This is a genomic window from Paenibacillus sp. FSL H7-0714, from assembly GCF_038003765.1.
Taxonomy (GTDB): Bacteria; Bacillota; Bacilli; order Paenibacillales; family Paenibacillaceae; genus Paenibacillus_AQ.
This window is the reverse complement of sequence record NZ_JBBOPT010000001.1, coordinates 980,066-1,210,751: the sequence shown is the minus strand read 5'-3', so window position 1 is coordinate 1,210,751 and position 230,686 is coordinate 980,066. Positions and strand designations below refer to the sequence as shown.

General features: G+C 43.7%; 191 protein-coding genes, 1 pseudogene, 2 riboswitches and 1 other annotated feature (2 of these 195 cut by a window edge). Of the genes and pseudogenes, 48 read left to right on the top strand and 144 right to left on the bottom strand.

From position 1 onward, the window contains the following. Both NST34_RS05295 and NST34_RS05290 read right to left on the bottom strand, forming a co-directional pair. Positions 1-481: the 5' portion of an MFS transporter gene (locus tag NST34_RS05295; protein ID WP_339245454.1), read on the bottom strand. Its footprint begins 731 nt before the window's first position; only the first 481 of its 1,212 coding nucleotides appear in the window; it begins with the start codon at positions 479-481; its stop codon lies beyond the left edge, outside the window. Between the two features lie 11 nt (positions 482-492). Beyond that, positions 493-945: a MarR family winged helix-turn-helix transcriptional regulator gene (locus tag NST34_RS05290; RefSeq protein ID WP_042185346.1), complete on the bottom strand. Its 453-nt coding sequence runs from the start codon at positions 943-945 to the stop codon at positions 493-495. A 280-nt stretch (positions 946-1,225) separates the two neighbouring features. Between NST34_RS05290 and NST34_RS05285 the strand changes: the two genes are divergently transcribed. Then, on the top strand, positions 1,226-1,765 hold the full coding sequence (locus tag NST34_RS05285) for an NADPH-dependent FMN reductase (RefSeq protein ID WP_042124617.1): 540 nt from the start codon (positions 1,226-1,228) through the stop codon (positions 1,763-1,765). A gap of 197 nt (positions 1,766-1,962) precedes the next feature. Here the strand turns inward: NST34_RS05285 and NST34_RS05280 are convergent, their stop codons facing one another. The 9 genes from NST34_RS05280 to NST34_RS05240 form a co-directional block, all read right to left on the bottom strand. Further along, complete coding sequence (locus tag NST34_RS05280; protein ID WP_341127309.1) at positions 1,963-2,931, bottom strand: alpha/beta hydrolase; 969 nt, start codon at positions 2,929-2,931, stop codon at positions 1,963-1,965. A 39-nt stretch (positions 2,932-2,970) separates the two neighbouring features. Continuing rightward, positions 2,971-4,023, bottom strand: coding sequence for an LLM class flavin-dependent oxidoreductase (locus tag NST34_RS05275; protein ID WP_341127308.1), 1,053 nt, complete (start codon positions 4,021-4,023; stop codon positions 2,971-2,973). A 70-nt stretch (positions 4,024-4,093) separates the two neighbouring features. Further along, positions 4,094-4,963, bottom strand: coding sequence for an NAD(P)-dependent oxidoreductase (locus NST34_RS05270; RefSeq protein WP_076283967.1), 870 nt, complete (start codon positions 4,961-4,963; stop codon positions 4,094-4,096). Positions 4,964-5,032: 69 nt separating this feature from the next. Continuing rightward, on the bottom strand, positions 5,033-5,608 hold the full coding sequence (locus NST34_RS05265) for a TetR/AcrR family transcriptional regulator (RefSeq protein WP_339245446.1): 576 nt from the start codon (positions 5,606-5,608) through the stop codon (positions 5,033-5,035). A 165-nt stretch (positions 5,609-5,773) separates the two neighbouring features. Then, positions 5,774-6,379, bottom strand: coding sequence for a flavin reductase family protein (locus tag NST34_RS05260; protein WP_076299186.1), 606 nt, complete (start codon positions 6,377-6,379; stop codon positions 5,774-5,776). 17 nt (positions 6,380-6,396) lie between these two features. Continuing rightward, a complete protein-coding gene (locus NST34_RS05255) occupies positions 6,397-7,374 on the bottom strand; it encodes a ring-cleaving dioxygenase (protein WP_341127307.1) in 978 nt (325 codons plus the stop codon). Positions 7,375-7,652: 278 nt separating this feature from the next. After that, positions 7,653-9,371, bottom strand: coding sequence for a methyl-accepting chemotaxis protein (locus tag NST34_RS05250; RefSeq protein WP_076299184.1), 1,719 nt, complete (start codon positions 9,369-9,371; stop codon positions 7,653-7,655). Positions 9,372-9,383: 12 nt separating this feature from the next. Then, positions 9,384-11,618 carry a bifunctional diguanylate cyclase/phosphodiesterase gene (locus NST34_RS05245; RefSeq protein WP_081393047.1) on the bottom strand — a complete coding sequence of 745 codons (2,235 nt, stop codon included), beginning with the start codon at positions 11,616-11,618 and terminating at the stop codon, positions 9,384-9,386. Positions 11,619-11,737: 119 nt separating this feature from the next. Beyond that, positions 11,738-11,824, bottom strand: a riboswitch (cyclic di-GMP riboswitch). A gap of 233 nt (positions 11,825-12,057) precedes the next feature. Continuing rightward, the gene (locus NST34_RS05240; RefSeq protein WP_076283962.1) at positions 12,058-13,299 is read right to left on the bottom strand and encodes a M20 family metallo-hydrolase; all 1,242 of its coding nucleotides are present in this window, start codon (positions 13,297-13,299) and stop codon (positions 12,058-12,060) included. Between the two features lie 121 nt (positions 13,300-13,420). Between NST34_RS05240 and NST34_RS05235 the strand changes: the two genes are divergently transcribed. Next, positions 13,421-14,293 (top strand): alpha/beta hydrolase, encoded by an 873-nt coding sequence (locus tag NST34_RS05235; protein ID WP_341127306.1) that lies wholly within the window; start codon positions 13,421-13,423, stop codon positions 14,291-14,293. A gap of 65 nt (positions 14,294-14,358) precedes the next feature. Here the strand turns inward: NST34_RS05235 and NST34_RS05230 are convergent, their stop codons facing one another. From NST34_RS05230 to NST34_RS05200, 7 genes are all read right to left on the bottom strand, one after another. Continuing rightward, positions 14,359-14,811, bottom strand: coding sequence for a nucleoside deaminase (locus NST34_RS05230; RefSeq protein ID WP_042124600.1), 453 nt, complete (start codon positions 14,809-14,811; stop codon positions 14,359-14,361). A 15-nt stretch (positions 14,812-14,826) separates the two neighbouring features. Then, positions 14,827-16,281, bottom strand: a complete 1,455-nt coding sequence (locus NST34_RS05225) for a cytosine permease (protein WP_042185326.1) — start codon at positions 16,279-16,281, stop codon at positions 14,827-14,829. A gap of 23 nt (positions 16,282-16,304) precedes the next feature. Further along, positions 16,305-17,255, bottom strand: coding sequence for a carbamate kinase (gene arcC, locus NST34_RS05220; RefSeq protein ID WP_076283959.1), 951 nt, complete (start codon positions 17,253-17,255; stop codon positions 16,305-16,307). Between the two features lie 31 nt (positions 17,256-17,286). Next, entirely contained in the window at positions 17,287-18,447 is a 1,161-nt protein-coding gene (locus NST34_RS05215) for an ankyrin repeat domain-containing protein (protein ID WP_076283958.1), read from the bottom strand. An 84-nt stretch (positions 18,448-18,531) separates the two neighbouring features. Further along, on the bottom strand, positions 18,532-19,959 hold the full coding sequence (locus NST34_RS05210; protein WP_341127305.1) for a YlbE family protein: 1,428 nt from the start codon (positions 19,957-19,959) through the stop codon (positions 18,532-18,534). Between the two features lie 2 nt (positions 19,960-19,961). Further along, entirely contained in the window at positions 19,962-21,509 is a 1,548-nt protein-coding gene (gene fdrA / locus NST34_RS05205; RefSeq protein ID WP_076283956.1) for an acyl-CoA synthetase FdrA, read from the bottom strand. Between the two features lie 15 nt (positions 21,510-21,524). Beyond that, entirely contained in the window at positions 21,525-22,391 is an 867-nt protein-coding gene (locus NST34_RS05200) for a DUF2877 domain-containing protein (protein WP_076283955.1), read from the bottom strand. A 285-nt stretch (positions 22,392-22,676) separates the two neighbouring features. Here NST34_RS05200 and NST34_RS05195 point away from each other — a divergent pair, with 285 nt between their 5' ends. Continuing rightward, positions 22,677-24,350 carry a PucR family transcriptional regulator gene (locus NST34_RS05195; RefSeq protein WP_341127304.1) on the top strand — a complete coding sequence of 558 codons (1,674 nt, stop codon included), beginning with the start codon at positions 22,677-22,679 and terminating at the stop codon, positions 24,348-24,350. Positions 24,351-24,412: 62 nt separating this feature from the next. Here the strand turns inward: NST34_RS05195 and NST34_RS05190 are convergent, their stop codons facing one another. The 6 genes from NST34_RS05190 to NST34_RS05165 all read right to left on the bottom strand — a co-directional run bounded on the left by NST34_RS05190 (position 24,413) and on the right by NST34_RS05165 (position 31,481). Then, a complete protein-coding gene (locus NST34_RS05190) occupies positions 24,413-25,612 on the bottom strand; it encodes a CynX/NimT family MFS transporter (RefSeq protein ID WP_341127303.1) in 1,200 nt (399 codons plus the stop codon). Positions 25,613-25,855: 243 nt separating this feature from the next. Next, positions 25,856-28,024, bottom strand: coding sequence for a 1,3-beta-galactosyl-N-acetylhexosamine phosphorylase (gnpA, locus tag NST34_RS05185; RefSeq protein WP_076117996.1), 2,169 nt, complete (start codon positions 28,022-28,024; stop codon positions 25,856-25,858). Positions 28,025-28,041: 17 nt separating this feature from the next. Then, positions 28,042-28,209 (bottom strand): DUF6903 family protein, encoded by a 168-nt coding sequence (locus NST34_RS05180; RefSeq protein ID WP_170880250.1) that lies wholly within the window; start codon positions 28,207-28,209, stop codon positions 28,042-28,044. 9 nt (positions 28,210-28,218) lie between these two features. After that, entirely contained in the window at positions 28,219-29,112 is an 894-nt protein-coding gene (locus NST34_RS05175; RefSeq protein ID WP_042124581.1) for a carbohydrate ABC transporter permease, read from the bottom strand. Between the two features lie 12 nt (positions 29,113-29,124). After that, positions 29,125-30,018, bottom strand: a complete 894-nt coding sequence (locus NST34_RS05170; protein ID WP_076283951.1) for a carbohydrate ABC transporter permease — start codon at positions 30,016-30,018, stop codon at positions 29,125-29,127. A gap of 95 nt (positions 30,019-30,113) precedes the next feature. Next, on the bottom strand, positions 30,114-31,481 hold the full coding sequence (locus tag NST34_RS05165; RefSeq protein ID WP_076283950.1) for a carbohydrate ABC transporter substrate-binding protein: 1,368 nt from the start codon (positions 31,479-31,481) through the stop codon (positions 30,114-30,116). Between the two features lie 237 nt (positions 31,482-31,718). On the opposite strand from NST34_RS05165, the gene NST34_RS05160 reads away from it, so the two are divergent. Further along, positions 31,719-32,561: an AraC family transcriptional regulator gene (locus tag NST34_RS05160; protein ID WP_076283949.1), complete on the top strand. Its 843-nt coding sequence runs from the start codon at positions 31,719-31,721 to the stop codon at positions 32,559-32,561. A 113-nt stretch (positions 32,562-32,674) separates the two neighbouring features. Here the strand turns inward: NST34_RS05160 and NST34_RS05155 are convergent, their stop codons facing one another. Together NST34_RS05155 and deoC are read right to left on the bottom strand one after the other, a co-directional pair. Continuing rightward, a complete protein-coding gene (locus NST34_RS05155; RefSeq protein ID WP_042185310.1) occupies positions 32,675-33,451 on the bottom strand; it encodes a DeoR/GlpR family DNA-binding transcription regulator in 777 nt (258 codons plus the stop codon). Positions 33,452-33,506: 55 nt separating this feature from the next. Continuing rightward, a complete protein-coding gene (gene deoC, locus NST34_RS05150) occupies positions 33,507-34,172 on the bottom strand; it encodes a deoxyribose-phosphate aldolase (protein ID WP_076283948.1) in 666 nt (221 codons plus the stop codon). 461 nt (positions 34,173-34,633) lie between these two features. Between deoC and NST34_RS05145 the strand changes: the two genes are divergently transcribed. Next, positions 34,634-35,125: a hypothetical protein gene (locus NST34_RS05145; protein ID WP_341127302.1), complete on the top strand. Its 492-nt coding sequence runs from the start codon at positions 34,634-34,636 to the stop codon at positions 35,123-35,125. A gap of 123 nt (positions 35,126-35,248) precedes the next feature. On the opposite strand, the gene NST34_RS05140 is transcribed toward NST34_RS05145, so the two are convergent. The 5 genes from NST34_RS05140 to NST34_RS05120 all read right to left on the bottom strand — a co-directional run bounded on the left by NST34_RS05140 (position 35,249) and on the right by NST34_RS05120 (position 42,267). Further along, positions 35,249-36,457 carry an MFS transporter gene (locus NST34_RS05140; RefSeq protein ID WP_076283946.1) on the bottom strand — a complete coding sequence of 403 codons (1,209 nt, stop codon included), beginning with the start codon at positions 36,455-36,457 and terminating at the stop codon, positions 35,249-35,251. Positions 36,458-36,645: 188 nt separating this feature from the next. Next, positions 36,646-38,196: a hydantoinase/oxoprolinase family protein gene (locus NST34_RS05135; protein ID WP_340974362.1), complete on the bottom strand. Its 1,551-nt coding sequence runs from the start codon at positions 38,194-38,196 to the stop codon at positions 36,646-36,648. Continuing rightward, positions 38,189-39,292 carry a DUF917 domain-containing protein gene (locus NST34_RS05130; RefSeq protein WP_339800909.1) on the bottom strand — a complete coding sequence of 368 codons (1,104 nt, stop codon included), beginning with the start codon at positions 39,290-39,292 and terminating at the stop codon, positions 38,189-38,191. The genes NST34_RS05135 and NST34_RS05130 overlap by 8 nt, the downstream gene beginning before the upstream one ends. Beyond that, the gene (locus NST34_RS05125) at positions 39,289-40,557 is read right to left on the bottom strand and encodes a cytosine permease (protein ID WP_076283943.1); all 1,269 of its coding nucleotides are present in this window, start codon (positions 40,555-40,557) and stop codon (positions 39,289-39,291) included. The genes NST34_RS05130 and NST34_RS05125 overlap by 4 nt, the downstream gene beginning before the upstream one ends. A gap of 123 nt (positions 40,558-40,680) precedes the next feature. Beyond that, on the bottom strand, positions 40,681-42,267 hold the full coding sequence (locus NST34_RS05120; RefSeq protein ID WP_076283942.1) for a PucR family transcriptional regulator: 1,587 nt from the start codon (positions 42,265-42,267) through the stop codon (positions 40,681-40,683). Positions 42,268-42,489: 222 nt separating this feature from the next. Between NST34_RS05120 and NST34_RS05115 the strand changes: the two genes are divergently transcribed. Beyond that, positions 42,490-43,467 carry a tRNA dihydrouridine synthase gene (locus NST34_RS05115; RefSeq protein WP_042185302.1) on the top strand — a complete coding sequence of 326 codons (978 nt, stop codon included), beginning with the start codon at positions 42,490-42,492 and terminating at the stop codon, positions 43,465-43,467. A gap of 150 nt (positions 43,468-43,617) precedes the next feature. Here the strand turns inward: NST34_RS05115 and NST34_RS05110 are convergent, their stop codons facing one another. The 5 genes from NST34_RS05110 to NST34_RS05090 form a co-directional block, all read right to left on the bottom strand. Continuing rightward, positions 43,618-44,481, bottom strand: a complete 864-nt coding sequence (locus NST34_RS05110) for a DMT family transporter (protein WP_042185300.1) — start codon at positions 44,479-44,481, stop codon at positions 43,618-43,620. Between the two features lie 31 nt (positions 44,482-44,512). Then, positions 44,513-45,325: an MBL fold metallo-hydrolase gene (locus NST34_RS05105; protein ID WP_339269095.1), complete on the bottom strand. Its 813-nt coding sequence runs from the start codon at positions 45,323-45,325 to the stop codon at positions 44,513-44,515. 80 nt (positions 45,326-45,405) lie between these two features. Then, positions 45,406-47,007, bottom strand: a complete 1,602-nt coding sequence (locus NST34_RS05100; protein WP_341127301.1) for an extracellular solute-binding protein — start codon at positions 47,005-47,007, stop codon at positions 45,406-45,408. 72 nt (positions 47,008-47,079) lie between these two features. Further along, positions 47,080-47,934, bottom strand: a complete 855-nt coding sequence (locus NST34_RS05095) for a carbohydrate ABC transporter permease (RefSeq protein ID WP_371915721.1) — start codon at positions 47,932-47,934, stop codon at positions 47,080-47,082. A gap of 56 nt (positions 47,935-47,990) precedes the next feature. After that, on the bottom strand, positions 47,991-48,914 hold the full coding sequence (locus tag NST34_RS05090; RefSeq protein WP_081951042.1) for an ABC transporter permease: 924 nt from the start codon (positions 48,912-48,914) through the stop codon (positions 47,991-47,993). 249 nt (positions 48,915-49,163) lie between these two features. On the opposite strand from NST34_RS05090, the gene NST34_RS05085 reads away from it, so the two are divergent. Beyond that, on the top strand, positions 49,164-51,440 hold the full coding sequence (locus NST34_RS05085) for an AraC family transcriptional regulator (RefSeq protein ID WP_341127300.1): 2,277 nt from the start codon (positions 49,164-49,166) through the stop codon (positions 51,438-51,440). Positions 51,441-51,484: 44 nt separating this feature from the next. Further along, positions 51,485-52,468 (top strand): tRNA dihydrouridine synthase, encoded by a 984-nt coding sequence (locus NST34_RS05080; RefSeq protein WP_076283935.1) that lies wholly within the window; start codon positions 51,485-51,487, stop codon positions 52,466-52,468. Between the two features lie 69 nt (positions 52,469-52,537). On the opposite strand, the gene NST34_RS05075 is transcribed toward NST34_RS05080, so the two are convergent. From NST34_RS05075 to NST34_RS05025, 11 genes are all read right to left on the bottom strand, one after another. Then, positions 52,538-53,923, bottom strand: coding sequence for a family 4 glycosyl hydrolase (locus NST34_RS05075; RefSeq protein WP_341127299.1), 1,386 nt, complete (start codon positions 53,921-53,923; stop codon positions 52,538-52,540). A 5-nt stretch (positions 53,924-53,928) separates the two neighbouring features. Further along, the gene (locus NST34_RS05070) at positions 53,929-54,840 is read right to left on the bottom strand and encodes an ROK family protein (RefSeq protein WP_341127298.1); all 912 of its coding nucleotides are present in this window, start codon (positions 54,838-54,840) and stop codon (positions 53,929-53,931) included. 14 nt (positions 54,841-54,854) lie between these two features. Beyond that, entirely contained in the window at positions 54,855-55,577 is a 723-nt protein-coding gene (locus NST34_RS05065) for a 6-phosphogluconolactonase (protein WP_076299168.1), read from the bottom strand. A 20-nt stretch (positions 55,578-55,597) separates the two neighbouring features. After that, positions 55,598-56,728: an ROK family protein gene (locus NST34_RS05060; protein ID WP_076283931.1), complete on the bottom strand. Its 1,131-nt coding sequence runs from the start codon at positions 56,726-56,728 to the stop codon at positions 55,598-55,600. Positions 56,729-57,005: 277 nt separating this feature from the next. Continuing rightward, entirely contained in the window at positions 57,006-58,634 is a 1,629-nt protein-coding gene (gene groL / locus NST34_RS05055; RefSeq protein ID WP_042185277.1) for a chaperonin GroEL, read from the bottom strand. A 78-nt stretch (positions 58,635-58,712) separates the two neighbouring features. Further along, positions 58,713-58,994, bottom strand: a complete 282-nt coding sequence (gene groES / locus NST34_RS05050; RefSeq protein ID WP_036676506.1) for a co-chaperone GroES — start codon at positions 58,992-58,994, stop codon at positions 58,713-58,715. A 438-nt stretch (positions 58,995-59,432) separates the two neighbouring features. After that, positions 59,433-60,200 carry a twin-arginine translocase subunit TatC gene (gene tatC / locus NST34_RS05045; protein ID WP_042193366.1) on the bottom strand — a complete coding sequence of 256 codons (768 nt, stop codon included), beginning with the start codon at positions 60,198-60,200 and terminating at the stop codon, positions 59,433-59,435. Positions 60,201-60,350: 150 nt separating this feature from the next. Beyond that, positions 60,351-60,593 (bottom strand): twin-arginine translocase TatA/TatE family subunit, encoded by a 243-nt coding sequence (locus NST34_RS05040; RefSeq protein ID WP_042185275.1) that lies wholly within the window; start codon positions 60,591-60,593, stop codon positions 60,351-60,353. 137 nt (positions 60,594-60,730) lie between these two features. Then, positions 60,731-61,216 (bottom strand): MogA/MoaB family molybdenum cofactor biosynthesis protein, encoded by a 486-nt coding sequence (locus NST34_RS05035; RefSeq protein ID WP_020429419.1) that lies wholly within the window; start codon positions 61,214-61,216, stop codon positions 60,731-60,733. A gap of 79 nt (positions 61,217-61,295) precedes the next feature. Beyond that, complete coding sequence (moaC, locus tag NST34_RS05030; protein ID WP_042185273.1) at positions 61,296-61,769, bottom strand: cyclic pyranopterin monophosphate synthase MoaC; 474 nt, start codon at positions 61,767-61,769, stop codon at positions 61,296-61,298. 3 nt (positions 61,770-61,772) lie between these two features. Beyond that, a complete protein-coding gene (locus NST34_RS05025) occupies positions 61,773-62,408 on the bottom strand; it encodes a 5-formyltetrahydrofolate cyclo-ligase (RefSeq protein WP_341127297.1) in 636 nt (211 codons plus the stop codon). A gap of 244 nt (positions 62,409-62,652) precedes the next feature. On the opposite strand from NST34_RS05025, the gene NST34_RS05020 reads away from it, so the two are divergent. After that, positions 62,653-64,593 carry an ABC-F family ATP-binding cassette domain-containing protein gene (locus tag NST34_RS05020; protein WP_076283929.1) on the top strand — a complete coding sequence of 647 codons (1,941 nt, stop codon included), beginning with the start codon at positions 62,653-62,655 and terminating at the stop codon, positions 64,591-64,593. A gap of 406 nt (positions 64,594-64,999) precedes the next feature. Here the strand turns inward: NST34_RS05020 and NST34_RS05015 are convergent, their stop codons facing one another. The 7 genes from NST34_RS05015 to NST34_RS04985 all read right to left on the bottom strand — a co-directional run bounded on the left by NST34_RS05015 (position 65,000) and on the right by NST34_RS04985 (position 70,934). Then, a complete protein-coding gene (locus NST34_RS05015; RefSeq protein WP_341127296.1) occupies positions 65,000-66,535 on the bottom strand; it encodes a 2-isopropylmalate synthase in 1,536 nt (511 codons plus the stop codon). A 239-nt stretch (positions 66,536-66,774) separates the two neighbouring features. Then, positions 66,775-67,056, bottom strand: a binding site (T-box leader). A 387-nt stretch (positions 67,057-67,443) separates the two neighbouring features. Next, the gene (gene tsaD, locus NST34_RS05010; RefSeq protein WP_076283928.1) at positions 67,444-68,493 is read right to left on the bottom strand and encodes a tRNA (adenosine(37)-N6)-threonylcarbamoyltransferase complex transferase subunit TsaD; all 1,050 of its coding nucleotides are present in this window, start codon (positions 68,491-68,493) and stop codon (positions 67,444-67,446) included. After that, a complete protein-coding gene (gene rimI / locus NST34_RS05005; RefSeq protein WP_042185263.1) occupies positions 68,490-69,014 on the bottom strand; it encodes a ribosomal protein S18-alanine N-acetyltransferase in 525 nt (174 codons plus the stop codon). The genes tsaD and rimI overlap by 4 nt, the downstream gene beginning before the upstream one ends. Continuing rightward, positions 69,011-69,847 carry a tRNA (adenosine(37)-N6)-threonylcarbamoyltransferase complex dimerization subunit type 1 TsaB gene (tsaB, locus tag NST34_RS05000; RefSeq protein WP_341127295.1) on the bottom strand — a complete coding sequence of 279 codons (837 nt, stop codon included), beginning with the start codon at positions 69,845-69,847 and terminating at the stop codon, positions 69,011-69,013. Before tsaB ends, rimI begins: the two co-directional genes overlap by 4 nt. Before the next feature lie 5 nt (positions 69,848-69,852). Beyond that, the gene (tsaE, locus tag NST34_RS04995; RefSeq protein WP_042185258.1) at positions 69,853-70,335 is read right to left on the bottom strand and encodes a tRNA (adenosine(37)-N6)-threonylcarbamoyltransferase complex ATPase subunit type 1 TsaE; all 483 of its coding nucleotides are present in this window, start codon (positions 70,333-70,335) and stop codon (positions 69,853-69,855) included. 211 nt (positions 70,336-70,546) lie between these two features. Continuing rightward, positions 70,547-70,732 (bottom strand): H-type small acid-soluble spore protein, encoded by a 186-nt coding sequence (locus NST34_RS04990; protein WP_042193364.1) that lies wholly within the window; start codon positions 70,730-70,732, stop codon positions 70,547-70,549. A 31-nt stretch (positions 70,733-70,763) separates the two neighbouring features. Then, on the bottom strand, positions 70,764-70,934 hold the full coding sequence (locus NST34_RS04985) for a hypothetical protein (RefSeq protein ID WP_341127294.1): 171 nt from the start codon (positions 70,932-70,934) through the stop codon (positions 70,764-70,766). Positions 70,935-71,073: 139 nt separating this feature from the next. On the opposite strand from NST34_RS04985, the gene ku reads away from it, so the two are divergent. Both ku and NST34_RS04975 read left to right on the top strand, forming a co-directional pair. Continuing rightward, on the top strand, positions 71,074-72,042 hold the full coding sequence (gene ku, locus NST34_RS04980) for a non-homologous end joining protein Ku (RefSeq protein ID WP_339800844.1): 969 nt from the start codon (positions 71,074-71,076) through the stop codon (positions 72,040-72,042). A 12-nt stretch (positions 72,043-72,054) separates the two neighbouring features. Continuing rightward, positions 72,055-73,002 (top strand): ATP-dependent DNA ligase, encoded by a 948-nt coding sequence (locus tag NST34_RS04975; RefSeq protein WP_341127293.1) that lies wholly within the window; start codon positions 72,055-72,057, stop codon positions 73,000-73,002. 47 nt (positions 73,003-73,049) lie between these two features. On the opposite strand, the gene NST34_RS04970 is transcribed toward NST34_RS04975, so the two are convergent. The 4 genes from NST34_RS04970 to NST34_RS04955 form a co-directional block, all read right to left on the bottom strand. Beyond that, on the bottom strand, positions 73,050-73,859 hold the full coding sequence (locus tag NST34_RS04970; protein WP_341127292.1) for a hypothetical protein: 810 nt from the start codon (positions 73,857-73,859) through the stop codon (positions 73,050-73,052). Positions 73,860-73,884: 25 nt separating this feature from the next. Continuing rightward, positions 73,885-74,700: a hypothetical protein gene (locus tag NST34_RS04965; protein WP_341127291.1), complete on the bottom strand. Its 816-nt coding sequence runs from the start codon at positions 74,698-74,700 to the stop codon at positions 73,885-73,887. A gap of 599 nt (positions 74,701-75,299) precedes the next feature. Then, positions 75,300-76,451, bottom strand: coding sequence for a hypothetical protein (locus NST34_RS04960; protein WP_341127290.1), 1,152 nt, complete (start codon positions 76,449-76,451; stop codon positions 75,300-75,302). Further along, positions 76,448-77,026: an RNA polymerase sigma factor gene (locus tag NST34_RS04955; protein ID WP_341127289.1), complete on the bottom strand. Its 579-nt coding sequence runs from the start codon at positions 77,024-77,026 to the stop codon at positions 76,448-76,450. The genes NST34_RS04960 and NST34_RS04955 overlap by 4 nt, the downstream gene beginning before the upstream one ends. 146 nt (positions 77,027-77,172) lie before the next feature. On the opposite strand from NST34_RS04955, the gene ligD reads away from it, so the two are divergent. Beyond that, positions 77,173-78,057, top strand: a complete 885-nt coding sequence (ligD, locus tag NST34_RS04950; protein WP_149646489.1) for a non-homologous end-joining DNA ligase — start codon at positions 77,173-77,175, stop codon at positions 78,055-78,057. Between the two features lie 237 nt (positions 78,058-78,294). Here ligD and NST34_RS04945 read toward each other — a convergent pair whose 3' ends face one another. The 3 genes from NST34_RS04945 to NST34_RS04935 form a co-directional block, all read right to left on the bottom strand. After that, a complete protein-coding gene (locus NST34_RS04945; RefSeq protein ID WP_231573468.1) occupies positions 78,295-79,134 on the bottom strand; it encodes a YitT family protein in 840 nt (279 codons plus the stop codon). A gap of 240 nt (positions 79,135-79,374) precedes the next feature. Beyond that, positions 79,375-80,805, bottom strand: a complete 1,431-nt coding sequence (gene cls, locus NST34_RS04940) for a cardiolipin synthase (RefSeq protein ID WP_339800823.1) — start codon at positions 80,803-80,805, stop codon at positions 79,375-79,377. Positions 80,806-80,890: 85 nt separating this feature from the next. Further along, positions 80,891-81,013 carry a hypothetical protein gene (locus tag NST34_RS04935; protein WP_341127288.1) on the bottom strand — a complete coding sequence of 41 codons (123 nt, stop codon included), beginning with the start codon at positions 81,011-81,013 and terminating at the stop codon, positions 80,891-80,893. Here NST34_RS04935 and NST34_RS04930 point away from each other — a divergent pair, their 5' ends adjacent. Both NST34_RS04930 and NST34_RS04925 read left to right on the top strand, forming a co-directional pair. Beyond that, the gene (locus NST34_RS04930; protein WP_256716271.1) at positions 81,014-82,132 is read left to right on the top strand and encodes a peptidoglycan DD-metalloendopeptidase family protein; all 1,119 of its coding nucleotides are present in this window, start codon (positions 81,014-81,016) and stop codon (positions 82,130-82,132) included. It abuts the gene before it with no gap. Positions 82,133-82,172: 40 nt separating this feature from the next. Further along, positions 82,173-82,622, top strand: a complete 450-nt coding sequence (locus NST34_RS04925; RefSeq protein ID WP_076283918.1) for a bactofilin family protein — start codon at positions 82,173-82,175, stop codon at positions 82,620-82,622. Between the two features lie 8 nt (positions 82,623-82,630). On the opposite strand, the gene NST34_RS04920 is transcribed toward NST34_RS04925, so the two are convergent. From NST34_RS04920 to NST34_RS04900, 5 genes are all read right to left on the bottom strand, one after another. Beyond that, on the bottom strand, positions 82,631-83,419 hold the full coding sequence (locus NST34_RS04920) for an ABC transporter permease (protein ID WP_076299156.1): 789 nt from the start codon (positions 83,417-83,419) through the stop codon (positions 82,631-82,633). After that, a complete protein-coding gene (locus NST34_RS04915) occupies positions 83,412-84,323 on the bottom strand; it encodes an ABC transporter ATP-binding protein (RefSeq protein WP_256716276.1) in 912 nt (303 codons plus the stop codon). The genes NST34_RS04920 and NST34_RS04915 overlap by 8 nt, the downstream gene beginning before the upstream one ends. Before the next feature lie 217 nt (positions 84,324-84,540). Further along, entirely contained in the window at positions 84,541-89,136 is a 4,596-nt protein-coding gene (gene gltB / locus NST34_RS04910) for a glutamate synthase large subunit (protein ID WP_341127287.1), read from the bottom strand. A 365-nt stretch (positions 89,137-89,501) separates the two neighbouring features. Further along, complete coding sequence (locus NST34_RS04905) at positions 89,502-91,856, bottom strand: YhgE/Pip domain-containing protein (protein WP_042185237.1); 2,355 nt, start codon at positions 91,854-91,856, stop codon at positions 89,502-89,504. Positions 91,857-92,059: 203 nt separating this feature from the next. Continuing rightward, positions 92,060-92,635, bottom strand: a complete 576-nt coding sequence (locus tag NST34_RS04900) for a TetR/AcrR family transcriptional regulator (RefSeq protein WP_179085738.1) — start codon at positions 92,633-92,635, stop codon at positions 92,060-92,062. 267 nt (positions 92,636-92,902) lie between these two features. Here NST34_RS04900 and NST34_RS04895 point away from each other — a divergent pair, with 267 nt between their 5' ends. After that, on the top strand, positions 92,903-94,090 hold the full coding sequence (locus tag NST34_RS04895) for an MGDG synthase family glycosyltransferase (protein ID WP_341127286.1): 1,188 nt from the start codon (positions 92,903-92,905) through the stop codon (positions 94,088-94,090). A gap of 69 nt (positions 94,091-94,159) precedes the next feature. Here NST34_RS04895 and NST34_RS04890 read toward each other — a convergent pair whose 3' ends face one another. The 3 genes from NST34_RS04890 to thpR form a co-directional block, all read right to left on the bottom strand. Continuing rightward, complete coding sequence (locus tag NST34_RS04890) at positions 94,160-94,843, bottom strand: metal-dependent hydrolase (protein ID WP_042185230.1); 684 nt, start codon at positions 94,841-94,843, stop codon at positions 94,160-94,162. Between the two features lie 74 nt (positions 94,844-94,917). Then, positions 94,918-95,808 carry a cell wall hydrolase gene (locus NST34_RS04885; RefSeq protein ID WP_076283914.1) on the bottom strand — a complete coding sequence of 297 codons (891 nt, stop codon included), beginning with the start codon at positions 95,806-95,808 and terminating at the stop codon, positions 94,918-94,920. A gap of 77 nt (positions 95,809-95,885) precedes the next feature. Further along, positions 95,886-96,488: an RNA 2',3'-cyclic phosphodiesterase gene (gene thpR / locus NST34_RS04880; RefSeq protein ID WP_341127285.1), complete on the bottom strand. Its 603-nt coding sequence runs from the start codon at positions 96,486-96,488 to the stop codon at positions 95,886-95,888. A gap of 88 nt (positions 96,489-96,576) precedes the next feature. On the opposite strand from thpR, the gene NST34_RS04875 reads away from it, so the two are divergent. Together NST34_RS04875 and NST34_RS04870 are read left to right on the top strand one after the other, a co-directional pair. After that, the gene (locus NST34_RS04875) at positions 96,577-97,533 is read left to right on the top strand and encodes a D-2-hydroxyacid dehydrogenase (RefSeq protein ID WP_042185224.1); all 957 of its coding nucleotides are present in this window, start codon (positions 96,577-96,579) and stop codon (positions 97,531-97,533) included. Between the two features lie 78 nt (positions 97,534-97,611). After that, positions 97,612-98,007: a GrpB family protein gene (locus NST34_RS04870; RefSeq protein WP_076283912.1), complete on the top strand. Its 396-nt coding sequence runs from the start codon at positions 97,612-97,614 to the stop codon at positions 98,005-98,007. 96 nt (positions 98,008-98,103) lie between these two features. Here NST34_RS04870 and NST34_RS04865 read toward each other — a convergent pair whose 3' ends face one another. Both NST34_RS04865 and NST34_RS04860 read right to left on the bottom strand, forming a co-directional pair. Next, positions 98,104-102,900, bottom strand: coding sequence for a glycosyl hydrolase (locus NST34_RS04865; RefSeq protein ID WP_341127284.1), 4,797 nt, complete (start codon positions 102,898-102,900; stop codon positions 98,104-98,106). Between the two features lie 318 nt (positions 102,901-103,218). Continuing rightward, on the bottom strand, positions 103,219-104,628 hold the full coding sequence (locus tag NST34_RS04860) for a deoxyguanosinetriphosphate triphosphohydrolase family protein (protein ID WP_076283910.1): 1,410 nt from the start codon (positions 104,626-104,628) through the stop codon (positions 103,219-103,221). 425 nt (positions 104,629-105,053) lie between these two features. Here NST34_RS04860 and NST34_RS04855 point away from each other — a divergent pair, with 425 nt between their 5' ends. Together NST34_RS04855 and NST34_RS04850 are read left to right on the top strand one after the other, a co-directional pair. Continuing rightward, positions 105,054-105,803 carry a polysaccharide deacetylase family protein gene (locus NST34_RS04855; protein WP_052404165.1) on the top strand — a complete coding sequence of 250 codons (750 nt, stop codon included), beginning with the start codon at positions 105,054-105,056 and terminating at the stop codon, positions 105,801-105,803. A gap of 66 nt (positions 105,804-105,869) precedes the next feature. Further along, positions 105,870-106,841: a helix-turn-helix transcriptional regulator gene (locus NST34_RS04850; RefSeq protein ID WP_341127283.1), complete on the top strand. Its 972-nt coding sequence runs from the start codon at positions 105,870-105,872 to the stop codon at positions 106,839-106,841. 175 nt (positions 106,842-107,016) lie between these two features. Here NST34_RS04850 and modB read toward each other — a convergent pair whose 3' ends face one another. From modB to NST34_RS04825, 5 genes are all read right to left on the bottom strand, one after another. After that, complete coding sequence (gene modB / locus NST34_RS04845; protein WP_042185211.1) at positions 107,017-107,679, bottom strand: molybdate ABC transporter permease subunit; 663 nt, start codon at positions 107,677-107,679, stop codon at positions 107,017-107,019. A 35-nt stretch (positions 107,680-107,714) separates the two neighbouring features. Next, entirely contained in the window at positions 107,715-108,503 is a 789-nt protein-coding gene (gene modA, locus NST34_RS04840; protein ID WP_445667652.1) for a molybdate ABC transporter substrate-binding protein, read from the bottom strand. 237 nt (positions 108,504-108,740) lie between these two features. Continuing rightward, entirely contained in the window at positions 108,741-109,706 is a 966-nt protein-coding gene (locus NST34_RS04835; RefSeq protein ID WP_042185208.1) for a helix-turn-helix transcriptional regulator, read from the bottom strand. Between the two features lie 199 nt (positions 109,707-109,905). Beyond that, positions 109,906-110,592 (bottom strand): hypothetical protein, encoded by a 687-nt coding sequence (locus NST34_RS04830; protein ID WP_042185207.1) that lies wholly within the window; start codon positions 110,590-110,592, stop codon positions 109,906-109,908. Positions 110,593-110,783: 191 nt separating this feature from the next. Then, positions 110,784-111,470, bottom strand: a complete 687-nt coding sequence (locus NST34_RS04825) for a M50 family metallopeptidase (RefSeq protein WP_076283905.1) — start codon at positions 111,468-111,470, stop codon at positions 110,784-110,786. Positions 111,471-111,696: 226 nt separating this feature from the next. Between NST34_RS04825 and NST34_RS04820 the strand changes: the two genes are divergently transcribed. Together NST34_RS04820 and NST34_RS04815 are read left to right on the top strand one after the other, a co-directional pair. Continuing rightward, positions 111,697-112,164: a hypothetical protein gene (locus NST34_RS04820; protein WP_042185202.1), complete on the top strand. Its 468-nt coding sequence runs from the start codon at positions 111,697-111,699 to the stop codon at positions 112,162-112,164. 49 nt (positions 112,165-112,213) lie between these two features. Continuing rightward, entirely contained in the window at positions 112,214-112,918 is a 705-nt protein-coding gene (locus NST34_RS04815; protein ID WP_042185200.1) for an AIM24 family protein, read from the top strand. An 80-nt stretch (positions 112,919-112,998) separates the two neighbouring features. Here NST34_RS04815 and NST34_RS04810 read toward each other — a convergent pair whose 3' ends face one another. Continuing rightward, positions 112,999-113,454 carry a Dps family protein gene (locus NST34_RS04810; RefSeq protein ID WP_042185198.1) on the bottom strand — a complete coding sequence of 152 codons (456 nt, stop codon included), beginning with the start codon at positions 113,452-113,454 and terminating at the stop codon, positions 112,999-113,001. 185 nt (positions 113,455-113,639) lie between these two features. Then, positions 113,640-115,118, bottom strand: coding sequence for a potassium/proton antiporter (locus tag NST34_RS04805; protein ID WP_076299144.1), 1,479 nt, complete (start codon positions 115,116-115,118; stop codon positions 113,640-113,642). Positions 115,119-115,312: 194 nt separating this feature from the next. Here NST34_RS04805 and NST34_RS04800 point away from each other — a divergent pair, with 194 nt between their 5' ends. Then, entirely contained in the window at positions 115,313-116,368 is a 1,056-nt protein-coding gene (locus NST34_RS04800; protein WP_341127281.1) for a GNAT family N-acetyltransferase, read from the top strand. Between the two features lie 434 nt (positions 116,369-116,802). Here NST34_RS04800 and NST34_RS04795 read toward each other — a convergent pair whose 3' ends face one another. The 21 genes from NST34_RS04795 to NST34_RS04695 form a co-directional block, all read right to left on the bottom strand. Further along, positions 116,803-119,508, bottom strand: coding sequence for a discoidin domain-containing protein (locus tag NST34_RS04795; protein ID WP_341127280.1), 2,706 nt, complete (start codon positions 119,506-119,508; stop codon positions 116,803-116,805). A 51-nt stretch (positions 119,509-119,559) separates the two neighbouring features. After that, complete coding sequence (locus NST34_RS04790) at positions 119,560-121,080, bottom strand: glycosyl hydrolase (protein ID WP_341127279.1); 1,521 nt, start codon at positions 121,078-121,080, stop codon at positions 119,560-119,562. Positions 121,081-121,233: 153 nt separating this feature from the next. Continuing rightward, entirely contained in the window at positions 121,234-122,784 is a 1,551-nt protein-coding gene (locus NST34_RS04785; RefSeq protein ID WP_341127278.1) for a glycosyl hydrolase, read from the bottom strand. A gap of 12 nt (positions 122,785-122,796) precedes the next feature. Then, positions 122,797-122,876, bottom strand: a riboswitch (cyclic di-GMP riboswitch). A 136-nt stretch (positions 122,877-123,012) separates the two neighbouring features. Beyond that, positions 123,013-124,386 carry a sugar phosphate nucleotidyltransferase gene (locus tag NST34_RS04780; protein WP_036676586.1) on the bottom strand — a complete coding sequence of 458 codons (1,374 nt, stop codon included), beginning with the start codon at positions 124,384-124,386 and terminating at the stop codon, positions 123,013-123,015. Between the two features lie 723 nt (positions 124,387-125,109). Beyond that, entirely contained in the window at positions 125,110-126,450 is a 1,341-nt protein-coding gene (locus NST34_RS04775) for a UDP-glucose dehydrogenase family protein (RefSeq protein ID WP_341127277.1), read from the bottom strand. 4 nt (positions 126,451-126,454) lie between these two features. Continuing rightward, positions 126,455-127,555, bottom strand: coding sequence for a glycosyltransferase (locus NST34_RS04770; protein WP_036676592.1), 1,101 nt, complete (start codon positions 127,553-127,555; stop codon positions 126,455-126,457). Between the two features lie 61 nt (positions 127,556-127,616). Beyond that, positions 127,617-128,756, bottom strand: a complete 1,140-nt coding sequence (locus tag NST34_RS04765) for a glycosyltransferase family 4 protein (RefSeq protein WP_036676593.1) — start codon at positions 128,754-128,756, stop codon at positions 127,617-127,619. Then, positions 128,756-129,943, bottom strand: a complete 1,188-nt coding sequence (locus NST34_RS04760; protein ID WP_341127276.1) for a glycosyltransferase family 4 protein — start codon at positions 129,941-129,943, stop codon at positions 128,756-128,758. Before NST34_RS04760 ends, NST34_RS04765 begins: the two co-directional genes overlap by 1 nt. Next, positions 129,930-130,787, bottom strand: a complete 858-nt coding sequence (locus tag NST34_RS04755) for a glycosyltransferase family 2 protein (protein WP_076283899.1) — start codon at positions 130,785-130,787, stop codon at positions 129,930-129,932. The genes NST34_RS04760 and NST34_RS04755 overlap by 14 nt, the downstream gene beginning before the upstream one ends. Before the next feature lie 26 nt (positions 130,788-130,813). Further along, entirely contained in the window at positions 130,814-132,199 is a 1,386-nt protein-coding gene (locus tag NST34_RS04750) for an oligosaccharide flippase family protein (protein ID WP_341127275.1), read from the bottom strand. After that, on the bottom strand, positions 132,165-133,643 hold the full coding sequence (locus tag NST34_RS04745) for an O-antigen ligase family protein (protein ID WP_341127274.1): 1,479 nt from the start codon (positions 133,641-133,643) through the stop codon (positions 132,165-132,167). The genes NST34_RS04750 and NST34_RS04745 overlap by 35 nt, the downstream gene beginning before the upstream one ends. After that, complete coding sequence (locus NST34_RS04740; protein ID WP_042124436.1) at positions 133,640-134,413, bottom strand: WecB/TagA/CpsF family glycosyltransferase; 774 nt, start codon at positions 134,411-134,413, stop codon at positions 133,640-133,642. Before NST34_RS04740 ends, NST34_RS04745 begins: the two co-directional genes overlap by 4 nt. Continuing rightward, complete coding sequence (locus NST34_RS04735; protein WP_149646462.1) at positions 134,410-135,756, bottom strand: O-antigen ligase family protein; 1,347 nt, start codon at positions 135,754-135,756, stop codon at positions 134,410-134,412. The genes NST34_RS04740 and NST34_RS04735 overlap by 4 nt, the downstream gene beginning before the upstream one ends. 9 nt (positions 135,757-135,765) lie before the next feature. Further along, positions 135,766-136,701, bottom strand: coding sequence for a glycosyltransferase (locus NST34_RS04730; RefSeq protein WP_076283896.1), 936 nt, complete (start codon positions 136,699-136,701; stop codon positions 135,766-135,768). A 25-nt stretch (positions 136,702-136,726) separates the two neighbouring features. Beyond that, positions 136,727-137,419 (bottom strand): sugar transferase, encoded by a 693-nt coding sequence (locus NST34_RS04725; RefSeq protein WP_042124430.1) that lies wholly within the window; start codon positions 137,417-137,419, stop codon positions 136,727-136,729. Positions 137,420-137,449: 30 nt separating this feature from the next. Further along, complete coding sequence (gene galU / locus NST34_RS04720; RefSeq protein ID WP_042185171.1) at positions 137,450-138,340, bottom strand: UTP--glucose-1-phosphate uridylyltransferase GalU; 891 nt, start codon at positions 138,338-138,340, stop codon at positions 137,450-137,452. A gap of 149 nt (positions 138,341-138,489) precedes the next feature. After that, positions 138,490-139,131, bottom strand: a complete 642-nt coding sequence (locus tag NST34_RS04715) for a CpsD/CapB family tyrosine-protein kinase (protein ID WP_042185169.1) — start codon at positions 139,129-139,131, stop codon at positions 138,490-138,492. Further along, the gene (locus NST34_RS04710) at positions 139,115-139,855 is read right to left on the bottom strand and encodes a YveK family protein (protein WP_341127273.1); all 741 of its coding nucleotides are present in this window, start codon (positions 139,853-139,855) and stop codon (positions 139,115-139,117) included. Before NST34_RS04710 ends, NST34_RS04715 begins: the two co-directional genes overlap by 17 nt. A gap of 265 nt (positions 139,856-140,120) precedes the next feature. Further along, a complete protein-coding gene (locus tag NST34_RS04705; RefSeq protein WP_042185164.1) occupies positions 140,121-140,756 on the bottom strand; it encodes a response regulator in 636 nt (211 codons plus the stop codon). Between the two features lie 25 nt (positions 140,757-140,781). After that, positions 140,782-142,206, bottom strand: a complete 1,425-nt coding sequence (locus NST34_RS04700) for a sensor histidine kinase (RefSeq protein WP_262495660.1) — start codon at positions 142,204-142,206, stop codon at positions 140,782-140,784. Between the two features lie 539 nt (positions 142,207-142,745). Beyond that, positions 142,746-143,600: an AraC family transcriptional regulator gene (locus NST34_RS04695; protein WP_076283894.1), complete on the bottom strand. Its 855-nt coding sequence runs from the start codon at positions 143,598-143,600 to the stop codon at positions 142,746-142,748. 84 nt (positions 143,601-143,684) lie between these two features. Here NST34_RS04695 and NST34_RS04690 point away from each other — a divergent pair, with 84 nt between their 5' ends. After that, complete coding sequence (locus tag NST34_RS04690) at positions 143,685-145,595, top strand: family 20 glycosylhydrolase (RefSeq protein ID WP_076299136.1); 1,911 nt, start codon at positions 143,685-143,687, stop codon at positions 145,593-145,595. A gap of 41 nt (positions 145,596-145,636) precedes the next feature. On the opposite strand, the gene NST34_RS04685 is transcribed toward NST34_RS04690, so the two are convergent. After that, positions 145,637-145,930 (bottom strand): hypothetical protein, encoded by a 294-nt coding sequence (locus NST34_RS04685; protein ID WP_341127272.1) that lies wholly within the window; start codon positions 145,928-145,930, stop codon positions 145,637-145,639. A gap of 103 nt (positions 145,931-146,033) precedes the next feature. Here NST34_RS04685 and NST34_RS04680 point away from each other — a divergent pair, with 103 nt between their 5' ends. Both NST34_RS04680 and NST34_RS04675 read left to right on the top strand, forming a co-directional pair. Further along, complete coding sequence (locus NST34_RS04680) at positions 146,034-146,969, top strand: hypothetical protein (protein ID WP_149646457.1); 936 nt, start codon at positions 146,034-146,036, stop codon at positions 146,967-146,969. A 91-nt stretch (positions 146,970-147,060) separates the two neighbouring features. Next, positions 147,061-147,303 carry an NHLP leader peptide family RiPP precursor gene (locus tag NST34_RS04675; protein ID WP_060625167.1) on the top strand — a complete coding sequence of 81 codons (243 nt, stop codon included), beginning with the start codon at positions 147,061-147,063 and terminating at the stop codon, positions 147,301-147,303. Positions 147,304-147,319: 16 nt separating this feature from the next. Here the strand turns inward: NST34_RS04675 and NST34_RS04670 are convergent, their stop codons facing one another. Together NST34_RS04670 and NST34_RS04665 are read right to left on the bottom strand one after the other, a co-directional pair. Continuing rightward, positions 147,320-149,230 carry a HAMP domain-containing sensor histidine kinase gene (locus NST34_RS04670; protein WP_341129506.1) on the bottom strand — a complete coding sequence of 637 codons (1,911 nt, stop codon included), beginning with the start codon at positions 149,228-149,230 and terminating at the stop codon, positions 147,320-147,322. A 114-nt stretch (positions 149,231-149,344) separates the two neighbouring features. Further along, on the bottom strand, positions 149,345-151,243 hold the full coding sequence (locus NST34_RS04665; protein ID WP_341127271.1) for an ATP-binding protein: 1,899 nt from the start codon (positions 151,241-151,243) through the stop codon (positions 149,345-149,347). A gap of 224 nt (positions 151,244-151,467) precedes the next feature. Here NST34_RS04665 and NST34_RS04660 point away from each other — a divergent pair, with 224 nt between their 5' ends. Continuing rightward, positions 151,468-151,866, top strand: a complete 399-nt coding sequence (locus NST34_RS04660) for a hypothetical protein (RefSeq protein ID WP_341127270.1) — start codon at positions 151,468-151,470, stop codon at positions 151,864-151,866. Between the two features lie 92 nt (positions 151,867-151,958). Here NST34_RS04660 and NST34_RS04655 read toward each other — a convergent pair whose 3' ends face one another. After that, positions 151,959-153,164 (bottom strand): MFS transporter, encoded by a 1,206-nt coding sequence (locus tag NST34_RS04655; RefSeq protein ID WP_076283887.1) that lies wholly within the window; start codon positions 153,162-153,164, stop codon positions 151,959-151,961. A 204-nt stretch (positions 153,165-153,368) separates the two neighbouring features. Here NST34_RS04655 and NST34_RS04650 point away from each other — a divergent pair, with 204 nt between their 5' ends. Further along, the gene (locus NST34_RS04650; RefSeq protein ID WP_076299216.1) at positions 153,369-154,052 is read left to right on the top strand and encodes a peptidylprolyl isomerase; all 684 of its coding nucleotides are present in this window, start codon (positions 153,369-153,371) and stop codon (positions 154,050-154,052) included. Between the two features lie 82 nt (positions 154,053-154,134). Here NST34_RS04650 and NST34_RS04645 read toward each other — a convergent pair whose 3' ends face one another. The 3 genes from NST34_RS04645 to NST34_RS04635 all read right to left on the bottom strand — a co-directional run bounded on the left by NST34_RS04645 (position 154,135) and on the right by NST34_RS04635 (position 157,273). Continuing rightward, a complete protein-coding gene (locus NST34_RS04645) occupies positions 154,135-155,241 on the bottom strand; it encodes a Glu/Leu/Phe/Val family dehydrogenase (RefSeq protein ID WP_341127269.1) in 1,107 nt (368 codons plus the stop codon). 183 nt (positions 155,242-155,424) lie between these two features. After that, the gene (locus NST34_RS04640) at positions 155,425-156,357 is read right to left on the bottom strand and encodes a manganese-dependent inorganic pyrophosphatase (RefSeq protein WP_341127268.1); all 933 of its coding nucleotides are present in this window, start codon (positions 156,355-156,357) and stop codon (positions 155,425-155,427) included. Between the two features lie 118 nt (positions 156,358-156,475). After that, positions 156,476-157,273 carry an AAC(3) family N-acetyltransferase gene (locus NST34_RS04635; protein WP_076299129.1) on the bottom strand — a complete coding sequence of 266 codons (798 nt, stop codon included), beginning with the start codon at positions 157,271-157,273 and terminating at the stop codon, positions 156,476-156,478. A gap of 167 nt (positions 157,274-157,440) precedes the next feature. Here NST34_RS04635 and NST34_RS04630 point away from each other — a divergent pair, with 167 nt between their 5' ends. Beyond that, positions 157,441-158,418 (top strand): ring-cleaving dioxygenase, encoded by a 978-nt coding sequence (locus NST34_RS04630; protein ID WP_341127267.1) that lies wholly within the window; start codon positions 157,441-157,443, stop codon positions 158,416-158,418. Between the two features lie 58 nt (positions 158,419-158,476). On the opposite strand, the gene NST34_RS04625 is transcribed toward NST34_RS04630, so the two are convergent. Beyond that, the gene (locus NST34_RS04625; RefSeq protein WP_042185133.1) at positions 158,477-159,178 is read right to left on the bottom strand and encodes a YjjG family noncanonical pyrimidine nucleotidase; all 702 of its coding nucleotides are present in this window, start codon (positions 159,176-159,178) and stop codon (positions 158,477-158,479) included. A gap of 168 nt (positions 159,179-159,346) precedes the next feature. Here NST34_RS04625 and NST34_RS04620 point away from each other — a divergent pair, with 168 nt between their 5' ends. Beyond that, a complete protein-coding gene (locus NST34_RS04620; protein ID WP_042124401.1) occupies positions 159,347-160,282 on the top strand; it encodes an MraY family glycosyltransferase in 936 nt (311 codons plus the stop codon). A 164-nt stretch (positions 160,283-160,446) separates the two neighbouring features. Here NST34_RS04620 and NST34_RS04615 read toward each other — a convergent pair whose 3' ends face one another. From NST34_RS04615 to NST34_RS04560, 12 genes are all read right to left on the bottom strand, one after another. Then, positions 160,447-160,968 carry a mismatch-specific DNA-glycosylase gene (locus NST34_RS04615; RefSeq protein WP_076283881.1) on the bottom strand — a complete coding sequence of 174 codons (522 nt, stop codon included), beginning with the start codon at positions 160,966-160,968 and terminating at the stop codon, positions 160,447-160,449. 35 nt (positions 160,969-161,003) lie between these two features. Further along, positions 161,004-161,561 (bottom strand): RNA 2'-phosphotransferase, encoded by a 558-nt coding sequence (locus tag NST34_RS04610; RefSeq protein WP_341127266.1) that lies wholly within the window; start codon positions 161,559-161,561, stop codon positions 161,004-161,006. A gap of 42 nt (positions 161,562-161,603) precedes the next feature. Next, positions 161,604-164,225 carry a polynucleotide kinase-phosphatase gene (locus NST34_RS04605; RefSeq protein WP_341127265.1) on the bottom strand — a complete coding sequence of 874 codons (2,622 nt, stop codon included), beginning with the start codon at positions 164,223-164,225 and terminating at the stop codon, positions 161,604-161,606. Beyond that, entirely contained in the window at positions 164,225-165,607 is a 1,383-nt protein-coding gene (locus NST34_RS04600) for a 3' terminal RNA ribose 2'-O-methyltransferase Hen1 (RefSeq protein WP_341127264.1), read from the bottom strand. The genes NST34_RS04605 and NST34_RS04600 overlap by 1 nt, the downstream gene beginning before the upstream one ends. Before the next feature lie 42 nt (positions 165,608-165,649). Further along, positions 165,650-166,453: a nucleotidyltransferase domain-containing protein gene (locus NST34_RS04595; protein ID WP_341127263.1), complete on the bottom strand. Its 804-nt coding sequence runs from the start codon at positions 166,451-166,453 to the stop codon at positions 165,650-165,652. A gap of 367 nt (positions 166,454-166,820) precedes the next feature. Next, a complete protein-coding gene (locus NST34_RS04590) occupies positions 166,821-168,845 on the bottom strand; it encodes a hypothetical protein (RefSeq protein WP_341127262.1) in 2,025 nt (674 codons plus the stop codon). Next, complete coding sequence (locus tag NST34_RS04585) at positions 168,820-169,722, bottom strand: ABC transporter ATP-binding protein (RefSeq protein WP_341127261.1); 903 nt, start codon at positions 169,720-169,722, stop codon at positions 168,820-168,822. The genes NST34_RS04590 and NST34_RS04585 overlap by 26 nt, the downstream gene beginning before the upstream one ends. Further along, positions 169,715-170,104, bottom strand: a complete 390-nt coding sequence (locus NST34_RS04580) for a GntR family transcriptional regulator (RefSeq protein ID WP_076283874.1) — start codon at positions 170,102-170,104, stop codon at positions 169,715-169,717. The genes NST34_RS04585 and NST34_RS04580 overlap by 8 nt, the downstream gene beginning before the upstream one ends. Before the next feature lie 168 nt (positions 170,105-170,272). Further along, positions 170,273-171,025, bottom strand: a complete 753-nt coding sequence (locus tag NST34_RS04575) for an amino acid ABC transporter ATP-binding protein (RefSeq protein ID WP_371915720.1) — start codon at positions 171,023-171,025, stop codon at positions 170,273-170,275. Positions 171,026-171,040: 15 nt separating this feature from the next. Further along, positions 171,041-171,700: an amino acid ABC transporter permease gene (locus NST34_RS04570; RefSeq protein WP_341127260.1), complete on the bottom strand. Its 660-nt coding sequence runs from the start codon at positions 171,698-171,700 to the stop codon at positions 171,041-171,043. A 29-nt stretch (positions 171,701-171,729) separates the two neighbouring features. After that, positions 171,730-172,500 carry an amino acid ABC transporter substrate-binding protein gene (locus tag NST34_RS04565; protein ID WP_341127259.1) on the bottom strand — a complete coding sequence of 257 codons (771 nt, stop codon included), beginning with the start codon at positions 172,498-172,500 and terminating at the stop codon, positions 171,730-171,732. 211 nt (positions 172,501-172,711) lie between these two features. Continuing rightward, the gene (locus tag NST34_RS04560; protein WP_076283871.1) at positions 172,712-173,833 is read right to left on the bottom strand and encodes a polysaccharide deacetylase; all 1,122 of its coding nucleotides are present in this window, start codon (positions 173,831-173,833) and stop codon (positions 172,712-172,714) included. 484 nt (positions 173,834-174,317) lie between these two features. Between NST34_RS04560 and qoxA the strand changes: the two genes are divergently transcribed. The 4 genes from qoxA to qoxD are packed head-to-tail and all read left to right on the top strand — an operon-like array spanning position 174,318 to position 178,183. Continuing rightward, on the top strand, positions 174,318-175,313 hold the full coding sequence (gene qoxA / locus NST34_RS04555) for a cytochrome aa3 quinol oxidase subunit II (protein ID WP_076283870.1): 996 nt from the start codon (positions 174,318-174,320) through the stop codon (positions 175,311-175,313). A gap of 38 nt (positions 175,314-175,351) precedes the next feature. After that, complete coding sequence (gene qoxB / locus NST34_RS04550) at positions 175,352-177,295, top strand: cytochrome aa3 quinol oxidase subunit I (RefSeq protein ID WP_042185110.1); 1,944 nt, start codon at positions 175,352-175,354, stop codon at positions 177,293-177,295. Further along, the gene (gene qoxC, locus NST34_RS04545; RefSeq protein ID WP_076283869.1) at positions 177,292-177,888 is read left to right on the top strand and encodes a cytochrome aa3 quinol oxidase subunit III; all 597 of its coding nucleotides are present in this window, start codon (positions 177,292-177,294) and stop codon (positions 177,886-177,888) included. The genes qoxB and qoxC overlap by 4 nt, the downstream gene beginning before the upstream one ends. Before the next feature lies 1 nt (position 177,889). Beyond that, entirely contained in the window at positions 177,890-178,183 is a 294-nt protein-coding gene (qoxD, locus tag NST34_RS04540; protein ID WP_179085737.1) for a cytochrome aa3 quinol oxidase subunit IV, read from the top strand. Between the two features lie 73 nt (positions 178,184-178,256). Here the strand turns inward: qoxD and NST34_RS04535 are convergent, their stop codons facing one another. The 9 genes from NST34_RS04535 to NST34_RS04495 form a co-directional block, all read right to left on the bottom strand. Beyond that, complete coding sequence (locus tag NST34_RS04535; RefSeq protein ID WP_076283868.1) at positions 178,257-179,963, bottom strand: methyl-accepting chemotaxis protein; 1,707 nt, start codon at positions 179,961-179,963, stop codon at positions 178,257-178,259. Between the two features lie 209 nt (positions 179,964-180,172). Beyond that, positions 180,173-182,752 carry a DUF4430 domain-containing protein gene (locus NST34_RS04530; protein WP_341127258.1) on the bottom strand — a complete coding sequence of 860 codons (2,580 nt, stop codon included), beginning with the start codon at positions 182,750-182,752 and terminating at the stop codon, positions 180,173-180,175. Between the two features lie 209 nt (positions 182,753-182,961). Then, a complete protein-coding gene (locus tag NST34_RS04525) occupies positions 182,962-185,922 on the bottom strand; it encodes a GAP1-N2 domain-containing protein (protein WP_341127257.1) in 2,961 nt (986 codons plus the stop codon). Next, the gene (locus NST34_RS04520; protein ID WP_042124368.1) at positions 185,919-187,181 is read right to left on the bottom strand and encodes a TRAFAC clade GTPase domain-containing protein; all 1,263 of its coding nucleotides are present in this window, start codon (positions 187,179-187,181) and stop codon (positions 185,919-185,921) included. Before NST34_RS04520 ends, NST34_RS04525 begins: the two co-directional genes overlap by 4 nt. A gap of 84 nt (positions 187,182-187,265) precedes the next feature. Then, positions 187,266-187,907, bottom strand: a complete 642-nt coding sequence (locus tag NST34_RS04515) for a hypothetical protein (RefSeq protein ID WP_042185104.1) — start codon at positions 187,905-187,907, stop codon at positions 187,266-187,268. Positions 187,908-187,929: 22 nt separating this feature from the next. After that, positions 187,930-189,201, bottom strand: a complete 1,272-nt coding sequence (locus tag NST34_RS04510) for a vWA domain-containing protein (RefSeq protein ID WP_341127256.1) — start codon at positions 189,199-189,201, stop codon at positions 187,930-187,932. A 201-nt stretch (positions 189,202-189,402) separates the two neighbouring features. After that, positions 189,403-191,805, bottom strand: coding sequence for a transcription initiation factor TFIID (locus tag NST34_RS04505; protein WP_341127255.1), 2,403 nt, complete (start codon positions 191,803-191,805; stop codon positions 189,403-189,405). A gap of 4 nt (positions 191,806-191,809) precedes the next feature. After that, positions 191,810-195,199 carry a tubulin-like doman-containing protein gene (locus tag NST34_RS04500; RefSeq protein ID WP_042185099.1) on the bottom strand — a complete coding sequence of 1,130 codons (3,390 nt, stop codon included), beginning with the start codon at positions 195,197-195,199 and terminating at the stop codon, positions 191,810-191,812. Positions 195,200-195,259: 60 nt separating this feature from the next. Then, positions 195,260-197,077, bottom strand: a complete 1,818-nt coding sequence (locus NST34_RS04495; protein ID WP_341127254.1) for a vWA domain-containing protein — start codon at positions 197,075-197,077, stop codon at positions 195,260-195,262. Between the two features lie 205 nt (positions 197,078-197,282). Here NST34_RS04495 and NST34_RS04490 point away from each other — a divergent pair, with 205 nt between their 5' ends. From NST34_RS04490 to NST34_RS04480, 3 genes are all read left to right on the top strand, one after another. Then, on the top strand, positions 197,283-197,435 hold the full coding sequence (locus NST34_RS04490; protein WP_179086680.1) for a hypothetical protein: 153 nt from the start codon (positions 197,283-197,285) through the stop codon (positions 197,433-197,435). Continuing rightward, a complete protein-coding gene (locus NST34_RS04485) occupies positions 197,428-198,354 on the top strand; it encodes a hypothetical protein (RefSeq protein WP_341127253.1) in 927 nt (308 codons plus the stop codon). Before NST34_RS04490 ends, NST34_RS04485 begins: the two co-directional genes overlap by 8 nt. A gap of 112 nt (positions 198,355-198,466) precedes the next feature. After that, positions 198,467-200,245 carry a hypothetical protein gene (locus tag NST34_RS04480; protein WP_341127252.1) on the top strand — a complete coding sequence of 593 codons (1,779 nt, stop codon included), beginning with the start codon at positions 198,467-198,469 and terminating at the stop codon, positions 200,243-200,245. 96 nt (positions 200,246-200,341) lie between these two features. Here NST34_RS04480 and NST34_RS04475 read toward each other — a convergent pair whose 3' ends face one another. Further along, a complete protein-coding gene (locus NST34_RS04475) occupies positions 200,342-200,896 on the bottom strand; it encodes a pyridoxamine 5'-phosphate oxidase family protein (RefSeq protein WP_042185093.1) in 555 nt (184 codons plus the stop codon). A 742-nt stretch (positions 200,897-201,638) separates the two neighbouring features. Further along, positions 201,639-202,121, bottom strand: a complete 483-nt coding sequence (locus NST34_RS04470; RefSeq protein WP_076283858.1) for a GyrI-like domain-containing protein — start codon at positions 202,119-202,121, stop codon at positions 201,639-201,641. Between the two features lie 125 nt (positions 202,122-202,246). Here NST34_RS04470 and NST34_RS04465 point away from each other — a divergent pair. Continuing rightward, positions 202,247-202,576: pseudogene (locus NST34_RS04465) on the top strand (NAD(P)H:quinone oxidoreductase, type IV); the annotation flags it as partial. Between the two features lie 84 nt (positions 202,577-202,660). On the opposite strand, the gene NST34_RS04460 reads toward NST34_RS04465, so the two are convergent. From NST34_RS04460 to NST34_RS04440, 5 genes are all read right to left on the bottom strand, one after another. Further along, positions 202,661-203,659, bottom strand: coding sequence for a Gfo/Idh/MocA family protein (locus tag NST34_RS04460; RefSeq protein WP_445667651.1), 999 nt, complete (start codon positions 203,657-203,659; stop codon positions 202,661-202,663). Between the two features lie 45 nt (positions 203,660-203,704). After that, positions 203,705-204,058 (bottom strand): DUF1648 domain-containing protein, encoded by a 354-nt coding sequence (locus tag NST34_RS04455; RefSeq protein WP_076283856.1) that lies wholly within the window; start codon positions 204,056-204,058, stop codon positions 203,705-203,707. 34 nt (positions 204,059-204,092) lie between these two features. After that, positions 204,093-204,419: a nucleoside triphosphate pyrophosphohydrolase gene (locus NST34_RS04450; RefSeq protein ID WP_076299111.1), complete on the bottom strand. Its 327-nt coding sequence runs from the start codon at positions 204,417-204,419 to the stop codon at positions 204,093-204,095. Positions 204,420-204,456: 37 nt separating this feature from the next. Then, positions 204,457-204,852: an 8-oxo-dGTP diphosphatase MutT gene (gene mutT, locus NST34_RS04445; RefSeq protein WP_076283854.1), complete on the bottom strand. Its 396-nt coding sequence runs from the start codon at positions 204,850-204,852 to the stop codon at positions 204,457-204,459. A 165-nt stretch (positions 204,853-205,017) separates the two neighbouring features. Further along, positions 205,018-205,731 carry a YceI family protein gene (locus tag NST34_RS04440; protein WP_341061190.1) on the bottom strand — a complete coding sequence of 238 codons (714 nt, stop codon included), beginning with the start codon at positions 205,729-205,731 and terminating at the stop codon, positions 205,018-205,020. Positions 205,732-205,880: 149 nt separating this feature from the next. On the opposite strand from NST34_RS04440, the gene NST34_RS04435 reads away from it, so the two are divergent. From NST34_RS04435 to NST34_RS04420, 4 genes are all read left to right on the top strand, one after another. Beyond that, positions 205,881-206,561 carry a response regulator transcription factor gene (locus NST34_RS04435; RefSeq protein WP_339271498.1) on the top strand — a complete coding sequence of 227 codons (681 nt, stop codon included), beginning with the start codon at positions 205,881-205,883 and terminating at the stop codon, positions 206,559-206,561. Then, positions 206,549-207,964 carry a HAMP domain-containing sensor histidine kinase gene (locus NST34_RS04430; protein ID WP_076283852.1) on the top strand — a complete coding sequence of 472 codons (1,416 nt, stop codon included), beginning with the start codon at positions 206,549-206,551 and terminating at the stop codon, positions 207,962-207,964. Before NST34_RS04435 ends, NST34_RS04430 begins: the two co-directional genes overlap by 13 nt. Positions 207,965-208,033: 69 nt before the next feature. Then, the gene (locus NST34_RS04425; protein ID WP_234534523.1) at positions 208,034-208,525 is read left to right on the top strand and encodes a hypothetical protein; all 492 of its coding nucleotides are present in this window, start codon (positions 208,034-208,036) and stop codon (positions 208,523-208,525) included. A 266-nt stretch (positions 208,526-208,791) separates the two neighbouring features. After that, the gene (locus NST34_RS04420) at positions 208,792-210,249 is read left to right on the top strand and encodes an amidase family protein (protein ID WP_341127251.1); all 1,458 of its coding nucleotides are present in this window, start codon (positions 208,792-208,794) and stop codon (positions 210,247-210,249) included. Between the two features lie 85 nt (positions 210,250-210,334). Here NST34_RS04420 and NST34_RS04415 read toward each other — a convergent pair whose 3' ends face one another. Further along, positions 210,335-210,892 (bottom strand): DUF1273 domain-containing protein, encoded by a 558-nt coding sequence (locus NST34_RS04415; protein WP_076283849.1) that lies wholly within the window; start codon positions 210,890-210,892, stop codon positions 210,335-210,337. Positions 210,893-211,068: 176 nt separating this feature from the next. Here NST34_RS04415 and NST34_RS04410 point away from each other — a divergent pair, with 176 nt between their 5' ends. Beyond that, the gene (locus NST34_RS04410; protein ID WP_341127250.1) at positions 211,069-211,737 is read left to right on the top strand and encodes a hypothetical protein; all 669 of its coding nucleotides are present in this window, start codon (positions 211,069-211,071) and stop codon (positions 211,735-211,737) included. Between the two features lie 75 nt (positions 211,738-211,812). Here NST34_RS04410 and NST34_RS04405 read toward each other — a convergent pair whose 3' ends face one another. Beyond that, positions 211,813-213,843, bottom strand: a complete 2,031-nt coding sequence (locus NST34_RS04405) for a beta-galactosidase (protein WP_076283847.1) — start codon at positions 213,841-213,843, stop codon at positions 211,813-211,815. A 119-nt stretch (positions 213,844-213,962) separates the two neighbouring features. On the opposite strand from NST34_RS04405, the gene NST34_RS04400 reads away from it, so the two are divergent. Further along, a complete protein-coding gene (locus NST34_RS04400; RefSeq protein ID WP_076283846.1) occupies positions 213,963-214,796 on the top strand; it encodes an AraC family transcriptional regulator in 834 nt (277 codons plus the stop codon). Positions 214,797-215,473: 677 nt separating this feature from the next. Here NST34_RS04400 and NST34_RS04395 read toward each other — a convergent pair. The 4 genes from NST34_RS04395 to NST34_RS04380 all read right to left on the bottom strand — a co-directional run bounded on the left by NST34_RS04395 (position 215,474) and on the right by NST34_RS04380 (position 220,673). Continuing rightward, positions 215,474-217,465: a beta-galactosidase gene (locus NST34_RS04395; RefSeq protein ID WP_341127249.1), complete on the bottom strand. Its 1,992-nt coding sequence runs from the start codon at positions 217,463-217,465 to the stop codon at positions 215,474-215,476. Positions 217,466-217,595: 130 nt separating this feature from the next. Beyond that, the gene (locus NST34_RS04390) at positions 217,596-218,897 is read right to left on the bottom strand and encodes an ABC transporter substrate-binding protein (protein WP_042185065.1); all 1,302 of its coding nucleotides are present in this window, start codon (positions 218,895-218,897) and stop codon (positions 217,596-217,598) included. A 61-nt stretch (positions 218,898-218,958) separates the two neighbouring features. Beyond that, positions 218,959-219,792, bottom strand: a complete 834-nt coding sequence (locus NST34_RS04385; protein ID WP_042185063.1) for a carbohydrate ABC transporter permease — start codon at positions 219,790-219,792, stop codon at positions 218,959-218,961. Next, positions 219,792-220,673: a carbohydrate ABC transporter permease gene (locus tag NST34_RS04380; protein WP_076283845.1), complete on the bottom strand. Its 882-nt coding sequence runs from the start codon at positions 220,671-220,673 to the stop codon at positions 219,792-219,794. The genes NST34_RS04385 and NST34_RS04380 overlap by 1 nt, the downstream gene beginning before the upstream one ends. A gap of 136 nt (positions 220,674-220,809) precedes the next feature. Between NST34_RS04380 and NST34_RS04375 the strand changes: the two genes are divergently transcribed. Both NST34_RS04375 and NST34_RS04370 read left to right on the top strand, forming a co-directional pair. Continuing rightward, a complete protein-coding gene (locus tag NST34_RS04375) occupies positions 220,810-222,630 on the top strand; it encodes a cache domain-containing sensor histidine kinase (RefSeq protein WP_341127248.1) in 1,821 nt (606 codons plus the stop codon). Beyond that, positions 222,627-224,288 carry a helix-turn-helix domain-containing protein gene (locus NST34_RS04370; protein WP_076283843.1) on the top strand — a complete coding sequence of 554 codons (1,662 nt, stop codon included), beginning with the start codon at positions 222,627-222,629 and terminating at the stop codon, positions 224,286-224,288. Before NST34_RS04375 ends, NST34_RS04370 begins: the two co-directional genes overlap by 4 nt. Before the next feature lie 100 nt (positions 224,289-224,388). Here the strand turns inward: NST34_RS04370 and NST34_RS04365 are convergent, their stop codons facing one another. Together NST34_RS04365 and yicI are read right to left on the bottom strand one after the other, a co-directional pair. After that, positions 224,389-225,555 (bottom strand): SGNH/GDSL hydrolase family protein, encoded by a 1,167-nt coding sequence (locus NST34_RS04365; protein WP_341127247.1) that lies wholly within the window; start codon positions 225,553-225,555, stop codon positions 224,389-224,391. A 124-nt stretch (positions 225,556-225,679) separates the two neighbouring features. Beyond that, positions 225,680-228,001 (bottom strand): alpha-xylosidase, encoded by a 2,322-nt coding sequence (gene yicI / locus NST34_RS04360; protein ID WP_341127246.1) that lies wholly within the window; start codon positions 227,999-228,001, stop codon positions 225,680-225,682. A gap of 127 nt (positions 228,002-228,128) precedes the next feature. Between yicI and NST34_RS04355 the strand changes: the two genes are divergently transcribed. The 3 genes from NST34_RS04355 to NST34_RS04345 all read left to right on the top strand — a co-directional run bounded on the left by NST34_RS04355 (position 228,129) and on the right by NST34_RS04345 (position 229,753). Continuing rightward, positions 228,129-229,019, top strand: a complete 891-nt coding sequence (locus NST34_RS04355; RefSeq protein WP_341127245.1) for an AraC family transcriptional regulator — start codon at positions 228,129-228,131, stop codon at positions 229,017-229,019. Between the two features lie 124 nt (positions 229,020-229,143). Next, entirely contained in the window at positions 229,144-229,599 is a 456-nt protein-coding gene (locus tag NST34_RS04350) for a hypothetical protein (RefSeq protein ID WP_341127244.1), read from the top strand. Positions 229,600-229,609: 10 nt separating this feature from the next. Further along, positions 229,610-229,753, top strand: coding sequence for a hypothetical protein (locus NST34_RS04345; protein WP_341127243.1), 144 nt, complete (start codon positions 229,610-229,612; stop codon positions 229,751-229,753). A 98-nt stretch (positions 229,754-229,851) separates the two neighbouring features. Here NST34_RS04345 and NST34_RS04340 read toward each other — a convergent pair whose 3' ends face one another. Beyond that, positions 229,852-230,686, bottom strand: the end of a protein-coding gene (locus NST34_RS04340) for a class I SAM-dependent methyltransferase (protein WP_341127242.1). Its footprint extends 1,235 nt past the window's final position; the window shows 835 of its 2,070 coding nt (coding positions 1,236-2,070); the start codon falls outside the window, past its right edge; it ends in the stop codon at positions 229,852-229,854.

Genomic DNA, 230,686 nt, shown 5'->3' with positions numbered 1-230,686 from the left:
TCAAACCAATCATAGGACCAATGGACATTGCAAGACTGGTTGATAAGCCGAAATAGCCGATCCCTTCACCCATTCTTTTGCTAGGAATAATCTGTGAAACAATCGTGGGAATAATCGTGCTGGCAATCCCGAACCCAATCCCATAGCCTACCCGCATCAGCAATAGTGACCCGATTGAGTCTGCTACCACATAAAGACCGGTTATGGCGGCCGCGATAGCTAAACCAATATATAGTAGTACATTGCGGCTAACCCTCCGCATCAGAAAAGCAGTCATAAAACGTGAAGCAATCGCAGTTAGCGCAAATACACTTGTAACCAAGCTGACCATAATATCTCCGGCTTGAAATTCACTTTTAACATAAGACGGAAATGAAGATAGCAGCATCTGTAAATTCATAAATAAAAATAAAGCACTAAACGTTAAAGCAATAAAAGACTTGGTCCATAGTTTCGTACGTAGTTCTTGTTGTTCTGGCATAACTTACGTTCCTACTCTCCATCATTTATTTGATCAATATGATTGTTTATTCTTAGCAGCAACCCCATGAGCAGCTCATATTCATCACTGGAAATACAGTTCATAATCTCATCTGTGACTTGATCCTCAATAGGAAAGGTCTCCTTAATCAGAGCTCTTCCTTTTTCCGTAATATAAACCTTAAAAGAACGCCGATCATTCTCCCCGGTTCTTTTATAGACCAGTCCTTTTCCCTCCAAGTGATCCAGAATTCGCGTCGTAGTTGGTTTATCCTTACCCGAACGCTTCGCGATATCCTTCTGAATCAGTCCTTCCGTTCTGTCGACTTGAAAAAGCACTGACCATTGCTCAGGTGTTATATCATATTCCTTTAGCCCATTTTGGAATAACGCGCTTAATTTACGATAGGTCGTTCCCATCATAAATCCTAACGTAAGTTCGGATTGGTTATGCTTTGTCGTCATGATCAGACCTCTTCACATTTCATCTTCTTTTTAATAGTTGCTTAAACAATTATATTCTAGACAACTAAATTTGTAAAGGTGAGACAAAATTATAAACTAACTATTATTAAGTTGCTTGACAAAGTAAACTAAACACGGTATTATTATCTCATGTTAAAGATACTTAACTTAAAGACAACTAGAGCGTAACACGCTTAATATTATTTATTTGAAGGTTGTGTAATTCATGGGATTTCTAGACAAACTATTTGGTAGAACAAAAATCGAGGAGGAACAAACAATGTCTAAATTAAACATCGGAATCATTCTGGGAAGTACTCGTCAAGGTCGTTTAAGCCCACAAGTAGGGGAATGGGTTAAAAAGGTAGCAGATGCACGTGGAGATGCTAATTATGAGATCGTAGATATCGCGGACTTCAAACTTCCACTAATGGGAGAAGTTGATGCTACTGAACAAGCAACTGCTTGGAATACAAAGCTTGCTACGTTAGACGGTTTCGTATTTATCGTTCAAGAATACAACCACAGTATTTCCGCATCACTGAAAAATGCACTCGATTACGCGCGTGAAGCTTGGAACAACAAAGCAGCGGGTATCGTGAGTTATGGTTCTGTAGGTGGCGCTCGTGCAGCTGAGCATTTACGTGGAATCTTGGGAGAACTGTCTGTAGCAGATGTTCGTGTACATCCAGCCCTGTCCCTGTTCACTGATTTCGAGAACGGTTCTGTGTTCAAACCAGCGGATCTTCACCTGACCAATGTAAATGGCATGCTTGATCAAGTATTGGCTTGGAGCGGTGCGCTCAAGACGCTTCGTTAAGATCACCCGCTTTAATATTATGAAATACACCTCTTGGAATAGACATTGATAAACCTATGGTTTGTCCGGTCTATTCTAAGGGTGTATTTTTTGTGTGTGATGAAATGACCACCTTGTATAGAATCTTTTCTCGCATAATCGGCGAGGATTTCAATCTACAACAAGGAGCAATGATCATATAGTTTGTGCTTGCATTATTAACAGCTCTCGTTTGGGGATGGAGAGTGTTTGGGGTGAAGTGCCCGGGCCATCGCATCCATATAGCTCTGAACGGCGCGCTGACTCACTTCCGCTTCTGGAACGAATATTTCGAAAAGATGAAAACATCCGGGATACAGGTTAAATTCGATATCTACACCTGCTTGCGCAAGTCGTGTTACATATTCGATCGTCTCATCTCGGAATAGATCAAGCTGACCTACACAGGTATAGGTTGGTGGCAGTCCAGCTAAATTCTCCGCTCTCGTTGGTACCGCATAGGAAGATATCCTGCTGGCATCGTTCTCCTCGCCCAGGTACATGTTCCAAGCCGTTAAGTTGTCCGTCCGGTTCCAGATTGCACCTTCTTCCGTAATCTCATGGCTTGATGGCGTAATGTTACGGTTGTCGAGCATTGGGTACAACGGCATCTGAAAGATAATGGAGGGTCCACCTTTATCTCGTGCCATCAGCGCAAGTGCTGCTGTCAGCCCGCCGCCACCGCTTGCACCAGCAATCGCAACCCGATTCTCATCAATGCCAAGTGATTCCGCTTCCTCCGTCATCCATACTAAGCCAGCATAACAATCTTCGATTGCAGCTGGATAGGGGTGCTCGGGTGCCAGCCTATAATCAACCGACACGACAACACATCTAGCCGTCTGAACAAAGCGTTCACACAACTCGTCGTCCATATCAGGATGTCCTAACACGTATCCGCCCCCGTGAATCCACAGCATAGCTGGAAGCTTGTCAGCATTTCGCCCAGCAGGTTCATAAATTTTTACCAGTATCTCCCCTGCAACACCCGGAATTTTTCGACTGGTTGTGTTTACATGCTCTGACCTCTTCAGTGACAGAGCCGACACTAAACTTCTGCTCCACTCTAAATTCTCTTCCAATTGAAACCCTGGAAATTGTGAATATGCCTCTCTTAATTCTGGTAGTATACGTTTATCGATACTCATGAAAATCCTCCAATACAATAATGATTGCTTGTATAATTCCTATTCCTTCTCAGCTTCCCACTTGGCAATTTCCTCTCGTACTCGTGGAGCAACCTCCGTTCCGAGCAGTTCTATAGCCCGCAACACCTGCTCATGTGGCATCGTGCTTAGTGGAACATACATCATAAAGCGTGTAATACCTACATGCTTCCGTAGATGAATGATCTTCTGAGCAACTGTTTCTGGATCTCCAACGTACAATGCGCCATCAAAGCTTCGGGCCGCATCATAGCTGGAACGGTCATAATACGACCATCCTCGTTCTTTGCCGAGCTTGTTCATGCCGTACTGGGTAGATGGAAAAAAGATATCTGCTGCCCGTTCCGTATCTTCTGCGACGAATCCAATCGAATGAGATCCCACCTGAAGCTGCGATACATCATGTCCAGCGCGGGCCGCCGCCTTCTTGTACAGCTCTACAAGCGGAGCAAAATTCATTGGATTCCCGCCAATGATCGCCAACATCAATGGCAGACCCAAAAGTCCTGCACGAACGGCAGAGCTTTGCGTACCTCCGCTGCCAATCCATATTGGTAAAGAGCTTTGGACGGGCCGCGGGTATACGCCCAAATTATGAATTGCTGGCCGATGGCCTCCCTTCCAAGTTACTTTCTCGGAACCCCGTATTTTCATAAGCAGTTCGATATTTTCATTGAATAGCTCCTCATAGTCATTTAAGCCATAACCAAACAACGGAAAGGATTCAACGAATGAACCCCTGCCCGCTATAATCTCGGCACGTCCATTGGAGATGCCGTCAAGCATAGCAAAATCCTGAAACACACGTACAGGATCAGCAGATGAAAGGACCGTCACAGCACTAGCCAGGCGAATCCGTTTAGTCAAGGACGCTGCAGCGGACAACACGATTGCTGGTGAAGAAGCTGCATAATCTTCACGATGATGCTCACCGATACCAAAAACATCAAGTCCCACCCGATCCGCAAGGACGATTTCTTCGACTACTTCTCGTAATCGCTGTGCATGACTCATCACAATTCCAGTCTCAATATCAGGCTTTGTTTCTACGAACGAAGTAACACCTATTTCCATGATTTATCACACCTCTTTTAATTTTTCTCCTGCACTACAACCAACAGATATTTGGGGCAACCCTATTTTTTTAAGAAGAATGCTCTAGACAACGGATTAAAGCTGTCCAATCCATCTCACCATAACCATGGGCTATTCCTTCAGATAAATGATGATGGATAAGTTGGCCCAAAGGTAGAGGAGCTTGGACGGACTGCGCTGCCTCTATAGCCAGTGCAACATCCTTCAGCCCTAGCTTCATTTTAAAACCAGCTGGTTCAAACCGCTGTTCTGTCATTATCGCCCCATAGTTCTGATATAAGGGAGATTGAAAAAGAGCATTCACCACATCCATAAAACGGGCTGGCTCTATGCCATACTTTCCTACCATCAGCTGCGTTTCTGATAAAGCTTCCAGCATAGAAGCAATTAAAAAGTTTACGCCTATTTTTACAACATTTCCTTCTTCGCTATAATCCCCAATCTCGAATATTTCCTGACCTAATTGTTCTAAAACAGGAATTAACTGTTGTCTGGCTTGCTCCGGACCTGCCAAAATGATGCGCAATTTAGCTGCTTTAGCGGCATCCGGACGCCCCAGCACTGTGGCAGACACAAAGTATTGCTTTCTCTCCGCATGCGCCGCGGATAATTTCCGAGCCAGATCTACACTGATCGTACTGGCAGATATGTGAATTCCTTTTTCTGATAATCCATTCAAAATTCCATTTGGACCCTCAACAATCTCCTCCAAAGCGGCATCGTCAGAAAGCATGGTTATGACCATATCGCTCTTTTGTGCTGCCTCCAATGGTGTCTCGGCATAATGCGCTCCCTGATCTATTAGGGGTTGCGCTTTTTCACGAGTACGATTAAAAACGATTAATTCATTACCAGCTTTCAACAAATTTTGGGCCATTGGAAAGCCCATTTTCCCAAGCCCGATAAATGATATTTTCATAAGTCTCTTCTCCGCATTAAGGATGATTTACAATAACGGAACGATCGTTCCAGAATAACCAAAAAAAATTTATATTCCTGCAATTACAAAGCTTATCATCTCTTTGGCACGCTGCTGATCTTGATCTGCTTTTGCCATAATATTTATGCTTTGATGTAAATTCAGCAATAAATAAGACCACGCTTTGACATCAGTGGTTTTATCAAGTTCGCCTGATTGTCGGCCTTTTTCCAAAAGCTCGCAAAAAGCCTGTTCTAAATTCAAAAAACTAGTCTTTATCAATTCATTTATTTTTTCATCCCGCGACTCTAGTGTTGTAGCTGCATTCGTTACAAAACACCCGCCGGGTAGGCTCGTATCGTACGCTGAAGTAATATGTTGCTCAAAAAATTGTTGAATCCCTGCTCTAACGCTTGACGCCTGTTCAAGAATGACCTGTCTATTGAAGCTTACCTTTTTGTAATGTTCCAGTGCGGCAATGTACAACGTTTGCTTGTCAGAAAAAGTATCGTAAAGACTAGATCGGCTAATGCCCATAACCTGCAGCAAGTCCGGTATGCTTGTTGCCTCATAACCCTTTTTCCAAAACAACAGCATCGCTTGATGTAGTGCTTGATCCTCGTTAAACTCTCTTGTCCTTGCCATGAGTAACACCTCCTGTAATGGCAATATAACATATCTGGAACGATCAGTCCAGATAAACTTCGAGAGAAAACCTTACGGTTTGCTTGGCATAGCTGATGAACTATAATTAGCCCACAAAAAGACCTGCTCGGTAGGCTTCATCGCTTACGAACAGGTCTTAGTTTATTATTCCGGTCTCTCAATTTCAAAAATCTCACCAATCGTAGCGTAATTAGCTCCCGCTAAACGACTTACTGCATTTAAGGCTCTAGGGTCAATTCGCCCCTCCTGATAAATCGATTCATCGATATGAAACTGAACAATTTCGCCGATGAACAAATCACTCCCAGGTTCTTCTGCTCCTAGAGGTATCGCTTGTACAAGCTTACATTCCATTCGAACCTTTGCTTCCAATACTCCAGGTACTGCTACATTTTTACTTGGGACCGGTGTAAGATTCGCTAGCTCAATTTCACTTTCTGCTCTTGGCAATGAGGCAGCGGTTTGATTGATTTTCCCAACATTCTCATCATCTACAATATGCACAACAAACTGATGATTATTATAGATATTACGGGCTGTATCTTTTAATCGCCCCGCTGGTCTTTGAATAGACAGTGAAACCATCGGAGGATTAGACGAGACGATATTAAAATAGCTAAACGGCGCACCATTCAAAATGCCATCTTCTGATTGAGTAGTGACAAAAGCAATGGGCCTAGGAATAACAGTACCAATTAATAACTTATAATTTTCCCGCTCACTATTTTGCTTCGGATCAATCGAAATCAATCTCCCCAGCTCCTTCTTCACTCTTTCACGAAATCGATCGTGCTTCTAACGGTATCAATAGGGCGTACTAACTTCTCAATTTGCTCACGTTTAGGTTCCAAGAATGGTGGCAATGAAAGCTTTTCTCCAACCGTTTCGTATTCCTCGTCTCCCATAAATCCAGGTCCATCTGTTGCAAGCTCAAACAGGATTTGTGGAGCAACTCGTGTATACAGCGACTCGAAGAAATGACGATCCACATAACCTGAGGTACGGAACCCAAAGTCTTCAAAATGCTTAGTCCACTCATCCAGCATGGCCCGATCTTCTACTCGGAAAGCCGCATGGTGAACCGTACCAAAGCCTTGACGCGAATTCGGTAAGTCCTCGTTATGCTCAACAATAATTTGCGCCCCGTTTCCGCCTCCGCCGACTTCAAACAAATGATAAGCATCATCCTGAGCGATTTCATTAAACAGCATGACTCTTTCCAACATTTCTTTAAAATAGCTGAAGTCAGCTATACGTACAAAGATCGGTCCCAAACCAGTGATCGCAAACTCTAAAGGAATCGGTCCTTTTTGCCATGGTGTACCTGATGCGACCCCTTCATTAAATTCATCGGAGATAAGTTGATATTGTTGATCATCAAAATCTACGAAGGATAAAGTCTTTTTGCCAAACTGCTCTTTAATTCCGGTATGCTTCACATCCAGGCGATCAAAACGCTTTATCCAGTAGTCTAATGCAGCATCCGTTGGTACTCGGAAGGATGTCTTGGCGATCTCATTGGTTCCGTGAACACCTTTAGGAATGTTAGGGAAGTCAAAGAACGTCATATCCGTTCCGGCACTGCCCTTATCATCTGCAAAAAACAAGTGATACGTTTGGATATCGTCTTGATTGACGGTTTTCTTCACTAGACGCATTCCCAATACGTAAGTAAAAAACTCGTAGTTTTTCTCTGCGCTGCTTGTGATGGCTGTTACGTGGTGAATCCCTTTTAAATTTCTCATGATTATACACTCCTAAAGTTTAGTTTGATTTTGTAATATAATTCCCTAGATCAAGAAAGATTAATTGAATTATCTTAATGTTAAGATATCCACCAAAAAAAAATATCTTTCCAACATTCGATTACATGTATCTCACAAATTATCTTTACATTAATTATCTTTAACTTAAGATAAATTTAACACACTCCTTTGTTGTTGTCAACAAAACACTATAAAAGATAACAGCCTTGTTCAGTATGTAAATAGATATCCTGAACAAGGCTGTTTTGTTTTGGTGCTTACTCGATCACAAATTTACCAACCGTCTCATTCATCATTTCCGCAATATTCGCCTGGTGCTCAGAAGAAGCAGCCACATCTTCAAACGCTTGTAATGTATCTGAAATGTGATTTCGAATGCCACTTACATTGTCCGCAGACTGTTGAGATACTGCGGCAACATTCGTCATCGCTTGATCTACCTCTGCCATTGATAGCTTCAGTCCGTGCATTGAAGATACCATTTCACCTGTGATCTCATGAAACATATCGGCATCATTTTTATATTGCATACTTACTTGCTCGAAACTCTCATAATCACTTATCACCGTCGAATCGATAAAATCCAGCAGCGCTTGTGATTGAAAGGACACATTCTCAAAAGCATCTTCCACTAGCAGTGTCATTTTCTGAATCTTCCCCACCGACTCCTCCGACTGTAGAGCAAGTTTGCGTACTTCATTAGCAACTACAGCGAATCCTCTTCCCTCATCCCCAGCTCTTGCTGCTTCAATGGAAGCATTCAAGGACAATAGATTCGTTTGGGCTGCAATCTCTGAAATGTACCCAGCTATCTCTCTTACTTCATTAACAACTTTCCCTGCCTCGATCGCGTGCATAATGGAATTCTGTTTCTCAGCATACAAACTTGTCGCATATTGAATCGATGCTACAGCCTTTTCCTTCGCGGAAGCTGCCTGTACCAGAATTTCTTCGGAGGTATTTAGTGCGACTCCCGCCTTATCACTTAGCAGATCTGCATTGGAGATAATCTCTTGTACTGTTGCATTTACTTCTTCTGTTGTAGCACTTAAAGATTCACTTCCAGAAGCAACCTCTTGCGAGGAATTATAAATTTGATCCATTGTAGCATTTACTTCCTCAACTGTTGCAGATAATTCTTCGCTAAGTGCACCTAACTCTTGTGCTGAGGAAGAAGCACTAGTTACGATGGTTTGTACTTGCTCTGCCGAATGATTAAGCGACTTCACGATTCGACCAAATTCATCTTCAGCATCAAACTTAGCTCTTTGAGTCAGATCTCCTCGACCAAACGCCTCTGAAAAGTTCAGGATAATGGTTACTGCTCGTGAGAAATATCTTCTCAAGGACAAATATGAACCGATTGAAATCAGGATAACGAGAAAAGCAACAATGATATTGACCGTAAGTCCTTTTTGAAATAGCTTCTTATTCTGAACATCTGCATATTGGGCACTTCCTAAGTTCATTTCAACTAATTTTCCAAGGTCTTCATTTCGTTTCATATTTAACGCTTCAAGATCAGAGATGATATCTTCAGCAGGATCATATGTAGGGGTATTTAGCATCTGTTCAAGCATTGGAAGCTGAATTTGCCTATACTGTTTCGTTAATGATAAAACTTCAGCATAAATCTCCTTTTCGTTTGGGAGGGAACGTGTTTCTTCATACTTATTCAAGATTTCATTGTTTTCAGCTTGAAGCTCAACAACTTTCTGATAACTCTCTTGAAGTTCGCTTGGATCATGACTAACGATCATCTTATTCGTTAAGGTTACTATTTCATGATTATTAGATTCGAATTTCCCAAGTGCATAAACTGACGTAAGATCGTTCTTATACATACTTCTAGAGTTCGCATACATATTGCTGAAATACACACTACCAACGATCGCAATGATCAGAGCACCCAACAATAATATTGTATTTGTAACAGTAATTTTGCCTACGATAGTCCAATTTCTCATTTTCCTCATGCTTTGCACTCCCTATGTACTTTTAATTAAGCTTTCATATTCTGCTACTGGCATTGGTTTCGCGAAATAATAACCTTGAGCGATTTCACAATCTATTTGTTTCAAAAAATCAATTTGCGCCTCTGTCTCAACTCCCTCTGCCACAACTTTCATATTTAAATCCCTAGCTAGCTTGACCATACTGGCAATTACTATCTTCCCTGTCTCATCATTTGACTTACTCATCAGAAAAGCCCTGTCTAACTTAATGACATCAGCAGGGAAATATTGCAATACATTTAAGGAACTATAACCTGTCCCAAAATCATCGATAGCTATGGAAAATCCTTTACGTTTCAACTCCAACAAAATATCTCTAACAAACTCTAAATTTTGGAATACAATAGACTCGGTCAGCTCTAACTCTATCAATCTAGCAGGTACCTGGTACCTGTTAATAATATTCGTCAAATGGAGCAGGAAATCATTATGATATAGGGTTATAAGCGATATATTCACTGAAATCGGAAGTGGCTGGATTCCTTCCTGGATCCATTTACTCAACATGATACATACTGATTTAAACACCATTAAATCTAATTTCACGATAAAGCGATTCCTCTCAAATATGGGGATAAATACTGCAGGAGATATAAGTCCCTTCTGAGGATCATTCCATCGAACCAATGCCTCAGCGCCATGAAAACTGTTCACTCGCAGATCCATTTTCGGTTGTAAATATACTATAAATTCACCATTTGTCATGGCAGCATCCATCTTTCTTACGATGTCTTGCTCTTCGTGTATCTGCAATAGCAATTGTTCGTCAAAGAAAGTGCATGAGCTCTTGTATCCACCTTTAATGGACTTACAAGCGATTCCTGCTCGGTCAATACATGTGAGGATATCGCTCTGACGATCATCTATACAGTAAATTCCACAATTAATCACTAGCCTAAAACCTTCTTCATTTCCAAACGTATAGTCGCTCATTTGTTCAGTAAGTACTTGTATACGGATGAATAATTCCGCCTTATTGTCATACGAAGTGAAAAGAATAAAACGATCACCCCCTAAGCGTCCAATGACATCCTCGTCTAATGTGTTTGCTGTTAAGCTATTAGCCACTTGAATCAAAATGCTATTTCCTTCATGAAAACCGACAATTTCATTTATGTATTTAAATTGTTCAATATCAAATTGCAACACAGCAAACTTTGTATTCGGTTTCTCTTTAAGTAAATACTGAGCATCTATAACAAATTTATTCGTTCTAGGAAGATGTGTTAACTCATCCTCAAAGGCAATCCTCTCCATCTGTTTCCTAATTTTGCTCTTATTTAATAGAATGTTAACAAATATGATCAATAATAAGACAAACATGATTACACATAATAAAAAAGTCGCCTGACTCATTTGAGACGCTTTGGCCATGATCACATCTTTCGGTATCACGGAGAGAATATACCAGTCCTCAACCCCCTGGATGCCAGAATAGCCAACCATTTTGCTATCTCCGTTAATCCAAAATATTCCTACTCCAGATTTTTTTGCGGTTATGTTCTCTTTAAAGATTTGCAGTTGTTTCTTATTTCTAGAATCAATACTTATACTTTCGAATATGTTATCAATTGACTTATCCTCTTCGAGATTCTTCGATTTGATAATGACTTGTCCCTTTTGATCAATGATTTGAGAATAACCATGACCTTTAAAGAAGGAAACTGCAAGAGCATCATAAAGATCCTGTGTATATTTGCTGGCAGATAAAGCACCCTTCACTTCACCTTTAAACTTAAGTGGACTATTGATCGTGATAATTTCTTTATTGGAGATCTTATCTAAGAATGGATCAGAAATACTGCTAATACCCTGCAGAGCTTTTTGGAATCCTACTTCATCTGATACATCAAACATCGTCCCATCTGATGCGTAAGCTTTACCATCTGGGCTGTTGATGCTAATTCGAATAAAATTATATTTTTTATCAAAGTGATGCAGATATTTTTTGGTCTTATCCCAATCCATATAATTGATTTCCGAAATAGAATCAGCAATTCCATCTAATGAATCTAATCCACCCTGTATCATATTTCCAATCGATCTACTCGCATGTATCGTAGCTTCTGATGTAGCAGCAACCGCTTCTTGCTCATAAGAGTTAGCAGTCCATTTTATGAAATAGTAAGAGCACCCCCAAAATATCAACGTTGCCATTATGACGAGGCCTATCATTCTCCATACTCTCAGTGGTTGTGTTTGATCCATGTACTATCATCCTTTTTCCGATTTATTACGTTTTTATTAGAAAACGAATTAAAAAAAGCCGCTATCAGAATGATAACGGCTGCATATGCATCAAAAAATAAGATCAAGAAACTCCAACTGCATGCAACCGGCTGTCATATCTATATGTAGATTTAGACCCTATGGCTTTGTGTCCCTACTTTTCAATAGGTTTACCAATATTCTGTTTTAACTATTATTAGTCATAAATACTCTATTAATAATAGGTTGCCTCCAAAAGACCTATTTCCGTAGTAAATTTTAATTTTTCCATGGGAAAATTTTCACAAATATCAATGTTAACTTTAATATAATATTTATTAATGTAAAGCAACAATTCTGCGAACAATTATAAAATTAGATACTAAAGCCCAATGCAACATTTAAATATGTCACATTGGGACTTACTTCTCAACACGAATTATGTTTGTCTTACAAACGCATAACGAAGAACAGCTTCTTCTAAAATATCAATCCCCATAATGATATCATCCAAGTCTGTATATTCATTAGGATGATGACTAAGTCCATCTATAGAAGGAACAAAGATAAGCCCTACTGGGCAAAGTTTGTTCATGTTCATGGCATCATGCCCTGCCCCACTAATCATCCGTTGACTCGATATCCCTTTCTCTTCACAAATGGATTCTAGAACCTGACTGATCTCATCAGATAATAGGACGGGTTCCTCCGAAATAATTTCCGTACTCTCAATTACAAGTTGTCTATTTTCTTGTACTAAGGATATTGTTTGATACAAATGGTCTAACACACGTTGCCTGGATGCCACTGAAGTAGATCTGATATCAATTTTAATTTCTACCTCTCCCGGAACCACGTTCATAGCGCCATTCAAGATATCTATCACCCCTAGCGTCGCAACCGTTCCAAATTCTTGTTCGAGTTTGGCTGCTTTCTCAAGCTCAAGTGCTATTTCTGAGGCACCCAGAAAAGCATCTTTTCTCATATTCATAGGTGTCGTTCCTGAGTGGGATGCCTTCCCTGATATTTGAATATGAAGCCTCACGGGTGCAGCAATTCCAGTCACAATTCCAATTCTTTTATTATTGTTTATTAAGACAGGACCTTGCTCAATATGTAATTCAAAAAACGCTTTTAATTCTTCATTCTCTCTACTCGCCTGATCAATACTGTTATAATCCAGTGCACATAGAGAAAATGCCTTTTCCATGGTAATACCGTCTTTGTCCTTCAAAGATCTATATTTCTCCTTCTGAAATAACCCTGACATTATTTTGCTGCCTACTGTTGAAATACCAAAACGCGAGGATTCTTCACAGGCAAATGAGATAATTTCGATCGGATGATCCGTTTCAATCCCTTTTTCGTTTAGACGTTTGATCACTTCCAAAGCAGCCGTTACACCTACTACCCCATCGTACTTCCCACCTTGATATACCGTATCCAAGTGAGAGCCCATTACAACGGGTGGGAGCCCTTCTATCTTCCCATTCCTTCTAGCAATCACATTCCCGCAATGATCCATCCGGATATCTAAATTTTCAGCCTTACACATCCGCATAAAAGCACTCGTACATGTCTGCTCTTCATTTGTATAAGCAATTCTAGTGATGCCCTTCTCACCCGAGTTATATTGATTAATATTATCAAATAAAGCCTGATATCTTCTCTTTCTATCCATGACAGTATCTCCAATCCTGGGTATTCATGATTATGGTTTCATCAAAATTCGTGAATGATATACAATAGAGGTAGTGCTAATCTTTAAAAATTACTTACTTGATGAGGTGTAATGGATAGCTATGAAGAAGACCATTATTTTTAAAGAAAATGACTCATTTACAATTAAAGCTGATTTTTATGAAACAAACCGTCCCCAAGCCCCTGCTATTGTGTACATTCACGGAGGCGGTCTACTTTGGGGTGATCGAGAAGATCTATCCGAGGAAATGATACAACTTTACACTAATAATGGCTTTGCGCTATTTTCGATTGACTATAGATTAGCCCCTAGGTCAACCCTATCTGACATCCTTGAAGATGTCCAAGACGGTCTTCTTTGGTTAGTGAATGAAGGACCCAAGGAATTCTCCATTGATCCCTCGAGGATCGCTGTAGTGGGAAGCTCAGCAGGTGGTTTCCTTGCACTAAGCACAGGAATGTTTACACATAAGCCACGTGCGATTGTCTCCTTCTATGGATATGGCGATATTAGCGCTCCATGGGCACTCGAACCAAGTAAATTCTATTGTGAAAAGGATATCGTCTCCATGGAGATTGCAAAAGGTACAGTGTCCGATCAAATCATTACGAGCGCAAGCGTTGACGAGCGTTTTCTTCTCTATTTATATGCAAGACAATCCGGTCGTTGGATCGAAGAAGTGACGGGCTTGAACCCTTCTCTACATAAGGAAGAAATCCTCAAATTCTGTCCTATTCATCATGTAACTAAGGAATTCCCCCCTACATTGTTACTGCACGGAACGAACGATGTAGATGTGCCGTATGAACAATCGGTATTCATGAGAGCTGCGCTAGTGAAAGAAGGAGTACCGGCAAAGCTTATTACTATTCCAAACGGAGAGCATGTATTTGAAAAAGATTTCGATAACCCTGTTGTGCAAAAAGCTCTTCATCAGGTGATTGATTTCCTTCAGCTTCATCTTGCTGAGTAGATCTGTAGAAGAACAGGAAAATCCGGCACTAAAATAGTGCCGGAAAATATAGGAGACCGCATGAATTATTTCTTGTTTAATTCGTGGAAATGCGTCCATAAATGATCGCAATCTTCTCTAGCTTCCACTTTAATCATATTAACAACACTCTCATCATGACCCACAAAATATTCGCGAAGGTGAATGTCAGAGAAGCCGTGCTCTTTCGCATCATCTCTTGTGCTGCAATAATGAACTTCCTTAACCCCTGACCAAATGATAGCACCCATACACATTGGACACGGCTCACAGGTGGCATAAATTACGCAATCCGATAAGTCCATCGTGTCTAGCTTTTTGCAAGCTTCTCGGATAGCTACCATTTCTGCATGTGCAGAAGGATCTGTGTCTCTCATCATTGTATTGCTAACCGCTGCAATCACTTCATCGCCTCGAACAATCGTTGCACCAAACGGGCCACCAAATTTCTTATTCATACCCTCGATCGTTGCATCTACGGCCAATTTCATGTAATCCATTTCAAAATTCCTCCTCTAGTTTAATTGGGATGATTTTAGTGTTTTGCTAAAGATGGTGTATAGAACAAAAGAAACAATTAAGCCACTAAAGAAAGCAAAATCATTCATCCTAACTAGGAAGGGGATACCCTTAAGAAATGCACCTGACATAGGAAGGATGAAGCTGACTGCTAGAACAGCCATCGCAACAGGATTGTAACCATTCTTATATTCACCATTGCTGCCTGCTGGGACATAGATATTATCAAGATTTAATACTCTTTTCCGATGAATAAAGAAGCTTGAAAGCATAATGCCCGCAATTGGACCAAAGATGGACCCAATAAAGCTATAGAAGTAGAATAAGGTCGTTGTACTTTCTACAAGCTTCCATGGCAAAATCAAAGTTCCAACAACGGCTGTTAAGACACCTGCAGTCTTTACAGTGAATTTTTTCGGGAAAAGAGATGACATTTGCAAGCCAGCTGGCAATAGGTTTGCAAACACTACGAAGGCGATTGCTCCTACGTTTAGCGCTAGAATCAATACAACAACAGCGAAAGTGTTTTCAATTTTATCAATGGCATGAACGATATTGAAAATCGGTTCACCAAACGCAATTTCTGTACCCGCGATTAAGGCCACACAAGTGATAGCAAAAAGAATATAAGACAAGATAAACCCTACTGGCAATCCAATCATAGCCGCTTTTGGTGATTTCGCACGATGTGTGAAGTCCGACATATTCACAACAGGACCCGCCCAGTTAGATACCAATGCACTCACGCAAGCAATAAAGACTAATGGACTTGAGCTTGGGTTCGCTGGTACATACTCTAAAATCGGACCAAACCCTCCAGCAATCTTGATCGCCCAAACAGCAGCACCAATAATAAACACATACACTACTGGGGAAGACCAGTTACCGAACTTACCTAATGTTTTCATTCCACCTAAGAACAACAGAACCGTTGCTGTCCAAAGAATCGCATAGGAGATCATTGTCGGGAATGCTAACCCGAATAGTGTGAAGCCACCGCCTAAATCCATATAATTCGGAATAAATCTAGCAAATATAACATTTAATGATTCTGCACCAACAACGGTAGTGGTTCCAAAGAATACTAATCCGGCAACAAGTCCTCGTATCAATGCCGGTATAATTGCTCCTTTTACCCCAAATGAATCACGAAGCAACATCGCGAATGGCAGCCCATATTTGGAGGCAGAATATCCGTTTAAAGCATAAAATGCGGAGACAATAATGGCCGAAAGCATAACGGCAAAGAGCACCTGTGTTGTATCCAATCCTAAGACGAAGAAGCCTGCAACTGTCATATACGACATAATATTATGAACAGCACCCATCCAAAGGGTTATATAGTTGGACATTCCCCAGTCTCTTTGCTCAGGCTTCTTGGGCAGTAATTCCTCACCGTAACCGTATGATTTGTACCTATCATAATTTTGTTCCAACTTTGCTTGATCCATATCTACACTTCCCCTCGCTTAAATTACTTCACGATATGAGTGCCTGCCTGTTCATTGATCGCATCTTTCAAGCTTTCCGGATTCGTAATAATAACTCGCGTTCCGCTGTTCTCTAAGAAGCTTAAACTTGCCTCGATTTTAGGCAGCATACTTCCTGCTGGGAAGTGATTTTCTAGCACATATTGTTTAGTCTCATTAACCGTCATTTTGGAAAGCTCTTTTTGATTCGGCTTACCATAGTTGATGCATACTCTAGACACTCCCGTTGTAATAATTAAGGTCTCCGCATGAATTTGCTCTGCTAAAAGACTCGTTGCAAAATCCTTATCGATGACTGCATCAACACCTTTGTACGTGTTATCATCAGACTTCACGACTGCGATACCTCCACCACCTGCAGCGACAACGACAAAGCCCCCGTCGATTAATGACTTAATCGCGTCTTTCTCCACAATATCTATAGGTCTTGGGGATGGAACTACTCTACGGTATCCTCTGCCAGAGTCTTCTACAAAGCTCCATTCCGGATGTTCTCTTTTCATTTCTTCCGCTTGCTCTTTGGAAAAGAAGGATCCTACTGGTTTCGTCGGATTCTTGAAATTAGGGTCTTCTGAGCTTACTTCGACTTGTGTAATCACCGTAGCCACATTCTTGTGGATCCCTCTAACTGCAAATTCGTTAATTAAAGCTTGTTGAATTAAATAACCGATTCCACCTTGTGTATCGGCTCCACAATTCACTAGTGGAACAGGAGACATGCCGGCAATTTCATGTGCAATCTCAGATCTTCTTAGCCCAAATCCTACCTGTGGTCCATTACCGTGTGTAACGACGACATTGTAGCCCTCTTGCACCATATCAACAATATTAACGACAACTTCTTTTACTGCTTCAGATTGGTCATGAATTGAATCCAGGCCATTTTCCTTGACCAATGAGTTCCCGCCAATAGCAACGATTACAGTCTCTTTCATCTGATGCCTCCTATGTTGCAATTCTTATGCGCTAACCGAGTAACTCAAGAGATTGCTTTTTGTGTGAGTGGTATAACGGATTTGTTGGATCATTTTTAATTGCGTTCTCGATAGCCTCAATGGCCTCTTTATGCTTACCAAGCGATCTTAGACTGTTCGCCTTATGGAAGGAGAAGTCATATCTATTCGGCTGAAGCGCTAGCAACTTATCCATCTCGATAACTGCTTCTTGGTGTCGCCCAAGTTCTCTTAAATAATTGGATTTGTGGTAGCGATAGAACGTTTCATTAGGCGCCAGCTCACAGGCTTTATCATATTCCTGAAGAGCTTCCTCCGGTTTTTTCCACAGTCTTAAACAATTCGCTGTATAGAAATAAAATTCTAAATTAGTAGGTTCAATAGATAAAACGCTTTCATAGCATTGAAGTGCCTCTTCGTATCTCTTTAATTCCTGCAAGAAATAACCTTTATAATAGATGAAATCCAGGTTGTCAGCATCTACTTCCAGCGCCCTGCCTATGACAGATATAGCTTCTTCATATTGATCGTTGTTAGCGAGAGCCTTTGCCTGCTTCACATATTCATTATTTTCTTGGAAGCTTTGTTCTAGAATCTTCACGACTTTATGCTGACCGTTCTCTTCAGCACGTTGTAGGGATGAGAGCCCATCTCGATCAGGCAAATGCACATCTGCCCCTGCATGAACAAGCGCTTCAATAATGTCAGAATATAGTCTTCCGCCATTCCCCAATATGACTGCTTCAAGTAGGGCTGACCAGCCTAAGTCGTTGACATGATTCACTGGAACCCCAGCATCAATACACACTTCTACTGTTTTTAAATAGCCCTTTTCACTCGATGGTAACAGCGCTGTTCCTCCAAATCGATTCACGCTCTTCAAATCAGCTCCACCAGCAATCATGAGACGCAAGATTTCATAAAAGCCATTTGCTGCTGAGCAAATGAACGGTGAGAGTTGTGTAATATCTCTAGTGTTTACGTCACTTCCTGCTTCTATTAATCTTTTAGCAATCGCAATTTGATTGTTTTGAGTTGCCGCCATTAACGCTGTTCGCCCTGCAGCATCTTTATAATCAACATTGGCACCTTCGCCTAATAGTTTCTCAACAGAAGCCAGCTCTCCCTGTTCACTCGCCTCAATAAGTTTTATATTTAAGGATATACTATCCAAAATTGTTCACTCCTTCACAACCTAGCACGTGATGTTCGTCTAGTTCGAAATAAGAATGGTGGGCTAAGCAAGTTAGCCCTCTTCTTATTTAATATTTTCACTTAATGCAAGTAATGCTTGTTCAAATGCTTCGATTGGAGGGTTAACGATACCTGCACCAATCATTCCAATCCCCGCATCTTTATGTGCAATGGCTGTATTGATAATCGGCATAATTCCTGTTTGGATGACTTTTTGAATATCAATACCTGTTGGAATCCCTATAAAGTCAAGCATTGGAATCGTTACATTAGGATTTTCAGTGGTTGTGATTTCTGCCATTTTTGTGGTGTAACTGATTGCATCATCAACGGTACCCCCCACAAGCGAAACAATAGCCGGTGCAGTTGCCATAGCAAATCCGCCAATTCCATAGGTCTCCGTAATCGCACTGTCACCAATATCAAGACCAGAATCCTCAGGTTTGTAACCAGCGAACATAGGACCAATTACTTGTTGTGCAGGACCTGTAAACCACACGTTTCCAGCGATTCCACTCACACGGATACCGAATTCCACTCCGTTACGAGCCATTGTGGTAACAATGGTACTATTCTCAATGCCATGCGCAGCATCAAGGGCACATTTACATAGCGCCATCCATGTCGGACCCGAGAAATAATCGCTGCTGCTAACGAATTCAAACACTTCTTTTTTCTGCTCAACAGTGAAATCGGTTTGGATAATATAAGGCGTTAGTGCTTGAATGAGCAGGGTTGTTCCAGCTACATTTCGGTTATGACACTCGTCCCCCATATGAAGGGCTTGTGAGAGCATTAGGCGCAAGTCAATCCCATTTGGATTAAGTTTCATCGCATCTCTTAAAATAGGACCCAATACATCTCGCATCCAAATCAAACGCTGGATAACACTCTCGTCATTAGCACCCATACGAAGGATTTTGGACATTTGTTCACTTAAATTTGTATAGGCAATATTTCCATAAGTTTTATTCTCAACAATATGCATAAACATGGAAGCCGATGTTACACCAGCCATGGAACCAACACAGTTATGTTCATGACATGGCGAGAAAATAATCTCTCCAGACGCGGCTAGTACAGCTGCTGCTTCAATATTGGGGGCAAGTCCTTCAAATACAATAGCCCCTGTTATCGCACCTTTCATCGGACCATTCATTCGTTCCCAAGTGATTGGCGGGCCAGCATGTAAAATCGTATTTTTCGTCATACCAGGAACCACATTGATCGCTTGGTCAAAGCCAACTAGTACCGGTTGCGAGTTAATAATTCGCTCAACAGCCTCTTTGTTAGCAGCTTCAATCTTATCTGTAACACTTGGGTCTTCAAGCTTATCCAGCGCAGCAATTAATTCTGGATTCCCTCTGCCTGGCGGCGTCCACTCCAAGTGAGTTACATTCGCGTTTTGTTTTAACAAATCATCTCTAAAGTTCGCAATGCCTACATTTATGACATTTAGTTTATTCGTAAAAAGTTCATTGATTTTACTCATGACTATTCTCCTTTCACAACGAATTCTCTTGCTAGTAGACCTGCGTTCTGACTGCTGCTAGCATGTGTAGCACCAGAAGCTAACAATTTATTTATTTGACCTTCAATATTTTGACTATCTAGCTCGGTTCCAAGAATGTATCCAATAATCTCTAGATGTCTTCCTTCATCTTCAGCGGCTTGCTTCGCTTCGATAATCGCTGGAAGCATTGCGCCTACAGGATCTTCGTGTGCTCCGAAGCCTAGAACAAAGTCCATCACAATAACACCGACAGAAGGATCTTTCGCTTCTTGAATAAATCTTTCAATCCGAGTGGATGGATCTATCATTGGATGTGGCTTACCTTGTGTAAATTGGTCGTCTCCGAAGTCAATAAAGGTATGATCTTGGCTTACTCTAACATCTTTTAAGCGATATTCAGGATCTCTCTGAATGTTACTGTAGACATTATCGAATTTCTCCATAGCAATGTGCATCGCTTCATCACAGAGCGTACCGCCACTAAATAGTCCACGGATATATTTTTGCTGAGGATTTAACTTCGCACGCACTTCTTCAATAAGCGGAAGATTTAACGCACGTTTGTTAAGCTTCGATTCGTCTGCTCCAGCTAAAAGTACCGCTTTAAGTGCCGCTTCTTTTGACATTTTTGCAAAATGACCGCCAGCTTGGGTAACCTTTTCTTCATTCCCACCCACAAACCAAACCACGACTGGTTTCTTACATTGTTTAATTTGTGCTAGTACTTTCTCTTCTACACTTGGTGCTGGTGGTTTAGATACGAGAACAATAACCTTTGTTGCATCGTCCTCTTCTAACGCTTTAATTCCGGCCAGCATCATAATGCCGCCAACCTCTTCACTTAGATCTCTACCGCCTGTACCGATCAACTGTGTGATTCCACCGCCAAATTCATGAATACGAACCGTTACCTCTTGGCTACCTGTTCCTGATGCGCCAACGATCCCGATATTGCCTTTTCTCACGGCATTCGCAAAGCACAAAGCGACATTACCAATAATCGCAGTACCACAGTCTGGCCCCATCATTAGCAAGCCTTTTTCTTGGGCTAAAGTCTTTAATTCAATTTCATCTTCAATACTTACATTGTCGCTAAACAGCATGACGTGAAGATTATTTTCAAGAGCTTTTCTTGCTTCTCTAGGAGCGTAGCTCCCATTTACGGCAATAATCGCTAAGTTAGCTTCAGGAGTACCGTTTACAGCTGAGGTAATTGTTGAGTATTTAACCTCACTCTTTCCTTTAGAGGAATCTTTCTTTTTCGTTAACAAATCATTGATGCTTTCGAAAGCACCCTCACATAGTTCTTCAGAGGCAGCCTTCACAATAATCACTAAGTCACTTGTTTTGGCACTTTCTACTTCAGGTGTCATCAAGCCCACATTTCTAATGACCTCTTTATTCATTTCAGTACCCATTGCAATAATGGCTTGTTCTACGATTTCGATCTGATTCGCTTTTGTTGAGAGTGACATCAAAGATACGGAATCGATATAAGTGTTTGGTTTTACTAAAACTTGAACAGTCATACTTGTACCTCCCATTTACTTGTTCATTTCCAGCCCTGCAACAATTCCTAGAGCTATATCAGTACCCGAAGTGGACCCTATAGCCAGTACCCTATCTAAAGCCAATAGCAATTCCTCTTCGCTACCTCTAAATAAAGCTTCCATTAAGTCACTTATAGACTCTCTTACCTGGCCAACTGCTGCTTTAGCTAATGCCATATAGCTGATATCATTGGTTAAAGCCTTCGCATGTAAGACGACTTCTTCACAAAACGATTGGTGTAAAAAGTATTGATGATTCTCGATGCCCATGACGGTAAACAATCCCACCAAGAAATCATCACCGGCTGGCGTTAAGCCTGGTCCAAGGCCTATGAGCGAAGTTGCATGTGTGATTGCAGTAGAGATTCGCTTGTTTTGCAATTCCGATACAAGTAACTGCGTCCGTTCATGAAGCATTCTAGACATTTCATCGTCAAAAGGATTGCTGCTCTTGAAAGCCCTTTCAATTTTGCTGTTATTTCCGTGAAGTTTGATATATTGCTTCATGGTGGATACATTCATTATTAAGACATCAGCTTCTGAAGGATATTTAGGCAGTTTACAATTCCATTTCTTAACACCATTCATTGTGATAGACATCTTATTAGCAATTGATAAAACGGAATGATCTGAACTTACAATGTCATTCACCCTGATATCTGCTTCTTCAAAGTGTTCTAAGTCAATAATAAGTGTATTTGGAGCATTATCAATTCCCTTACACGCAATAGTATACAAATCTCCACGATCCAAACATTGAATATTGATTGTGCGATTAAACGTGCTATGAACAAAACCATGAAACTTATGATGAATGATTCGTTGAATAAATTCTCCATCACCGGATTTCGCAAATCTCACTAGAGTCACCTCTGTTTTAATTCCTTATATTTTCAAAAAGGTGATTGACCTCCTTTTCACTTCAACAGATGGATGAATGCATTGAATAATACGATTTGGTTACATCGTACAAAGGCAACGACGAGCGTAACTACCTTACGCACTTAATATATAATATACTGGTAGGGATCGTCATCGTTTAAGCGAACCAAAAAGAGTGCATCCTATTTGTGCATGTTATACAAGCGAATGTGTTAAAAGTGTGTCTGAGGAGCGTGCCAAAAATTGCTAACCGTTAAAGACTTAATGAAGATCAAGGCTATAGAGGGAATAAAAATTGTTGCTGGAGAACAAGGCATTGATAAATCCATATCCATCGTTAACATTATTGAGAATCCTGACGCCTTTGACTGGCTTTCACCTAACGAACTACTCTTATCAACAGGCTACATCTTTAAAAATAATGCAGAACTACAAAATCGAATTATTAAGGAACTTGCGGAGCTGAACTGTTCAGGATTGGTTGTAAAAATGAAACGGTACTTTGACAAGCTTCCTCAGAACATGATTGATGAAGCCAATAAGTATGGGTTGCCCCTTTTAGAACTGCCCTTTGAATACACACTCTCTAACATGATCTCGATCATTAATGAGAAGGTTTCCGGAAGATATGATTTGCTCAATAGAAAGACTTTAGATATACATAACTTGTTCTTCAAAATCACCCTCGAAGGCGGTGGTATTGCCAAAATAACTTCCATGTTATCCGAAACGATTAGTAATCCTATTATTGTCGTAGACAAGGATTGGCGATTATTGCATCACACTGAACATGCGAAGAACAACAGTCCTCTTGAGTATTATCTTGATTTTTCAAATCGACAGCCTGTTTTTAATAAAGCGTTCATCGATACTATTCCTACCAATCTAAATGAAATGAAAAAGTCTATTAAGAGGACCTATCATTCAGAAGGTGCAGAAATAAAATGTCGAGTGATTCCTGTCGCTGCTTCTAACTATATTTATGGCTATATTGTGATTTGGCAGACAGTGCAAGAGCTATCAGAATTTGATTACATTATTTTGCAGCAAGCCTCCACCATCATGGCACTCGAGCTGATCAAAGCAAAGGAAATTAGCGAACTTGAAATAAGAATTAAGCAGGACTCCATTGATGATTTACTTTCGGGGAAAATATCATCCCATGAAGCGCTGCAAACCTTATGTTATTTACATGGATTAAATCCGGGCTATATGTATTACAGTATGGTGATAAATATTGAAATGAATGAAGCAGACAAGTTTGAAGATATGATTATCGGAAAGTACAAAATGGAGTCTATTGCAAAAAAATGTGTGGACATCATTTATGACTTGTCGCATAAAGCGATTGGAGAAATAAAGTGCTTTTATAGAAATAATAGAGTCATCATTCTAGTAGGGCAAAATGAAGAAAGACCTCCTGTTGCGATTAGTGATGCCAAGTTATATGCAAATGAACTGCTTGAGGTACTTATTGAAAGAACGAAGGAAACACTCCTAATAGGCATTGGTCAGCAATACAGTACAATCAGCTCGCTGCATAATAGCTTTTCTGAGGCGAACGAAATGATTAAATTGATGCAACAAAAAAACCTTCAAAACAAGGTCTCACATTTCGAAGATTATTCGGTTTACCATCTGTTGGAAGCTAATATCAAAGTCGTTGCCTTAGAAGAATTTTTTCGGAAGTGTCTAGGTAAAATCTATGATCATGATCAATTACATGGTACAAGCTACATGTTAACTTTAGAAAATTACTTTATTAACAATCTGAATGTCACCGAAACTTCAAAGGCTATGTTTTTACACAGAAACACACTTATCTATCGCATTGAGAAAATAAAGGAAATCCTAAATCTGGACTTAAAGCATTCAGAAGAATTACTACGAATTCAAATAGCGCTAAAGATATTTAGTATTTTAAATAAAACGATTTAAAAAAACTCCCCATACAGCAGCAGGGTTCATTATTACACCTGTCTACTACATGGGGAGTCTTTTTATACATACTTATCTCGGCCAGACAACATTCCAAACGTTGTAACTACTCCAGAGATAACGATCAGTGTGATCAGTGGAATCGTCCACACTTGGGTCATATCGTATAAATAACCGATCAATATAGGTCCTATGGCTGCAAGCATATATCCCGTGGATTGAGCCATTCCAGATAATTCTGCAGCTTGATTTCCGTTTCGGGCACGAATTCCGATATAACTTAGCGCCAATGGGAAATTCCCTCCCAAAGCGATACCAATCAAGATAATACTTAGGATCATTATGGGGTAAGATGAGCCCATGCTTAGGCCACCATAACCAACAATGGAGCACATGCCTAATGCGAATGCAATCCATACTTGAGAGCGTAGTCGTCCTGCAAGAATCGGAACAAGAAAACTAACAGGTACGCCAACAATTTGTGTGAAGGATAATAACCAGCCTGCTGTACCCCTACTTATGCCATAGTTATATAAGATTTCAGGTAACCAAGACATCGTTATATAAAATAATGAAGACTGAAATCCCATGAATAGCGCTATTTTCCAAGCGAGTGGTGAACGCCAGATTTGCTTAGCACTGATCCTTACACTTTTCACTGCATTATCTTTGGCTGGATTTAATCTAATTAGAAGGATCCATACCACGATCGCTATGATTGTCGGAATTCCCCATACGATTAAGGCTCCGTCCCACCCAAGCTTCAGACCATGGGCTAGAGGAATACTAATACCTGATGCTAACGATGCGAACAATCCCATTGAAGTGGAATAGATACTTGTCATTAGACCGAACTTTTGTGGGAATTTCTCCTTCACAACTACCGGCAATAGAACATTTCCGATGGCTATCCCTACTCCAATCAATAGCGTACCAAAGAAAATAAAGAGTGTCATTGAAATGGAACGAATGCAAATTCCGACCAAAAGAATAACCAAACCTAACAATAGCGTCTTCTCGTTGGATAAACGAGCAGCGATTCTAGGAACGAGAGACGACATAACAGCGAAGGATATCAAAGGTATACTCATTAATAAACCTGCACTCCAGTGTGCAAGCCCCACATCTTCTTGAATAACGCCTACTAATGGACCTACCGATGTAATCGCAGGGCGTAAATTAAAGGCTATCAGAACAATCCCCGAAATGAGTAAAATGATATATAACGAATTCTTGTTGTCTTGTGTCTGTGGTGAATGCAAAAACTAAATCTCCCCTCAACTAATCAAATGCCAAATGATCTTCAGAATGTAGCATTAGTTATAACATATAAGAAAGTAGTTTAAAAGTATAAAGTAGCAAGGAGGCGTACCCGTTTCGCATACAAAGAGATAAAAGCGGAAGCGTTCACCTAAGCGAACACGTTAATCCTAATTAAAAGACAAAGCTGTACCAAGTAGCCATTTTCATGACTTTGGTACAGCTTCTTTGTGCTGATTTTATGTTTAGATTTCGTACCACTTGATCTCATTCGCTTCCAGCTTGAGTGAGAAGCTAGAGCCATCACCACGATAAACGACAGTTTCCTGTGGCTCATAAGTGTTGTTCACGACGCAGTATTTACCATTTTTAACATAGGCATGAACCTCAACATTATAGTTTTCACTGAACCAGCGATTTAGCTCGTGGTCGCTGTGAGTGCTCCAGAGAATTGCACGGTAAAGTAAGCGACTGTTCTCAAAACTATAAGGCAATCCACTGATGTAGACAGATCGTCCACTACCGAATTCATTCACTGCAAGTTGAACTTCTTTATCAACCTGACGAAGGACAGTGGTGCCTTCGAGAGCGAATATATTCTTCTTTCCTTCACCGAAATCGATAATCTTCTTTCCTTTATCATCTACTCCGAAGTCTTCAGTAATAAAATGATCCTGCTCTTCCCAGTTATATTTATCATAACCGAGAGTGAATCCTTTTTCTTGCTCTACACCGAGGATGCTTGCAAGCTGGAAGTACCTTCCGTTCGCTTGATGAGCTGCGGGTTCGCCCACTCCAATGAATCCTCCGCCCTCATGAACAAATTGCTTCACTGCTGTTACAATATCTGTATCCAGCCACCAATCCCCACCTGTGTAGGCCGTATCGCCATCCCCTACATTCAAAATGACATCGATTCCTTTAAGGATAGAGGGGTCATTCTTAATATCATCAAAGCTAATGAATTTGACATCAAAGGGTGCACCAGATAACGTCTCTATGATCCCTGCATAGCTATAATTTTGTTTTTGATAAAGGGCATGATGAACCATATGATTACCCCATGCACGCATTTTACCCCAGCAGTTGAGTACTGCAACGGTTTTGACACTGTACGGTGTTGTTCCGTGTACATTATCATACAAAGTACGGAATTCATCACACACACTCTCGATGTAGCTCATGAAATCCGGAAAATCCAGTGCCAGCTTCAAATATCCACCATAACCAATTCGGTCAATCGGCTTACGAAGGATCGCTCGTCTTGCTGTGACCCAGTTTACTTTGGCTTCACGTACAGGATCTCCACCCTCATAGAACGTATCCGGGAAGAAATACGGTAGGAAACGTCCCTCTGTATAATTCACACCAGGTATATCGCTAATCAGCCGAAGGGTGGAACCATTGCCTACACTACCGACAACAGCATCTACCCCAATCGATGAGAACTCTTCCATAAATGGCTCGGTACCAATCCAGTGATCACCAAGAAACATCATGGCTGTCTTTCCATATTCGTGAGTAATATCGACTAATTCCTTAGCAAGCACGGCGACCTCACGCCGCTGAAATGCCTGAAAGTCTTGGAACTCCTTGGTCGGAATGCGATAGTTATTATTATAGTAGCCCTGATCAATGATATATTCGGCTCTAAACGGATAGCCCATCTCTTGTTCAAATTGTTCAAGAATATAAGGACTAACCGATGCTGAATAACCATACCAATCCACATATTTCTCACGTGCAAGCTCATCGAAGACGAGTGTGAATTGGTGGAAGAAAGTCGTAAATCGAATGACATTGACATATGGATGTTCATCAATAAATTGACGTAGTCGTTGCATTGTGAACTCACGCGACTTCGGTTGGCGAACATCAAAGGTGATCTGAGGCTCAACATTTTCCCAACCATTCGTGACCGCATTGTACATATGAACGGGATCCCACATAATATAGGCTAGAAAACTAACCGTGTAATCGTGGAAGGGACTTGCTTGAATAATAACACTGCCCGTTTCTTCGTTATAGCTCCATTGCTCAGTCGATAGCACATCTCCTGTTGTACGATCGATAACTTCCCACCAGCGCTTGATATCGTCACGAGTATTCACTTTCAGCATATCTGGATAAAGTCCCTTCATTAAAGGGATAATTAGACTAGAGCCTTCAGCTGTATAAAAAGGCGTCATAAGATACATCTGCTGTATTTCATCCGAATTTGCTTTTGCCCATCCATTTTCTTTACGAGTGGTATAGTAAGTAGAATACACCTTAGCATCGATATCCCGTAATTCTGCGGGAAAGTCAGTACCATCGCAATCACGTACTGCATCCGCGCCCCAGCGCTTCATAACTTCTATCGTTTCAGGAATAACATCCAGATCTGTGGGTATCGTGACCCGTCCTTTGTTCATCTTTCATAACTCTCCCTTTACTTAAATTTCCGATTATAGAACCAGAGAAGACCTATTAGAAGTGCCAGCCCCAGTAGCATAATTCCGAGCCCGGGTGCACCAATATTTTTTTGCCCAATAATAACGAGTACTAGCGCGAAGATGAAGACAATCAGCATCAACAAATTGCGTAACGGATTACTCATGGTATCACCTTAACCTTTCAACCCGCCCATGGTCATGCCTTGGGTAAGCTTCTTTTGTACTAACATATAAAGAATAAGGGTTGGCAGCATGACTATTACTAGACCTGCATACATTTGTCCATATTCGACAGCTGATTTCTGAGCAGCCATGAGATTCATTAAACCAACTGGTAATGTTCGAAGTCCTGGCTTCGTCAGTAAAGTCATCGAAATGATATATTCGTTCCAGAAGGAGAGGAAATTAAACAAGATAACCGTTACAATGCTAGGTTTAGCCATTGGCATAATAACCTGCACCATCGTTCGGAAATAGCTTGCACCATCTACAGAAGCAGCTTCTTCAAATTCCCTAGGTAATGATTTAAAGTAGCCCCCCAATAGATAAATCGTGAACGGAAGCGCCATTGCAGCATAGACAAGTGCCAGAATGAATAAATTATTCAGGAGTATCGGCTGTCCAAATAAATTGCGAGCGACCTTGTCACCGTTATTGAGCATAAGGAAGATCGGAACAACAATATAATTCACATTGATAAATAATCCTGCCATAAACATCAAATTTAAGATGACGCTTCCCTTGAATTTATAACGTGCAAGCACATATGCAGCAGGTAAGGCAATGACCAGCAGAAGCGCGATCGCAATCACAGTTACGATTACGGAGTTGAACATGTAACTGCCCATCTTAGCTTTCTGCCAAGCATCCGCGAAGTTTTGTAGATAAATTCCTTTTGGAAGAGCCCAAGGATTAGCATAAAACTCTACATTCTGTTTGATGGAGGCCATAAACGCCCAAGCTACAGGGACGATGATGATAATTGCTAGTAGGATCAGCACAACATAGATGAGGACCTTATACAACTTATCGCCGGCTCCATGATGTGTGAGTTTATTATTATTCAAGTTGTCCCCTCCTTAATATTCCAAATGTTCACGTCTAGTGACTGCGTTTAGGATAGCAGCTAGTGCGAATGAGAACAGGAACACAATTACACCGATTGCCATACCGTAACCATACGAAGAGTTGGTATACGCCTCTTTGTACATATAGCTCAAGAATACCTCAGTAGAACCGTCAGGCCCGCCTCCGGTCATCGCCACAACAAATAGGAAGCTCATATTGATTGTGCTGATGACGAAAAAGGTAAGGGTTGTACGGATATTTGTCCAGATTAAAGGGATCGTAATAGTGAAGAATTGATGTATCCTACTTGCACCTTCAAGGTCAGCGGATTCATATAAGCTTTCAGGGATATTTGCCATACTTGCCATATACATAACCATGTAATAACCGATAGCCTGCCAGATCATAGCGCCTGCGAGTGAGAAAATAACGATTTTCTGATCACCCAACCAAAGTGTTGGGTCTGATGTTGCTTCGCGGAATAAATTTAAGAATGCATTTAGCAGTCCGCTATTTGGATCATAAATTGCAGAGAATATTGCACTGATAACAACAACAGATAGAATGTTCGGGATGTAGAAGATAACTCGTAATACATTTTGTCCTTTTAGATTTTCTCGTGAAAGCATGGACGCGAACACTAGAGCAAAAGCAAACGTAATGATCGTAACTAAAATGATAAGTAGAAGACTGTTCTGAAACGCTTGATAAAATTTATCACTTTGAAAAAGCTTCTCGAAATTTTGCAGCCCTACAAAGGTTTTGTCATCTGTGTATCCACCCCATTTGTACGTGGACATACGGAATACATTGATTGTAGGTATAATTAGAAAAACAACGAATAGGATTATGGCGGGAGCAATACAGAAGAAAATAAAACGCCCTTGTCCTTTCTTGATTTCCATTGGTCCATCTCCTTCTTAAGGTAAAAATAATGGTGGCAGCTTCGCGCATGCCACCATTGTTCACAGATTGAATTGGTATCCAGCATTGCCTTTAATTATTTCAACGCTCCACGTAACTGATCGCTTGCTTTCGTAATCGCTTCAACCCACTGTGCTTGTGTCTTAGCCTTAGTCACAAGGGAATCCACGGTACCAAATACGGTATCCGAAATACTTACCCCTTCAACCGGATCTGTTGTAGCAAATGCCCCCATAGCTGCCTTTGCACCACCATCATAGATGCTATAGAAGAGTTTATTGTCACCTTCCAATTTGCCTGCCATACCGTTAATAGGTTGGACTGCACCTACTTTAGCAAAAATGCCTGCTGCTTCATCTGAATAAAGATAAGCAATAAATTGTTTTGCAAGATCTGCATTTTTAGCTTTCGCAGGAACCCAGATTTGTTCAAAGAAGGTGTAGGAGTATCTATCACCACCAGCTTTTACAGCTGGTAGAGCAGTGAATCCCCATTTAAATCCTTCAGCACGAGGTGCTTGACCCATTTCACCAACAACCCATGTACCGTTTGGCATGAAGATAGCTTTGTTATCAAGAATAAGCTGTTGATTCTTAGTGAAGTTGTCTTTATTTCCATTCGCCGGAACTGTTTTTTCAGTATAGGAAGCTAACTTATTAATAATATCAAATGCTTGTGTTGCTTCTGGTGTTTGCCATATTCCTTCTGTGTAATGCGTCGCTTTGGTGAAGAAATCAGGACCCCCAACTTCGTTAAGCAAAGCATAGAAGAATGAATCGAAATAACCGGTCGTTGGATAGGAGAACAATGCAATTCCATCAGCCTTAGCTTTGTCTCCTAATGCCCACATTTCATCCCAAGTCGTAGGGACCGCCCAGCCTTTCTTCTCAAGTAAGTCAGCATTGTAGAACAGACCCGTTGGGCTATAGAACATTGGCATTAGGAAGGTTTTCCCATCACCATAAGGGTTCGTAATAGTTGTATCCGTAAACCCAGGAATAAGCTTGTCCTTTACGGTAGCACTCTCACCGGGAACAGTCATTGAAAGTACGTCTGTAAGATCAGTGAGGTTATTGTCCTTAATGAAGGTTTCTGTCAAACCTTTAGGCTGACCTACGGCAAGATGGATGACGTCAGGAAAATCTCCTGATTTCATACCAGGTCCGATAACATCTTCAAGGCTTTTGTCGATCGTTGATTCAACTTTCACACCAGGGTTAGCTTTTTCGAATCCAGAAATTACCTCTTTCCATACATCAGATCCGTAAGCGGTTTCTAAAGCGGCTAGCTTAAGAGTACGAGTTTCGGCAGTCGAATTAGAGTTCTTCGATGTGTTGGTGGCATCTGTAGATGTGGAACTAGAATTACTTTCAGTATTACCACCACAGGCCGCAAGACTTAGAGACAGTGCAGCTGTAAGTGCAAGGCTAAGAACTTTTCTCATAATAACCCTCCATATTTATCTTTTTATTGATGCTGTAAACCGCATACATAGGAGCTTTCTTACTCATTCATCTTATCCGATCGTTCGAGTTTCTTTCAACAAACATGTTGCCGTTCATTTTATATATCTTGCTTTATTAGAATTTTTTTATAAATTATTGACTATTTCAATTTATTGTTATGCAGTCTAGTAATTGTGGTAAAGTAAGCTTATATCAACGCAAAGGACTGACCTTATTTGGGAAATGTACGTTATTCGCTACCTGGTAAAGGACGTGGAGAAATTCCCGCCAAGTTAATCTATGTCAGTTCCTCTATTTATGAAGGTGATTGGTACAGCATGCGTCATTCTCATAATTTTTCCGAGCTTTTTTATGTCCGAAGCGGGCGGGGAAACTTCATTGTAGAGGATGAAATCTATCCAGTGAAGCAAGACGATCTAGTTATTGTGAACCCGAATGTGGAGCATACCGAGCTATCGGTTAGTAGTGATCCACTTGAATATGTCGTGCTTGCGGTTGAGGGGATGAGCTTTGACTTTGGCGATCGAAGTGCTAGCCGTAATCATGAGATCATCAATTATCGTAATCAGAGGGATGAGTTATTCTTCTATTTCAACGCCATGCTTCGGGAAACGGAAAATAAAGATGCAAACTATGAGGCCATTTGTCAAAACTTACTAGAGGTTGTAGTCACTATATTAATGAGAAACTCTGGCCATCCATTTTCCGTCGTGGCTACTCAAAAGGCTAACAAGGTATGTAGCAGGATCAAACGTTATATTGACTCTAACTATTCAGAGGAGATTTCACTTGACTATCTGGCAGAAAAAGCACATTTCAGCAAGTATTATCTGGTGCATACCTTTGCAAAATATTATGGGATGTCACCCATCAATTATTTAATTGATGTCAGGCTTCGTGCCAGTAAGGAGTTACTAGAAACCACGGATCTCTCCATCTCTCAAATTGCGGAATCTACTGGTTTTTCTTCCCAAAGCTATTTCTCACAAAGCTTCCGCCGAAGCTGTAATCTAACTCCACGCGATTACCGACTTCAGACCAAGAGACGAGTTCAATGACGGGCGTAGAATTGTTTAATAATTCCGCGAAAAAATCCTGAAAATCCAAACAAAAAATTTATATCCCTCATGGAACAGCGCGCACCGATTGAGTATCGGCACGCGCTGTATTTCTAAGCTAGATAAAGAGAAATATTTAATTGTTTGATTTTCTCAATCCACTCTTCTGATAAACCTCTATCGGTTACAATCGCATCAAAATCATTTAACGAAGCAAAGTAAGTGGATTTAACCATATCAAACTTAGAGGAATCAATCACTAAAATTTTCTCAAGGGCACAATTAATTGCCGCATTCTTTGTGTCCACTTCACAACTGTTCGTGCAAGTAATGCCTAATTTAGCATTAACTCCAGCAGCAGAAATAAATGCTTTTGTTGTTCGTGTTCTACTTATTAAATCCAACCCTTCTCTGCTTTCAAACATTTGAAGTTCTGGACGGTAATGACCACCAATAAGAATAAAATCCTTAAATCCTTTTTTATGAATCTCAATTAATGCGTTCATAGTACAGCAAACAATTTCCACAGAATGATTTGACGGAATATGTTCGATGATTTGAGCGGTTGTTGTACCAATATCAATAAAAATAATATCGTTAGGCTCGATTAGTGAAGCTGCTAACTTACCTATATTATATTTTTCTGATGCTCGATTATTTTTTTGAGTTGTCAAATCATATTCATCTTGTTTATTCTCATTAGGGTCAGAACCATTATAAATAACCGCACCTGAAACAACTTGAACGATTTTATTTTCTTTTAGATATTTAATATCTCGGCGAACAGTCATTTCTGTGACATCAAGTTGATGTGAAAGTTCTTTGATGGATGCGCCACTTTTATTTTTTAGGATTGATACAATTGTATTTACTCTCTCTTGCTTATCCATACCGGTTCATCCTAACTACTAATAATAAAGTATAATTATCAGAATTATACCATATCTAATACCCCAATACTTCCTGCCCTTTTACAATTTTAACTATGGCACTAGTTCCTAAACGGTCTGCACCCAAATCGATAAATGCTTTAGCATCATCCAAAGAGCGAATGCCTCCAGCTGCTTTAATCTTCACATTCTGACCTATGTTCTGTGCAAACAGGCTGACATCCTCTTTAGTTGCTCCAGCTTTTGAAAATCCAGTGGATGTTTTGATATAATCAGCACCAGCTTTTGTAACAAGCTCACATACTTTCACTTTTTCCTCTTGGGTGAGCAAACAGGTTTCAACAATAACCTTTAATACTCTACTTCCACATGCATTTTTAATGGCACGTATTTCGTCGCAAACTTCCTCATAACGTCCACTTTTTAAGAAGCCCACATTGATCACCATATCAATTTCCGATGCTCCATTTGTAATTGCGTCCGTTGCTTCAAATACTTTAACAGCTTGTGTACTATAACCATTCGGAAATCCGATAACTGTACATATTGCTATTTTGCCTTCAACATAATTTGCAGCTTCTCTAACATAAGCACTTGGGATACAAACACTGGCCGTCTGGTATTTCATCGCATCGTCACATAAATTCTTTATATCATCCCATGTAGCAGTAACATCAAGGAGGGTATGATCTACTTTTCCTAATATATCTTTAACATCCATTCTGTTCACTTCTCCCTTAATAATTAATTATAAAACATTTAAAATGTTAATATTCTAACAATTATTATTGCACTACATGTAACTAGTTTTTCCATAGCCATTGAAGGTGAAGAACCGAGCTCTGGGTGCGTGCAACTGCAACTAATAAGTGCTCCTAATATGTATCGGTTTAAGTTGCAATTCCTCAGTTTCCGCTACAAATCAGGTTTTTCCCCAATAACTCACAGGAACAACTACTGTTCTGAATCACACTCCTCCTTCTAATAACTCCAGGATATTTCATTTGTTACATTACCAATATATATTGTTACATTAATAACATATGTTTGAATTATAACACAATTATGAATATAGTCAATTAAAGTAAAGTTGAAGCCCTTATTCGTGTCATACACCAATACATAGGCAGGAGCATAGACTTTAGGTATCTGTTAATTAGAGGTATCTAAGGAGGTTAATAAGTGGGATATTTTCACTTCAGAAATCCGTACTATGTGTGCCCAGGTCGTAGTTTCCCCCCATTCCAACCAATGACTCCAGGTGGCATGCAATCAGGCGGACCCATGCCCATATATCCTGGAAGCGGCACCCAACTACCAGGAATGCAGACGCATTCTAGTGGTGGCCCAGTATTTGCATATCTAACCATCACTGATATTCAACCTTTCCTCGGAAAATGGGGCATTTTCACCTTAAGTAGTGGTCAAAAGGTTGTAGCCTATGTCAATACAGTTAATGCTGATTCAATTAGTGTGCTATTTGCAGATGGCAAAAGTGCTGTCATTGACGTAAAAATGATATCCATGGCTGAAGGGCCGTTTCCCACAATGCCAGCTACTCCTGGTAGTGGATCTGGCGGGGGACCTGGTAGTGGTTCTGGTAGTGGTTCTGGCAGCGGCCCTGGTAACTGCACTTGGAAAGAAATCCCCGGCCTTGGTTGGATTTGCATATAATAACTCACGATCCGTCTATGGGATTTTTCCTTCCGACGCATTTTTTTGTATTGTTTTACTAGATTACTTGTTGATATACGAAAAGGCCGCCGGATGATTTCCGACGACCTCTATAACTTCTCTTCAGGTTAAGTTATGATGCTGAGCAATAACCCCTTCTTGAGTTTGCTGATCCAACTTATAGCATATCAAAGCAATCACACATGCTGATATCGCCAGAATGGAAGCAGCTATAGGTAGGGAGATTAATCCTCCATGCTGGGCAACCACTCCACCAATTGCGGATCCTCCTGCGATTCCCAGGTTAGACGCTACTGGATTCAACGATGCAGCAAGGTCCTTCGATCTTGGTGAATACTGCTTGGCCAAATCTATCAAATAGAGCTGGGCTGGTGCGCTAACAATACTCGACATTACGGCTAGCATCATTAGTACGATCATTCCTAGAATCGAGATCGATGCGGTCAAACTAAAGACGATATAGACCACAGCTTGGATAAGAAATACGAATCTAAGCTTACTTACCGCATTTCCGGTTGCAACCTTGCCTCCAATCCAGTTGCTGACAATCGTGGCAATCCCGTATACAAACAGTACGCCACTAACCGAGCTCTTAGGAATATTCATCACTTGCTCCAGCAATGGTGTAATGTACGTGTACATCACAAACACCGCTCCCACTGCCGTAACTGGAATGAGAAACGCAAGAATAATGCGTCCATTCGTGAGCAGTTCGATCTGATCCTTAAGTGAGCTAGGTACAGGCTTCGGTAGTTTGCGTGGAATATAGGCATAATTTAGCGCTATGGCAATTCCGGCTAATACCCCATTTAGTACAAATGCTGCAGGCCAGTTGAAATACTGCCCTACAAAAGTGCCGATCGGTACACCAAATACATTCGCAACAGCGAAACCGCTCAAAATTGTAGCGATCGCTTTGCCTCTTTTCTCCGGGTCCACCGCTTCATTCGCTACCGTAATGGCTACAGAAAGAACAAAACCACATAGTACGGCAGTAACTATTCTAGTCACTAGCAGCATACTGTAGGTTCCAGTTATAGCACTCCACAAATTCAGCAGCAGAATCAATACAAGCGATACAAGAATCGTAATCCGTTTCGGGATACGGCTGAACAAAGACATCATAATGGGTGTGCCAATGGCATAAGCGATCGCGAAACCAGATACCAAGCCCCCGGCTGTCGCTAACGTTACTCCGAGGCTCGAGGATATTTCCGAGAGTAAACCAACGATAATATACTCCGTCGTACCCAGAATAAACGCCATAAAAGTAAACGAGAAAATCAATGCGTTCTGTCGTGATGTTGTCATGGTGCTCTCCATCCTATTTATCTCTATTTTTATAAGAACATACCTACTCATAATACTCATTTAGACTATATTGAGCAATCCTATTTTTCATAAAAAAAGAAGCTTCACACAAGTTCAAAGAACTCATGAGAAGCTTCTAGTTTTACATCATGGAATTATTTTGCTTCAAAGAGCTGTTCAAAAGGTCTCTAACTCATTTTACCTACAACCTTAACTCTTAATCTGGTTGCATTTTCCGGATGATAGGCAAGTGGCGTCTCTTCAACCTCAACCAATTTAATCGTAGTAGGATCGGCTCCTGCCAATACCGCTTGTTTCACCGCTTTTTCCTCAGCATCCCTTAACGACTGCTCTCGCGGCTCTCGCGAATAAATATAAATTTGTTCATACTGTCCGCTAATTTGAGAAATCGATGCACCGATGGCATTGGCAACTCCACCGTTCTCTACTTTAATAATGCTGGCTACTCCGGGAATTCCATCTGGAATAATAACACTGCCCCCGCCTACGAGTACAATCTGTACATCTTCGGAAGAAGTTTTCATCTTATCAATCGCCTTGGCTATGATCGAAGAAATTACGGATAGGACTTGTTTGGAAAATTGCTCATCGATGTGACTTACTAAACTTTTATCTCCCACGTCAGCTAACCCAAGGCGAACCGCAATATCCGTCGTAGTCAAGGTGCTTCCACCAAATACGAGTGCTTCTTCTGTGATCTTATAGCCCACGCTATCCGGCCCAACTGTAATCTTGCCATTGTCTACGCGAACAATACTTCCGCCGCCAAGTCCTACAGAGATAATGTCTGGCATTCTAAAGTTCGTGCGAATATCTCCTACTTCCACTGCTACAGAAGACTCTCTTGGAAATCCATCCTGTAAGACACCGATATCCGATGTGGTGCCACCAACATCGAGTACCATCGTATTTTTAATGTTCGCTAAATAAGAAGCTCCCCGGATGCTATTTGTTGGTCCACAGGCAATCGTAAGGATCGGAAATTGCTTAGCATATTCAATCGACATAAGTGTACCGTCATTTTGGCATAAGTACACCTCAGCGCCTTGAATCCCTTCTGCTTCTAACGCATTTTCAAAACCTGTGCTAGTGGTCTCGATGACTTTGCATAAAGCCGCATTCAGTATGGTTGCATTCTCACGTTCAATCAGGCCAACAGACCCGATCAAGGAGGAGCAAGAAACCGGATAATTTGTCCCGTATGCTTCCCAGATTAAGTCTCGAACCTTGAACTCCTGGTCATTTTTGATGGATGAGAACACACCAATGATCGCAATAGATTCTACTTTATTTCGCCATTCTACTAGAAGCTCTTTAATCTCCTCCTCATCAAGCTCACTGAGCAACTTACCATCATATTCATACCCACCATGAACTAATGCATAGTTTCCTGATAGTTTTTCCACCATGTCTTTAGGCCAAGCCGTATATGGCAGAACAGAAGCGGTAGCAGGGAATCCTAACCGAATCACACCAACTTTGGCTAATTTCTTCCGTTCCACAATGGCATTAGTACACTGCGTTGTCCCAAGCATTGCATGTGTGATTTTCGTTTTATCAATGCTCGCTTCCTTCAATACATTACGCAGTGACGTCTCAATCCCCGTTTTTATATCCAGTGTCGTTGGGGATTTAACGCTATGAATTAATCGGCTTTGCTCGTCCAAAATAATAGCATCGGTATTCGTGCCACCTACATCTATTCCAATTCTAAACATGTTTAGCCACCGCCTTACTCACCAATTCTTCAATAGGAGCATAATCGTAATCATACCCAAAGTATCTCGGTCCTACCGTTTCGATTCCTTTTTCCGTTCTCCATTTAGGATGTGCCGGTAAGCCAATGACGCGTACGCGTTTTCCATATTTCAAGCTCTCTGTTGTAACAGGCAATAAAGTTTCATAATCGACTAAGCATATTAAATCCGGGGTCATGGCTACAACCTGGCCATTTTTCTTGGCAAGCAGATTCTCATTTTGAAAATATACCTTCATCTGCTCCTCTTTATTTCCTTCAATGCCCTCTAGGTTCATTTCCCCAAAATTGAAGCCGCCTTTGGTTTCCCGGATGACATCTGTTATTTTCCCTTGAAACAGCTCGTAACCGGATGTCAGGTTTAGAAGCTCTTCAAGCTTGTCTTTTGCATCTCTGTTGTTTGAAGAAATGATCTCTCCAATCTGCTCAGATAGCGTCACGATGTTATGGACACCGCTGTTCTTGATTTGAGCCCCAGTCGTTGGATACAGACTTACCAAAGCACTAGCTCCCATCTCCACAGTAGCTGTACGGGCTAACCGTTCGGTCCATTTATTATCGATCGTCTCAAAAATACCAATGTTCCCTTTTTCATCCGAAATTGCGAGCGGCGCAGCCGAAATGCCATCCAGGTTAAACGTCACCATCTGCAATTCAGGAAATGCCCTCCCCATCCCATCGCAATCAATAAGCGGTAAATTCAGCTGTGCTGCAACGACGATCGGAATCATCGAATTGACTCCACCTGCTTCCATCGGAAATGTGCCTGTAATTTTTTCTCGGCCCAAATATTTGGCCAGCATCTGAAATACCTTAACAAACTCATCGCCTTTCGGAAATTTCTCCACTAATACAGAAGGCGCACCCATCATGGCGGAAGGAATGAAAAAGTCTTCATCCTCGATTTCATCCACAGAGTAAAGTCTTACAGGTCCGTACTTTTCAATAGCCGAAAGAGCCATGAGTTTACCGATGTAAGGATCTCCTCCTCCACCTGTGCCTAAAAATGCAGCGCCTACGGCAATATGTTCAATCGATTGTTTATCTAAATATCTCATTTATTTCCCTCCAATATGACAGTTTTTGAGGCAGTAAATCGGTAGCAGACAATATATAAGACAAATGAAATGACGATACCGAGTAATGGCTGATTTGATAATTGAGGTAAGCTTGGGAAAAAGGACAGCACAACGGGCATACAAGCAATAATGGATCCGACCAGCCAAGAAAATACCCCTAGACGATTAACGCCCTCTGTTTCCTTCCAACGGTTCTTATCGCCTTTATTCATGATCCAATAGGATGCAATCATAACCCCTGCTACCGGCGGAACCATAGCTGACAAGATCGACATCACTGGCGTGAAGTAATTCAAGATACCGATCACGGCGAGTACAGTCCCGATGAGTCCAGCAATCCCTACTGCCCATTTCTCTTTTTCTTTGGAAATATGCAATACATTGGTAAGCGCAAATCCACCCGAGATTGCGTTGACCATATTCGTTTTCCAAGCAGCCAGAATCAAAACAGTACCCCCAATAAAAGGCGTTGTAATATTTATAAAGACGGCCGCAATATCGCTAGTCTGGTAAGCAATCGATAAAATAGCACCCACACTAATCATCAGTACGCCAGAAGGAACAATTCCGATTAACGCTGCTTTTAATACGTCAGAACGTTTTCTTGAGAACTGAGAGTAGTCGCCTGCAATGACAGCCCCTAAGGCAAATGAGCCTATTGTTACAGCTAAGCCATCCATGAAATTCATATGCTTCTCAGGCTGGTAGCTCCAAATGTTCTGCACGGAATCCATAGTGAACACTTGAACTAAACCATATATGCAAATCACGATTAATAAAGGTACTGCAATATAACTAAGTACTCTCAGCACTTTCATTCCGTACATTGCTGAGATCACCATAACCAAACCGCTAATTAAAGAAGCAAGGGGAACTGGGACTATCACTCCATACTCCGCCAGCAGGTTCGCCAGTGCCGCCCCGCATACATTAGCCTGAATCCCGAACCAACCGAGGCAAGCAATAGCGAGAATAATGGATAAAATCGTTCGCGAGCCTTTTTTGCCAAAGACTTGGGCTGCGACTTGAACGGTTGTTTTCCCAAGATCCGTACTCTGAATCCCCTGAAGTATCATAAGGACAACGATAATGGCGTACCCTAAAAAAGCGATCAATAATGTCATAGGTAAGCTCATACCAGATATCAACGTATTCCCAACCAGGAGGCCAGGTATACTGATCACCGCTCCGGCCCATACCATCCCCAGAGTGAACCAAGACTGAGGTGCTCCGTCCTTTCTCATGTTAGTTCTCCTCCTCGAAAAGTAATTTTTCTTATTATAGAAGGAACCATGAGATTACGTCTTTTTCTAAAATAAAAAAAAATCCGTGATTTTTGTCTTATTCGACAAAAACTACGGATTATACTAGCTATGTGTGAGTCGATAAATCATGCAAGCGATATACACATCGTAAGATTCGGAGTTGACGGTTACATCATAGCCAATTAATTCACTGATCTTTCTAATACGATATTTTACTGTATTTTTATGAACAAACAGCATTTTCCCACAGTTATCAAAATTCCCCTTTGCATCTAACAAGAAGGTTATGAGTGTTTTTATCGACTCTGGATCACCTAGAATGGGGTCAATCACAGACATCCATTCTTCAAGTATTTCTTCTCCCTGTTCACTTAACTCAATAGCTTGTTTCATAGAACGCATCTCGGCTGCTGTGTACAATTTACGATGCTCATACATCAGATGGACTTTCCGTCCCACACTGTTCACCAGCCGATACATGCGTCGTACATCTTGTGTATTTCTCATTCGGGGAGCATAGACCATTTCGGAAATAAGCGGGGCTGAATTCGTCGTGTCAATATACTCCCCTGCAATTTCATACTCATTGTACTTGTAAGAGCAATTTCCCATAAGGGCTATTATACAATGATCGATAGTTTGAATGACCGCCGTTTTATAATATTTGAACAAATGCTCTTCCAGCTCTTCACGAATTTGTTTCTCTTGCGATAAATCGTGAATATATACTAACCACATCATCTGAATGGAAGAGACATCAATGTGGAGAAAATGAGCCAGTCTTCGCATTTTTTCGCTTTCATCATTAATAATTGCTTTTACCAAGGCATATTCGCTAACCTCGTTATGCTTATCCCCCCACAAATTGATCGCTACTTGTACAACCTCGCTGATTTTATCGATGGTCTTCGCAGGTAATTTTGAGTTCTCTTTAATCAAAAATAAATGCAGCGCTTCTCCGTTTTTTTGATGAATACTCTTGTATTCCACATAGCAATTTGAAACAGGCTCTGTTTGTCCTTTCGTCATATTCATCAAATAGGGGGCGAAGGTCTCAATAATATACCCCACGTTTAACGATGAATTACGGGGCCACATTACTTGATTTACGATATCTAACTGGGTGTTCGTCAGGATGACGTTCGCTTTCAGCCGATCAGACAATATTTTCAGCGTAATTTCGACGCTCCGTGAGTGTTCTGGCAAAAGGGATACTTTCTCTAACGCTTCATTTACAAAATTATCATTGATCGTCTGATTGTTCAGAACAATCGCTTCCATCACTTCATAAATCACTTCGTTGTAACGAAGTGAAAAATCATTTTCCGGCATACAAATGATGATGAAATTTTTGGACTCTGCTAATTGCAGTACCTCGTCAGCTACTTCAGGAATGATAATTCCTACATAGTATAAGATCAATCCTACTTCTCCAAGCTCGTGCAAGTACTCAATCGTTTCACACTGTTTCTCTACACTGTCCTTAATGGAGTAAAAAGAGCTGATCACTATCTCTTCCGCATACCACTCTTCTTGAATGGAATGGACAATTCGAGAAGAATAATCCGCATTTGAAACCTCTAGTACGGATAAAGAAGAAATGGTGCGGTGTAGATTATTATTTCCAGTTAGCACCTTTGCTCCTCGAAAGGAAGGAAGTTGCAGCATATCTTTTACAGTTATCCCCATATCTTCACCACTTCTACTGTATTGTTATCTCATGTTGCCATTAATAAAGCTTTATACATCTTATTTTAGCACTTCAAGCTATAAGCTATGTATATTGATTTCGCTGTATGTATTCTCCTTTCTTCTGTGCAATAAACGAAAAAAAATGATAATATGTATGTTGGGTAAAAGGTCTTTGCTATAACTTATATGTTTTTATATATCGCAACAAGAGGAGATAATATGAGTAACGAACAAAACTTTTGGCTTGATTTACCGAAGCCGTTTTTTATATTAGCACCAATGGAAGATGTCACAGATGTTGTATTTCGTCACGTCATTAGTGAAGCTGCCAAACCCGACGTGTTTTTCACAGAATTCACTAATACAGAAAGCTATTGTCACCCTGTAGGAAAAGACAGTGTACGTGGTCGATTAACGTTCACAGAAGATGAGCAACCAATTGTCGCTCATATTTGGGGTGATAAACCTGTATTTTTTGAACAGATGAGTATTGATATGAAAAAACTTGGTTTTCGCGGTATCGATTTAAACATGGGATGCCCCGCACAAAACGTCGCGTCCAATGGAAAAGGTGCTGGATTAATACTACATCCTGAGGTTGCAGCAGAAATTATTCAAGCAACAAAAGCCGGTGGATTGCCGGTTAGTGTTAAAACAAGATTGGGTTACTCTGAGATTGATGAGTGGCGGGATTGGTTAACACATATATTGAAGCAAGATATTGCGAATCTTTCCATTCACCTTCGTACAAAAGAAGAAATGAGTAAAGTAGATGCACACTGGGAGTTAATCCCTGAAATAAAAAAATTACGCGATGAAATTGCTCCAAATACGTTATTAACTATAAATGGAGATATCCCGGACCGCGCAACAGGATTAAAGTTAGTTGAGCAATACGGCGTTGATGGTGTCATGATTGGCCGCGGCATCTTCACCAATCCATTTGCTTTTGAAAAAGAACCTAAAGAACATAGTCCAAAGGATTTTCTCAATTTACTTCTATTACAGTTGGATCTTCACGATAAATATTCAAATGAACTCGAGCCACGTTCATTTAAACCACTTCTTCGCTTTTTCAAAATCTATGTTCGTGGATTTAGAGGCGCAAGCGAATTAAGAAACCAATTAATGGATACAAGATCAACAGATGAAGTACGTCGTTTAGTAAAAACTGTTTTAGAACAAGAATTAGAATGAGGCATATTCACCTGTGAATTGCCCCGTTAATTAGACAGTATAAAACTATCTAATGCTTAACAGAATGAAAGGCCTCTCGTATTCCTACGAGAGGCCTTTCATTTTTACCCTATACGGTCAGAACGTAGTCCTCAATTCTAGTAAATCAACTTATCCCCATATGGCAATGGAGATGATCCCACAGGTAATCACAGCCGACATGATAATTCTTCGTACTCCTTGCTTCTCTTTTAGTACAAGTATGCCAAGAATCGTACCTACAACAGTTCCAATTTCTCGTATTGGCGCAATTGAAGCTAGTGGAGCAAGCTTCATCGCCATCAGAAACATAAAATAAGAAGCTGGCGAGCAAATACAACCAATCAAGATCATTTTCCAGTTTTGTTGCCATTCCCTTATAATTTGTGCACGACCGGCTCTTATAACCATGAAGAAAGCGACGATTACATAATTAATATTGGATAATTCAAGCGTTGATAGTGGAGATAATTGCTGGACAATTAGTTTGTCCATTAATGTATAGCCTGCAACACACATCCCTACTACAATTGCATAAAAAATGGATATAGAATGAGTCGTTTTCCCTTGATTTGCATGACGATTAACGATTCCACTAATAATAAAGAGCCCTACTATGATACAACAAAAGCCTATCCAGCCTACTAGAGTTAAGGAATCCCCGAATAACACAACACTTAACAAGGTCACTAGCATGACACCAGTACCTCGCATGATTGGATAGGTCTGCGATAAATCACCATAGGAATACGATTTAGAGAGGAAAATGAAGTACGACCCTTGAAATAAAGCAGATATCGCCATATAGCCAAGTGTCTCCGCATGAAGCTCAACTTGGAGCAGCTCAATAATAAAATAAGGTAATAGAGCAAGTGTACCAACAATATGAATCGACCAGAGAAATACGTATTTATTCAAACTTCTCTTTGTAAATAGGTTCCATACCGCATGGGTAATACCTGAAAATAAAACTAAAAAGAATGCCATTGAAATCATAAAAATATCCTCATTTCACTTATGCGCTAACTCATATGTCCAGTTGCATCCCATCAAATGCTACTGTAATCCCATTCGGCTCAAAAATATGAACCAAATCTTCATGCAACAGATGAGCATTATGAGAGAAATGAGTGACTACGATTCGCCCTTCTGCTTTCATAACAAAATTCTCGATTAACCATTCCCGTGTTTTTAGAGTATCTTCAACATTCATGTGAACTTCACAATTTGGGGCATTCCCAGTCGTACATTCTAGAATAGCAAGATCCAGTTTTTTTCCTTTCAACCAGTCCCAAGTCTGTTTGGGAAACCAACCGCTGTCGTGACCATAGAAAATGGCTTTTTCATCCTTTTCTATGTAATACAATAAACAAGTTTCTTTAGAATCATGATTGGCAAGCAATGGCGTAATCGTAGCTGTTTGTGTTTGTACGGTTTCAAAGGGCTTCAAGTTGTGAAGTTGGAAGCGATGCCTTTCCGTGGCAAGCAATTGACTACAGTGCTTAATAGGCAAATCATGACCGTATAGATGAAGTTCTTCCTCTTCATTAAATTGAGCATAACCAAGCGCACGAATCAGTAAATCTTCAGGATACAAATGATCGGAATGTGAATGTGTAAACAATAAATCGCGAACCTTATCCATATCTACAGAATCACGAATGGAATGATGTAAGGTGTCCGCCGGAAAATCAATCTTAAGTATTTCATCAATCAAGACCGAAGTGCGTGTACGAATATTTTTTCCACCACGTACTTTGGCATGCTTGCAAGTCTCGCAATGACAGAATAGCGAGGGAATTCCTTCAAATGCAGCCGTTCCATGAAAAAGAACCTTCATAAATATTCCACCCTTGTAGTAGAGAACAACAGGAGGTTAATCCTGTTGTTCTCTCCGAGTAACACTCTAAACTGGCTCACTCACTTAATATTTGCATCATCCAAATACTGCAACCATTGCTTCGTGTATTCCGCTTGAATTTTATCGAGACCAGCTTTTTTCGCCTTTTCCATAAATAACTTCAAGCCGGCTTCAACATCCTTAACCATACCATCATTCAAAGGATATAAGTACTGCTTTTCAACTTGTAGAAGGGCCGCCTTCTCTGCTTGATAAGACGTCCAATCCTCTCCGAAACCTTGGAAAATATTCGGTTTTGCTATCTTATCCATTTCATCGAACATGTCTAGCACAGCTTGATAGCTCTTATCAAACAACATGAACTCCGGATTTCTCCATGCCCATCCATTCATACCTTCTCTTGTGAATCCATTTGATTGGGCATCACCAAGCATTTTATAATATTTCCCATCTTCAATTTCAAAATGCTTGCCTTCAATACCGTATTGCGTCAGCCAATTGTAGCGTTTATCCGTGACCAATTTCTCATAGAAAGCAAGAGCTCTCTCTGGGTTTTTGCTGCTGCGTGGAACTGCAAAGCCATTATGAATCGGGTGAACGGGTGAAGAGAATCCTTTCATATTGGGATACGGGGAATAGCCTAGCTCCCAATTCGGATGCAGTGATTTCACTTTGACAACAGCATCACCAAAGCGGTTAGGATTCTCACTTCCCAAAATTGCTGCGGCTTTACCGGCAGCAAATATATCACTACCACTATCTTTAATGTTCAGCATATTCTTCATAAAGTACCCTTTTTCTTGCCAACTCCTGAACATTTTTAAATCTTCCAAATGCTGCGGAGAGCCCCAATAGCTGGTTACGTCTCTTGGAGTGTCATACATGATGCTAAGTCCATATGGAACTTTATCGTTGGTATTCACAGTCGTAGTGGTCATTTGACGGATGGAATCTACATGACTAACCTCAGTATCCGCCAGAGGTAGCATATCCGGTTCATTCTTGCGTATGCCATCCAAATACTGCTCTAGCGTTTCGAGTGATTCCGGCTTTGGCAAATTATACTTTTTACGCAAATCTTCCCGATAGGCAATACCATCATTTACATACTCCTTCCAGATAGCTGGAACGGTGTAAATTTTCTTATCAACCTTGACTGCTTCCCAGAAATCCTGTGGTACATATGCTTGTAGCTTAGGTGCAGCCTTCGGTAGGAGATCATCTAGCGGAAGGAAAGCCCCTTTCACCGCATATGACTGGTAATTTGTCCATTCTGCCGTAAAGATCAGGTCAATCGGCTGCCCTGAGGACAACAGAAGCTTATACTTCGACTCCCAGTCTGTCCAGGTTGTGAAGTTGAATTTGACGGTTGCATTCAAATCTTCTAATGCCATTTTGTTAACTTCATCCTGAATGAGATTTAAATCCTTTGGGGCATCGCCCAGCATATAGAACTGAAGCTCTACTTTCTTGGATGTGTCGATTCCAGTCGCTTCTGATGCTTCTGGTGCTGGAGTACTGGTATTCGAATTCGAATTCGTTGTTGATTCTGACGATGCCTCCTTAGTATTCGTGCTATTACTACTGCAGCCAGCAAACAAACTTGCAGTTAAGAATAAAGAAGTGCCGATCGTTAACAATTTCTTTTTTCCTTTTCTCATACTAACCCTCCCCTTAATTAAATGATCTATGTCAGCCGATCGCATACGAGTTCCTTTCGTTTGCTTTCGGTACTAACCCTTCACTGCACCAATCGTTAATCCCTTCACAAAATATCGCTGCACAAACGGATATAAGAAAATAATGGGTCCAGTAACGACGATCGCCATTGCCATCTTGGTCGACTCTGTCGGAATGTCACGCCCTAGGGTTACACCGGTTCCAGTGGCCATTTGAGAAACGAACATCATGGTATTGATCGTGTTATACAAGTAGTATTGAAGCTGATACATGCTAACGTCATTAATGAACAAAGAAGACATGAACCAGTCGTTCCAGTACGTCAGAGCAAGGAACAGACCGACAGTCGCTATGCCAGGCATAGCAAGCTTCAGCACGATACTGTAGTAGATCCTAAAGTCGTTCGCGCCATCGATTTTGGCCGATTCGAATAATTCTTCCGGAATCGCAGATTTGATAAAGTTTTTCATTAAAATAATGAGAAAAGGTGTCATAAGACCAGGTAATATCAGTACGGCATAGGTGTCTGCCAGCCCAAAGTATGTAGTCAGCATGATGTACCAGGGCACAAGCCCCCCTCCAAACAGCGTTGTGAAATAAATGAAGAAGGACAAATGATTGCGATACTTGAAATCTTTCCTCTGCAGAACGTAACCCGCCATCGTAATAAGAAACAATCCCACCAACGTTCCAATCACAGTTACAAAAATCGTTACACCATAAGCCTTGATTAGCTGAGTTGGAAAGATAAATACCATTTCATAACCTTCCAGCGAGAACACTTTAGGAATCAAGTGAAAACCGTCGCGAATAATGGATTCATTGGCTGTCAATGAGCCTGAAATGATCAGAAGGAAAGGAAAGAGACAGAGCAAAGAAAAAATCATAATAATCAGGTAAGCCATCATGCGGAAAACTCTAGAACTTAGAATGTTGTCATCCAATGTAATCCCTCCTCCCTACTTTAGAACAATGCGTAGTCATCATTAATTTTCTTGATGATATAATTCACTGTCATAATCATTACAAATCCGAAGATAGACTGATACAAACCAGCAGCAGTTGCCATACCAATATCAAAATTAACTTTCAAAGATCGATAAACGTAAGTATCTACAATATCCGTAACGTTGAAGAGCACTCCGTTGTTCCCGACAAGCTGATAGAACAGATCGAATTGACCTTTCATAATGCTTCCGAGTGCAAATAAGAGCAGAATGATAAATGTTGACTTCAGCATAGGTATGGTAATATACCAGATTCGCTGAAAAATATTTGCACCATCAATTTTGGCAGCTTCGTAATACTCATCGCTAATTCCCATGATGGATGCAAGATAAATGACCATGGAATAACCCAGGTTCTTCCATAAATAAAATGCTGTAATCAGAAATGGCCAGAGCCATGGTGTATTGTATATGTCTACTGGATCCAATCCGAACGATTTGAGTAACTGATTAACAAAACCAGAATCAGCGTTAAACATGTTAAACGCTAAAACACTAATCAGAACAAACGAAACGAAGTAGGGTAGAAACATAATGGATTGTGATAACTTTTTAAATAGCTTCCCTCGGACTTCACTTAATAGGATTGCTGCCCCTATAGATACCGCGTTACCTAATATGATAAAAACCACGTTGTATCCAAGCGTATTGATTGTCAACTTCAACAGAATTCCAGATTGCGTTAAAAATTTAAAATTGTCTAACCCTACAAACGGACTTCCAAATAAACCACCTGCAAAATCATAACTTGTGAATGCATAATAGATGCCGACCATTGGAGCATAAGAATTTATTAAGAAAAAAAGCAGTGTCGGTGCTATCATCAAAAACATGATTTTATTCTTATTTAATTCATAAAAAAAACCTTTCTTCTTAAACATGACTGACCTCCTCCTGAATAGAATTGCTCGTGAATCTTACTTCCAAATCATAGAAGAAGCGGATTCGATAATATACTGTACAATGACACACATTGCTGTAATCTCGGTATTTGTGAAGTATGAAATTTCTGTACTTTTGTGAATATTCACTACATTTAACCTAATTTCGGCTGCTGGATTTATAAATTTGATTGAAAGCACCAGACTGATGATTTATACTCAGACCAGCGATGAAAGGGGTTTCAAAAAATGATAAAACATTGGTCTAAAGAGCATAAAAAAGTTTACAGCCGAATACTCCTTGGCTCTATTGGATGTGTTGTTATTACCCTTTTGATAACTTCAACTATTCTTTATATGAACTTTACAAGCATCGCACTTAAACAAGTTTATCGTTCCGATTCAAATAGTCTAAATCAAATTAAAACGCAATTATCTACTATGACAGAGACTGTTACCTCACTGTCCTCCCAGATTTACTATGATTCTGCGGTATCTAAGTTGTTGTATTATGCGGACTTGAATATCTATGATGTCATTTTTGCACAGCAACAACTTGATAACTATCGCGCATCCTTACCATTCATTGAATCCATTTATGTATATAATGCGAAATCCAATCAGTTCTATATTAGTTCCAATAATTCACGAAGCGGAATTCAACCGAAGTCCGAACTGGATGATGATGGAATTCTAGACCTTTTTATGAAATTCAAAGAACATCGCCCCTTTCAACCGATTCCCAGAACCTATAACATCGGTTCGGTTCAGACCACTCCAGTATCAAGCTACACTTACTTATGTTATAGCGTCATTGATGATAATAAAGATTTAAATACAGCTGTTGTTGTCAATATCTCGGCATCATGGTTAGGCCTGCGAATGGATCAGTCGGGGAAAGAGATCTCGGAGAATAACACGTTTATCATTAATCAGGATGGAATATTATATTCCAGTAGTGATAAGCAAGAGATGCTAACTGATATATCTGATAAAACCTATATACAGAAAATTATTCAGGATACATCAGAATCTACATATTTTGTAGACACTGTGGATGGAGTTAAATCTTTAATAACGTTTACTACACCCGATTCATTAGGCTGGAAATATGTTCGGATTACCCCTTATAGCAATATCACTCAAGAAATAAATGAAATGAGGTATCGAATATTATTTATCTGTATTGGCATTCTTCTCTTAGGATTGTTGATTTCGTTAACTTTATCCCATAGCATATATCGCCCGATTGACAAAGTCATACGCAAGTTCAAAACCCTGGAAACAGAAAGACGTAACCATCAACATATTCTCAAACAGGATTTTCTTAGAAATACGATTTTAGGTAGAGAAACGAATAATGCTGAGGTATTACAACAGAAATTACATTACTTCAATTCAGAGCTTATGGTTAATAATAAATCACTGATTGTTTTGATAAGGATCGATCAATTCCCCACAGTCCTCGAGAAATACAAAGAAGATATAAAATTGCTCAAATATGCCATAATGAACATTTGTACAGAAATTTCTTCACCGATCTTTCAAGTCGAAGCCATTGATATGGGGGATGATAGTCTTTTACTTTTGCTAAACTTTCATGATCCGCTTTATATAACGGAACGGGATTCGTTGATTGAAATGGCAGAGCTTATGCAGTTGTCAATCACCAAACATTTAAAATTATCCATCACGATTACCTTTAGTCCTGTGAAGGAATCCATTGAGCAATGCATCTTAGTCTACAAGCAAGTACTTGAGGCTTCTTATCATCGATTATTCAAAGGATACGGCAGCATCCTCTTTTCGGTTGACATTATGAACTTAAAATCCAAAGAATATATGTTTCCAGTTCACAAAGAAAAACAGTTCATTGAATCCTTGATGTCAGGAAATGCGGAAAAGGCACGGAGCATCTATATTGATATCGTAGGAGAAATATCAGAATATTCTTTTACCGTTGTTCAACTTGTCGTATCGCATTTAGCACTTACTGTTAATAACGTCTTGCGAACATTAAAAAAGAACAATGCGATTTTAACATTACCCGAATTCGATACAACGTTCTTACTACCAAATCATGTTGAAACCATGGAAGAAATCAACACTCCATATTACAAGATATTTGAAGAAATAAGTGAAAAACTCGAAGAGAAAAGAAGTACAAAACAAGAAGATCTCATTAGAAAAGTACATCAAATTATTGAGCGAGATTATAGCAATTCCAACCTGTGCATAAATTCAATTGCAGACGAGCTCTCGATGTCTCCAATCTATTTGAGCCGGTTATATAAACAATTAACTACAAAAGCACTACCCGATATAATTAGTGAAATGCGGTTGAATAAAGCCAAAGAGCTGTTGAAGACCTCTGAATGTACCATTGTTGATATCGCAGAAAAAACTGGATTTACTAGTAGTTCGTATTTTTATCGTTTATTTAAGAATAGTACTGGTATAACCCCGAGCGATTATAGAAAAAAAAGAGACCCTCTACAATTTTGTGCAGCAAGCGAAAAAAAATGATACTATGTATGATGGGCAAAATGTTGTAAAAGAAGGAGAACTTAATGAGTAACGAACAAAATTTTTGGCTTGATTTACCAAAGCCGTTTTTTATATTGGCACCTATGGAAGATGTCACAGATGTTGTATTTCGTCACGTGGTTAGTGCAGCTGCAAAACCAGATGTGTTTTTCACGGAATTCGCAAATACAGAATATTACTGTCACCCTAAAGTAAAAGTAAAAGAAAGTGTACTTAGTCGATTAAAGTTCACAGAAGATGAACAACCGATGGTCGCTCATATTTGGGGTAATAAACCGGAGTATTTTGAACAGATGTGCATGGATATGAAAAAGCTTGGTTTTCGTGGTATCGATATTAACATGGGATGCCCAGTAAAAAACGTCGCAACCAATGGAAAAGGTGCTGGATTAATTCGACATCCTAAAGTAGCGGCAGAAATTATCCAGGCAGCAAAAGTTGGTGGATTGCCGGTTAGTGTGAAAACAAGATTAGGTTACACTGAGATTGACGAGTGGCGCGATTGGTTAACACATATACTGAAACAAGATATTGCGAATCTTTCCATTCACCTTCGTACCAAAAAAGAAATGAGTAAAGTAGATGCACACTGGGAGCTTATCCCTGAAATCAAACAATTACGCGATGAAATTGCTCCAAATACGTTGTTAACGATTAACGGAGATATTCCTGACCGTGCAACAGGCTTAAAATTAGTCGAACAATACGGCGTGGATGGTGTCATGATTGGCCGAGGTATTTTCAAGAATCCATACGCTTTTGAACTAGAATCTAAAGAACATAGTGTGGAGGAACTTCTTCATTTACTACTTTTTCATTTAGATCTTCACGATAAATATTCAAAAGAACATGAACCACGTCTATTTAATCCACTTCGGAGCTTCTTCAAAATCTATATTCGTGGATTTGATGGTGCCGACGAACTAAAAAATCAATTGATGGAGACGAATTCAACCGATGAGGTGCGGCGATTGGTGCAACCTTTTTTAGATAAAGAATTAGAGTAATTCGTAATAAAAATTAACGGCCTCAGTTCTGAATTTCATCAGACAGAGGCCTTTTTTATTAAAGATAACCTAATTCCACTCAAGCTTTGGCAGCATTTCTTTTTGCAGTTCACACATTTCATCGATCATCGCACAAGCTTGATAATAGGTTGGAGCTTGCGGATCAAGCAGAATCGCTTGCAGCAATTTTGTTCTCGACTCTTCAACAAACGCCTCAAGTAACAGCTTATGGATTGTACCTTGGATATGGATCGTTCCGATAATGGCAGTTGGCAGTTCAACCGTCATTGGCTTAAATTCGATACCATTTTTGTTAACGATCGCTTGTGTTTCAACGACCATATCCTCTGGAAGTCCTTTAATCGCACCATGGTTTGGCATATTAACAGCATTCAGCTCGATTTCATCGTCGAAGAAGATCGCTTCGATAATTGGCACTGCATATTCATTACTGATTTGAACCTTATCTTTATCAAATAGATAAGCCTGCTCAGACCACTGCTCTTGATTCAGCGTATTCTCAAATAAGCCTTTATCCAAAGTACTGCCACTTGCACAGTATACAAATTCAGGTGTTCTGGAGTCCTTCTTCCACAGCTGCTCACTCATTGGGTCGTAACGGAACTGCAAGGGTAGTCCAGCATAGAAATCTTCAGCCCATGAGATATACTCACCGCAATGGTTAGTACCTGGGTAAGGATAGTATCCGTACGTATGGTACAACGTTCTGGATAATCCAATATGATCGAAATGTGCCAAACGGTTAGCTAGCTTTTCTTTCTCGTGGAATAGAGGATATAAATCTTCTCCCGTGTTCTTGTTCCATATCTTCGTGAAGAAGCCAAAGTGGTTCAATCCGCCGCCTTCAATCGCAATATCTTTACTATCCATCTCCAGAAATTCAGCTAGCTGATGAATACCCATGTCTAAACCATGGCACAAGCCCACCACTTTGATTGAAGTTAATTTGGAAATGGCTTCCACTAGCTTTGCTTCCGGATTCGTATAGTTAATTAGCCAGGCATTTGAACAGACCTTTTCCATCGTCTTTGCAATTTCCAGCATTGGACCTAGATTTCTCAATGTATGGAACATAGATCCTGGACCGCCGTTCTCACCATATAGCTGTTTGCTACCATAACGCCGTGGAATGTGAAAGTCTTGTGACCAGTAGTGATATCTCTCTACCTCAATCGCAACGATAGAGAAATCAGCATCCTTTAAGGCATCTTCCAAATTCGTCGTTTGCCAAATCTTCGCAGGATGAGAAAATGCCGTAAACATTTCGGTTGCATACTTGTATGTTCTATTCACGTTTTCTTCTACAATGTCCATAAGCGCGATTTCGAGTTCTACTTGATTTCTCAAGCGTTCTGATAACACGAGATCTTGAAGTGCTCCTAGTCCAAAGGAAACACTTCCTGCTCCGATTAACGCAACCTTCAACTTTTTCATGATCTTCAAGCTCCTTTTGTCTTTTTGTATATGTTATATCCAGCACCAATAATTCCAGCATCAGGGCCAAATTCAGTTAACACGATTTTAATGTTCTCTTTTAAATGTGGAAGGACTTTCTTTTTAGCGCTTTCTATCACTCTATCAATCAGCCACTGGTTGTGATGAATGACCGCTCCTCCGATAACAAAAATATTCGGATCAATTGTTTGCATCAAAGAAACAATTGCGTTGGAAAAGTACTCAACCCACCTGTCGATCACTTCAATCGCTTGCCGATCTCCCATATGATATCTTTCAAACAACAAACCCGACGTGGCATCAATGCCATATAAAAACTTACTTTCCGCTTCAAGAGCAATGCCGCTGCATAGGGATTCCAAAGTGCCGTTATACAACGTTGAGTGGTTTCTTTTGCTGTCGGAAATAATCATGCTTCCGATCTCGCCCGCATATCCATGAGCCCCTTGAATAATTTTCTTATCAAGTATGATACCGCATCCAATTCCTGAACTAACCGTTATATAAATGGATTGATTATACGGCTTGGCAGCTCCATAATCCGATTCAAGCACTGTGATCACGTTTACATCATTCTCAAAAAACACTTCATAATTCGGAAAGAACGCCCTGATAGTTTCGATACTAACATTCTCTAGGCAAGGGATATTGGTTATATCTCGAATAAACTGTGTTTGATCATTCCAAGGAATCGGCAATACAATACCTATCTTGCTTGCTAGCTGTTCATGATCGACTTTCGCTGTCATTTCCTTGACGGTTTTGAAAATTTCGTCAGCATTTTGGAAATCTCTTGTTAATGCCGACTCCTTCCGAACAAGTTCAAGGTGCTCATTCACTAATCCAACCCTTATATTTGTACCTCCAATATCAACACCAATAACGAAGTTACCCATATTACGCTCCTCAACTATGATGACTGATCCATATATTTGGCGGCTGCAGCATCTAAAAAGAAATCTATATGATCATAGCCGAGCAATTGCTGAGCAGGCAGCCGTGCGTCAGAGTTTGTGAAAATCTCCTTCACGATTTCAGCTTTGCGCTCTCCAGTTATGACGACAACCACTCTTTTACTACTTGCAATCTGTTCCAAACCTAATGTAATGCCTTGCTTTAATTCAGTCTGCTCATGAAAATATTTTTGAGCGACAGTCTTTGTTGTTTCCGACAGCTCCACAACACTGCTGTAATTTAATACTGGGCTACCAGGTTCATTTAATCCGATATGCCCATTCATACCTACGCCCATCAAGCTGAATGTAATTGGGTGTTGCTCGATAAAGTGATCAATTCGCAAGCATTCCTGCTTCATATCCGGCGATGTTCCATCAAAAAACACAATCTGTCTGCTATCCAGTGAAATCTGCGAGAACAGATCTTGATTCAACATCTGATAGCAGCTTCCTTCAGAGCTTTTGTCAATGCCAACCCACTCATCCAAGCTAACGATGTTAAGCCTCTTGATTTTCAATTGGAGGTCCGCATCATTGGAAAATTTCTGATAGCTTTTTTGTGGAGTACTCCCTGAAGCCAGGCAGAACACGGGATGCTGATCAGTAAATAAATGATCTTTCATCTCTCTGGCAATTTCGTTTGCTACTTCCTCTTCATTCTCAAAGATTTTGATCATGTTGCTCACTTCCTTCTTGTTTACTCCGAAATGACATTTATCATCTCTTGCTGGAGAATAAGTATAGCTGCTCCGATTGCTGTTGATTGATGTAACTTACTCACCGAAATTTGAGGAGTCCACTCCGTATATTGCTCGACATAGCTTTTCGTGCGGTCCAATATACGTTCCGGAAACAGCGCTACCGTTTTACCGCTAATAATGACCTGGTCGATATCCAAGATGCTGATCATATTGGTAATCGTTAATGCCAGATTCTTCGAAACATAATCAATGCAAGCTTCTACGTCATTCGTTGAATTCAAATCATATGTGCTTAACAAATACTTAATAGCTAATTTGCTTTCCAGCCAACCGACTGAAGATGGAGTCCGTTTATATTCTGAATCAAAGCACATATACTCCAGCTCACCCGCACTTGCATTAACGCCGCGGTGAAGCTCTTTGTTAATAATCAAGCCGCCTCCGACCCCATCACCTGCAGCAACATGAACGAGACTCGTCAGTGCTTGATCTGAGTTTTCAAGATTCCGAAATTCCGCCACAGTCGCTGCGTTCACATCATTCTCCAGAAGAATGGGCAAGTTCACTTCGCTCTTGAGAGTTTCAATAATCGTTTCATACTTAAAGTCGTTTTCTTTATTGTGATGCGTTCTCATCCGGATCGTTTTCTTTCTTGTATTGATCGCACCATCAACGCCAATACCAATCCCCAAGACAACACTATCCGTTTCCTTCGCTTTACTCTTCAAATGTTCCATAATCTCTATAAATATCGAAGTGAACTGCTGGCTATAGAACGGAATATCTGTTTCAATCGAATACGAATCTATGACCTTGCCGTGCAGATTAATAAGTACCGCTGTAATCGTGTTGCCAATAATCTGTATCCCGATTGTCGTATAGCTGTTTTCATTAAATCTGTAAACCGTACGCTTTCTTCCCAAGCCGCCAGATCCTTCTCGACTTTCACCAGTGACGGTCAATAAACCAATCTGTTCAAAAAAGGTAACTATCTTGCTTACAGTAACAAAGCTCATTGCCGTTTTTTCTGTGATCTCGACTTTCGCCAGTTCAGGATATTGAAGCAAAATATCGAAGACTATTTTTCTATTCTCATCTTTAATATCATTGGGCAAAAATGATTTCATATGTCCTCCTCGTTATATTATTAATATAATTAATAAATGAAGTTAAATAATTAATCAAAAAAATCAGGTCAGCACTGACCTCTTGAATTTATTATATATTCACTGTAGTGAACGTTCAAGTGTATTTATTTAACTTCCTTAAATTTATCTGTTCTCTATCTTAATATCACCAGCTAGTGCGTGCATTTGGATACACCACAAAAAGAAGCCTCTCATGAGTTCAATGAACTCACGAAAGGCTTCTAATCAATCCTATTTCAAGGCTTAATCAGCCTTATTACATCATGCCGCCCATACCACCCATGCCGCCCATATCAGGCATACCTGGTTTTTCTGGTTCTGGCTTGTCAGCAATTACTGCTTCAGTAGTCAAGAACATAGCAGCTACGGATGCAGCATTTTGAAGCGCGGAACGAGTTACTTTAGCAGGGTCAACGATACCTGCTTCGAACATGTTCACCCACTCGCCAGTAGCAGCGTTGTAGCCGATGCCGATAGCTTCTTTTTTCAAGCGATCCACGATAACGGATCCTTCTTGACCAGCGTTAGCTGCAATGGTACGAACTGGTTCTTCGAGCGCGCGAAGCACGATGTTAACACCTGTTTTCTCGTCGCCAGTTACATCTACAGCAGCAACAGCATTATATACGTTCACAAGAGCTGTACCACCACCAGAAACGATACCTTCTTCAACCGCAGCGCGAGTTGCGTTCAGGGCGTCTTCGATGCGAAGTTTACGCTCTTTCAATTCAGTTTCAGTTGCAGCGCCAACTTTGACAACGGCTACGCCGCCAGCCAATTTAGCCAAACGCTCTTGCAATTTTTCTTTGTCGAACTCGGAAGTTGTTTCTTCCAGTTGAGCACGAATTTGGCTTACGCGAGCATTGATGTCCGCTTTGTCGCCGCTTCCGTCTACGATTGTTGTGTTTTCTTTAGTTACGCGTACTTGACGTGCGTTACCCAGTTGTTCAATGGAAGTGCTCTTCAGATCAAGACCGAGCTTCTCAGTGATCACTTGACCACCAGTCAGGGCAGCGATATCTTGCAGCATAGCTTCGCGGCGGTCGCCAAAGCCAGGAGCTTTAACAGCAACAGCGTTGAATGTTCCACGCAGTTTGTTCACGATCAACATTGCTTGTGCTTCGCCTTCGATATCTTCAGCGATAATAACAAGCGGTCTAGCTTGTTGAACGATTTTTTCAAGCAATGGAAGGATTTCTTGAGTGCTGCTGATTTTTTTATCAGTGATCAAGATGTATGGGTTCTCCAGAACAGCTTCCATTTTGTCCGTATCAGTAATCATGTACGGGGAAATGTAACCGCGGTCGAACTGCATACCTTCTACGACTTCAAGTTCAGTAGCAAATCCACGGGATTCTTCAACAGTGATAACACCGTCTTTACCTACTTTTTCCATAGCTTCAGCAATCAATTGGCCCACTTCTTCGTCAGCAGCAGAGATAGCAGCTACTTGAGCGATAGCTTGGGAATCTTCGATTGGCTTAGCGATTTTTTGCAATTCTTCAACTGCTGCACGAACTGCTTTGTCGATCCCTTTGCGAATAACCATTGGGTTAGCGCCTGCAGTTACGTTCTTCAGACCTTCACGGATCATAGCTTGTGCCAGAACCGTTGCAGTTGTAGTACCGTCACCGGCTACATCGTTAGTCTTAGTAGCAACTTCTTTAACCAGTTGAGCACCCATGTTCTCGAATGCATCTTCAAGTTCGATTTCTTTAGCGATAGTTACACCATCGTTAGTGATAAGCGGGCTACCAAATTTCTTCTCAAGTACCACGTTGCGACCTTTTGGTCCAAGTGTAACTTTTACCGCATTTGCCAAAGCATCTACACCGCGCAACATAGAGCGGCGTGCTTCTTCACTAAATTTAATTTCTTTAGCCATTGTGTAATTACCTCCTAGAATTTTTTGTATATCACGTTACTTTAAGTAGTTTAGATTTAGCTTATAATCGACTCTCGCTTAGTCAAGAATCGCGTGAATGTCGCTTTCTTTCATAATCAAATATTCTTTACCTTCGTATTTGATTTCTGTTCCTGCATATTTAGAGAAAAGAACACGGTCGCCTTCTTTTACTTCGAGTGCTACACGTACTCCATCTTTCAAAGCTCCGCTACCTACTGCAATAATAGTTCCTTCTTGTGGCTTTTCTTTCGAGGAGTCCGGAAGCACAATCCCGAATGAAGTGGTTTCCTCCTGCTCGCTCGGTAGCACCAATACGCGTTCACCTAAAGGTTTGATCATGAAAAAATAGCCTCCTTTAAAATTATGTTATTTTGCTTCAAAACATAGTTTAGAACTTACCTGTCTTACTTCAAAATCTCTGGTGTTTATGAAAAATATCAATTGGACGCTATGAATATCTGGTCCATCTCATATTTTCCATAAGCATTAGCACTCGACAGCTTGTAGTGCTAACAACAATTTTTATGATACTCAACTTGAGCCCGGATTTCAAGTCCTTTTACACAAATTCGCATTTGTTTTCGTAAAAAATAACGTTTCACTGGTTGTCCTAGGCACACACTCTATACATTCTATCCACAGGGTGTGAAAATATGCGTATGATTTCAGTAGTCTCAACTGTACCACCTACGCCCGAACATTTCAAAAAACGGGGGTTTAAAACAAAAGAACTGTCTCTTTCGTAGAAAAATCTACTTAGTGACAGCCCTCTTATCATCATTCCTCACTCTTGGTGTACTGAGCTTCCCTTGCCGCATCCGCAGCAAGCTGTTTGCGATAGACGAAGGCGGACAGGAATACGCTGAACTCATACAACACAAGCAGTGGAATCGTCACCAGAAAGTCTGAGATGAAGTCCGGAGGAGTGATGACTACAGCAATAAAGACAAGCGTGAAATAAGCGTATCGACGCATTTTACGCAAGCGTATCGGGTTAAGAACCCTCAGTTTGGTCAGAAACATCACCAACAGCGGTAGCTCAAACAACAGCGCTAAAGGTAGCACCAGACTGAACATGAAGTTGAAATATTGCGCAATTCCGTAGGTCTCTTCCAGTCCCATACTCCGGGTGATAGAGATTGTGAACGAAAGCGCCATTGGAAATACAACATAATAAGCAAAAGAAAGTCCGATTAGAAAAAGAACAAAAACATAGGGTACATAACGTAGTGTTGCACTACGCTCTTCCGGTCGTAAGCCCGGACTAATAAACGCCCACAACTGATAAGCAATAAAAGGAACTGAAATGACTAATGAAACCGCCATTGCGATCTTCATATACATTCCGATACCATCCCAGAATGAGAACGCATGCAGAACAAACCCTTGCGCTAGATCTGTACTAATTAAATAATCGTAGATTGGCTTGGCACAGAACAGCCCCCCTACCAATCCCAAAACAAATACAATCAGCACATAAATAATCCGTTTACGCAGCTCGGTGAGATGATCCACCACCGACATTTCTTCCGATTCGAGAGACATCCTGACACCATCCCATGACAAGAATAGAAACGCCACACCGACTTTATGTATAGCTGTGCCCGTTTCTGCAGAAAGCAGCAACCAAATTGAAAAAGGGACATCTCCTAAGTCTATTAGACTTGAGAGATTGCCCCATTGTTAAATCTTTTATTATTCCGGCAGGCGTTTGTCCTGAGGAATATCTGCAGCGACCGTCTGCGGGGCCGTCGGCACAGGAGCTTCGCTCTTCTTCACCGGATCACCATCACCAATGATTTCACGTGCGCCTTCTTTAAATTCACGGAAGGTTCGTCCAACTGCGCGGCCTAACTCTGGCAGTTTATTCGGTCCAAAGAGGAGCAGTGCCAGTATAACCAACAAGATAATACCCGGAGTACCAATTCCACTAAACATTATTATTCCTCCTTGTCCGTCTATCCGATCATGGTATCGATTACGATAATCTAATAATACCATAACTTATGTCACAGTTACATCCACTATCTTCTATAAATAGTTTATCCTTGTGACGTGACAAGAATATGACAATGTTATTGGCGGTATTGGCCAGTTACCATGAGTAACGCTTCAGGTAGTTGATCCATAATGGCTGCTAAATTCTCATGAACACCCTTCGGTGTGCCCGGTAAGTTGACAATCAACGTGCGTCCACGAATGCCGCATATCCCGCGGAACAGCATCACCGCACGGTTTTTTTGCATCACCGTACTTCGCATCGCCTCAGAAAGTCCAGGCACTTCCCGTTCGATTACACGCCGGGTTGCCTCTGGAGTCACATCACGTATCGCTAAATCCGTACCTCCGGTAGTCAATACCAGATCTGCTTGAAAATAATCTGTGAGTTCTATCAAAGCTGCGATAATCTCATCTTGTTCATCGGGCACGATCCGATATTCAACGATCTCGCCTCCAAGTTCCTCTTCCACCAGCTCCCGAATAACCTGGGCGCTCGTGTCTTCCCGTTCGCCCCTGGCCCCTTTATCGCTGGCCGTTAGGATTGCTGTTTTCCACGCCATAGGTTTGTCCTCCCTCTCTATGTATAATTGGCTGTACAGTGCAGCCCACTTGCTTCAGCGCATCGAACGTCAGCTCTGATCATGGTTCAAGCGCGTAATCTCCATTCTTGCCCCCACTTTTAGATACTAAGAGCGTTGGTCCGATAATCATGTCCTTCTGAAGAGCCTTGCACATGTCGTACACCGTTAGTGCTGAGGCAGAAACAGCGGTCAATGCCTCCATTTCAACTCCGGTCTTTCCGGTAGTATGGACTGTTGCTTCTATATAAAGTTCATCTTCGCTGTTATCGGAGAAGCGGATGTCAATACCGGTAAGTGGGAGCGGATGGCACATTGGAATCCAGTCAGACGTCTTCTTGGCCGCCATAATTCCAGCGATCTGCGCAACGGCAAGTACGTCTCCTTTACTGATCTTGCCTTCCTTGATGGCACTAAGCGTCTCAGTTGCCATCTTGATCTTACTCCGCGCGACAGCTGTCCGCTTCGTAATCTCCTTTTCGCTCACATCCACCATACGAGCTCTTCCCTGCTCGTTAAAATGGGTCAATTCCACGGCTCACTCTCCTTTTCGGCAGTGCACTATGCCATTTTCAGTAATCAGCATGTCCATAAAGGCATCATGCTCATCCATGGGCACTTTCGGAACCAGTTGCATACCAAAGGCTAGCCCGATCCAGACAGGGGGCTTCGCAGCAGCATACTCTTCCGTCTCCCATGACGCACGCAATCGATCATAGTATCCTCGGCCGTAACCAAGCCTGCCTCCCTGAAGATCAAAAGCCAGCCCCGGAACAAACACAACATCCGGTAGTGTAACAACTTCAATCTCTTGTGAATCTTTGCCGGATACAATAGGTTCATGGATACCATACGCCCCCGGCTCAAGCTCACTCCAAGCGTTTACCATATGGACACTCATTGCACCACTTGCCGGAATGACACGCGGCAGCAGTACCCTACGCAGGTCCTTCCACGCCTGTGTAAGAAGCGCGTTGGTATCGAGTTCAGAACGGAAAGATACATAGGCCATCAGTGAGGCTATGTCTTTCGTCTTCAGCCACTCTGATGCATGCTTGCAGACCAGAAAAGACAATTCCCTTCTCTGGTCCGAGGAGAGCTCGTTTCGGGCGATGGTCTTCTCAGTTCTTAGTTGTTGCTTTGCTTTGGAGATCACCGACTCCTTGCTTGACATCGCCCGGCAACCCCCTATATTTATCCCAAGCTTATCCTTGTTTGTAAATCCAGTTTACCACTCTTCTCCCCGGTTCGCCAAGGTGGATAGGACTGTGTTTCTGGGCCAGGTCGTTATTCTCTGCTTCCGATATATCGAGCTCTCGCTTGGGAAACGCTTTTCATGTAAACTATAGAATAAGTTGTTCATACGGCTGAGGTATAAATGCCAAGGCGAAATATGCAAGGGTGGAGGTTTCATCGTTATGCTTCTTCAAGCGACAGGAATTACAAAATCATATGGTATACAGAACGTACTAGACGGCATAAGCCTTCAGGTAAATGAAAAGGAACGTGTCGGACTCGTGGGTGTTAATGGTGCCGGCAAATCAACTTTTCTGCAAATTCTGGCTGGTGAAATGTCCTATGACAGCGGTCAAATTCATAAATCAAAAGAAACTACTATCGGGTATTTAGCCCAAAATAGCGGACTTCAATCTGACAAAACCATTCATGAAGAAATGATGGCAGTTTTCGCACCTTTGATCGAAGCCGAGGCTGAGCTAAGAGAGATGGAAGTAAGCATTGCCGATCCTAAGCTGGCAGAGGACCCAAAACGGTACGAAGAACTGCTCGAAAGATATGCCCGCCGATCAGATTGGTTCAAGGACCACGGCGGTTATGAAATGAATACACGAATCCGCAGTGTCCTCCACGGCATGGGCTTCGGCGAGTTCCCACCGGATACACCTATCTCCACACTTAGCGGTGGCCAGAAGACTAGACTCGCATTAGCCCGCATTTTGCTTCAGGCTCCCGATCTTCTAATGCTGGATGAGCCGACGAACCATCTGGATATCGAAACATTAACATGGCTTGAGGATTATCTTCGCAGTTATGCTGGCGGAATTCTGGTCGTATCTCATGACCGTTATTTCCTTGATCGGCTTGTAACTACTATTGTAGAGATCGAGCGTCATCAATCTCGGCGTTATACAGGCAATTACAGCCGATATGTAGATTTGAAGGCTGCCGAATATGAAGCACGAATGAAGCAGTATGAGAAACAGCAAGATGAAATCTCAAGAATGGAAGATTTCGTTCAGAAAAATATTGTGCGAGCATCTACCACGAAACGTGCGCAGAGCAGACGCAAAGCGCTTGAAAAGATGGACCGTATTGATCGACCGATGGGCGATCTGAAGAAAGCCAGCTTCTCCTTCGAGCCGGACTTCATGTCTGGTAAAGAAGTGCTGCAAGTCCGTAATGTTGCGGTTGCCTTTAATGATGGTCCACCTTTGTTCAAGGACGCTTCTTTCGAACTACGCCGGGGAGAAACTGCTGCACTCATCGGTCCCAATGGTATTGGCAAATCTACACTGCTGCAGTGTATGACCGGAACCCGCGAGCCTTCAACTGGAACTGTGAATTGGGGGACTAAGGTAAAGGTCGCTTATTATGATCAGGAACAGACCCGCCTCAATCCAAAGAACACAGTAATGGAAGAGCTATGGAGTGAATATCCAATGATTGAGGAAGCCAGAATCCGTACGATCCTTGGCAACTTCCTCTTCAGCGGTGAAGATGTTCTTAAGAAGATATCCGCGCTGAGCGGCGGCGAAAAAGCACGCGTTGCATTATCAAAGCTCATGTTGCGCGGCGCAAATATGCTCATCCTAGATGAGCCAACCAACCATTTGGATTTAGTCAGTCGTGAGGTTTTAGAATCAGCTTTAATTGATTTCGAAGGCACATTGCTCTTCATTTCTCATGACCGTTATTTCCTCAATAAAATGGCTGAACGGGTGCTTGAGCTTCATCCCGAGGGGATCGATCAATACCTTGGCAACTACGATGACTATATCGAGAAAAAACGAGAATTAGAAGAGATTGCGAAAGATGCCGCCGAATTAGCCGCCAAAAACGTCAACAAGGATGCTGCAGTTCCTGAAAAAAACGCTGTTTCCTCCTTCGAAGCGGACAAGCAAGCCAAGCGTGAAGAGCGTAACCGGAAGCGGCGTATTGCTGAGCTAGAGGAAGGCATTGCCTCACTAGAAGAGTCGATCGCTTTTATAGAGAATGAAATGACTAAACCTGAAGTTTATCAGGATTATTTAGCACTTCAAGGTCATGAAGAGGATCTGAAGAACAAAAAAACTCAGCTTACCGATTTATTTAACGAATGGGAAATCCTTGCTGACGAATAATGTAAAATCCGCTTCATAAATATTTTTTCATATTTCTTATTTTGTTCATAAAGAGTTATCCACAGCTCTATGCACAGGTTTCGTGTATAACTCCCTACTAAAAAAGCCCCTTAGGGGCTTTTTTTATGCGTTAAATCGGTATTTTCGAATTACAGGAATTATTATCCACCGAATTATCCACATTATCCACAATTCTCACAAGGTTTCATTGCTAACAAAAATGGTTATAAGGCCATTTTAAAAAGAGCTGACATTGCTGATTTTACGCACTTTTTACACAATTCGTAGAGAATATGTGGATAACGTTGTCCACAACTTGACAAAAGACATAACCCCACCTAAAACCTGTCATCATAAGCTAAAAAAGAACCCGCTATCTCTAAATCAGACAGCGGGTCGATGTATATTAAACGATTTGTGTAGAGAGCAAGGCAGCGTTACAGGCTGCAATATAGGCAATCCCTGCTGCCATGATAATATCTTGATGCGTAGCTGTGCCTCTAAATTTAAGACCTTCCCACTCTACCATCACAGCCGCCTCCGCCTGGGCGTTCTCTCCACTTCCAAGTGAATGCAGCTCAAGTCCCGCAAAATCGATATCCTCTGAGATGCCTTGCCCAATAGCAGCGATAATAGCTTCAAGCGGACCATCTCCAGTACTAGTATGAGAAGTTTCCTGTCCAGACTTCAAATGGCGAACCGTAACCGCGGCCACCCGGCGCTGGGCACTGCCTGCCAATACCTGAACCTCACCCAGTTCATAGACCTGAGCTTGCTGTCCAGTTGTACTGCTCACCATTTGCAGCAACTGGTCATCACTCACTACCTTTTGGCGGTCAGCGGTCTCTTTAAACGATTCATAAAGTGCATCCAGCTCCGCAGGCTCCAGCGTAATACCATACTTCGCCGCCCGGTCCTTTAGCGCATGTCTGCCAGAATGCTTGCCCAGAATGATCATGCTACGCGGGATACCCAGCCGCTCTGGGTCCATAATCTCATAGGTGCTTCGATCCTTCAGCAAACCATCCTGATGAATCCCTGACTCATGCTGGAAGGCATTTCTTCCGACGACTGGTTTGTTATAGGCGATTGGAAAATGCATCGCTCCGCTGATCAGCCGCGAAGTATCATACAGCTTATCAAGCACAATGCCTGTTTCTGCTCCAATCGCATCTCCGCGGGTTTCGAGCGCCATCACAAGCTCTTCCAGTGCGCAGTTCCCGGTACGCTCGCCGACTCCGTTCACAGTGACTTCGATCTGCGTCGCACCTCCATCAATTGCTGCCAGACTGTTGGCTACAGCCAGCCCCAAATCATTGTGACAGTGGGCACTGTAGCTTACCGTTTCTCCACCTCTTGCTCCTAGCCGCACACGTCGGAACATTTCCCCATATTCATGTGGCAATGCGTAACCGACCGTATCGGGCAGATTGATAATAGAAGCGCCTTCCTCAATAACAGCTTCAATCATTTCAATCAGATCATCGATTCCTGTTCGCGCAGCATCCATCGCCGTGAATTCAACGACATCAGAGAATCGACGCGCATAAGCCGTCATCTCGCGGGCTTTGGCTACGACTTCAGCTCTGCTCATACGCAATTGATGTTGCAAATGAATATCAGAAGAGGAGATGAACAGGTGAATCCGCCGGCGTTCAGCATCTTGGGTTGCCCGGACTGCCGCGTCAATATCCCCTTTAACCGCCCGTGCAAAACCGCAAATTTCCACATTTCGCACCTTACGAGAAATCGTCTGTACTGCTGCAAAATCACCAGGGCTCGATATCGGAAATCCAGGCTCCATCACATCAACACCCAGATCCGCAAGTTTATAGGCCAGCAGTATTTTTTGCTCTGGGGTTAGACTTGCACCCGGAGCCTGTTCACCATCTCGCAGAGTCGTATCGAAAATTTGTATACGTTTCTTTACTGGAATAATCATCTGAATTCCTCCTGTTTTCCTCTTATTGGATTCCTTACCCTAACCTATGCTTCAGCGCAGATCCACACGTCGACTTGTGGTCCTGCTAAATTCCCCACCCACTGCTGCCGGCAGCTGATACGAATGAATCCTCTGCACAATTTGGAATGTGCAGAAGGTTCACTCTTGGCGTCTTATATTGCGCCTGAGTCCATAACCCGAGTCGCTTCAATAAGAACGCAAAAACCCGCCGTCTCTAATAAAGAGACGGCGGGTTACCCCTCCGCGGTACCACTCTTTTTGACGCATAGGCTATTCATATAATCAAGCCGTTAAGCTGCGTCCAGCTCCTCTTCCCTGTCCATCCTGAGGATGTCAGGATATCTGGAAAGGTCCGATAACGGGGACAGCCGTAGGCAGCGTAATCTTATTTCCGCCGCTCCGCTCCCGGGCGAGATTCAAGACTTTCGGTGACTGCGTCGCACCACCCCGCAGCTCTCTGTTCACCGTCATTCCCTACTACTCCCGTTCTTAGCGTGTATTATATACATTCTAACTACTCAAAATCCATACAAAAAAGCCTGCCATCTCATTCAAGAGACGACAGGCTGTTAACCTTCGCGGTACCACTCTTGTTGATGCTCTGTACCGGTTAAGTTACTACCGATTCCAATTGAACATCCACTTTACGGTCCAGTATGTTAGATACTCGACCACCCTTTCACGGAGGTTACCCGTAGACGGTGTACGAACGTTCCGGGACAATTGCCGGTAATGCTTCCACCGTTCCGCTCCCAGACGAGTTCAGGTCCCCTTCGACTGCGTCGCACCTACCCGCAGCTCTCTTATCCCAGAGTATCCTTACTACTTCCGCTCATCGCGTTTCCTTGTATAATTGAACTGATTATACTCGTTAGCTCCAAATGATGTCAATAGGCGGATACAGACCATTGTTCCAATGAGAATCCAGGGTCTGCTACCATATCCAGCGGAGTACCGCCATCATGCTGCCACTTCACGTATGCAGCAGCTCCAATCATAGCTGCATTATCCGTGCAGTATACCGGAGGTGGAATAATAAGCTCAATGCCCTCCGCTTCACAGCGTGAGATCAAAGCCGTGCGCAGGCCAGCATTAGCAGCAACACCTCCACACAGCAATAACTGCTTGGAGCTAGTAGCTTTAACAGCGCGTACCGCTTTTTCCACCAGCACCTCAACCACAGATTCTTGGAACCCGCGGGCAATGCCTGCGACATCTGGCGTGAGACCCTTCATCTTGCTCTGATTCACAACGTTCAGCACAGCCGACTTTAAGCCACTGAAGCTGAAATCATAAGAACCCGGCTCCAGCCATACTCTTGGTAACGGTACAACCTCAGTCGCCTCGCGGGCCAGACGATCCACATGAGGTCCGCCGGGATAAGGGAACCCTAGTGCTCGTGCCACTTTATCATATGCTTCGCCTACGGCATCATCACGGGTGCGCCCGATAATTCGAAACTCACCCTCCCGCTCCATATGAACCAGTTCAGTATGTCCGCCGGACACCACTAGTGTCATGCATGGATACTGTAACTCTGCCACTAAACGGTTAGCATAAATATGTCCTGCAATATGATGTGTACCAATTAGCGGCTTACCCCATGCGAGTGCAAGGCTCTTGGCAGCTACTACCCCTACAAGTAAAGCCCCCACCAAACCTGGGCCTTGTGTAACCGCCACCGCCGACAACTGATCTGGTTCAACCCCTGCTGTAGCGAGTGCTTCTTCTATCACCAGTGTAATTACTTCCACATGCTTACGGGAAGCTACTTCTGGTACTACGCCGCCGAAGGCGCGATGTGTCTCAATCTGACTCGAGATGATGTTGGATAACACTTCAGAGCCATCTTTGACTACAGCGACCGACGTTTCATCACAACTCGTCTCAATAGCAAGTATTAGTACAGGCTGAGCTGCGCCCGTTTCTGTCTTCATTTCAAGTCCACGCTTCCTTCCATATTTCCATGCTCCTCATACTCTGGCAGATCCGCCCACATAATGAGCGCATCTTCGCGATTATCGGAATAATATCCTTTGCGTGTGCCAGCAGATCGAAAGCCTTTTTTACGATATAAATTCTGTGCTACCTCGTTCGATACCCGTACCTCAAGTGTAATAGACTTCATCCCCACATAAGATGCCGTCTTCATCAGCTCTTCGAGCAAACGCTCGCCCCATTTACGTCCACGATAGGCTTCGAGCAGGGCTATATTCGTCACATGCGCCTCATCCACGATGGCCCACATACCGGCATAACCGATAATATGACCTGCCAGCTCCATAACCATATATTTTGCAAAATGATTATGCGTCAGCTCGTTGCGAAAAGCTTCCTCTGTCCAAGGCATCGTGAAGGCTTCCCGTTCAATGATAAGAATGTCAGGAATATCCGTAAGCTTCATCAAACGAAAAACAAGTTCAGCCTCTTGAGCTATCATTGATTCCGCTTCCGTCATGGTTTCTTTAAGCCCCCTTCTCTGCTTAACCGCAGATTGGCCTCCGCTTCTGAGATCTGAGTATAGTTAGGGATCAAGCTATGGATATCATCTTTCTCTACCTGAAGCCGCGCTTCTCCAAGAAATCCTGTCCAGCGGCCTTCCATTTCATAAGGAACTGCAATAGAAACACCAAGATCCTTCAATGGACGAAGCGATTCCTCACTGCCATGAACTGCAGTCTCCCCAACAAACCAAAGAACAGCGGGCTTATTGCCTTCGACTGAAGCCTGTCCTAAACGTTCAGCTAAGTACTCCACCCAATCTGCCATCAGGCGGATGGCATCAGGCTCAAGACGGCTAGGAGCATTATTTCCCTCAGCTGCGAATAATCCTGTATACACCTGTCCTCGGCGCGCATCCATTAGTGGAATGATCCAATCAGGCCCGTAGCTGCTATTCTCGGGAGTTTGTTCCGACGCTTTGGTCATCACGTTATTCTTGAGGGCTGTTTGATATCCGCCCCATGCTACTGCATGTAGACTCGAAATACCGACAACTGGGACATCCCATGCCCATGCCAGCGTTTTGGCAGCGGTAACTGCGATACGCGTCCCCGTATACGATCCAGGACCCACACCAACAGAAATCCCGCCCAGCATTGCAGCAGTAGTTCCTGTTGCTTGCAGCGCCTGCTCAATGATCGGGAGTAAATGCACCGAATGATTCCGTTCTCCGGAAGCATTTATTTCATGCAGTAGTTCCCCATTCTCTGTAACTGCCACGCCTAATACTGCAGTTGATGTATCCAGCGCTAAAAGCCGCTTGCGCGGCTCTGTATTCTGATTCGTCATATTCCTTAACCCCACTTCTGGATCAGCTGCCGGCAAAGCTCACCATACGGCTCCCCGATTCCGGTCACCGTAATCATTCTTTCATCTGGCCCCACTGTTTCCATGTATATATGCATATGCCGCGGCGGCATTAAATCCGTAATAATACTGCTCCATTCCACCAAGCAGACCCCTTGCCCGTAGAAATACTCATCAAGTCCAAGCTCGTCCGCTTCCTGAAGCGAAATCCGATATACATCCATATGATATAGGGGCAGACGGCCCTCGTACTCTTTAATAATTGTAAAAGTAGGACTGTTTACGATCCCCTTTACGCCGAGATGCCGAGCGTACCCTTGCGAGAATGCTGTTTTTCCTGCGCCCAGATCGCCGTCCAAGCCGATAATCATCCCTGGCGTTGAAGCAGTAGCTAGAGCAGCTGCAAGCAACTCCGTATCCTGGAGGCTGTAAGAACGGTAAGTGAACACCGTTTCGTCTGTATTGTCCAACTACAACTACCACCTTTTAAAATATACCTGCCAAAAACCATTACTATTAATTATATCGGTATGCTCCATCCATCGCAACAACTGTCCCAATTCAATCTCCCATGCCAGTATGCCAACAATAGAAAAAGAGACCTCTACGCAAAAATAAGCATAAAGAGTCTCTTTTATAAAAGTGTAATTTAGCTTATCTCAGCTTTTTGAACAAACCTTGTTAATGATCTTGCTCTTCTAACCGTTCAACGCCTACCGTATGCGTATTCGTTGGTCGAGAGCCCACTTGAACCGTAGCCATTCCGTTCTGTGCATCCACATGCTCAATCCATACAGGTTCTCCATCCAAATGTACACTTACCGTCTCTTTAGAAGCATAAATATCCTGTGCTCGTTTGACGTCCACCACTGTTCTCCTCCTTTATTTTACCTAAATCTCACGATTCTAATGGCGAAGTTTCTTCGAGGGTTGATTCCGCATCAAGCTTCTCCGAGTCCGAGACCCGACTTGCTTCCGGTGGAGCTATAATGCTGTCCCAATCCACAACTGTCGCTGGAATATCCTGCTCGCTCAGCGCATCGATCCACTCATTTCTACGCGGTTCCATGACTTAGTATTCTCCTCCTCAGCTTTATTAGCCTGATTTTATATTTTCCCATGCTTCACAAAAAATGCACCCGGCTAGAAAAGCCTTTCCTGCCTCATACTAACCCAAAGCAAATAACTTAGATCAGGAGGCGTTTCTCATGCATACCGTTTGGAAAGGGGCCATCAGCTTCGGGCTAGTGCATGTTCCGGTTAAAATGTTCTCCGCTACGGAAGACAAGGACATTTCTCTGCGTTATATCCATAAGGAATGCGGCAGCCCACTGTCGTATGTACGTAAATGTCCGGTGTGTGACAAAGAGGTGGCTTGGGAAGAAATCGGCAAGGGTTATGAATATGAAAAAGGGAAGTTTGTTCTATTCGACAAAGAGGAACTGGATCAATTGACCGACGAAAGCAGCAAAAGCATTACCATACTCGACTTTGTTGATCTGACGGAGATCGATCCAATTTATTTTCAAAAAACCTATTACTTATCTCCGGATCAGGCTGGGACAAATGCATATCGGCTTCTTATGGAGGCCATGCGTCAAACTGGTAAAATTGGCATCGCAAAAATATCGATTCGTTCCAAAAGCAGTCTTGCTGCTATTCGTGTGCTGGAGGATTGCCTCGCCATCGAGACTATTTTTTATCCTGATGAAGTGCGACCGGTCTCGCAAGTGCCTGGCCTGCCCGAAGCAGGGACGGTGAATGATAAAGAGCTGGATATGGCCAAGCTGCTCATTTCACAGCTATCCACGCCTTTTGATCCGGCAAAATATACCGATGATTATCGCCAGCGTATGCTTGATCTAATCTCACATAAAATCGCAGGCGAGGAATTTCATATCGCTCCTGCCAAACAGGAAAGCAATGTAATTGATCTAATGGCAGCATTGCAGGCCAGTATTCAGGCTGTACAGCATATCCCTACAGATCCGGGTCCTTCATTAACAGATACTAAGAAAACAAAAACTAAAGCGGCTCCGGCTGCCAAAAGAAAAACAGCCAAGTCTAAAGCAGCAGCTGAGCCTGCCGATCAGCAAAACGAGGCTTCCGGGCCGATTCCAGTCATCGCACCAAAACCGAAACGCCGCAGCCCAAAAAGTAAAACAACCGTATCTTAGGAGGCTCTGGTGATGAAGCTTCAGCCTATTATTCCTTTTGAACCCATACTGGCTGGGCAGCTTCCAGCAGGCAACCAGTGGATCGCACAGATTAAATGGGATGGCGTTCGCATGTTGTCCTATTACGACGGAAGCACTACTCAGCTTATTAACAGACGTGGTAATTACCGTACAGCGCAATATCCAGAACTTACTGATGTATCTGCTTACTGTAAAGCTGACTCCGTTATTCTTGATGGTGAGATCATTGCACTGGGGGACGGCAAGCCCTCATTTCACGAAGTTATGCGGAGGGATAGCTTAAAGAATGGCTCCACCATTTCCGTCGTTAGGTATCAGGTTCCTGTCATTTATATGATTTTTGATATTCTGTTTTATAATGGCCAATCGACGATGGATCAGCCTTTATTCTCACGGCAGCAGCTGCTAAACGATATTCTGCTGCCGCATCCCCACGTACAGGCCGTACCCAGTTATACCGATCCCACAGAATTATTCGCCGCTGCTCAGAGTCAGAGCTTAGAGGGAATCGTCTGTAAGGATATCAACAGCACTTATGCTCCCGGTGGAAAAGATAAACGCTGGCAGAAACGCAAAATCATTTCTGATCTTACGGCAGTAGCCGGGGGTGTAACGTTCCGAGACGGCATCGTCAATGCGCTACTTCTTGGGCTGTATGATGATAAAGGAAATTTGCATTATATCGGACATGCCGGGCCAGGAAAATTGACTGTACAGGATAAACGCGACTTAACTGCAGAGGTACAGCATTTAAAAATAGATCAAATGCCCTTTACAGCTGATCCCCAGCGAGGGAAGGGTGCTTTTTGGATAAAACCGAAGCTTGTCTTCAAAGTTCATTTTTTGGAATGGAATACCTCAGGCACTCTTCGTCAGCCGGTTACTCAAGCTAGGGTAGATCTTCCTCCCGAATCATGTACTATGGAGCAAAAAGGATAAACTCTTTCCAAAAAAACGTCCTCCCGAATTTATCGAGAGGACGTTTCTTATTGCGCTGTAAGACTCGTTACAATGGTCTCCAGCTCTGCTTTTGTCTGCGCAGTATTTTTCGTATTCGTAAGCGTATAATCAATACTTCCATCCGCACTGGACCATACAAGCTGGACTTTTAGATCTCCATGGTGAGGACCAAACACCGTGTAAACTGCTTCAACCCCGTTGATGGTCAAATTTTCATCCTGGTCACCAGGCAGCTGCGCTAAAGTAACCCCTTCCGGAAGCGTATATGCTGGAGCTGATTTTAGATTCAATCTCTCCCCATTTCGCAGATAAGTGATAGAAGTTTCTGTATCGCTCCACTTTAAGCTTTGTGAGATCACCTTTTTACCAGCAGCTTGTGCTTTAGCTTTTACCTGATCTCTGAGGGTTTTATACTCTGTACTGAAAAACTTCGGAAGCACTGGATTTAAAACGACATCCTGCAGCTTATATTCGTCTGGTAGAGCAGCGGGTATCAGGAGTGAATTCCCAGTTAATGAAGATAGCTTCTGTGCTGCTTCGTTTATAGAGCTGAATCTGTATGGCATATAGCTTACACTCAAATCTTCCTCTGGATTAGATTTTTTGTCATTAACATAGAGAGCCTTAATTTCTCCCGCTTGTAGGGAAACAGCATATTCTTTGGCAATCAAATCCTTAATCGTTGGCGATACCGGTGGTGATTTCTGCTCAACCGGAACGGTACCTTTGCTTTTATTATTGCTCCCCGCAGGCACTGCGCCTGCTGTTCCATTTACCGCACTCATTAACACTATCAGGCTCAAAGCCGTGATGGCCGCACTTTTTTTAATCATCATTATAATATCCTCCCTTAACCCTTGGTTATTTGATCATGCTTTTAGCTACAGCCAACATTTCATTTGTCGTCAGTTTACTGACCCGATTGTCTAAAAGGGTATATTGTATCGCGCCTGATTTATCCAGCCACACTAGCTTAGTGTTGAAACTTGCTTCTTTAGCCGAATCGGTTGTAAGAATTACTTTCCTACCGTTGACCGTCAGTTCTTTCTTAGTTTCCGAAGCTCGTACAAAAGGCACCGCTCCTTCGGGAAGTTTGGCGGGCGGCACTCCAGTTACAATGCTAAAATTGGCTTTTCCTTTGGCATACAGCTGCATAGACAAGTTCGTCTGGCTCCAGCTGATGATCTTGCTAAACAACTGTTTGTTGGGATCACCTGCCGCCGCTGCTGCCTTTAGTTCCTGCTCTAATTGCAAATACAGCTCTGAATCGTTTGCTACAGACGGTGGATAAATGATGGCTGTCGCCAGAGCAAAGCCCTTAGGAAGATTTCCAGGCTGTGGTGTAGCTGGACCCTTCAACGCTTTGAATTTAGCAGCAAAGGATTTGTAGTCTTTAAAAACAAATCCTTTGCCAGAGAAGCTGATCGTATCCTGAGGGTTAGAGACTTTGTCACGTACGTAGTAGGCCAAGTACGCACCTTCCTTCAATCCCGCTACCAGGGCCTGCAGTTCCTTCTGGAGCTTCTGATCGGTTTGTGCCGGAGCCTGCGCTCCTGATGCCGCCGCAATTGTAAGAGACAAGCCAGGCGCAACCCCACTCACAACTACTCCTGTTCCTAACAAGGTTGCTGCTGAGAGTGCGATCAGTGTTTTTTTGAGTTCATTATTGAGCTTCAATTTCTAACATCCTCTCCTTCTAAAAGGGTGAATGTAAGCTCACCCTGTTTTCAACTACACTTCTATAACACTCCAGCATGAGAAAAAGGGACATTTTCTTACAAAAAAAGAGGCCGCCCCAAGCAACCATCATGGCTTTTGGGACAGCCTCTTTTTTTGTTCTTAACATTACAAGTGACGCGCCAAGTGATGCAATATGTGAAGCACCTATAGAGTAATTGGGGAATTTCTCCCTAAAATTCAGCGATTTCTGTTCATCGGACTTATAATTAGGGAAAACTTCCCTGAAATTTGGCCTATTCGGCAATGAATAAAGAAATTCATATGATTATTAGGGAGGAATTCCCTGATTTCGTTCATTTAGAGCGAATATCGGTTATTTTTAGGGAGTTTTTCCCTAATTAGTTTAAAGCATGTAAATCACACATAGCACATCGCCCACCGCCCCAACCAGAAGCATAGAACACTACGCGTGGCATATCGTCACATGGCACAGTAAAATCCATTACTTTTCCTATTCCATAAAAAAAGCGGCCTCCCAAGTAGATTTCACTACTTTTGAGACAGCTTCTCATATTGTGCGGATAGATTCGCAGTAGCTAGCGAATAAAACTATTGGCAATCACTTGCCATTGTTCACGGGTTAAACTGTTATTCAATCCATCATTTAGACTACGAATCGTCTGGCTGGATTCATCATACCAATACAAACGATTCTGGGAAGACCAAGTCTGCTCCCCCTTCTCTGTACTCGCAGCGATAAATACTGCCTCTTTCCCCGTGCCTGTCACAGACCATTTTTCGGCAGTCTGACCTTCCAAGATAGACACTTGCGTTGGATAACCCCTAAAAGCGCTCTGCATTAAGGATAGTGTAATTCTTTGATCCCCCTTATGGTAGGTAACCTCAGCACTCTCTATGGCATTCACAGCGATCTTCTCCATAAACAGCTTTTGGCCTGTTTTATCGACCTTTGCTTTTTTTTGAAATTGTTCAAGCATTTCTTTATATTCTGTGCTTATCGACATGTAAGGAGAAGCGGCCTTAAAAGTGGCTTGCTCAAATTCATAACCATTAGCAAGTATGGAAGGCAGCTCGGGCCAGAAATCGCCAGTCCCTTTTAATTCTTTTACGAATTCTTGATATTTAGAATACACCGGAGAACTGAAAGCGAACTGCAATTGATTTCCATAGCCTAAACCTTTGGCTAACTTTGTAAACTCAGCATCATTCACATAATAAGCAGCCATTTCTCCAGCATTCAAGTGAGCAAGCGCCTGCTCTTTATAAGTCGCTAATAAACTCAGATACTTCTCTATCGCAGGAGAGGTCGAAGGAACAGGGGTATTATAGTGCACCGTCTTCACAACAGCCTTCCCTCCGCTGTTCACTAGTGTAATAGCTCCATCCGAAGGCTTGGTGAAATCAATTGCAGACTGGCTATCACGTTCCGTTAAACTTCCAAGGCCAGACAGCTGAAGGGCACCAAACCCGATCATCCCCAGCAATATAGCTGCGGAGACTCCTGAGAGAAGTCTCTTTCTAAATTTAGATGGATGCGGGATTGTCTTCTCTTGCTTCTGCATAACAGGATCTCTCGGCTCTGAGAATGACTCCAGCTCGTCTCTGAGATTCGCCATTTCTCCGTCCATCGTTTTCTGTTGTTCATGAATCGCCCTTACCCGCTTCATAACTACTGCTTTTACATCTAGTTCGTCGCAGTTCCCCAATGCGTCCATTTTCTTTATCATTTTCTCTTCAACACAGCTTCGTTGCCCCACCATTCCGTCCCCCCTTTCTGAGCATTCATCATTTTGCCAAGCTTCGTAATCGTACGCCTGTATTTCTTCTTCACAGCATCAGTATTCTTATCGAGGATCTCCGCAATTTCCGGGAAGCTCTGTTCCTCAAAAATTCGCAGCACTAACAAGTTTCGCTCCTCTGTCTTTAGCTTCGCGAGGGCAAAAGTCAGATGCTCGTTAAATATGTAACGGTCCATCAACTGTTCCGGGCTTTCTGCAGGCGGATCCGGTTGAAAAAGCGCCATAATCTTCAAATGTCTTTGGCGTTTGCTGATCAGACTGAGGCAATGATGATAGGCAATTTTATATAGCCAGGAAGAAAAGCTCGCGATAGGGCGATATGTGCCTATATGCTGATATGCCTTCACTAGAATATCCTGTACCGCATCCTCCGCTTCCGTACGGCTCCCAAGCAGCCGGCAGCAATAGCGGTAAATCGGCTTTTGAAAAGCTTCGACGATAAGGGCATAGGACTCTACCTCGCCTGCCTGTACCCGAACGACGGTGTGTTCGATCCCGTCCAAAATCAGCAAACTCCCCTTTCACATAACCGTATAACCTTATAACTCTTATGATCATCCAAAAGGGACACTTTGGAAATATTTTTTTCATGAAAAGGAACAGACTGGCACATAATACCCTCATTCCTATAACAGAGAGGAGGTTCAGGATGCCAGCAGCCATCAAAGGCACAATTACTGTAGACGGCCAAGAGATAACCATCACCAACCCAGAGAAGCTGCTATGGCCGGATTGCGGGATTACGAAGCGGATCTATCTGGAAAAGCTCGCCGCCCTCTCTCCCTACCTGCTGCGTTATTGTCGAGATCGGCTGCTAACCGTAATACGTTATCCGCACGGTATCTCTGGAATGTCCTTTTATCAGAAAAATGCACCTGATCCTCTTCCAGCCTTTGTCCAGACCGCTGTTCACGAGAATATTAACTATATCAAGCTGCAAGGTTTACCTGAGCTGATCTGGCTGGGTAATCTGGCTGCTTTGGAGTTTCATCCTTCTTTGCATTATGTAGGTAGCGAGCTGCCTTGTGAATGGATGATTGATCTAGACCCGTCACGTGAGGTCGAGCCCCGTATCATGGAAGCAACTGCAATCGTAGGGACGGTCCTAACCTCCCTTGGTTTATCCTCTGTGCCCAAAACCTCCGGGGCTACCGGGGTACAGATCATCGTGCCTATCGAGACTGGCGTTACTTTTGATGGATTGCGAAAAATCGGACACTTTGTGGGTCGTTATGTTACTGAAAAGCACCCCGATTTATTCACCTTGGAGCGTCTGAAGAAGAATCGGGGAGATAAAATCTATTTTGACTACCTCCAGCATTACAGTGGCAAAACATTAGCTGCACCTTACACACCACGTGCCAGGCCGCTTGCTACAGTATCCACACCATTGCTCTGGAAAGAGGTTCAGCAAAACGTATCTCCTACTGATTTTCATCTGCTCAATATTGAGGAACGCCTGCAACAGATGGGAGATCTTTTGGAAAAAGTGCCACCGCAGCCCGTCAAACAACTCATTGCTAAGCTTCCATAGGGATGGAATGCCACGAATAATGAGCCCCAAAACAGCAATAAGCCCGCAGCATCATTTCATGCTACGGGCTTATCAGGCGTCCCACTCAAGGACAGAAGGTATATTGTATAAGAATACGGCATATCGAGTCTTGTTCACCGTATTTATTGCTCCATTATTCGTAAAAATACCTTCTTTCAGTTAATAGTACTAAAGTGCCAAGCTAAAACGCCTGCGGCGTCCTTTTAGGATGGTAAGCTAATGAATTGCTTTCTTCTTGAAACGGCCACCTTTAACATCATGAATGTTACCTATTGCGATGAATGCACCAGTATCCCAATCCTCAACAATGGATTTAAGCTTAGCTTCTTCCAAACGGGTGATAACCACGAAGATCACTTTCTTATTCTCCCCGGAAAATCCGCCTTCTCCATCTAAATAAGTAACACCACGTCCAAGACGTTCCGTCAAGGCTTCACCGATATCACGGAATTTATCACTAATAATCCATACCGATTTCGACTGATCCAGACCCTCAAGTGTAATGTCAATTACCTTGAATGCAATGTAATAAGCAATTAGTGAGAACATCGCATTATTCCAACCGAACACAAATCCAGCTCCGGATAAGATGAACAGGTTGAAGAACATAACAACTTCACCTACAGAGAAGGGAAGCTTCTTGGCTACTAGAATCGCAACAATTTCTGTACCATCTAGAGATCCGCCAAAACGTACAACTAGCCCTACACCTACACCAAGAATGATCCCCCCAAAAACGGCAGCAAGCATTGGCTCAACCGTAAAAGCATTCACATGATGCAACATTGAAGTACCAATAGACATAAGCACAATTGCATATAAGGTAGATAAGGCAAAGGTCTTACCGATTTGCTTATAACCGATTAACAAGAACGGAAGGTTTAACAGCGTCAATAAAATCCCCAGAGGAATGTCGAATAGATGTGATAAAATAATGGAGATACCGGTAATCCCACCATCAATCATTTGATTCGGTACGAGGAATATCTCAAGTGCAACAGCCATCATTGCTGCCCCAATGGATAACATGATCATTCGCTGCGCGAACTTAGCCATTTTATGTGTTCCGGTCTTCTGCAGCTTGTTCTTTTCCTCTTTGGCAATCATTTGTGGACTCACATTCATAGAACTCCCCCTACAATTTAACAGTATAGTGTTGAAACATTCGGAAGTATAATTATAATCTATACTTTCTTACATTTCTTCTTATACAATTATTATATCACAAAATAAGCCCTAATAATGAATGGAACACGTTATATCCTTCGAAAAATTCAGATTTAGTCCTCTTTCCGCTCATAATAGCGGAGATAACAACTGACACAGCCCTTCACCGAGTTTGACAATTCTCCCTCTCTCCTTAAACTTTACAGGATCAATAAATTCACTGTGCTTTTGATCCTTCTCAAACCCTGTGACTAGAGGGGATATAGCATCAGGATGTAGCAGCACAGCAGTCAATTCAAAGTTAGAATAAAAGCTGCGCATATCCAGATTTGCACTCCCCACTGTAGCGAGCAGATTATCGATAATCATGATTTTGGCATGCATAAATCCTTTAGTATAGCGGTAGAATTTAACTCCAGCGTCTTGTAAATTTTCTAAATAAGACAAAGAAGCATGATAGACAAGCACATTATCAGGCTTCGCCGGAATGATAATTCTTACATCCACTCCACGAAGTACTGCACTTTTCAAGGCCCGGCAGATGGCAGGATCAGGAATAAAATACGGTGAAGTAATCCAAATCCGCTGTTTAGCTGCACATAAGGCGGCAAAATACATCTCTTGAGAGGCGTCCATTGCAGCATCCGGACCACTCCCTACAATCTGCACGGCTTCTTGTGACTCACAATTATGTTTTGGGAACAGACGCGGATGGCTTGTGCTTTCGCCAGAGGCCAATCTCCAATCCTTTAAGAAGACATACTGAATATAATATACTGAGTCTCCTTCGAGACGCAGATGGGTATCACGCCAGTATCCCATTTTGAGATCCTTCCCCAAATAATCATCCCCTATATTCATTCCACCCGTGAAGCCAACGAGGCCATCTACCACCAGGATCTTCCGATGATTACGGAAATTAAAACGACGGTCTAACAGAGAACTAATCGGAGGTAAAAAAAAGTGGAACTCCACCCCAGCATTTCTCATCGTTCGAATAAACCTACGACTTAATTTATGACTGCCCAGACCATCACAAAGCAAGCGTACCTTAACGCCCTGTCGCGCCTTCCGAATCATAACATCTTGAAATTGCTCACCGATCTCATCATCACGATAAATATAAAATTCCATATGTATATGTTCTTTCGCTTCTTCCATAGCTTCCAGCATAGCATCATACGCTTCTCTCGCAGATGATAATACCCTGCTCTTGTTATGACCAGTAATTGGTCCTTCTGCGATCTTAGAAAGCAAACCCAATAGACCCTTATTATTCTCAAACTGAGCGTTCCCACTCTCAGTAACATCCTTTACTACCTTAATATTGCCAGAGACATGCGAACGAATTTCACGAAATAGTGTAGTACATCTTTTGTTTAATTTTCGATTCTGTCTATAATCACGGCCCAGAAAATAATAGAATGCCAGACCCAGCGGCGGACAACAGAATGAAATGAACAACCACGCCAAAGCCCTTTGCGGGCGACGAAACTCCATAAATACAATTACTGCGACCTGAATAATAAAAAGACTTAGAATTATCGCAAAAATCTTCAATTCCCTACCCCCTTCATTAATAAAACAGTTACCAATAGACTCGCTGCGACGATTCTATTACTGGTTTTGCCGTAACTCTCTTTCTTTATTCAAACAAACCGTTGTCATGTTCCTGAAAGATATGGAATACATAGAGTAGTAAGACAATTCGGGATGAGCCTAATGCAAGTAAGGTCGTTAGCTTCGTGTATCGTAAGGCGGCTGCCATATGCCGCAGAAAGGAGAAGCCATGAAGAGTCAGCCAGATCATAACCGGATTACGCTGCTCGTCGTAAGGGATGCCGGACGCCCAGTCAAACAACTCCAGATCTCCAAGCCACTTGCGTTCGCCCTGCCGGCAGCAGCAGCCCTGTCCCTCTCCAGTCTGGTCACCTCTATGCATTTCCATGCCTCGCAGTCGATCTCACAACTGGAAGCTGAGGCAGCCGCACTATCACTAACCAATCTCCGCATGGAAATGAAGGTCGCTGACAAGGATAAGGATCTAATGCAGCTTCGTACTCAAGTCAGCGAGCTATCAGAAGAGGCAGATAATATTAAAGACAAGCTGAAGAGTGTAAATGCGCTGGAACAGGAGTTGCAGTCTTTGATTAACAAAAGCAAAGGCTCCGCCGCTGAAACAAAAGAATCAAAAACGGGATCAACCGCTTCAAACTCAACCTTAGGCTTATCGAGCCGTAACGCTGTGCCAATCCCAAATGAGACATCTTTTAAAGCTACAATCACATCACAGGTAGGCGGAGAATATATCGCGTCTTATCAGAACGAATCGCTGAATCTAGTGGAGGAAACAAAAGACGATTTCGAAGAGATCCACGGTATGCTCGATGAAATGGTGGAAAGTATTACTCAAACTATCACTCTGGCGGAGCATGCGAATAACGTTCAAGCAAATCAACAGGCAAAAAAAGCTCAAGCTGAAAAAGCCAGACTAAATGCAGCGGTACTCTGGCCTACAGATTCTAGGGTCATCTCCTCAAGCTTCGGCTACCGAACAGATCCTTTCAAAGGCTTATCCGCGTTCCATTCAGGTGTCGATATTGCCGGGAACTTAGGCGATCCTGTATATGCCGCCTTAGACGGGGAGGTCGTTACCTCCGAGCAGATGGGTGCGAGAGGCAAGTATGTCGTGATCAAGCATTCGAACGGGCTTGAAACCTGGTATATGCATCTGCAGGCAATGAATGTATCTGCGGGAGACATGGTTAATAAGGGGCAGAAGATCGGTTTGCTTGGAAACACTGGTCGAAGCACAGGACCTCATCTTCATTTCCAGGTAGTAAAGCAGAATAAAACTGTGGATCCATTGGATTATGTTAAACCCTAAACGTTAATGTAAAAATATATGAAATAGGAGGAATTTATACATGTGGAATAAGCGGCAGCAGCGTGCCTCTATCAAGTCTACTGACTCTCTGATTGGGCATGGGGGTACGCTCGAGGGTAAAGTACATTGCGATACGAACCTGAGGATTGAAGGTACCTTTAGCGGAGAAATTATATGCAGTGGTGTAGTCACTGTAGGTGAGGAAGGCACGGTGCGCTCCAGTATTAGAGCAGAAGAGATCGTTATCGCTGGTAAAGTATATGGAGATGTTACCGCAGACCGTAGGCTCATTATGACTGGTACTGGCGAGCTGCACGGTAATATTTCTGCAGGAGCACTCAGTATTATGGAAGGCAGCCTGCTTAATGGGTCCATCGCCATGCAAGAACAGCCCACCTCTGAACAAGCAGGTGAGCTCAAAAGTAATACGAAAAAGGACAAGACAGCAAAACGTTCCTCCAAAGCAGAAGAAACGCTTGAAGCCGGTTAATCCTATTTTTATCCAGCAACGTCCCGTTTACGGAAGACAAACCAGGAAACTGCTAAGAATATAACATAATACACTGCCAGCACAGCAATGGAGAAGCCTAGTGTAGCACCACCTGGACCAATATCAGATCCCATGTAGAGCCTTAGATCCATATGAGTGAAAATTAAATATCTGGCCCATTCGAACACATCCGGATTAAGCAAAGCAGCGAAAATACCTTGGGCAAACATGATAAACATAGATAACCCTATCGCCAATCCACTTGCACGGAATACGGAAGAGATCATAAAAGCAAGCGTAACCGTCAAGAAAAGAGTGACATAGCGGCATAGGAGATCTATAAAGGAATACTCAGCAGGACTCCAAGCTGTAATGGAAGACAGTGTGTCTCCAGTTGGAGAGGCGAAAATAAACGATGAAGCTAAACCAAAAACAATCAATACTGCAGTACAAAGCAAGCTAAACAACACAATGCTAATGTATTTCGAGAGCAAGATCTGGGAACGGCTCCACGGGCGAATCAGCAGCATTTTGATGGTTCCCCAGGTAAATTCGCCCGCTACGGAGTCAGCAGCTATAACAACAACGAAGATCGTATTCAGGAAGAATACAACACTCACTATCATTTGGAAGCTGTCCCAAACGCCTAAGCGTGATGCAGGGTTATCCGTTGTGAAATACATAAGAGCCGGAAGAAACGCACTAAACACTGCTAGAATAATCAGCATAATCCATGTGCGAGCACGACTATATATCTTGATGTTCTCATTATGTATCAACGCTGTAAAATTACTCAATTCCTTCACCTCCTGTAACCTCTAAGAATTGATCCTCTAGCGTACGGGCAAGTGATTTGATACTGTACACTTTAATCCCACCAGCCACTAGTCTGGCATTAAACTCAGCAATTTCTTCACGTGCCGCCTCAACTACAAGCCCACCGCTCTTTAATGTTCCTTGTCCAATGAGAGCAAGTGCAGCTTCGGCATCGTCAACCTCAAACAAGGTTTCTCCGATAGGCATTGTAACATTGCCTACCTCTTTTAGCTGTTTTACCTCAAGCAGTTGCCCATTCTGAATAATGGCTACACTGTCACACATGAGCTCCATTTCGGAAAGTAAATGGCTGGAGACAAATACGGTTGTTCCTTCTTCACGACAGAGTAGGCGCAGATAGTCACGAAGCTCACGTATGCCTTGTGGATCAAGCCCATTGGTTGGCTCATCAAGAACCAGTAGCTTTGGTCGGTTTAGTAGCGCCTGAGCTACTCCAAGTCTCTGACGCATACCTAGGGAATAAGTCTTCACTTTGTCATGAATTCTTTGACCAAGCCCGACCAGCTCCACAACCTCATCAATCCGTTGCTTATTGACTCCCGGTACCATCCGTGCAAATTGTCTAAGATTCTGATACCCGGACAGAAACTTGTACATTTCAGGATTCTCAACAATAGCCCCAACACTTGCAATAGCCTCTTTATAATTATTTTTAATACTATGACCACTAATCAGGACGTCCCCACTGCTAATGGAAATTAATCCCACCATCATTCGTATTGTTGTCGTCTTCCCTGCTCCGTTTGGTCCCAAAAACCCGAATATTTGACCCGGTGGGATATCCAGCGTTAAATCGCTCACCAGCGTCTTAGAGCCTATTTTCTTGGTAACTCCCTGCAGACGGGCAACAGGTTCAGACAGTATTTCTGTATTTGACACAGTATCACTCCCTTTCATTTACAAACAAGTTTACCATACCGTTTTTTTCAGAAAATTACAAAAAAGAAACAGTCTAACGTTGTTTAGACCGAGGATTCGATTCGATTTGAACAAAAAGGGACCTGGCCTCCCGCAAACGAAAGAGTCCAAGTCCCTTATATCACTTCATTCAATATTACCTGTTTTTTCAGAATGCAGGTATTTAGCCACCTACACGTGCAAGCTCGCGCATATTCGCTTCAAATGCAGCCATCAAAGCAGCCTCGCCGGTCAATCCGGTTTGCTCCACTTTGCGAATCTGCTCCATCATCCGTTTGTAATCCTTCGGAATGACACGAACAAACTTCGGCAAGCTATCTGCCCACTGATCCAATACCCGTGCTCCCGCCTTACTGCCTGTAAGCTCTACATGACGGCTAATCAGCTCGCGCAGCTCTTCGATCTCTTCTGGCTCTTCCACTCTCTCGAGAAGTACCATCTCGAGATTGCAGCGGCCGATGAAGGATCTCTCTGGATCGTAAACATAAGCGATACCACCTGACATCCCTGCCGCAAAGTTACGGCCTGTTTCACCAAGAACAACCACACGGCCTCCAGTCATGTATTCACAACCGTGGTCACCCACACCTTCTACAACAACCTTCGCTCCAGAATTACGAACGGCAAAGCGTTCACCGGCGATACCGTTGATATAAGCTTCTCCAGCTGTTGCTCCGTAGAAAGCAGTATTTCCGATAATGATATTGTCCTCAGCTGCAAAGGTAGCTTTTGGAGATGGTTTGATAATAATCTTACCACCCGACAATCCCTTACCAACGTAGTCATTGGAATCGCCTTCCACCGTAAGTGTGATCCCCTTAGGCACGAATGCACCCAAGCTTTGACCAGCAGAACCGGTGAAATGAAGACGAATTGTATCATCAGGCAAGCCGGCTGCCCCGTATTTACGTGTCAGCTCGCTACCAAGGATGGTTCCAACGGCACGATTAACGTTCGTAATCGGTAACGATGCTTCTACAGCCGTTCCAGATTCCAGTGCAGGTGCAGCCAGATCCAGCAGTTTAGAGACATCAAGCGTCTCTTCCAGACCATGATTCTGACGTTTACTGCAGAAGCGTGTGCTTCCCTCTGGCATTTCCGGTACATGCAGCAGACTACTCAAATCTACGCCCTTCTTCTTCCAATGCTGCGAAGCTTGAGCAGCTTCTAAGCAATCTGTACGGCCAACCATCTCTTGAATCGTACGGAAGCCAAGACTCGCCATAATTTCGCGTAAATCCTGTGCCACAAAGGTCATAAAGTTAACTACATGCTGTGGATCACCCGTAAAGTTCTTACGAAGATCTGGATTTTGTGTCGCTACACCAACCGGACAAGTATCCATTTGGCAGACACGCATCATGATACAACCCACAGCTACTAACGGAGCAGTAGCGAAACCATACTCTTCAGCACCCAGTAATACAGCTACGGCTAGATCGCGTCCGCTAAGCATTTTTCCGTCTGTTTCCAGTACAACGCGGTCACGCAGATTGTTCAGCATCAACGTCTGATGCGTTTCGGCCAAGCCAAGTTCCCATGGAAGACCTGCATGACGAATGGAGTTCATCGGAGATGCACCTGTCCCCCCGTCATAGCCACTTACCAGGATAATATCAGCGCGCCCTTTGGCTACGCCAGCAGCAATCGTACCTACTCCGACTTCAGAGACGAGCTTAACATTAATGTTTGCACGTGGATTGGCATTCTTCAGATCGTAGATCAGCTCTGCCAAATCCTCAATCGAATAAATATCATGATGCGGCGGAGGTGAAATCAAGCCCACACCAGCTGTTGAACCGCGCACTTCAGCCACCCATGGATAAACTTTACGTCCTGGAAGCTGTCCGCCTTCCCCTGGTTTAGCACCCTGAGCCATCTTAATCTGGATCTCATCAGCGTTAACAAGGTAGTTAGATGTAACTCCAAAACGTCCGGAAGCTACTTGTTTAATCGCACTGCGACGGGAATCGCCGTTGCTGTCCGGGATATAGCGGGCTGGATCTTCTCCACCCTCACCAGTATTACTCTTACCACCGATCCGGTTCATTGCAATAGCGAGGGTCTCATGCGCTTCCTTACTAATGGAACCAAAGGACATCGCACCCGTCTTGAACCGTTTCATAATGGACTCCACTGGCTCTACTTCTTCTAATGGAATCGGTTCATAAGCTGACTTGAACTGTAATAAGGAACGAATCGTCAGATGCTTCTCACTTTCACCTTGAACAAGTGCAGCATATTTCTTGTACATCTTATAATCTCCACTACGCACGGAGTGCTGAAGCAGATGAATGGTCTGTGGGTTGAACAAATGATCTTCCCCATCGTTTCGCCATTGATAATCACCACCGGAATCAAGCACTTTATCATTTCCGTCTTTTTCCGTGAAAGCACGGTTATGATGGATAAGTGCCTCGGTTGCTACTTCCTCCAGACCAATACCGCCAATGCGGGAAGGTGTCCAAGTAAAGTAACGATCCACGAATTCCGAGTTCAGACCCACAGCTTCAAAGATCTGCGCGCCCCGGTAGGATTGAATAGTCGAAATCCCCATTTTGGAAAGAATCTTAACTACGCTCTTAGTCGCAGCTTTAATATAGTTCTTCACAGCCTTCTCATGCGAGATTCCCCGCAGTAAGCCTTGGCCGATCATATCATCCAAGCTTTCAAAGGCCAGATACGGATTGACTGCACTCACACCATAACCAAGCAGAAGTGCATAATGATGGACTTCACGAGGTTCACCGGATTCAAGCAAAATACTAACTTTTGTCCGTGTGCCTTGCCGGATCAGATGGTGATGCAAGCTCGATACCGCAAGTAGAGCAGGAATCGCAGCATTCTCACGGTCCACACCGCGGTCCGTCAGAATCAGAATGTTATGACCTTTAGCCATAACGCGATCAGCAGCCTCGTTCATACGGTCAAGCGCGATACGCATTCCTTCTGCTCCGAGCTCAGCCGGGAAAAGAATCGGAATAGACATCGACTTGAAGCCTGCACGACGAACATGACGAATTTTAGCAAAATCTTCATTCGAAAGAATCGGTGTGTGCAGCGAGATTTGGCGACAGCTTTCTGGTTCTGGTTTAAGCAAGTTACGCTCTGGTCCAATTGTAGTCGTAGTAGAGGTAACCAGCTCTTCGCGAATAGCATCGATTGGTGGATTCGTTACCTGAGCAAACATTTGTTTGAAATAATTAAATAGACGCTGCGGACGGTCTGAAAGCACAGCGAGCGGCGCATCATAACCCATGGAACCTACAGCTTCAGCGCCAGTAGATGCCATTGGTTCAAGCACCTTGCGCAAGTCCTCAAAAGTATAGCCGAACGCTTGCTGCAGCTGCTGAACATTGTCATGCTTAGGATTTGGTAGCTCAGGCGCATCTGGAAGCTCTTCGAGACTAATCAAATGCTCATCCAGCCACTGGCGGTAAGGCTTCTCAGTGGCGATAGCCGATTTGACTTCCTCATCGGAGATAATACGGCCTTCCTTCGTATCCACGAGCAGCATGCGTCCAGGCTTCAGGCGGTCTTTATATAAGATGTCCTCTGCTGGAATGTCCAGTACACCCGCTTCGGAGGATAGAATAATCATGTCGTCCTTTGTTACATAATAACGAGCAGGTCGCAAGCCATTACGGTCCAGAATAGCGCCGATTTGCACACCATCTGTAAAGCCCATTGCAGCAGGTCCGTCCCATGGCTCCATCAAAGTGCTGTGGTATTCGTAAAAAGCTTTCTTGTCGGCGTCCATACTGTCATGATTACTCCATGGTTCAGGAACCATCATCATGGCTACTTGTGTCAAGGAGCGTCCGCTCAAATAAAGAAACTCAAAGGTATTATCGAACATTGCTGTGTCCGATCCATCCGGGTTTATAACAGGTTTGATCTTGCTCAGATCTTCGCCGAACACTTCACTCTTGAACAGCGACTGGCGGGCATGCATCCAGTTCACATTTCCGCGCAAGGTATTGATCTCACCATTGTGGATCATAAAGCGGTAGGGATGCGCACGTTCCCAGCTTGGGAAGGTATTCGTACTGAAACGGGAGTGAACTAACGCGATTGCTGATTCCAGCTCTTCGTTCTGCAAATCCAGGTAGAATTGTCCGACTTGTTCTGTAGTCAGCATGCCTTTGTACACGATCTTACGACATGACAAGCTTGGGATATAGAAGGCTTCAGCCTCTTCTACACCACCGTAGCGAATCGCAAGCTCTGCACGTTTGCGGATGACATAAAGCTTACGCTCAAAAGACAATTCGTTCGTAACCGAGGCCGAGCGACCGATAAACACTTGGCGCACAAAAGGCTTTGCAGCCTTCGCAGTTTTGCCAAGCATTTCATCATAGGTAGGTACATCACGATAGCCGAGTACTTCCTGACCTTCTTCAGCAATAATTTTGCTTAAGAGAGCCTCATGTTGAGCCCGAACTTTCTCGTTATGAGATAGAAAAATCATACCTACGCCATAATGGCCTTGTTCCGGCAAAGCAAAGCCAAGCTTCTGGGCTTCACTAGCAAAGAAACGGTGCGGAATTTGAAGCATGATACCTGCTCCGTCACCAGAGTTGGGTTCGCTACCTTGTCCGCCACGATGCTCCATATTAAAGAGCATTGTTAAAGCGTTACTAACAATATCATGGGACGGTTTGCCTTTAATATGGGCTACAAATCCCATGCCGCAAGCATCTTTTTCGAACTGGGGATCATACAGGCCCTGTTTTCCGGGCAGTTCAGTGTGTCTCATCGAACGCAACCTTTCTATTATAAAGTATGGCGTAATCTTTGGAAAATTTTTCAGATTAAAATTTTAATAATTATTCAAGCCAGATTAGTGCTATTATTTTATCACCGGGGTGACAACAGCGCAATTTAAACTTTTTTATGATGCTGATTAACATTTCTTTTTGCGACACAGCTTTAGTGGACAAAAGTTTAAAAAAACTCATCTATGTATAATTATGCATAAATGACGCATAAGAACTTATGCAATGAAAGCGTTTCAAGAATTTTCATCACCCTTGAATGTTTGCAAGAAAAAGGGTTCTATGATTTAAACTCAAAAAAAAAGCGCCTCCCGGAGGAGACGCTTTTTAATTACTTTTTTTCAAATTATACAGTCATAGCTTGTTCACTGTTCATTCCAGCTTCATTGTCCCGACTGCGGGTCATGAAGTAAGCGAAAGTAAGAGCAAGGAACCCAAGACCGAAGATTGCAAGCACACCTACGTCACTCCACATTGCACTGAAGTCCCCTGTAGAAATTACTGATTTAAGACCACTAACTGTGTAAGTCATAGGAAGCAGTGGGTTAAAGAATTTCATCCAGTTCGGGATCAATTCAAGTGGGAATGTTCCGGCACTAGTTGTTAATTGGAAAATAAGAATAACGATAACAACAAAACGTCCCGGTTGATCCAACCAAGTAACAATGGATTGAACTACCCATGTGTAAACTAGACTAGTCAAGAATGTAAATAGGAAGAATAGCGGTACACTTTGTACTTCTAGTCCAAGTCCGTACAATACAACCACAGCAGCCAGCATAGACTGGATAAAGCTCATGATTGAGAACGTAAGCGTACGGCTGATAAAACGATTCATACGGCTTGCGCCTATTACAGCTGATTCACGCATTGGAATAACAATTGTAGAAATCAGTGCACCTACGAACAAACCAAGAGATAAGAAGTAAGGAGCAAACCCTGTGCCGTAGTTCGGTACATGATTTACAACTTGATCCTCAATCACAACCGGTTGTGCGAACATTTCCATCATTTTATCTGACTTATTCACGCTGCCTGTTTTTTCAGCAGCATCGCTAAGCTTAGTTGCCAGTTCTGTTGATCCAGATTTCAGATCATCCATACCATCTTTCAGCTCGCCTGCACCGTCAGCCAGTTTTTTCGAACCATCTGCTACAGCACTGATACCGGAACCTAGTTCGCCTACACCACTTAGCAGTTTTGAGGTACCATCGCCAAGCGCTTTACCGCCTTCAGCCAGCTTGCTGCCTCCAGCTGCAGCTTCTTTAAGCTTCGCACCAAATTGTTGCATCCCTGCATTCAGCTTATTGCCACCTGTTACAAGTGCAGATGCGCCTTGTGCCAGTTTTTGCTGTCCTGTCAAAAGCTGTGTGCTACCAGCATTTAATTGTTGCGCTCCATCATGCAACTGAGTTACACCAGCAGCTACCTGCTGTGAACCTGAGTGCAGTTGAGTTGCACCTTGTGCCAGTTGCTCTTGCCCACTGTGGAGTGCAGTAGCACCCTGTGCCAGCTGCTCTTGACTTTGTTGCAGTTGCTCACTACCTTGTGCAACAGCTGCACTAGCTGCTAGGAGCTTCTGTACGGCCGGATTCTGTGCCAACTCAGGACTAGCCTGTGCCAATTGCTGCAAGCCTTGAGCGACCGCTTTAGCGCCCTCAGTAACCTTTGTGCTACCTTCTGCGGAAGCCTGCAAGCCTGCCTCTAGCTTCGCGCTGCCATCCACGGAAGAGGTTAAACCTGCTTCCAGCTTCGCGCTGCCGTCAACTAAAGATTGTGTTCCTGCTTGTAATTTAGTAGTACCATCTACAGCAGACTTCGTACCTGCTTGAAGCTGTGTGGCACCTGTTACAGCTTGCTTCAAGCCGTCACTAAGCTGTTTACTGCCGGCAGCGCTTTGTGCAACGCCATCTTGAAGCTGTGTATGAGCAGCCGACAATTGTTGCAAACCGCCTGCCAAAGTGCTAGAACCCGTTTGAATTGCAGTAGCACCTGAATTTAAATCAGACACACCTTTAGTAAGTGGTTCTACACCATTTTGAAGTTTACCTGTACCATCTGTCAGTACAAGAAGATTATCTTTCAGCTTCAAGGCTCCGTCATCTAGCTTACCAGCGCCATCTGCGATCTTGGAAGCTCCATCTCCCGCCTCGCCCAATCCATCAGAAACTTCTGTAATCTGATTGAATACAGACTCCACATAAGCCTCTGTTACCTTAGCGGATACTTTAGATTTAATTTCTGATACAGCCGTTCCACCGATCTGTCCGGCCAGGAAGTTGTAGCCTTCATTTGGCTCATAAATAATTTTTGCCGGTTGTGGTTCATCATCCAAAAGCGTTGTTGCTTTAGCAGAGAAGTCTTCTGGAACAATAATCGCCATATAATAGGTATTGTCCTTCATTCCTGCTTGCGCTTCTTCTAGTGAAACAAAGTTCCATTGAAAGCCATCGGTTACCTTAAGCTCCTCAACCAGATCATCTCCGGCCTGAAGTTGTTTTCCTTCATAATTAGCACCGACGTCTTGGTTGACCACAGCAACCGGTAACTCATTCATCTTGCCATACGGATCCCAGAATGCCTTTAGGAAGAATCCGCTATACATCACCGGAATAAATAGGATGGCAATCATCGGAATCAGCACCTTTGGATTTCTCAGTGCTGCGCCAAGATCCTTGGTAAATACGGATAATGATTTCATTCTGGTTCTCTCCTTATGAGCTTATGCTCTCTTTAAAATGCTTTGTTTGCGAAATATTACGTAACACTAGGTGACCGTTTTCCCCATTCGGTCAATTTAGGGGATAAAAAAACGCCTTTCGGCTCTTCTTCAATGCCTAAAACAGCTTGGAAATTGTTAAGGGAAAGCAATCTAATCACGCCATCCCTATCCTGAATCAACGCTTACTGTGCCAGTCCTTCGGCGAGAAACAAATGAAAGTACATCTTGATCTGTTCCTTGTCCAAGGGAGTATGTGTTTTATTCAGTTCAGCAGTCAATACAATATATAGCCTGAACATGACTACAGATACGATTTTAGGATCGCAAGGTTTGATTTCTCCCTTTTCAAGGGCTTGTTGCACCTCCCGTTCTAAATATTCTAAAACTAAGTTCTCGATCTTCTCGAGCCCTTCTCCTGCCTGCGGCGTTCCGAATTCGCGACTCTCCTGGGAAAGCTTGATGAATAGCTCCTGCTCACTTCGAAATTCCAGCAGGGCATCCAGCACACGATGCAGGTTATCAAAGAAAGGTCTGTCTCGCCTGATCTCGCGATCAGCAATCATCTTCATTTCTACCATCATATCGCGCAGGATCTCATCAAACAATTGCTCTTTGTTTGTAAAAAAGGTGTAGATGGTTCCTTTCCCGACATTTGCGATCTTAGCAACCTGATCCATGGTAGTCGCCTTATATCCGAATAATGAAAATGATTTTGCTGCGGCCTGAAGCACCTGCTGTCTTCGATCCACCACTGCCACCTGTGCCCACTTCCTTTCTCCAGAAAATATCATTACCGCTGACTATCTGACCACTTTACTAATCCGGTCAATTGGTCATTCATTACTTTAACATGTAGCTTTGCAGTTTGCAATACTTTAGAAAATCTTTTATTTTTTTATTTATTGCAGGGTTTTAACTTTCTATTTACGTCTTATTTGTATAATGTGAGTAGAGAACAGTTTTCCCTCATCTATTTAAGAAGAAATTCCGCATTTCTATTGAAAAGGAAAGTAGCAGGTGAACTTATGCGAAAGAAAAGAGTACTGCTGTTTTCGGAAGGCTTCGGTACGGGCCACACAGGAGCAGCCTATGCTCTGGCCGAAGGAATAAAGCTGCTGAATCCGGATGTCCAGTGCCGAGTCATCGAGCTAGGTAAATTTCTTAACCCGATGGTCGCCCCATGGATTCTTTCCGCTTACCGAAAAACAGTTAGCAGCCAGCCTAAGCTGGTCGGCATGATGTATAAGACACAATATCATAAATCATTGAACCCGTTGACTAAGATGGCACTTCACCGGATTTTTTATACACATGCCTCTCAAGTGATCGAACAGCTAAAGCCTGATTTGATTATTTGCACACACCCCATTCCGGCCGCTGTCATTTCCAGACTAAAGCGTCGTGGATTGGAGGTTCCGCTGTATACGTTAATTACAGATTATGATGCACATGGTAGCTGGGTAAATTCCGAGGTCAATCGATATCTCGTCTCTACCCCACGCGTCAAATCAATTCTAACAGGCCGAGGGATTGCTCCTGAGCTTGTAACGGTCACAGGCATTCCTGTGCATCCGAAGTTCTGGGAACGATCCAACAAGACGCTGCTCCGCAAGGAACTAGGTCTAGCCGATATCCCTACTGTTCTCATAATGGGTGGAGGCTGGGGACTGATGTTCGGCAAAGAGATTATGAATTCACTCACAGCCAGAATGGATAACATCCAACTCATCTTCTGTATGGGCAGTAACGAGAAGCTTATAGCCAAAATGAAGTCCAATCCAAGGCTTAATCATCCTAACGTCAGGATTCTTGGATACACCAGTGAAATCAATAAACTGATGGATGCTTCCGACCTTCTAATCACAAAGCCTGGCGGTATGACCTGTACCGAAGGTCAGGCTAAGGGAATTCCAATGCTCTTCTATAAAGCTATTCCAGGTCAGGAAGAGAAAAACTGCCAATATTTCGTAGAGCTAGGACTAGCAGAGGTACTTGACTGTGAGGTAGTGAACAAATGGTTCTCTATGATGCTTCGTGAGTATTCTGTTCTCGAAGAGCAGCGTAAACGCCGTCTAGCCCCTGATAAACATCAACCGCAAAGTTGCGCGACTACCGTTCTGCAGATGTTAGGCAACCCCGCAGACAAAATAGCTGATATCAGAGGAGCAAGATCTCAAGCCCGAGGCGAAGAGCCTGTGTGCATTACACCATAAAGAAAAGCAGGTAGCCAGGGAAATTCCCGGCTATCTGCTTTTTTTGTATAGACATGTAATCAGGATTTATTAAATTTCTATACTTTCACCAGCTTTAAGCGGGAATCCCTCTATCCCCTCTTGTCGCAGACGATCACAGAAATCCATAGCATCCTGAGCAATATCCGGAAATGTATTGTAATGAAGTGGTATGACCTTGTCCGCTTGAAGCCAGCGCGCAGCAAGGAGCGCATCATCCGGTCCCATGGTCAGCATATCGCCAATTGGCAGAGCCGCCAAATCAATCGCAGTTCTTTCACCAATCAGACGCAGATCGCTGAATAGTGCGGTATCACCTGCATGGAATAACGTCTTCCCCTCAATCGTCAATAAAATACCTGCGGGTTGTCCAGCATAAATCCAAACGTCGCCTTCCTGAATCGATGAGGAATGAAACGCCTGAGTATATTTAACGGTAATGGCATCATAAATATGACTGCCGCCTATATTCATATGTTTAACCTTGGCACCCTTCATTCGGCAGTATTCTGCAAGCTCAAAAACTGCAAAGATCGGACAATCATTCTGTTTGGCAATTTGCACAGCATCACCTAAATGATCCGAGTGACCGTGAGTCAGCAGGACAGCATCTACAGTAATGTCATCAGGTGAAATACCGGAGTTCGGATTTCCTGACAAAAAAGGGTCAATAATAACTTTCGCTTGCTCTGTTTCTACCAGCAGCGCTGAGTGTCCGTAATAAGTGATCTTCATGACAATTCTTCCACCTCCAGGGTTATATAGTCTAGTTTACCCTATAAATAGCTGAGGTTCACAGATAAGGTCAATTATTTATAAAACGTATGATTACCAATGGTCTTCACATACTCCTGCGAATGATGTACGGTAAGATCCTGCGCAAGCTTAAGCGATAGGAAAAAATAAGTACTATCGGGAACTTCCTTCACCCCAGAGAGCGCCGCGTTCACCGCTTTAATACTATCATCATTAGGCTTGACACGTTTAAGACGCCCGTTAGCTACAGGACTGAATTGATGCTTTTGATAAATGACCTTATATATCGTGTCGGGGAAATTGGCTGACCGTAGCCTATTCAGAACAACGTTGGCAACTGCCACCTTGCCCTGGTACGGTTCACCTTCCGCCTCTGCCATTACAATTTTTTGTAGCAGAAGCAGTTCTTCTTCGGATACTGCGTAGCGCCGGGTTGCTTTACTTTGCTGCTCCTGGCTTAATAGCTCGGTCCGAGAGAAGTATAATGTTGTGAGGGGATTTTTCTGAGATGCCGAGACTGTCTTAACTACAGTCTGAGCGCTCTTTTTCGCTGTCGCTTTCTGCGCAGCTGAATTAGATTGTGCTACATCAGCCTTTACCCGAACTATGGAAGCCTGCGATGTATTTTGTGGCTTTATTTTATTCTTACTAAGCCATTCTACACTCTGCTCTGGTTTCCAAGTGGAACTGAACAGGTTAACTGTGCTGTAAAGCTTATTCGTTTGTGAAACTTTTGTAGTGCCCCTCGTCTTACTAGATTTTGATTCTTCTTGCAAATAATTAATTACCGATGCTCGGCTGGTGGATTGCAGCTTATCCATCTGCAGATTATCTATTTTCCCCTCGGCAACCTGATTAGGCTGCATTAAGCTTATGGCAGAGAAACACACTAGTATAACGCCAACAAGCAACGCGATACAGCGGTTTTGTTTAAAGATTAACATGATATTCCTCCTATTTCACGGCACATTCCTATTGTATGTAACCGAAAACGGAAGCTTTGAAAACTTAAATACCGATTTTAAAATGTAATATTTTCAATCATTTCATACATAGGAATGGCATACATTCTGGTAGCATACAACACAAAACTATCAATCGTCCAGTCTCTATGAAAGATTTTTGATCTTTTTTCATCATCCAATTTCAGTAAATTTTCCAGCAATTTATCATCAAATGAAATTTTTCCAAGGTACTTTCGAGCCACTGTGAGATGTGGTTTGTACTCCCTGGATTCGGCCGAAAAACCTAAAGGAAATGTAGCAGTGTGTACTCTCGCAGCCAGTAAATTCAGCTCTTCTAGTTCGCCAGAAACCCCTACCCATAAAACTTTTGGAGCCTTTGGCAGACCAAATGTATTCCATTTGTCTAAGGATAGTTTGAAGGGGTGGCATTGCTCTGACATCTGCTTCAACGACATGATTAAATCCGGGATTTTCGTCTTTGGGGTGTCTCCTAAAAATTGCAGGGTAATATGATAATCCTCTGGATGAGTCCATTTTGCAAAATGAAACTTTTGAGATAGGTTAGAGCACTCTTCCGCCACGACTTGTTGAAGTTCTGAGGGTAATTTCACAGCAATAAATAATCGTTCTGAATCTTTATCCGACACGTTAGCATCCATATCAATTTCACCTTCTCCTATAGATTTGGTATCCTTATCCTATAACATTATCCATTTCCATCAAACCTTAGAGCAGGAGGAATACATCATGACTAAGTCCATAGTATGTCTACAACCACTTACAGCCGAGCAACAAGAAAGGATCAAAGCAGCAGCCCCCGGTTATACATTCATACAAGGTGACGGCAAAAATCCGGATTTACAGCTGCTAGCTGATGCTGAAATCGTAATCGGCTGGGCTAAAGGCATCGCCGATACGCTTCTTCGTCCAGATTCGCCCCTTCGCTGGGTCCAATCCTGGTCTGCTGGAATTGAGAAGCTCCCGTTAGAGCGTTTTAAGGAACGTGGAATCCTATTGACTAGTGGGAGCGGAGTGCATGCCGAGCCTATTTCTGCGGTAATCTTTGGCTTCATGCTTCTCTTCACACGTAATTTGCATACAGCCGTTCGCAATCAGATGAACCGCTACTGGAATTCTGACGGAAGTGAGAGTGAATTGTTCGGAAAGACAGCCGTTATTGTTGGAACTGGAGCCATCGGCAGCGAAACTGCCAGAATCGCTAAAGCTTTCCGGATGAAGACGATCGGAGTAAGTCGCTCAGGCAAGCCACTCGCTGATTTTGATCAAGTATATACCACTGACCATCTGCCAGAAGCTGTGAGCCAAGGCGACTTCATCATCAATATACTCCCTATCACCGATGAAACTAAGCAATTATTTAATACTGCTATCTTCTCTGCCTTTAAACAAGGCTCTTATTACATTAACGTTGGACGTGGAGCGACTACTGATACTGAGGCTCTAATCCATGCACTGAATCGCGGTCAGCTTCGTGGTGCGGGATTGGATGTATTCGAAACTGAACCCCTCCCGCAGGATCATCCACTTTGGACTATGGAGCAGGTAGTCATCACTCCTCATTCTGCTGGCATAACCGATCAATACGCTAATCGAATCGTAAATATTTTTACCGAAAATATAAATTCCTATTTATCTACTGGCACTCCATCCCTAAATCTCGTTGATTATGCCCGCCAATATTAAATTTAGTATTTGATTATTAAGAACACTTGTTCTATAATAAAAAAATCCAGAAATCAAGCATAAAGAGATGTTAGCGAAATAGATGTTACTGTCACACAATACAATGAGGAATGGAATCTTATCTTCCAAGAAGGATCTCGTAAGATTAAAGAGATCTTCGCTGATGCACTTATTGATATTCACCATATTGGCAGCACTTCTGTTCCTGGGCTAAAAGCTAAACCAATTATTGATATGATGCCTGTTGTACGAAATATCGAAGTCATTGATGACTTCAACGCGCAAATGACAGAGCTCGGTTACGAATGTATGGGCGAGTTCGGTATGAGTGGCGAGGCAGCAGAACAATACGGTAATCTAAAAGAGGATCTTGCGAATCAATTTCCGAAGGACATTGAAGCTTATATGGATGGGAAAGAAGCATTTGTCACCGAACTAGAAAGAACAGCGCTTGAATGCTATTCAAATCATTAACTATAAACTGATCATACAAAATAGTCCCTGCATGTCTATTAGACAATCCTAATGGACATGCAGGGACCCTTATTTCACACCTGGATCGCAGCGCTCTTAATTAGAAGCTATGATCTCGTCAATATAAGCTGTAGCGGTTCCAGCCGTAGAAGGTGTAACAAACTGAATGCCAATGGCATCCACTTTCTTCAAATTCTCAGGCGATAGATTGGAATTGTTGCTGAGATCAATCGTGAACTCCGTGAATCCATCCTGAGCAGCTATCTTCGCACCCGAATCTACCCATACTGCATAGCCACCTAATTGAAGAAACAGCTTCGCTTGAACATCAGGCTGGTCAGAGACGATTCTAACTTTAGCAGTAAGCTTGGAGAATGAGCTCAGATCAAGTGCAGCTACTTTTGATGCTGCTATAAAAGGATCTTTATCCTCTCCATTCCATGCGAAATCAAGCTTCAAAGATTGATTACCTTCAGCATATACATCAGAAGATACTGTGGCTGTACCAGAATTGATAGCCCAACCGTCATTCCCCGTCTCGAAGCCATAATGAACATCCGGGACAGCTTTCTCCAGAGATACTTCCTTCAAATAAAGCTTCGCAGTTCCTCCATCATTGGAAACATCCTCAATTTTAATCCCAATCGTCTTTACAGCAGCCAAATCTACGCCCACCCCTGCTGCTGCAGTAGGCAGTGAAATAGACAAGGTCATATAACCCTTAGAATCTACAGGCACAGGATCACCGCTGTCGCTCCATTTCCAGTCCGCACCTGTCTTGATGAATAGACGCGCTTTAGCTGCACCACTCGAGAGCTTAACCTTAGCGCTGATCGTATCCAGCCCTGTAATATTCAGCTTCTCAGGATTAATAGCAAGTTCAAAGGATTCTTTGGAGCTGCCATTTGTATCATTGCCAGTATTAATCAAATCAAATTGTACACTTGCCGCTTCTTCATGGGCATCAAATACTGGAGGTTGAGCGTTGGCAGACGAACCGTTGGTTGTAGCCCATCCTGCAATATCAGCTTCTGTAGCGAAGGCGTACAACACGCCAGGCTCATGTCCCTGGGAACCTCCATTTCCTTCTTCCGACATATCCGGAAGTGTCCCGTCATAGACCGCTTGAATATCGTCAAAGTAGAGCGAACCTTCGTGGCTCTGTCCGTCCATCGCATTCACATACAAATTAAAGCTCTGAACTTGCTTCAATCTTTCCTGTGTAAGCTCTCCGGCTTTTCCCCAGCTCATCTCCGTCAAATTCTTCAAACTTAATACTATTTTACCGTTCTTGTCTGGATTAATGACCGGATAGGCTTCGAAATATCCTCCATCAATGACAAGCTGCACCACTAGCTTAAGCGGCTCACCTTTCTCAGCATAAGCGTTGTCTCCATCGGAAGCTACCCACATACTGAGTGCATTATAGTCGGACCAGTCCAGCGAACCCAGACTTTTACCTACTCCGGTATAACCTGCATTATTAATCGTATAGTGCAGTTTCATTCCGTAATCCCCGGATGCCTTATGCTCGGAGCTTAAAGATACGCTCACATCATCTCCGCCAGCCTTAGGATATTTGGCTACCAGTGCTTCATCGCTTGAGCCATAAGATTCAAAATTATCTACCAGTGCTTTGTCAGCAACAGGTGCAGTATACGTATTATAAAGACCGATATTATCTACATAGATTGGCAATTCACCTTCCACTTCCAAACCACTGCCAACCAGAGATATCGCTAGACCAGTGGCTTCGGCTGATTTAGTAGCATTATCCAGATCAATCGAAACATCAAATTTATAATATTGTGATCCACCCACGTTAACTTTCTCAAGATCGGACAAAGATTTATAGGATGAGTCCATGCCATACTTTGTATCCCAATCTGGTGGCAACTGAATGACACTGCGTACCGCAGCATTGTTAGCCTCATTCTGAGCAGCCTCCGGAATTAACACGGAGAACTTCACACGTGTAACTTGAGACAGATCCACTCCATCCAGTGCAAGATCATTCAATTGCAGCTTCAGTTCCTGCCAAGTATCCTCAGCAGACAGCCCTTCAGTAATGTTAATAACAAGCTTACCCTCAGCATCTAGTGACGCATGCTGCAAGACCGTCTTGATCGTCTCTGCGTTATTGGCGAGCCCTGACCAAGTACCATTGTTTTGGATTTGCTCCAAATCCTTGTCAGTATCAAAATTAAGTACCTTTATTGGCGCTTCATTGATTTTTAAGAATACAGAATTAGTCTGTGTAAGTGTAGCATCTCCAGTTCCATATGCCCTCACTGTAATCTCTGCTGAACTGCCATTCAGACTAGCGTCTGGCTGCCATGAAGCGCTATAGTAACCGTCCGCACCGAGCGTCATTTCCACCTCTACTCCAGAATCACCCACAGTATAAGTCACTTTGCTAGGCACTGCATTTAATACCTTGGCCCGAATAACGGTTACGGCATCTGTTATTGTACTGATATTATTCGGAGTTACGATGTGGAGGAAAGGTTTCTTTCCTGCCACTTCAACCTCGAGATTGTACTTATTATCATCTTTCACATCGCTCGCAAAAGCCGTGAGATCATCTTTATAGAAATCCACAAAATCAGGAAGCAACTCATGATCTGCTTTGTTAGGAACATTCTTATAAGGAACATACAGATTATTACCTTCACCAAAGTTCGCCCAAGTCAGCATATAAGATATTTTTGCCGCATCAGGGTCAGCCTTGATCGCATTCAATACTTTAGTGAACCATTCCAGCTCATTATTGCCTGTTGTTTTCATACCAGCAGCACTATAACCATACTCAGATAGGGTAACAATCTTACCTTTGTCTTGAGCAAGCTGAGAAATCATCTTAAGGTCTTTAACAAGACCATTGAGGAAAGCCTCCGAACCCGCATTCTCCTTGTTGTCATACTGATCCATTCCAAGAATATCAACAAATTGATCACCTGGATAAGTCGTTAAATATTCACTTTCATTTCCATTAAAAGATCCGTTTGGTGAGAATACATAAAGGAAGTTATGAACGCCTTTAACATCACGTAGGTATTCAACTGTATATCTGTACAGTTCCGCATATTCACTCTTTGTCGTTGTAGCCGCACCCCACCAGAACCAACCTCCATTTTGTTCGTGGAAAGGACGAAACAGAACTGGAATCAGGTTGCCATCGTCATCCTTAAGATTGTTCGCAAAATCAGAGATGCGATCCAGATATTTATTAAACTCTCCATTCTTATCTCCGCCCGGCAAAATACGTGATACTACCGAGCGCGTTGCTCCTTTGGAATTCCCTGTATCGTTAAAGCTTCCACCCGTAACAAAATTGTACGGATGTGTACTTAGCGTTACAATACCACCCAAATCATGAGCCTGCTTCATTGCAGCAGATAATCCTAATCTACTCGCTTCATAATCTCCGCTAACTCCAGGAGGATTCTCATATCCATCTAAACTAAGGGTGTCCCAACCAAAAACCCCAGGATAATCACCGGTGGAGCTGTATACGTCAGAAATAACATTTCCGTTCTTATCCTTTCCGGCAAAAGAGACGGTAGTATCATGCTGATGACCGAACATAACTTGTTTACCGCTCATGCTATCCAGATAAGCAAATAATGATTTGGTAGCAGTCGATGCATCTACGTCAACGATATGAACCCCAGCTTCTGGTGTTGCCGTTGGAGCAGCCGTTGCTGTAGGTTCCGGAGTAGCCGTCGGTACTGGCGTTGCTGTAGGCTCTACACTAGTTCCACCTGAGCCCCCAGGGGCCGGTGTGCTTGTTCCCTGTCCTACAAGAACTCCATCCTTCACAGTGTATGTTCCTTCTACTATAGTCACTCCATTTAAGACTACTGAGGAAGCACTTACTACAAGCTTGCTAATGGTACCTTTTGTTGTAATCAACGTTCCCGTTACACCGTTACCAATCACAAGCTGATCAATTGTAGAACCTGAGCCTACTTCTATAATAGAAGCACTATCAATAGTCAGTTGAGTGATGACCGTACGATCCTCTATAACGATCCGAACTTTTCCTTCAGGACGATTCACTTTTACAACAGCCAATTTAGAATTTTTTAAATGAATCGAATGCTCGCCACCACCAGATATAAGTACATTACCTTGTACTGTTACATTCTCCAAGACACCCTCACCATCACCAATACCGGAGGTAAGATAAAGGTTGCCTGATGCAGCTACATTCTTTAGTTCAACCCCACTTTGGTTAATGACAATATTCCCATGGATATCTCCCCCAGTGAATGTACCGGCTGTGTTGTAGTAGCCGCTAACCAATCTGTCAACGATAGTGACTACCTCTGCCCTTGTAATTGGGTCGTTCGGACGAAATGTACCATCTGGATATCCGGATAGAATTCCACTCAATGCTAGGGTAGCCTCTTTAGCGTAAGCGCTGATGGATGCTTGGTCTGTAAAGGCACTCGCTTTAGTGCCTGGCTCCAATGAAAAAACAGAAGCAATTAATGTTGCAGCATCTTGACGAGTTACTTCAGTATCCGCTTTCGCTTTATTATCAGGAAAACCTTTGTAATAGCCAGCTTGCTTCGCTATAGATAAAGCGCTTGCATACCAAGCTTTAGCAGGTACATCCGAGAATGACATTTCCGAAAGAGTGCTAAATCCAAATAGCTTATTAATAATACTTACAAGCTCAGCACGCGTTACTTTATGATCCGGCTTAAAAGAGCCGTCCGGATAACCTTGAATAACACCATTACCCTGCCACTTCTCTACACTTTCTCCAGCCCAGTGCGCCTTGAGGTTTTCATTTGTTTTTCCGTTAGCTAGCGCAGGCACAGCCATTGTAACGAGCATTACTGCTGTAAGAAATAGAGCAAAGCTTTTTTTGAACCTCTTCATTCGTTTTACCCTCCCGTTTTGTAAAGGTTTTCATTATTATTCAAGCAGAAGATTCGACTTCTTTATCAACCTCCCCATTTATTCCCAATAACAATTTAGTTATTATATTAGCACCAAAATAGCACACAAACAATAACTCGTTTTTATAAATAGCTATTTTGTTATAAAAAACACTGAATATCAGGGTTAACAAGCATAAATATAGTCGAATTAGCAATAACAAAATGCTAACAAAATATTCCCCGTTCTATAAAAAACAAACAAAAGGCCAGTCTCCAATGGATTGGAGGCTGGCCTTAACTTAATCTTCTGTTTTATCTAATCCAAGTCATAAATCGATCCGACTTTCAACCCGTATAGCTCATTGTATATTTTCTCAGCAAAGGCATCCGTCATCCCTGCGATATAATCAATCACCATATGTTCCCACGTCCAAATAGGATTCGCTTGTTTCTGATCCTTCTCAAAGCGTTGCAGCCAGTCCGATGGAATAATGGCTTTGGATGTCTGCGGATCAAGAAAAGCTCCCCATAGACGGCGCAGAATCCATTCACTACGTTTCTGAAGCCGCTGTACTCGTAAATCACGAATCATCGTGACCCAAGCGAAGCTTTTCAGCACACTTACGGTCCGTAGCATATCCTCATCTTCTTTTCCTTCCTTTATAAAGGTGACCTTCTTCCAGTCTCCATCAGGAATCACCCCAAGACTTGCGACAAAGGTGCTAACCCAATAAGCCTTAACTTCACGCCGAGTTCTGGAATAGTCGTTCTCGCAGGTTGGCATCTTTTCCATCCATACTCGAAGAAATGAACTAAGCACCTCTTCGACCTTAGCGCGGATACCTTCCTCCTCCCAACCCTTCCAGAAGAAATCCTCTAACGTTGTAATTTTCTCTACGATCAGCCGCTGAATATAGGAATCATGCATAAAGTGTTCATGCACTTCAATCTTTCCAGCCTTAATTCCATCCTCCAAATCATGTGCAGAATAAGCGATATCGTCGCAAAGGTCCATCAGCTGAGCTTCCAACGTTTTCTTACCTGCTGGTATTCCCCACTCTTTGCGAATCTCCGAAATATATGCCCATTCGTGAAGGTACATTCCCTTCTTAAGTGAGGTACCGGGAAACGGATATTTATTTATTCCGAGAAGCACTGCATCCGACAGATTTAGTCCATCAATGTTCTCACGCTTCTCCAGAAACATAATCAGCCGATAATTATGAGCATTGCCTTCAAAATGCTCATAGCGCTGCTTCATCTGCTCATGAATGAGCAGCCTATCTGCACCCGTTGCTCCAGATTGCAGGGCAGCCTCATTCGTCTTCTTTTCAATAAGCTGGTCCAGAATGTTATCCAGTACCTCTTCCCCTTTATGCCCGAAAGGAGGATGACCAAAATCATGAGCAATGGCCGCGCATTCCACAACCTCTGGATCTATTACAAGTCCTGGGTTCTCAGCTTTACTTGTCTCCACCTCTGGATAAGATCTAAGCAGACTTTTCGCTGCCTCACGTGCAATCTGAGCGACTTCAAGTGAATGAGTTAGACGCGTCCGGTAATAATCACCCGTGCCAGCCCCGAACACTTGAGATTTGCCTTGCAGCCTACGAAAAGTAGGCGAATGAATCAAGCGTGAATAATCACGCTCATAAGCAGCTCTCGACGTTTCTAGGCGGGTAATTTCCGGATATTGCCGGTGTTCTCTTTTTTCAATAAGTGTCATATTCCCACCCCTAACCAAATGTCTATATATTGAACTTCATTATAAGGCATTTTCATAACAATTTTCACATCAAAATACAACGTTATCCCAATCCCAAACTGCAATGGAAGCAATCCACCAATCTAAAAGCAATTGAAATGGAGATATTAATCTTCGTAGGGAAAAAACATCTAGGAGGAATCTACTAAATGATAATGAAGAAATTGTCCGTAGCACTTCTATCAACTTGCTTAATGCTATCCGTTGCTTCTGCGGCTTCTGAAAATGGATACATTCATTAATCTTAACATTCATCACTATAACCACTGCCAGTTGTACTGACTCAAACTCGCAGGAAAAAGACTGATCATTTTTTACAAAACTGAAACTATGAATATTTTGACCCTCCAAAGGAGCATTCTAAAATAAAAAAAACAGGTGAATTCATGAAAACTAGCAGCAAAATTATGATGACTACCCTCTCTCTCTTGTTATGCTTCACGAACTCCGCACTAGGTAGCCCGAGCAAGAACCGCGACTACTACGAAAAAAGAGGAGACATGATTTGGGAAGTACATACTAACCAAAAAGTGATTGCATTAACGTTTGATGATGGTCCTGACCCTTCTGAAACCGATCAAATATTAAAGGTATTGAGTCAATATCATGCGAAATGCACCTTCTTTGCCATAGGAAAAAGAATTGCAGCGTATCCAGATGTGGCGAAACGAGTCATTTCCGAAGGACATGAATTAGCTAACCATACCTACAATCACGTCTATTTTAGAAAACCTATTAATAAAGCCCAGTTTGAGCGGGAGCTTAATTTAACCGAAGAAGAAATCATAAAGGTTTCTGGAAAGCATAGTGCTTTGTTCAGACCCCCGGGTGGCATGTATGACGAGACACTAGTTGATACTTCAAACAATATGGGCCTAAAGCCTATTTTATGGTCCTGGCATCAAGATACACGTGACTGGAATCGCCCTGGCGTGCAGAGTATCGCGAACAAGGTTATTCGAAATGCACATAATGGTGATATCGTCCTGTTTCATGATCATGTGCATGGACAATCTCAAACCAGAGAAGCGCTCAAAATTATTTTGCCGGAATTAGAAAAGCAAGGTTTTCGATTTGTCACCGTTTCAGAATTAATCAAATTATCCAATACACAGCAGGCAGGTAAAGCACAATAGCCTAATTGCACAGGACTTCAAAATAAGGTAGTCTTGTCCTATTATGAAGTTCTGGAGGCTTTTGTCATGTCTGATAACATATCCTATACGACTGAGGAAATTGCCCGTTTACTGAAGATCTCGAAATTAAAAGTATATGATCTGATTAAAAAAGGGGAGCTTCCCTCCTACCGTGTAGGAAAACAGATGCGTGTGGATCAATCCGATTTAGAAGCCTACAAACAGAATGCTCGAAGCGGCATGACCCTATCGACATCGCCGCTGACTTTTACTGGAGCAAATCTAACACAAGTTGCCACACATTCTGGCCAATTTAATAGTAAAGCTACAGGACACAGCCTCGTGATTACGGGTCAGGATATGTCACTCGATATTCTAGCCACCTATTTGGAGCGTTGCCTGCCCACTGAGCGCCCTCTTCGTTCTTACGCTGGCAGTCTAGATAGTCTGATTGCCATGTATCAGGGCGAATCGGACATCGTCAGTACGCATCTGCTCGATGGGGATACTGGAGAATATAACCTTCCCTATATTCGTAAAATCCTTGTAGGCTTCTCTTATGTTGTAGTTCGTCTGTTGACCCGAAGTGCAGGATTGTATGTTCAAAAGGGAAATCCTAAAGGTCTTCATGAATGGTCTCATCTGCAACAGGATGGACTTACACTGATTAATAGAGAACGAGGCGCTGGTGCACGTGTGTTATTGGATGAGCAACTCCGATTGCACGGCATTCCTGCCGCAAGCCTATCTGGATATGCGCAGGAGGAGAATAGTCATTTGGCAGTCGCTGGTAAAGTGGCACGAGGAGAAGCCGATGTGGCCATCGGTACCGAGAAGGCTGCTCAGATTGTCGACGGCGTTGATTTCATTCCCTTGATTCAGGAGTGTTATGATCTAGTGATGCTCAAGAAACCGGGAAATGAGCACTGGATCACCACCGTGATTGATATTTTACGCTCGCCAGCCTTTCAAAGTGAGCTTGGATCCATTCACGGATATGATCTCACGGAAACCGGGACGATTATTTACGAAACCTGATAGTCACAGGCTTGCTTCTTATTAAAGAGGTTTTGTTTTAATGGTGCGTTTCTAAAGAAAAAAAACCTAGTCCATCCCAGGTTACTCCTGGATGGGCTAGGTTTTTTTTAAATTTATCAAGATTTCCAATCGACATTCCCACTGAAGTCAGCGGAGCGATCTCACTCGAGCATAATTAAGTACGTCGGTTCACAAACATCAACATCACAGCAGACATAACAATAATGGAGCACACCCACATCCAAGCAAGGGTCATGTTGCCGCCATCCACCGCGACATAGATCGCTGTAGGTACAGTCTGCGTGCGGCCAGGAATATTTCCAGCTACCATGATCGTTGCGCCAAATTCTCCTAAACCGCGGGCAAAACCTAGAACATACCCAGCAGCGAGTGACCGACCTGCAAGGGGCAATGTGACATAACGCAGTACCTGCAGTTCGCTCGCTCCCTGCGCACGCGCCGCATCCTCAAGATCCGCTTCCACGCCTTCAAAGCCCGCCTTCACCGTACGGTAAACGAGAGGAAAAGCTACGACAACCGCGGCGATAACCGCAGCCCCCCATGTAAAAAGGATCGTATGCTCCGTCATTTGTTCATACCATCTGCCAATCCAGCTGCGACGACCTAAGACGACCAATAATACAAATCCGACAACTGTCGGCGGCAATACGAGAGGAAGAAGCATTACAGTCTCAACCAAGCTATAACCAGGAAATTTCCGACCCGCCATAGCCTTGGCCGCGGCCGTTGCAAGAATAAATACAATGATGCTGGTAATTACAGAAATTTTAACGGAAAGCCATACCGGGGCGAAGAAATCAGTCCAATTTATTTCCATCCTTATTCACCCCGCTTCTACTCATGATTTCTTATTTAAGGAAGCAAGAAGCCATAGCTTGCAAAAATATCACTAGCCTCTTTGCTTTGAAGATAATTATAAAATTCTTTAGCTTCCTTCTGATTCTTCGAATCCTTCACGATACCCGCCGGATAATTAATGGCTTTGTGAACATGCGGGCCTACAGTAAGGGCAATCTTCGTCTTTTTTGAAGTCAATGCATCTGTCTTATATACAAAGCCTGCATCGACATTCCCCGTTTCGACGTAAGACAGAACCTGGCGTACATCCTTCGCAAATACAAGTTTGTTTTGCAGCGTATCCCATACCTTCTTCGCAGTTAACGATTGCTGAGCATATTGGCCAGCGGGCACAGATTCAGGCTGCCCTACCGCTACCTTCTTAAAGGATTTATCCGTAAGTTGAGTGATTGTATTTAATGAAGCTTTTGAATTCGAAGGTACGACTAGAACCAACTGATTCTTAAGCAGAACCTTATGGTCAGAGATCAGTCCAGCATCCACTAACGCATTCATCTGTTTATCCCCTGCAGAGAAGAACAGATCAGCCGGAGCACCCTGCTCAATCTGCTTCTGTAATGTGCCAGATGCAGCATAATTAAAGACCAAATCAATATCGGGATGCTTCTTCTCATAGAGAAGCGCCATTTTATCTAAGCTATCTTGCAAGCTGGCTGCAGCGGATACTATAATCTCTGTCTTCTTGGCGGCTGCCTCTACCTCCAACCCTGCGCCCGCAGATAAATTCACAACCAAAAAAATTGCTAATACACCATAGATCCTGACTGACCATTTCTTAAACATTTCCATTCCTCCCATTTTCACATGTATATATGTAGATGCTATTCTAGCATACGTTTTTTCGATTTTCTATAGATTGAGTTGTGTTTGGATATGTTTAGTTATATATTGTTATAATTAGATAGTTAGAAATGAGTATCTTGGACTTACTCGCAAAAAAAGGATGCCACCGGCAACCATTTAAATGGTTGCTCAAGCACCCCATCTTTCGAATTGAACGAAGGTCAAATGAGCGTATCACTATTTATAGTGCGAACTCCATTTTTCCAACTGCTGCCTGATTACTTCACGATAATAGTACGGTTCAATGATTTCCGCTTCCTCTTCGAATCTCTTAATCCAGCGGACAAATCCTATATCTTGTTCCACGGCAACCTTAAAGTGAAAACATCTAGATTGACGATCCACTTTACTTGGCTTAAAAGGCAATTCGTCCTTCTTAATTCCTTCCATTACCCGTTCCGAGAATTTCACTTTGAATTCTACCTGTAAACTATCCCTATCGAGTGACCATTTCTGCTTCATAAAGGCTTGCACATCAAACGCTTCCTTCGAAAAAAAACGATTTAATGGCTTCACATTAGAAAAATCGTTGATATGATATGTACGAATAACACCCTGACGATGACAAAATCCAATGAGATGAAAACGACTTTCCAGCGGGACCAGACAATAAGGATCAATGGTGATCCCTTTCTCTTCTAATGCATTCTCACTATAATTCGCTTGAATACTCTTTTGCTTTAATAAAGCCTCCAGGATCGGAGTAAGAAATGAGTGTTGTTCCATATGCGAACTGCTTCTTTCTGCCCACCCCACCCCTACTTCTCTTCTTGCACGTTCTATTGTTTCTTCTCTCTCCGCCTTACGTTTATATTCAGCTGCGACTACTTTTTCATACGCGCTTTCAAAATCTATGGGTAATGCTGGTTTTATATCTTCCATAATATAGCGTAATTGCGAAAATGCGTTTGCTTCTTCTTCCGACCAATCCAAGGGATAGAGTGCAAAATTCCCAATAAAAGCATAACCTTTTCCATGCCCCAGGTGGGTTATGGGAATATGCATGGCGCTAAGCGCGTCCATATCCCGGTAAATCGTTCTCTCGCTGTTGCCGCAGCGTTCCGCCAATTCGCGGGCTAATATCCCTGGCTTGGCTTGAACAAGTGTAATAATGCGCATCAGTCGGATTAATCGGTCTGTCATATTCAGTTCCCCTTGATTTATGGTTAAATAGACCCATTATTTTATGAAAAAAAGTAAAATTGTGATAGAACTTTTTTACTATGTTACCACATTTTATATTACAATTCTTCTTATAATTTTCCGCCGAATCCGCTGAAAAATCCAATTTATGTATAGGTCTTTTTTCGCTTATGTGCATCCTCGTGCAGTGAGTCCTATATTAAATTCCACCAACGGCTTTACTTCGTTGCTGATGCTCGAACCCGATCTGTTTATACAACATTTCAGCCTCTTTAAGCAGCAAAGGATCTCCAGAGCGTACTGCGAGTAGCAACATCTTATCCGCATGTCGATTGAGCATTTCGTGAGCTTCACTATGCTGGCCTTTACTTCGTAGTGCCTCTGCTGCTTCAACCGTTTCAGCCGTCTTCAACAATTCCAGATGCTTCTCAACATAAAAGCAGCAAGTATCGCTCAGAATGCGCGTATGATGCGCGTACTCCAGCTCAAGTACCTTCACGGGAAGTTCACGAACACGCTCTACGGTTGGTTTTTTATACTTCCACTGTAGGGATAATGCTTCATATTTACCTGCTACAGAACTAGAAGTAGTGAACTCCAATCCTATGAATTTGCGTTGTCCTGTTTTTATTTTTCCAAGCTTAAGCAAGAGTGAATTCCCTTCTCCAGCCTCCATTTCACATCCATAACAGCGCTTAAAAGTTACATGTGGCTCAAGCCAAACTCGTAGCTCAATATCACGTGCAACCACTTTGTGGCTGCTTGGTCGGCTATTTTCTGAAGGCAAATTTCCTTTCCATTCGACAAGTAAAACAACATCCCGATTTCCACCTGCAAAAATACGATCTTGACCCCACGTAAATATAGGAGTAATACTTTCCATCATATTTTCCACCTCTTTCTTTTTTTGGGTCTTCTATTAATGTACCAATAATGGCGGACAACTCCATGTCATGGAATGTATGTTCGGTTCTATATTATCGACAAAAAAAGAGCCATTCTACATACTAAGTAGACTGACTCTCGCAAAAACAGCCCCTTTTGTCTGTTTATGACGAAAATTTTATGTTTTTAACTTTAACGACTCTGAAGTTTAGGCTGCACTCGCTCCCGCTTAAAAAATAGTCCCAGCGCCCATTTGGCGCAAAGCAGAGAAAATATAAAAAATAGGACTGCCCAAAATATGGCCGGCACCGATGTCATCCTTGCCAGGTTACTGGCATCTCCCGCACGAGATGGGGATACAACGGCCGCATATACGAGAAATAAACTTCCCATTACAGACTCTTCCAAGGTCAAAAAAGCTAATAACAAATAATAATATTTGCTGGCCTTTTTCCACACCACCAGCATTAAAACATTCAGCGCAATAAACCCGCCTAACCACATCATTCCGAAGCTTCCCCGCACGTACATTACCAGCATAATCAATGCTACTGTAGTAGCTAAGATAAGTCCCCAATCATGCCGTCCTTTACTGTAGAGATAGAAGAGCAGCAATGCGAATAAGGAAGCCAGCACATACCCGGATAGCGACACCAGTATCGCTCTGCCTCCATCTTGAATGGCTGAATAGGTGACCCCACTATGATTCGCGTATAGTTCAATCCGCAGCACACTGCCAGACAGCAGTAAAGTCACCAGCGCATGACCAAATTCATGAATCATCGTGTCCAAATTCCGAAACAAAGATGAGAATGGAATCAACCTCGTTAAAAAAGCAGATCCGACCAAAAATAACATTGTCTTAAGCCATTTATTCATTCCGCAGCAGCCCCTTTCCGTCCAAAGTATACGATAAATAGTCCCTCTTCTCAATCATGTTGAGCACAGCCAAATCGTTCCTTACAAGGAAGTGTAACCTCACTTCAAACAGGCAAATATTACTGACCCAAGAAGCCCTATTCACGTTTAGCGTACGCTGTCAGAAGCTGTCAAGCTGTGTTAAAATAAAAGAAATACAAGCCTAAATTGGGTGGTGATTATATAGATGAAACAACGTAAATACCGTAAATATCTACAGCTGTTATGTTCGCTCCTGCTTCTGCTGACCCTTTCCATATCTCTTCCGGCCCCAGTAGCACAAGCCAATATATTCAGTGATATCTATAATGGATTCAAAAGCTTCTCTGAGCTTCCAAATGAAGTCAATGAATTGAAAGAAGGATTTCAGCAGACAGCTGAAGAGCTACAACAGGCGAAAGATAAGCTTACGAATACCATGCAGGAAATGGAGGCCTACCGGACACAGAACGAAGCCCTGCAGGAGCAGAATCGCCAACTAACGCAGATGGTTGATGAGTTGCAAAATGACCGGACGGCACGCGAAGAATATTATCATAAAATCAAAGTGACTATTTTTACGGGGATTGGTCTAATTCTGGGGTATTTTATACTCATCCGTATTGTTCGTTTCAGCATGCTTCACCGTTCTAGAAAAGGAGACCGCCTGCGCTAATCTTGAACATTCAGTAAAGATCACATCTACAGCATGAGGGAGATGAAATATGAACATCGATGTCCAAGATGAAAGCGACAGCGGGAGCGGACAAGCCGTAGCCTTCACCCTTGGGGAGAAGGAAGAGGTTCATGTGCTGCACCCACAACAAATTATCGCTTATCAAGGGCCTGCCACTGGACGGGCAGACAGATTTATGGATGTAAAGGGCATCTATCGCAAGCGAAAACTGATTCGTTCGGATATGTCTGGTCCTTGCCATTTTGTCGCCGCCCTTCCACCAGGTTATCGGGTAAAGATTCTGCAGCTTGATGGAAAGAGCGATTTATTGTACGACTTTAAACATCTCTTCTTCTACAGCAAGGGAGTTACGATGGATACACGAGTGCTAAGTATGAAGAATGTGCTCGTTACACGAGATATTGTGAAAGTGAAATTTACGGGTAACGGCATCATTGGTATATTGACTGAAGGTACGGTATGTGAAGCTGAGCTTCATCCTTACAATCCGCTCTATGTGGATGCAGGCAGCATTATTGCCTATCCTGAGAATGCGAAGCTGGAGCTTACCGTTTACGGCAACCATTTAGCTAGCCAGCATATGAGTTATCATTGGAAGATGACGGGCCACGGCCCTGTGTTGTTTCAGGCCGGACGCCAGAATCGCCGATTTGAAAGAGATAATAACGATGATGGAATTATTAAACGATTTCTGCGCGAAGCCGTGCCATTTGGTGGAGTATTTATTAAATAGAATGCTTCAAAAAAAAGTGCGCCATGCGTTAACAATACGCAGGCGCTCTTTGTGTATTCTATCCCTATAAGGATGTTGTCTTAGCCGATAAAGGCATTCAGCATCCAAGCATGTTTCTCAATGCTGCTTCTGATGCCAATCAGCAGATCCGCAGTTGGTTGATCGCTCAATTCTTCAGCAGTAGCAATTGCATCTTGCAGTTCTTTAGCAACAGTCTTAAAGTCTCTCACGAGCTCAAGTACCATACCTTTAGCATCTTCGCCGCCGCGGGCTTCTTGTAAGTCGGACAATTCAAGATATTGCTTCATTGTGGAGGCTGGTTGTCCACCAATAGAAAGCAAACGCTCAGCCAAATCATCTGCATAACCCGCAGCTTCATTGTATAGCTCTTCAAACTTCTCATGAAGTGTGAAGAATTGAGATCCGCTAACATACCAGTGATAATGATGAAGCTTTACCCCGAGCAGGAACCAGTTCGCAGTTTGGCGGTTCAAAGCAGCTTGCAATTCAGTATGGTTCTTTAATTGTGTTGTCATTAATAAAACCTCCTATGGTTCATTTATTATAATTGTATTTAGACTCGTTCTAAATCTATATACAATTTAACACACTCTTTCGTGTTTTGCAACTATTCTGGAGATTATATGTTGTGCCGATTCTAGCACAGCTTATGTTATGAAGCCTATTATGTGTGTCACACTTTGGTAAAAGAGTCTCTTCTCTAGATTAAAGAAACATCCTCCTCCGCGGTCTTTCCTTTCCTGCTGCGGAAGAAAGCCCTCATCTCATCACGCTTACTCTTTGGACTTAGGACATACACAGTATCCCCAGGCTCAATAACAGTACTGCCATGCGGAGTGACAATCTTTTTATTGCGGATAATTGCCGTAAATAAGATATCATCTGGTAGACCTATTTCTGAAATCTTCTGTCCAGCAATCGGCATATAAGGGTTAATTCCAATATGGTTAAACTCCGAGTCTGTCTTGCCAAGAGCAACCAGCTCCATCAGGGAAGGCTGATCTGAATCTTCTTGCCCCACAAGCTTCAATCGGGATGCTAGCGGGGAAATACTAGTTCCCTGAATCACCGCCGAGGTCAGTACGACAAAGAACACAACATTAAAGAATAGTCGTCCGTGAGGCAGATCAGCCAGCAGCGGATAAGTCGCTAACACAATCGGAACGGCTCCACGAAGTCCGGCCCAAGAAATCAAAGTCTTCTCGCGGATCGTAAATTTGGAAAAGTGCAGGCTTATAAATACACCGATTGGTCTAGCTACAACCATCAGAATGACGGATAACAAGATACCTTGCCATGCCACTTCCGCCAGCTCCTGTGGAAATACTAACAAACCAAGCAGTATGAACATAAATATTTGCATCATCCAAGCAAAGCCATGACTAAAATTCATAATGGTACGGTGATACATTAGCTCGGAATTCCCAAGCGTAAGGCCCATAACATAAACAGCCAGCAGCCCGCTGCTATGTACCCATGCTGATAAACCATAGGTCAGAACAGCAAAGCCAATCGCCATTACTGGATAAAGACCTGTAGAATCCAGGTTAATTCGATTGATACAGAAAACTGCGATCTTCCCCAGCACAAAACCCAGTACTAAGCCAATGCCCATCTCCCATATAAAAGACAACAGCAGCCCCCATATCGCCATATCCGGATGCTGTATCCATTCGATTAGCGAGACTGTCAAGAATACCGCCATTGGATCGTTGCTTCCTGATTCTGCTTCTAACGTCGAGGTCAGACGTTTATCAATGTTCTTACCGCCGAGTACCGAGAAGACTGCAGCCGCATCTGTCGATCCAACGATCGCTCCAAACAGAAAGCTTTCTGGCCATGTCACATCAAGGATCAGCTTAGCGAATACCCCTACAATGGCTGTCGTCATGATTACGCCTACCGTTGATAAGGATAATGCTGGCCGAATAACAGGTTTAATATCCTTAATATTCGTCTGCATGCCACCTTCGAATAATATGACAACCAATGCGAAGATCCCGGCCATTTGCGTTAAGGAAGCATTGTTAAAAAAAACAAATTGGCTTAGCACCATCCCCGCAGCAAGAAACAGCACTAAAGCTGGCATTCCAAATTTAGTGGAGAACTTGGTGGAAAATACGCCTACAAGCAGGAGTGCTGCCAGTAATAATATAATATTATCTGCAAGTTGGGACACCGATTATTCACTTCCCTTTCTCTTCTAGCTTTAAAATATAAGAAGCTTCCTTATTTATGTACTTTATTACCCTTTTCGATATCCTTTTGAGACATTGAATAATATAAACAAGATTGGAGATTTCATTCCCCGGGCCTTATACTTTATGTAAATGCTTTCTCCCCATCGTGTGTACATATAGGAGGTTGAATGTTATGCAATTGAGATTAATTAAACCTGCGGAGCTAGATCAAGCGGCTCTGCTTGCAGATTCTGTCTTTCGTGAACCGGGTGCCACTTCAATGAAAGAACTGTTTCCACTTATTTTCCGCCCTGGACTCAGTCATTCCTACGCGGCTATTGCCGATGACGGAACGGTTGCTGCTTTCATGGGGCTCGTACCCTCCACGATCAAGACTGGAGATGCTTTCCTGAATGTATTCTCCATAGGTGCTGTCTGCACCGATCCCGCTTTTCGGGGCCAAGGACTGGCGGGCCAACTTCTACAGCTATGCCAGAGTCACGCTGCCGAGGCCGAGGCATCGCTGATTTTTGTCTCGGGTGATCGTTCGTTATACACCCGAGCAGGGTGCGTACCGTTCGGAGGTACGCAATTTGCCGAGCTGAACGCAAGCTCAGCTCAGGCACTTGCAGCCGCAGCAGGAGAAGAATGGACGCTGCGGCCAATGCAGCCGGGCGACTTCTTCGCCGTCTACCGGCTGCTCAATGAACGCGAAGCCGGACATGTATATAGTCCGGGTGAGCTGGCGCTGCTGCTGGGGACCGAGGCTTACGCGGGTGTGATGGGCTTGGCCCAGCGCACACTCGTAGCCGTTCGGGACGGCAGCATCGAGGGGTTCGCCGCAGTGGCTGTGCCCGCGGCTGCGGACGTACCAGCGCCGAACGCGGCGACGGCGGTGGAATGGGCCGGCCAGCCGAGCGCGGTAGCGGCATTGCTGGCCAAGGCGGCCTTGTGCGGCGGCGTTGGCACGCTGCAAGTGCCTGTGCCGTGGCAGGAGCGCGGCTTGCTCGCGCTCCTGCGGGACGCCGGCGCCAGCTTAAGCGGCGGCGCGAACAGCGGGACGGTCTGCATCGCAGACCGGGAAGCGCTATTGCGGCAGACCGAAGGCTGCCGTAAGGGCCTCGACTTGTCGTCCGTGCAGGACGACAAGGAGCTGATCTCGCTGCTCTTTGATCCAGCGAGCCCGCATTCTGCAGAGGCTTCCGACGCCATTCCCTTGCCGTATATGTCTGGTCTACGTTTCATTTAACGGATTTAAACAAGAATAAACGGAAGCCGTCCTTTTAAGGACGGCTTCCGTTTCTGCGAGAAAGAGAAAGATAATATATGCCGTGGAACATATACATTCTGATCTATGAGGATATCCCAAACTCCCCCACCTTCTGCACTCAGTCTAAGAAATTGTGATGGGGCGTTGGGGAGGGAGTTTTATGGGGAAAAACTCCCTCTATTTAGGATGATTTCCTCACAATTGCCCAGATATGCGGAATTTCTCCCTATAATACGGAGGATTTTCTAAAAAACGGCGATATCCGCTGGAATACAGGGAGAAATTCCCTATATTCCACCTGTTCAACCCTAAAACACAAAATTTATAGGGAAGAATTCCCTATTCCATTATAGATCTATCTCACAGTAATTTAGTATGCGCTATAAACGATTATATAAATTCAAAGGATACCCTTATTCTCTGGAATACACCTGCAGCTCTTGAATGGACCAATAATTCCCGCCGGATCCGGTCTGTAAAATTTTGATATACCTCGTCTTTACTTTAGAAAAGGATATCTTAGTAAGCTCTTTCGTACCTTTTCCAGACGTGAGTTTGTTCCAGTTTTGAGCATCGTCAGAAATATAAACTATATAGTCTCTTGGATAATCAAAAGGTGAAAGCGTGCTGTCCAAATCTATTCTTTCAATTTCATGTGCTTCACCCAGATCAATCTGAAAAAACTCTCCGGAGGCCTGATGTTTCCCCGTATCCCAGCGCGTGCGCCGATCCCCATCGATGGCCAGACTCGGAGCTGAGGCTGCCGTATTCACATTTGAGGATACCTTCCATTTAGTACGATCCAGAGGAACCAGTCCGGTGGCTGTAATCTGAACTTTATCGGACAGTAAATTAGAGCCGGATACCCTTAACGCGTAGGTATATAACGTCCCTTCACGTAAATTATGATCCGTATATTCTGTAAGCTTCACATCGGTGGCTACCACCTTCATTTCCCCGCCGCTACCTTCAGCGCGAAGCAGCTCATAGCTTGCTCCTTGTGCCTCCAACCAATTTAATTTTACAGTTAAACCTTTTGTTGCTGCGGCTTTGAATCCTTTAGGTGCCAACGGCTTTACTTCAGAGGAAGGCTGCAAAATATACTGCACAGCCTCTCCTGGAGCAAGTGTCTCCGTAAAGGTTAACGTGGGAGTAGCCTTTTTGCCTGTTACATAACTTCTTGCTTTTTCATACGTATCCCCGTTTCCAAAACGTTCCCCTTCATACACCCCGTTTTTCGGCATAGTCACATTTACACTCACGGTCTGTGGAGTAGACTCAAAGTTAACGAAATTAACCAGTACCTTATTTGAAGTCGCCCCGCTTCCAGCAAGAGGCTTCAATTTAGAAGTATCCACGGCCCGAACATATACCAGCTTGTCGGCTAACACATCTTTGTTTGCAACTTGGTAAGTTAATGGAGCTCCATGTGTAGCATAGGCAAGACTGAGCCTTCTCATGATGCTGACACGTGAATCCTCATTTTCTTTTGTATAATAAATCTCTGTGGTTGCCGGATCATGCTCTTCTAAATTAAATCCGTATTTGAATAAACTGAAATCCTTAAAAAAAGCAGCATGCTGCACAAACATATCCGCATAACCAATATGTGCACGCATGATCCGGTCGAATACAGCCGCTGTCCGCTCCGTTGCCCCGTATTGATAGGCATCCACATGACTGTCCGAGGTACCAAATTCAGTGGTCAGCATTTTTTTGCCGAGTCCATTGTCTGCGCCAGTGAAGGTCTTCAAATTCTCAGTAAAGCTTCCTCCATTACTAAAAATATAAGAGTCACCGTAGGAGTGTCCATTGGTCAAATCCGTAACCTTCTCCAGCTCCATACGTTGCTCTGGATCACGTTCCCAGCCATCCGGATCTCCACATTCCTTCCCGGTTCCCTTCTGATTACCACAGGAATCTTCACTGTAGCTCGGCCAATACGCCCAGCCTGGAGCAACAGTTTGTAAATGGGGCGCGATTTGCTTACCCTTTTTATTCAACCAGTCCGCAATCGCCAGGTTCACTGCCTTAGAACGATTAAATAACCCTGGCTCATTATCTACCTCATAATATTGAAAATAAGGGCTATATTGTTCAAAATAATCTGTCAGCTTTTTCTCCGCATCAGCAGGCAACGATCCATCTGCCTTAAGCTTAATATCACCAGTATGCAAATACAGAGCAACCGCCTGCATGTTGTAATCCTGCAATACCTTGTAATATTCCAGCATATCTGAGCAGGATCTCCCGACATCACTGGCACAGCTGGTACGCATCACATTGCCGCTATAAGCCATCCCTAGCCATTTGATAACATAAGGCAAGTGCGTAACCGCACCTTCATCAAAGTAAAACTGCTTATTATTCACTACTGTTCCGGTCAGTGTATAGCTGCCATGAATAGGCTCGGAAATTGGAGCGTTAAGAGATTCTAAACGGAGATTATCCCAAGTCCACCAGGAATATTCGTCTTCTTTGTCACTGCAATATAAACAGCGAACCGTTTGCAGCTTCAATTCGTTCGTTCCCAGCTTCAATTGCTCCTTGGGAATGTATAATTCATAGGATTTTTGAAAGCTATATTCACTTTCTGTGCCCGATACGCCCGCAATTTGAATGATCCCTGACAATTGATGATTGGAAAACACACTCATTTGCGGCACGGATTTATAAGCATCCAGAATTCCTACGCTAAATAAGACCCCATTGTCCGGGATCTTATTTAGCTGATAGGTGATCGTTAATTCCGGCTGGGTCTTTCCATTCAAGCCTGCAGGCAAGCTCTGAAGAGCCGATGATTTGAGCGCTGAAGAAGGAACATTAAATACCTTCTTACTGCCAGAAGTGCCACTCGCAGCGAACTCAGCTGCTGAGCCATCATGTTGTCCCAGATTCCAGATCACAGTACCATCCGGTATTCCTGCTGCAACATCACTTCCTGTAGCTAATCTTGGTATATTGGCACCTGCCTTATAATCGTTCGTCTTATTCGTTCCGAAAACAGAGACAGACAACAGAAACAAGACGGTTAATGCGGTGAATTTCAGTAATAACAGTAATGGTTTGTTTGCAGTTATCCTATTTTTTCTATTAGATATTCTCCTCGTTATTCCCATCCATAGGTCCTCTCTTTCTTCCGGAATGTCTAACCCTATCATTTCATTAGATTAAGGAAGGAACAATGCCCCTTGTGGAATCACCTGCTGCTTCTGGCTGGAACTCTCCCACAGCAAGCGAAGATTAGCATCTCCTTCATTCTCATAATATTCAATTTGGATATCATAAAGTGTTCCGGCTGTGAGCGGGATACTTTCTTTATGAAGGGTTGCACTTTGATTTTTCCAATTATCGATGATCAGCTTTCCGTCAATCCAGACACGGACTCCATCATCAGAGGATGCCGAAATCGTATATTTTTCACTGAATTTGGGTTTGAGCTTCCCTTTCCAGCGAACAGAAAAATGATCTTCATCTATCTCCTGTGCAGGTGACCCGCCATGCCAATTAAAATCAATCTTACGATCATCGCGGATAAGTACCGCTTCTCCCTCTAAATCAGTATTGTTATAGTATTCTCCATTCAAACCCGTTGGAGTTACCGGGATTACCGGTGCTATCGAAGGGCCTCCTGTTGTGAGAACGTAATCCTCTCTCGATACTATAAACGAGTCATTCATAAAGCTTTTAATTGACTGTAGCGTATTATTTTCTGTCAGTAATTTTCCCCAGGTCATCATATAGACCCATTTATTTTGTTTCTCAGTTAATACATCCGGGTTCGGCAGCTGTCCGCTCTCCCCGATTCCGATTGGTTTACCTTCGGCCAGTGCGAGCAGATCCTCATAGTAGGACTGCTTATAATCGTTATTGTAGATATCCGCAGCCAGAACATCGAGTTTATCCGCACCGGGATAATATGCAGCATAAGGATCTGCCCATTCATTCGGCGCATTCGGATTCCACACCCACAGTAGATTATTCAGTTGATGTGTATTTACAAAACGATCATAGACAATATTCCAAAGCGCTGAAAAATTGTCCTTTTTCCCCCACCAAAACCAACCGCCGTTCATTTCATGGTAAGGTCGCCATAAGACTGGAACTCCGGCATCACGCAGCTGTCCCAAATAGCCAGCGATCTCGTCTAGATCAGAGATTAGACTCTTATACTGAGCCGTCCCAGGCGTAACATAAGCATTAAACTTCTCTTGACTGAGACTTCTGTTTACATTGGACCATTCCGGAGAAGTCCCCGGCAAACTCTGATGGAATGTCATGGCTACAATGCCACCCTCTTGATACCACTCAATTGCACTGTCTATAACAGCTTGTCGCTGTTCTGCGATCGTCCCTTTGGGTTGATTATTAATTGCCCCCAATTCATAACCATGTAGAACGGCATTTTGTCCCGATGTATTCTTCAGCTTATGAACCAGTTCATCTGGACTTTCTAGATAATCATGCTGGCCAGACAGGATTCCTTTGCCACGTAGATTCACCAAATTACTCAGCAGTTGCTTGGCTTCTTCAGAAGCTGATGGATTGCTTGGTATAGCCGGAGGAAGAGCGGAAGAAACACTCATAGCCTTCGGAAGACTCTTAACCTCTCCCCAAGGCAGCAAGGAAAAAATAATAAACACCGGTAATATAGTAAACAACAATCTGTTTTGCTTATAATATTTACGCAAATAAATCCTCCTTTCGGTAGCTGTACTGCCTCCACAGGTGCTAAATAAACATACCTGTTATCGGACAATCGTCTTCTGACCTAATGAGGACTATAGCTTAGTAGCTCTGCAATAACGCAGAGCCACTAAGGATCGACCTTTAATTTTCATCAATCAGGAGACATCCGGAAGATAAAGTGCACTTGCTGGAACTGTCTCTTTAGCTTGACTAGCACTTTCCCACATCAAGCGGACTCTCGCATCGCCTTCATTTTCGTAATACTCCACCTTGATATCATATAGCTGGCCAGCCTTCAGCGTTATATTACCCTTACGCTCAGTACCACTTTGCTTAGTCCAACTATCAATCACGGATTGCCCATTCACCCACACACGGATGCCATCATCTGAGGTAGTGTAAAATGTATATTGCTCATCATATAATGGCTTAATTTTACCGCTCCAACGTATGGAGAAACGATCAATCCCGAGGGCGGCTTCCGGCGATCCTTGCCGCCAATTGAAATCGATAATTGCATCAGTTCTAGTAAGAGCTGCTGTTCCCGATAGCTGTATGTTGTTGTAATATTCTCCTGCAAGCCCCTTCGCAAGAGGAATGGCTGCCTCACCCTCTTCTTCGGGAGGTGCCGGCGCTGGTGCAGCGCTAGGTGTCGGTGCCAGACCAGTATTTAATTTATCTCTGGTCAGGGTATAGTTGCTATTCATAAATGTTTTAATTGTATCTGCACTGTTATTCTCGTAAAGCATTTTTCCCCAGCTCATCATATACGTCCATTTACTTTGTGATTGCTGAAGCTTCTCCAGATTAGGCATTTCACCATTCTCCCCGATCGCAATCGGTTTGCCTGCGGCTAGACTCAACAAGCTGTCATAGTATTTTTGCTGGTAATCATTTTCGTATATATCTGCTGCCAGAATATCTACTTTATCAGCACCTGGATAAGTTAGCGCATAAGGATCTGACCAAACATTGGGAGCATTCGGACTCCATACCCATAACAAATTATTTAATTTATGAACGTTAACAAAACGGTCATACATAATATTCCAAAGTTTAGAAAAGTTATTTTTCTTCCCCCACCAGAACCAGTTCCCGTTCATTTCATGATAGGGTCTCCAAAGCACCGGAACATTGGCATCGCGCAAGCTTTTTAGGGGGACTGCCACCTTATCAATTTCAGCGATCAGATTGTTATATTGCTTGGTACCCGGTGTAACGTAACTATCGAACTCATTCTGACTAAGTGTTTTTTTTACATTATCCCAGTCATAAGAGGTGCCCGGCAGGTTAGCATGAAAAGTCATAGCTACGATCCCGCCCGCTTTATTCCAGTTGATGGCGCTGTTCACCACATTTTGACGCTGCCAGGCCATCGTTCCTTCTGACTGACCGCTGATCGCGCCCAGTTCATAACCGTGAAGAGCGGCATATTGTCCGCTGGTTCCCTTCAGCATATTGTTAATTTCATCTGGACTTTCTAAATAGTCATGTTGACCAGCAATAATACCTTTTCCTGAGATCGAGTAAAAATAGTTAAGCAGCTTTACGGCTTCAGGTGAGGCTCCTGGGGTAACTGGCGTTCCAGAATTTGAAGCAGCTATGACAACAGACGGCGAAATTCCAACAGTAAGCGGAAGTGCAGTCAGAAACAAGACGAGTGACAGAAATGCGCCAAATAATCGATACGTACGGTAAGCTTTCAAAATAATCTCCCTTTCGGTAGCCAGGCTGCCACTCTTTCGAAGGCCCTATAGCTTTGCGTCCCTACCTTTCGATAGGTTTGCCTTTTCAATTTAAGAGAAATAATCTCTCTTACCGTAAGTATCGACGACAATTAATGATATATTTAGTGTTTTTATGACTTTTTTTGATAATTGAGTCAATTTACCTGTTTCAAGAAATTTTGGATTGGTTAAATAGATAGGTTAGACCTATGAAATGAATTGTTGTAGTTCTATATCATTCCAGTCTAAAGTAATACGAATGTTATCTTCTTCTACTAATTCAGAACCCGTCTGTACCTCTATAAACTCGACATCCGTCAAAGCAAGGATCGCGTGCTTCGTTCCTTCCGGTATACGTACCACGTCCCCAGCCTTCACATTATGTTTTTTCTCATTCAGCACAATACTTGCTTCGCCGCTGACGATTGTCCAAATTTCACTACGCTTGCGATGTAATTGATAGCTGATATTATTCCCCTCGGATATAAAAATCCGTTTGGTCAGCACTTCATTGCCTTCATCATATTTCACATAATCAATAACTTTGTAATGGCCCCAGCGGCGTTCCTCGTACATCGGTCTTTGTTCAAAGGTCTTCAGCACTTCTTTAATCCGTGGGCTCTCAGCTTTATGGGTAACTAGAATCCCATCCGGGCTAGCCGCAATGATCAGATCCTTCGCACCAATTACCGTAATCGGAATATCCAGCTCATTAATCAAGCAAGTCCCCTCAGAATCCGCCGTTACAAAACCTTTTCCTACATGCTTGCTGCTCATTTCCTCTGTCAGCGTATTCCACGTTCCAAGATCCTTCCAGAATCCATCATACGGCTGTACTACAATATGTTCTTCTTTCTCTACCACTTCATAATCAAAGCTGATGGAAGACAATAGCTTATACTGCTTCTGCAATTCTTCATATCCTAAAGGCAACCCTTTACGCTGCAAAATATCTAACAAGTACCCTAAGCGGAAGGCAAACACTCCACAATTCCACAATGCATTTTGCTCGATGAGCTGTTCTGCTTGTATACGGTCTGGTTTCTCTTGAAAGTGACTCACCTTCATAAAACCATTTCCCCCCGCCTCTTCGGTGGTAGGAATAATATATCCGTATTTCTCTGAGGCATGTTCAGGAACAACACCCATTAGTGCCAAATTTGCTCCACTTTCCAGCATGGTCCCCTCAAGCATAGCTATGGTATCGAAAAAGGATGCTTCTACATAAGGGTCAACAGGCAATATTGCTACCGTCTCCGCTGGAGAAACACCTGCCACTGAATAAAGATAGGTAGCTGTTAAGGCGATAGCCGGAAAAGTATCCCGACGCTCCGGTTCAACGATAATCGGCACATGACTTCCCAGTTGGCTTTGTATCATTTCTACTTGGCCGCGGCCGGTAGCCAGATAAGATGATTCTGCCATCCCCGCTTCCTCCAGCTGTCTCCAGACACGTTGTACCATGGATTCTGGTTCACCTTGAGGGCTTTCAAGTACCTTTAGAAATTGCTTTGAACGTGAGTCGTTGGACAACGGCCATAACCGTTTACCTGAACCGCCTGATAGAAGTACCATTTTCATAGAATGAACCCTCCTTAATATATGGAAATGAGCATAATTGAATTGTTATCAAAACGTATAGCTTCCGCTTAGCCTTAGTTCGAGCGGATGCATTTTTAAAAAAATTTATTAGGTATGAACCACTCCAAGGGATTTTGGACTTCCGATCGCTGTTATCCTCAGATTTCCTGATTTGAACCGCCGCCAGCGGTAGAAATCCGAGGATAGCATATGCTTTCGAAGCTAGCTTTCCTACGGAAATCTTTCGGGCGAACACTCCGTTTCTACAGTTCCAAATTCCCTTTCCGTTCTTTACCTAACCAACTTCCTCTAAATGCTTGAACCGTACTGCACCGGGCTGTACCAGCCGGAAGGCAGCACGTTTTTCTAAAGATTTGCTTCTGCTCCTATGGAGGCAGCAGCCAACGCAAGTACTACTACAACAACAAGGTTATCTGCTACTGCGATAAACAATCAGAGTACTCTAACTTTATAAATTGCTTAAAACTTATGATAAGGGAACGGAGTGACGGAGGGGAATTTTGGAACTGTAGGAGCGATAGCGTCCGCCTAAAAGCTTTCCGTAGGAAAGCTCACTTCGTAAGCATAAGCTTTTCCGGATTTCATCCGCTATTAAGCGATATAAATCAAGAAATCTGGAAACAAGAGCGGCTGGAAGTCCAAACATTCACCGCAGTTGCGACTGACACTTAACACAAAAATCTCAAGTTCAATATATATAGATTAAACCGCTCCAGCCACACTAGCAGAATAACCGCTCAATCCACCCATCTGCGGGCGGCCGACAGAATGATAAACGAGGCCGGTACCCTCGATTTGCTCCTTGGAATACACGTTGCGTCCATCGATCAGCACCCCATTACGCATGCTTTTCGCCAGCTGATGCAGATCAATCTCCTTGAGTAGGCTCCAATCGGTCAAGAGGCATACGGCATCGCTGCCCTCAGCCGCTTCCTCAGGCAGATTGCACCAGCGAAGCTGCGGATGATCGTATTGCAGCCTGAAATTTGTAGCTGCAATTGGATCATATAGTTTGACTGTTGCCCCCTCAGCCACCAGTGCCTCAACAATCTCTCTGGCTGGAGCTTCGCGGACATCATCAGTATTAGGCTTAAAGGCAAGCCCCCATATCCCAATCGTCGCACCGCGCAGGCTGCCAAGTGATTCATGCAGCTTGGAGATGATCATAAACCGTTGTCCCTTGTTCACTTCGACTACAGATTTCAATAATTTAAATTCGTAATCGACGTTGCCCGCAATTTGAATGAGCGCATTAGTGTCTTTCGGGAAACAGGAGCCTCCATAACCGATGCCAGCCTGCAGGAAGGATGACCCGATTCTTTGGTCCATACCCATTCCTTGTGCTACCTCGGTTACATCAGCTCCCACTTTTTCGCAAATATTGGCGATCTCGTTAATAAAGGAAATCTTCGTGGCCAAAAATGCATTTGAAGCATATTTGATCATTTCAGCACTGCGTATATCTGTTACAAATACATTTTCAGTGAAACCCTTATGAAGCTCGCGCATGGTTGGTTCCAGCTCTGGATTATCAAGACCAATGACAATTCTGTCGGGATGGAGGGTATCGCGAATCGCTGACCCTTCACGTAAAAACTCGGGAGCAGACACGATATCAAAAGAATGATGGGTAAACTTAGAGAGCATTTTGGAGATTTTCTCATTTGTCCCTACGGGAACTGTAGATTTAGTCATTATAATTTTGTGCCCGTCCATCGCTTTAGCGATTTCAGCAGCTGCACCCTCAATGTAGGTTAAGTCAGCTTCACCATTAGGCAGCGATGGCGTACCTACAGCAAGAATGATAATATCTGAATGCCGCACCGAATCCTGAAGATCTGCAGAAAAAGATAACCGTTCCTCACGAAGATTCAGTTCAATCAGTTCCTCGATTCCCGGCTCATAGATGGGCGATTCCATCTGTTTCAGCTTCTTAATCTTTTCCTCGTCCTTATCCACACAGATGACATGATGTCCGCCCAGTGCAAAGCACACGCCAGATACAAGACCCACATACCCAGTACCGATTACTGTCAGCTTCATACAATCATCCTCCTTTTAGAAAATTGACGTAGGCCTGCTCAACATACTGCTTGAACTTAACCATAAACGCCTGCTCATCGAATTTACGTGCATGCTCCATAATTTGATCGATATCCCAAGCGTAGGACTCTACCTCATAAATAGCCTTAAGCAGATCCTCCACTTCTTGATGCTGAAAGAACACACCATTTACATAAGGAATAATAGTATCCAGTGCCCCACCTGCTTGATAAGCAATTACCGGTCTTCCTGCAGCGTTCGCTTCCAGCGGTGTAATTCCAAAGTCCTCTTCTCCTGGAAAAATGAACGCTCTACACTGTGCCATCATTCCAGTCACTTGCTCATCTTCTAGCCGGCCCAGAAACGATACATTATCCTTAGCCATGCCTTCGAGACGCTTGCGATCCGGTCCATCCCCTACGATATAAAGCTTAAGACCATTACGATTGAAAGCCTCTACTGCCAGATCAATCCGCTTGTAGGAAACAAGCCGGGAGACAATTAAATAATAGTCACCAATGGTAGAAGAGCTTGTAAACCGGGCTGTATTAATCGGTGGAAATATGACATCTGCATCCCGGTGATAATAATTCTGAATCCTCGTCTTCACTACTGAAGAATTGGCTACGAACTGATTCACATTTTTGGAAGTCCGTTGGTCCCACGTTTTGAGCTGCTGCATGTATACCTTAAGCATTTTTTTGAACAGCCCGGAATTGGACTGACGTTCCATGTAGGTGTCGTAATCCCATGCGAAGCGCATAGGTGTATGGCAGTAACAAAGATGAAACGTATGTTTAGGAACCTGTATACTTTTCATAAAAGCACTGCTGGAACTCAGGACGATATCGAAACCGCGAAAGTCCAAATCACGGATGGCCATTGGATAAAGTGGCAGCACCCCTTTAAAATTGGTCTTTACCCCCGGAATCTTTTGCAGCCAGGAGGCACGGATATCCGCATCTTTGAGATTGTCAGTAAGGCGGCTTCCGTTAAAAACCGTTGTGTAGATTGGAGCCTCGGGATACATGTGATGAAAGACTTCCACCACTCTTTCCGCGCCGCCCATTTGGATTAAGTAATCATGCGCTATCGCAATTTTCATGTGAATCATCCTCAAAGTTTTATGGAGCATCATCTTCAGAATTACCGCGTCATCTCATCTGTCAGGTGCCCGCCAACAAACCTTTATAGTAGTCAACGATGTCCTTGACCGTATTCTCGATAACAAAATGCTCTTTCACTCGTTTCATCCCATTGTCCGCCATCCGCCGTCTTTCCTCTGGGTGATCCAGCATCCATTTAATGGAGTCTGCCAGTATCGCCGCGTCACCAGGCTCTATCAGTAGTCCTGTCTCACCTTGAACTACAATTTCTACCGGCCCGCCTTCATTGGAGGCGATCACCGGTAATCCCGCTGCCATTCCTTCAACGATAACTTGGCCAAAAGGCTCAGGAGTTACCGAAGTGTGAATCAGTAAATCAGCAGTATTCATAAGGCCTTGAATATCATCCACATGCCCTAGCATGCTTACATTAGTAAGCTCGTCGTTTTTTATCTTTTGCAGCAATTCCTGCTTATAAGCCTCTTCTCCAAACAGAGCGTCTCCGGCCAGCCAGAACTTCACACGAGGTTCGTTCTTAAAGCTTTTTGCGGCTTCCAGCACAATATGCTGACCCTTCCAATGCGCCAATCGACCAACTAGCAATACGTTGAAATCCTTCTGGTCCCGCATGCCGATCCCATTACCAATCGCTTTAGCGAATGCGGAGTATACGACCAGCGTTTTTTTCGATCGCGGCAGCTCCAAAGCATTCAGTGTAGAATGTGAATTCGCGATGACTCCATTGGGGAGCAGGCGTGACAGCAAACGAATGCCTTTGGCAACGATAGGCTTTAAATAAGGGGCCCCAATATGATCCCGGATGTGCCAGATCAATGGAACGCCCGCTATTTTTGCAGCGATGGCTCCGTATAATGCAGATTTCAAGGAATTGGTGTGCACGCAATCTACCTTCTCCGCTTTTAAGAGCGGCGCAAGCTTGCGGCCATAAGCCAACAGCTTGAAGGCTGCAGCAGGTGCTCCCAAGTTGACTGCATTTCTCCCACGACTTCTGATGCTCTCATCCAGTGGAATAATACGGACATCCATCCCTTTTTCACGTAGCCGTTCAGCCAGCGCACCATCCTCAGCCAGAATTACCAGTGGATCGATCTGTTCTCCAATATGGGTAAGGATGTTAAACAGGGCAACTTCTCCACCACTCCATTTAGCAGTGTGATCTATATAGGCCACTCTAAGCATTACGTGGTCACCTCCTCTCCTAAAGCTTGCAGGAACACGGATTCTACTTGATCCGTAACATGCTCCCAGGTATATCTCTCCAGTACATGCTCTCTACATTCATCCCGGCTCGGAAGCAGCTTTCGATTGCTAAGCATATGGATCATACCTTCAGCCATGTGGTCACTACTTGAACTCTTAAATAGTAATTCCGGCCGGAAGCCTTGCAATATTTCCTTATTGCCGCCAATCGGTGTAGCCATCACTGGCAATCCTGAAGATAAGGCTTCAACGGTAATCAAACCAAAGCCCTCCAATGCCTGTGAGGGAACCACGAACATATCCGCTGCCTGATAATAAGAGGCTAGCTCATGATCGGGAATGTAGCCTAGCAGTCTTACCTTATTGCTTAAGCCATAGTCGGCGATCTTTTCTTCCAGTTCTCCCCGCAACGGCCCTTTACCACCAATCAGCAGAATTGCATTCGGGAAACGCTCCGCAACTTGCTTCCAGGCTTCAAGCAGCTGTAGTAGTCCCATCCGATTGACCAACCGCCGAACAGTCAGCACGGTTGTTGCTCCCTCAGGTAAATTTAAGCTTCGGCGAATCGCCAATCGATTCGTAGCGGGAATAAAACGTTCCACATTAGCTGCTCCTGGAATCACTATAATTTTGTGTAGAGGCACTCCGTGCAGCTTATGGAGAATGTCCCGGAACGTCTCACTAAGCACGATGAACTTATCCGCTAGTTTATAGGCTCTATGTTCAATGGATTTGGCGATGGTTGTTTTGATCCGGTGCTTAATTCCTTGACCTTCGATTTTCATTTCTTCATTCCATGGGCCATGAAAAGTCATCACTACAGGAATCCCGCGTTTCTTTGCTTCCAGTGCTGGACCAATACCATAAGGAGCAAAGTGAGTGTATAAAATATCTATACGGCCACTGCCCTCTCCCATCAGATCGGCCGCCTTACGCTGGAAAGCATCCTTACGTTTCCAGATCCCATCTTTTGGATCTCCGGCATTGTGAATAATCAATTCCTCAGGGGTAGCAGGCGTTTCTTGACTGCAAATCAGCGCATGCACCCGATTACGTGAGGAGAGTTGCTCGCAAACGGATTTGAAATACGTGTTAAGCCCACCCGGCTGTAGCGACGGCCAGCTAAGGCCTGTCGTCATAATGTTCAATCCGTCACTGTACGGCATAGCTTCTCTCTCCTTTATTCTCCTTCTCGGTCTGACTCGTCTTCGCATTGTGCTGAGTCAGCTTTCCCGATCTAATTAATTCGTAATGCTTGAAGCCGACCATGAATTCATACATGACCCAGAATACGGATACACCGAAACCTGACATTCCCTTCTTGAACAACCCGTGTAAGAAATACTTTTGCAGGAAACGGGCTGGCGGTCTTAACAGCAGATGACTGACCCGAAATCGTTTGCCCTTGGCATACGCACTTTCAGCTTCCAAGTCAGTATACTTATTGAAACGTGCCACATGATCGTTAATACTGCGGTAACCATAATGCCAGAGGGTTCCTGTCAAACGTATGGTTCGCTCTTCAGAGACCTCGGGCATCTCGTGCACCAAGCTGTTTCGAATTCCATACGCTTTGCGGTTGTAAAGGCGCACTAGATATTCGCCACGATCCAGCCATCTGCCCATAAAATCACCGATCCGGTAGATAGAATAGGCAACCGATTGATCCATAAGCCCCGGTTTCAGTTCAAGAATACTTGCGGCCAACTCGTCGCTGACCACTTCGTCAGTATCAATAAGGAAGACCCAATCATGAACCGCGCGTTCTACTCCGAACTCCCTCTGTTTCGCATATCCGGGCCATGGGTTGACGTATACACGACAATTCAAGCTTTCGGAAAGCTGAACTGTCCCGTCTTTGCTGCCTCCGTCAATCACAATCACCTCGTCGGCGAATAACCTGCAGGATTGTATGGCCTTAGATATTCGAACTTCGTCATCCTGAGCGATGATGACAGCCGATATTGGATAATTGTTTTGGCCGCCTACCACGCTTTTTACTGAATCCATGAAGGTTTCCTCCTTTGTCTTTCGCATTATCCATTCATATCCATCGGTTTCTTGCGAATGTAAGAATTCATCGTCGTCTTCATCCACTGGATGTCCTCCCGGGTAATGAGCAGCCGGGGTAGTTTAACTTTTAAGGTATACTTTATATTGAGAACAATGAAGAAGAATCGCAGGATTGCTGATGACAGCATCGCTATCCCTGCTCCGAGTAAGCCAAACTTAGGGATGAGCAGGAACAACATTGGGATAACCAAGAGTAAGCCAAAACCTTGAAGCATCGAAACAATTTTCGGCTTGCCTAGCGCCATAAAGGCCTGCGCCAGAATGATCGTCCCCCCGCTAATAGTCACTTCAAGGAGCAATAAGCGAAACACGGTTAATGCCGCATTGAAGTCTTTGCCGTACATCAACGGAATTACTAAAGGGGCTAAGAGCATCAGAACTACTCCGCCAAGCATGGTGAAGGTCGTACTGATTCGAAAGGCTTTGAATGTTAACTCAACTGCCTGTTCTTTTGACAGCTCAGAAGCCTTAGGAAACAAGACGATCGTAATCGAGCTTGAGAAAAAATTAACCATCCGCGATAGACTCACAGCCACTACATACAGCCCCAAATCAGCAGGTCTTAACAAACCGGCAATTACGATCTGATCGATATAGGTAGAGAAATTGCCAAGCAAGTCATTGCCGTAGGAACCCAGCCCGTAAGTGAACAATCTTTTTAAATTCTGATAGGCCCCTCTCATCTTCACCTTATAGGTGCGAAGCAAGGAAATCGTCATTCCGATAAACAGCGGTGCTCCAGGAAGAAGATAGGCAACTGCAGTTGTAAATGGATTCATCTGATCCAGCGCGATCAATATCCCGATCATCGTCAGTGTAAGCAACGGCACTAGATAGCGAATCCAATTAAACCTCTTGTATTCACCTCTGAATTGAAAAGCTGCATTGTTAATTTGGGAGATCACTATAATCGGACACAGAATCATAGACCACTGAGCAAAGGTCACGACCTCCGGACTGAAGGATTTCAGCCAATAAGGCAAGACCACGATACCTATAATCATCGCTATGACCCCAAAAATGGTACCGAGCAGCAATGCCATACGATAAAGCACTCCGGCATCCTCTGGGTTTTTCTTAGCGTTATAGATGAGAGCTGATGGAATCCCAAAGCTCATGCTAAAGGCCAGAAACTGTGACCAGTTAATCATTGCCGTCTGTTCCCCACGTCCTGTCGGTCCAAGATAACGGGCGGTCAGTACACCCGTTAACATGTTAATCAGTAGGATCATGACACTGACAAACATTGTCTTCACGGCTGCCGAGCTGTTGTCCTTACTCTTCGCGAACAATCTAAAAGATGACCAGATTGTTCTAGCGGGGAGAGATTTTGCATTCAACTGCTGCATACGGTGTTCCCTTCCTTCTACTTTGTGTGATCTCCCTTGCGCTGAGGCCAAGACCGATCAGCATCCAGATTAAGTATCCCTTGAGTCCGGGAAACCCATTATCTGATACCAAACTGACTATCGCACCGGTCCAAGTAGCAAGAGCAAGTCGGGCGTATGGCTGCAATTGGTCCCTGCTGATTACTCTAGCGAATATCTGTTTGACAACTGCGCCTAAAGCTCCGAAGAAGAAAACAGCACCCAGAATACCAAAGGTAAGCAGTAAGGCGATAACTCCGTTATCCATAATTCCGTACTCTCCAAGCTCGCCGTCATTACCAAGCTTAGTCCCTTGGCCTACACTACCGATTCCCTGACCTACTGGATTGGCGGCGACCATCGGCAGCATGTTTTGCCATAAGCTTAGCCGTTCATTATAAGAGTGATCTTCTTGAACAGAAGAAAGTGTCTCTACCCGAGCAACCAGTCCTTCGGCACCAGGCAATTTCGGCACAACCCAGAACAACGCAGCAGCCACAAAAACTAATTGGATCAAGGTTTTCCATTTTCCCTTAGAGGGAGAGGTTCCAATGTACATGAGCAACATCACCAGAAGAATCAGCCATGCCGCGCGTACTAAAGTAGTCAGCAGGCAGATTACAACCAGCAGCACGCCGATCCAGCGCAATGTTCCCCGCCATTTTTTCTCCAGTATCATCGGAACTAAAGCAAACGCTAAGAAGGTTGCAGCCGGTCCGGGCGAATTCAGCGTAGAGAACACTCGAATTTCCAATGGATATGGATTTCCGATGGACATCATGTCCGCATGTTTCATCCAGAATACATCCCAAGGTGGCACCGTCAAATACTGAACAATCCCGTAAATGGCAACTAGGACAGCAATATTGGCAAAAGCGGTAAGCAATCGATCGATATCCTTCGGCTTGAACTTCGTGACGGCGAAGTACGGCAATAACAGCAGTGGCACAATATAACTCGCTAAGTCATAAACTGAGCCCATGCCATTCTTAGCCAAACCGATTAAAGCACCATAACCCAGCGCTACTGCGAACATTAACATGATCCGCGTGGAGGATTTTTGAATATTGTGAATCTCCTTCAGCAGCGGAATGATCAAGGTTACACCGGTTAACAAGGGTGCTAAGCTCAGCAAGGATACAGAGTGATACACTCCTTCTGACCAGTCAGCAATACGGCGCAGCTCTGGAGCTACTGCCCAGATTAGCAAGGTATAAGCAACCAGCATTTTCGGTCTAAGTATGGCTAACAAGAAAGCCGGGAATAGGATGGCTGAGAGAATGGCTCCCTGCAGACTGTTCGATGAACTCAGCATCGCACTGGAGAAGCCGATGATCAGCGGAAGAGAGACACCTACAGCAGCAGTCCCCCCTATTAATCCAACTGTCTTGATGAACCTAAGTGATGGGGGCGTAAATACACTCATTCCAAGCCTCCTTCCTTCACCTTATCCCGCTTACGCAGTTCCTTAAGTAATAAAAGTAGAAATTGTGCATCGTCCACAAGATATCTTTTCCAGAGCCGGCCCGGCTCCTGGCTAAGCCGCCAGAACCATTCGAACCCTGTTTTTTGCATGAAGCTAGGCGCTCGTTTCACTGAGCCTGATAGAAAATCAAAGGTCGCTCCCACTCCGATCGATATCGGAGCTTGATAAGAGGTATAGTGGCGATAAATCCACTTTTCTTGCTTAGGCGCTCCTACACCAACAAACACGATATCTGGCTGGCACTCTGTCAGCATTTCTATAATGCGTTCATTCTCCTCCTCATTGTGCTCGAATCCATAGGATGGAGAATAACAGCCAACCACATTTATTCCGGGATGCGCTGTTTTCAAATTCATCGCTGCCCGTTCCGCCACGCCTTCAGCTGAGCCTAAGAAGAACAGCCGGTACTTCCTTTGCTCAAAGGCGTTGCCCAATCGATTAAATAGATCCGCGCCGGATACCTTCTGCTTAAGCGGCTTGCCTAGCATTTTGGATGCCCAGATCAGTGGCATTCCGTCAGCAACAACTGCACCTGCCTTCGAATATACCGTTTGAAATTCTTTATCCTTACGAAGCTTGATCACATGATCTACATTGCAAGTGAGGATATAAGACTGATTCCTCTCCTGAATGGTTTTATCAATGTAATCAAGTAAATCCATGAAATCATAGTTATCAAAATTGACATCGAACATATTCACTTGATTCATCGTATCACTTCTTTTTGTGGGGAATCGGTTGGCTGTGAAGATCGATACAGGCAGTTCAGGTACCAACAGAACGGAATAATAAATTGGACCGTCGACAGCGTGTTATCGGAGAATGAGTAGATTAAAAACGCTGCAATAAATAACAAATAATAAGGTTTGATCGGTGAAGCCAATGCTCTGTACACCAGAATAAACACAGCCAATAAAGAGAACATCAACAGAATAGCGCCAATATATCCCCCATCGAAGTAAAAGCGGATATACTCGTTGTGCGGAACTACAAAACCCTTATACAATGTTCCATCATTTGCTACCGTCACTGCTCCCAGCCCTCTACCAGACCAAGGAGAGTCCGCAGCCTTATTTAAAAAATACTCCCATGCCTCTGACCTTCCTGATAAATCAACAGCCGTATCTGTCTGTCTCTCAAAGGAACGTTTCTCAAAATTATCGAGCTGCCAGAAGACGGCGACCATAATCAGGAAAAATGCACCCATCAACGGAATTAGCAGATAGGTTCTGCCCTTCAAATATTGGCGGAGAATATCATAAAAGTAATAGAGAACGGTAAGTCCAAGTGCCAATATTGGCCCTCTTGTTCCTGTTCCAATCAAGATAAAGAAATTTAGAACTAACATGATATAGAAAAAGCGTGCTTGCTGCGGATTCCGCTTCACCTCTATAAATGGAATCGCTACTCCCATAAAGGCCAGCATCGCTAGATGCGCAGGAATATTAGCCCCCTGAATCCGTACAGCGCCTGTATACTCGATGTTGAGAAAATTATGAACATGCGCAAGCTGCAGCAACAAACCAACCACTACACTAACAAGGGGAAGCATACAGATGATTTTGATTTGCAGCTCAGCTACATTCTTTTTCCAGTTGATTAATAAAAATACGAATGGAATGGATAGACCGATAAAAGCTTTAACTGCAATGGATGAGGTCATTTCCGGCAGCCAGATCGAAGACCCAAAGGTAATCACCAGCAGCGCTACCATTGCCCACAAGGGGTGACTCAGACGAAACCGCAAACCATTGACCAGAATACAAGGAACAAGCAGCATCACGATAACCAATTTATAAAGGGACAGTATCTCCATTCCGAACATGCTGCCATCATATAAAAAGTTAATCGATATTGCCGTCGTGATTAGAACGAAATAACTGATCAGTTCAGGCCGTGAAATTGAGATTCCCAGCAAAATAATCAGAAGCACGGCAGCTATCGCAATCATCGGCTGGTAGATGACCGCCGTTCCAAAGAACAGGGCCGACATGAGATAGAGCATCCCGTATGGCAAAACATTTAATTTGGAGCCCCACTCAAAATTTGTCATGTTAATCCCTCACCCCGCTGCGGAATGCCTCTCCCGATTGAGAATCATATGAAGCGTTCCACGAATACTCTCCAGCCTGCATTTGTTCAAAAGCCTTCTTCCTTTACTTCTTGAGAGGATAGAATCAGCCAGGATATACACGAGCTTAGCGGCTGTCTTTCCCACTAGAATTAGCTTGCCTTTTAACCCTTCGCTTTTCATAGCGTTAGAAATACCTTGGCTATAATAGCGCCTCATAATCCAGTCTTCCGTCAAACGGGCCGCCGGAACGAAATGGTCAACTGCCATTTCCGGATGATAGAGGATGGAATGCCCTTCTTTTTGAATCTGTCCGAATAACCAGGTCTCTTCACCGGAGAGTAGAGAATCACCCTTTCTTCCGAGATCCAGGGGAAAAAGACTGATGTCGAATACGAGCTTCCGCATCGCCATATTGGCCCCACAAGGATGAAGTTGCTTGGGATATTCCTTAATCCGGCTACCTAAATCAACAATCGTATACGGAAGCTCAAAGGGTTTAATCAACCAGTCCGGACGTTTACTTTCGAATATCGGAGCGATTTTGCCTCCCATAGCCATGACCTCCGGTTTACTCTCGAAAGTACTGACAATCGTTGTTATCCAACGCTGGCAAGGTATCGCATCATCATCGAGAAAGGCAATCAGCGGCGATTTGGAAGCCAGAATTCCTGTATTTCTAGCCGCTGAAAGCCCCTGCATCGGCTCCATCATGTAGCGGATATCCACATCAGCTCCATGCTTTCCTATAAACTTTTTGACGCAAGCTTCAGTATCATCCTTGGAACAGTTATCCACAACAATGATCTCCGCCTGCTCTAAGTGATCCAGCTTTAAAAGTGACTGAAGCGTCTTGATCAATAAAGGTGCTCTGTTGTAGGTACAGATGATAATGGAAAGCTTAGGAACGTCTCCGTATTCACGCATCGGCATTCACCTAATTTCCACATTATTAATAAGCATCTTTTGAACCGAGTAACATCAGTCCGGTTTTAGCAATGATTTTTAGATCCAGCATGGTGCTCCGAATATGGATGTAGGTTAAGTCCAGCTGTACCATTTCGTCGAAGCCGACACTGTTTCGGGCATTTACTTGCCAATATCCGGTACAGCCTGGTGTAACCGTCAAACGCTGTTTGTCATATTCCGTATACTGAGCCACCTCTTCAGGCAGCGGAGGACGAGGACCGACCAGACTCATTTGACCTATCAGCACATTCCACAGCTGAGGCAGCTCATCGATGCTCGTCTTGCGCAGGAATCTCCCTATCTGTGTGATCCGCGGATCGTTCTTAATCTTGAACATGGCACCGCTCACTTCGTTATAGGCCATCAGGTTTTCTTTTAACTCCTCAGCGTTACTAACCATGGATCTGAACTTATACATCGGGAACTGCTTTTCATTCTTCCCAACCCGGTTTTGCCGAAAGAACACCTTTCCTTTCGGATCCTCCAGCTTGATCAGAATCGCCACGACAACAAATAATGGCATTAACACGAGAAGACCAAGAGCGGAAAAAAAGATATCGATCATCCGTTTCATTATCAAATAGGACTCCGCTTCTTTCCTTCTCTCATCGGTATGCAGCATGTAAAGTTTCGGCAGGACCGCCTCGTAGTCTTCCGGCAGTTTTTGCATGCTCATCCTCCTCATCTAAAATTTTGCGAACTCAACTTAACTACTCAAGCTGGTTTGTCCCATTTTATTCAGCCATTCCGCCATTGCATCCATCACCGGATAGCGCAAATCTTCACTTTGCAGTGCAAATTCAAGTGTTGTCAAAATATATCCAAGCCGCTCGCCGACATCATATCTTGTTCCGTCAAAATTATAGGCATATACCCGTTCGCTCTGATTCAGCTTCTGAATGGCATCTGTCAACTGGATCTCTCCGCCAGCGCCTTCTTCCATCAAATCGAGATACTTAAAGATCTTTGGAGTAAACACATAACGGCCCATGATCGCCAGATTAGAAGGTGCCGTACCTAGTGGCGGCTTCTCTACAAAATTGTTAACCCGATACAATTTACCGTCCTGCAAATCCGGTTCAATAATACCGTAGCGATTCGTGAATTCATCAGGAATCTCTTGAACTCCGATAACCGAGTTTTGTGTTTCTTCATATTGATCGATCAGCTGCTTAAGGCAAGGTACGGCTCCTGTGACGATATCATCGCCTAACATGACACCGAATGGCTCATCTCCGATAAACCGTCTTGCACACCATACGGCATGCCCCAGACCCTTCGGTTCTTTCTGGCGGATATAGTGAATTTCTACCTTGGCTGAACGCTGAACCTCTTTAAGCAGATCCAGCTTTCCATCTTCCAGAAGCCTAGACTCCAGCTCAAACGCATTGTCAAAATGATCCTCAATGGCCCTTTTACCTTTACCAGTAACAATGATGATATCTTCAATACCGGAAGCAATAGCTTCCTCCACAATGTATTGAATGGTTGGTTTATTGATAATCGGAAGCATTTCTTTAGGCATGGCTTTCGTTGCAGGAAGAAAGCGCGTACCTAGTCCTGCCGCGGGTATGATTACTTTTTTTACCTTTTTCATCGCACTTTACCTCCTAAAAGTTTTGTGAGCATTAGCTTCAATGATTTGACTTCGTACAAAACTCACTTCGAAAGCATAAACTTAAGTTTTGTGAGCATTAGCTTCAATGATTTGACTTCGAGCAAAGCTTACTTCGAAAGCATAAACATTTACTTCGCCTGGTTCATGGCAATTCCGATTAGATTAGAGCCGGTCTGTTCAAGCAGCGTCTTCGCTTTGCGGATCGATTCCCGTTTGGACTTTCCGTATCTGGCCACCAGGATCACGCCGTCCGCTTGAGGTGCCAATATACGAGCATCACTGAAATCAACTGCCGAAGGAGAATCCAGCAGGATCAGATCGTAGTTTTCTTTTAGTTCCTCAAGCAAAGCGGTCATTTTGGGGTTGCCCAGCAAATCCGGCGGACTAACATGCGTTTTACCCGCCGGGATGACCGAAAGATTGGCCAAATTTCCGAGGACAGCGATGTTATCCGCTTCCTCTTGCCCACTTAAATAAGCCGCAAGCCCGTCACTACCCTCTACTTCAAACACTGTATGAAGACCGGGATGTCGCAGATTGCAGTCCACCACCGCTACCTTCTTGCCATCCTGGACGAAAGACACCGCTAGATTTGACAAAATCGTCGTCTTGCCTGCTCCAGCTTCTGCTGACGTAAAGAGTAGCACTTTTCCTCCGCTACCCTGCGCTATTCCAAGCTGGCGTATATATGTGCGTAGCGATCGGAACGATTCCGAGATATGCGAGGATGGATTAACATCCGTAACCAGACTCTTATTTAGCCGCAACATAAGCACCCTCCTTCACTCTTGTGTTGCCGCCTGCTGCCTTACCCAAATCGCGTTTACGAATGGTTGCGATCGAAGCAATTACCGGAAGACCAAGGTCATATTCCGCTTCCTTTTCAGACCTTAATGTGCCGTTAAGAGTTTCCATCAGCAAAATAATTCCTAGGGCTGCCATAAGCGATACAACAAAGCTGATGATGAGATTCATCGCAAACCCGCCGTTCGAGGGCCCTGGAACATCAGTCGGATCGACCGGTGTCAGCAAGGTCACATTGTCTACCCTCATCAGCGATGGCAATTCACGAATGAATGTCTGCGAAACCGCATTTACGATCCCGGCAGCTTTGGTGTAGTTTTCATCCTGAACATTGAGGTTGATCACCTGGCTCTTCTCTGAAGTTTTAATCTCAAGCTTCTGACTTAGTTCATCAGCCGTCAGACCAAACTCCGGGTGATTTTCTATTACGCTTTTCATGATGGTCGGTGATTTCATAATTTCCTTGTAACTCTCAATTAAATTCAGGCTAAAGCTCAAATCGTTAAGATTGTTGCTCTCGGGAGCCTTGGCAATATTGTTGACAAGCAGCTGTCCGGAAGCGGAATAGACGGGTTCAACGAAGTTTTTACTAACGTAGTAAGTCGTAGCACAGGAGATCAAAACGAACACCATGATGAGCCAAAACCTTTTTTTAATCAGGTTAATGTAATCCAGAATCGTCTTTTCCACAGTAACCCTCCTTCCGCTAAAATTACATTCTGAAAGCATTCATGAAAGTTTCAGTTGTTGCTTTAATTCTATCAATCCACACCATTCGCCACATGGCTCATATCATCACTTTCCTCTTCACTTTGGAGTAAGACGTTGTACTCCTTAAGAGGGGGGTGAGGTATACTTTAGCGCCATATTTAGGGCTAATTTAAGTTTTGACGCACAAAAAAACACGGACATCGAGTCCGTGTTTATGTACAATGCTTATAAATTAGTTCAACTTTCACTCATAAGACATTTCATATTTGGTCAATCCGACAGCATTTGCGTAAAGCGCTGCCTGTGTACGATCTGCCACCTGTAATTTCGCTAAAATCTGACTGACATGCTTTTTCACTGTAAATTCACTAATAAAAAGACGTGAGGCAATTTCTCTGTTGCAAGCGCCCTGTCCTAGTTCGATTAAGACTTCCTTCTCTTTCGGGGTCAATTCATCTGTCGGACTGCTTTCACTCATTCGCATCTTATCTTCCATCAGACCAGGATCATAATACTTTCTTCCTTTATGGACCAACTGGATAGCAAATAGTAACTCTTCTGGCAATGCCTCTTTCAGTACATATCCGTCTACCAGCACTTCCTCAGCTTTCAGAAAATCCTCTCTGCTTGCAGATGATGTCAGCAGAATAAACTTACTAACGATTCCACGAGCACGCGCTTTCTTGATGACATCAAGTCCTGATTCATCCGCTAGCTTAAGATCAATGAGTACAAGGTCAGGCTGCGTCTCCTCAATCACAAGAAGCGCTTCTTGGCCGTTCGTCGCCTCTCCAGCAAACTTCACATTCGGTTGCATCGAAATAACGGATGCCAGCCCTCTTCTAACTAGAGGATGATCATCTACAATGACGATTTTCATTAGAAACGACCTCCCGCCCTAAAGTTTATGCATTCTTTAATTCAGCTACACCCACAGGAATGGAAATCAAGATTCTCGTTCCCATATTTTCATTACTGGACAGCTGGAAGTCGCCACCTAGCGACTGCGTCAAATATTGCATATTCTTCATGCCAAGCCCACTCGCACTATCTTCGGATTCAATCCATAACAAATCAGTATCAAAACCAACACCATTATCACAAATCAATAATCGAATCCAAGTCGGCTTCAGAGACAGTTCTACATCCACTCGACTGGCAGCACCATGCCTGATGGCATTACCAGTGGCTTCGGAGATAATCCGAAAAAGCGCTTTGTGGTAAGGATAAGGGAGACTGAAATCATCTCCCGTTATTTTTAATTCAATATCAACATCATTTAATCTAGATAAGCTCTTTAAATGTGATCTTACCATACCGAGCCATGTAGGCCCGCCACTCTTCTTGGAGCTAAGACTGTAGATCGTGATCCGCAGTTCTTTAGCAACCTTTGTAGCAGAGTCATGAATAAGCTCAATTTGTTCTTCTAGCTCATGATCTGACATTCTCTTCCACGATTCCTTCAGCGAATGCGTCGCATACACAATACCAAAAAGGCTTTGGGATACACTGTCGTGCATTTCATCCGCAATCCGGTTCTGTTCGTTCGTGATGATCAACCGGTTCTCAATCACACCAAGCTCATGCCTTTCAAGAATATTCGCACTTAGCTCAGATAAGAATATCAATTGTTGAATATACCATCTGCGGCCTTCCAGCCCCTCTGTAGACTCCAGCTTGAGTCCAATCATCCCTACAAATCGGGTGCTCATCCGTACAGGCATCAGCAGGAAATCTCCTAATCCCGGAAGATTTCTAAAAATAGGCTCTCGCTGCAATCTCCATTCATGTTCATGTTTGCCCAGTTCTGAGAATAAGAACTGTTCCTCTTCCTGCTGCCAGCCGGTCTGCCTGCTCTGCGGTGCTGGTTCTCCGCTTTTCTTGGCGAACCAAAACAAAGCCTTATCTAGCTTCGTTAGCTTAACAACATAATCGGTGATCACTTGACCGATATTCATGAAATCATGTTGGCTTGAGGTTTCCACGATATGGTACAGCGATTTGATATGCTCCATCGTCTCTTTCGTGCGAGCATTCGATTCTTCACGTTGCCGCTTCATCCGATTAACGATCTGCATTATTATAACCGTAAGTACCAGTGTTAGAAACAGATTCCCATTTACAAATACAATTTCCAAAAAAGTTTTGTTCGCAGAATTGATAAAAAAATAACAGAGCACCGCAAAAATACTGATGTAACTTAAAAGCAGCGACCATCCAAAATAAATGGACAATGAGCCTGCAGCAATCAATACAGGGTTTAGCACATAGAGCCTAAAGGAACTCTCGTACCCACCGGTAAACAAAGTCAATGCAATAATTCCCACCATCTCTATACTAACAGCCAGGACGAGAGTCTTTGGCCTGCTTCGTAACCTCCGATAAAAAAATGAGAACGTTTGTGCAAACAGAAAGAGTATGGCTATAACAAGGGATTTATAAATTACGGAAGGTCCCGTTTTATCTAGAAGATACATGAGCGATGTGAGGGACAAAGAGAAGTACCTGTAATACTCAATCAGTTTGTCTTCTGCAGTTGGTTTGATTTTCATCCCACCACCCTATTCTCCAGTTTTTTTGGAAAATGCGAGATTGTACTGTGCTCGATAAAAGCATCATACATGAGAAAAATCACAATAACAAGCTGACATTTCCCATGTTTGCGCTTCCATTTGAAAAATAGTTACAAAAAATTTATTATTTTTTTAGAAGATTTTATACCTAAAATTTGTCATTTTATCCACTATAGTTATAAAGAACTAACGTATTTATGTAATATTAATCCATAATTTTTAACATATCTCATAAAACGACAACAATTATATAATTATAACAATTCACATTGGGACTCTAGTAGTATGATGTCGATTTAAATGTTACTACGACAAAGCTGTGGCGCAATCCCCATATATTTTTTAAATAAACGTGAAAAATAGAATGGATCATTATAATGAAGCATGCCCGATATTTCTTTTACTTGTAATGGGGTATTTAGAAGCAGCTTTTTGGCCTCAGCCATTTTAAGACGGTGAATATATTCATGAAGCGGATACCCGCTACTACGCCGAACAAGACGACGAAGGGTAGACATCGAGATATGATGTTTTGCCGCAATTTGCTCTAGGTCCATTTCACCATAAATGCATAAATTCAGGTCCTCCCGAATCTGACGCATATAATCTGCCTGAGCATTCCAACTTTTTTCTTCTATTATAAAAGAACACTCCAATAGCATCCTTTCAACGAGTAGTGCGGCCCGATCCGCATCTGCAGGTTCTCCACTCTCCATTCGTTGTAGTACCTCTTCAAATAAGGTCGAAAGACCCATGATCGAATTCGCTTGGAACACATTCCCGCCAGCGATTAGACCCGACTCTAGCCATTCCGATACACGTGTCCCATTAAAATTAATATAATATTCATCCCAGCTCCCTCCAGGTGGTGGGCCGAAATTGTAACTGTATCCTGGGCGAAAAAAGAATAAGCTGCCTTCACGCACCTGCTGTTCTTTCCCCGAAGTCTCCATATAGGTGCCACCACCAGATACTATGTAAACAATAGCCCAGTGTTCAAAAACTACGCCTGAACGGAATAACGTTCTTCCAGGCAAATGGCCGGCTTGTCCTACTCTAATATTTTTAAGCTTCAGCTTAGAGGACTCAACCTTCGGATCAATAATTCGTATTGGATATGGACTGATCATATAATCCATGCGCTTGGACATTATAGACATTCCCCCCTCTGTTTAGTAGTGATAAGGTTATTGTGAAGTTGATCATATTCTACATGAATAAGAGGTGTCCACGCTATGCTTAATCATTCTACACTACTGCTTCTGCCTAATCCGCGTGAAATCACATTGTCACAGGACTCATACCGTTTCCCAATAAGCGGAAGCATTGTGCTTCCTAGTACGGGAGAGGAAAGTTCAATGCCTGCTGCACAAAAGCTGCAAGCTGTGATTAAACAAGCCTTAAATCTTCATTTGACCTTATCTATTGGCACACGTCCAACGGTCGTATCCGCTTGTATCTTTAGCTATGTGCCGTCATTATCTGAGCAGGCATACGAAATAGTTGTTGATCAGAGCGGTATCGTTGTCTCCTATAGCTCACCTGTCGGTGCCTTCTACGCAGTAGCCACTCTGAAACAAATCATTGAACAAAGCGGCAGATCTATTCCTCATCTGCATATTCGCGATGAACCTGATTTTGGAGCTAGAGGGATAACCGTTGATATCAGCCGCAATAAAATTCCAAAGCAAGAAACCTTGTACCGAATCATTGACCTTATGGCCGATCTGAAGATGAACCAGCTTCAGCTATATATAGAAGGTACGCCGTTCGCGTACGAATCTTTCCCTCAAGTGTGGGAGCTTGAGACTCCAATCACAGGAGAGGAAATCTTGCTTCTAGATGCCTACTGTAAGGCGCGTTATATTGAGCTTGTTCCAAACCAGAACAGCTTTGGACATATGGAAGGCTGGCTTTCCCGTCCTGAATTCAATGCTTTAGCTGAAATTCCAGAGGGATTTATGCTTCCCAAGGAATTGTACATGGGAGATGTATATCCAGAAGGACTATTTATGCATCCCGGTACGTTTGATACCGAAGATCCTGCCGTGCTCCCTCTGCTAGAAAAAATGTTCGACGATCTGCTTCCATACTTCTCCTCTAATCAATTTAATGTAGGCTGTGATGAGACGTATGAGCTTGGTCTTGGCAAAAGCAAGGCGCTGGCTGAATCACAAGGCAAAGGTCAGATCTATTTATCTTTTCTTCAGAAGATTTATGAGCTTGTTACGAAACGCGGCAAGACGATGCAATTCTGGGGTGATATTATTATCCAACATCCCGAACTGATCCCTCACCTGCCTAAAGATATTATTGCTATGGAATGGGGTTACAGTGCGGAACATCCTTTTGAGTCGGATACCCTCAAATTCCGTGAAGCAGGCATTCCTTTCTATGTCTGCCCAGGTACCAGCTCATGGAACTCCATTACAGGGCGTAGCGACAATATGTTTGCCAATCTGCGTAGTGCAGCTATTCATGGCAAAAATAATGGTTCTATCGGCTATCTCATTACCGATTGGGGTGATCATGGGCATTGGCAGCATCTCCCAATCAGCTACACTGGATATGTTTATGGTGCTGCGCTTTCCTGGAATGTAGATAACAATCTAGATGTAGACACTGCAAAATATTTAAATACATTCATCTTCGCGGATCGTTCCGAGGGTATTGGTCAACTACTCCTTGATCTCGGCAATTACTATCAGCTTGAATCCGAGATTATTCGTTCAAATGATACGGAAATGTCTCTGCTTCTTCGTACTAATCTCGACAATTTGTTAATTGTTGAGAAACTTACCGAAGAGCATTTCAACAATCTTGAAGAATACATGCTCTCTATCGAGGCACGTCTCTCGGGGCTTGATCTTCAATGTGATGATGCTGATCTTGTTCTTAAGGAACTGAGTAACGGAATCCATTTTGTGAAGCACGCTGTGCAGCTTGGAAGAATTAAACTGCAGCTGGCATCCGCGCCAGATTCGATTGACCCTAATCTGATTACGGAGCAAATCAATGATTTGAATGTTCTACTTCATCAATATCGTCTATTGTGGACCGAGCGCAACCGACTCGGTGGCTTAGATCAAAGTATTTGGAGACTTCTACGTCTTAGAGGTCAATACGAAGCATTGAAATCGAAGTAATTTCCTCATCATAGCTGCAATTGGCGAGTCGAACGTTGAATTTAATGTTTCCGGCTCGCTAGGCGCAGCTCTTCATATTGATTTTCAAGCATTTCCCGCTCCCGCTTTTCATGCTTTTCTCTGCCGATTCCCTCTTTCATGCTTTCCTCATCCTCATAGATTTGCCACAGATCAGAGAACAAATAATCTTTGATTTCTACTGTTTTTCCATTCAATATCCCATTGGTCCAAATAAGTCCCGCAGAGGTACGCATCACAATGCGGCCGTCTGGCGTTTCAGCCTTTTGCCCCATTCGAATAGTCATAAGCATTTGTCCAAAAGTATAACACTCCATTCGTCCTTAAACCTCCTAAATTTTAGTTGTAATGGAATAAAGAGAAGGATATAATCAGGGCGAAAGAACCAGTTTTTTGCAATTTTATTGTAGGAGGGATGCAATGGATTGGCTAAATGATTACGAAGAAGAACTCCGCTTAGTATTTCAAGAAAGTAGAAAGATCATCTCCGAATTTCCTGAGCCTCTAAATTCACAAGGCATGTCCTATCTTGAACATTTTAACGTATTCAATGCGGAAAGCCACAAAAATTACATATGTTATCTATTGCCCTTTTGGCTTCAGAAAAGCTGTGGGCTCTCAGCAGAAATTACCCGTCAAATGTCGATGGGCAATGTCTTCTTCATGCTATATTTTTTCATACAGGATGACCTGATGGACAGCAAAGAATCCTCTACATACGAAAGATTACCTTTAGCGAACCTACTCTATGTTGAATTTTTGAATATCTACAGACTTTTATTTCCGAATGACTCCTCTTTCTGGACATCGTTCAATCGTTATATCGCTCAATGGGCAGACAGTGTTAGTAATGAAACCACCAGTGATTATTTTCTTAATGATCGGATCAAGATCCCTTATAAAGCCAGTCCGCTCAAACTATCCAGCACCGCTGCCCTTCTGCTATCTGGTAAGGATTCTCTTGTACCGCAGTCTGAGGAAATGATCGACTCTGTTCTACTTACACTGCAAATGCTTGACGACTATGAAGACTGGAACGAAGATTTATCAGAAGGCAGCTATAATTGTCTCCTCTCACTCACACGAAGCTATCTATCCACTGATAAAGCAACCACACTCACATCAAAAGAGGTCGAATTCTTCCTGTTTACAGCAAACGGACTACGTACCTATGCTGAGCTAGCGCAGGATACGCATCGCAAAGTAATGGCTTCCAGCTTAGATATACCTCATCTCCTAGCATTCCACTCCATGTTGGTGACGAACTTACAACAGATCTCAGATTCTATCGAAGCAGAAAAGCAGCTTTTACAAGGTGGAGGCTTGTTTTATTATTTGTCAAAAAATATACAATAATTCTATTATTTTGTAATAAAAAGAATAGTATTAGCACAATTGCTATGTTATATTATTAAAGGTAAATATATACATTTTGGAAAGGGTGATTATTTTGTCAGAAGCAGTTCTTAGAAATCAAGTCATTCAAAAGGCATGGGAAGATCCAAGTTTTAAGCAAAGACTACTCGCAGATCCAAAAGCAGCTCTCCAAGAAGCGCTAGGCGTAATCATTCCCGACAGCGTTACCTTGAAAGCCGTTGAAGAAGGTTCAAATGAATTCTATCTTGTAATCCCACCAAGTCCATCATCAGATGTATTGAAAGCAACCGCAGCACCACGCGGTTCTTGGTAAGACAGCAGGATTAACCTCATAGGGAGTAGGAATCATCCGGAGCTTCTGCCAATGGCAGTATGGTAATGGATTCGGTTCCTACTCCTTTTTTGCTTGTAAATCTCACTTCACCTTGCATAGCTTCAATGATGCGGAAGGTGACCATCAATCCTAAACCTGTTCCTTTATTTTTCTTGGTGAAATATGGTTCTCCGAGTCGGTGCAGAACATCAGGGTCCATTCCTTCCCCGTTATCTTTGATGTGAATAATCACTTTATTATCTTCACCGTACACCGACATATAAATGAACCCTTCTTCACTGAATGATTCAATGCTGTTCTTGATAATGTTAATGAACGCCTGCTTAAATTTCGAGGAATTTCCTTTTACCCATAATTGGCCGGATACATCCAGAATCATTTTTCCTCCATTGATGTGACACAAGGGCTGCATAATACTCTCAATATGTTTGAATTCATCATATAAATTCAGACTAGAGATTGTCTCAAATTCTGGTTTAGCAAAGGTTAAGAAATCTGTAATAATATTGGATGCACGATCTAGTTCACTTAGAGCCATTGACATATAAATTTGCTCTTCGTTAACGGATTTCTCGCTAAGCAGCTGAAGAAATCCCCGGGTGACTTGTAGTGGGTTTCTTACTTCATGAGCTACGGATGCAGCAAGCTCGCTAATGATCTCCATTTTTTCCGAACGCTCCAATTCATTGTTGAAACGCTCTAGTTCTCTAGAGTAATTAACAACCTGTTGATGGTTATAGGCTAATCTTCGTTCCAGAATTACGATCAAGGAAATAATGAAAGCAACCAGCCCCCACTTCCACAAGAACAAATCATAATTCCCTTTTTGGATGTAATACCATAATAGCTCTGCAACTACAGTAAACGCAGCGGTTCCAAATCCAATGGCAAACACAATAGCATCTTTATTTCCTTTAAGAGAGAACATAACCACACATGCGATCAGCAGGATGAATTGGAGGATAAGGATAACCCCTATAATGGTGGTAGAAATAAAATAATAGAACTCAATATAGCGATTATTTGATAGGAGATTGATTAAAAGACATAACAAACAAAAAGAAGAGTAAAGCACTTGAAATTGACGAAATTTTCGAATGATACTGAATTTACCACTACCGAATAATTTCTCAAATAAAAAGGTAAGCGCTGGGAGAAGTGAAAAAAGGGCTAAGTCTAGGCAAACGTTACTAATTGGCCCCAATTTATTGTAAAAGGTATAGATGAAGGGGGAGTAGGTTATAGAAAGGATTCCGGTAGCCGCTATAACCACTGCTAGTGAAGCAACACTGGAGAAATAATCTCTGTTTATGTATATAGCACTTATAAATAGAACGATAGCCACCAGAAAAAAAGCGCAGCCCAAAATCACATCACTTAGTCCATTCTCAATATATTCATTAATTAATTGACTATGTTCACCGATCATTACACTTTTTTTAATTCCAATTCTGTCTTGCATGGTTTCTGTCCAGATATATAGTGTTTTCCCGTTATCTTCTTTACTTAAAGGCAACAGCAAAGAATAGTTATCCTTGATATATTTACGATTTTCCTCGAAGATCAAACGATCCTCCACATACACTCTCACATGAAGAGCATATAAAGTATCGATATACACCGAAGGAGACACATAACTTAAATCGGGTAAGGAAATGCGGGTCCAAGAAGAGGATACTCCTGAAGGTAACTCTGGGAGTTCCTTCTTAGAATCTACGTTCATCCAGCTTTGCTGGCCTTCACTCCACGGAATCTCTTGTCCTGTATTTCCTGTTTCATCCCCCCATTTCATTTGCCACTTTGTAATTTCTTGGGATGGATTTGGGTTCGCTGCCGATACAATAATAGAGCCACAACCTATCAGGAGGAGTGAAAAGGTGATTGTAATGTGGAGTATTCTAACCATCAAGCGCATATAGGCACCTCAGAAGGAAGTTTCAGAAACAATATTCTGTGTGTTACTACTTCGCTCACTATGCTACCCTTTCCTTCTAAAAAACGGAATAATCATTAAATTCTCCTAATTTTTTCTAGCCGTTGGCAATTTAATGATAATCTCCGTTCCTTCCCCCTTCTCACTTTGAAACTCAGTTGTCCCTTCCATCGCCTCAATAATTCGGAAGGTTACCATAAGCCCAAGCCCTGTTCCTTTTGTTTTATTAGAGTAATAAGGCTCACCCAATCGGGCCAGCTCACTACCATTCATCCCTTCCCCATTATCACGTACACTGATCATTACATGGGCTTCGGATTTCCAGGCCGTAACTCTAATAAATCCATTATCCTGTAAAGCTTCGATGCTATTTTTTATAATATTAATAAACGCTTGTTTAAATTTAGCAGATGATCCAATCACGCAGAGTTCCGACTGCAGGTTGAGTTCAATGACTCCCCCTTGCAAATTCGCAAGCGGAGAGAGGATACCCGACACATGCCGTAACTCTTCGGATACATCTAGCCTCTCAATAGTCTCTAGCCCCGGCTTAGCAAAGGTAAGGAAGTCTGAGATAATAACCGTAGCTCTATCCAGTTCTGCGATAGCCATCTGCATATATTCCCTCTCCTTATAATCTGAGCGTTCTCCTAGGATCTGAAGGAAACCACGGGTTACCTGTAAAGGATTCCGTACCTCATGCGCTACAGAAGCTGCCAATTCACTTATAATCTCCATTTTCTCGGAACGCTGTAAATCATTATTAAACGTCTCAAGCTTACGAGAATATTCAACGAGTTGTTCATGGTTTCTCGTAAACCTTCTCCCCAGAATGACGATTAAGGATAATACGAAAACCATCATCCCCCACTTCCACCAATATAATTGATAGGATTCTCTGGATATGTAGTATACGATCAATTCGACAAGAGATATAAATGCAAAGATTGTAAATCCTGTAGTAAAAACAATAGCATCCCCATTGCCGCGATAAGTATGAATAAACGCTAAGCTTACCAATAGTATAAATTGCACAATCATAATGATGCCTAGAATATCAGCAGTCATGAATCTATAAAAGTCTTCCAGCTGATACGACAGAAGGATATTAATAACCATTAGTGAAAGACTGAATATAGAATAAACCACTTGAAACTTACGGAATCGGGTGACGATTTGTTTTTTCCCTGAACCGAATATTTTCTCAAAATAAAAGGTTACTGATGGCAACAAGGTGTACAATGCTAAATCAAAGAATACAAGCACGATTTTCCCATAATCCCCAAGGATGATCGGCAAAAACGAAGAATACGTAACCACTATGACTCCAATGGATAAGAGAATTAACACCAACAAAAATCCGGCCGTAAAAAATCCTTTTCTCAAGAATAATGAACAAATAAACAGGACAATAGCTATAAAGATAAACGTCATCCCAATGATGATATCCATTAAGCCCTGCTTCACATAAATGGACAACAGCTCACTGTAGCGATCTACCCTTATTTCGCCTTCTATTCCTAAATCCTTGCTTCCTCCGTGTGTCCATATGTATAGTTCCTTCCCTCCATCTTCTGTGGATAAAGGAATTAGAATTTTGCTGCCGTTGAAATTGTATTTATTCTCAGAATCATATACTAACGCGTTATTCACATAAGCTTTGACGCTATTTCCATATACCTTATTAATGAATAACGCGGATTTCTCGCTCATTTGCGGCAAAGAAAACCGGAGCCACGCTGAGGATGTACCTTTTGGCGTCTCTGGTTTGTTATTATGAGGCGTTACGCGAATCCATTCATCATCTGAAGCTGCTACAGCTTCTTCGACAGTCTCTGCTTCTGTATTTCCAAATCTAATCTCCCAACTTGGCAGCGCAGAGTCTGATGATCCAGCACTCACTATCGCCGCACCGTAAGGCACTATTGCTGTTAGCAATAGAAATAATAGCAAAGTAGCCGCTATCTTTGGTTTTGGCAACTTCATCGTAGCACCTCAGTAATTCATTAGTTGTTTAAATGATCATATATGATTCTTAATTTCGACAACCTTCGCACTATTCCTGCCTATTCTTGTAAATTTTCTCGAAAAAAGACGTTATTTATCGGCGTTATTACCCTGATTATTTATAAAACGATTCGATCATAGGCAATCGGGTAAAGATACATATGAGAAGTCCAAATCTTAACCTACCGAGGGAGTGAACGGCTATGGAAGATACACCTAATAAAACTGAAGCCGATTTTGCATATGAACGTTATATACAAGCTGATATTGATGTAGAGGATGTTGTCAATGAAGATGCCGACCCCGTGTTGGTTGGCGATAAATATTTGGCGGCGGATATTGGTTTAAACCAACCTGAGGAAACACTCGAAAGAAATGACTTACTGGAATCCGATGCATTCCTGGCTGCTGAAACGGCAGGACTAACAAGCAGCGATAATGTTGAGGACGAGGAGCTGTTAGAGATGGAAGAGGAGGATCCTCCACTGGAAGATATTCCTGATGCAGATGAGGTGTATCCAGGATCCATCATCGACCCTGCTTCACCACCAGTTGATGGCATGCCTGGAACGGACGTCTTAAACGGATCACAGGGAGATTAGACTAAATAAAGCCGCCGGGCTAGGATCCGGCGGCTTTATTTGTTTTTCAATATGAGCACTTTCTTCATTAATGGTTACTCTTGAGCAGCCGGTTATTCTGCTGAACGCGCTGCTGCAATTTGGGAATCCAGCTTACGGGTCTTAACCAATACCGCTGCTACAAGCAGCATCACCCCATTGATCACAAACACCCAGCGGATCTGGATAAAAGCCCCAAGTAATCCGCCTATAATAGGCCCGGCCATTGTCGCGAGTTGAGATGCCGCTTGGTTGAGACCAAAAGCACGTCCGCGAAACCCGGGCTCAATCACTTGTACAATCATTGCATTTACAGATGGAAGCACACCTGCATAGAACAAGCCGTAAGCAAAACGAAGAACGGCGAATTCTACATACCCTGTAACAAAGAATTGCAGAATATTACCGATACCTCCACCGATTAATCCAATGAACAAGATCATCCCGAAGCCCTTCCGGCTTCCGATTCTCCCCCACTGAGGAGCCATTAGCACAGTAGCAATACCCACAGCGGAGAATACAATTCCTGAGCTTAGCGAGGCGCTGCTTTTGGCGATTCCCATGTCTAGCAGATGTATCGGAATAAGCGGCTCCAGAATCATAACAGAAAAGGTGCTTATCCCCGCCAGCGATAGCAAAGTCATAAATGCGCGATTGCTTCGCGCTTCCTTGATATCATCACTTACATGAGACCTCGGAGCAGATCGGTCAAAATTCTCTTCTTTAGCAAAAAAAGTAGCAATAAGTGCCGAAACGAGTACAATACCTGCTGAGAATAAAAAAGCAACCCGATTGCTTGTGTAAAAGCTCACTACACCGCCGATCAATGGACCAATGATACTGCCCGTTGCTCCGGCTGTAGACATAATACTCAGCGCATAACCGGTCTTATCCTCAGGTGTGTTCGTAGCCACCATGGCTATCGCAGCCGGAACAAATCCAGCAAGCAATCCTTGTAGTACGCGCACGATCAGAAAGACGTAAGGATCATGCACGAAGTAATTAATCAGATATAAGGCTGCCAAACTGAAGCCCGAGCGAATAAGCATCGGCTTCCGACCATATTTGTCGGCGAGGGAACCCCAGTAGGGAGAAATTAAAGCGCTGGCTAGAAAGGTTATGCCAAAGCTAACCCCAGACCAAATTTCCAAATGATTCGTAACCCCAAGCTCGTCACTCAAAAAAATAGAGAGGAACGGAATAGAGATCGAATACGCCGTACTACAAAAAAAGACACCCACCCAAAGCACGATCAAGTTCCGTTTCCATGAAAAGCGCATGATCTACACATCCTTTCTTGATGTTCTCGCGGAAACATTCCTATTATTGTAAACCTCTTTTGAGAATGTGCCAATCCCACATGTCATAACTGACCTTTGCATGTAAAGGGACAAAGAGGTTATTATGAGAAGTACCTACGAGATTATTCAAGAAAAAGGAGAGATTGATTAGTGAAGTCTACACGAGCAAGATCTGCTATCCTAATGGTCATGTTATGCCTGGTGATGGTTATTGCAGCAGGTTGCGGTAATAAGCCTACCAATAACAATGCCAGCAGTAATAATGGAAGCAGCAGTGGAGCAGCAGGAAATAACGCAAGCAGCGAGACAAATGCTGGCGCTAACGAAGGACTCCCTTCAGCTACAGCAAGCCACCCCATTGTGACTATTGAGATGGATAACGGAGGCATCATCAAAGCCGAGCTTTATCCTGAAGTTGCCCCTAACACTGTTAACAACTTCATCTCACTGATTCAAAAAGGATTTTATGACGGCACCATATTCCATAGAGTGATCCCTGACTTCATGATTCAGGGCGGTGACCCTGATGGTACCGGTATGGGTGGCCCAGGATATAGCATCGCTGGAGAATTCTCTGGAAACGGGTTTACTAATAACCTGTTGCATACGGAAGGTGTTCTGTCCATGGCAAGATCGCAGGCTCCAGATTCTGCCGGTTCCCAGTTCTTTATTATGGATGCAGCTTATCCTAGTCTAGATGGAAGCTATGCCGCTTTTGGTAAAGTTACCGAAGGCATGGACGTGGTTAAATCCATTGTTGGCTTGAAAACAGACAGTTCAGATCGTCCAGAAGAACCACCAGTGATGAAGAAAGTAACCGTCGACACCCTGGGCGTCACTTACCCAGAACCACAAAAGGTACAATAACAAGCAAAAACGCCGTTGGCGTCCTTAAAGGACGCCAACGGCGTTTTTGCTTGTGAAAGACTAATTTAAGTACCTATGCAACTTATCCCCGTAGTGATCTTCTGCTAAGAGCATGTTGACCGTTACGCAAGAAAGTACTACGAGTATTTCTTAATAAGGAAATCCGCTCCTCTGCAAGCTGATTTGCCGCAACAGAAGTAGGAATTCCATTTAGACGTGAGATTTCCAGCACGCGGGTGATGTTATCGTAAATTTTTGAAACCTGCTTAAACGCACGTTCCTTATTATAACCATTCAGTTCATCCGCAATATTAATAACGCCACCAGCATTTATCACATAATCAGGAGCATATACAATGCCCATTTCGTGCAGAGTATCGCCATGATAGGCCTCTTTTAACTGATTGTTGGCTGCGCCAGCGATCACCTTCGCCTTAATTACCCGGAGGGACTCATCATTGATCGTTGCTCCGAGTGCGCATGGAGCATAGATATCACAGTCTGTACTGATAATATCTGCGGGATCGACTGCTTTGGCGCCGTAAGCCTCTACTGCACGCCCCACAGCTTCTTTATGAATATCGGTTACGATAAGCTGAGCGCCCTCTTCATGAAGATGCTTACACAGCGAAAAAGCCACATTCCCAACGCCTTGAACGGCTACAATCTTTCCTTCGAGCGAATCACTGCCAAACGCTGCTTTGGCCGCTGCCTTCATCCCTTGGTATACGCCGTAAGCCGTAGCTGGTGATGGATTACCCGAGGAACCATAAGTAGGAGATGTACCTGTAACATAATCTGTCTCCTGATAAATAATGTTCATATCTTCTTCTGTAGTGCCAACATCCTCGGCTGTTATGTAACGTCCATTCAAGCCCTGTATGTATCTTCCAAAAGCACGGAACATCACTTCATTCTTATCCTTCTTGGGATCCCCTATAATTACTGTTTTCCCACCGCCTAAATTTAGGCCGGATACTGCATTTTTGTACGTCATCCCTTTCGCTAATCGAAGCGCGTCAACAATCGCTTCCTCTTCTGTAGCATAGGTCCACATCCGTGTTCCACCCAGTGCGGGCCCTAATGTCGTGTCATGAATGGCGATGATTGCCTTTAATCCTGATGCTTTATCCTGACAAAATAACAGTTCCTCGTAATCGTCCTGCTCGAGTGTTGCAAACAATTCCATTCTTAATATCCCCTATCTCTTTGTTATATTCCAGATGTTGGTTGTTACTCTTACCTCTCAAAGTATTGTAGCAGAATGTGTCGTAAAACAAAAAGAACCACGTCACCCTTATAACTTTCAATGGATGACGTGGCTCTTATATGAATGCTACTGCACCGAACAGAGTGCAATTGTCAAAATGCGTTACAGCTTAGCAATTGTTTCTGTAAGAACAGGAACGATTTGCGATTTACGGGATACTACACCTCTGAGAAGTGCTTTATTGTCATCAAGCTTAACATTGTACGCCGTTTCTACTGCACCTGCAACACGACCCAGAGCCAGACCCACAGAATCGTTATTGAGGATATCTGTAACTACAAACAAAAACAGATCCAATTCTTTTTCAGCAATAATGGAAGTAAGTGCAGTTTCCAGTTCAGCTTGTTTGGAGAGAACATCATTAACATCCACCGCGTTCACTTGAGCGATTTCAACTTTGTATTCACCCATTTTGAATTCCTTTGCATCCAAGGAAATCAGTTGAGCGATACTCTTGTCGCTAAGATCAGCTCCAGCTTTCAGCATGTCGAGACCGTAGCTTTCAGCATCTACACCAGCGATTTCAGCAAGCTCACGTGCTGCAGCTACATCTTCCGCAGTGCAAGTTGGTGATTTAAACAGCAAGGAATCAGAAATGATCGCAGACAGCATCAATCCGGCGATTTCTTTAGGAATAGCAACTCCGTTTTCTTTATACAACTTGTTAAGAATAGTAGCTGTACAGCCTACTGGCTCAGCACGGTAGTATAACGGATGTGCAGTCTCAAAGTTTGCGATCCGATGATGGTCGATAACTTCAACCACGCGCACTTGATCAATTTCATTCGCACTTTGTTGGCGTTCGTTATGGTCAACAAGAATAACCTGATTTGCTTCACCAGCTACGTTCTCTACCAGACGAGGAGCAGCGACTCCGAAATGATCAAGCGCAAATTGCGTTTCACCACTAACCTCGCCCAGACGAACGGCCTCAGCATCCCAGCCCAATTCCTTTTTGAGTGCAGCATAAGCAATTGCAGAACAAATGGTATCCGTATCCGGATTTTTGTGTCCAAAAACCAAAGTTTTTTCCATTTCCAATCTCCTTACTATGTTTTAGTGAGATTAATATACCATACATTGATAGCGGCTTCCAGATTGTGTGGTTTGAAAAATGCTTTATCGGCATTCAATTAGCCTCTTCTAAGGTTGCTCACGCCCTAGTCTTTGGAAGTGGTACCGGCTTGTCCTCCCCATGCAGTGGCTCATTATCCGAGAAAAGGTCCGGATTCTCTGTCAGCATCTGGCTTAGAATATCCGTCGTTTCTACCGTCCCACATACCCTGACTAATGCGTCTCCAAAGTTACCCTTGCGCATGGCACCGCCCTCTTCAAGCTCACGCTCCACCTTCCAAAAATGCTCCGACCAAGAGAGGCCACAATGTCTGCGAGAAGGCACCATGATTTCATCTCCTCCCGGCGTCACCGTATATAGCTCCTCATGGGTATCCGTCATTCTGCCTGGAATATCGACCCACTCTTCAATGCCATGGATGAACGTATTCCGCCGAAGATCGACTCCCAGCAGTACAATTTCCGCCTTTCGATCAAGTAGCTTGCCCCATGCTGAACCACGGGCGCACGGCGTATCCCAGCGTTCATCCCCCGTAGTGAACTCCTCAGCATCTGCTCCTAAAGCCGCTACAGAATGTGTCGGATGCCAAGAGCGAATAACACCTGGACGTTTACGGAATAACTCCGGTAATATCCCTACACAAGATGGGGAATCTTGAACAGAGAACCTTGGATTGTCTGCATTAATATAAGCCCATGTATGAGTTGGCAATACGAGCAGTCCATCTTTCATATATTCACTGAGTACATCCAGTACTGTGTTCGCGCCTCCATCTACTTCCCCAATGCTTTTTAATGACGAATGGACCAGAATAGTCCCGTGTGGATCAAGCTTTAGCTCCTGCAATTGTTTCATCAAACTAGTTGTTGTGTGCATTGTACACTCTCCTTATGTATGAACTGGATTTTATGATGCATAAACATCTACTTGCAAAAATCGCATTTTACTATTAAAATTATAGTAACTTAATAATACTCACTAAATCTTTTAAAGATCAAAATATAACTTACTCACATTTAGCATTTACACGGAGGTAATTACACATGACATTAACATTAAAAGGACTACACCACGTATCCGCAATTACAGGTAAAGCGCAAGAAAACTTTAGGTTCTATACCGAAGTACTTGGACTGCGTCTCATTAAAAAGACAGTAAACCAGGATGATATTTCAGTGTATCATTTATTCTATGGTGATGAGAAGGGTAACCCCGGAACCGAATTAACTTTCTTCGAACTCCCGATGACGGGCCGCAACCGTGCAGGCAATAACAGCATCTCCGCGCTCTCCCTTCGAGTGCCAAATGATGCTGCACTTACCTATTGGGAGCAGCGTTTCACCGAGCTTAACGTAGAGCATGAAACGATTCAAACAATCGGTGGCCGCCAGGCTTTAGCCTTCCGTGATCACGAAGGGCAACGTTTCATTCTAGTATCCGACGAAAATGATAATGGTGTTGCCGGCGGCATCCCTTGGGCTAAAAGCCCGGTACCTGCTGAATATGGGATTGTTGGCCTAGGTCCTGCACATCTTACAGTAGAAAGTGCAGAGCATACGGCGGTTGTACTGGAGCAATTGCTTGGCTTCCGCCGCAAAGGCACTTATCTTTCAACAATTGCGGGCCAGCCAGATGTGATTGTATTTGAGACTGGAGAAGGCGGATCAGGTGCAGAGGTTCACCTAGAGGAACGTAATGATCTAGAGCAGGAACATCTGGGACGAGGTGGTGTGCACCATGTCGCATTCCGCGTGGATAACGAGGAGGAATTGAAGCAATGGGTCGAGCATATACGCACAGCTCAGCTTCCTAACTCCGGATTCGTGGATCGTTTCTACTTCCGATCCCTTTATTTCCGTGAGCCTAACGGCATTCTTTTTGAGCTAGCTACAGACGGGCCAGGCTTTGCAACAGATGAGCCAATGGAAAGCTTGGGCGAATCTCTTGCACTGCCACCATTTCTGGAATCGAAACGCCAGCAAATCGAAGCTTATCTCAAGCCGCTGGATACTCGGCAATAAGATTCTTCAGCTCACTTAATAAAAGGTGTGAGTCGCTGATGCGCTCACACCTTATTTTTTATTGAAGATCCGTTGTCTTGCCTACAATGTCTAAGAGCTCCGACAGAACTCGAATTTCGTATTTCGGTTGAACACCCGACGTATTCTCTTTACCGAGCGGGTTAAACCAGCAAGTATCGATCCCATAATTGATTCCGCCTTGAATATCAGAGGTTAAGGAGTCCCCTACAATCAGTACTTTTTCCTTATCCGAAATTCCCAATTTAGCAAAAGCATAATCAAAAATCCCTGTCTCCGGCTTCTGACAACCAGCCTCCTCTGAAATAATGATCTGCTCAAATGTTTCACTAAGCGGTGATCCTTGAATTCTGGAAGTTTGCACTTCTTTAATTCCGTTCGTAATGATTGCTAATCGACAGCCGGCAAGCTCCTCGCACAGCTCGATCGCTCCCTGGATCAGAAAGGTTCCCTCGCCTAAGAAACGTAGATACGCTTCACTAAACGCCTCAGGATCTAGCTCCAGCGCATTCGCAGCGAATAACCGATTAAACCGTTCCACGCGTAATGCAGCAGAACTAATCTTCCCCTGCTCCAAATCACGCCACAGCGCATGATTAATCTCCTGATAACTGGCAGCATAATCCTCAGCACCTGTGGGCATCCCAACATGTAGAAATGCGTTAGATAACGCGTGACTTTCTGCCATTCCGTAATCAAACAGTGTATCGTCAGCATCGAATAAAATAACGTCGTATTTCATAAATATCCCCCAAAACTCTTTTCTCAAAAAGGTACTACAGTGATACAATCAAGTCAACTTATCAGTCAGACGACAAAAATTTACTTTTTTAAGGTAGTTTTAAGCGAATTGTGTTATTTTAAAAAGAAAACGGTGGTGAGCGTCATATTATACGTTTTATCGTTTCTAATGTCTTTTTCTATCGTCTACTTTCTAATTCCGCCGCTCGGCAGACTAGCTTTCCGACTCGATTTTGTGGACAAGCCTCGTCAGGACGTTGAGCGTAAAATTCATAGAGAGCCTATACCGCTTACGGCCAGTTACGCCATATTCATTGGATTCTTCATTACCTATCTGGTATTTGCCCGTGAATTCTCCATGGAAACCGTCGCGCTGTTTGCAGGGGGCGTACTACTGCTGACCATAGGTACCATAGATGATTGGTACAAAACAAAAGGTAAGGATTTCCCGGCACTGCCCAAAATGATTGTGCAGGTTAGTGCGGCTGTTCTTGTTTATCTTTCCGGCAACGCATTTACAGGCTTCTACAACCCATTCTCAGGGGATTATATCGTTCTACCCGTTGTATTACAGTTTCTATTGACGATTATCTGGATCTTCGGCGTAACCACTGTCATTAATTTCTCGGATGGTATGGATGGTTTGGCTGGCGCCTTAACTGCTATTTCGGCCATAACACTATTTATTGTCGCATTAACTAAGGGGCAATCCTCTTCTGCGATTATGGCGATTGCACTCGTCGGTGTCACCATTGCTTATCTGCGCTATAACAAACCGCCTGCCAAAATCTTTATGGGCGACGCCGGGGCTACCTTTCTAGGTTTCATCCTTGCGGTAATCGCACTCGACGGCGCGTTTAAGCAAGCTACGGCCCTGTCGCTGTTCATCCCGATTCTGGCGCTGGGCGTTCCGATCTTCGACAATATTTTTGTCGTCGTCAAACGCTTTATCCAAGGCAAGTCCATTTATCAGGCCGACGCTACCCAGGCTCATTACCGCCTGCTTCGTGCAGGTTTGAGCCAGAAGCAAGTCGTTGCCGTGTTATGCTTGATCAGCGTTTGTCTATCCTTATCCTCTATCATTCTGTTGTTGATCGAGACTTGATGTATTATTTGCGGATTAGTATCGTACAAGAACAATCGCATCGGCTAGTCCATTGAAGTAATAAAAACGAGCAAGTTTCCAATCTGGAAACTTGCTCGTTTATTGTTTGAAGTTCATACTTCTTCAAGCCCATAACTCTGCAGCCAAACACATCATCCAACAACTCACCCATTACTCTCTTGCGTAAACTCGGCTAACCTACGGTAAATTCCTATAATTTCCTCCATAGGCATCCTCACTAATCCACTGGAAGAGGGAGCTACAAATTCACGTACACCGTCTACCTTCGGAGGTACATCCCCTTGAAATCCCCAGTTTGCTTTAGTCCTACGACTAAACTCTGTATATACACCTTTTCCTACAAAACAGGCGACCTGTGGGCGATACAATTCCAGCTTGGAGCGAAGCAATTCTCGGCCCTCATTATATTCCTCACGGGTAATATCGTCGATTCCGCGTGTAGGCCTGGAAACAATATTTGTAAAACCATAACCCAGCTTAAGTAGTTCCCCATCCTCAGACGCGTCGTATAGCCGAGGAGTAAGTCCTGAATTGTGCAAGATTCTCCAGAAATTATTTCGTGGATTCGCGTAATGGTGCCCTACCTCACCTGAACGAATACTCGGGTTAAAACCAATAAATACAATCTGTAATCCGTGATCTAGGTGATCAGAAATTCCATCCATGTGAGTATGCCTCCTAACCAAATGATGTTCTAATTCTACAATGGGGTATACACTTTAAGACAGGAAGCCGGAATTGGGTCCGCCAGCCATACCTCATTACCCGCACAATAAAAAGTTACACCCATTTGACCAGCGCTAATCGTATCAACAGTCAGTAGAATCAATTTCCCTCTGCGGCTTCCGGCCAGACTGGCAAAATGTGTCCCTTCGGACAAATGAACATATTGACGTCCCATCGATTGGAGTCCCTCTTCCAAAATAACTGAAAGAACGCCAGCATGAGTTCCGTGATAAAGCGTAGATGGCGGAGTTCCCGGATCATAGGAAATTTTGGTATGACTATGCCCGTACCGAGCTTTGATTCGATCTCCATTGATTTCAAATCGTTGCTTCTCGCATCCTGCAACCACTTGCTGAATATCTCCCACAGTCACCTCAGACCATCTAGGAGCTTTCACAAGCACGGACAACAAATCGTCCAATGTACAGGAACCATCCTCCGGGTCCAAAATAAGGCCATACTGCTCTGGAGTATGCCGGAGCAATTTAGTCATAAATTTGCTTAACGACACTTCTGTAGCATTGCTTAACATTATATTTCTACCTCAATTCATAACTCATTTCTATTCTATTCTCTACAGCCGTGGATCTACAGGATCAGACTCCAAAGACAGCGCAGCAAGCACACATTCATGTACGCGTTCTATCGGCTCTTTACGAATAAAACGTTCCACCGATTCCCGGCTAAGCGCACATTCCATTAAGGCATTTCGCTCTTTTTTGCTTGTTTTGCGCTGCTTGAGGCGTACAAGATTGTCCGGCTGTAAATAATCTATTCCATAGATAATATGCAGATATTTACGCCCTCTCACCTTGAGTGCAGGCTGAACCAGTTTATCTCCATTACGTGTTATAAATGTTTCCGGTTTGATAACAATCCCTTCATGCCCATCATCCGTCATCTCTTCCCACCAACGGATTATCTGTTCCTCGTCCGCTTCATTACAAATCGTGCGGTATTCAGTCTCCATAAATAAAGGTGACAACTCCGCTAGTTCACGATTATGCTCCATATGCCAAAGATGGCTGTGCTCAAAGAAAGTTTGTCCGCTATGCGCAAGCGTATGGAAGGGAGCAATCTTAATCCCCTCTAATCCACTTACGTCCCAGCAATACTTTTGGAAAGCTTCCTTAAAAAGATGAGCATTCTGGAGCTTCTCCTCCATTTCCTGTATCCACGAGGTAACATCTCGCCCTGATCTTTCAGCCTCACGCAGCTTCTCCAAAAGATGCTCCCGATCTAACAGTGCTGCTTCAGCCACATGTGCATATTGGGAGGAAATCAGCTCACGCGCTTTCAAGTTCCACGGTACGATCTCCGCATCTAGGAGCAGCAAATCCGTGTTATTTTTCGCAAAATAATTCGCCTGCACGAGATCCGCGTTCAGCCTTCGTAACACTTCAGATTCAGTATCCCTGTCAAAAAAAGCTCGGCCAGTACGTGTATAAATCGTGCCTAACGACGGCCTGCCCACATACGGTAATGCTGCCTCTTCATCCCGGAATAACAATAGGATGGCCCGGCTGCCCATATGCTTTTTCTCCGCGATCATTGTCTTCACACCTTGTGCGCGGAAATAAGCAAAAGCTTCACGCGGATGCTCCAGATAGTTCTCATCTATAGACACTGAAGGCGGCGGACTCATGGTCGGTGGGATATATACCAGTTCCTCAAGTGGAACCGTAAAGTGGGAGACCGTGTCTATGGCCGCTTTAACGAATTCTCCGCGCACAGTTATTTCACCATAAAGGTCAGTCTGGACTGAGTAGCCTTCCACGAATTTACGCAGGTTAGGCGGTGAGAATCTCCCCCGCTCCCAACGTATTAACGGACTGTCCGGATCACCTGCATAATCGTGTTTCGCTTTAACACTAACAAATTTCCCTTCAGGGTAACGGTACGCAGTTAAAGATCCGCCAAATACAGCACCCTGGTCGATGTTCACTGTATTTTTTACCACGGTTGGGAAAGGTCTAGGATCATGCCCCCAGACGATGATCTCCCCAGATTCGTGTTCGACATACCATTCTTTCCTTACAGGAGCACCCTTGCCATCCATTCCATCAGTGTCCCCATACCGGCAGAAGTCCTGAATCCGTTTGGACTGCTTGCCGATAAATTCATCTCGAATTCCGGCATGGGTAACTACGACCCGCCGCACGCCATTGCGGCCAAACAACAAGTGGCTAGGCGCGGACAACAGAAACTGTTTAAGTTCATCCCTAAGCCTTTTTGCTTCCTCATCGCCTGCTTCTAGCGCAAATGCCTCCAGCTCAGCGGCGATATTCTCGTCTCCGTGACTTAATGTAACTTTGCGACCATCCAGGTAGCGGGCGATTTTCCAGCCATGGTTGCTGTCGATCATGCGGGCGATTCCAGCATCTACATGCTTTTTCCAAAACCTCATCGTCTTCAGCGATTCCGGGCCCCGGCTCATCACATCCCCCACAGAAATTAACTGCCTACCCTCGGGGTGTTTGTACAACCCTTTCTCGTCTTCCTTATATTCCAATCTTTCGAGTAGCTCGATCATCTCTTCATAACAACCATGAATGTCGCCGATTATATCAAGTCCTTTATCGATTTCAACCCAAAGCGGGTTCTGCTTACGTTCAAAAAGTACTGACTCCGTATTTTTCAAAAAATAAGTCGAGGCAAAGCCCTCGTCCTTAACACTCCGTAGCGAACGCTTGAACTGTCCATATTGTTGCTTGACCCGCTGGCGTCCTCGTGGATGCTCACGCTGTACATCCCGCTCCAGCAGCGTTTCCTCTGGAACATCGAGCACCCAAGCCATACATGGAACATTATACTTATCTGCTAAATCTAAATATTGCTTACGGTATTCCTCTTGCAGATGTGTAGCATCCACCACCGTCAGTTTTCCAAGTCGGCAGCGCATGGCAATGACTGAATTCATTGCTTCAAAGGCTAGACTTGAGAGCAGCTGATAATCATTAAAAATAATATCTGCTTCTTCGCGGGGACGATTCTTCCAATCCATAAAATCAGTGTCGCCAAGCATGCTACGGAAATCATCCGATGAGACGATTTCTGTCTGCAACAACGTGCCTTCATCTACTAATCTACGCAGTAAAGTGGTTTTGCCGCTATTGGAGGGACCCACCAATACAATAATTCCTGCATGCGGAAAAGGAATGGTTCGCTGCTTTTCTTTTTGCTCTTCTGTAGTCATTACAATGCTCCCTCCTTCCTAAATATCGCCATCTGCGTCGGGTATCCAAAAGCGTCAGAACCCTCGCCAATTCCTTTAAAATCAACCGAATAATCAAAGGAGCTCGTCCAGCGCATACACCACTCGGAGAACTCTGCTCGTCCCCATTCAAAACGGTGATCACTATGCCTCATTTCTTCCGATTCCATCTCATACACCTCGTTATACTCCTTGTTCGGTGTAGTCAGGATCAATACCTTAGGACTATATTCCGCCAGAATAGTCTCCATCACTCGAGCCAGCCTATATTCGTCGATATGCTCAATAACCTCACATAGAATCATAATATCCTTGTTCCGCAGCGATTCATCGAAGTAGAACAAAGAACCTGTAACAGGCGTCGGCACGGTAACTCCTTCTCGGTCTTCAAGCTTCGAGAAGCGGTCTATTGCGCGTAGCTGTGCGTTTGCGGAAGGCTCAACCGCCCAGATCTGCTTAACGCCCGGCACACTTCCGAGCCTTGCCGAAAGTTTTCCTTCGCCGGAACCAAAGTCAACAATACTACTCTTGAAAGCCAACCCTTCTACTATTTCTGCAATCGCCGCATAACGCAGATCATTTAATCTAATTTTAGGCTCAGCTGAAACCTCAGCAGGAGTAACAGTCACTTTTTCAGAAGAAGGGGTGGATTCCTCACCATCAAATTGCTTAATAAGATTAGCAAATCGTAGTGACCGCTTGAGAATTAACGCACGCAACGGATGACTATCCAACCAGCCTTCGCCATAACGCCTGATTTTCTCAATCTCATCATCACTGATAAAATAATGCTTATCATCATCTAATGCCGGAATCAGAATGAACAGTTGACGAAGGGCCGTTTGCAGCGTCTGTTCTCCCCGCAGCCTAATGTATCGAGCAGAACTGCGGCTTTTTAAATCAAAAGAATACACAGCATCTCCTCTTTCAAGCTCAAGCTCATAGCCAAGTGCATGAAACAGTTCCTCAATCGTGTGATCAGGCAGGTTCGATGCTACTGGGCCAAAGGACAGCTCCAATTGAAATTTGTGATCTACCCAAGGCAAAAATACTTCCTTAGGCTTTCCATTAAGAGCTGTACCTAGCGCTGGACGGATATAAGAGCAGAACCGGCTGCTCGTAACAAACTCCCGATCGTTAATATATTGTGTGATGTCATTATGAGCTGTATTTCCTTTAACTAGAGCTATTGGATCTGGTGTGACATAGATAACGGCCTCTGTCATTTCGTCGGAAGCTGCAGTGAATACTATACGCACTCTAGCTTCTTTATCGCTCCTGTCATATAAATTATGCGGGTTTTTAGCCAGCAGATGGGACAACATCCCTGCTCCTGACCCCGTCGCCTTGATAATCAAATGCATAAGCTTCATCTCTCCTTAATTAACAATTATTGAATTGTGAACTTACCAGTTCCATTGCCCCGTTTCTCCCCAGACCTCTATCAGTGCTGATCGGAACAAGACATCTAACGCTTCATCCATAACACCAACACTCTGTTCAAAAGCAGAAGCAATCGCCTCGTAATGAGCAATTCTCTCCTCCAAATAAGTATTGATAACATCCAAGCGCGGCTCCAGATTTAGTTCATCACCGGACATTTTACGAGATAACAGGTTCTGCACGGCTTCCTGTAATTCTGAACCTTGTGGAATCAAATCCTGTACAAGCACATTAAAATCGAGCGGAGGCACTTCGTTGTATTTTTCAATCCAAGCGCATGCTAAGAGTGGTCTTAATACGTAAAAATATTTCTTAATTTTAACCTCACTGCCTTGCAGATAATCCCGGTAATTTCCTCGCGCCATGTTCAAATAGTGGTAAATGCATGATTTTGGCGAAAAGCTTTGTGGCGAGAGTTCACGGATACTTTCGGCTACAGCGTATTTTTCTTCATAGCGAATCGGTGATTCTAACCATTCCAGCAGAGGCGGATTAGATTTCCGAAATAGATTAAGCCCCTTCTTCAAGTCCCAACCGTTAATATCAAGCATGTCACTGATCGGCCGTTCTATTACATCCCTGTGCTCAAAAATAGATAAATACGCCTCAGGTCTTCGTATGTATAAGAATCTAACATCATAATCACTATCTTTGGATGGAAATCCCCAAGCCCGGCTCCCCGATTCACACGCATACAAAATGCGGACTTGTTCTTCAGATTCAATGGTCCGAAGCTGCTGAATGATCGATTGATGTATTTCCGACATATTAACCCCTCCCTTAAACCTTCTAAATATGCAAAAAAGACCATGGACTCCATCGTCCATGGCCGGGCTTCACCTAAATACAGAACTCCTTACCGGTTAATATAGCGTTGTTGATTCACCGGAAATGAATACACTGATTCTAAGGCTGACCTGTAAGCCAAGGTAACAGATGGACGCAAATATGGATAAGCATTATACGATGGCTGATTATTCATATTGTTATTCATCTGTCCTTACCCCCAAGTCAAATTATATTTTATTCAGTACCATTTCATCCTTAACCTATCTCCAAAAGCATAATCCAACTATCCAGTTTCTGTCAACCAGTAGTCTTTTTCTGTAATCTTTTACTTACCTTATTCTTAGCTTATTTCAGCAACGCTTTCAATTCAGGCGTCATATCGGACGCTTTTAACATAACGAAATCACTATAACCCTCCTTATACAGCAGCTTCACAATGTAGTTGCCATTCTCAACTCCATAATTGAAACGATGATCTAAAATATCCGTTAATAGTGCCTTATCCTTCGTAACAACTGTACGATTCTTTTCACGTGCAAGCACTAATCTTTGTTCAGGACTCGTAGGATTCTTAGGTGTTTGCTTATCCATAAAGTCGTCTTTTACAATCTCTGCCGATTGGATATCTTCAGCTGTTATTCGTATTTTATCGGCATAGCCTTTTTCGTTCATCCACTTTTCAAGCTCATGGAAAGAAGACTTCCACGGATAATAATAACCATAACTTGAAGAAACTTGGTTGCTGTCATATTTTGCCTTTACCTCTGTTTGGATATTAGCCACATCAGGTTTTCCGTCCTTATCTATCTGTACTTCGTAGGACATATTCGAAATTTCGCGTTTGATAATCTCTTTTAGCACTGAAATTTCCTGAGGATCAGAGATGGCTACTTTTTTATTCCTGTTAGTAACCCACATATAATCCAGGTCTTTGTCTAAGAGAGCTAAATTATACTTTTCATACTTGTAAGCTTCGGTATCCTTAACCGCCTTGAGCTCTGATTCAAACCCCTTATTAGGGATCCAGTATTCCCTCACTAGCTTGTGACCGTTCTCCAATTGATAGGCGATGGTAAAATATTCATAAGGGTATTGTTGTGAGGTATGTTCTGGACGTACCGCAATTACCGCTTGATGAAGTTTACGGACAGCTTCTATATAATCTTTATCATCGGAAAAAGGGTCCTGCCCCATATAGGGTGTAGTAGTGTACAAATCATCCGTGGGGGTATACCAACGGTAGTTAGATCCCATATACACACCACTAATCTTATCACCGGAAGGTACTCTAGCTTCATACCCGGTAACACTTGATATCGGGATATACAGAAGTAACCCCAGCATTACTGCATAAACCGCAAACTCTGCTAACACTTTACGCGTCATAATCTGCCATGTTTTCCGAATAATCATTTCCGCAGCAACATAGCCGATAATGGCTCCAATGGCATATCCACTAATTACCCAGCCCATTTGCTGTTGCTTCATTTGTGCAAAATAATTCCCGGAAATAAGCATAGTACATAACATAACCCCTGCTTTAAACAGCGGGTTGAAATATCCAAAAGCAATAGCTTGACCCGCTTTTTCCGTATTACGTTTACGGTATAACAGGTAGGATAATCCAATAAATAAAAGGGACAATACTCCATAAATCCACAATTCTGTATTGGTAAATGGTTTGCCGGTAAAATAATACACGATATGAACAAACGGAGACCACATCTGCAAACTAGAATCACGGAAGTTTACATTTGCATTTGCATAACCATAAAGATACATGACTAAGTGGCTATTGATTAATGAGATCAGTACAACAGGAAGAATAAGCAAAATATAAATGATAATTCCCTGAAGAATAGATTGGCCCGTGCATATTCCCACAAAAACACTAAAGCAGAAGAGGAACAAAGTCAGAATACTAACTGTGATACACCATTGCCAAATATCTGCGCCCTGAAAAATATAAAAATTACCACTCCATCGCTTAACAACCGCAACCACCCCTGCAGTTAACCAAACCGGCACCAACAGTAAGGTAAGTCCACTTGTCAGATGAGCCGTAAATAAATGCTCTCTGCGTAAAGGCAGGCTATGCCATAGATCTGATGGAGATTTTGCCTGAAGGTATCGGAATAAAAAGAGTCCAGCAGCAACAGGGATCGTAATAATGAACAATGCTTGCACATTACCAGAGATGCGGAATAAATGATCGATTTCCTGCGGTTTTGCATTTGGATCGATACTCATGAACAGCTGCAATGGAAGTGCGAACATTAGGCCAAGTGCATATATAATCCCTATCCAGCCATGCTGGCGGAAATTCTGGCGAATAATACTGCTATTAAAGTAGTATCGGCTGCGCGTCATATCCGACATCCCCCATTTCATAAATAAAGATCTCTTCTAACGTTAATGGAAGCAAATCGAATACGTATGGCTCGTACACTTGAAAAGTCGCTTTAATTCGCTCACGATCCCCTTTTACTATGTACAGGTTCACGCTCCCCCGGCGTTCTTGATGTAATATTTGCAGCTTCGCTGCTAACGGAATTTCATGCCGTTCATCCCGGAAGGCCACTTGAATCTTATGTGTATCCGCCTTAAGATCATCCAGATCCTTCTCAATCAGCATCTTCCCACCATGCATAATCCCAACATGATCACACAGATCTTCGATCTCACGAAGATTATGTGAAGAAATGATTACCGTCAGCTCGCGTTCAGCAACCTCCTGAAATAGCAGGTTTTTGATCTGGCGTCGCATTACCGGATCTAACCCGTCAATCGGCTCATCCATAATAAGCACATCTGGCATACAGCTTAAACATAACCAGAAGGACGCTTGCCGCTGCATCCCTTTGGAGAAACGACTAAGCTTGCGCTTCTTATCGAGCTGAAAGACGGTCCCCAAATCTTCAAAACGCTTCTGATTCCAACTCGGATAGATCGAGCGATAGAAGGCTGCCATTTGCAGCATGGTGGATTGCGGGAAAAAGTAAGGAGAATCCGGCATAAAAATAACCCTTTGCTTAGTCGTCGGGTGTTCGAATACCGCTTTACCCTCCACCTTCACGGTTCCCTTATCTGGAGAGTAAATGCCTGCCAAGGTTTTCAGCAGCGTAGTTTTACCCGCGCCATTAGAGCCGAGCAGCCCATAAATCGTCCCTTTACGTACTGTTAAAGAGATATCGTCTACTGCCTTCTCCCCTTGAAATAACTTACTGACGCCTCGAATCTCAATCATCACTTTTCCCTCCTTCTCTCTGCTTCTCCACTTGCTCATACAATGAACTAATCTCAGCTGCGGTGAACCCAAGGTATACCGCTTCCGCCATCAGTCTAAGCAACTCAGCACGTACTTCGGCTTTTTTAATCTCATTCTGTTCTTTTTTCATTGGGGCTACAAAACTCCCTTTCCCCTGCAGTGAATAGATATACCCCTCACGTTCCAATTCACGGTAAGCCTTCTGAATCGTATTGGGATTCACGGTTAGCTGCTGGGATAATGTCCTTACCGAAGGCAGTTGTTCATCAGTCTGCAAAATACCATGTAAAATCATCTCCTTGACCTTATCGGTCAGCTGCTCATAAATCGGCTTGCGACTGCGAACGTCCAATTCGAACATAACCATCCTCCTTTCACTGTCTTCCCTTAGTCCATGATGATGTGTATTAACTGTACTACTATTATTAATACAGTTCAATCTTTATGTCAACGCAAAAACCCCCACAGTTATAAAAAACTGTGGGGACTTTTTCTCATGAATAGACACTTTATTAGCCTGAGGCGGTATTCATACTCTCTTCTCTTGATTCAGAAAAATTCGAGTGCGCTCCTGCTGTGGATGATCAAAAATCTGCTCTGGTGTTCCAGACTCCGTAATCTCACCGTTGTCCATGAAAATCACACGATCAGCCACATCACGAGCAAAGTTCATCTCATGAGTGACAACAATCATCGTCATATTCTCCTCAGCAAGTTGACGGATGACGCGTAGTACCTCGCCCGTGAGTTCAGGATCAAGTGCGGAAGTAGGTTCATCGAACAATAGAATATCAGGGTTGAGCATTAATGCTCTCGCAATAGCAACCCGTTGCTTTTGTCCACCCGACAGCTTTGCAGGATACACATCCGCTTTTTCAGCAAGTCCTACCTTAGAAAGTAAGTTCTCACTTCTAGCCGTAATCTCCTTCACACTCTCCCGTTTCAACATCCTTGGAGCTAGCTCTAGATTGCCTCGCACCGTTAAATGTGGAAATAGGTTAAAGTGTTGAAACACCATTCCCATGGACGCCGTGATCTCACGAATACTTGCTCCACTAGCATATTTTCCATTCTCCACGAGCGGCTTGCCTTGGATGAAGATGCTTCCACCCGTAATTTCCTCTAGATGTACTAGACTACGCAGCATCGTACTCTTACCTGAACCTGAAGGCCCGATAACAGCGACGGCTTCTCCCGCCTGGATATTGAAACTAACCTTCTTCAACACATCCAATTTGCCGAAGGATTTCTGTAAATCACTTACTTCTATCATGTTACTCATATTCAGACAGTCCCTCTACTCGAATTTAAAACGTTTCTCCAGTGCTTTGAAGAATAAAGTGAGCACCAGCGTCATCAGTAAGTAAATCACTCCCGCCACTACAAAGGGGGTTACAGTAAAGTCTCGATTTACTGCTGTTTTGGCATAGTTCAGTAGCTCAGGTACAGCAACGGCATACAGCAGAGCCGTATCTTTGACCAAGGAAATCGATTCATTGGCCACGGCTGGCAAAGCTACCCTAAACATTTGAGCTAGAATTACCTTGCGCAGCGTTTGCCATTTACTCAGTCCGAGTACTTTGGCTGCTTCATGCTGCCCTTTATCAATGGAGAGCATACCCCCACGGAAGATCTCCGCGAAATAGGCTCCATAGTTAAGAACAAATCCAAGACTCGCTGCAACGAAGCGGTCCATGACCAGATATTCCCCGATCACCGGAATCTGTGGTAAACCAAAGCAAAAAAATAACAATTGTAGTAAAAGTGGTGTTCCCCGCATGACATAGATATAGGTATGTGCAATCCAAGCCACGGGCTTGATCACACTCTTCGCCATCAAAGTGACTAGGAACCCGAGCGGAATCGACACCAAGATAACAATAAGAAACAATAAAATAGTTGTACGCGCGCCTTCTAACATCGGCCCGGAAATTTGTATTATATAATCCATTTTCATTTCTCCAATAAACTCTGTATATTGACCTTCTATTTCAATACCTTATTCTCACCAAACCACTTCGTGGAGATCTTCTCAGCCGTTCCGTCGTTGTTCATTTCATCCAAAGCCTTTTGAAGTTCTTCCAGTAGTGCCTCATTGCCTTTCTTAATTCCAATACCGTACTGCTCAGGAGCAAGCGATTCATCTAGTAGCTTAAAGGTATTAGGCTCTTTTGACATATAATATCTGGCTACCACTTCATCAATGACTACACCGTCCAGGCGCTTAGTCTTCAAATCTGTGAGCGCTAGCACATTATCCGGAAATTCCGACAGATTAGCAATTTGGTCTTTAATCGGATTAGCATTTAATGCATCGGCAGCGGAAGACAGACTTTGAAGTCCTACCTCTTTACCAGCCAAATCCTCAAGCTTTGAAATAGAGGAATCCGCTAATACGACTACAACCTGACTATTCTCAAGATAAGGCTTAGTGAATAACACCTTTTCCTTACGTTCATCTGTGATGGTATAACCATTCCAAATCATATCAATGCGCCCGCTATTCAGTTCTGACTCCTTAGCTGACCAGTCAATAGGCTGAAAAGTGATTTCTTTGCCCATTTTCTTAGCTGCAGCTCCGGCATAGTCGATATCAAACCCAACAATTTCATTGTTCTCATCTCTAAAGCCCATCGGAGCAAACTTATCATCAATCCCGATCACCAGCTTTCCATCCTTACTCCCAGAAGACGAACAGCCTGATAAAGCTGCAATAACCATGATCATAAATAAAACTAAAAGTGCATTTTTCTTCATCTCTTTTATCCCCCATCGTTGACACAGCGCTGTGTGCTTTAGTTCGCTAATACGTTATCAGAGTATCATGATAACATGACAAATTAACTACGTCGATAGATTAGAGAAGCCCACATGTGTCAAATCTACAAAGATTTCAGACAACAAAAAAAAGACGACAGATCAAATCTGCCGTCTCAACAATATGAATGATTTAATTTCACTATCAGATTTAGCGCTTATCGTTCCAAAAATTGTTAGGCTCCATATCTGAAGTAATAATATGAAACGCATAGCCTTCTTTCTTCAGCGCCGCTAGGATGCGTGGAAGAACTTTAAGTGTAGCCTTTTGATCATGCATTAGAATCACCGGGCTGCTCTTCTTCAGACTATGAACTTCTCTCATAACCGTATTATAGATGGAATTACTATCGTTCTTATATCTCCAATCCTCAGAGTCAACGTTCCAATCCCACAGATGGTACCCTTGAGTTAGTATCTTATCTCTATAAGCTTTTGTTAAATAAGGTTTACTACCATAAGGTGTACGAATCAGTGTTGTACTTTGACCTGTAATCTTCTTCAGAATTGCATTATCGTCATTCATCTCTTTCAACGCAGAAGCTGGAGAAGCATAAAATTTATCTTTCACATGTGTCATGCCGTGCAAAGCAGGTGCATGTCCATCTTTCACTAAGCGTTTCACTTGAGACGCGTGTGCGTTCATGTTATTTCCTAACATGAAGAAGGTTGCCTTCGCATCATACTTCGCCAAGATATCAAGTAGTTGAGAGGTTGTAGCGGATGGGCCATCATCAAAGCTAAGATATACAACTTTCCCCTTTGTGCCTGTCGTCCCTGTAGGTACATTTTGTTGCAAAGCCTTTTTATGTTGATTCACGAATGCAGCATCGTCTAATTTAGCCCCGGAATTATACACTCTTAATAAAGATTGAGCTGGCTTAAACGAAATTGAAAATCCAAGATGAGAGGTCATCTTCACAGGAACCATCGTTCTACCATTTTCCACAAATGTTTTCAGCGGAATAGTCTTTCCATTAGGGAGAAGAGCTGTTGCATGATCATTCAGCAGTTCGATGGAACCGTTGTTCCCTTGAACATGAATGCCAACACCCTGAAGGGTAAGATTCAGATTCAGTTCTAGGGACAAATCACGCAGTGAAACATAATATGTATCCTTTATCGACACTGCATCAATTTTAGTTAATTTATCGTTCACCCCTAATTTCAGGGATCCTGCTGCACCCGCTGCATTCACTGTATCTATCTCTCGTACCAAACCCGTACATACGAATAATACTACAAATAATAGCCACACTTTCTTTTTAAACATCTCAAAAAATCTCCCATCTCGTATATTTACCTATAACATTATCATAGATTAATAGATAGAAATTTGAGAGATTGTAACTTAATACAGAATAATTTGTTACCCTTTTTAAGACTTGCAGATATTTCGACAAAATTCGTCAAATACGGATTTCGGCCAAATCCTGTCACACCAACAAAAAATGGTTAAATTCCAATCCTTTTGCACAAAATAGATGTGTCCAAATTAGCAACTTTAGTAAATTATTGAACAAAGTTTGAACAGAAATAAATAACCATTAAACAGCGTGGCTACAGTGATCTTTATCATATCATTAGGAACTTGTAACAAATTGATCACACATATTTAACTTGATCGCCATTATTAAGGTCTATTATGGATTATATGGAAAAATAAGTCTTTTGCTTTCTTTCTCATTAGTTCTTACTATATATGAAGGTAATGATGAGGGTTAATTAATAGAAGTATTGAAGGAAGGAGCTTAAGCATGAACAAAAAGGGACCGTTATACGCTTTATTTCTCAGCCTAATTTTACTCTTGCCAGGATGCAGTTCAATCGCTGTTCTGAATCCGAAGGGGCCGGCTGCGAGAACTCTGTCTGACACGATCATCCTCTCCATTGTTATGATGCTCGGTGTTCTAGCAGTTGTCTACATCTTATATGTCTTTGTACTTTTGAAGTACCGCGCTAAGAAAAGTAATGAAGATTATATTCCTCCTCACGAGGAAGGAAACAAATGGTTGGAGGCCATCTGGATTACAATCCCGATTATTATCGTGGCATTCCTCTCCGTGGTCACTGTCAAAACGACAGTAGATGTAGAAAACGTTGCAGCGGATTATAAAGATCAGAAACCGCTTGTAATCTACGCTTCCTCCTCCAACTGGAAATGGCATTTCAGCTATCCTGAGGAAGGTATTGAAACCGTAAACTACGTGAACATTCCAGTTCACCGCGCTGTCGAGTTCAGATTGTACTCTTTCGGTACGATCTCAAGTCTCTGGATCCCTCAATTGGGAGGACAGAAATATGCGATGAGTGACATGCTTACCACTCTGCATCTTTCAGCGGATACTGTAGGTTCTTATACCGGAAGAAATGCGAACTTTAATGGTAAGGGTTTTGCCCACATGGAGTTCGAAGCCCTTGCGATGACTGATAAGGACTATCAAGAATGGGTAAAAGATGTTAAAGAAACAGCAGGTCCATTAACTGAAGACGAATTCAAAAATCTTTTGAAAATGGAATATGTCGGACGCAAAACATACACCAACACTCACTTATCCTTTAGCCCTCCTCCGGGAGAACATGGCGACCATATGAGTAATAATGGTAAAGAAATGGATATGGATAATGGAACTATGGAACATCAGGATAATAAAGAAATTCATCCGTCTCCTGCACCATCTAGCGAGACAGAATTTAACAGCGAACCTAATCCAGAACTGGATGAACAGAGCACTACACATGAAGGACATTAGTCCATGTTAATTGAGCAACTTGAAAGGAGCGTTTCCTAATGGATTGGGATAAATTTAAGGTCCATGGCGAACCCCTGATTTACGGGGCTATGGCAAGTATTGTTTTAGCTACAATCGGGATTATCGTTGGCCTAACCTATTTTAAAAAATGGGGATATTTATGGCGCGAATGGTTAACTACCGTTGACCACAAACGTATCGGGGTTATGTATATCCTTGCTGCGCTACTAATGCTTTTCCGCGGCGGCGTTGACGCTATTATGATGAAGCTGCAAACCGCAGCCCCAGACATGAAATTTCTTGACGCACAGCATTACAACGAGGTATTTACAACACACGGCTTGATCATGATCCTCTTTATGGCCATGCCGTTTATTATCGGTCTGATGAACGTTATCGTACCGCTACAAATCGGTGCCAGAGACGTTGCCTTCCCACGTCTTAACGCTGTCAGCTTCTGGCTCTTCTTCTTCGGAGCAATGCTGCTTAACATTTCGTTTGTTATCGGGGGATCACCAGATGCTGGTTGGTCTGCATACTTCCCACTAGCAAGTATAGAGTTCAGCCCAACGGTGGGTAACAACTACTACTCGCTCGCGCTACAAATATCGGGTATCGGTACACTCCTCACAGGCGTTAACTTTATTGTAACGATTCTGAAGATGCGTGCTCCTGGTATGAAGCTGATGAAAATGCCAATGTTTACATGGTCCGTTCTAATCACGAACGTAATTATCGTATTCGCTTTCCCAGTGCTTACGGTTGCGCTCGCTTTGATGATGTTCGACCGGTTATTCGGCTCTCAATTCTTCACGATGGCCAACGGCGGTATGGATATGTTATGGGCCAACCTTTTCTGGGTATGGGGACATCCAGAAGTATATATCGTTGTACTACCCGCCTTCGGTATTTATAGTGAAATTATCGCCACCTTCTCCAAAAAGAACCTGTATGGATATACATCCATGGTCTTTAGTATGTTGATCATCTCCCTCTTGTCCTTCTTAGTATGGGCTCACCATTTCTATACAATGGGTCAAGGCGCTATGGTTAACAGTTTCTTCTCGATTACTACAATGGCCATTGCCGTTCCAACAGGTGTGAAAATATTCAACTGGCTATTCACCTTACGAAAAGGGCGAATATCATTTACGACGCCGATGCTATATTCGCTCGCGTTTATCCCGATCTTTACGATTGGTGGGGTAACAGGTGTCATGCTGGCCATGGCCAGCGCCGATTATCAGTACCATAATACAATGTTCCTGGTAGCACATTTCCACTACGTTCTCATTCCAGGTGCTGTATTCGCCGTTATCGCAGGTTTCCACTACTGGTTCCCTAAAGTATTCGGCTTCCGTTTGAACGAACGTCTTGGTAAACATGCCTTCTGGTGGATTATTATTTCCTTTAACGTATCGTTCTTCCCACTGTTCCTTCTCGGACTTAAGGGAATGACACGTCGACAATACACTTATTCTGCGGATACCGGATTTGGTCCGCTCAGTATGGTCTCGTTCATAGGGGCGATAGGTCTTACAGTCGGATTTGTAATTCTAGTGTATAACATCTACTGGAGTACACGTTATGAACCAAGAGATACAAATGGAGATCCATGGGATGCACGTACACTGGAGTGGGCAACGAAAAGTCCGATTCCAGCTTACAACTTCGCAGTGGTTCCAACCGTAAAAACACGCGATGCCTACTGGTTCTCTAAACAAGACAACGTACCTCTATACGAAGACAAGATTACTAAGATTCATATGCCTAGCAATTCAGGCAAACCATTTATTCTGGGTGTTATCTTCTTCATTGCAGGATTCTCTCTGGTATTCAGTCTCTGGATTCCAGCCATTCTCTCTGGAGTAGGTATCCTCATCGTTCTAGCTGCTATGTCCTTCGATCGGGATCATGGATTCTACATCCCTGCAGAAGAAGTTATTGCTACTGAAAAGAAATTGCGGGGTGAGACAATATGAAAATAGATGCGTCTAAGCCGCTTGAATACTCAACAGAAGAGAATAGTAATAAAATCTTTGGCTTCTGGGTCTTTCTAGGAGCAGAGATTGCACTGTTCGCTACGTTGTTCACTGTTTACTTTGTAATGGTTGACCGTTTTGCCAGCGGCCCTAGCGGGCCGGACCTTTTTGAAATTGGTCCCGTGATGATCGAAACATTACTGCTGTTGACAAGCTCATTTACGATCGGTCTTGCAGTTCATGCTATGCGGCATGGTTACCAGAAAGCTATGATGGTCTTTTTCGGACTAACCCTACTCATGGGTCTCGGCTTCCTTGGTATTGAAATCATGGAGTTTGTCACTTATGTTCACGAAGGGGCTACACTTCAAACCAGCGGATTCCTATCCAGTCTCTTTGTACTGCTGGGAACACACGGAGCTCACGTATCGTTCGGGTTCCTGTGGGGTGCGGCTATCTTAATCCAGTTGAAGCGTCAAGGTATTACTCCGGCTACGGCCAATAAATCCTTTATCTTCTCGCTGTACTGGCATTTCTTGGACGTTGTCTGGATCTTTATTTTCAGCTTCGTCTATCTGAAAGGACTGATGTAGCATGATGAAGCAACTGTTTCCAATTCGCCATGTGATGGGTTTCTTAGCCTCTCTTGTCCTTTCTGTGGCTGCACTTGCTGTAATCTACCTTGATCTATCTAATAGTGCGAACATGGCTATCCTGCTTATTACAGCGCTCATTCAGGCTTCCCTGCAGCTCTTCCTGTTCATGCATATTGGAGAATCAGCTGATACCAAGAAAGAACTCTACCTCAATATCGCCTATGCCTTATTCGTTGGCTTAGTTACGATCTTTGGTACGCTCTTCATCTTCGTATGGGGCTGGTATGCTTAACTCCATTCAATAACCACAAAAGGACGTCTCCAAAGCCTAAATGGCTCTGGGACGTCCTTTTTTTCATTTCGCGTTATAATTTAAATCGCGCTAAAGTCTTCTGCAGATCTTCCGCCAGCACCGCTAAATACTGAGCTGATGCGGACATTTCCTCCATAGCAGACAGTTGCTGCTGACTAGCTGCGCTGGTGTCCTGAACACCCACTGCCCCTTTATTGGATATTGCATTGACCTGTTCCATTGCTGCCGCTACACCTTGTGACTCTAAGGAGACATGCGCAACCGCCTCTCTAATCTCTTCCGTCTGCAGCGTAGCTTCTTTAATAGAACTTTGAATCTCATGAAACGCTTGAGATACGAGCTGACTTTGAGCTACGCCGTGAGAGACTAGCTCGGAGCCGAAAGCCATTGATTCTACTGCTCTTTCAGTTTGCTTTTGAATATGCGTAATAATATCCGTTACTTTCAGTGAACTGTTTCGCGTCGCTTCTGCAAGACCCCGAATTTCTCCAGCAACTACAGCAAAGCCACGTCCATGTTCTCCAGCTCTCGCTGCTTCGATAGAAGCATTAAGCGCCAGCAGGTTCGTCTGTGTTGCAATTCCGTTAATCGTAGTAATAATTGTATTTATATCCTGAGACAGCTGCCCAAGGTTACTAATAATCTCTTGGCTCTGAGTTACGCCGGAGTCGATTTCCTTCATCTGTTCAATGATGTTATCTACGGCGATTACCCCTTGATCTGTTGAACCAGAAGCGACTCCCATAAGGTCGGACATTTCAAAACTGCTACTTTCTACGGCCGAAATATTATTGGTCATAGCTTGTATAGACTGAGAGGTACGATTAATACTTTCCGTCTGTTCATCAAACCCCGCTGCAATCTCTCCAGAAGCTTCGGCGATCATTTGCGAAGCCAACGAGGTCTGCTCAGCACTAGCGCTCATCTCTTGCGATGAGGCTGATAACAATTCTGCACTCTCCGCAATGCCTTGCATCATCTTACGTAAGCTCTCCAGCATATTGTTAAATGAGCTATTAATTTGGCCGATTTCATCCTTTGCGGTATACGTTGCTGTGACGGTTAAATCTCCATTTTCCGCCCGCTTCATTAAACCTTGCAGTTCCTTAAGAGGTTTCGTAATCAGTCGAATGATTGCAACACTTAGCACGATACAAATGATCCAAGAGAACGATATCAACACTATACTTTTAGTCTTCATGCTCTTAGCGGTAGCCGTAGACTCTGAATTATGATCTCCAGCTCCCTTTAGCAGCGAATCGCTTATTCCTTTTAGCATATTGATCATTTTCTCACGAGAATTACTAAACTCACCTGTGAATACTTGAAAGGCCTCTTGACTACCTTTGCTATCCGCAACCTGAATAATATTATCTCTTTGTACACGATAGTCTGTTAAGGAGGACTCATATTCCTTTATTTTATTCACTACCGCACTATCATTGTACTGGACGGTCTTCAACTTGTTCAAAAGATTATTATTTTCCTGAACTTTCTCCGTAATGCTCTCTTTCAGTTGTTTGTTCTTGTTTACATCAACGCTCATCATGCGCTCCAAGAGAAAAGCTTCAATGGCCCGATTGTTTGTACGCATTTGTCCCACGTAAGAAACAGGCAACAAGTTTTCATTATACGTCTCTGTTGTTTTTTGGGCCATTTTGTCCATGGTGATAAAGCCAGTTACCCCCACAATGTTCAACATGACTACAGAAAATACCAATAGAATCCCAATTTTGAATTTCACTTTCATATTCTTCATCTGCACTCCGCCTTCACATGATCTTACTAACTATCTATTTTTATCGGTAAGAAAGGCGAATAGTGTGATGATTTTTAAATAAAATCATGAATAAAATGTCGAAAAAAAGTTTCTATTGTCAAATAATGCAACGAACGAAAACAAAAACGGACACTCGATCCGCTAATACTCCGAATCGTAGTGTCCGCCTAACGAATAATCAATCGTACTTATTCACCCGATGAATAGTACCAATATAATATATCACCGTTCTCTAAAATGTAGCTGTCCGCGCTGATACTTGGATCAGCATCTCTATTCGTCTTATACTTCCATCCACTGCTAGGTCCGCCATCAAATTCGGACAAACCATCTATAGATTTCACGTATTTACTTCCAGCGTTTCCGGATGATACTACCTTATCGCCCAATTGACTAATCAATAAGCTATAAGCCGTTTCACCTTCTTTTAGCGATACTGTTGTACTGTTCAGAATCGTACCCTTCTTGTTATCCCCTACGACTGAAATGGTAGCCGTAGCTTTAACAGGAGCAATAATATCTGAAGCAATGTTTAGTGACTGAGTATAACGCGCCACACTAGGCACTCTATCTTTAGCATATCCGGTAACAATGATCGTATAGGTATTCGCTGGTAGACCTTGGTCAAATGCAGCTACACCCTTAGCATTTGTGATCGCCTTCTGATCACCGATCAAGACCTGCACGCCAGCGGCTGGAGAAGTCACTGGATCAGAAGTAAAGGTATCCTTATTCCACACCCATTTTTTCTGAGAAACTGTTACAGTGAAAGCTTCACCCGGCTTCGGCTGTGCAGAGGATATAACCGCAGTATCAACAACCTGTGTGGTTTCTCCGGCATAATATACAAGAACACGGTCGGATTCCTGTAATTCAAAAGCGTCCATACCCACACTTGGATAGATCCATTCACCGCTACGCCATACTACGAAGCTCCACCAGCCATCATAAAGGCCTTGAGTAACTCCATGAATGCCCGATACAAAATTACCATACGACGATTTCGTGATATCTACTTTAAAATCATTGGATAACCCCAATTGCTGCAAAGCTTCAAGCGCATTGGAAGCCTTTAAAGTCCCCTCACCGATCAGTCCTTGCGGACCCTCAACGGTAAATGAAGCCGTTACATTCTTAGGAATTACCTTTAGATCTTGAGTATATTTAGCTATCGATGGCGCTTTTCCTTCACGATAGCCTGTTACAGTCAGCTTGTAATCACCTGCTGGAACATTCCCTGAGAATAGCGCCTCGCCTTTAGCATTTGTTGTTACGATGCGATTTCCAATTTGGACCTGAACGCCAGATGCTTTGGCAGTTACCGGGGAGGATGTATTCGTTACAGCGTCCCATTTCCATGTCTTACTAGTCACTACTACAGTAAAAGAATCGCCCTCTTTAAGGCTTGCTTTGGACACCGTTACCGAATCTACAAGTTTAGTATCATCTCCAGCATAATAAACCAAGACCTGATCTGAATCTTTAAGCGCAAAATCACTCATTCCAACATCAGGGTTGATCCATTGAGAGTTACGGGATACGGCATACATCCATCCGTCATAGCCGCCGTAGCTTCCGGCGGGAATGTTTCCAATTCCTGTGACATATGCACCGGAAGGATTCGTGATCGGCAAGTTCGTCTGAAGAGCCAATTTCTCTAATGCACCAAGCACGTTGCTAGCATATCCATATCCCTGTGCTAAAGTACTCTTAGGACCCTCTACAGTAACAGGTGCATAGATTAAGGCATTCTGAACGGATGACTTAGAAAAATCGTATAACTTACTGTTACTGCCTTTATAGAGTAGATTGTAGGCTACAAGCGCCTGAAGGCCCTGCTCAGTAGCTAGAATATTACTGCTTCCGCCACGGCTATGAGCGAAGCTTCCGTCAGCTAGACGGTAGCTCAGCAGGTTACCGATCAGATTCACTTTATTCTTGGTATATTCTAATCCACTTGGATCTACACCGAAGGATGTGAGACCTAGAATAGCTTGTGCAGCACTCTCAGCACTATCTCCGTAACCTCCATGACTATCCTGAGCATTAGAGAGCCAAGATACGGCTTGTAGCCCTGCTGTGTAAGCTTCTGGATTAAGCTTATGTGCCGCTAGAGCGGTCAAAGCTATCGCTGTCATATCTGGCTCACTAGCGCCTGTCGTTAAGGCAAAGCCGCCATCTTGATTTTGCTTGGAGAGAATCTCAGCAATGAGCTTATCCGCTGTCCATTTCGCGTTATATGGAATGTTATATTTACCAGAGTCCAGTGCGAGCAAAGCATATACTGGATTATTAAGTGTCTGTCCACTGATTTTGTCATGATTATAGATCTTCTCTATTAAGTTATAGCCAGATGTTGTTCCGCTTCCACCAAAGTTGGTAGGATCAGCACCTACCGCTCTTACTGCGAGTACGATTCTCGCATAATCCGTTACGTTCGCGAAATTTCCCTCTGCATCTTTCACCTTTTTCTCAAGAGCTAGACGGTAACCTGCTGGCAGTTTGTATCCCGCTTGAGCCAGCCCAATCGCTTGCCAATCCGACTGCACGCCACCCTTTAGAATAAATTCTGCAGCTGTATAGGTCGCATCCGCAACATTAATCCGCTCTGCCTGAGCAGCTGCATCGCTAGATTCATCTAGTCCGGTGCTAACACCCGCCTCTGCGAAGATGGTTCCTGCCGGAGCAAGGGATGTTCCTAAAATTGAAATGACCATGAATATGGCCAGTCCAAGCACAAAAAACTTGGAGGTGACTATTTTCTTCATTGTTCAACCTCTTTCTATAAAGGAATGGATACTACATAAAATAAGAGCGCACAACATAAAGACCGCCCCTAGAAAGGGCGGTATAACCTTATTTTCATAATCATATCTATTAATACATAGCATGTCTATAGAAAAGCTTTGTATGAGTAACAAAAAAAAAGAACAGCAGAACCAACCTTTCGGTATTGTTCTGCTGTTCAGAAATTCCTTTATTCAGCTGTTCCTTCCGGACTTGCAGTTGGAGAAGGTTCAGCACTTGAGTTAACACCCAGTGTATCCTTTGGAGCGGGATCTACAATCAATGTAAATCTTCCCGCCTTGATCATACTTTTCTCTACAATGGTCGCTCCCGGTTCTAAGGTAACCTCCACCTGATAGGATGGCTGTCCCCCTTCTGTGACAGCTGTCGCAGATGGATCAACTGTGTTATTCTCCGCATCAGATGAAGGCGTTGGAGACGGTGTGGCATCGGCTCCTGCGTTAGCAGCGTCCTCACCTTCAGCCGTTTCAGAAGTAGTGCCTGTGGCATCCGCTGACGGAACTGGACAAGTTCCATGGCTAGCAGCGACTTTAAAGCTCTTATCCACCACATTGGATGAAGTCATCAGACTAATCTCCGTCGGATTAAATTGCACACAATCATCAGCTTTGGCAAACGTGAACACCAATATGCTGCTCCCCTTATCTCCTTCGACGCTCTGATCCTTCAAGTATACTGAAGCCGGAGGTAGCTCATTGCCTGCACTCTGAACGGGTGTCGGCTCAGGGCTTGTCCCCGGCAGAGCCGTCTTTGGATCATCCGGACGCAGCATACTGAATACGATAATTGCGATAATCACCAGAATGCCCGTGATGGAACCGGAGATCAGGAGTCGAAATCGACTGCGGCTGATCCAGCGCGCCAGCGGGGAAGCGAGCTGGGAGCGAGCTTCATTGTACACATTTTGAAGAGCAGGCCGTGCTGTAGCAACATAGCTTTTACGGAACTCACGATTCTTGAAGGCTTCGCGGTCACTGCTCTGGAAATACTTCAGAATCGCCCGGCGGTAACCCGGATAAAGCTTTTTATTCGATATCGTAAATAAAGAATTTCCTTGAGACCATGCAAAGAATCGATAGATAACATCCTTATCGGTACCGGCTTTATGCTTTACTAATTCCAAGAGTGCGTCATAATCCAGTGGACCACCCTCGCGCTGACTGGTGTAGTAGAAAGCTAGAGGCAGACGTTCGAAAGGCTCTAGCACTCGGGCTTCCTTCAGTAAACGGCGACCGAGCAGCTGTACATCGTCCAGTTCCTTTGGAGATAAGCCTGCAAAAATCTCTTCATTCGGCTTCTCTTCACCAAACCAGCGATAAGCAGCGCGGAGTGCATTTTCTTTCTGCTTGCTAATTCTATCTAGTGGCGGCTGCCAATCCACGACATTGCCATAACGTAAGAAAACAACCTCCAGTAAGTCCTCCTGCGTCATTTCAGTAAGGGATAGCCTGTTCAGCAAGAATCTATCTGCAGATGCTGCCAGATCCTGCATGAGTGAGAGTACTTTAGGAGATACGCCTGTCCCTCTACGTCGATCTTTCTCCGCTTTATCTACAGTGCCATGAATTTCCGCCACCGCAGCAACCGGATCAGTTTCCAGTTGTAGCTTTTCTAGCAAGTAATCCCTTACTGCATCCTGAGCAAAAGGTTGCTCTAACGCAGCCGGCAGAAAACGGCCCCAATGGAGTACAAAATTCAGAATGTCCACAGATTTAGATGCAGCAACTAGTCTTGATTCCATATAAGGTTCTAATAACTGCTTGCGGAAATACGCTTCAGACATTACCCGTTGAAAAAAAGCAGCGCTTAGCTCATCATTACTCTCAATGGTACCGTAAGCTGCATTGAGAACATCTTTGCGTCCCGCTTCCACGCTATGAAGCATACCATTAATGAAATAATCAACAATTCTGACTTTGTAATTATGATCCTTCAGCACAAAATAATCCTTAAAGCACTCCATAATTGCAGGATCCGGGACATTCCTTTGCCGGACTAAATCAAATTCTCGGTCGAACCGCTCCAAGAAAATATCATTCAGTCGGATTCTGGAATGAATCGCCCCCTCCGCTTTAAGATAAGAGAGCAAACCACTCAGCACCGCGCTTTTGTTCTCTGTATATAAGTGCTCATTCCCCTGCTCAATCTCATAAAATACGGCTAACTCATTATAGAGAGCGAGCGATAGTTTATGCTCAGGACTTTCTCCGCGAAGGATCTGATCGGCAAAACTTACGAAATCGTCGAGATCCCCTGGATTCAGAAGTAAAAGCTTCCAAACCAGATCAGCATACGGCTGACGGGACTCGCCAAAATCTACATTCCCCATCCGACCTGAAACCAAATCGAATGTGAAGTCCTTCTCGATGCTGCGATCACCGGGACGGAGCGAACCTTTTTCTACAAAGCTAAGATGAATATATTTACGGCTTTGCGGTTCATTCGCATACGTAATCACGCCTAATCTGCGGCGGAATTCATACGGCAGCACGCTATATAAAATCTCTGTAAGCTCCACCGCACGTGCGGACAGCTCCGTGATAGGTACATTTAGAGCGATATAGATTTTTTTCTTACCTGCCACAGAGAGCATCACCGCTTGCAGCAATGCCTTAAATATCCCTTCATCAATCCCTAACAAGCGTAATCCCGCTATAGGATCAGGTCGGCGATCCGTACGTATAACTGGAATAGCAGACAGCTCCGGCAAGGTTCCGCCCAGCTCTCCTTCATAACTTTTTGCGAAATCAGCATGCAGAAAGTCGCCGTAGCTCTGAATAATCTCCTCTGAACGTGAGGCCGGAACTACAAAGTTATGTGCAAAAAAGGCGCTCCGCTGGCCCGTAAAATCCGTCGCTTGATAACGACTCGTCCCAAGAACCGTGTCGCCATTCTCTGCATGGAACAGGTGCAGCGCACTAGGATATAGAGTCTCATCCTTCTCCCCACGCGCGGCCAGCTCTGCTGGAGCATCGTAGAGACAGAAGGGATGCAGTGTTTTTTTGATAAAATTATTGTCCAGACTGTCCGATTTCGCTACTGTATCAAAACCTTCAGTGGAACGAAATAATCCGCGGCGTTCGCGGGTATACATTTGTTGGGCGATCTTGGACCCTGAGAATACATTCACGGGCCGTCGCTCCCCTCAATATACTTCAGCTTATGCAGCAGCCAAATAAACGGCTCGTCTACACGAATCGGGCTTACTACACCCTCAATCTTCTGATTCACAGGATTACTGCCCAACGCAGATACCGCAAAATAGCCCGTATTCGAGAAGTACACATCCATCGTATCTTTAAAAGGTCTGTCCACCTTACCAATAAATCTGCGGATTTCTCCGTCGATGTTATGGAATTCATCCATATTCAATGTTTTGCGATGGACATAGTTATTGAACACATTACTGTTGGACTTGATGTAATCGCCATCCTCATCCTTCAGTGAATGCAGCATATCACTTTTCGCAAGAACGACTGCTGTTGGAATGTCAGTTTTGCTCTTTTCCTGATAGGCAATAAAATCACCGAACATCGTCAGCACAACATCACGCGGCTCGTCATATTGCGAGACCCATTCGCCCGGGCGATCACCGATGTTAATATGAATCTTCTCACGGATCGAACGGATTTGCAGCGGATCGACCATAAACAGAATACCGGCAGAGTTCTTAATATGTTGACCGTGTAGTCCGAGATAATCCTGATCCACCATGCCCTCACCCGCTACATCAAAGAACACAAGTGTCAGCGGCGGCTTTTCTTCATCCTTAAAAACAAATTGAAAGATAAACGGCTCCTGCATTTTCTCCTTCTGTGTGGAAGCTAGCAGATCCCCGCGTTCAAACAGCGGTTCTTCATAGAGCGTACGGAACTTACGGCTAATCTCCGCGTTGAGCGGCATACAAGCGGCATCGAAATGACCTGCTGTCGTATGCTGCAAGGTATGAATCAGCGCGGTCATATATACCGACTTCCCGACTTGGGAAGCTCCGATAATCGAGATAATGTTACTTGGAACCTTACCTGCAGTCACAGGCAGCTCGTTATGGCAAGATGGACATAGCCGTCTGCGTGTAAGCACTCCATAACGATCCGTAAGCCCTGTTAACACATGATCGGTATAATGATGGTATTCTTCCGGAATATCCGCCGGATTAATGATTGCTTCTATGTCATCCACCGTATCGAGCCCAAAGCGCTCACGGTATTTATTCAAGGCATCATCCTCGCCCAGCGCGTAATTCTCATCGTCCTCTCGGCTATGCATAGCCCGAAAGACCACATCCTCCGGAGAGAACTTGGTGAAGCAATACGGACACACAATATCATAAAAAAGCGGCCTTGGCTCCGGCTGATTCTTTTTCATAAAACGGCTAAAAAAAGACATCTACTCATCCTCCCAAAAGTTGTATCTGCGTATCTTGCTATGGACAGGCATTGTCCAACACTCGCTTGTACGCATAGACTGATCTTACTCCGGCACCAGCTCGTAATAAAGCCCATACTTAGGACCGTCGGTGAAAAAGATGCGTACAAAATCATCCTTACCGATCTCAATCGGCGGGAGTACATTGCGTCCAGGGGCGAAATCCTGTACAAAGGGAAAGAGAATACCATCCTCTTTCCCTGCCGGATGTCCTCCCCGTTTCTTAACATAACAGAGGACATCTCGAGCCACTGGAACTTCTGCCGTAATCGCCATATGTACGGTCTTTTGTTTTCCGAATAATCCTCTTTTTTGTTGAACGGAATAATAGATTCTGGCTTTGCCTGCACTGACCACCACACGGTTCGCACCGTCACTTTGCCTCACCAGCAGTGTCTCTCCGTTCTCAGCAAGGCGAGCGTATATGGTATAGGAGACTAGGCCGATCTCATCCAATCGATCACGGTATCCATTGTTAGATTTGTATTCCTCACGAGTGTAGAGCTTCATTCCGACCGGAGGAATATCCCCGGTGCCAATAGAAGCCTCTTCTGCGGAGGTCTTATGGATGTACACCGCCTGCACGCCGTCCGGCCAGCGCCATCTCAGCGTACAGAACCGTTCATCCACTTGAGATGTCACATCCGTTATTACCAGAGCGGAAGCATTATCCTCGGCGTACCTCATTACTGTAAACCCCTTTCAACTACTAGAATCCTTTGCTATTCCGATTTCTCCGTCGATCAGGAAAGCTTTCTGACGGTGGATTAGGAGCTGCATTATTTCTTCTATTACGGTAAATACGTCCTTCACCTACTGGAATGACGCCTGTAAATAATGAGATGATTGCAGCCAATATAAGAACAGCAAGGAGGCGAATTAGGCCGTCAGTGAAATTGTGCCCGCTAAGTCCAAATTCCAGAATAAGCCCTGCGAACAACCCTGAGATAACGCCGCCAATCCCGAAGCTTTTTGCTAAATGACGGTTATCAAACATAATACCAAGACCGAGTCCAAGTGCAGCACCGATTAGCATCAGCGACAAAATACGAACTGCAGCATAGTATGGACTATCTGCCGTAGCATCACTACGCACCGTAAGCAATGTCCGATCTCCCAAACGATCATAGATTTGCTGGAATACATCACCCAAAAGAGCCGTATCTGTCACATCATAATAGTGACCGCCCGTTATTTTCGCAATATCCTGCAGCAACTGGGTACCGGCAGGATCCTGCATCCCCAGACCAATGGTATTTACGGCAATTCCACGATCTATATAGGTCTGTAGTTCTCGTGAGGTGTCGAAATTACTGACTCCGTCCGACAGCAAGATGACCATAGCGCCTTGATTTTTTCTGCCGTCACTGTCTATCTCCTTAAGTGCTTCCGAGATCGCACCACTAATGTTCGTGCCACCCTCAGTTGGTTTCAGATTATCAATGGCAGTCAACACCTTCTCACGATTCTGCGAATCCGAGAGTGGTGTTAACGGCTGGACGACTACAGCTTCGTGATTAAATGTCACCACCGCTACCTGATTGTCATTGTCCATTCTCGCAATTAACGCCTTAGCGGCTGAATAACGGCTGTTATCAGGATCACTCTGCGCCATACTGCCAGAGTCATCGATAGCCATTACAACATTTTTAACCGGTTTAGCACCGCCAAAATTCAGCTCATAAACGAATTCTGTTAATGCTCCAACTCCAAGTGCAAGGACAATCATCAGAGGCAGGAGCTTCCAGGATAAACCTAGGTAGCGCTGCTTCCACGAGGCTCCGTTCAGCCGTGGCGAGATCATTTCTGCAAGCAGACAACCGATGCCGATACCGAGTGCTACTATGGCAAAATAAATGCCAACGAGCAAGATGGAAGGCAGATCGTTGTACCAGCTTAGCATCCACTCGCCAAAAAGAAAGGCGACCCCGCCGCCGATCAGACTGAAGAAGAGCAGGAGAAGATTGATTTTTCTCTGCATCGTTATACTTCCTTTCCGGGAGAAACCTGAATTGTTCTCTGTGCAATAGAATGGAATAAAAGAAACATCTATTTCTATTCTATTGCATAATGTGCATTGGAAATAAGGAGAAATGTCCCTATTCCAGAAATCCACTTAAATCTATTGTATCAAATACAACAGAACTCTAATTAAAGGTTGGCACATTAGGCGCATCAGCCATCAGCGCATCTCGGGAAGCTGCTCTTCACTCACCCCATGAAGCTGATAGCCATTCTGAGCATAGGTTTCATAATAAACCTTACCATTACGGTAGTAGAGCAAGTCTTCTAAATGGAAACCACCCATCAGATTTAACTTCTCCACTCCGCTCCTACGCTGTTCATGCACGAAGCCTAAGCGATAGATGCGGGTCGTCTCATCCACACCAAATGCATAGCGCAGGAATTCAGATGCGCTGTCTCCGAAGAAATATTTTTCCTCATGACGATGCTCTTGCGTGTATTCGAACAGACGAACATTGATCGTCGCGCTATCCTCCAGATTATGGTACAGACGCTTGAACAACTCTTCCTTGGATAGAACCTGACGGTTCTCATAAGCAGCCGCAACATTTGCACGCCGCAGCAATTCTTCTTCGAAAGATAGAGCAAACGGATCAGCCGTTAATATTTCCCGCTGACAAATGCCAATCAAACGCTCTGCTACCGCTTCTTTGCCTTGTTCTAAAAGCTTAGAAATGCTCCCCATGTACTTGTCACTAAAGAATATTCCTGGCCCACGCCGGGTCTCAATCTCTTTCATTACTTCTTCTGTGACAACTCGATAGTATTCCATCACGTTCTGGCCAGTGGTTTCATTCGTTCGCCCAATGCTGTCCATCACAGTAATACGTAGCTCTTCTTCGAGCGTCTCCATAGCTTTCACACGGGCCACACATTCCACGTGAAGCTGCTCAAGTGCAGATTCCAAACGACTGCACAGTGCAAGCTCACTTTCCATACATAACAGCTCATATTTTTTGCCATATACCGCAGAGAATAAGTAATGAATGAAGTTGCGTACCGTTCGTTTGTCAAAAAGCGGCACACGCTGGAACGGTTGGCGCTCCACACTTTCCGCATAAAGATCCTCAAGCTCATCCTGCGCGGAGACAAGTGCTGAACGCAATCCAGTCATATGCTGACGCAAAGCATGCAGCACACTGCCACCCTCATCGCGATCAGCTGTCCACTCCGCAAGCTGATAGAATGTTACTGCTGGCGTAGCTGTTTCCTGTGCCGCCAATAGGGTGCGCCATCCACGAAGAGGATGAATACCTTCTACTCTCCGGTTAGACTCTGCGACAAAATTATTACGGAAATAAGCTTCGCCCCCATCACCGAACAACTGCTGTTCAGCTTCACGAAGTGACAACTGCTTCAGCTCATTGTAGGACGGACGTCCATGGCTCATTAGCCCCGTCATTTCACTAAGGCCGTCTTTCTCCGGGACTAGCTGCGCCCTATGCTCCCGCAAACTATCAGGATCCAGCCCTAATAGAGATTGACGCTCGCGCATAGTCCATGGACTACCTTCACGCATATCCGCTGCAAGGCGCCGGAAGGCGTGATACAGCACCGCCAAGGCAATTTGGACATTAGGTCTTCTCACGCCAGAAAAGCCTGCGGAGGCGTAGCCTTGTCTTCCTGTGCTACCTCTAATACCGCTTTTGAAGGTCATATTGTTATAACCACCGTGTCCTGTAGCTTGATCAGAAGTCGGGCGGACACGATTCTTAAGTAGGCTAATATGGGAGATGATCTCATAGTTATCATCCATGCCGTGAGCCGACATCATGCCGCGCTCATTCTTATCGGAGAGCAGATACACAAGGTCAAATAAAGCGGAAGGACCATGACTCACTGGAATCGACAGACCATCCTCGGTTACAAGCAGCGGTGCATTAAACGTATAGTCCGTAGCTTGCATTCTGTCCAATTCACGCAGAAAAGCCAGCCCTACTGAGCTGGAATATCCAAAATTATCCCCTTGCTCCCGCTCATTGATTAAAGCGTAGAGATCCGTCTGTACCGACTTGAAGGACTGGCTGAGTATTGCTCGAGCCAGTAGTGTAATTTCTGGCAACAATACATTAAGCGGGTCATCGACCCGCGTAATGATAGAGAGATGGATCACGTCAAAAGATGAATATAGCCGTCCATAATCCGCTATACTGTTGCTCAGCCGCCGGATAACTTTATTCATGTCAGCAAGGTAACGTGTATCCTCATGAAACTTGCGGTATAGTTCATGACGCACAGTGCGTGGATCTGACCCTGCCATATCCGGCAAGGCCATGGCCAGCACCCGGTCTTTTCCTCCTGCATCAGAGCCCTTCTTACTTCTGTCTGTGTCCTCACTCTTCGTGCCTGACACAGCATGTAATGCCATAACACCGCCGGCGTTATCCCATTTTCGTTCGCAGCTATCCAGCACCGGACCGATGGCCGGAGCAACCTTGTCGCCTACGAACAGAAACAGGGCAGGGTAATGGATGCTGCTGCGTCCATCCCCTTTACTGCGCTGTGCCTCTTCCTGTACCGCATATTGTTCACCATAAGATAATGCCAGTGTTTTGATCATAGGCCTATTTCAACTTTCTGCGGATGCTGCCGAGTTTGCTAGTCATACTCTTGTAGAAACTATACATCTCATCGCCGCTCTCATACTCTACCCGTTCATACTCCAAGCTGTCGCGTGCTTCAAGGAAGGATACATACAGCCCTTCCAGCTTATAGAGCAATGGGGTTACGTCTTCAGCAGCAGTCATTTCACTCGCACGACGAGCTGCCTTACGCAGCAGAACGCTGCGGCTCTTCTCATCCAGCTCCCGGAAATGACGGTACACGGCATATTCCACGTAGCTACGTTCTTTCATCAAGTTGGCAAACGGCTCCCAAGCGTCCTCTTCTTCATCACGATCATAAACGTAGAGTGCGCCTTTCTTGATAATGCTGTCCGTATACAACGCCTCGATGAATTGGTCCATCCACTTGTCTTCGTCCAGATATTGATGGAGCAGCCCTTCAAGCTCCGTTGCTTTTGCAGTCAGCTCAGCATATTTGGCTAGCTCAACACGAACACGAGAAATCAGCTGCGGTGAACGAATTAGATTCTCCTGTGCCATTTCTTTGTTAATGCTGCCAAAAATATCTTTAATGCCTTCGCGTTCCAAGCCCTTCTCGCGCAGATTCTTAAGTTCATCAGCCGCCTTCTTCACTTCTCCGAGATTCGGACGTGAAGAATTTAACTGCATATCAAATCCACTCAATAGAGCATCCATATCAAATGGTTTCGTGAACACAACAGAGTATCTGTTGCTTGTGTTCTCGTCTACACCTTTTTCGATGATCACTCCGCTTGCCAACGCCTTTGCAAAGTCTGCACGCACACGTGCGTTATAATCACGTACACGAGAATTGACGTAGGTGTCACCCCATGATTTTTCCGGAATCGGAGAAGGCAGATACGTCCAGTTATTCTTATCCGTCATCACCAGATGGCGGCCGATCCCTTCCTTATCGAGAATGGTCCGCTCATAGTTCTCTTCAAACACCCGCAGCGGCGTGTATACGAAGAGTGGCACACCGTTGCGGGTGTTAAGCCAGAAAATACGGTTTTTCACTTGGCTTTCTTTGATTGTAAATTGTGATTTTCCAAGCGCATTATTCTGATAATTACGAATCCCTTTCAGGATGCCAGGTGCTTTAACAGGTACGGAAACGAAGCCCCATGATGGGAAATGCAAGCTGCCCGAGCTGTTGCTAAGGTGGAAGGTAGGCACAGCCTCTTCGTCCAATTTACCGGCAATAATCCGCTCTACGAACTTATCCAGCGGCTCTTCATGGCCGAATTTCATCACAAGGAAATCTTCCATCGAACGGGTGATCAGATCCCCGAACTTATCACTAAGGAACTCTGAAATCGAGCGAACGATATCAATCTCCTGTTCCTTAACCCAACGTCCGGAATGCTTCAGCATTTCACGGGTGAAGTCGCGAATCAAGTCGTCGCCGTCCTTCTGATCCATGATTTTGGAGATCGTCGCCGAAATATCCGGCACGTTAACAATGTTCCAATAATAAGTTTTGTTTCCTTTATAATCCGCTTGCTCTTCACCATTGATAAGGATGTCCCCATTCTTGGCAAAAATCGAGCTAAGCGCACTAAGAATCTCCGTAAACACACCATAAATCCGGCTGTTTTCATCGTTTAAGAGCTCGTATAAGTCCTCATAAAATTGAATCATTTGCTCAGTACGTTCTACATCGGCATGCAGCCAATACTCATTGATTTTAGCGTCAATATAGGCATTTTTCTTCTTCTCTTTGGATACAAAAGCACTGCGTGCATCGCTCAGCTTCTCATCCGCACTGTCCTGTGCCGTCTCGATATCGCGTGGCAGACGCAGCAAGCTTTCACGTAAAGCCTCAATATAAGACTGAATCAGCTTCAAAATACAGAAGCCCTTCTCGGTGTACAGCAGGCGGGAAACGTAGAACGGCCCTTGCTCTGGGTGCAGGAAGATGCGCTCCAGCTCTTCACTGAAACGTCCAACAATTTCGCCAGGCAGCTGCTTTTTCGATTTAATATATTCCTCACGGGCACGAGCCAGGAAGTTCTGCTCCAGCTCTGTATCCATACTTACCACTTGATTCTTAACTACATTCGCATGACTCAGACGTTCGCTGTTCTCGTAACCTGGCAATGGCTCAGGCACGCGGGATTCAAAGGTTTTAATCATACTGTCGAGATCAATCCCAAGCTTACGTGCGAATTTCTCCACATCCTCTTGACCAGGCGCCTGCTGGAACATTTTTTCCATTTTATCAAACAAGCGGAAGGCCAGATAAGTCGTCATTTCCTCAATCGGAAGCACGGCAGACGAGGCACCGATAATGTTGTACTCATAGTTAGCTGGATAAGTCTTGTTCATCTGCGCAATATTGGTGCGGATATTACTAATATAGTCATGAATGGCGAATTCTTCGCCAGACTGTTTTTCTTCACTTGCCATAAAGTTCGTGATGTTCTCAGCCGTTACGTTCATACAGTAATCATACGCATTCTCTAACAGCTTACCTTCGGTATTCGTTGCAGAGATCAAATGGCATAAATTAAACGGAGGCAGTGGAGAGTTTACCGTCAAAATATTCCCGTATTGCTGCTGGAATCGCTCCCCACGACTATCTACATTCATCCAGTAATCCAGCTCTTTTAGCGCCGCATAACCGTTCTTGCGAATATATTCACGCGTATGCTCACTTAGACTTTTATTAGACAGGTTCACGTCCGGTGTAAAGAGATAACCCAGTGTGTTCACACGGTCAATACCGGCTGATCCATAATCACGTTCAATAATACCGCGTACGATATAGGCAATATCAAGGAACGCTCCACTACCTGTACCCCCTGACAGACCTGTCAAAAGGAAGACCATCAGCTTTTTGTTCGTGCCTACGGATAAGGTCTTGATCTTCTTATCAATCGCTCCTACAACCTGATTAATCTTGGTGAACAAGAGCAGACGTCCAGCCTGCCGCACACCAGCGGCACCGTTCATACCATCTGTGATACTTAGCTCGGGTGACAGCCAATCCGTGATGTACGAATCAAGGATACTGCGGTTCTGCAGCAATCCGCCGATTTCAGCATTCGCCAGCAATACAAATTCATTCTGTGGATCGAGTCCGATCCCTTTGTATTTCTTTCCGCGATCCTGTTCATTCGTTTCAAAAGCTAGAAACTCTACATTATCCGGCTTGTCCCGCTTCTTCTTGGATATCGGATCTTCCGGCAGCTTAAAGCGGCGGTTAATCTGATATTTAAGACGCAGCAGGGCATCAATGCCCGTGCCGCCTAGTCCAATGATCAGGATCGGATTATCAATCGTATCCACCCTGATCTTATCGCTGACAATCCCGCCACCTAGTGATACATCCAATTGCTGTATATGCTCTCTTACTACTGGTTTCATATGCTTATCCTCCTAAAAGTTTTGCGGAAGCTGTACTTCAGATTTCTTGCAAAACCACTTCTATACTAAATATTCGAGATAAATCGTCTTATCTACCGTGTGCAGGGACACTGAAACGCGGTCACCACTCTTCAGCTCAAGACCACGCGAGGCATCCGCAGCACGTCCGGATCTCTCTACAGTAATACCTTCTCCACTGCGTAACAGCAATCGGTCATTCTTAGCTGGTGTGAAAATAATGCTCTCGCTTTCCTTGAGCTCAGGCGCTAATTGCAGCAGCTGATGAAGGGTGAACTTGCCTCTGAATCCAGCAAGTTTCTTATATTGTGGGTAGGTCTTCTCACCCGTATTGCCGTCTTTAACCTCAATTACCAGCTGTCCAACAAAACCACGTGCCGATTTCTTATTCAGCACATACCATGCGGCAGCGGCTGCCAACACCAGAAGAATACCACCAATAATGTAATACAAGGTATTGGATGAAGCTTCTTTCAGAGGTTCTTCTTTGCCCGTTCCTGTCGAAGGACTGGTAGTTGCAGCGCCACCTGCCTTCGCGCTGATTTTTACAGGAGCACTTTCACGATAGAAACTGCTTTCCTCTGCACGAACCTTCAGCTCATAGTCATGGCTTTCTTTTACCTCGAAGGTGCCCTTAAATACATCCCCGGAGTTATCCAGTTCGATTTCCTGTACATCACCTGTATCGATATCTGTAGCAAGCAGTACCGCCTTCATATCTTGATACAAATTACTGAGCGTTACCTGAGTACCATTGCTGAACAGGTGAGAGGTAATATCAATTTTATCACCTTTTTTATAGGTTGCTGATGGCAACGCATCGATCTTAAGCTCCAAATCATAGTTAAAAACTAGATTAATATCAATTTTATCCTTTGGCACACCTTTGACCTGAAGCTTCCAATCTCCTTCTTGCGGTGACAACAGCTTGATCAAGCTATAAGTAGAAGACTTCGACAGCACAACATCCTTGGACGGGATGTCGACAGCATTTCCTGAAGGATCAGTTAGCTTCGCGGTCACAGGCTGTGACGACATAATTGAGATATTGGCTTCCAAAACACTGCCGTTAGGCACGTTAACGGTCACATCCTGATAATCCCCATTTGCAGTGATCGACTGCACAGGTACTACCTTTAGCTTCAGATGACTAGCAAAAATTTCACTAAGTATTTGCGGAAGATCATCTGCGGAGTCCGTCGAAAATGCTTTACCACCTGTCTCAGTGGACAGATCAGCGAGTTTCTGTTTATTCAGCTTGCCGTCTGCGTTAAGACCAATCGTATAAATGGGATAGCCATTCTTTTTAGCGACTTCCACGGATGCATTCAATTCTTTATCCGATTCGCTTTGCGTCCGGCCTGTTGATTTGTTGAAATCGTTATTGCCGTCAGCTAGCATTACGATGATTGGCTCATGTTTCGGATCGCTACCATTCTGGAGCACCTTCACAGCTTCTTCCACACCGACAGCAATGTCGGTATAAGCTCCACGGTCCAGTCCATCAATAAAATCCTTCAAATCCTGTTTATCTGTCTCTGAGTTAATTTCCAGCAGGGCCTTCTCCCGCTGTACCTTGTCGGTATAGGCAACAATACCTACTTTATCACCTTGGGTGGATAGCATATCTATGAACATTTTCATCGCTTCGTTCGCGACTTTGTTCTTGTCACTAGTCTTCATGGAGTTACTGACATCGATAAGAAGTACCGCATCAATGTGAGATTGCGCCGACGTTGCCGCATAGGCCTGAACCGCTGCAAAAGGTGAGGCAGCAAGACATAGCGCCAGCAGTAATGCCGGGAAGATACGTTGAAAAAGTGTCTTAGTTGTTCTGTTACTTTGATATTTACGAAGCATAAATAGGGCTCCTCTTGTGTTATATTAGGCACATATGACAGCTTCAGCACTGTCGCTAAAATCTGTAAATAGTATGCCATTATGATATAATTAAACCTTGTAAACTTCAACTTTAGGACCGCCGGACCAAAGTAGCAATGATGCATAGAGTTATCATTCTATGAGACATCCGGTCTGCAAGGCGTCCATGAGAAAGGACTGTTCCATGATTTCATACGTCATTCTTGGGATTACGTTCCTAATTGTCGTAATTCAGATTTCCATCTATGCTGCACGCCAACGTAAACCACTAACTCGAGATGATATTAACGACCGCCTACTGGCCGCTTTGAACGGAGGCGATAAAGGCCGTGAATAAGAAAAGACCTGTTACCTTTCGCCCTTTCAAGGCTCCTCGTTACGCTTATGACAAGCTTCGTATTTGTCGCCACTGCGGACAATACACCGCTCTCGGTGAAGATCGATGCACCAAATGCGGTAAAGACTCACTTATTACGGTAGAGAAGCAAGCTGCATCCATTTCAGGAAGAAAAATGCATACGCGCCTCCTATTCATCTTACTGCTTACACTAGCCTCCGTCTATTTTGGGAATAGCATAGAACAGATGATGTTATGTGGTGCCGGAGGGATTCTCCTCGCTGGACTATTGTACTATACGCAGCGAAAAGCTCGGCAGAACGAGAATCTTCGTTCTCTTAACGAGCTGCTTGGACGAGGGATTGGCATCATCAAAGAGGGACTGGAGATCAACCGTCAGGAGGCTGTCTCCGTACTCCGTGAGGATGATGTGCTTGCCTACGAGAAGCTACGCGAACTCTCCATCCTGCTTCGTGGTGACCGGATCGCACGGCAACGTATCGCCTTGCTGCATGGATTTTTGCTTCGCAAGGATATGGATTTAGAACTGGAGCAGCTTCTTCTTAAGGATTTCGAGCCGCTACTAGCCGAATATATCGGCGAGATCGCTAAGATCCGTCCTGATCTGATCAAAGATCGTACACTGCGATACGTAAAGAACTATGAAGTAGAAATTCGTCATATGAATAATGGTATGACCATCCTTACGGGAGTTGCCGGAGCTGCAGTAAGAATGAAGCGTTATACCCTGCTCTATTCCAATATGATCGGCCGATACGTGCAAGATCTGCCTAAAGACCGCTTTATGCGGTTATCCAAACTCATTGCTGCGAATCCCCATGAACCATGGAATGGCTTGGACCAAAGAGTAGCGGACATTCGTGAAGCCAAATACCGCTGGGACCCCGAAGTTCAATAGACATTCTTATATTTCAAGAAGAAACGGCATAATTGTTTCTCGGTGAAATATAAGAATAAAGAATGATGTGAAACTATGCTTTCTTATATTTTGAAAAAAGAGGCTACTCTATATGACGTTCAAACAATTAATAACCCTGCGAAACTTTATGATCATTTTGTGTATAGGTATGTTTGTGATGCTTGGACAGAAGGTTTTTCTCATCGCCGACAAAATACAAATAACCAAGGAAGCTGACCGTCTCTATGCTGCTGGCGATCTGATAAGTGCAGAGAATCAGTATCGCCTAGCGGCGGCAAACCATTCCATTCTTTATATGGAAGAAAAGGTTACGAAGCGACTTGATGAGCTGTCACCAATCACGGCCATCCGCCAAGGTTTGAATGCCTTGGTATCTTCCGCTAAAGCACAAGCTGCGACTAAAGATTTCACCGGATTTATGAAAAGTTATGATACTCTCCTCAGCTTAAAAGCTACATATATGAAGCCCGGTGGTCCTTATGAATCCTATTATCGCCAGTTATCGACCGATTCAGGCATTTCTGACCAGTTCACAACCTACTTCCGAGAATTTAAGGAGCAGTTTCTTACCGAACTTGCTCAGAGCCAAGATGGAAACAAGAGTGAAGAAGACACTTTTAAATGGAATCTGTTGCAGATTCCCGATGCTTATTACGGAAGCGCTGCATCCAAGGAGGAGTTGCTAGCCTCCAAGTTCAAAAGTCATGATACAGCTAAACTAAAAGCCTTAGCAGGCACAGGAAACTTTACAGGCATGCTGGAGAGCACCCTCTCCATGATGAATGCTTACAGCCAGCATAGTTACGAAGCGCCATGGGTACTTGGGCAGGCAGAAAGTAGCGGAAAGATCATCCTGAACAAAGATCTAGAGAGCGATAACATCACCGCCTTTGCTGGGCATGCTGTTGCTTATCGTAATTTTGCAGGATCGGCAGGGATTACTTCATCCAAAGTACTAACCTTAGTAGATACTAGTAAAGCTAAACTACTTAAAAATGCCAAGCGCATGACCAGTAAAGGTCAATATGCTGAAGCTATTCAGCTATACAGTGATCTTGCTCCGTTAGAGGATACTTCTTCAATCATTGCCGCTACAAGATTGGCTTGGAATATTGCCGAGCCTGTGCGCCTTCTCCCGGGCGGTGAAGAGCAAGGCAGATATGGGAACGTCATCTCCAGCAAGGGACTACACGATAAGAAGGTCATTGTGGCTGGAACGGATAGCAATGGTGTCCTCTATTATGCAGCAATGAATAGCGACGAAAGTGTCATAACTTTAACTGGAAATATTTTACCAAAATTCGAGAGTCTGCGCAGTCTAACTTTTAATGACCAGCTTGCTGCCTCTTCAGGTTCTGGTGCACCCATGATTCTGGCTGAATCTGAGGTCGAAGGTGGACGTACCCTTTTTACAGCATATGAAATGAAATCGGATGGTATTTCGCAGTTGTTTTCAGTGTCTGGAGATAGCTACGAACTGCAGTCCGATGATTCCTTACTCGTATCTAACGCGGATCTCGGAGACGGTGTCGTTGGACAGACGGCACGTTATCGTAAAGTAGTTGGCAGCTATCAATTTGCTGAGATTGTTCAGGAGTATGCGGTAATTTCAGCTTCCGATGTAGCGCTTCATCCTTTTGAAAAGGTATCTTTTCACTGTGAAATCGTCGCAGATAACTTCGGTAATATGCTGGCTTATTCGAATGGGGTTTATACTTTGCTTCAAGGAGACTTGGGTTCCGTTACAGGTAACGCGTTAGTTAGTGGTCAATATCAGAACGGTTATCAGCTTGTTGGAACGGACATGGGAGAGCAATATGTGCCTGTGTTTGTGGTGGAATCCGTGGGTAGTATGAGTTTTGGACAGTAGAATATATGAGATAACTGCTTAGTCGAATTGTGAGATCGCTCATCGTGACGAATGAGAAACTTTATATTTACATGAACCTAGGATCACCATGTCCGCTTAGTTTTTTTGGCCAAGGGGTGTCGGTAGCCCGTCTATACTTGTGGTGTTCTTCTCTTGTCTATATTCTTTCAGACCTGCTTCGCCCTTTTGGATAGACCAACGTTGTAACGTCTCTCGCTCACCATCATAACTCATGAATGGGACCGAAAATCCGCAGGAAGTCTGTACCTTATGAACATCAATTAAAATGATCTGTCTAGCTCCAGGCAGAGGTGTAAAAATAGGGTACAGTGCTTCCCATTCTGATGAACCAGGCAGGATTACTGTTCCTGTTCCATACAGTCTCAGAATGTTCGGCGGTCCTTCAAACGCACAAAACATAACCGTCACTCTTCCATTTTCCAGCAGATGTGCGCTCGTCTCATTACCACTACCGGTCATATCGAGATAAGCCACTTGATTAGGAGACAAAATCCGCAAGCAATCATGACCCTTAGGTGACAGGTTAACATGCCCTTCTTCAGAAAGCGGCGCTGACCCTACGAAAAAAAGATGCTGCCGAAGAATAAACTCCTGATGTGCAGGTAATATAGCCGTGAATTGTTTTCCCATTTGGTGTTCTCCGTTTCATTTTGGTTTGTGTGTGATTTGTTGGGTGGGACTGTCATGCTCCATCGAACATATAAACTAAACCAGCTACTTCAGCTACACTTCCTTAGTTCAACTCCATCAAAACTCATCCACTTTACTCACTCAATAAGTTATTTCATTTACACTCCACTTGCTCCATCTCCTCCCAAACGGTTTGGATCATCATTAGGGTAAATGTAGGGTATTTTTACCCCTCTTTCTCGCTATTTGAGCTCTTTAGGGTAAATGTAGGGTATTTTTACCCCTCTTTCTTGCTAATTTGGCTCATTAGGGTAAATGAAGGGTATTTTTACCCCTCTTTTTTGCTTTTCGGGCTCTTTGCGGCAATTGTAGGGTATTTTTACCCCTCTTTCTTGCTTTTTGGGCTCTTTAGGGTAAATGTAGGGCATTTCTGCCCTTGAAGATTGCTACCTCGGCTAGACGCAGCTAATGTGGGAGATTTTTACCGTTCTGTTGCACCACTTCGGCCTAACACAGCGAATGGTACGAATTTTTTACCGTTTACTGGTTAACAACACATCCGCATTTAAATATGAAGCGTATTTACTCATTCCTTCTATTGATATATATTCGTTTTAATCGTTGAGTAACCCTTCACCCTCACCCAAGGGATTCAGCTCAACCGCGAAAAAAGGAACTGCCTCTCGGCAGCCCCCATATCCCCACGAAACATTTCTTTTAGCTAAAATATCTTTCACCCGATCTACTCAATCGCAATATAAATCTCCACCTGCGTGTTAGCAGGATCAAAATTCCGCGAATCATAAATTTCAAAATCGCCCGTGTAAGTTCTTACCTCTGTAGATGCCTTAAAATAAGCCCAAATCTCCCCCCATGCTTGCGAGACTACTTCAAATACCGGACCTTTTTTCGTCGTAAAAACCATATACTTGCTCTCCGGAACAGCCGCACTCACGATGCCTCTATCCGCTAAATATCTCTCCCCAGCCACTTCATGCCCAATCACAACGGTATAAGCTCCTGACGCATCACTCTCATAATCTGTATACAAGGCATAGATATACTCAGGCTTAACCGTATCCATCTGCCCCGCAATATTACTTTGGAAATACGTTTCCCACAGCCGCGATAAGCCCCCATCGGGACCCATTTCTACTTCATTTGTCGTACGTATGCTAACCCCAGCCAATGTCATTTTCGGTTTTTGTGCAAAATAAGTATTCATTATTCTCCCTCATTTCCTGTAATTGAGTTCAGTATACACAAGGGAAGTGGACATCTGTCTGTCCAGTTAGAGTAGAATTATCGATTTGGGTTATAAATGCATCAATGGGGTAATGCGATTATTTTTGGGGCAAAGGACTGACGGTAAACAAAGTCGTCAGCGCCATGAGCTCAGCACAGAATCCACATGGCGGACAGGAAGCAACGATCTTGGCACTCTACACATCGATGTATCACTGGGGAGCGATTGTCGCAGCACCAGGTTACACAGATCCCGTCACATTTGGAGCGGGAGGTAACCCGTACGGAACAAGCGTCAGTGTAGATGGAGACGGTAAAATGATCGAAGAGCAGGATCAGATCCGTGATGCTGTTTTTCATCAAGCGAAGCGCACCGTTGAAGTGGCCGGCTGGGTCCAAGCAGGCAAAAGTAAAAACGCCAATAGCCAAAACTAGACTTCCACCTATCGTTCGATATAGCAAACACCCCTCGGAGCTACCTAAGTAGCGTGTAAAACCGAGGGGTGTTGTTTATTTTATTTACTCTCCAGGATACTTAAGACCCCACTGCGCACGTATTTGATCCAGCAGTTTCAGAATCGCTAACGATTCATCCAGTGACATAACTGGGCTTTCTGTTAGCCCTGCTTGTAGACAACGTCCTACTTCCTCTGCTTCAAAACAATATCCAATAGAAGCTCGATCATCCACAAAGCTCTCTACCTTCTCATCCCCTATATAAAGCGAAGCAGATTTCGGGTTCACTAACGTCCCTTCAACAATTATACGGCCCTCTGTTCCAAACACATGCGCTTCCTCCAGCGTATTAAGACGAATACCACCGTTCAACGAAGCGGTTTTTCCATTGCCATAATTCAGCAGCATAGAGAAATGCTCGTCCACTCCAGTCTCACCAATATGCACCGTACTGGAGATAGATTCAGGATGAGGTCCAAACACCATCGAGGCAAAAGAAACCGGATAAATCCCAACATCCAGCAGCGCGCCTCCGCCCAGCTTCGGATTCAGCAATCTGCTTTCCGGATTCCAGTCGGTGCGAAATCCTAAGTCTGCCTTCACCAAGCGAACTTCACCGATTCTACCCTCGGTGATCCATTCTCTAACCTTCACAATCGCCGGGATGTAACGACTCCACATGGCCTCCATCAGGAACAGCTTATGATCTCTAGCGTAGGCCACCACTTCTTCTAGTTCTCCGCTATTCACGGTAAAAGGCTTCTCACATAGGACAGCTTTGCCTGCACGTAGCGCCAATAATGCATTTTCTTTGTGAAAAGGATGGGGCGTTCCAATATATACCGCGTCTACATTCGGGTCATTTACCAATTCCTCATAAGTAGCATAAGCATGTGGTACTCCATGATCCCTCGCGAATTTATCTGCACTTTCCTGTGAACGCGAACCCACGGCATATGCCACGCCATTGCTGGCGTGAGCTAAATCAGTAACAAACTGATGGGCAATCCAGCCTGTACTGAGAATTCCCCATCTTACCTTGTAAGCGTTATCCATTTTCATATGCATGTTCCTCCTAATCCTTCTGCTAAGTCTCTTTTAATTCTATCAGACCATTCTAATAAATGTATAGGAACTGATGCCAGCAAACACCACCGTCACCACCAAAATAGCAATATTCCAGATCCTGCTCAAAGCCGCTGAATGCTCGTTAGAACTCTGAATAAACGCTTTTTGCAAAAGGAACTGCAGGAATTTCATGATTATAAATCCCAAACATCCAAGCCCGCTTTGCAAAATAACCTCCAGACTAGACTTACTTACAAATCTATCAGCCATGTTCCCATCGTAATGGATCGGGACCCTATCAGGCATTTTGGAATATAGGAATAAATAAATAGCTACAGGAATTAAGGCTACCACACCGCTTAAGATCATCATCAGTTTGGTTTTGGACAACATTAATAACCTCCTTATACGGAACAATAATCTCTAGTTATTCTCCTTCCACTTCAATTAAAAATATCCGTTCCTTAAATCCACCACGACTTTCAGCTTTCTCCGCACGAAGCTCCTCCAGCTCTGCGCTATTACTTCCATGGGTCTCCGCCAGCGCTTGAATTACTTCCAGCATGTCGGCAAGCTCCTCTAGAGCTTCTTCATTACTCACTGCCCGAAAATACTCCTCCGACTCTTCTTTCAATTTTTTACGTAGTTCAGTTATGTATTCTTTGGACTCTAATATTCTTGTTTTAAAGTCTTTACCTTGAGAAGCTATCAGGTTGGGAATTCCGTCACGCACTAGCTTTTCATATACGGGCACTTAAGTTCTTCCCTTCTACTTGATGTTCAGACTGCCTTCACACTTGATCTGACCCCACCATTAGCCGTACTACAAAAGGAATATCTGCAGGAGCAAAAGTGAACTGACCGAGTGTAGTTGGAAACACCCACCTATATTCATCGTGATCGACAAGTTCAATTACACCTCCCAGATATCGGGCTTTCCAAGCAAACAGTCTGATCTCGACACTTCCATAGTTGTGCTCGTTCACGCCAAAGCTTTCATAGGGAAGGATTGTTATCCCCATCTCCTCCTGAAGCTCTCTTTGCAGACAATCTGCGATGCTTTCATCCTGCTCTATTTTGCCGCCAGGAAATTCCCACAGACCTGCCTGAGATTTACCTTGCCTGCGCCGAGCAATAAGAATCTGTCCTTCTTCATTATGTATAATCGCTGCCGCCACCTGGATCACAAGGAACACCTCCTTTATTGCTTTTTATTAGACAGATACTTCTATTAAAACATACATTTCATTCCAAACCAAAGAGACTCTCCCAAAAGCTATTAGGCCCGGGAAAGTCTCTTCCGTACAGTTTCTCTATAAATTCACAGCAAAGTCTTCTTTACGGAAAGACTACTATTTCGTCAATACAAGCTCTAATCGAACCTCAAGATTGTTCTCCGTATCCAGCACAACGGTGTGTGGATTGCTTAAGCCAAAATCAGAAAAAGCCACTGTTGTTGTACCCGACAGCATCAGCTGTCCACCACTGTACGCTGCTTGAGACTGGAAGGTAACATCCTTTTCTACACCCTTCACTGTAAGCGCTCCTTGCATTTCAACCGGCACAGTGGCTCCTTCGGTCCATTCCGTTGGCAGCTCCGAGAATGATTTAACGACAAACGTAGATTGTGGAAATTCCGTAACGGCTAGAAAGTCTTCCCCTTTTACATGCTCATCTCTTTGACCATTACCAGAGTCCAGAGCGCTCATATCTACTGACCCTTCTCCAACCATCGAAGTAGAATCTTCTATATTAACTTTCCAGGTACCTTGAACTTTGTTATCCACGAAGTTTACTGTTTCTTTAGAGGTGGTTACTGACCAATATACTTTAGAAGCATCCGTAACCGTCCAATCACCGTTTAATTGGTCGGCTGTGACCGTCGCTCCTGCTGGTGCTCCAGTGTTAGTCGTGCTTTCTCCATTACCGGCTGTTGTGGCTTGCCCTGGAATCACGGACTCGATCTGTACATTATTGCCCAGCGATTTATCCAGCAATGTATAACCTGTGACTACTCCTACGATAATGACTCCGGCAGCGATCAAGGCTATTCTTTTTCTCTTCATCCTGTTCCCTCCAATATTCAAAATATTCTGTATATTTTCAAGCTCGTCCCTCATTCTAACAAAGCAATAAGTCGGGAAGAAGTCAGAGCAGAGCGAGCTATGATGTGTTAAACTTGTCGTAATTTTATAGATTGGAGGACCACCACATGATGAGATCCATTCTAATTGTTGAAGATGAGGAAGCTATCTCCAGGGTCCTCAGTGCCTATCTGAAAAAAGCAGGCTTCCATGTCACCCGTGTAGCCGACGGACGTGCTGCGCTGGAGTCTTTTGCTATAACACCTCCCTCATTAGTATTACTCGACATCATGCTGCCAAACATGGACGGCTTTGAACTGCTAAAGCTGATCCGTGAAAAAAGCAGCTGTCCCGTGATCATGCTCACCGCAAGGGACGGGATCAATGACCGACTAGCCGGTCTCGACGGTGGTGCGGATGATTATATGTCTAAGCCCTTTATTCCTGAGGAAGTGGTGGCACGCGTGAATGCTGTGTTACGCCGTCCTTCACAGTGGTCCGATGGCAGCCGCAAACGGCATTATGGCAGTTTGTTTATCGACTTTACTGCACGAGCTGTCTTTTTAAACGGGGTTGAGATGAGTCTTAGTCCACGTGATATGTCAGTCATGTTATTTCTGGCTGAAAGACCTAATCAAATATGTACTCGCGAGCAATTAATAGAACATGTCTGGGAGATGGATTACGAAGGAAGTGACCGAGCCGTGGACTTGTCTATCAAAAGACTTCGCCAAGCGCTGTCGCATTGGCCAGTAGATGAGGGGGAAATCCGTACCCTGAGAGGGACAGGATATCAATTATGGACAACCTAAAGAAAAGCAGCCCCAAACGTACTTCGATTCTCTCCTATTGGACGATTCGTTACCTGCTCATCATTAGTGTTGGCCTCCTGCTAACTGCACTAACGACGTTCTGGTGGATCCAACAAGAAGCTATGAGTAACCGGATGCAGACTACTGGATTATTAGCACAGGAGATTGCCGACCGGAGCGTAAATCGTGAGGGTTCAATAGAGATCAGCCAAAATCTTGGAATGCTCATTGAAGACCGAAAACGATTCTTCAAGTTAACCGTAGAAATGTGTGTAATCATTACGGATCAGCAAGATCAGATGCTGTTCTCTATGCCACCACTAACTGAAGATGAGATGAGGCATAAACTTAATGATAGCCTTAACGACTCTCGCAGTCCGGAGTTCAAAGCTGCAGTAGCGTCCATACAATCGGATGGCAAAACGCTGGGACAGGTGATTGTCCTTCAATCCAAGAAATCGCTGAGGCATATCCCTCAGGAGGAGATCATTTTTTTCTCCATCCTGTTGCTATTTCTAATCATATTAAGTTGGCTAACCATTTACCTCTTGTCTCGTAAACTGGCAAAACCGATCCAGAAAGTAGCCAAAGCAGCCGCTCAAATCAGTCATGGCCGTTATGATATCGTTCTGGATAAGGACGCCAAAGAACGAGAAATCCATGAACTGATGTTGTCTTTTGAAGAGATGGCAGGCAAGTTACAACAATTTGAGCAGTCCCGTGCGGTTATGTTAGCCGGTGTATCCCATGAACTAAAGACACCAGTAACCTCTATTAAAGGCCTAATCCATGCCGTTCGTGAAGGGGTTGTCGAAGACGATGAAGCTGTGGAATTTCTAGATATTGCTTTGCAGGAAGCTGGACGATTGCAACGGATGGTTGCCGATCTTCTGGATTACAACGCACTGACTGCAGGAATCGTCTCTGTCCGTCACGATCGACTGGATGCCGTGCCACTGTTATCTGAAATCGTGTATCAATGGAAGCTGACACAAGCGGATGAAGTTGCAGAGCCTATGCTCCATATGCCAAGAACTCCCTTATTTTTGTGTGGGGACCCGCTACGTATCCAACAAATCATCGTCAATTTACTTAATAACAGTGTACAAGCCAAAGCCCCAGACCGAATGGTGCAGCTTACAGTAGAGCTGCTTGAACAGCAAGGTCATGGCATGGCGGAGATTCGTGTTCAGGATAATGGGCTGGGCATCTCATCAAATCATAGTGAGCACGTCTTCGAGGCTTTTTTCCGAGGTAGCGACAAACAGAGCACACTACGGGGTCTGGGACTCGGTCTCACCTTCAGCCGTCTTTTAGCCGAATCTATGAACGGAAGCCTTGTGCTTGAGAAGCACTCCCAGGAAGGCTGTACCTTCGTGCTGTCTCTGCCGCTTGATCACTAAAAAATAGTCTGCGGGCCATCGTCATGGTATAATCATGTGCACAATCACACCGAAAACCGGAGGCTGTATATGCTTACTTTTGAACAAAAATTAGCGATTCTCGACTCTTACCCCCAACTGGAACGTAAAAACGTATCCCTTGGGCGCGTGAACTATCACTACGAGGAAAGCCAGCATGATAAGAAAACCGTTGCTTACCATCTGCATCCTAATGGGAATGGTTATGTGTTCGCAGGCTTATTGCGGGGCTATGAGGCAGATGATAAGGGCTTTGTGAACATTCGCGACTACTCGGAATCCGAGCTGCGGAGTCTGTTGGATGCCTCCATCACCTCACTGTCTATCTACATTCCAGACGCCCCTGTAGCCAGCAAAAGAAAGAAAAAGGCTGCGGCAGCCGCCGACTCACTCTGGACTAATGATGAGGGCCATACACTGACTCTAAAACTTGAGGATGATTTATGGTATGTCTATGCCGACCTTAATCTAGAAATGGCCTTTGAGACCCTTGAGGAAGCTAAAGAATATTTAGCAGAAGAGGGATTTACAGCACAGGGGTAAGCAGGGGTAATAACAACTCCTATCAGAAAAAAATAAAAAGAGGTGTCCTAACAGCCATTTGTTTTGGCGATTTGGACACCTTTTTTCAGTTGCGCGCTTGCAAGCTCTACCCAAAACTTCGCTAATAAAAAACATTAATAGCCCCTCTAACTACCGAGGCCATCATTCAATAATTTGTAGTATAAAAAGAATACTACCACTAAAACCCAAATTATGGTTAGATGAAGGGGAAGCTATATCCTAAAGGGAAAGAAGCGTGAACGCACATGAGTTTTGAAATCGTAGAAGCCACTATACCGGAGATTCAAGCTGCATTAGAAGCCGGAGAAATTACGTCAAAACAACTAGTTCTCATGTATTATGAACGCATAGCTGATCATGACAAAAATGGCCTGACGATTAACTCTGTGCTGGAGATCAACCCTGATGCATTATTTATCGCAGAATCTCTAGATGTTGAACGTACGATCAACGGCTCCCGGGGCCCCCTGCACGGCATACCTGTGTTATTGAAGGATAACATCAATACAGGGGATAAAATGCATACTAGCGCAGGCTCGCTGGCTTTGGCGAATTCTTTTGCCGGGGAAGATGCGTTTATTGTTACCAAACTGCGTGAAGCCGGAGCAATCATTATGGGTAAAGCCAATATGACCGAATTCGCCAATTTTATGACAACCGGCATGCCCTCCGGATACAGCTCCCGCGGCGGGCAAGTCCTTAACCCCTACAATATATCTACACCAACAGGTGGCTCCAGTGCAGGTTCTGCAGTAGCTGTCGCTTGTAACTTTTGTACAGTTTCTGTCGGCACAGAGACCTCGGGATCGATCCTTAACCCTGGTAACTTGGGCTCCATTATTGGCATTAAGCCAACCGTTGGACTGCTCAGCCGTTCGGGAATCCTTCCGCTATCCAATACACAAGATACTGCTGGCCCTATGGCCAGAACCGTTCGTGATGCCGTTCTGCTGCTAAACGCAATGCTCGGCAATGATACTCAAGATGCAGCTATGGGAACGAACATAGGTAGAATCCACGAAGATTACACTGTATTTCTAGACGAGAATGGCTTGCAAGGCGCGCGTATAGGTATCCCGCGTGATTATTATTTCGAGGAGCTGACAGATGAACAACTTGCACTGTTCAATGCTTCCGTAGATAGAATGAGAGAGCTTGGGGCTACTATTATTGATCCTGCGGATATTAAGACTGCCCGGGAAATTAGTTATTCTTCTGTGGTATTGAATGAATTCAAAACAGCCTTGAACGCTTATTTATCTCGCTTGGGCCCTGGGGCACCGATGCGAACCTTAAAGGATATTATAGATTTTAACCATGCACATCCTGTGGAGACTTTGAGATATGGTCAAGCTACGTTAATAGATGCGGAATATACCTCTTCCGGCACACAAACCGAACCAAAGTATTTGCTCCACCGTGCGACTGACCTAAAACTATGTAAGGAAGAAGGCATCGACGCCACCATGAAGGAGCACAATCTGGATGCCCTGCTGTTCCCCGCCGATTTCGGCGCCAGAATTACCTCCAGAGCAGGATATCCGTCCATCGTTGTGCCTTCCGGTTATACATCAGCAGGCGCCCCCTTCGGTGTAACCTTCTCAGCGAAAGCTTATCAGGAGCCTACACTCATCAAGCTCGCCTATGCTTATGAACAAAACTACAAGGTGCGAAAAGCACCATCACTAAAGAGTTTTATCTGATCACTTCTTATATCAAAAAGCCCGTAAACGGTGATGGTCTCATTCACTGTTTACGGGCCTTTACTTTTCCAAAATCTACATATACTTACTCATAGTCACGTTGATTCTCTTCATCGGCAATATTCTGAATTTCATCAGAGTGAATTAGAAACAACTCATACTCTCCTTCAGCATGCAGCTTCAGCGCCCGCTCTTTAAAAAACTTCGGACTCCCCTCCGCCGCATCCTCATCATAAAAGAGCAATATTCCGTCACTTTTGCGGAACAACAAATCGTCTCTAGCCCGAAACTGCCAGCTACCGTCATAAGGAGCATTACTGACCGCCCCGAAGAAATCCGCACCCGCAATAATACGCCGATACTCGTTCTGCTTTTCTTCTTTCCATTTCTCTTCCTGTCCGGTATGCGCTGTAATGATCCCAAGCTTTAAGTCCGGATATTGCAGCTTAAGTTCGCTCACCACTTCGCATGCCCACAGATCCACACCATACTGGCCGGGCGTAATCACCCATTCCACGCCTTCTTCAATCAAAGGTTTTAATCGGTTAGCTAGTGCCTTTTTAATATAAGGAATCCCTGGATGCTTATTGTCAAAAATACCGAGCTCGTGCGCACGATACCCCGTTACTAGTAAAGTCTTCATGTGCTGCCTCTTTCCTGAACGTTGGCTTATCCTTTAAGTCCACATATTTGTTCATTATATAACATTTGCATATTTCATTTCTTTAGGCAAACTCTCAGCGGAAATTAAGCAAACTTTCAGAACTGTTTGTTATATTTCTCCTAATCTATCTTTAACCTACTAAGGAGGAATAAAAAATGAGAAAGTTCGTCCCTATTCTAATATCTGGAGGCCTACTCGCTTCTCTATTATTGGCTGGCTGCAGCGCGAATTCGGAGGCCGAAGGAACAACTGCTGCAAATAACCAAGCAGACAGGGGTTCAGCAGCCAAACAACCACAAGCAAACGGCGATCAACAGAATGGCGGACCTAATATGTCCATGAATTTCGGGAAGATTAAGAGTGTAAGCGATACTACCCTAACCATCTATAAATCGGACATGTCTATGCCCCGACAAGGTGCTGGAGAAGGTGACGGGCAGAACAGTCAAGGCAGTACCCCGCCGGAAAGACCTGATGGCGATCAAAGTACAGGAAATGGCGCTGCGCCCGAGGGTGGGATGCCACAAGGGGAAATGCCGGAAGGTGGCGGAGGACAAGGCGGTGGGCCACAGGGAGGTAGAATGCAGCAAAGCTTCTCCGATGAAACCACAGACATTACGATTGATGCGGATACTAAAATCGTAGCGGTTACCTTCGACAATGGCACGCGTCAAGAAAATGCGATCACCTTAGCAGAACTGAAGGCTGATGATATTATCCAATACACACTTAAATCAGATTCCACCGTGGCGGAGAGCATTACATTAAGTAATGGCAATCCGGGTGGAGCTACTCCAGATGACAGCGCGAGCAGCAGCAGCTAATGAAATGCTGCACCACAAAAAAAGATCTCCGGGGACAAGCTGGTTCCCCGGAGATCTTTTTATATATACTACGAATTAGTTCTTATCTGACAAAATCAATACTCCACGGGCTGGCACAACAGCAGAACCGCTAACCTTATTGCCAGTCAGAAGATCCGTACGCTCAGTAGCACCAATATCCGCACTCAAATCACCAGTGGTGTGGTTCAGCAAGAATAGGTAGGATACGCCTTCCTTCACACGTTGCACAGATTCGATACCTTCCGGTGCAGTTACTAGCGGCTGAATGTTCTTGTCGGCACACAGATTGGCTAAGAATCCTTTCAAGAATCCCGCTTCTGGGCTGGTAGCCACGTAATACGCTTTACCTTCACCAAAGTTATTCACCGTCAAGGCTGGCATTCCTTTATAGAAATCAGATCCGTACTCTGCCAAAACCTCAGCACCTTCGGCATGAATCAGATCGCAGAGCAGATCACATTTGTAAGAACCACTCAAATTGCCCCACGCTTTGTCCATCACAATCTCATTGCTCATCCCTGGCAGCAGTGCATCAATTTCCTCAGCCCAGATCCCGAGTACGTTGCGCAGTTCCCCAGGGTAGCCACCTACGGTTACGAGGTCGTTCTCATTAACAATTCCGCTGAAATAAGTCGTAATGAATGTACCGCCTGCTTTTACAAAAGCTTCAACCTTCTCAGCAAAACCCGGCTTAACCATATACATCACAGGTGCGATTACAATCTCATATTTGAACAGATTCTCTTCTACACCGATCATATCGGCTTCGATATTTTGTTGGTAGAGTGCATCATAATATTTATGGATCTCATTCACATAATCCAAAGCTACGGATGGTCCGCTTGAAAGGTTGATGGCCCAGCGGTTTTCCCAGTCATAAATAATCCCTACTTTAGCTGCACTACGCGCATCCAATAGCTGATCTCCAAGCTGTCCCAGCTCTTTACCTAGCTCAGCGCATTCACGGAATACACGCGTATGCTCATGTCCGACATGCTCAATAACAGCTCCATGATACTTCTCACATGCACCAATTGAACGACGCAGCTGGAAGAATAGAACAGTGTCTGCACCACGCGCAACAGCCTGATAACTCCACAAGCGCATAACCCCTGGACGTTTCAAAGAGTTATAGGGCTGCCAGTTCTGCTGGCTTGGCGTTTGCTCCATCAGCATGAACGGTTGTCCATTCTTCAATCCACGCATGAGATCATGCGCCATGGCTGTAAAGCTGACCGGAGTATCGAGTGAAGGATAGTTGTCCCAAGAAATAACGTCCATATGTTTAGCCCACTCAAAATAGTCCAATTCATCATAAAAGCCCATCAAGTTAGTGGTAACAGGTACATTAGGACTGTGCTCCTTAATCGCATCGCTCTCAATTTTGTAGCATTCCAGCAAGCTATGAGACATAAATCTACGGAAGTCTAAGGAAATGCCTTGGAAGTTGGTGCGGTTGCCATCCCATTCTTCACTCAGCTCACTAGGCAGTACAATTTCTTCCCAATCATAAAACGTATGTCCCCAAAAACGTGTATTCCACGCTTTGTTTAATGCATCCAGAGAACCATAACGATCCTTCAACCAGACACGGAACGCCGCTTCAGATAAATCAGAATAATCATAGTTACTGAACTCATTCGAAACGTGCCAAGCTACAAGCGCCGGATGATCCTTATAACGTTCAGCCAGCTTTCCTGCCAGCTTCGCTGCAAACTTGCGGTAAACCGGACTGTTTGGATTCGAGTTATGACGTCCACCGAACTTGCGTTTTCTGCCCTTCACATCAACACGAGTAACTTCTGGATAACGATGAGCCATCCAAGCTGGGTGCGCTCCTGTACCTGTTGCCAGACATACGTAAGTACCATTTTTATATAGTCTATCCATTAATTCATCTAGTGATGAGAAATCATAAGTGTCTTCGGAAGGTTGGATCAGCGCCCAGGAAAACACATTAATTGTGGCAACATCAATTCCTGCCAGTTTAAACATACGCTCATCCTCTGCCCATACAGGCGCATCCCATTGCTCTGGATTGTAATCTCCACCGTACCAAATCTTAGGTAATTTATCGTTAATCACACTTCGCACATCCTTTATAGTATAATTATATATATATTGTAATCGGTTAACCTGACGCTATAAATATAAAATAATCTTCCCAGCATATAAGAATATGGAACTAAGAGGAGATGGAGTCATTGAAGGGAATCGTGCATCGTAGAATTGTGTTCCCCCATGAGGGTGGACAGGATCTACCTATCACATTAGACAGTATCGGTCACAATCATCAACAGGAAAAAGTATCCCGCTTAGATGGCTACGAAACCTATCATTGGCTCCAAACGGCGTCTGGTGAAGGGGTGATTCATTTTGAGAATAAAAGCTTCTCCCTTCCCGCAGGCAGTGGTGTATTACTTCTCCCCTATACTCCACATCGCTATGAAGCTTCGGCTGCTAACTGGAGCACCTCTTATTTAACGTTCGGAGGCAGCTCTGCAGGGTCTATTTTGGAGACGCTGGGGATGAATATGAATTCTTTTTACCGCTGGGAAAAAGAGGCGCCTCTCTCCAAGCTGCTAAGAGAAATACTTGATCAGTATGATGCCTCACAGGACATGTTTGGTCTGACTGCCTCCACTGATGCTTATCGCTTTCTGCTTACTTTAAGCAAATATGGGCAACTGCATAACAACACAACGATATCCCGCAATGTGGATAAGCTGCAGCCGCTTCTGAAATGGATGGACAGCCATTATGGTGATCCTGATCTCGGACTTAACGATCTAGCCGATCAGCTCGGCGTCTCAGGGCGATATCTCAACAATCTATTCATACAAACCTTTGGGCTATCTCCTTATGCCTATTTCGTACGGCTACGTATCCGTAAAAGCAAAGAAATGCTCGTAAGCCAGCCGGATCTTACTGTAAAAATCATCTCGCAGAGAGTAGGCTTCCGTGATGTTAGCCATTATGTTGCCACCTTTCGCAAGCAGTCAGGAACTACACCGGAGCAGTTTAGACGACTTCACTAATACTCTAAGGTGTACAGCTTAATCGCCTCCTGCATAGTGGAATGCTACATAAGGTTTCGTATGATAGAGCTCATCGCTGTGTAGATCTCATTAGTATGGGCATGTGTGTCAGAGTAACTGCATTTTGTACACTTAAATCAGCCTGTTCAGCAGAAAATATCCATATAAGTGTATTCTGTGCAGTTATATCCTCGACATTTGGCTGTGAACCGCGATACTTCGCATTATAGCTGTACTAAATACAACTAAATCCATTTCATAGGCCGAGAGCATAAAATAAGTGTAGAAAGTGCAACTATTCTGTATCAAACCAACTCTCCGTTCCTTCCAGTTCAGCTATTCCGCATCGTACCAACTGACTTGTCTCGACAGCTACAGTCTCCGCCAAAAAGTGTATTCTATTGCACTTCATACATTAGAATGCCCTTTTCCATCTCATTTCGAGCATTCTATTGCACTTCGTGCATTAGAATCTGGTGAAACCCATCAAAATGGACGTTTCCCACCAATCTGATTGCACAATCTGCAACAGATCTCAAATCCCCCCACCCAAAAAGGAATTCTATTGCACAGAGTGCAATCACAATCACAATCACATTCACATTCACATTCACAAGGATTCGATCATACGCCGAAGGAGATAAGAATGCCCTTCCCATCAACGGTTACTTAGAATCCTACATCTCCAGAATTTCCACACCATACGGCTCAAGCTGCAGTTCTCCTGAACAAATCGATTGATTCAGCAGACTGTTATACTCCTGTGGTAACGGGATCGTCACAGACTCCCGGCTCAAATTAAGCAAGAATAAGAAGCTTCCTTGATCTCCCGAACGCACAGAGGCCTGTACTCCATCCGGCAAACCCTCAAATCTAAACAGCCCCTGCTGTTTGGAAAGGCGCACCAATAAAACTGACCAGAATCTCTCTTCCATATGAGTCCCAAAGTAATAAACCTGACCTTTTCCAAAAGCATTGACGGTTACAGCCGGAGTTCCACTATAGAAATCATCGCCATACCACGCAATCGGCCATGCCACAACAGGTCTCAGGATGTCGCACCACTGCGTGCATTCATATTGGTTCCCCTCAGCATCAACGACCTTATGGGTTTCAGCACCTATTGGATCATACTCCAGCACTTCAACCCCTGTGCAATAGCTCAGTAGCCCCGGTAGTGGCTGCATGACTGCGATGTTATTTGTAGTTTTCACGCCACTTCGATTGGTAATAAGCAAAGTTCCGCCAGCTAGTGCAAAATCCTCCAAACTACGTACGATCTCCTCATCCAGCAAATATAAATTCGGAGCAATCACTACTTTATATCCATCCAGCGATTGTCTAAGATCGATAACATCGCAACCCATACCGAGCTTCGTCACTGCACGGTGTATCTGTTTAATATTCTCATAATAATCGAATCCTTCAGCCTGAGGCTGAATATCCAGCGCTGCTTTCTCTTCATGAGAATGGAGTATAGCTACTTCATTCTTTAGCGTCGTTCCAGTTAGCTTCTCCCCGAGTGTATTAACCTCATGGCATAACTGAGTGAACTCCGCAAACCTTCGTCCTGGGACATTGCTGTGATCAATCAGTCCGTGCCAGAATTGCTCTGCTCCCGCGACTGCACTACGCCAGCGGAAATGAACGACGGTATCCGCACCTCTGGCTATCGTCTGCCACGCATAAGCACGAATCATCCCAGGATACGGCGTTCTCCACATCGGCATCCAACAACCTGGTGAACCACTTAGCTGCTCCATGATCCAGAAGTTTTGACGTTTAATACCACGGGTTACATCTAGTGAAAGTGCTCCGCTATATGGTGTTGTCGCTTGCTTGGTTGGCGAAGTATTCGGATAATAGTCAAATGCAGCGACATCCAGATCAGCACCGACTGCGTACATATCCAGACGCTGTGGATAGCTATGAAAGTTATGAGTGATAAAATGCTGCGGACAAACAGACCGCAAAATATCAATCTGGGTCTTCTGGAATGCTACCACCGAATCCCACTGAAACCGCTGATAATCTAGCAGGAATGATGGATTCTGATGTGGTGATCCGCCCAGTGGAACAGTAAGCTCATTCCAATCGCTATATTCTCCACTCCACACAACCGTTCCCCACTCTGCATTCACCCGATCAAGGCTACCATATTTGGCTTTCACCCAATTGCGAAACGCTATATTACAAGCATCACAATGACAATCTAACATCCCGAATTCATTATCAGTCTGCCAACCAATAACGGCCGGGTGTTTACTATAGTGCTCCGCAAGTCGCTGCGTGATACGACTTCCGTATTCGCGCAAAGATGTACTATTATAGCAGCGGTGTCCGCGTACCCCTGGATGAAAGGTCTCTCCCTTCGCAAATACCGGCAGCACGTCTGCAAATTTCGTAGTTAACCATCTAGGAGGTGTAGCTGTGGGCGTACCAATCACAACCTGTAATCCATACTTATGAAAAAGATCCAGCGCGCGGTCCAGCCACCCGAACTGGTAATTGCCCTCCGCTATCTCTAACCGGCTCCATGCAAACTCGGCGACTCGAACTACCTTGACACCTGTTTCCTTCATTAATTTGATATCTGGTTCCCACATGGATTCTTCCCAATGCTCCGGGTAATAGTCCACACCTATCTGAATAAGATCATATCGCTTCACCGGCGTCCTCTCCCCCTATCTTGTTATCACCAAAATAAAAGGCGCTCCCCGTCTCATAATGATGAGGTATACGGAGAACGCCTTTGTTAACCACTAGTCCATTTTAATCTTCTTTATGAACGAGCTTCACTTATTTCTTAAGCTTGTCCCAAGCTGCTTGCATGCCTGTCATCCAGCCATTCACATCAACCTTGCCAGCGATCATCTGTTGAATCACACTAGCAAATTCTTGAGTTACACCATCAGGGAATTTAGAGGATTGCAAACCATATACTTTGTCTTCTTTTACATAGTTCCATACGTCAGATCCAAGCTTACCGATATCTTCAGGAGTTGCTTCGATGGTGGACAACGCAGGGATGAATTTCCATTTTTTAACGATGTACTCTTTACCCATATCTGAAGTTACCAACCAGTTCAAGAATGTTTTAGCTTCTTCTTTAGATCCGGAATCTTTGTTGATAACAAGGTTTGCAGGAATACCTACAGTCATTTTGTCATTCTTTGCAGCATCTTCATTGATTGGCATAGGGAACATACCGATGTTCATGTCAGGTGTAATGTTATCAACAAGGGTTTGTGCCCAGTTACCTTCTTGCATCATTGCAGTTTCACCTTTAGCAAACATAGCCAAGTGAGTGTTAGCATCTGTAGTCAACGGATTTTTTTGTCCGTATTTCAAAGTCAAGTTGAGCAAGTTGCTCCAATCTTCAAACACTTTGTTACCTACGATTGTACCGGTACCATCATTCAAGCTCTTAATGAAGCCATTTACATCATCTTGTTGAGCGAATGCTACGCTGATCCCTTGGTTACCAAGGAGCCACCATTCTTGATACGCATTACCAAAAGGAGTTACGCCAATCGCTTGCAATTTCTTAGCTGCATCTTCTAGTTGTGACAATGTTTTAGGAGTTTCAGTGATGCCTGCTTTTTCGAACAGGTCTTTGTTATATACAAAACCAATTCCTTCAAGGTTCATTGGCATACCGTACACTTTACCGTCTTTAGTCATTGGCTCTGCTGCCATAGGAATCAGATCTTTCACCCAAGGTTGATCGGATAGATCTTCCATCTTATCTCCCCAAAGCTCCATTTCAGCATATCCACCATTTGAGAAAATGTCAGGCGCGTCGCCGGAAGCAAACTTAGTCTTCAGTGCTGCAGCGTAATCGGCACCACCACCAACGGTTTGAATATCCAGCTTGATGTTAGGGTGTTCTTTTTCAAATTCAACCTTAAGCTCATTAAGACCTTCAACGATTTCAGTTTTGAATTGAAAGATCTTAACCGTCTTTACTTCACCTTTATCTGTGCCAGCGCTTCCATTTTGTGAGTTACTAGAAGCGTTATTGCCTCCACCGCATGCTGTTAATGCTAAACTCATAGCCATTACTGCCGAAAGTGCAACTGCCGAGCGTTTCTTATTCATTATATTTTCCCCCTTAAGATAGTGGACTACTTATGAAATATTTGGAACGGAGGGCTCGGTGTTAACCTTTCACCGAGCCAGCCGCTATTCCCTCAACAATGTAACGCTGCATGAACAGATAGAAAATGATAATTGGAGCAATCCCGATTACGAGAGCCGGAAGCGCCATATCCCATTGTTTGGTGTATTGACCAAAGAAGGAGAAGGTCGCCAGCGGAATGGTCCGAAGTTCTGGTGCCTGAAGAATCAAGGAAGGCAGCAGATAGTCATTCCATATCCCAAGTGCATTAAGCACGATCGTTGTCATTACCATTGGCTTCAGCAAAGGAAGTACTATACGGAAGAATACGGTAATTGGATTACATCCATCAACTGTAGCCGCCTCTTCAATTTCAAGCGGAACGGACTTGATAAAGCCGTGGAATAGAAAGATTGCCATTGGAACACTGATCCCTAGATTCGTGATAATCAAACCCAGGAAGGAGTTGTTTACTCCCATTACATTTACAACTTTCAAGATTGGAATCATGATCGTTTGAAACGGAACAACCATTGCGGCTACGAACAACAGTAACAAAAACTGATTAAATTTCGTATTCGCCCGAACCATACGATAAGAAGCCATCGCACTAAACAGAGAGATTAGAATAACACTGATAACAGTTATGATAACCGAATTTCGGAAAGCTTCACCGAAACGTGCCAATTTCCAAGCACTTGTATAGTTCGACCACATAAATGTCTGTGGCCAGCTTGCAGCATCACTCAGAATTTCACCGAACGATTTCACTGAGTTTGCTAGCAAGAAATAAAATGGAGACAGGAAGAGCAGGGCCAGAAGAATCATCAACACTTCCACGCCGATATTCCATCTGCTTTTTGTCTTGGCGTTCATTAAGCTTCTACCTCCTTGCTCTTCGTAATACGGACTTGAATCAGGGTGATAATCGCCACGATAACGAAGAACAGCAGCGCTTTAGCAGTACCCAGACCGTAACGATTGTTCAGGAAGGCTTCATTGTAAATATTCATAGCAACCGATTCAGTAGATTTGAACGGTCCACCTTTCGTTAAGGAAAGGTTAAGGTCGAACATTTTGAAGGACCAAGAAATGGCTAAGAACAAACCAATAGTTACAGCAGGCATAATTAATGGAACTACAATGTTGCGTAGCACCTGCCAACGAGAGGCACCATCAATATCAGCCGCTTCCAGGACTTCTTTCGATACGTTACTGAGAGAAGCGATGTAGATAACCATCAGATAACCGGAAGACTGCCAAACAAAAACCATTACAATCGCCCAGAAGCCGGTTGTTGCATCACCCAGCCAAGGAAGATTAAAGAACGACCAGCCTGTGAGTTCTCCCATTGTTGCGAACCCTTTGATGAAGATAAATTGCCAGATGAACCCGAGCAACAATCCCCCAATAACGTTCGGCATAAAGAAGATCGTCCGAAGCATGTTACGTGTCTTTAATGGTTTCGTTAACAGATAAGCTAGGAAAAACCCTACCACATTAGTCAAAATTACACCTAACACAGTAAATCTTACGGTAAACCAAAAGGAAGACCAGAAGTCGGGGTCATTCGTAAATATAGTGGTGAAGTTTTGAAATCCGACCCAACTTACATTACCGGATACACCGTTCCAGTCTGTGAAGGAGTAATACATCCCCATGATAAATGGGATAATCGTTATTAAGGTAAAAAACAAAACTGCAGGACCAACGAAGAATACCTGTTGACCTAACTGGGACAACTTAGTGCCGCGCATTTATTGTCCCCCCCTTTCTTTTGCTCACTTACTTGTTTATGCTTTATACACATATTATCTGTTTTTTTGAGCGCACCTCACACCTACGGAAGTGATCTTTCAGGTGTAAAATATTGATCGGATGTGACAAATTTCGATGAAATGGAACACGATTCGCACAAAAATGATCGTTTTCATCCTACTTCCAACACTAATTTGTATTATGGCCACGATGTTTATAAGCTACCACTTTAGTACTCAATCCTTAAGAACAAGAGCAGTAGATGAGAATACGAACCTTCTCTTTCAAGGTACTAGAAACATTGAAAGTCTGATTCAGGAAATCAATCGACTCTCCCTTATCGTCTATTCAGATTCAGAATTCTACAGATCTCTCGAAGCTGGATACGAGGATATGCTAGCAAATGCACGAATTTATTCTTCTCTAAATTACATTTCATCATCTATGCCTGACATATCTCAGGTCTATTTATACGGTGTCAAGGACAGCAAAGCCACTCTGCTCACCCAAAATACACCGAAACGTTGGCAGGGTGTTCCACCTTATCCTGACTCCAAGATCACTACCGATTCTGCGGTATCCTTACAGAGTACGCATTTAAGTCATAGCTACGGCCTAACGGCACCGATCCCGCAATTTATACCGGAGCCAGTGTTTACCTTACACAGAAGAATCGAAAGAGTCCCTACCACAAAAGCGCTTGGCTACCTGTCGATTGATGTCAAGCTAACGGCTCTAACCGACATCATCAGTCAGTTATATGATCAGAAGCAGGAGAAAATCTGGCTGCTGGATGGCAACGGAAACATTGTCTACGGGGACAATAGTGAAGAATTCGGCAAGAAACTGAATGCAGCTTGGTACGATACGAATATCAGGGACAAGCAAAGCTCACAAGGATACTTTGAAGAGGATAAAGCTATGTTTATTTACCAGAATATCGAAGGTCCAGGGTTAAATTGGACGCTGGTGAAGCAGATTCCCGTATCTTATCTTTTCCGAGAAGCCAATGAGGCGGCAACGATCAATATAGCACTGATGGTCCTGCTGCTGATTACAATTACAACGCTAACGATCCTAATCTCTTTTCGAATCACCGCCCCGATTAAGCAGTTGACCCGCTATATGAATCAGGTCCAGACCGGGAAGCTTGATATCGATATCCGTCCCATGGGCAAAGACGAGATCGGTGTCGTTACAGAACGGTTCCGCAGTATGATGGATACGATCAACAATCTGATCCTAAGAGAATACAAGCTGGAATTAACTAATAAAACGAATGAATTGCGGGCTTTGCAAGCGCAAATCAATCCGCATTTCCTTAACAACACCTTGCAGATCATCGGTACGCTTGCCTTGGAACTTAAAGTACCCCAAATCTACTCTCTTCTTTCTGCACTAGCGAAAATGATGCGCTACAGCATGTACAATGAGGAGAAGGTTGTCACGGTTAAGGATGAACTGGATCATGTCAAAGCTTACATCGAACTACAGAAGGAACGTTTTGAAAATAAATTCAGTTTCCGTTACGATATGGAGGAAGCTCTTTTAGAGACATTTATGCCTAAGATGATTCTGCAGCCTATTGTAGAAAACTATTTCAAACACGGTTTTAACCATTCCCGCTCAGACGGATTTGTTGAGATCACCGCGGCCAAATTGGGCGACAAGCGAATGGAAATCTGTATTCAAAACAATGGAAATGCTATCCCTACAGCGAAACTGGATCTTTTGCGGCAGAAGCTTCAACATTCCACTAGAACAGATATAGATTTATTAAGAAATACAGAGCAAGACAAGGAAGCTACAGGATCTGGTATTGGTCTGCCGAACGTTCTGGCTCGGCTCAAGCTCGTATGCGGAGATAGCGCCATCTTGACGGTGGACAACCTCCGAGCAGGTGGAGTGGTTGTAAGACTGGAAATAGACATTATAGCGGAGCGTGAGACGATATGAAGGCGTTAATTGTTGATGACGAGGCGAGAGTTAGAAAAGCTGTTAGACTTCTTGTCGACTGGGACGCACATCAAATCAATGAAATTCTGGAAGCCGGAAACGGAAATGAAGCTATTGAGATCATTCGGCAAGCGAAACCAGCCTTGGTCATTATGGACATGATGATGGAATCCGGTAATGGCGTAGAATTAATGACATGGGTTAACGAATTTGCCGGCAACATCAAATTCATTGTGGTCAGCGGACATAATGATTTCGAGTTCGTGCGCCAGACTGTTCGTCATGGTGGAATTGATTATATCCTTAAGCCCATTGAAGCGGAGGCAATCAATGTAGCAATCGCTAAGGCAGTGGCTGCTTGGCGTTCAGAGGAAGCTGACCGTAGAGAACGACAGAAGCAGAACATTCAGCTTAATGAGTTCAAGCCCATCTACGGAGAAAAACTGCTATCCGCGCTAATCGATGATCCGATCAACTCGGAATTATCTCTTCGAAGGTTGCGAAGCGATGGCATTATCCCGGAAAACGTCCTCTCTTCGCGCCTAATACTTGTGCAGATAGATACAGGAAATAATCTCCTTCTTAACCGTTTTGGAGGAGACACCGGTCTCCTGAACTACGCTATCGTCAATATTTGTAATGAATTTTTGCAAGGTCAGCGTAAGGGTGTGGCTTTTCGTTACTGGGGAGGTCCTTCGGAGATTGCCATCATTCTATGGGATATCCAAACGTCTGTTGTCGAGCTTATAGGGAGAATTAATCAGGGGATCTACTCTACTTTGCAGGTCCGAATGCATTTCGGAATTAGCTGCATCGGTAACCTGCCTAAGCAATTATCTTATCAGCGTGCAGAGGTGGCTGAGGCCTTACAGCGTAGAAATTTATTAATTCATGAGGATTACTGCCATTTTTCTACTTCCTCCGAAGAGTTTAAAGAGCGCAATGAAACCGCAAAGACAGAAATTCAAGGACATGCATCGCCGACGATCTTCGCACATGTGAAGGAAGATTGGAAAATGGCGGTCATCAGCGGAAGCACTGATGTATTGTCCGCGGCAGCACAGCACTGGGTGGACGAGCTTAGCCGATGCGGAATTGTTACACCAGAGATTCTAAACTCGTGGAAGAATGATGCACTCTTATTTCGTTCCCAGTTGGTACGGGAAACGTTAGGCCCTGATGCCGATAGCGCACTAGCCGAGTTAGAACAGGCCGACCAGCTTCACCCAGCTCCTTATACGAATGGTTACTCGTTCTCCTTATTTGCTTGGCGTGACTGGTCATTTGATCTGATGGAGCGAATATCAGAAGTGATAGCCGCTAAACAAGCTAAAGAAAGCAATCCTATGCATGATATCGTGAAATATATCGAACTCAATTATGCCTCTGATCTATCCTTACAGGAGATTGCCGGAAAGTTCTTTGTTAGCCGCGAATATATTTCACGCCGATTCAAACAGGAATACGGCATTAATTTCTCCGATTTCATCGTTAACGTCAGGATAGATAAAGCTAAATTGCTTATGCAGAACCCTCGTCTAAAGCTGTCGCAAATTTCCGAAATGGTGGGGTTTCATGATGTGAAGTATTTTAGCAAGGTATTCAAGAAACAGGTTGGTGTATCACCCAAGGACTATCGAAACCAGTTTAAAATTTAATTAATACCACGCTACGAGAAAACGGTTGTCTCCTTTATGGAAGACAACCGTTTTCTCGCAGAAATATAAAGATAATGTATAGCGTGAAACTTATATTTTCTTATATTTTTAAAAAGGCATCCGCGACCGTCTTACCGGCTATGCCGTTCGGATGCGGGTCGTCTGTTCCACTCATAAACTCTGGTCTGATCCGGTGATCGTCTGGTGCAGGCAATGACAATAGGCTTGCTATATCAAACACCCGGCTCACACCTATAGGCGGATTAGACAAAATCTCACGATTCACCTTGCGCCAAGTTTCTTCTCTTTCACCCTGAAAATTGAACGGTGGCACCGTACTTAGAATAATATTAGCTTCAGCATTTGCCCCCTTGATCTTAGAAATAATGGTCTGCAAGTCACCAAGAAGCTCGTCCGCCGAACGGCAGCCAATATCAATATCATTTACTCCGAGTACGATCATCACTTCATCACTTTGCTTAGTTTTGTTTAGCCATGGACCATCCGCGGCGACATCATAAGCTCTAGCCCAGCCAGAGCCAAGATTCCATACACCAATATCCGTGCCAAGGCCATCCGCAATTCTCGCGACCCAATATTCGTACTCATCCTTTAATGTCCGCACACCTTGAGTAATCGAATCCCCCAAGAATATTAGTTTCTTGGTAACAGATTTCTTATACCCAATGAAGCTTGGCAGTACTAAAAGATTATCAGACGCTGTAAAACCATCCGCTGATTGCTGTGCGGCAAGATTTCCGGGCGCGTCATAAGCTGAAACCAGCATCCCTTCAACATTGAAAGGAATCGATTTACCTGCAGTGAGTGTCTTAATCGTCCACGTAAACGCCAAGTAATGACCCTCCGGCAGAACAATGCTTGTCTCATCACTCCAGAAACATTCGCTAGCCGCAACGGTTTTTGAGGCTTTGCCCTCAAAGGTAAGCGCATGCTGTGTATTTTCAGTTATCGTTCCGTCTGGTTCTGTTCCTCCGTCAGCGATATAAGCTGTCTCGATAACCCAGTCGCCTCCAGGTTCACTGCCTACAGCTTCTTGCCCTTGATCCCATGTAGAATCCACCGCGTTGCTATGCCAGAACTTTAACTTCAACGTACCATTTTCCCTTAAACGAATATAAGTCCGGAAGGTATGCGTAAACGGTTCTTGCCTATTCATTATAAAATTCGCTGCAGTTGAAAGAACCGTTGCTGAGGTATATTCCGTCTGGTTCAATACTCCACTTCCCTTTGTTAAATTAGTATCCATAACGTTCCCCCGTTATTCAGTAAGATTGTAACACTAAAACCTCTCCAATAAACCAAGGGAACAGATCATCCACCCAGTTTACAAGAGAGGTTATGGCTATATCAATATGCTTTAAGAAACAATCTTATTTCAATGTAATCGTAAACGATACGGTTTTTGCACCTGCGTTTACTTTTACTGTAGTTTCATCTACTTGCTCTGCACCTTCTACAGAAGCGATAGCTCCCAGATCTTTAAGTGAAAGCGAGAATTCTTTACCGCTACCTTCCGCAGTAACTGTTACCGTACTGCCTTTACGGTCAGCCTTCACAGTCAATTCAGGAGCACCTTTGAGATCACGAACGGTTGCAGAAGTCGTAGTGCCATCTTCAAGTGAATATAAGCCGAATTTAACGCCATTCGCATAGTCGTAATCCGGTTTGTTATCCACACTGCCGATTGCCAGCAAGGAATTCTGGCGAACGAATAGTGGCAGGCTAAAGAAATCATATTTCTCTTTGCGCCATGATCCACCTTGTACGGTTTCACCAGTAAGCAAGTGAGTCCAGCGACCAGCCGGCAAGTAGTACTTCGCCTCGCCGTTTTCTTGGAAGATTGGGGCTACAAGCAAGGATTCACCTAGCATGTATTGACGATCCAACACTTCGCAAGTAGGATCTTCCGGGAATTCCATAACCATAGCCCGCATAGAAGCCCAGCCATGTTCATGAGCCTGTCCTGCTACATCATACAGATAAGGCATCAAGCTACATTTGAGTTTGGTGAAGAAACGGGTAACATCACAAGCTTCATCATCATAAGCCCAAGGCACACGGTACGAAGTGCTACCATGCAGACGGCTGTGACTGGACAATAGTCCAAACGCCAACCAGCGTTTAAATACATGTGCCGGAGCCGTGTTCTCAAAGCCACCGATATCATGACTCCAGAAACCGAAACCAGACAATCCTAGAGACAATCCACCGCGAAGGCTCTCTGCCATGGATTCATAATCTGCGTAGCAGTCACCGCCCCAGTGAACTGGGAACTGTTGGCCACCGGCAGTTGCAGAACGTGCGAACAATGCCGCTTCATTTTTACCAAGCTTCTCTTCTAGCACTTCAAATACAACCTTGTTATACAATTGAGTGTAGTAGTTGTGCATTTTCATCGGATCAGATCCGTCGAAGTAAACTACATCTGTAGGAATACGCTCGCCGAAGTCTGTCTTGAAGCTATCTACGCCCATATTTACCAAATCACGCAGGTAGCCGGCATACCATTCACAAGCCGCAGGGTTGGTGAAGTCCACCAGTGCCATACCTGCTTGCCACAAATCACATTGATAAACGTCACCGTTAGGTTTTTTGAGCAGATAACCATTTTTCTTGCCTTCTTCAAACAAGCGGGAACGTTGCCCGATATAAGAGTTGATCCATACGCAGATCTTCAGCCCTTTATCTTTCAGGCGTTTCAGCATGCCTACTGGGTCAGGGAATACACGCTCATCCCACTGGAAATCGGTCCATTGATATTCACGCATCCAGAAACAATCGAAGTGGAATACGCTCAGTGGCAGATCGCGCTCTGCCATACCATCTACGAAGGAGTTTACGGTTGCTTCATCGTAGTCGGTAGTGAAAGAAGTCGTCAGCCACAGGCCGAATGTCCAAGCTGGAGGAAGTGCAGGCTTGCCAGTAAGTGATGTATAGTTGCTGATAACTTCTTTGATGGTAGGACCATCAATCACGAAGTATTCTAGGCTCTCTCCAGCTACGCTGAATTGCGCTTTTTTCACTTTTTCCGAAGCAATCTCATAAGAAACCAACTCAGGATGGTTAACAAATACGCCATAGCCTTTGCTGCTTACATAGAAAGGAACATTCTTATAAGCTTGCTCGGAGCTAGTACCACCGTCTTTGTTCCAAAGATCTACGGTCTGTCCATTCTTTACAAAAGCGGTAAAACGCTCGCCCAAACCGTAAACAAATTCACCTACACCGAGATCCAGCTCTTCACGCATATACGTGTTGCCGTCTTGATCCGTGATATAAGCCATGGACTTGAAACCGCTGCCTGTAATTCTCTCGTCTCCACGATAGAAATCCACAGCCCATTGTTGGCCTTTGCGAATCACTACACGCAGTCCGCCGCTGATCAGCACAGTCTCGGAATCGTTTTCTTCAATCGTAACGTGATCTCCAGTACCTTTCGTGAGTTCGAAGACTGGACCGCGTTCTTGTACGCCATCATGATGAATAATCTTAACCCCTACCACACCTGGAAGCGGGGAATGAAATTTTACAGTAAGCAGGGTTGAATTCAGCGTCGCTGAACGCCCTGTGATTGGAGTTGTTTGAGTAATTGCTGTTAATCCATCTGGAGTCTTTTCTACAACATAATTTTGAACTGCACCGTTAATCGTGATACCATCACGCACCAGCCAGAGACCATCAGTAAATTTCATTGTGTACTTGCCACCTTTCAATTTGGTGTTTATAGTTGCATTATACCGATAAAAAATAAACAAAACTAATACTATATAGCTCATTTATAACACTATTTTGATGTTTTATCCGAAAGGAGTGGCATTTATGGACCGTACAACCCAGAGTTTGCTAAAAGAAGACAGAGTGCATGGCGATAGCATGTTTTCGCTTGCAGCTTATTGGATAGAATTACCGGCTGGAACACATATCCTCGATACCCATTGGCATGAAGAAGCGGAGTTTTTTATGCTGCTCGAAGGAGAAATTCTGTTTCAGGTGGATACCGAATATTTCCCACTTAAAGCCGGTGAGGCTGTATTTATCGAGTCTGGTGATATTCACGCTGCCTATGTACTGAACGAAGATACGCCCTGCAAATTTTGTGCGCTCGTGTTTCTTCCTGATCTTCTCGCTAGTGCCCAATATGATACGATCCAGCAGAACACCATCTTACCCCTTCAGGAGAAAAGACAAAGCTTTCCTCGCCACCTAACACCGGCTGTGAAATGGCAGTATGAACTTCTGCGACACTTAGAACGCATGATGGACGCCTACGCTGCGCAATCTCCCGGGTTTGAAGCTTTTATTAAAGGCACGTTACTCATCATGCTCTCGCTGATTGCTCCAGAGGATCGTTTTGTAAACCGCAGCCAGCTGGATGACGCTGATACTACTAAGATCAATCGACTTAAGAAGATTATTCTCTATATTCAGGATAACTATCAGGTGCCGATTAGAACTCGGGACCTCTCCGACCTTATCCCCATGAGTGAAGGACAGTTCTGCCGTTTTTTCAAAGAAATGACCCGTAAGACTCCAGTAGATTACATTAACTCTTACCGAATTCGCCAAGCCGCCGATCTACTGCAACAAAGCAACAGAAAAATATCCGACATCGCATTCGAGGTCGGATTTGATAATGTGAGCTATTTTATTAAAGTGTTTCGCAGAGCGATGAAATGCTCGCCTTCGGAGTTTAGGAAGGGGTCCCGTTGACATCTTATTGTTCGACTTCTATTCATCGGTCGTTCTGAAGCTAACGGCTCTCTTTATTAATTCTTCCTGCTGATTTTCCGATATATTATAGATAGATCTTATCGTCGTAGGAGGAGAATGAGCTATGCATATAACGAATATGACCTCTGCTATGGGAACGAGACTTAATGTAGCTGTTAGTCACCAAACTAACGATAAAACCATAAATTCAAACAGCAAGACAAGTGGTAGCGGAGACCACTTATCGATAAGCAAATCTGCAAAAGCAGCTTTTCAAAATCAATCTAAAATGAGCGGAATGGTTGATTCTCTACTTAAACAAAAACAGAGTATCATCGATAGCAAGAACAGCCTAATTGAAAGAACCACCAAAAACTCACATAACCTTGATTCTATTCAAGATCAACTTAAGGAATTCGATAAACAGCTCCAAACGATTGACCAACAAATTGCGAAGTACACCTTTGAAGAGCAACAAAAGAACTTAGAAAAAGCTCAAAAAGAAGATCTATCGGATGAAGCTCGTTCTACTCATTCTGCAACAGCCAAACGTGAGCAGTTATCCAAAATCGTAAGATAGAATATCGGAAATGAATGAAACGTTAGGCGATACCATAAAAGACACCGGAGATAAAATTAAAGATCAGGAATGGACTGAGAAATTAGCCACCTACCAAGAAATTCAGCGTTTAGCCGAAGATTCTGATAAGTCGCAGCTAGAAATACTAATCTAACAAAGACAAAATCTCTATATAGAAAAAGCAATCGGACCCCTACCACATCAAAGGGGTTGCCGATTGCTTTTTTATATGCAGATGATGTTATCTTTCAACTATTCCTTCCGAATCACGATAAAGCAGGTGCTGTCTGGCAAGGCCACTTCCTGTCCGCTCTCATCCATGAACCTTACTCTATCGCGCAGCGCTTCGGTATAACCTTCTTGCAAGTAATGCCGGAAGACTTCAATCTTCGCCTGCTTTCCTAAAGTCTGTTCAATAAATGAGGCAAACTCCGTAGGGGTAAAGTAACCAAACTGTTCTTGGACCTCATGAATGTAAGCCTCCTCGCCCCAGGTATACGTATATAAAAATTCCATGGCATCATTAACAGGCATGAGTACTTCTTCTTCCCCTAATCTCTGATACTGAAGCTGACGTCCGGCAAAATCCTTCGCATAACGCTCCAGCCACGCCATACCGTCCTCCTCCAGAAAACGAACTTTCCGCAGCAATGCTGTGGGTTCGGTCATTATCCCATCGCGGATAATGATAACCCCGCCCACTGACAATACATCAAAAGCACTTCGCAGGGCGGCCGAGACGGTGTCATGATTGAACTTTTTACCATTAAGCGGCACATAAGAATATAGCTCATGCAAAATCGAAGAAAAAATTACCGTACCCACCGTTTCAGCCTCTACGAAATCTTCAAGGTTCAATGCATCTCCCTGCAGGACCTCCCACTGACGACCTTCCCGTTGCTTGCGCTGCCGCAGAGCTTCCACTACATTGCTCGATATATCAATGCCGATAGGGGTAACCTCTGGCATCCGCTCTTCCAGTAAATCCAGCAGCACACCGCCGCCTGGGCCGATATCCAGCACTTTTTTCCCAATGACATGCTCCAGAATCACAGCCTTATAATCTGCTGTATTATTCATTTGACTT

Excerpts from the sequence above, each read along its gene's own strand:
- NST34_RS04475 (WP_042185093.1), bottom strand. The coding sequence starts at position 200,896 with ATGGGAAAACAATTCACGGCTATATTACCTGCACATCAGGAGTTTATT.
- NST34_RS04570 (WP_341127260.1), bottom strand. The coding sequence starts at position 171,700 with ATGAAAATGGATTATATAATACAAATTTCCGGGCCGATGTTAGAAGGC.
- NST34_RS04495 (WP_341127254.1), bottom strand. The coding sequence starts at position 197,077 with ATGCTTCGTAAATATCAAAGTAACAGAACAACTAAGACACTTTTTCAA.
- NST34_RS04860 (WP_076283910.1), bottom strand. The coding sequence starts at position 104,628 with ATGACACTTATTGAAAAAAGAGAACACCGGCAATATCCGGAAATTACC.
- NST34_RS05290 (WP_042185346.1), bottom strand. The coding sequence starts at position 945 with ATGACGACAAAGCATAACCAATCCGAACTTACGTTAGGATTTATGATG.
- NST34_RS04410 (WP_341127250.1), top strand. The coding sequence starts at position 211,069 with ATGAGAAAGTTCGTCCCTATTCTAATATCTGGAGGCCTACTCGCTTCT.
- NST34_RS05100 (WP_341127301.1), bottom strand. The coding sequence starts at position 47,007 with ATGAGAAAAGGAAAAAAGAAATTGTTAACGATCGGCACTTCTTTATTC.
- NST34_RS04350 (WP_341127244.1), top strand. The coding sequence starts at position 229,144 with ATGCATATAACGAATATGACCTCTGCTATGGGAACGAGACTTAATGTA.
- gnpA (WP_076117996.1), bottom strand. The coding sequence starts at position 28,024 with ATGAACAAAGGACGGGTCACGATACCCACAGATCTGGATGTTATTCCT.
- NST34_RS05225 (WP_042185326.1), bottom strand. The coding sequence starts at position 16,281 with ATGGATCAAGCAAAGTTGGAACAAAATTATGATAGGTACAAATCATAC.
- NST34_RS04930 (WP_256716271.1), top strand. The coding sequence starts at position 81,014 with ATGCCGCAGAAAGGAGAAGCCATGAAGAGTCAGCCAGATCATAACCGG.
- NST34_RS05180 (WP_170880250.1), bottom strand. The coding sequence starts at position 28,209 with ATGAGTAATCCGTTACGCAATTTGTTGATGCTGATTGTCTTCATCTTC.
- NST34_RS04620 (WP_042124401.1), top strand. The coding sequence starts at position 159,347 with ATGTCTTTTTCTATCGTCTACTTTCTAATTCCGCCGCTCGGCAGACTA.
- NST34_RS05245 (WP_081393047.1), bottom strand. The coding sequence starts at position 11,618 with ATGGATCAAACACAACCACTGAGAGTATGGAGAATGATAGGCCTCGTC.
- gltB (WP_341127287.1), bottom strand. The coding sequence starts at position 89,136 with ATGAGACACACTGAACTGCCCGGAAAACAGGGCCTGTATGATCCCCAG.
- NST34_RS04630 (WP_341127267.1), top strand. The coding sequence starts at position 157,441 with ATGACATTAACATTAAAAGGACTACACCACGTATCCGCAATTACAGGT.
- NST34_RS04825 (WP_076283905.1), bottom strand. The coding sequence starts at position 111,470 with ATGAATAAATGGCTTAAGACAATGTTATTTTTGGTCGGATCTGCTTTT.
- NST34_RS04865 (WP_341127284.1), bottom strand. The coding sequence starts at position 102,900 with ATGAAGAGGTTCAAAAAAAGCTTTGCTCTATTTCTTACAGCAGTAATG.
- groL (WP_042185277.1), bottom strand. The coding sequence starts at position 58,634 with ATGGCTAAAGAAATTAAATTTAGTGAAGAAGCACGCCGCTCTATGTTG.
- NST34_RS05120 (WP_076283942.1), bottom strand. The coding sequence starts at position 42,267 with ATGGGGATAACTGTAAAAGATATGCTGCAACTTCCTTCCTTTCGAGGA.
- NST34_RS04435 (WP_339271498.1), top strand. The coding sequence starts at position 205,881 with ATGAGATCCATTCTAATTGTTGAAGATGAGGAAGCTATCTCCAGGGTC.
- NST34_RS05060 (WP_076283931.1), bottom strand. The coding sequence starts at position 56,728 with ATGAAATCATTTTTGCCCAATGATATTAAAGATGAGAATAGAAAAATA.
- NST34_RS04830 (WP_042185207.1), bottom strand. The coding sequence starts at position 110,592 with ATGATGGAAAGTATTACTCCTATATTTACGTGGGGTCAAGATCGTATT.
- NST34_RS04420 (WP_341127251.1), top strand. The coding sequence starts at position 208,792 with ATGAGTTTTGAAATCGTAGAAGCCACTATACCGGAGATTCAAGCTGCA.
- NST34_RS04780 (WP_036676586.1), bottom strand. The coding sequence starts at position 124,386 with ATGAAAATGGTACTTCTATCAGGCGGTTCAGGTAAACGGTTATGGCCG.
- NST34_RS04695 (WP_076283894.1), bottom strand. The coding sequence starts at position 143,600 with ATGTCCAAGCGCATGGATTATATGATCAGTCCATATCCAATACGAATT.
- NST34_RS04585 (WP_341127261.1), bottom strand. The coding sequence starts at position 169,722 with ATGATTGAGATTCGAGGCGTCAGTAAGTTATTTCAAGGGGAGAAGGCA.
- NST34_RS04960 (WP_341127290.1), bottom strand. The coding sequence starts at position 76,451 with ATGATAAAGAAAATGGACGCATTGGGGAACTGCGACGAACTAGATGTA.
- NST34_RS04355 (WP_341127245.1), top strand. The coding sequence starts at position 228,129 with ATGGACCGTACAACCCAGAGTTTGCTAAAAGAAGACAGAGTGCATGGC.
- NST34_RS04835 (WP_042185208.1), bottom strand. The coding sequence starts at position 109,706 with ATGACAGACCGATTAATCCGACTGATGCGCATTATTACACTTGTTCAA.
- NST34_RS05155 (WP_042185310.1), bottom strand. The coding sequence starts at position 33,451 with ATGGATAAGCAAGAGAGAGTAAATACAATTGTATCAATCCTAAAAAAT.
- NST34_RS04750 (WP_341127275.1), bottom strand. The coding sequence starts at position 132,199 with ATGCAGCAGTTGAATGCAAAATCTCTCCCCGCTAGAACAATCTGGTCA.
- NST34_RS04640 (WP_341127268.1), bottom strand. The coding sequence starts at position 156,357 with ATGGAAAAAACTTTGGTTTTTGGACACAAAAATCCGGATACGGATACC.
- NST34_RS04635 (WP_076299129.1), bottom strand. The coding sequence starts at position 157,273 with ATGCACACAACAACTAGTTTGATGAAACAATTGCAGGAGCTAAAGCTT.
- NST34_RS05015 (WP_341127296.1), bottom strand. The coding sequence starts at position 66,535 with ATGATTATTCCAGTAAAGAAACGTATACAAATTTTCGATACGACTCTG.
- NST34_RS04365 (WP_341127247.1), bottom strand. The coding sequence starts at position 225,555 with ATGGATACTAATTTAACAAAGGGAAGTGGAGTATTGAACCAGACGGAA.
- NST34_RS04740 (WP_042124436.1), bottom strand. The coding sequence starts at position 134,413 with ATGAATCAAGTGAATATGTTCGATGTCAATTTTGATAACTATGATTTC.
- tsaB (WP_341127295.1), bottom strand. The coding sequence starts at position 69,847 with ATGACGAATCAGAATACAGAGCCGCGCAAGCGGCTTTTAGCGCTGGAT.
- NST34_RS04515 (WP_042185104.1), bottom strand. The coding sequence starts at position 187,907 with ATGAGGTACGCCGAGGATAATGCTTCCGCTCTGGTAATAACGGATGTG.
- yicI (WP_341127246.1), bottom strand. The coding sequence starts at position 228,001 with ATGAAATTTACTGATGGTCTCTGGCTGGTGCGTGATGGTATCACGATT.
- NST34_RS05250 (WP_076299184.1), bottom strand. The coding sequence starts at position 9,371 with ATGAGGAAAATGAGAAATTGGACTATCGTAGGCAAAATTACTGTTACA.
- deoC (WP_076283948.1), bottom strand. The coding sequence starts at position 34,172 with ATGGATGTTAAAGATATATTAGGAAAAGTAGATCATACCCTCCTTGAT.
- NST34_RS04520 (WP_042124368.1), bottom strand. The coding sequence starts at position 187,181 with ATGTCTTTTTTTAGCCGTTTTATGAAAAAGAATCAGCCGGAGCCAAGG.
- NST34_RS04890 (WP_042185230.1), bottom strand. The coding sequence starts at position 94,843 with ATGAAGATCACTTATTACGGACACTCAGCGCTGCTGGTAGAAACAGAG.
- NST34_RS04705 (WP_042185164.1), bottom strand. The coding sequence starts at position 140,756 with ATGAAAATCGTCATTGTAGATGATCATCCTCTAGTTAGAAGAGGGCTG.
- NST34_RS04505 (WP_341127255.1), bottom strand. The coding sequence starts at position 191,805 with ATGATCAAAACACTGGCATTATCTTATGGTGAACAATATGCGGTACAG.
- NST34_RS04615 (WP_076283881.1), bottom strand. The coding sequence starts at position 160,968 with ATGGATGGAATTTCTGATCACCTAGATCACGGATTACAGATTGTATTT.
- NST34_RS04680 (WP_149646457.1), top strand. The coding sequence starts at position 146,034 with ATGGATTGGCTAAATGATTACGAAGAAGAACTCCGCTTAGTATTTCAA.
- NST34_RS04875 (WP_042185224.1), top strand. The coding sequence starts at position 96,577 with ATGACTAAGTCCATAGTATGTCTACAACCACTTACAGCCGAGCAACAA.
- NST34_RS04855 (WP_052404165.1), top strand. The coding sequence starts at position 105,054 with ATGAAAACTAGCAGCAAAATTATGATGACTACCCTCTCTCTCTTGTTA.
- NST34_RS04370 (WP_076283843.1), top strand. The coding sequence starts at position 222,627 with ATGAAGGCGTTAATTGTTGATGACGAGGCGAGAGTTAGAAAAGCTGTT.
- NST34_RS05070 (WP_341127298.1), bottom strand. The coding sequence starts at position 54,840 with ATGGGTAACTTCGTTATTGGTGTTGATATTGGAGGTACAAATATAAGG.
- NST34_RS05130 (WP_339800909.1), bottom strand. The coding sequence starts at position 39,292 with ATGAGATATTTAGATAAACAATCGATTGAACATATTGCCGTAGGCGCT.
- thpR (WP_341127285.1), bottom strand. The coding sequence starts at position 96,488 with ATGGATGCTAACGTGTCGGATAAAGATTCAGAACGATTATTTATTGCT.
- NST34_RS04480 (WP_341127252.1), top strand. The coding sequence starts at position 198,467 with ATGACGTTCAAACAATTAATAACCCTGCGAAACTTTATGATCATTTTG.
- arcC (WP_076283959.1), bottom strand. The coding sequence starts at position 17,255 with ATGAAAGAGACTGTAATCGTTGCTATTGGCGGGAACTCATTGGTCAAG.
- NST34_RS04385 (WP_042185063.1), bottom strand. The coding sequence starts at position 219,792 with ATGAACGCCAAGACAAAAAGCAGATGGAATATCGGCGTGGAAGTGTTG.
- NST34_RS05080 (WP_076283935.1), top strand. The coding sequence starts at position 51,485 with ATGAGTAACGAACAAAATTTTTGGCTTGATTTACCAAAGCCGTTTTTT.
- NST34_RS05075 (WP_341127299.1), bottom strand. The coding sequence starts at position 53,923 with ATGAAAAAGTTGAAGGTTGCGTTAATCGGAGCAGGAAGTGTTTCCTTT.
- NST34_RS05270 (WP_076283967.1), bottom strand. The coding sequence starts at position 4,963 with ATGAAAATATCATTTATCGGGCTTGGGAAAATGGGCTTTCCAATGGCC.
- NST34_RS04625 (WP_042185133.1), bottom strand. The coding sequence starts at position 159,178 with ATGAAATACGACGTTATTTTATTCGATGCTGACGATACACTGTTTGAT.
- rimI (WP_042185263.1), bottom strand. The coding sequence starts at position 69,014 with ATGACGGAAGCGGAATCAATGATAGCTCAAGAGGCTGAACTTGTTTTT.
- NST34_RS04975 (WP_341127293.1), top strand. The coding sequence starts at position 72,055 with ATGAAGCTTCAGCCTATTATTCCTTTTGAACCCATACTGGCTGGGCAG.
- NST34_RS04460 (WP_445667651.1), bottom strand. The coding sequence starts at position 203,659 with ATGAAAATGGATAACGCTTACAAGGTAAGATGGGGAATTCTCAGTACA.
- NST34_RS04725 (WP_042124430.1), bottom strand. The coding sequence starts at position 137,419 with ATGAGCATGCAAAAACTGCCGGAAGACTACGAGGCGGTCCTGCCGAAA.
- tsaD (WP_076283928.1), bottom strand. The coding sequence starts at position 68,493 with ATGAAGACAGAAACGGGCGCAGCTCAGCCTGTACTAATACTTGCTATT.
- NST34_RS05025 (WP_341127297.1), bottom strand. The coding sequence starts at position 62,408 with ATGTCAAGCAAGGAGTCGGTGATCTCCAAAGCAAAGCAACAACTAAGA.
- NST34_RS04810 (WP_042185198.1), bottom strand. The coding sequence starts at position 113,454 with ATGACAACACAATTAAAGAACCATACTGAATTGCAAGCTGCTTTGAAC.
- NST34_RS04600 (WP_341127264.1), bottom strand. The coding sequence starts at position 165,607 with ATGCATTTGATTATCAAGGCGACGGGGTCAGGAGCAGGGATGTTGTCC.
- NST34_RS04795 (WP_341127280.1), bottom strand. The coding sequence starts at position 119,508 with ATGGGAATAACGAGGAGAATATCTAATAGAAAAAATAGGATAACTGCA.
- NST34_RS05110 (WP_042185300.1), bottom strand. The coding sequence starts at position 44,481 with ATGATTTCAATGGCATTCTTTTTAGTTTTATTTTCAGGTATTACCCAT.
- NST34_RS05280 (WP_341127309.1), bottom strand. The coding sequence starts at position 2,931 with ATGAGTATCGATAAACGTATACTACCAGAATTAAGAGAGGCATATTCA.
- NST34_RS04895 (WP_341127286.1), top strand. The coding sequence starts at position 92,903 with ATGCGAAAGAAAAGAGTACTGCTGTTTTCGGAAGGCTTCGGTACGGGC.
- NST34_RS04415 (WP_076283849.1), bottom strand. The coding sequence starts at position 210,892 with ATGAAGACTTTACTAGTAACGGGGTATCGTGCGCACGAGCTCGGTATT.
- NST34_RS05255 (WP_341127307.1), bottom strand. The coding sequence starts at position 7,374 with ATGAGAAATTTAAAAGGGATTCACCACGTAACAGCCATCACAAGCAGC.
- NST34_RS04935 (WP_341127288.1), bottom strand. The coding sequence starts at position 81,013 with ATGGCAGCCGCCTTACGATACACGAAGCTAACGACCTTACTTGCATTA.
- NST34_RS04670 (WP_341129506.1), bottom strand. The coding sequence starts at position 149,230 with ATGGTTAGAATACTCCACATTACAATCACCTTTTCACTCCTCCTGATA.
- NST34_RS04565 (WP_341127259.1), bottom strand. The coding sequence starts at position 172,500 with ATGAAGAAAAATGCACTTTTAGTTTTATTTATGATCATGGTTATTGCA.
- NST34_RS04820 (WP_042185202.1), top strand. The coding sequence starts at position 111,697 with ATGAAACAACGTAAATACCGTAAATATCTACAGCTGTTATGTTCGCTC.
- NST34_RS05135 (WP_340974362.1), bottom strand. The coding sequence starts at position 38,196 with ATGTTTAGAATTGGAATAGATGTAGGTGGCACGAATACCGATGCTATT.
- NST34_RS05125 (WP_076283943.1), bottom strand. The coding sequence starts at position 40,557 with ATGAGAAAGGACGGAGCACCTCAGTCTTGGTTCACTCTGGGGATGGTA.
- NST34_RS04560 (WP_076283871.1), bottom strand. The coding sequence starts at position 173,833 with ATGTTTAAAAAGAAAGTGTGGCTATTATTTGTAGTATTATTCGTATGT.
- qoxA (WP_076283870.1), top strand. The coding sequence starts at position 174,318 with ATGAACAAAAAGGGACCGTTATACGCTTTATTTCTCAGCCTAATTTTA.
- NST34_RS04925 (WP_076283918.1), top strand. The coding sequence starts at position 82,173 with ATGTGGAATAAGCGGCAGCAGCGTGCCTCTATCAAGTCTACTGACTCT.
- NST34_RS04375 (WP_341127248.1), top strand. The coding sequence starts at position 220,810 with ATGAAATGGAACACGATTCGCACAAAAATGATCGTTTTCATCCTACTT.
- NST34_RS05090 (WP_081951042.1), bottom strand. The coding sequence starts at position 48,914 with ATGTTTAAGAAGAAAGGTTTTTTTTATGAATTAAATAAGAATAAAATC.
- NST34_RS04970 (WP_341127292.1), bottom strand. The coding sequence starts at position 73,859 with ATGATGATTAAAAAAAGTGCGGCCATCACGGCTTTGAGCCTGATAGTG.
- NST34_RS05240 (WP_076283962.1), bottom strand. The coding sequence starts at position 13,299 with ATGGATAGAAAGAGAAGATATCAGGCTTTATTTGATAATATTAATCAA.
- NST34_RS04440 (WP_341061190.1), bottom strand. The coding sequence starts at position 205,731 with ATGAAGAGAAAAAGAATAGCCTTGATCGCTGCCGGAGTCATTATCGTA.
- qoxC (WP_076283869.1), top strand. The coding sequence starts at position 177,292 with ATGAAAATAGATGCGTCTAAGCCGCTTGAATACTCAACAGAAGAGAAT.
- NST34_RS05040 (WP_042185275.1), bottom strand. The coding sequence starts at position 60,593 with ATGTTTAGTGGAATTGGTACTCCGGGTATTATCTTGTTGGTTATACTG.
- NST34_RS04390 (WP_042185065.1), bottom strand. The coding sequence starts at position 218,897 with ATGAATAAGAAACGCTCGGCAGTTGCACTTTCGGCAGTAATGGCTATG.
- NST34_RS04660 (WP_341127270.1), top strand. The coding sequence starts at position 151,468 with ATGGAAGATACACCTAATAAAACTGAAGCCGATTTTGCATATGAACGT.
- qoxB (WP_042185110.1), top strand. The coding sequence starts at position 175,352 with ATGGATTGGGATAAATTTAAGGTCCATGGCGAACCCCTGATTTACGGG.
- ligD (WP_149646489.1), top strand. The coding sequence starts at position 77,173 with ATGCCAGCAGCCATCAAAGGCACAATTACTGTAGACGGCCAAGAGATA.
- modB (WP_042185211.1), bottom strand. The coding sequence starts at position 107,679 with ATGGAAATAAATTGGACTGATTTCTTCGCCCCGGTATGGCTTTCCGTT.
- NST34_RS05230 (WP_042124600.1), bottom strand. The coding sequence starts at position 14,811 with ATGGATTACATGAAATTGGCCGTAGATGCAACGATCGAGGGTATGAAT.
- NST34_RS04430 (WP_076283852.1), top strand. The coding sequence starts at position 206,549 with ATGGACAACCTAAAGAAAAGCAGCCCCAAACGTACTTCGATTCTCTCC.
- NST34_RS05210 (WP_341127305.1), bottom strand. The coding sequence starts at position 19,959 with ATGAGTAAAATCAATGAACTTTTTACGAATAAACTAAATGTCATAAAT.
- NST34_RS04595 (WP_341127263.1), bottom strand. The coding sequence starts at position 166,453 with ATGTCGGAAATACATCAATCGATCATTCAGCAGCTTCGGACCATTGAA.
- modA (WP_445667652.1), bottom strand. The coding sequence starts at position 108,503 with ATGTTTAAGAAATGGTCAGTCAGGATCTATGGTGTATTAGCAATTTTT.
- ku (WP_339800844.1), top strand. The coding sequence starts at position 71,074 with ATGCATACCGTTTGGAAAGGGGCCATCAGCTTCGGGCTAGTGCATGTT.
- NST34_RS04490 (WP_179086680.1), top strand. The coding sequence starts at position 197,283 with ATGATTTCATACGTCATTCTTGGGATTACGTTCCTAATTGTCGTAATT.
- NST34_RS04760 (WP_341127276.1), bottom strand. The coding sequence starts at position 129,943 with ATGCCGTACAGTGACGGATTGAACATTATGACGACAGGCCTTAGCTGG.
- NST34_RS04715 (WP_042185169.1), bottom strand. The coding sequence starts at position 139,131 with ATGTTGCGGCTAAATAAGAGTCTGGTTACGGATGTTAATCCATCCTCG.
- qoxD (WP_179085737.1), top strand. The coding sequence starts at position 177,890 with ATGATGAAGCAACTGTTTCCAATTCGCCATGTGATGGGTTTCTTAGCC.
- NST34_RS04590 (WP_341127262.1), bottom strand. The coding sequence starts at position 168,845 with ATGACGCGCAGCCGATACTACTTTAATAGCAGTATTATTCGCCAGAAT.
- NST34_RS05095 (WP_371915721.1), bottom strand. The coding sequence starts at position 47,934 with ATGATGGCTTACCTGATTATTATGATTTTTTCTTTGCTCTGTCTCTTT.
- NST34_RS04345 (WP_341127243.1), top strand. The coding sequence starts at position 229,610 with ATGAATGAAACGTTAGGCGATACCATAAAAGACACCGGAGATAAAATT.
- NST34_RS04510 (WP_341127256.1), bottom strand. The coding sequence starts at position 189,201 with ATGCAGAGAAAAATCAATCTTCTCCTGCTCTTCTTCAGTCTGATCGGC.
- NST34_RS05165 (WP_076283950.1), bottom strand. The coding sequence starts at position 31,481 with ATGAGAAAAGTTCTTAGCCTTGCACTTACAGCTGCACTGTCTCTAAGT.
- NST34_RS05035 (WP_020429419.1), bottom strand. The coding sequence starts at position 61,216 with ATGGCGTGGAAAACAGCAATCCTAACGGCCAGCGATAAAGGGGCCAGG.
- NST34_RS04500 (WP_042185099.1), bottom strand. The coding sequence starts at position 195,199 with ATGAAACCAGTAGTAAGAGAGCATATACAGCAATTGGATGTATCACTA.
- groES (WP_036676506.1), bottom strand. The coding sequence starts at position 58,994 with ATGATCAAACCTTTAGGTGAACGCGTATTGGTGCTACCGAGCGAGCAG.
- NST34_RS04580 (WP_076283874.1), bottom strand. The coding sequence starts at position 170,104 with ATGTTCGAATTGGACGTTCGCAGTCGCAAGCCGATTTATGAGCAGCTG.
- NST34_RS05065 (WP_076299168.1), bottom strand. The coding sequence starts at position 55,577 with ATGATCAAAATCTTTGAGAATGAAGAGGAAGTAGCAAACGAAATTGCC.
- NST34_RS04530 (WP_341127258.1), bottom strand. The coding sequence starts at position 182,752 with ATGAAGAAAATAGTCACCTCCAAGTTTTTTGTGCTTGGACTGGCCATA.
- NST34_RS04775 (WP_341127277.1), bottom strand. The coding sequence starts at position 126,450 with ATGAAGCTGACAGTAATCGGTACTGGGTATGTGGGTCTTGTATCTGGC.
- NST34_RS04945 (WP_231573468.1), bottom strand. The coding sequence starts at position 79,134 with ATGGCTAAGTTCGCGCAGCGAATGATCATGTTATCCATTGGGGCAGCA.
- NST34_RS05085 (WP_341127300.1), top strand. The coding sequence starts at position 49,164 with ATGATAAAACATTGGTCTAAAGAGCATAAAAAAGTTTACAGCCGAATA.
- NST34_RS04665 (WP_341127271.1), bottom strand. The coding sequence starts at position 151,243 with ATGAAGTTGCCAAAACCAAAGATAGCGGCTACTTTGCTATTATTTCTA.
- NST34_RS04765 (WP_036676593.1), bottom strand. The coding sequence starts at position 128,756 with ATGCTTAGAGTGGCCTATATAGATCACACTGCTAAATGGAGTGGTGGA.
- NST34_RS04685 (WP_341127272.1), bottom strand. The coding sequence starts at position 145,930 with ATGGAGTGTTATACTTTTGGACAAATGCTTATGACTATTCGAATGGGG.
- NST34_RS04700 (WP_262495660.1), bottom strand. The coding sequence starts at position 142,206 with ATGGTGGGAATTATTGCATTGACTTTGTTTACCGGTGGGTACGAGAGT.
- NST34_RS05170 (WP_076283951.1), bottom strand. The coding sequence starts at position 30,018 with ATGGAAATCAAGAAAGGACAAGGGCGTTTTATTTTCTTCTGTATTGCT.
- fdrA (WP_076283956.1), bottom strand. The coding sequence starts at position 21,509 with ATGACTGTTCAAGTTTTAGTAAAACCAAACACTTATATCGATTCCGTA.
- NST34_RS04425 (WP_234534523.1), top strand. The coding sequence starts at position 208,034 with ATGCTTACTTTTGAACAAAAATTAGCGATTCTCGACTCTTACCCCCAA.
- NST34_RS04730 (WP_076283896.1), bottom strand. The coding sequence starts at position 136,701 with ATGCGTGAATACGGAGACGTTCCTAAGCTTTCCATTATCATCTGTACC.
- NST34_RS04745 (WP_341127274.1), bottom strand. The coding sequence starts at position 133,643 with ATGAGTGTATTTACGCCCCCATCACTTAGGTTCATCAAGACAGTTGGA.
- NST34_RS05140 (WP_076283946.1), bottom strand. The coding sequence starts at position 36,457 with ATGACAACATCACGACAGAACGCATTGATTTTCTCGTTTACTTTTATG.
- NST34_RS04755 (WP_076283899.1), bottom strand. The coding sequence starts at position 130,787 with ATGGATTCAGTAAAAAGCGTGGTAGGCGGCCAAAACAATTATCCAATA.
- NST34_RS04905 (WP_042185237.1), bottom strand. The coding sequence starts at position 91,856 with ATGAAATCATTATCCGTATTTACCAAGGATCTTGGCGCAGCACTGAGA.
- NST34_RS04735 (WP_149646462.1), bottom strand. The coding sequence starts at position 135,756 with ATGACAAATTTTGAGTGGGGCTCCAAATTAAATGTTTTGCCATACGGG.
- NST34_RS05115 (WP_042185302.1), top strand. The coding sequence starts at position 42,490 with ATGAGTAACGAACAAAACTTTTGGCTTGATTTACCGAAGCCGTTTTTT.
- NST34_RS04655 (WP_076283887.1), bottom strand. The coding sequence starts at position 153,164 with ATGCGCTTTTCATGGAAACGGAACTTGATCGTGCTTTGGGTGGGTGTC.
- galU (WP_042185171.1), bottom strand. The coding sequence starts at position 138,340 with ATGAAAAAGGTAAAAAAAGTAATCATACCCGCGGCAGGACTAGGTACG.
- NST34_RS04610 (WP_341127266.1), bottom strand. The coding sequence starts at position 161,561 with ATGTTAAGCAATGCTACAGAAGTGTCGTTAAGCAAATTTATGACTAAA.
- NST34_RS04985 (WP_341127294.1), bottom strand. The coding sequence starts at position 70,934 with ATGGAACCGCGTAGAAATGAGTGGATCGATGCGCTGAGCGAGCAGGAT.
- NST34_RS04850 (WP_341127283.1), top strand. The coding sequence starts at position 105,870 with ATGTCTGATAACATATCCTATACGACTGAGGAAATTGCCCGTTTACTG.
- NST34_RS05285 (WP_042124617.1), top strand. The coding sequence starts at position 1,226 with ATGTCTAAATTAAACATCGGAATCATTCTGGGAAGTACTCGTCAAGGT.
- NST34_RS04815 (WP_042185200.1), top strand. The coding sequence starts at position 112,214 with ATGAACATCGATGTCCAAGATGAAAGCGACAGCGGGAGCGGACAAGCC.
- NST34_RS04690 (WP_076299136.1), top strand. The coding sequence starts at position 143,685 with ATGCTTAATCATTCTACACTACTGCTTCTGCCTAATCCGCGTGAAATC.
- NST34_RS05195 (WP_341127304.1), top strand. The coding sequence starts at position 22,677 with ATGAAGATCAAGGCTATAGAGGGAATAAAAATTGTTGCTGGAGAACAA.
- NST34_RS04380 (WP_076283845.1), bottom strand. The coding sequence starts at position 220,673 with ATGCGCGGCACTAAGTTGTCCCAGTTAGGTCAACAGGTATTCTTCGTT.
- NST34_RS04455 (WP_076283856.1), bottom strand. The coding sequence starts at position 204,058 with ATGTTGTCCAAAACCAAACTGATGATGATCTTAAGCGGTGTGGTAGCC.
- NST34_RS04575 (WP_371915720.1), bottom strand. The coding sequence starts at position 171,025 with ATGAGTAACATGATAGAAGTAAGTGATTTACAGAAATCCTTCGGCAAA.
- NST34_RS04470 (WP_076283858.1), bottom strand. The coding sequence starts at position 202,121 with ATGAATACTTATTTTGCACAAAAACCGAAAATGACATTGGCTGGGGTT.
- tatC (WP_042193366.1), bottom strand. The coding sequence starts at position 60,200 with ATGTCTCTCGAATCGGAAGAAATGTCGGTGGTGGATCATCTCACCGAG.
- NST34_RS04770 (WP_036676592.1), bottom strand. The coding sequence starts at position 127,555 with ATGAAAATTGCGATAGCGCATGATTACTTAATCCAAATGGGCGGCGCG.
- NST34_RS04885 (WP_076283914.1), bottom strand. The coding sequence starts at position 95,808 with ATGTTAATCTTTAAACAAAACCGCTGTATCGCGTTGCTTGTTGGCGTT.
- NST34_RS05275 (WP_341127308.1), bottom strand. The coding sequence starts at position 4,023 with ATGGAAATAGGTGTTACTTCGTTCGTAGAAACAAAGCCTGATATTGAG.
- NST34_RS04800 (WP_341127281.1), top strand. The coding sequence starts at position 115,313 with ATGCAATTGAGATTAATTAAACCTGCGGAGCTAGATCAAGCGGCTCTG.
- NST34_RS04645 (WP_341127269.1), bottom strand. The coding sequence starts at position 155,241 with ATGGAATTGTTTGCAACACTCGAGCAGGACGATTACGAGGAACTGTTA.
- NST34_RS05105 (WP_339269095.1), bottom strand. The coding sequence starts at position 45,325 with ATGAAGGTTCTTTTTCATGGAACGGCTGCATTTGAAGGAATTCCCTCG.
- NST34_RS05265 (WP_339245446.1), bottom strand. The coding sequence starts at position 5,608 with ATGGCAAGGACAAGAGAGTTTAACGAGGATCAAGCACTACATCAAGCG.
- NST34_RS04650 (WP_076299216.1), top strand. The coding sequence starts at position 153,369 with ATGGTCATGTTATGCCTGGTGATGGTTATTGCAGCAGGTTGCGGTAAT.
- NST34_RS04605 (WP_341127265.1), bottom strand. The coding sequence starts at position 164,225 with ATGACTACAGAAGAGCAAAAAGAAAAGCAGCGAACCATTCCTTTTCCG.
- NST34_RS04535 (WP_076283868.1), bottom strand. The coding sequence starts at position 179,963 with ATGAAGAATATGAAAGTGAAATTCAAAATTGGGATTCTATTGGTATTT.
- NST34_RS05020 (WP_076283929.1), top strand. The coding sequence starts at position 62,653 with ATGCTTCTTCAAGCGACAGGAATTACAAAATCATATGGTATACAGAAC.
- NST34_RS05235 (WP_341127306.1), top strand. The coding sequence starts at position 13,421 with ATGAAGAAGACCATTATTTTTAAAGAAAATGACTCATTTACAATTAAA.